196 protein-coding genes, 2 tRNA genes and 4 pseudogenes (2 of these 202 cut by a window edge) are annotated in these 226,254 nt (G+C 62.8%); 96 read left to right on the forward strand and 106 right to left on the reverse strand.

Going from position 1 to position 226,254, the window contains the following annotated elements:
- Both WMW70_RS00975 and WMW70_RS00980 read right to left on the reverse strand, forming a co-directional pair.
- A protein-coding gene (locus tag WMW70_RS00975) for an ABC transporter ATP-binding protein (RefSeq protein WP_341435660.1) crosses the window boundary here: on the reverse strand, window positions 1-325 show its start. 464 nt of this gene lie to the left of the window's left edge; the window shows 325 of its 789 coding nt (coding positions 1-325); it begins with the start codon at window positions 323-325; its stop codon lies off the left edge, out of view.
- On the reverse strand, window positions 322-1,467 hold the full coding sequence (locus WMW70_RS00980) for an MlaE family ABC transporter permease (protein ID WP_341435661.1): 1,146 nt from the start codon (window positions 1,465-1,467) through the stop codon (window positions 322-324). The genes WMW70_RS00975 and WMW70_RS00980 overlap by 4 nt, the downstream gene beginning before the upstream one ends.
- A 175-nt stretch (window positions 1,468-1,642) precedes the next feature.
- Between WMW70_RS00980 and WMW70_RS00985 the strand changes: the two genes are divergently transcribed.
- Complete coding sequence (locus WMW70_RS00985; RefSeq protein WP_339458509.1) at window positions 1,643-1,984, forward strand: cupin domain-containing protein; 342 nt, start codon at window positions 1,643-1,645, stop codon at window positions 1,982-1,984.
- A gap of 12 nt (window positions 1,985-1,996) precedes the next feature.
- Here WMW70_RS00985 and WMW70_RS00990 read toward each other — a convergent pair whose 3' ends face one another.
- A complete protein-coding gene (locus WMW70_RS00990) occupies window positions 1,997-2,650 on the reverse strand; it encodes a DUF3313 domain-containing protein (protein WP_341435662.1) in 654 nt (217 codons plus the stop codon).
- Between the two features lie 296 nt (window positions 2,651-2,946).
- On the opposite strand from WMW70_RS00990, the gene WMW70_RS00995 reads away from it, so the two are divergent.
- Window positions 2,947-3,219: a hypothetical protein gene (locus WMW70_RS00995; protein ID WP_341435663.1), complete on the forward strand. Its 273-nt coding sequence runs from the start codon at window positions 2,947-2,949 to the stop codon at window positions 3,217-3,219.
- Between the two features lie 253 nt (window positions 3,220-3,472).
- Here WMW70_RS00995 and WMW70_RS01000 read toward each other — a convergent pair whose 3' ends face one another.
- Complete coding sequence (locus WMW70_RS01000; RefSeq protein ID WP_341435664.1) at window positions 3,473-4,411, reverse strand: class I SAM-dependent methyltransferase; 939 nt, start codon at window positions 4,409-4,411, stop codon at window positions 3,473-3,475.
- A gap of 151 nt (window positions 4,412-4,562) precedes the next feature.
- On the opposite strand from WMW70_RS01000, the gene WMW70_RS01005 reads away from it, so the two are divergent.
- From WMW70_RS01005 to WMW70_RS01015, 3 genes are all read left to right on the forward strand, one after another.
- On the forward strand, window positions 4,563-5,165 hold the full coding sequence (locus WMW70_RS01005; protein WP_341435665.1) for a nitroreductase family protein: 603 nt from the start codon (window positions 4,563-4,565) through the stop codon (window positions 5,163-5,165).
- 166 nt (window positions 5,166-5,331) lie between these two features.
- The gene (locus WMW70_RS01010; RefSeq protein ID WP_341435666.1) at window positions 5,332-6,846 is read left to right on the forward strand and encodes a flavin-containing monooxygenase; all 1,515 of its coding nucleotides are present in this window, start codon (window positions 5,332-5,334) and stop codon (window positions 6,844-6,846) included.
- Window positions 6,847-6,995: 149 nt separating this feature from the next.
- On the forward strand, window positions 6,996-7,184 hold the full coding sequence (locus tag WMW70_RS01015; RefSeq protein ID WP_341435667.1) for a hypothetical protein: 189 nt from the start codon (window positions 6,996-6,998) through the stop codon (window positions 7,182-7,184).
- A 174-nt stretch (window positions 7,185-7,358) separates the two neighbouring features.
- On the opposite strand, the gene WMW70_RS01020 is transcribed toward WMW70_RS01015, so the two are convergent.
- Window positions 7,359-7,589, reverse strand: coding sequence for a hypothetical protein (locus WMW70_RS01020; RefSeq protein WP_341435668.1), 231 nt, complete (start codon window positions 7,587-7,589; stop codon window positions 7,359-7,361).
- A 68-nt stretch (window positions 7,590-7,657) separates the two neighbouring features.
- Here WMW70_RS01020 and WMW70_RS01025 point away from each other — a divergent pair, with 68 nt between their 5' ends.
- The gene (locus tag WMW70_RS01025; protein ID WP_341435669.1) at window positions 7,658-7,945 is read left to right on the forward strand and encodes a hypothetical protein; all 288 of its coding nucleotides are present in this window, start codon (window positions 7,658-7,660) and stop codon (window positions 7,943-7,945) included.
- A 36-nt stretch (window positions 7,946-7,981) separates the two neighbouring features.
- Here the strand turns inward: WMW70_RS01025 and WMW70_RS01030 are convergent, their stop codons facing one another.
- Window positions 7,982-8,881 (reverse strand): LysR family transcriptional regulator, encoded by a 900-nt coding sequence (locus WMW70_RS01030; RefSeq protein ID WP_341436531.1) that lies wholly within the window; start codon window positions 8,879-8,881, stop codon window positions 7,982-7,984.
- A gap of 143 nt (window positions 8,882-9,024) precedes the next feature.
- On the opposite strand from WMW70_RS01030, the gene WMW70_RS01035 reads away from it, so the two are divergent.
- From WMW70_RS01035 to WMW70_RS01050, 4 genes are all read left to right on the forward strand, one after another.
- On the forward strand, window positions 9,025-10,281 hold the full coding sequence (locus tag WMW70_RS01035; RefSeq protein ID WP_341435670.1) for a 3-hydroxyacyl-CoA dehydrogenase: 1,257 nt from the start codon (window positions 9,025-9,027) through the stop codon (window positions 10,279-10,281).
- Window positions 10,278-12,068: an acyl-CoA dehydrogenase C-terminal domain-containing protein gene (locus WMW70_RS01040; protein WP_341435671.1), complete on the forward strand. Its 1,791-nt coding sequence runs from the start codon at window positions 10,278-10,280 to the stop codon at window positions 12,066-12,068. The genes WMW70_RS01035 and WMW70_RS01040 overlap by 4 nt, the downstream gene beginning before the upstream one ends.
- A 55-nt stretch (window positions 12,069-12,123) precedes the next feature.
- Window positions 12,124-13,287 carry an iron-containing alcohol dehydrogenase gene (locus tag WMW70_RS01045; protein ID WP_341435672.1) on the forward strand — a complete coding sequence of 388 codons (1,164 nt, stop codon included), beginning with the start codon at window positions 12,124-12,126 and terminating at the stop codon, window positions 13,285-13,287.
- Window positions 13,288-13,357: 70 nt separating this feature from the next.
- Window positions 13,358-13,801 carry an acyl-CoA thioesterase gene (locus tag WMW70_RS01050; protein ID WP_341435673.1) on the forward strand — a complete coding sequence of 148 codons (444 nt, stop codon included), beginning with the start codon at window positions 13,358-13,360 and terminating at the stop codon, window positions 13,799-13,801.
- A gap of 64 nt (window positions 13,802-13,865) precedes the next feature.
- Here the strand turns inward: WMW70_RS01050 and WMW70_RS01055 are convergent, their stop codons facing one another.
- Complete coding sequence (locus tag WMW70_RS01055) at window positions 13,866-14,312, reverse strand: glycine zipper domain-containing protein (RefSeq protein WP_341435674.1); 447 nt, start codon at window positions 14,310-14,312, stop codon at window positions 13,866-13,868.
- Between the two features lie 230 nt (window positions 14,313-14,542).
- On the opposite strand from WMW70_RS01055, the gene lysM reads away from it, so the two are divergent.
- Window positions 14,543-14,980 carry a peptidoglycan-binding protein LysM gene (lysM, locus tag WMW70_RS01060; protein ID WP_341435675.1) on the forward strand — a complete coding sequence of 146 codons (438 nt, stop codon included), beginning with the start codon at window positions 14,543-14,545 and terminating at the stop codon, window positions 14,978-14,980.
- A gap of 35 nt (window positions 14,981-15,015) precedes the next feature.
- On the opposite strand, the gene yrfG is transcribed toward lysM, so the two are convergent.
- Window positions 15,016-15,678: a GMP/IMP nucleotidase gene (yrfG, locus tag WMW70_RS01065; RefSeq protein WP_341435676.1), complete on the reverse strand. Its 663-nt coding sequence runs from the start codon at window positions 15,676-15,678 to the stop codon at window positions 15,016-15,018.
- 135 nt (window positions 15,679-15,813) lie between these two features.
- Here yrfG and nudE point away from each other — a divergent pair, with 135 nt between their 5' ends.
- Together nudE and cysQ are read left to right on the forward strand one after the other, a co-directional pair.
- The gene (nudE, locus tag WMW70_RS01070; protein WP_341435677.1) at window positions 15,814-16,380 is read left to right on the forward strand and encodes an ADP compounds hydrolase NudE; all 567 of its coding nucleotides are present in this window, start codon (window positions 15,814-15,816) and stop codon (window positions 16,378-16,380) included.
- Window positions 16,377-17,198 carry a 3'(2'),5'-bisphosphate nucleotidase CysQ gene (gene cysQ, locus WMW70_RS01075; RefSeq protein ID WP_341435678.1) on the forward strand — a complete coding sequence of 274 codons (822 nt, stop codon included), beginning with the start codon at window positions 16,377-16,379 and terminating at the stop codon, window positions 17,196-17,198. Before nudE ends, cysQ begins: the two co-directional genes overlap by 4 nt.
- Window positions 17,199-17,344: 146 nt before the next feature.
- Here the strand turns inward: cysQ and WMW70_RS01080 are convergent, their stop codons facing one another.
- The gene (locus WMW70_RS01080) at window positions 17,345-19,255 is read right to left on the reverse strand and encodes a beta-ketoacyl synthase (RefSeq protein ID WP_341435679.1); all 1,911 of its coding nucleotides are present in this window, start codon (window positions 19,253-19,255) and stop codon (window positions 17,345-17,347) included.
- 229 nt (window positions 19,256-19,484) lie between these two features.
- On the opposite strand from WMW70_RS01080, the gene WMW70_RS01085 reads away from it, so the two are divergent.
- The 10 genes from WMW70_RS01085 to WMW70_RS01130 all read left to right on the forward strand — a co-directional run bounded on the left by WMW70_RS01085 (window position 19,485) and on the right by WMW70_RS01130 (window position 28,041).
- Window positions 19,485-21,122 carry an acyl-CoA synthetase gene (locus WMW70_RS01085; RefSeq protein ID WP_341435680.1) on the forward strand — a complete coding sequence of 546 codons (1,638 nt, stop codon included), beginning with the start codon at window positions 19,485-19,487 and terminating at the stop codon, window positions 21,120-21,122.
- A gap of 93 nt (window positions 21,123-21,215) precedes the next feature.
- A complete protein-coding gene (atpD, locus tag WMW70_RS01090) occupies window positions 21,216-22,706 on the forward strand; it encodes a F0F1 ATP synthase subunit beta (RefSeq protein ID WP_341435681.1) in 1,491 nt (496 codons plus the stop codon).
- On the forward strand, window positions 22,681-23,085 hold the full coding sequence (locus tag WMW70_RS01095) for a F0F1 ATP synthase subunit epsilon (RefSeq protein WP_341435682.1): 405 nt from the start codon (window positions 22,681-22,683) through the stop codon (window positions 23,083-23,085). Before atpD ends, WMW70_RS01095 begins: the two co-directional genes overlap by 26 nt.
- A 21-nt stretch (window positions 23,086-23,106) precedes the next feature.
- Window positions 23,107-23,460 (forward strand): AtpZ/AtpI family protein, encoded by a 354-nt coding sequence (locus tag WMW70_RS01100; RefSeq protein ID WP_341435683.1) that lies wholly within the window; start codon window positions 23,107-23,109, stop codon window positions 23,458-23,460.
- Entirely contained in the window at window positions 23,447-23,767 is a 321-nt protein-coding gene (locus tag WMW70_RS01105; RefSeq protein WP_341435684.1) for an N-ATPase subunit AtpR, read from the forward strand. The genes WMW70_RS01100 and WMW70_RS01105 overlap by 14 nt, the downstream gene beginning before the upstream one ends.
- The gene (locus WMW70_RS01110) at window positions 23,757-24,446 is read left to right on the forward strand and encodes a F0F1 ATP synthase subunit A (protein WP_341435685.1); all 690 of its coding nucleotides are present in this window, start codon (window positions 23,757-23,759) and stop codon (window positions 24,444-24,446) included. The genes WMW70_RS01105 and WMW70_RS01110 overlap by 11 nt, the downstream gene beginning before the upstream one ends.
- Window positions 24,447-24,475: 29 nt before the next feature.
- Window positions 24,476-24,757 (forward strand): F0F1 ATP synthase subunit C, encoded by a 282-nt coding sequence (locus tag WMW70_RS01115; RefSeq protein ID WP_318945819.1) that lies wholly within the window; start codon window positions 24,476-24,478, stop codon window positions 24,755-24,757.
- A 4-nt stretch (window positions 24,758-24,761) separates the two neighbouring features.
- Complete coding sequence (locus WMW70_RS01120) at window positions 24,762-25,523, forward strand: F0F1 ATP synthase subunit delta (RefSeq protein ID WP_341435686.1); 762 nt, start codon at window positions 24,762-24,764, stop codon at window positions 25,521-25,523.
- The gene (locus WMW70_RS01125) at window positions 25,520-27,109 is read left to right on the forward strand and encodes an alternate F1F0 ATPase, F1 subunit alpha (protein WP_341435687.1); all 1,590 of its coding nucleotides are present in this window, start codon (window positions 25,520-25,522) and stop codon (window positions 27,107-27,109) included. Before WMW70_RS01120 ends, WMW70_RS01125 begins: the two co-directional genes overlap by 4 nt.
- The gene (locus tag WMW70_RS01130) at window positions 27,106-28,041 is read left to right on the forward strand and encodes a F0F1 ATP synthase subunit gamma (RefSeq protein WP_341435688.1); all 936 of its coding nucleotides are present in this window, start codon (window positions 27,106-27,108) and stop codon (window positions 28,039-28,041) included. The genes WMW70_RS01125 and WMW70_RS01130 overlap by 4 nt, the downstream gene beginning before the upstream one ends.
- Here the strand turns inward: WMW70_RS01130 and WMW70_RS01135 are convergent.
- The 10 genes and pseudogenes from WMW70_RS01135 to WMW70_RS01180 form a co-directional block, all read right to left on the reverse strand.
- Window positions 28,001-28,278: pseudogene (locus WMW70_RS01135) on the reverse strand (DUF5064 family protein). The gene WMW70_RS01130 and the pseudogene WMW70_RS01135 overlap by 41 nt on opposite strands.
- Window positions 28,279-28,386: 108 nt before the next feature.
- The gene (arcC, locus tag WMW70_RS01140; RefSeq protein ID WP_341435689.1) at window positions 28,387-29,316 is read right to left on the reverse strand and encodes a carbamate kinase; all 930 of its coding nucleotides are present in this window, start codon (window positions 29,314-29,316) and stop codon (window positions 28,387-28,389) included.
- A 104-nt stretch (window positions 29,317-29,420) separates the two neighbouring features.
- Entirely contained in the window at window positions 29,421-30,431 is a 1,011-nt protein-coding gene (locus WMW70_RS01145) for an ornithine carbamoyltransferase (RefSeq protein WP_341435690.1), read from the reverse strand.
- 58 nt (window positions 30,432-30,489) lie between these two features.
- Window positions 30,490-31,743, reverse strand: a complete 1,254-nt coding sequence (gene arcA / locus WMW70_RS01150; protein WP_341435691.1) for an arginine deiminase — start codon at window positions 31,741-31,743, stop codon at window positions 30,490-30,492.
- A 16-nt stretch (window positions 31,744-31,759) separates the two neighbouring features.
- On the reverse strand, window positions 31,760-33,187 hold the full coding sequence (gene arcD / locus WMW70_RS01155) for an arginine-ornithine antiporter (protein ID WP_341435692.1): 1,428 nt from the start codon (window positions 33,185-33,187) through the stop codon (window positions 31,760-31,762).
- A gap of 314 nt (window positions 33,188-33,501) precedes the next feature.
- Entirely contained in the window at window positions 33,502-34,785 is a 1,284-nt protein-coding gene (gene dctM / locus WMW70_RS01160; protein WP_341435693.1) for a C4-dicarboxylate TRAP transporter large permease protein DctM, read from the reverse strand.
- Window positions 34,782-35,414: a TRAP transporter small permease gene (locus WMW70_RS01165; protein WP_341435694.1), complete on the reverse strand. Its 633-nt coding sequence runs from the start codon at window positions 35,412-35,414 to the stop codon at window positions 34,782-34,784. Before WMW70_RS01165 ends, dctM begins: the two co-directional genes overlap by 4 nt.
- 126 nt (window positions 35,415-35,540) lie before the next feature.
- Window positions 35,541-36,530, reverse strand: coding sequence for a C4-dicarboxylate TRAP substrate-binding protein DctP (gene dctP, locus WMW70_RS01170; RefSeq protein ID WP_341435695.1), 990 nt, complete (start codon window positions 36,528-36,530; stop codon window positions 35,541-35,543).
- 341 nt (window positions 36,531-36,871) lie between these two features.
- Window positions 36,872-38,263, reverse strand: coding sequence for a sigma-54-dependent transcriptional regulator (locus WMW70_RS01175; RefSeq protein ID WP_341435696.1), 1,392 nt, complete (start codon window positions 38,261-38,263; stop codon window positions 36,872-36,874).
- A complete protein-coding gene (locus WMW70_RS01180; protein WP_341435697.1) occupies window positions 38,260-40,074 on the reverse strand; it encodes a sensor histidine kinase in 1,815 nt (604 codons plus the stop codon). Before WMW70_RS01180 ends, WMW70_RS01175 begins: the two co-directional genes overlap by 4 nt.
- Before the next feature lie 211 nt (window positions 40,075-40,285).
- Between WMW70_RS01180 and WMW70_RS01185 the strand changes: the two genes are divergently transcribed.
- The 16 genes and pseudogenes from WMW70_RS01185 (at window position 40,286) to WMW70_RS01255 (ending at window position 64,780) form a co-directional block, all read left to right on the forward strand.
- Window positions 40,286-41,983, forward strand: a complete 1,698-nt coding sequence (locus WMW70_RS01185; RefSeq protein WP_341435698.1) for a two-component system response regulator — start codon at window positions 40,286-40,288, stop codon at window positions 41,981-41,983.
- Between the two features lie 125 nt (window positions 41,984-42,108).
- Window positions 42,109-46,620: a PAS domain-containing hybrid sensor histidine kinase/response regulator gene (locus WMW70_RS01190; protein ID WP_341435699.1), complete on the forward strand. Its 4,512-nt coding sequence runs from the start codon at window positions 42,109-42,111 to the stop codon at window positions 46,618-46,620.
- Window positions 46,621-46,630: 10 nt separating this feature from the next.
- A complete protein-coding gene (locus WMW70_RS01195; RefSeq protein ID WP_341435700.1) occupies window positions 46,631-47,554 on the forward strand; it encodes a diguanylate cyclase domain-containing protein in 924 nt (307 codons plus the stop codon).
- Window positions 47,555-47,920: 366 nt separating this feature from the next.
- Window positions 47,921-48,691 (forward strand): annotated as a pseudogene (locus WMW70_RS21995) (MCP four helix bundle domain-containing protein); the annotation flags it as partial.
- Window positions 48,692-48,949: 258 nt separating this feature from the next.
- Window positions 48,950-49,546, forward strand: a pseudogene (locus WMW70_RS22000) (methyl-accepting chemotaxis protein); the annotation flags it as partial.
- 426 nt (window positions 49,547-49,972) lie between these two features.
- Window positions 49,973-51,379, forward strand: a complete 1,407-nt coding sequence (locus WMW70_RS01205; protein ID WP_341435702.1) for a tyrosine-type recombinase/integrase — start codon at window positions 49,973-49,975, stop codon at window positions 51,377-51,379.
- A gap of 464 nt (window positions 51,380-51,843) precedes the next feature.
- On the forward strand, window positions 51,844-52,062 hold the full coding sequence (locus WMW70_RS01210) for a helix-turn-helix transcriptional regulator (protein WP_341435703.1): 219 nt from the start codon (window positions 51,844-51,846) through the stop codon (window positions 52,060-52,062).
- A 3-nt stretch (window positions 52,063-52,065) separates the two neighbouring features.
- On the forward strand, window positions 52,066-52,842 hold the full coding sequence (locus WMW70_RS01215) for a Rha family transcriptional regulator (protein WP_341435704.1): 777 nt from the start codon (window positions 52,066-52,068) through the stop codon (window positions 52,840-52,842).
- Between the two features lie 82 nt (window positions 52,843-52,924).
- Window positions 52,925-53,368, forward strand: a complete 444-nt coding sequence (locus WMW70_RS01220; RefSeq protein WP_341435705.1) for a hypothetical protein — start codon at window positions 52,925-52,927, stop codon at window positions 53,366-53,368.
- Window positions 53,369-53,621: 253 nt separating this feature from the next.
- Window positions 53,622-56,120, forward strand: a complete 2,499-nt coding sequence (locus WMW70_RS01225) for a type I restriction-modification system subunit M (RefSeq protein ID WP_341435706.1) — start codon at window positions 53,622-53,624, stop codon at window positions 56,118-56,120.
- The gene (locus WMW70_RS01230) at window positions 56,113-57,471 is read left to right on the forward strand and encodes a restriction endonuclease subunit S (protein WP_341435707.1); all 1,359 of its coding nucleotides are present in this window, start codon (window positions 56,113-56,115) and stop codon (window positions 57,469-57,471) included. The genes WMW70_RS01225 and WMW70_RS01230 overlap by 8 nt, the downstream gene beginning before the upstream one ends.
- A 1-nt stretch (window position 57,472) precedes the next feature.
- Window positions 57,473-57,646 carry a hypothetical protein gene (locus WMW70_RS01235; protein ID WP_341436562.1) on the forward strand — a complete coding sequence of 58 codons (174 nt, stop codon included), beginning with the start codon at window positions 57,473-57,475 and terminating at the stop codon, window positions 57,644-57,646.
- A 153-nt stretch (window positions 57,647-57,799) separates the two neighbouring features.
- Window positions 57,800-58,849 (forward strand): phospholipase D family protein, encoded by a 1,050-nt coding sequence (locus WMW70_RS01240; RefSeq protein WP_341435708.1) that lies wholly within the window; start codon window positions 57,800-57,802, stop codon window positions 58,847-58,849.
- Between the two features lie 14 nt (window positions 58,850-58,863).
- Complete coding sequence (locus WMW70_RS01245) at window positions 58,864-62,187, forward strand: type I restriction endonuclease subunit R (protein WP_341435709.1); 3,324 nt, start codon at window positions 58,864-58,866, stop codon at window positions 62,185-62,187.
- Between the two features lies 1 nt (window position 62,188).
- Window positions 62,189-62,890, forward strand: coding sequence for a M48 family metallopeptidase (locus tag WMW70_RS01250; protein WP_341435710.1), 702 nt, complete (start codon window positions 62,189-62,191; stop codon window positions 62,888-62,890).
- 909 nt (window positions 62,891-63,799) lie between these two features.
- Window positions 63,800-64,780 (forward strand): hypothetical protein, encoded by a 981-nt coding sequence (locus WMW70_RS01255; protein ID WP_341435711.1) that lies wholly within the window; start codon window positions 63,800-63,802, stop codon window positions 64,778-64,780.
- Window positions 64,781-64,987: 207 nt separating this feature from the next.
- Here the strand turns inward: WMW70_RS01255 and WMW70_RS01260 are convergent.
- The 15 genes from WMW70_RS01260 to WMW70_RS01330 all read right to left on the reverse strand — a co-directional run bounded on the left by WMW70_RS01260 (window position 64,988) and on the right by WMW70_RS01330 (window position 79,806).
- Window positions 64,988-65,063 (reverse strand) — tRNA-Thr (locus tag WMW70_RS01260).
- A gap of 291 nt (window positions 65,064-65,354) precedes the next feature.
- Window positions 65,355-66,572 (reverse strand): methyltransferase, encoded by a 1,218-nt coding sequence (locus WMW70_RS01265; protein ID WP_341435712.1) that lies wholly within the window; start codon window positions 66,570-66,572, stop codon window positions 65,355-65,357.
- 46 nt (window positions 66,573-66,618) lie between these two features.
- Window positions 66,619-67,308 (reverse strand): ABC transporter permease, encoded by a 690-nt coding sequence (locus tag WMW70_RS01270; protein WP_325505517.1) that lies wholly within the window; start codon window positions 67,306-67,308, stop codon window positions 66,619-66,621.
- Window positions 67,305-68,000: an ABC transporter permease gene (locus WMW70_RS01275; protein WP_325505519.1), complete on the reverse strand. Its 696-nt coding sequence runs from the start codon at window positions 67,998-68,000 to the stop codon at window positions 67,305-67,307. Before WMW70_RS01275 ends, WMW70_RS01270 begins: the two co-directional genes overlap by 4 nt.
- Window positions 68,001-68,051: 51 nt before the next feature.
- The gene (locus WMW70_RS01280; RefSeq protein ID WP_341435713.1) at window positions 68,052-68,804 is read right to left on the reverse strand and encodes an ABC transporter substrate-binding protein; all 753 of its coding nucleotides are present in this window, start codon (window positions 68,802-68,804) and stop codon (window positions 68,052-68,054) included.
- Window positions 68,805-68,821: 17 nt separating this feature from the next.
- Window positions 68,822-69,595: an ABC transporter ATP-binding protein gene (locus WMW70_RS01285; RefSeq protein WP_341435714.1), complete on the reverse strand. Its 774-nt coding sequence runs from the start codon at window positions 69,593-69,595 to the stop codon at window positions 68,822-68,824.
- A 338-nt stretch (window positions 69,596-69,933) separates the two neighbouring features.
- Window positions 69,934-70,009: transfer RNA gene (locus tag WMW70_RS01290), tRNA-Phe, on the reverse strand.
- Window positions 70,010-70,246: 237 nt separating this feature from the next.
- Window positions 70,247-70,519 carry an oxidative damage protection protein gene (locus tag WMW70_RS01295; protein WP_341435715.1) on the reverse strand — a complete coding sequence of 91 codons (273 nt, stop codon included), beginning with the start codon at window positions 70,517-70,519 and terminating at the stop codon, window positions 70,247-70,249.
- Entirely contained in the window at window positions 70,516-71,583 is a 1,068-nt protein-coding gene (gene mutY, locus WMW70_RS01300) for an A/G-specific adenine glycosylase (protein WP_341435716.1), read from the reverse strand. Before mutY ends, WMW70_RS01295 begins: the two co-directional genes overlap by 4 nt.
- Window positions 71,580-73,814 (reverse strand): AsmA family protein, encoded by a 2,235-nt coding sequence (locus tag WMW70_RS01305; RefSeq protein ID WP_341435717.1) that lies wholly within the window; start codon window positions 73,812-73,814, stop codon window positions 71,580-71,582. The genes mutY and WMW70_RS01305 overlap by 4 nt, the downstream gene beginning before the upstream one ends.
- Window positions 73,815-73,937: 123 nt before the next feature.
- Window positions 73,938-75,038 carry an NAD(P)/FAD-dependent oxidoreductase gene (locus tag WMW70_RS01310; RefSeq protein WP_341435718.1) on the reverse strand — a complete coding sequence of 367 codons (1,101 nt, stop codon included), beginning with the start codon at window positions 75,036-75,038 and terminating at the stop codon, window positions 73,938-73,940.
- Window positions 75,039-75,158: 120 nt separating this feature from the next.
- The gene (locus WMW70_RS01315; RefSeq protein ID WP_341435719.1) at window positions 75,159-75,941 is read right to left on the reverse strand and encodes an ABC transporter ATP-binding protein; all 783 of its coding nucleotides are present in this window, start codon (window positions 75,939-75,941) and stop codon (window positions 75,159-75,161) included.
- Between the two features lie 10 nt (window positions 75,942-75,951).
- Complete coding sequence (ntrB, locus tag WMW70_RS01320; protein ID WP_341435720.1) at window positions 75,952-76,824, reverse strand: nitrate ABC transporter permease; 873 nt, start codon at window positions 76,822-76,824, stop codon at window positions 75,952-75,954.
- Window positions 76,825-76,855: 31 nt separating this feature from the next.
- The gene (locus WMW70_RS01325; RefSeq protein WP_341435721.1) at window positions 76,856-78,187 is read right to left on the reverse strand and encodes a CmpA/NrtA family ABC transporter substrate-binding protein; all 1,332 of its coding nucleotides are present in this window, start codon (window positions 78,185-78,187) and stop codon (window positions 76,856-76,858) included.
- A gap of 323 nt (window positions 78,188-78,510) precedes the next feature.
- On the reverse strand, window positions 78,511-79,806 hold the full coding sequence (locus WMW70_RS01330) for a nitrate- and nitrite sensing domain-containing protein (RefSeq protein ID WP_341435722.1): 1,296 nt from the start codon (window positions 79,804-79,806) through the stop codon (window positions 78,511-78,513).
- Between the two features lie 131 nt (window positions 79,807-79,937).
- Here WMW70_RS01330 and hisB point away from each other — a divergent pair, with 131 nt between their 5' ends.
- The 7 genes from hisB to WMW70_RS01365 all read left to right on the forward strand — a co-directional run bounded on the left by hisB (window position 79,938) and on the right by WMW70_RS01365 (window position 84,891).
- The gene (hisB, locus tag WMW70_RS01335; protein WP_341435723.1) at window positions 79,938-80,531 is read left to right on the forward strand and encodes an imidazoleglycerol-phosphate dehydratase HisB; all 594 of its coding nucleotides are present in this window, start codon (window positions 79,938-79,940) and stop codon (window positions 80,529-80,531) included.
- Window positions 80,531-81,169, forward strand: coding sequence for an imidazole glycerol phosphate synthase subunit HisH (gene hisH / locus WMW70_RS01340; protein WP_341435724.1), 639 nt, complete (start codon window positions 80,531-80,533; stop codon window positions 81,167-81,169). The genes hisB and hisH overlap by 1 nt, the downstream gene beginning before the upstream one ends.
- Window positions 81,170-81,430, forward strand: coding sequence for a DUF2164 domain-containing protein (locus tag WMW70_RS01345; RefSeq protein WP_341435725.1), 261 nt, complete (start codon window positions 81,170-81,172; stop codon window positions 81,428-81,430).
- Between the two features lie 36 nt (window positions 81,431-81,466).
- On the forward strand, window positions 81,467-82,204 hold the full coding sequence (gene hisA, locus WMW70_RS01350) for a 1-(5-phosphoribosyl)-5-[(5-phosphoribosylamino)methylideneamino]imidazole-4-carboxamide isomerase (protein ID WP_341435726.1): 738 nt from the start codon (window positions 81,467-81,469) through the stop codon (window positions 82,202-82,204).
- A 75-nt stretch (window positions 82,205-82,279) separates the two neighbouring features.
- Window positions 82,280-83,050 (forward strand): imidazole glycerol phosphate synthase subunit HisF, encoded by a 771-nt coding sequence (hisF, locus tag WMW70_RS01355; RefSeq protein ID WP_341435727.1) that lies wholly within the window; start codon window positions 82,280-82,282, stop codon window positions 83,048-83,050.
- 201 nt (window positions 83,051-83,251) lie between these two features.
- Window positions 83,252-84,007, forward strand: a complete 756-nt coding sequence (locus WMW70_RS01360) for a substrate-binding periplasmic protein (RefSeq protein WP_341435728.1) — start codon at window positions 83,252-83,254, stop codon at window positions 84,005-84,007.
- 128 nt (window positions 84,008-84,135) lie between these two features.
- Window positions 84,136-84,891, forward strand: coding sequence for a substrate-binding periplasmic protein (locus WMW70_RS01365; RefSeq protein ID WP_341435729.1), 756 nt, complete (start codon window positions 84,136-84,138; stop codon window positions 84,889-84,891).
- A 335-nt stretch (window positions 84,892-85,226) separates the two neighbouring features.
- On the opposite strand, the gene WMW70_RS01370 is transcribed toward WMW70_RS01365, so the two are convergent.
- The 3 genes from WMW70_RS01370 to gpmI all read right to left on the reverse strand — a co-directional run bounded on the left by WMW70_RS01370 (window position 85,227) and on the right by gpmI (window position 89,657).
- Window positions 85,227-86,531, reverse strand: a complete 1,305-nt coding sequence (locus WMW70_RS01370; protein WP_341435730.1) for a S41 family peptidase — start codon at window positions 86,529-86,531, stop codon at window positions 85,227-85,229.
- 53 nt (window positions 86,532-86,584) lie between these two features.
- Complete coding sequence (locus WMW70_RS01375) at window positions 86,585-87,829, reverse strand: murein hydrolase activator EnvC family protein (RefSeq protein WP_341435731.1); 1,245 nt, start codon at window positions 87,827-87,829, stop codon at window positions 86,585-86,587.
- Window positions 87,830-88,121: 292 nt separating this feature from the next.
- On the reverse strand, window positions 88,122-89,657 hold the full coding sequence (gene gpmI, locus WMW70_RS01380) for a 2,3-bisphosphoglycerate-independent phosphoglycerate mutase (RefSeq protein ID WP_341435732.1): 1,536 nt from the start codon (window positions 89,655-89,657) through the stop codon (window positions 88,122-88,124).
- Window positions 89,658-89,804: 147 nt separating this feature from the next.
- Here gpmI and WMW70_RS01385 point away from each other — a divergent pair, with 147 nt between their 5' ends.
- From WMW70_RS01385 to secB, 3 genes are read left to right on the forward strand one after another with little or no spacing between them, the layout of a single operon-like run.
- On the forward strand, window positions 89,805-90,218 hold the full coding sequence (locus tag WMW70_RS01385; protein WP_341435733.1) for a rhodanese-like domain-containing protein: 414 nt from the start codon (window positions 89,805-89,807) through the stop codon (window positions 90,216-90,218).
- Between the two features lies 1 nt (window position 90,219).
- Window positions 90,220-90,474, forward strand: a complete 255-nt coding sequence (gene grxC, locus WMW70_RS01390) for a glutaredoxin 3 (protein WP_341435734.1) — start codon at window positions 90,220-90,222, stop codon at window positions 90,472-90,474.
- Between the two features lie 35 nt (window positions 90,475-90,509).
- Window positions 90,510-91,001 (forward strand): protein-export chaperone SecB, encoded by a 492-nt coding sequence (secB, locus tag WMW70_RS01395; protein WP_325505565.1) that lies wholly within the window; start codon window positions 90,510-90,512, stop codon window positions 90,999-91,001.
- A 345-nt stretch (window positions 91,002-91,346) separates the two neighbouring features.
- Here secB and trmL read toward each other — a convergent pair whose 3' ends face one another.
- A complete protein-coding gene (trmL, locus tag WMW70_RS01400; RefSeq protein WP_341435735.1) occupies window positions 91,347-91,808 on the reverse strand; it encodes a tRNA (uridine(34)/cytosine(34)/5-carboxymethylaminomethyluridine(34)-2'-O)-methyltransferase TrmL in 462 nt (153 codons plus the stop codon).
- On the opposite strand from trmL, the gene WMW70_RS01405 reads away from it, so the two are divergent.
- Window positions 91,807-92,238 (forward strand): hypothetical protein, encoded by a 432-nt coding sequence (locus WMW70_RS01405; RefSeq protein WP_341435736.1) that lies wholly within the window; start codon window positions 91,807-91,809, stop codon window positions 92,236-92,238. The two genes, trmL and WMW70_RS01405, sit on opposite strands and share 2 nt — an antisense overlap.
- A gap of 564 nt (window positions 92,239-92,802) precedes the next feature.
- Here the strand turns inward: WMW70_RS01405 and ntrC are convergent.
- From ntrC to glnA, 5 genes are all read right to left on the reverse strand, one after another.
- Window positions 92,803-94,233, reverse strand: coding sequence for a nitrogen regulation protein NR(I) (ntrC, locus tag WMW70_RS01410; protein WP_341435737.1), 1,431 nt, complete (start codon window positions 94,231-94,233; stop codon window positions 92,803-92,805).
- A complete protein-coding gene (glnL, locus tag WMW70_RS01415; RefSeq protein WP_445942087.1) occupies window positions 94,230-95,315 on the reverse strand; it encodes a nitrogen regulation protein NR(II) in 1,086 nt (361 codons plus the stop codon). The genes ntrC and glnL overlap by 4 nt, the downstream gene beginning before the upstream one ends.
- Window positions 95,316-95,571: 256 nt before the next feature.
- On the reverse strand, window positions 95,572-96,192 hold the full coding sequence (locus tag WMW70_RS01420) for a DUF4124 domain-containing protein (protein WP_341435738.1): 621 nt from the start codon (window positions 96,190-96,192) through the stop codon (window positions 95,572-95,574).
- 2 nt (window positions 96,193-96,194) lie between these two features.
- Entirely contained in the window at window positions 96,195-96,758 is a 564-nt protein-coding gene (locus WMW70_RS01425; protein ID WP_341435739.1) for a DUF4124 domain-containing protein, read from the reverse strand.
- Window positions 96,759-96,945: 187 nt separating this feature from the next.
- Entirely contained in the window at window positions 96,946-98,352 is a 1,407-nt protein-coding gene (gene glnA / locus WMW70_RS01430) for a glutamate--ammonia ligase (protein WP_341435740.1), read from the reverse strand.
- Between the two features lie 329 nt (window positions 98,353-98,681).
- Here glnA and thiI point away from each other — a divergent pair, with 329 nt between their 5' ends.
- Together thiI and typA are read left to right on the forward strand one after the other, a co-directional pair.
- A complete protein-coding gene (thiI, locus tag WMW70_RS01435) occupies window positions 98,682-100,136 on the forward strand; it encodes a tRNA uracil 4-sulfurtransferase ThiI (protein WP_341435741.1) in 1,455 nt (484 codons plus the stop codon).
- Window positions 100,137-100,297: 161 nt separating this feature from the next.
- A complete protein-coding gene (gene typA, locus WMW70_RS01440) occupies window positions 100,298-102,118 on the forward strand; it encodes a translational GTPase TypA (RefSeq protein ID WP_341435742.1) in 1,821 nt (606 codons plus the stop codon).
- A 70-nt stretch (window positions 102,119-102,188) separates the two neighbouring features.
- Here typA and WMW70_RS01445 read toward each other — a convergent pair.
- Window positions 102,189-102,868 (reverse strand): annotated as a pseudogene (locus WMW70_RS01445) (polysaccharide lyase family 7 protein).
- Between the two features lie 457 nt (window positions 102,869-103,325).
- Here WMW70_RS01445 and cptA point away from each other — a divergent pair.
- Window positions 103,326-105,083 (forward strand): phosphoethanolamine transferase CptA, encoded by a 1,758-nt coding sequence (cptA, locus tag WMW70_RS01450; RefSeq protein ID WP_341435743.1) that lies wholly within the window; start codon window positions 103,326-103,328, stop codon window positions 105,081-105,083.
- A 21-nt stretch (window positions 105,084-105,104) separates the two neighbouring features.
- Here the strand turns inward: cptA and WMW70_RS01455 are convergent, their stop codons facing one another.
- From WMW70_RS01455 to WMW70_RS01465, 3 genes are all read right to left on the reverse strand, one after another.
- Window positions 105,105-106,511: an NAD(P)/FAD-dependent oxidoreductase gene (locus tag WMW70_RS01455; protein ID WP_341435744.1), complete on the reverse strand. Its 1,407-nt coding sequence runs from the start codon at window positions 106,509-106,511 to the stop codon at window positions 105,105-105,107.
- Window positions 106,512-106,584: 73 nt separating this feature from the next.
- On the reverse strand, window positions 106,585-107,910 hold the full coding sequence (locus WMW70_RS01460) for a DUF3422 family protein (protein WP_341435745.1): 1,326 nt from the start codon (window positions 107,908-107,910) through the stop codon (window positions 106,585-106,587).
- Between the two features lie 99 nt (window positions 107,911-108,009).
- Window positions 108,010-108,405 carry a YkgJ family cysteine cluster protein gene (locus tag WMW70_RS01465; protein ID WP_341435746.1) on the reverse strand — a complete coding sequence of 132 codons (396 nt, stop codon included), beginning with the start codon at window positions 108,403-108,405 and terminating at the stop codon, window positions 108,010-108,012.
- A 353-nt stretch (window positions 108,406-108,758) separates the two neighbouring features.
- Between WMW70_RS01465 and WMW70_RS01470 the strand changes: the two genes are divergently transcribed.
- The 8 genes from WMW70_RS01470 (at window position 108,759) to WMW70_RS01505 (ending at window position 120,268) form a co-directional block, all read left to right on the forward strand.
- On the forward strand, window positions 108,759-112,361 hold the full coding sequence (locus WMW70_RS01470; RefSeq protein ID WP_341435747.1) for a DUF2339 domain-containing protein: 3,603 nt from the start codon (window positions 108,759-108,761) through the stop codon (window positions 112,359-112,361).
- On the forward strand, window positions 112,358-113,728 hold the full coding sequence (locus WMW70_RS01475) for a DUF3999 domain-containing protein (protein ID WP_341435748.1): 1,371 nt from the start codon (window positions 112,358-112,360) through the stop codon (window positions 113,726-113,728). Before WMW70_RS01470 ends, WMW70_RS01475 begins: the two co-directional genes overlap by 4 nt.
- Window positions 113,729-113,945: 217 nt before the next feature.
- The gene (locus tag WMW70_RS01480) at window positions 113,946-115,592 is read left to right on the forward strand and encodes a histidine kinase N-terminal 7TM domain-containing diguanylate cyclase (RefSeq protein ID WP_341435749.1); all 1,647 of its coding nucleotides are present in this window, start codon (window positions 113,946-113,948) and stop codon (window positions 115,590-115,592) included.
- A 142-nt stretch (window positions 115,593-115,734) separates the two neighbouring features.
- On the forward strand, window positions 115,735-117,678 hold the full coding sequence (locus tag WMW70_RS01485; protein WP_341435750.1) for an autotransporter domain-containing protein: 1,944 nt from the start codon (window positions 115,735-115,737) through the stop codon (window positions 117,676-117,678).
- Window positions 117,679-117,759: 81 nt separating this feature from the next.
- Window positions 117,760-118,767 (forward strand): class 1 fructose-bisphosphatase, encoded by a 1,008-nt coding sequence (locus WMW70_RS01490; protein ID WP_341435751.1) that lies wholly within the window; start codon window positions 117,760-117,762, stop codon window positions 118,765-118,767.
- Between the two features lie 3 nt (window positions 118,768-118,770).
- The gene (locus WMW70_RS01495) at window positions 118,771-119,388 is read left to right on the forward strand and encodes a DUF924 family protein (protein WP_341435752.1); all 618 of its coding nucleotides are present in this window, start codon (window positions 118,771-118,773) and stop codon (window positions 119,386-119,388) included.
- Window positions 119,389-119,456: 68 nt separating this feature from the next.
- A complete protein-coding gene (bamE, locus tag WMW70_RS01500; RefSeq protein ID WP_341435753.1) occupies window positions 119,457-119,711 on the forward strand; it encodes an outer membrane protein assembly factor BamE domain-containing protein in 255 nt (84 codons plus the stop codon).
- Entirely contained in the window at window positions 119,711-120,268 is a 558-nt protein-coding gene (locus WMW70_RS01505; protein ID WP_341435754.1) for a lipocalin family protein, read from the forward strand. Before bamE ends, WMW70_RS01505 begins: the two co-directional genes overlap by 1 nt.
- A 220-nt stretch (window positions 120,269-120,488) precedes the next feature.
- On the opposite strand, the gene WMW70_RS01510 is transcribed toward WMW70_RS01505, so the two are convergent.
- Window positions 120,489-120,923: a hypothetical protein gene (locus WMW70_RS01510; RefSeq protein ID WP_341435755.1), complete on the reverse strand. Its 435-nt coding sequence runs from the start codon at window positions 120,921-120,923 to the stop codon at window positions 120,489-120,491.
- Between the two features lie 95 nt (window positions 120,924-121,018).
- On the opposite strand from WMW70_RS01510, the gene pip reads away from it, so the two are divergent.
- Window positions 121,019-121,990 (forward strand): prolyl aminopeptidase, encoded by a 972-nt coding sequence (pip, locus tag WMW70_RS01515; protein WP_341435756.1) that lies wholly within the window; start codon window positions 121,019-121,021, stop codon window positions 121,988-121,990.
- Window positions 121,987-122,424, forward strand: a complete 438-nt coding sequence (gene dtd, locus WMW70_RS01520; protein WP_341435757.1) for a D-aminoacyl-tRNA deacylase — start codon at window positions 121,987-121,989, stop codon at window positions 122,422-122,424. The genes pip and dtd overlap by 4 nt, the downstream gene beginning before the upstream one ends.
- On the opposite strand, the gene WMW70_RS01525 is transcribed toward dtd, so the two are convergent.
- Window positions 122,421-123,008, reverse strand: a complete 588-nt coding sequence (locus tag WMW70_RS01525) for a 2-hydroxychromene-2-carboxylate isomerase (RefSeq protein WP_341435758.1) — start codon at window positions 123,006-123,008, stop codon at window positions 122,421-122,423. The two genes, dtd and WMW70_RS01525, sit on opposite strands and share 4 nt — an antisense overlap.
- Before the next feature lie 194 nt (window positions 123,009-123,202).
- Window positions 123,203-123,931: an SDR family oxidoreductase gene (locus WMW70_RS01530; protein ID WP_341435759.1), complete on the reverse strand. Its 729-nt coding sequence runs from the start codon at window positions 123,929-123,931 to the stop codon at window positions 123,203-123,205.
- A gap of 100 nt (window positions 123,932-124,031) precedes the next feature.
- Between WMW70_RS01530 and WMW70_RS01535 the strand changes: the two genes are divergently transcribed.
- Window positions 124,032-124,535 (forward strand): winged helix-turn-helix transcriptional regulator, encoded by a 504-nt coding sequence (locus tag WMW70_RS01535; protein WP_341435760.1) that lies wholly within the window; start codon window positions 124,032-124,034, stop codon window positions 124,533-124,535.
- Window positions 124,536-124,691: 156 nt separating this feature from the next.
- On the opposite strand, the gene WMW70_RS01540 is transcribed toward WMW70_RS01535, so the two are convergent.
- The 9 genes from WMW70_RS01540 to ubiE all read right to left on the reverse strand — a co-directional run bounded on the left by WMW70_RS01540 (window position 124,692) and on the right by ubiE (window position 130,585).
- Window positions 124,692-125,399, reverse strand: coding sequence for a 16S rRNA (uracil(1498)-N(3))-methyltransferase (locus WMW70_RS01540; RefSeq protein WP_341435761.1), 708 nt, complete (start codon window positions 125,397-125,399; stop codon window positions 124,692-124,694).
- Window positions 125,396-126,190, reverse strand: a complete 795-nt coding sequence (gene tatC / locus WMW70_RS01545; protein ID WP_341435762.1) for a twin-arginine translocase subunit TatC — start codon at window positions 126,188-126,190, stop codon at window positions 125,396-125,398. Before tatC ends, WMW70_RS01540 begins: the two co-directional genes overlap by 4 nt.
- Window positions 126,187-126,543 carry a Sec-independent protein translocase protein TatB gene (gene tatB, locus WMW70_RS01550; RefSeq protein WP_341435763.1) on the reverse strand — a complete coding sequence of 119 codons (357 nt, stop codon included), beginning with the start codon at window positions 126,541-126,543 and terminating at the stop codon, window positions 126,187-126,189. The genes tatC and tatB overlap by 4 nt, the downstream gene beginning before the upstream one ends.
- A gap of 3 nt (window positions 126,544-126,546) precedes the next feature.
- Window positions 126,547-126,777 carry a twin-arginine translocase TatA/TatE family subunit gene (tatA, locus tag WMW70_RS01555; RefSeq protein WP_325505642.1) on the reverse strand — a complete coding sequence of 77 codons (231 nt, stop codon included), beginning with the start codon at window positions 126,775-126,777 and terminating at the stop codon, window positions 126,547-126,549.
- A gap of 27 nt (window positions 126,778-126,804) precedes the next feature.
- Window positions 126,805-127,137, reverse strand: coding sequence for a phosphoribosyl-ATP diphosphatase (locus WMW70_RS01560; RefSeq protein WP_274087686.1), 333 nt, complete (start codon window positions 127,135-127,137; stop codon window positions 126,805-126,807).
- A gap of 7 nt (window positions 127,138-127,144) precedes the next feature.
- On the reverse strand, window positions 127,145-127,546 hold the full coding sequence (hisI, locus tag WMW70_RS01565; RefSeq protein WP_341435764.1) for a phosphoribosyl-AMP cyclohydrolase: 402 nt from the start codon (window positions 127,544-127,546) through the stop codon (window positions 127,145-127,147).
- A 65-nt stretch (window positions 127,547-127,611) separates the two neighbouring features.
- Window positions 127,612-129,201: a ubiquinone biosynthesis regulatory protein kinase UbiB gene (gene ubiB / locus WMW70_RS01570; protein WP_341435765.1), complete on the reverse strand. Its 1,590-nt coding sequence runs from the start codon at window positions 129,199-129,201 to the stop codon at window positions 127,612-127,614.
- A complete protein-coding gene (locus tag WMW70_RS01575; protein WP_341435766.1) occupies window positions 129,198-129,815 on the reverse strand; it encodes a ubiquinone biosynthesis accessory factor UbiJ in 618 nt (205 codons plus the stop codon). The genes ubiB and WMW70_RS01575 overlap by 4 nt, the downstream gene beginning before the upstream one ends.
- A complete protein-coding gene (ubiE, locus tag WMW70_RS01580; RefSeq protein ID WP_341435767.1) occupies window positions 129,815-130,585 on the reverse strand; it encodes a bifunctional demethylmenaquinone methyltransferase/2-methoxy-6-polyprenyl-1,4-benzoquinol methylase UbiE in 771 nt (256 codons plus the stop codon). The genes WMW70_RS01575 and ubiE overlap by 1 nt, the downstream gene beginning before the upstream one ends.
- A 208-nt stretch (window positions 130,586-130,793) precedes the next feature.
- On the opposite strand from ubiE, the gene WMW70_RS01585 reads away from it, so the two are divergent.
- The 3 genes from WMW70_RS01585 (at window position 130,794) to WMW70_RS01595 (ending at window position 132,509) form a co-directional block, all read left to right on the forward strand.
- Window positions 130,794-131,072 carry a polyhydroxyalkanoic acid system family protein gene (locus WMW70_RS01585; protein WP_341435768.1) on the forward strand — a complete coding sequence of 93 codons (279 nt, stop codon included), beginning with the start codon at window positions 130,794-130,796 and terminating at the stop codon, window positions 131,070-131,072.
- Between the two features lie 206 nt (window positions 131,073-131,278).
- Window positions 131,279-131,719: a phasin family protein gene (locus WMW70_RS01590; protein ID WP_341435769.1), complete on the forward strand. Its 441-nt coding sequence runs from the start codon at window positions 131,279-131,281 to the stop codon at window positions 131,717-131,719.
- A gap of 10 nt (window positions 131,720-131,729) precedes the next feature.
- Window positions 131,730-132,509, forward strand: a complete 780-nt coding sequence (locus WMW70_RS01595; protein WP_341435770.1) for a phasin family protein — start codon at window positions 131,730-131,732, stop codon at window positions 132,507-132,509.
- Between the two features lie 59 nt (window positions 132,510-132,568).
- On the opposite strand, the gene WMW70_RS01600 is transcribed toward WMW70_RS01595, so the two are convergent.
- The 10 genes from WMW70_RS01600 to WMW70_RS01645 all read right to left on the reverse strand — a co-directional run bounded on the left by WMW70_RS01600 (window position 132,569) and on the right by WMW70_RS01645 (window position 145,486).
- Entirely contained in the window at window positions 132,569-133,183 is a 615-nt protein-coding gene (locus tag WMW70_RS01600; protein ID WP_341435771.1) for a TetR/AcrR family transcriptional regulator, read from the reverse strand.
- A gap of 72 nt (window positions 133,184-133,255) precedes the next feature.
- Window positions 133,256-134,938: a class II poly(R)-hydroxyalkanoic acid synthase gene (gene phaC, locus WMW70_RS01605; RefSeq protein ID WP_341435772.1), complete on the reverse strand. Its 1,683-nt coding sequence runs from the start codon at window positions 134,936-134,938 to the stop codon at window positions 133,256-133,258.
- Window positions 134,939-135,141: 203 nt separating this feature from the next.
- Window positions 135,142-135,999, reverse strand: coding sequence for a poly(3-hydroxyalkanoate) depolymerase (phaZ, locus tag WMW70_RS01610; protein ID WP_341435773.1), 858 nt, complete (start codon window positions 135,997-135,999; stop codon window positions 135,142-135,144).
- 158 nt (window positions 136,000-136,157) lie between these two features.
- Window positions 136,158-137,837 (reverse strand): class II poly(R)-hydroxyalkanoic acid synthase, encoded by a 1,680-nt coding sequence (phaC, locus tag WMW70_RS01615; RefSeq protein WP_341435774.1) that lies wholly within the window; start codon window positions 137,835-137,837, stop codon window positions 136,158-136,160.
- A 368-nt stretch (window positions 137,838-138,205) separates the two neighbouring features.
- Window positions 138,206-138,580, reverse strand: coding sequence for a DUF971 domain-containing protein (locus WMW70_RS01620; RefSeq protein ID WP_341435775.1), 375 nt, complete (start codon window positions 138,578-138,580; stop codon window positions 138,206-138,208).
- A gap of 97 nt (window positions 138,581-138,677) precedes the next feature.
- Window positions 138,678-140,018: an ATP-dependent protease ATPase subunit HslU gene (gene hslU / locus WMW70_RS01625; protein WP_341435776.1), complete on the reverse strand. Its 1,341-nt coding sequence runs from the start codon at window positions 140,016-140,018 to the stop codon at window positions 138,678-138,680.
- A gap of 27 nt (window positions 140,019-140,045) precedes the next feature.
- On the reverse strand, window positions 140,046-140,576 hold the full coding sequence (gene hslV / locus WMW70_RS01630; protein ID WP_160489431.1) for an ATP-dependent protease subunit HslV: 531 nt from the start codon (window positions 140,574-140,576) through the stop codon (window positions 140,046-140,048).
- A gap of 141 nt (window positions 140,577-140,717) precedes the next feature.
- The gene (locus WMW70_RS01635) at window positions 140,718-141,398 is read right to left on the reverse strand and encodes an SPOR domain-containing protein (protein WP_341435777.1); all 681 of its coding nucleotides are present in this window, start codon (window positions 141,396-141,398) and stop codon (window positions 140,718-140,720) included.
- Complete coding sequence (gene argS, locus WMW70_RS01640; protein ID WP_341435778.1) at window positions 141,399-143,138, reverse strand: arginine--tRNA ligase; 1,740 nt, start codon at window positions 143,136-143,138, stop codon at window positions 141,399-141,401.
- Window positions 143,139-143,266: 128 nt separating this feature from the next.
- Entirely contained in the window at window positions 143,267-145,486 is a 2,220-nt protein-coding gene (locus tag WMW70_RS01645; RefSeq protein ID WP_341435779.1) for a primosomal protein N', read from the reverse strand.
- Between the two features lie 155 nt (window positions 145,487-145,641).
- Here WMW70_RS01645 and rpmE point away from each other — a divergent pair, with 155 nt between their 5' ends.
- The 4 genes from rpmE (at window position 145,642) to WMW70_RS01665 (ending at window position 149,491) form a co-directional block, all read left to right on the forward strand.
- Window positions 145,642-145,857, forward strand: coding sequence for a 50S ribosomal protein L31 (gene rpmE / locus WMW70_RS01650; RefSeq protein WP_296216777.1), 216 nt, complete (start codon window positions 145,642-145,644; stop codon window positions 145,855-145,857).
- Between the two features lie 26 nt (window positions 145,858-145,883).
- On the forward strand, window positions 145,884-146,684 hold the full coding sequence (locus tag WMW70_RS01655; RefSeq protein WP_341435780.1) for a thermonuclease family protein: 801 nt from the start codon (window positions 145,884-145,886) through the stop codon (window positions 146,682-146,684).
- On the forward strand, window positions 146,681-148,120 hold the full coding sequence (locus WMW70_RS01660) for a M48 family metalloprotease (protein WP_445942088.1): 1,440 nt from the start codon (window positions 146,681-146,683) through the stop codon (window positions 148,118-148,120). Before WMW70_RS01655 ends, WMW70_RS01660 begins: the two co-directional genes overlap by 4 nt.
- A 102-nt stretch (window positions 148,121-148,222) precedes the next feature.
- On the forward strand, window positions 148,223-149,491 hold the full coding sequence (locus WMW70_RS01665) for a malic enzyme-like NAD(P)-binding protein (RefSeq protein ID WP_341435781.1): 1,269 nt from the start codon (window positions 148,223-148,225) through the stop codon (window positions 149,489-149,491).
- Window positions 149,492-149,630: 139 nt separating this feature from the next.
- On the opposite strand, the gene WMW70_RS01670 is transcribed toward WMW70_RS01665, so the two are convergent.
- On the reverse strand, window positions 149,631-152,033 hold the full coding sequence (locus tag WMW70_RS01670; protein ID WP_341435782.1) for a penicillin-binding protein 1A: 2,403 nt from the start codon (window positions 152,031-152,033) through the stop codon (window positions 149,631-149,633).
- Window positions 152,034-152,214: 181 nt separating this feature from the next.
- On the opposite strand from WMW70_RS01670, the gene WMW70_RS01675 reads away from it, so the two are divergent.
- The 10 genes from WMW70_RS01675 to WMW70_RS01720 all read left to right on the forward strand — a co-directional run bounded on the left by WMW70_RS01675 (window position 152,215) and on the right by WMW70_RS01720 (window position 166,509).
- Entirely contained in the window at window positions 152,215-153,279 is a 1,065-nt protein-coding gene (locus tag WMW70_RS01675) for a pilus assembly protein PilM (RefSeq protein ID WP_341435783.1), read from the forward strand.
- On the forward strand, window positions 153,279-153,848 hold the full coding sequence (pilN, locus tag WMW70_RS01680) for a type 4a pilus biogenesis protein PilN (protein ID WP_341435784.1): 570 nt from the start codon (window positions 153,279-153,281) through the stop codon (window positions 153,846-153,848). The genes WMW70_RS01675 and pilN overlap by 1 nt, the downstream gene beginning before the upstream one ends.
- On the forward strand, window positions 153,848-154,471 hold the full coding sequence (gene pilO / locus WMW70_RS01685; RefSeq protein ID WP_341435785.1) for a type 4a pilus biogenesis protein PilO: 624 nt from the start codon (window positions 153,848-153,850) through the stop codon (window positions 154,469-154,471). Before pilN ends, pilO begins: the two co-directional genes overlap by 1 nt.
- Window positions 154,468-154,992, forward strand: coding sequence for a type 4a pilus biogenesis lipoprotein PilP (pilP, locus tag WMW70_RS01690; protein ID WP_341435786.1), 525 nt, complete (start codon window positions 154,468-154,470; stop codon window positions 154,990-154,992). The genes pilO and pilP overlap by 4 nt, the downstream gene beginning before the upstream one ends.
- A 55-nt stretch (window positions 154,993-155,047) precedes the next feature.
- A complete protein-coding gene (gene pilQ / locus WMW70_RS01695; protein WP_341435787.1) occupies window positions 155,048-157,114 on the forward strand; it encodes a type IV pilus secretin PilQ in 2,067 nt (688 codons plus the stop codon).
- Between the two features lie 4 nt (window positions 157,115-157,118).
- Window positions 157,119-157,637, forward strand: a complete 519-nt coding sequence (gene aroK / locus WMW70_RS01700) for a shikimate kinase AroK (protein WP_341435788.1) — start codon at window positions 157,119-157,121, stop codon at window positions 157,635-157,637.
- Between the two features lie 51 nt (window positions 157,638-157,688).
- Entirely contained in the window at window positions 157,689-158,792 is a 1,104-nt protein-coding gene (aroB, locus tag WMW70_RS01705; RefSeq protein WP_341435789.1) for a 3-dehydroquinate synthase, read from the forward strand.
- 10 nt (window positions 158,793-158,802) lie between these two features.
- Window positions 158,803-160,374: an AAA family ATPase gene (locus WMW70_RS01710; protein ID WP_341435790.1), complete on the forward strand. Its 1,572-nt coding sequence runs from the start codon at window positions 158,803-158,805 to the stop codon at window positions 160,372-160,374.
- Between the two features lie 233 nt (window positions 160,375-160,607).
- Complete coding sequence (gene gltB, locus WMW70_RS01715) at window positions 160,608-165,056, forward strand: glutamate synthase large subunit (protein WP_341435791.1); 4,449 nt, start codon at window positions 160,608-160,610, stop codon at window positions 165,054-165,056.
- Between the two features lie 34 nt (window positions 165,057-165,090).
- Complete coding sequence (locus tag WMW70_RS01720; protein WP_325505701.1) at window positions 165,091-166,509, forward strand: FAD-dependent oxidoreductase; 1,419 nt, start codon at window positions 165,091-165,093, stop codon at window positions 166,507-166,509.
- Here WMW70_RS01720 and WMW70_RS01725 read toward each other — a convergent pair.
- On the reverse strand, window positions 166,506-168,416 hold the full coding sequence (locus WMW70_RS01725) for a sigma 54-interacting transcriptional regulator (protein WP_341435792.1): 1,911 nt from the start codon (window positions 168,414-168,416) through the stop codon (window positions 166,506-166,508). The genes WMW70_RS01720 and WMW70_RS01725 overlap by 4 nt on opposite strands.
- A gap of 266 nt (window positions 168,417-168,682) precedes the next feature.
- On the opposite strand from WMW70_RS01725, the gene WMW70_RS01730 reads away from it, so the two are divergent.
- The 5 genes from WMW70_RS01730 to hemE all read left to right on the forward strand — a co-directional run bounded on the left by WMW70_RS01730 (window position 168,683) and on the right by hemE (window position 173,411).
- Window positions 168,683-170,050, forward strand: a complete 1,368-nt coding sequence (locus WMW70_RS01730) for a CmpA/NrtA family ABC transporter substrate-binding protein (protein WP_341435793.1) — start codon at window positions 168,683-168,685, stop codon at window positions 170,048-170,050.
- A complete protein-coding gene (gene ntrB / locus WMW70_RS01735; RefSeq protein WP_341435794.1) occupies window positions 170,050-170,886 on the forward strand; it encodes a nitrate ABC transporter permease in 837 nt (278 codons plus the stop codon). The genes WMW70_RS01730 and ntrB (WMW70_RS01735) overlap by 1 nt, the downstream gene beginning before the upstream one ends.
- A gap of 3 nt (window positions 170,887-170,889) precedes the next feature.
- The gene (locus WMW70_RS01740; protein WP_341435795.1) at window positions 170,890-171,795 is read left to right on the forward strand and encodes an ABC transporter ATP-binding protein; all 906 of its coding nucleotides are present in this window, start codon (window positions 170,890-170,892) and stop codon (window positions 171,793-171,795) included.
- Window positions 171,788-172,228, forward strand: a complete 441-nt coding sequence (gene cynS, locus WMW70_RS01745) for a cyanase (RefSeq protein ID WP_341435796.1) — start codon at window positions 171,788-171,790, stop codon at window positions 172,226-172,228. The genes WMW70_RS01740 and cynS overlap by 8 nt, the downstream gene beginning before the upstream one ends.
- Window positions 172,229-172,343: 115 nt before the next feature.
- Complete coding sequence (gene hemE / locus WMW70_RS01750) at window positions 172,344-173,411, forward strand: uroporphyrinogen decarboxylase (RefSeq protein ID WP_341435797.1); 1,068 nt, start codon at window positions 172,344-172,346, stop codon at window positions 173,409-173,411.
- Between the two features lie 54 nt (window positions 173,412-173,465).
- Here hemE and WMW70_RS01755 read toward each other — a convergent pair whose 3' ends face one another.
- From WMW70_RS01755 to WMW70_RS01855, 21 genes are all read right to left on the reverse strand, one after another.
- A complete protein-coding gene (locus WMW70_RS01755; protein ID WP_341435798.1) occupies window positions 173,466-173,795 on the reverse strand; it encodes a c-type cytochrome in 330 nt (109 codons plus the stop codon).
- Entirely contained in the window at window positions 173,785-174,228 is a 444-nt protein-coding gene (locus tag WMW70_RS01760; RefSeq protein ID WP_341435799.1) for an excinuclease, read from the reverse strand. Before WMW70_RS01760 ends, WMW70_RS01755 begins: the two co-directional genes overlap by 11 nt.
- 70 nt (window positions 174,229-174,298) lie before the next feature.
- Window positions 174,299-175,534 carry a beta-ketoacyl-ACP synthase gene (locus tag WMW70_RS01765; protein ID WP_341435800.1) on the reverse strand — a complete coding sequence of 412 codons (1,236 nt, stop codon included), beginning with the start codon at window positions 175,532-175,534 and terminating at the stop codon, window positions 174,299-174,301.
- Window positions 175,534-176,262: a 3-oxoacyl-ACP reductase FabG gene (fabG, locus tag WMW70_RS01770; protein WP_341436534.1), complete on the reverse strand. Its 729-nt coding sequence runs from the start codon at window positions 176,260-176,262 to the stop codon at window positions 175,534-175,536. The genes WMW70_RS01765 and fabG overlap by 1 nt, the downstream gene beginning before the upstream one ends.
- A 14-nt stretch (window positions 176,263-176,276) precedes the next feature.
- Window positions 176,277-176,741 carry a hotdog family protein gene (locus WMW70_RS01775; RefSeq protein ID WP_341435801.1) on the reverse strand — a complete coding sequence of 155 codons (465 nt, stop codon included), beginning with the start codon at window positions 176,739-176,741 and terminating at the stop codon, window positions 176,277-176,279.
- Window positions 176,738-178,018 (reverse strand): beta-ketoacyl-[acyl-carrier-protein] synthase family protein, encoded by a 1,281-nt coding sequence (locus WMW70_RS01780; RefSeq protein WP_341435802.1) that lies wholly within the window; start codon window positions 178,016-178,018, stop codon window positions 176,738-176,740. Before WMW70_RS01780 ends, WMW70_RS01775 begins: the two co-directional genes overlap by 4 nt.
- Complete coding sequence (locus tag WMW70_RS01785) at window positions 178,018-178,518, reverse strand: hypothetical protein (RefSeq protein ID WP_341435803.1); 501 nt, start codon at window positions 178,516-178,518, stop codon at window positions 178,018-178,020. The genes WMW70_RS01780 and WMW70_RS01785 overlap by 1 nt, the downstream gene beginning before the upstream one ends.
- Entirely contained in the window at window positions 178,515-179,243 is a 729-nt protein-coding gene (locus WMW70_RS01790) for a class I SAM-dependent methyltransferase (RefSeq protein ID WP_341435804.1), read from the reverse strand. The genes WMW70_RS01785 and WMW70_RS01790 overlap by 4 nt, the downstream gene beginning before the upstream one ends.
- An 11-nt stretch (window positions 179,244-179,254) precedes the next feature.
- Window positions 179,255-180,511 (reverse strand): NAD(P)/FAD-dependent oxidoreductase, encoded by a 1,257-nt coding sequence (locus WMW70_RS01795; RefSeq protein WP_341435805.1) that lies wholly within the window; start codon window positions 180,509-180,511, stop codon window positions 179,255-179,257.
- A gap of 43 nt (window positions 180,512-180,554) precedes the next feature.
- On the reverse strand, window positions 180,555-182,897 hold the full coding sequence (locus WMW70_RS01800; RefSeq protein WP_341435806.1) for an MMPL family transporter: 2,343 nt from the start codon (window positions 182,895-182,897) through the stop codon (window positions 180,555-180,557).
- Window positions 182,887-183,522, reverse strand: a complete 636-nt coding sequence (locus WMW70_RS01805) for an outer membrane lipoprotein carrier protein LolA (RefSeq protein WP_445942101.1) — start codon at window positions 183,520-183,522, stop codon at window positions 182,887-182,889. Before WMW70_RS01805 ends, WMW70_RS01800 begins: the two co-directional genes overlap by 11 nt.
- 92 nt (window positions 183,523-183,614) lie before the next feature.
- Window positions 183,615-184,040 carry an acyl-CoA thioesterase gene (locus WMW70_RS01810; RefSeq protein ID WP_341435808.1) on the reverse strand — a complete coding sequence of 142 codons (426 nt, stop codon included), beginning with the start codon at window positions 184,038-184,040 and terminating at the stop codon, window positions 183,615-183,617.
- 77 nt (window positions 184,041-184,117) lie between these two features.
- Window positions 184,118-185,659, reverse strand: a complete 1,542-nt coding sequence (locus WMW70_RS01815; RefSeq protein WP_341435809.1) for an HAL/PAL/TAL family ammonia-lyase — start codon at window positions 185,657-185,659, stop codon at window positions 184,118-184,120.
- On the reverse strand, window positions 185,640-186,578 hold the full coding sequence (locus WMW70_RS01820) for an LpxL/LpxP family acyltransferase (protein ID WP_341435810.1): 939 nt from the start codon (window positions 186,576-186,578) through the stop codon (window positions 185,640-185,642). The genes WMW70_RS01815 and WMW70_RS01820 overlap by 20 nt, the downstream gene beginning before the upstream one ends.
- Entirely contained in the window at window positions 186,575-187,309 is a 735-nt protein-coding gene (locus WMW70_RS01825) for a glycosyltransferase family 2 protein (protein WP_341435811.1), read from the reverse strand. The genes WMW70_RS01820 and WMW70_RS01825 overlap by 4 nt, the downstream gene beginning before the upstream one ends.
- A gap of 108 nt (window positions 187,310-187,417) precedes the next feature.
- Window positions 187,418-189,100 (reverse strand): AMP-binding protein, encoded by a 1,683-nt coding sequence (locus tag WMW70_RS01830; RefSeq protein ID WP_341435812.1) that lies wholly within the window; start codon window positions 189,098-189,100, stop codon window positions 187,418-187,420.
- A complete protein-coding gene (locus WMW70_RS01835; protein WP_341435813.1) occupies window positions 189,097-189,642 on the reverse strand; it encodes a COG4648 family protein in 546 nt (181 codons plus the stop codon). The genes WMW70_RS01830 and WMW70_RS01835 overlap by 4 nt, the downstream gene beginning before the upstream one ends.
- Entirely contained in the window at window positions 189,642-189,902 is a 261-nt protein-coding gene (locus WMW70_RS01840) for an acyl carrier protein (protein ID WP_341435814.1), read from the reverse strand. The genes WMW70_RS01835 and WMW70_RS01840 overlap by 1 nt, the downstream gene beginning before the upstream one ends.
- Before the next feature lie 11 nt (window positions 189,903-189,913).
- Entirely contained in the window at window positions 189,914-190,174 is a 261-nt protein-coding gene (locus tag WMW70_RS01845) for a phosphopantetheine-binding protein (protein ID WP_090249897.1), read from the reverse strand.
- Complete coding sequence (locus tag WMW70_RS01850) at window positions 190,149-190,964, reverse strand: lysophospholipid acyltransferase family protein (protein ID WP_341435815.1); 816 nt, start codon at window positions 190,962-190,964, stop codon at window positions 190,149-190,151. The genes WMW70_RS01845 and WMW70_RS01850 overlap by 26 nt, the downstream gene beginning before the upstream one ends.
- Window positions 190,937-191,599, reverse strand: coding sequence for a beta-ketoacyl synthase chain length factor (locus tag WMW70_RS01855; protein ID WP_445942102.1), 663 nt, complete (start codon window positions 191,597-191,599; stop codon window positions 190,937-190,939). Before WMW70_RS01855 ends, WMW70_RS01850 begins: the two co-directional genes overlap by 28 nt.
- 293 nt (window positions 191,600-191,892) lie before the next feature.
- Between WMW70_RS01855 and WMW70_RS01860 the strand changes: the two genes are divergently transcribed.
- Window positions 191,893-192,663 carry a ParA family protein gene (locus tag WMW70_RS01860; protein WP_341435817.1) on the forward strand — a complete coding sequence of 257 codons (771 nt, stop codon included), beginning with the start codon at window positions 191,893-191,895 and terminating at the stop codon, window positions 192,661-192,663.
- A 58-nt stretch (window positions 192,664-192,721) separates the two neighbouring features.
- On the opposite strand, the gene WMW70_RS01865 is transcribed toward WMW70_RS01860, so the two are convergent.
- The 4 genes from WMW70_RS01865 to WMW70_RS01880 form a co-directional block, all read right to left on the reverse strand.
- Window positions 192,722-193,522, reverse strand: coding sequence for a universal stress protein (locus tag WMW70_RS01865; RefSeq protein WP_341435818.1), 801 nt, complete (start codon window positions 193,520-193,522; stop codon window positions 192,722-192,724).
- An 88-nt stretch (window positions 193,523-193,610) separates the two neighbouring features.
- Window positions 193,611-194,054, reverse strand: a complete 444-nt coding sequence (locus tag WMW70_RS01870) for a YiiD C-terminal domain-containing protein (RefSeq protein WP_341435819.1) — start codon at window positions 194,052-194,054, stop codon at window positions 193,611-193,613.
- A 187-nt stretch (window positions 194,055-194,241) separates the two neighbouring features.
- Window positions 194,242-194,679, reverse strand: coding sequence for a thioredoxin TrxC (trxC, locus tag WMW70_RS01875; RefSeq protein WP_341435820.1), 438 nt, complete (start codon window positions 194,677-194,679; stop codon window positions 194,242-194,244).
- Between the two features lie 55 nt (window positions 194,680-194,734).
- Complete coding sequence (locus tag WMW70_RS01880; RefSeq protein ID WP_341435821.1) at window positions 194,735-196,531, reverse strand: SLC13 family permease; 1,797 nt, start codon at window positions 196,529-196,531, stop codon at window positions 194,735-194,737.
- Window positions 196,532-196,767: 236 nt separating this feature from the next.
- Here WMW70_RS01880 and WMW70_RS01885 point away from each other — a divergent pair, with 236 nt between their 5' ends.
- Complete coding sequence (locus WMW70_RS01885) at window positions 196,768-197,463, forward strand: aspartate/glutamate racemase family protein (protein WP_341435822.1); 696 nt, start codon at window positions 196,768-196,770, stop codon at window positions 197,461-197,463.
- A gap of 74 nt (window positions 197,464-197,537) precedes the next feature.
- Here the strand turns inward: WMW70_RS01885 and selO are convergent, their stop codons facing one another.
- The 5 genes from selO to WMW70_RS01910 form a co-directional block, all read right to left on the reverse strand.
- Window positions 197,538-198,998: a protein adenylyltransferase SelO gene (gene selO, locus WMW70_RS01890; RefSeq protein ID WP_341435823.1), complete on the reverse strand. Its 1,461-nt coding sequence runs from the start codon at window positions 198,996-198,998 to the stop codon at window positions 197,538-197,540.
- A gap of 96 nt (window positions 198,999-199,094) precedes the next feature.
- Window positions 199,095-202,460 (reverse strand): mechanosensitive channel MscK, encoded by a 3,366-nt coding sequence (mscK, locus tag WMW70_RS01895; protein WP_341435824.1) that lies wholly within the window; start codon window positions 202,458-202,460, stop codon window positions 199,095-199,097.
- Window positions 202,461-202,494: 34 nt separating this feature from the next.
- The gene (locus WMW70_RS01900; RefSeq protein ID WP_341435825.1) at window positions 202,495-204,240 is read right to left on the reverse strand and encodes a potassium/proton antiporter; all 1,746 of its coding nucleotides are present in this window, start codon (window positions 204,238-204,240) and stop codon (window positions 202,495-202,497) included.
- 212 nt (window positions 204,241-204,452) lie between these two features.
- Window positions 204,453-206,255 (reverse strand): acyl-CoA dehydrogenase, encoded by a 1,803-nt coding sequence (locus WMW70_RS01905; protein WP_341435826.1) that lies wholly within the window; start codon window positions 206,253-206,255, stop codon window positions 204,453-204,455.
- A gap of 137 nt (window positions 206,256-206,392) precedes the next feature.
- A complete protein-coding gene (locus WMW70_RS01910) occupies window positions 206,393-207,436 on the reverse strand; it encodes an NAD(P)H-dependent flavin oxidoreductase (RefSeq protein ID WP_341435827.1) in 1,044 nt (347 codons plus the stop codon).
- 115 nt (window positions 207,437-207,551) lie between these two features.
- On the opposite strand from WMW70_RS01910, the gene WMW70_RS01915 reads away from it, so the two are divergent.
- Window positions 207,552-208,400: a 23S rRNA (adenine(2030)-N(6))-methyltransferase RlmJ gene (locus WMW70_RS01915; RefSeq protein ID WP_341435828.1), complete on the forward strand. Its 849-nt coding sequence runs from the start codon at window positions 207,552-207,554 to the stop codon at window positions 208,398-208,400.
- On the opposite strand, the gene WMW70_RS01920 is transcribed toward WMW70_RS01915, so the two are convergent.
- From WMW70_RS01920 to WMW70_RS01930, 3 genes are all read right to left on the reverse strand, one after another.
- Window positions 208,397-209,650 (reverse strand): HD-GYP domain-containing protein, encoded by a 1,254-nt coding sequence (locus WMW70_RS01920; protein WP_341435829.1) that lies wholly within the window; start codon window positions 209,648-209,650, stop codon window positions 208,397-208,399. The two genes, WMW70_RS01915 and WMW70_RS01920, sit on opposite strands and share 4 nt — an antisense overlap.
- 83 nt (window positions 209,651-209,733) lie before the next feature.
- Window positions 209,734-210,381 carry a peptide-methionine (S)-S-oxide reductase MsrA gene (gene msrA, locus WMW70_RS01925; protein WP_341435830.1) on the reverse strand — a complete coding sequence of 216 codons (648 nt, stop codon included), beginning with the start codon at window positions 210,379-210,381 and terminating at the stop codon, window positions 209,734-209,736.
- A gap of 64 nt (window positions 210,382-210,445) precedes the next feature.
- Complete coding sequence (locus WMW70_RS01930; RefSeq protein ID WP_341435831.1) at window positions 210,446-213,079, reverse strand: sensor domain-containing protein; 2,634 nt, start codon at window positions 213,077-213,079, stop codon at window positions 210,446-210,448.
- 76 nt (window positions 213,080-213,155) lie between these two features.
- Here WMW70_RS01930 and WMW70_RS01935 point away from each other — a divergent pair, with 76 nt between their 5' ends.
- A complete protein-coding gene (locus WMW70_RS01935; RefSeq protein WP_341435832.1) occupies window positions 213,156-213,686 on the forward strand; it encodes a hypothetical protein in 531 nt (176 codons plus the stop codon).
- 114 nt (window positions 213,687-213,800) lie between these two features.
- On the opposite strand, the gene aceF is transcribed toward WMW70_RS01935, so the two are convergent.
- Together aceF and aceE are read right to left on the reverse strand one after the other, a co-directional pair.
- Window positions 213,801-215,471: a dihydrolipoyllysine-residue acetyltransferase gene (gene aceF, locus WMW70_RS01940; protein ID WP_341435833.1), complete on the reverse strand. Its 1,671-nt coding sequence runs from the start codon at window positions 215,469-215,471 to the stop codon at window positions 213,801-213,803.
- Window positions 215,472-215,482: 11 nt separating this feature from the next.
- On the reverse strand, window positions 215,483-218,128 hold the full coding sequence (gene aceE, locus WMW70_RS01945; protein WP_341435834.1) for a pyruvate dehydrogenase (acetyl-transferring), homodimeric type: 2,646 nt from the start codon (window positions 218,126-218,128) through the stop codon (window positions 215,483-215,485).
- 268 nt (window positions 218,129-218,396) lie between these two features.
- On the opposite strand from aceE, the gene glnE reads away from it, so the two are divergent.
- The 6 genes from glnE to rfaP form a co-directional block, all read left to right on the forward strand.
- Complete coding sequence (gene glnE / locus WMW70_RS01950; protein ID WP_341435835.1) at window positions 218,397-221,342, forward strand: bifunctional [glutamate--ammonia ligase]-adenylyl-L-tyrosine phosphorylase/[glutamate--ammonia-ligase] adenylyltransferase; 2,946 nt, start codon at window positions 218,397-218,399, stop codon at window positions 221,340-221,342.
- A 69-nt stretch (window positions 221,343-221,411) separates the two neighbouring features.
- Window positions 221,412-222,335 (forward strand): branched-chain-amino-acid transaminase, encoded by a 924-nt coding sequence (gene ilvE, locus WMW70_RS01955; protein ID WP_341435836.1) that lies wholly within the window; start codon window positions 221,412-221,414, stop codon window positions 222,333-222,335.
- Between the two features lie 111 nt (window positions 222,336-222,446).
- Window positions 222,447-223,490, forward strand: a complete 1,044-nt coding sequence (waaF, locus tag WMW70_RS01960) for a lipopolysaccharide heptosyltransferase II (protein WP_341435837.1) — start codon at window positions 222,447-222,449, stop codon at window positions 223,488-223,490.
- Window positions 223,490-224,491: a lipopolysaccharide heptosyltransferase I gene (gene waaC, locus WMW70_RS01965; protein WP_341435838.1), complete on the forward strand. Its 1,002-nt coding sequence runs from the start codon at window positions 223,490-223,492 to the stop codon at window positions 224,489-224,491. The genes waaF and waaC overlap by 1 nt, the downstream gene beginning before the upstream one ends.
- Window positions 224,491-225,612, forward strand: coding sequence for a glycosyltransferase family 4 protein (locus tag WMW70_RS01970; RefSeq protein ID WP_341435839.1), 1,122 nt, complete (start codon window positions 224,491-224,493; stop codon window positions 225,610-225,612). The genes waaC and WMW70_RS01970 overlap by 1 nt, the downstream gene beginning before the upstream one ends.
- Window positions 225,609-226,254, forward strand: partial view of a lipopolysaccharide core heptose(I) kinase RfaP gene (rfaP, locus tag WMW70_RS01975; protein ID WP_341435840.1) — the 5' portion only. It continues 185 nt past the right edge of the window; only the first 646 of its 831 coding nucleotides appear in the window; its start codon is at window positions 225,609-225,611; its stop codon lies off the right edge, out of view. Before WMW70_RS01970 ends, rfaP begins: the two co-directional genes overlap by 4 nt.

The raw sequence follows: 226,254 nt of genomic DNA on the forward strand, positions 1-226,254 counted from the left end.
TCAGCGGCAGGGCGATGTTTTCCGTCACCGTCAGCGAGGAAAACAGCGCGCCGCGCTGGTAGAGCACGCCGAAGCGCCGCTCCAGCTGCGAGCGTCGCTCCGGGGACAATTCCAGCAGCGTCTCGCCAAACACCTGCACGCTGCCGGCGGTCGCCCGGCGCAGGCCGAGAATGCTGCGCAGCAGCACCGACTTGCCGGTGCCCGAGCCGCCGACCACGCCCAGCACTTCGCCCCGGTACAGATCGAGATCCAGGTCCTGGTGCACGGTCTGCGTGCCGAAGCGGTTGACCAGCCCGCGCACCTCGATAATCGCCTCGCCGCTCACCAGCCCATCTCCATCAGGAACAGCGCCGCCACGGCATCCAGCAGGATCACCACAAAGATCGACTGGACCACGCTGGAGGTGGTGCGCTCGCCCACCGATTGCGCGCTACCGGTGACCTTGAAGCCTTCCAGGCAGCCGATCACGGCGATCAGAAAGGCAAATATCGGGGCCTTGGCCATGCCCACCAGAAAGTGCTTGAGGGCGATATTTTCCTGCAGCATGGCCAGGTACATGGTCGGCGAGATATCCAGGCTCAGGGCGCACACCACCGCGCCGCCGAGGATGCCGCTGAGCATGGCGATAAAGGTCAGGATCGGCAGGGCGATCAGCATGGCGAACACCCGCGGCAGCACCAGCAGCTCCAGCGGGTCGAGGCCCAGGGTGCGGATCGCGTCGATCTCCTCGTTGGCCTTCATCGAGCCGATCTGCGCGGTAAAGGCGCTGGCCGTGCGCCCGGCCATCAGGATGGCGGTGAGCAGCACGCCGAATTCGCGCAGAAAGGAGAAGGCCACCAGGTCGACGGTGTAAATGCTCGCGCCGAAGTCGGCAAGGATGGTCGCCCCGAGAAAGGCCACCACCGCGCCGACCAGAAAGGTCAGCAGGGCGACGATGGGTACGGCGTTCAGCCCACTCTGTTCCAGGTGAGCGGCCAGCGAGGTCATGCGCCAGCGCCCGGGGAGCAGGAGGATCTTCAGCATGGTGCTCAGGGTCAGGCCGATGAAGCCCAGCAGCGCCACGCACTGGCGATAGAAGTCATCCACCGCCTGGCCGATATGGCCGAGTATCTCGCGCCAGGTGGCGACCCGCTTGGCCGGCAGCAGCTGGCCCGACTCGGCGATGGCGTTGCCCACGGTCTGCAGCAGGGCGCGGCGTTCGGCGGCCAGCCCCGGGGCATGGGCGGCCAGCTCGGCCAGGCGCTGGCTGCCGAGCAGCTCCACCAGCAGCGCCGCGCCGGCGGTGTCCAGTGCGCCGAGGGCCTGCAGATCGACCTCGGCCTCGCGTGCGAGGCTGCCGCTCAGGGCCAGCACCTCGGTCTCCAGGCGGGCGTAATGGGCCAGCGTCCAATCCCCACCGATGCGCAGGCCAGAAGGCGCATCCGTGCGGCTGGAGTCGAGCGGCGAGATATAGGGGGCTGTACTCATGTCCGCAGCTTAACCTCCCCGAACTCGCGCGCCCAGCGTGCCGTGCTGCGGGCCCCTTGTGAGGGTTCAGGCCGGCTGCGTTTCCAGGCAGTTGCAGGTCGAGTCCAGAACAGTGGGTGTGGGGCCGGGGGCCTAGGCTTGCGCGGTGTCATTCCACTTATCTTTCGGAGTCACCATGGGTCCTATTACCGTTCTGCGCGACACCCAGCCGCTGCCCCTGCTCGATGCCTGCAAGTGGACTCGGCTTGCCGGCGAGCCGCATACCGTCAACCTCAATGCCTACACCTCGGAAGACGGCAGCAAGATCATGGGTACCTGGATCTGCACTCCGGGCAAATGGCAGGTGGCTTACGAGAAGTGGGAGTACTGCCACTTCCAGGAGGGTTACTGCATCATCACGCCCGAGGGCCAGGAGCCGATTCACCTCCGGGCCGGCGATATCTTTATCGTCGAGCCGGGGATGAAGGGCACCTGGGAAGTGGTCGAAACCGTGCGCAAGTACTTCGTTTTTGCCTGAGCCCGCCCGGGGTCAGGGGTTGAAGGTCCGCGCATCCTTGGCCCAGGTATCCAGCACCGGCTTGATGTCTTCCAGACGCAGCTGGGTGCTGTCGTTTTCCAGTTGCAGGCCATGGCCCTTGCGCACCACGCGGGCCATGGGCTGGCTGTTGCGGCCGTCTATGGCTTCCAGTTCGATATAGATCTCGCTGTTCCGGTCGCGGGTGCCGGCTGCGGTACTGGCCGCCGCCGCTACCAGGGCGATGGGCACCACTTCATAGACCTTGAGCCCCTCCGCCGAGAGACTCACGGCACTGATTGCCGAGCGCAGCACCAGGCTGTCCTGATCCGCCTGGTTGACGATGCGCCAGCGTCCGGCCAGCTCGCGTTGCATGGCCTGCTGCAGGTAGGTGGCGATAGCGTCCAGGGTTTGCTGGCTGACCTGCGGGTTGGGTTGCGGCGCTGGGTAGAACAGCGGCTTCTCCACCACCACCGAGCGGTAGCGCTGCAGATCCAGCTCCGGCGAAATCCAGCGCATCACCGGCGCACCGCTGACCGACTGCGCCGGCTGCAGTTGCGAGTAATCGCCGAGAAAGCCCGAGTATTGCGTGGGTTTAGTGGTGCTGCTGGCGCATCCGCCGAGCAGCAATGCCGCAGACAGACCAATGGCAAGGGCACGTAGAAACATACAGGCACTTTCCTGCGCAGGTGAGGTCATTTGACTGTAGACCAGCCCGCTGCGGGTGCGCGGGCTTTCTGCATAGCGCCTCAGGCACTGTTACGGTACGAGGGGCTTGCCCCGGCAGGTGGCTTGGGTTAAATCTGGTTTCCCCGTTGCTACTAAGGGACGCTCTCGCGAAAGGATCTCGCCAATGGCCAATAAATTCGTTATCGCCGCTGCATCGCTGTTGTTGCTCTGCTACACCGCCACCTGATTCGCTGCACCCCCGCAACTCTAATTTCGCCCGGCAAGGATGGCCGCTCATGACTTTTAAAGAACAGCAATTGACCGAGCTGCTGACGCTGACGTCGCGCAGCATCACCCACCTGACGGCCTCGCTGACCTCGCTGTCATTCGACCTGCTGCGCAGCCACGAGCCGGATGTGCGCAACGCCGGGGCGAAGATGATCACCCGGATGGAAGCGGTGAGTAAGGAGCTGGATCAACAGTGGCAGCTGATCAGCGAATTGACCGGGGTACAGATACCCGAGCGGGTCGATGCGGTCGAAGAAGTGCACTTGCAGTCGGTTAAATAGCCGCTAGCGTCGCCAGCTGTCCGGCTTGGCGGCGCTCTGCAGCGGTTATGCGCAGACAACAAAAAACCCGCCGAGGCGGGTTTTTTACCTGACCATTCCAACTTCCTGTTGGCAACCATCCTGGCTATGGTCGATCGTCCTTGATCCTGAGTGCTTCCTTGCGACTCAGTGGATGTATGTAGATTAGGCCTACAGCGTCTGGGGGAACAGGGCGAAACGACGCCAGTCCGTGTAGGACATTCGCTATAGCGGCTCAGCCGCAGCGAAACACCAGGGCTTTCAGGGCGCTGTCCGGCTGGCTGTCGGGGAATTCCGGCGGGTTCTGCAGGCGTTCGCCAAAGCGCAGGCTCGGCGCTTCGCTGGCCATGGCCTGGATCAGGTAATCCGGGCCTATTTCCGGCTCGTTGCTGCAGGCCAGCACCATACCGTCCGCGCTCAAGAGTTCGGGCAAACGGCGCAGCACCTTCGGGTAATCCTTGCTCAGCACGAAGCTGCCGCGCTGGAAGGACGGCGGGTCGACGATGATCAGGTCATAGGGGCCGTACTTGCCCACCTTGCCCCAGGACTTGAACAGGTCATGGCCGAGAAACACCACCTGGCTCAGGTCGTGCTGGTTCAGCCGGTGGTTGTCACGGCCACGGCTAAGCGCGGCCCGGGCCATATCCAGATTGACCACCTGACGCGCGCCACCCGCCAGCGCCGCCACCGAGAAACCGCAGGTGTAGGCGAATAGATTGAGCACACGCTTGCCCGCCGCCTGCGCCTGCACCCATTGGCGGCCATAGCGCATGTCGAGAAACAGCCCGCTGTTCTGCTTTTTGCCCAGGTCGAGGCGGTAGTGCAGGCCGTGTTCGCAGATATCCCAATGCTCCACCGGCTCGCCCAGCAGCCACTGGGTCGGGCTTTCCGGCAGGTAACGCTGCTGCAGCAACAGGCTGTGCGCGCCGCTCTGCTGCCAGGCGGCGGATTGACCGAGGTCGAGCAGCATTTGCTGCAGCGCGGCCAGTTCGGCATCGCTCACCGGCTTGAACAGCGCCACCAGCAGCACGCCTTGCAGCCAATCCACGGTGATCTGCTCCAGCCCCGGCCAGCAGCGCCCGCGGCCATGAAACAGGCGACGGGTTTCACTGGGCGGCGCGGCCAGGGCAGTGAGCAGGTGTTGCTGCAGCGTGAGCAGGGCGTCTGGGGTCATGGGCTGGGGTCGAGTGGACGAGGCGGCGATTTTAACAGGCGAGCGCCTGGAATCGTCTGTATCGATGATTGTTATCGGTAAAGGCGTTTGGCTTTGCGCCTTGCAGGTGCCTAGCATTGCCCGCTTTCTGCACCGCATATAAGGATCGACCATGCATATCGACGAAGCCATCCGTAGCCGCCGCGCCGTTAAGGGCTATGACGCGGCCTATACCCTGAGTGACGCGGAGAAGGACGAGCTGCTGCAACTGGCCCTGCTCGCGCCATCGGCGTTCAACCTGCAGCATGTGCGCCTGGTCGAGGTCAGCGACCCGGCGCAGCGTCAGCAGCTGCGTGAGGTGGCCTGGGGTCAGGCGCAGGTGACCGATGCTTCGATGCTGGTGGTGGTATGCGCCAAGCTCGACAGCTGGCAGCAGGATGTCGGTCGCGTCTGGGACGGCGCACCCGCGCAAGTGCAGGCCTATATGGCCGGTGCCATCGACACCTATTACCGCGACAAGCCGCAGGTGCAGCGCGATGAAACCATGCGCAGCTGCGGCCTGATGGCGCAGACCCTGATGCTCGCCGCACGCGGCAAGGGCCTGGACTCCTGCCCGATGGATGGCTTCGACTTCGACGCAGTGGCCAGGCTGATCAACCTCCCGGCCGACCATGTGATCGCCCTGATGGTCGCCGTCGGCAAGAAAACCATCGAGCCCAAGCCACGCATCGGCAAGCTGCCGTTCAATGAAGTGGTGTTGCGCAACAGCTTCTGATCGCTGGGCAGGTTTCTGAGCGGATGGGTCATTCTTCAGCCATAACTGTGGTCAGCCTGCGGCTGTTCACAGCACTAAAGGCGGGATGACAAAAACGCTGTTGGGGGTGATTCTGGCGGCGTTACACGCCGCTCTGCACCCATAAGAAGAAGCCTGAGGAAGTCCCATGTCTGCCGAACATCTGGATGTCTTGATCATTGGTGCCGGCCTGTCCGGCATCGGTGCGGCCTATCACCTGATGAAGCATTGCCCCGGCAAGCGCTTTGCCATCCTCGAAGGCCGGGCAGCGTTGGGCGGCACCTGGGATCTGTTCCGTTATCCGGGCATCCGTTCCGATTCGGACATGTTCACCCTCGGCTACAACTTCAAACCCTGGACCAACCCGCTGGCGATTGCCGACGGCCCGTCGATCCGCAGCTATATCGAGGAAACCGCGCAGGAGAACGGCATTCAGGAACACATCCGCTTTCAGCACAAGGTGCTCAAGGCCGACTGGTGCAGCGAGCGCGCCACTTGGACCCTGCGGGTGCAGCGCGGCGATGAACCCGAGCCGATCAAACTGAGCTGCCAGCACCTGCTGATGTGTACCGGCTATTACCGCTACGAGGCGGGCTACACCCCGGAATTCAAAGGCCGCGAGCAGTTCCAGGGCGAATTTATTCACCCGCAGCAGTGGCCGGAAAACTTCGATTACCGCGACAAGAACGTGGTGGTGATCGGCAGCGGCGCGACGGCGGTGACCCTGGTGCCGGCGATGACCGACAAGGCCAGGCACGTGACCATGCTGCAGCGCTCGCCGACTTACGTGATAAGCCTGCCCCAGGGCGATCCGATTTCCGCCTTCCTGCGCCGCTTCCTGCCGGAAACCTGGGTCTACCGCCTGGCGCGCACGCGCAACGTGGCGGTGCAGCTGGGTTTCTACAAACTGTCCAAGGCCTTTCCCGGCCTGGTGCGCAAGGCGTTGCTCGGCATGGCCAAGCGTCAGTTGGGGGCGAATTTTGATATGCGCCACTTCAGCCCGCGCTACAAACCCTGGGATGAGCGGGTGTGCGCGGTGCCCAATGGCGACCTGTTCAAGGTGCTGCGCAAGGGCAAGGCCTCGGTGGTCACCGAGCATATCGACGGATTTACCGCCAAGGGCATCCGCCTGAAGTCCGGTCAGGTGCTGCCGGCGGATGTGATCATCAGCGCCACCGGTCTGGAACTGCAGCTGTTTGGCGGTATGCAGGTGGCGGTGGATGGTGTGCCTTTCGATGCGGCCAAGAGCATGGGCTATCGCGGCATCATGCTGCGCGATCTGCCCAATGCTGCCGTGGTGCTGGGCTACACCAATGCCAGCTGGACCCTCAAGGCCGATCTTTCCAGCGAGTACTACTGCCGCCTGATCCAGCATATGGACGCCATCGGCATGCGCCAGTGCACCCCGCGCGATGCCCTGCGCGAGGTCAAGGATGCACCCTTTCTCGACCTGGCCAGCGGCTATATCAAGCGCGCGGCCGACAAGATCCCCAGCCAGGGTGACCGTGCGCCGTGGAAGCTCTACCAGAACTATCTGCTGGACCTGGCGCTGCTGCGTTACGGCAAGATCGAGGATGGCTACCTGGTGTTCACTTCGCCGCAGAGTAGCCCCCAGGCCGCGACCGTCGCTGGCCTGAGGGCGGATGTAAGCCAAACGCCATAGCGCTTTGACGGCTATCGGCTACAGCGTGGGGACAGGTTGCCGCTTTCATATGCGGCACTAGGCCACTATTCTTGTTCAGGCATCACGGACGATCAGGCAAGGGCCTGCTCCGCGTATTTTTTGCGACTACAGGAAGAAAGGATTCTATCGTGCCACTAGCGAGCAGAAAGGATGCTGGCCGTGAGGAGCAACGCCAACTGCCGGCGTTGCGTGCGCATATCGAGCATTTGCTCGGCCAGGGCTGGGTCATCGCCTCGCGCACCCCCCTCAAGCTGCAATTCGGCCAGAAGACCTGTCAGGTCAGGTGTGGCATGTTGATCAGCGAAAGCATGCTCTAACCCTCTCCGCGATTTCCCGAGGCTCCGGCCGGTTGTCTGTCAACCGGCCGGGGCCTTTTTTCGTTTCGTTAGCGGATATTGCGCCGCGCTTTTGTCCCGGTTGTCATTCTCCGCCCTGGTCGCGAACACGATGTGGCTCTCGACGAGGCCAGTCTGCTCGACACCGTCTCCCAGTTAAGGCTGCGCGGGCTTAGCCTGGGTGTTGCGGTAGACCCCAGTGGGTGGCGCTCTGCGGGTCGTCTTTATCCAGCAGGTCTGTCCTGCGGCGGCATCGAATTGCAGGCGGGTCTTGCCCTGCTTGTCGGTCTGGGCGAACCAGGGGGTGTCGAGCACCAGGATAAAACCGAGCATCCAGTCATGGATATTGCAGCCCAGGTTGACCAGACCCGGCTGGTCGAAACCCATCTCCTGGGGGCGGCCTCCTGCTGGTGCAGGCGCAGTTCGAAGCGCTTGGCCGGCGAGAAGGAGTAGACGTGATGGTTGATCGGGGCGGCGTTGGGAAAGCTCACCCAGGTGCCCACCTGCACCGGCAGGATATAGGGGGTGAACTGGCGCTTCTGCTGGTCTATCAGCGCCGTAGCAGGCTGGGCTTGCGCCGGGCCTGGCTCGACCCAGAGCACCGCGTCACTGAGCGGTTTGCCCTGGTGGTCGAGGAGCACGATCTCCAAATTTTTGGCCTACGTCAGCTTACCCAGCAGGGCCAGCAGCAGCGCCAAGGCCGATTTGAGCATGATCGATTGCCCAAGACTGCACGACAGTAGCCGTCAGTGTAGGAAGGCTTGCCCCGCTGCGGGCAATCAGCGCTGGGCGATCTGCAGGATCTGTTCGATCAGCCAGTGCAGCGCCGGGTCACGCTGGCGCTGGGCCAGGCTGACGATTTCCAGGTGAAACGGACCGAGGGCGAACGGCAGCTCAAACAACTGCAGTGGCAGCAGGCTGGCGAAGTGGCGCGCCAGCTGGGTCGGCAGCACGGCGGCCAGTTCGCTGTCGGCGACGATATGCGCGGCCTGCAGGTAGTTGGGCGTGGTGTAGAGAATCTCCCGGCACAGGCCCTGCTCGCCCAGCCATTGGTCGACCATGCCGCGGGTCTGGCCGCCATGCACCCACAGGTGGCGCAGCTGCAGAAAGGTCGGCAGGTCCATGGGCTGGCTGGCCTGTGGGTGATCGCGGCGCAGCGCCAGTTGCAGGGTTTCGCTCATCCAGTGCTGGCGGGCAAAGCGCGCGGGGATTTCCTCGAAGCGCCCCAGCACCAGGTCCAGCTCACCCTTGTCCAGCGCCTCCGCCGGCAGGCTGGGGCTCAGGTGGCGAATATCAATGCGCATGCCGGGGGCCTGCTGGCTAAGCTGCTTGAGCAAGCGCGGCATGCAGATCAGCTCTACATAATCGGTGACGGCGATGCTGAAGTGCTGACGGCTGCTGGCCGGGTCGAATACTTCACCGGCGCTGAGGCTCTGCTCGATTTGCTGCAGGGCGGCGCGGATCGGCGTTTCCAGCGCCTGGGCGCGGGGCGTCGGCTGCATGCTGCGGCCCACCCGCACCAGCAGCGGGTCGTCGAGCAGTTCGCGCAGGCGACTCAAGGCGTTGCTCACCGCCGGCTGACTGAGCGACAGACGTTCGGCGGCGCGGGAAACATTCTGCTCGCGCATCAGCGCATCGAACACGCGCAGCAGGTTGAGGTCGAAGGTTGAGATATTCACTGGCTGAATACGACTTATCACAAGACTAAATTTCAAAAATAGTAACGCCTTGCTTATGGTGGTGGGCGATTTTTTGTACGCCGGCAGGTGCAGGTGCAGGTGCGGGCGACATATCCATTTATTCCCCAGCCAGAGGAACCCCGATGAGCCACTCCGCTTTTACCGTTCAGCAGGCCGCCGTGATCGGCGCGGGCACCATGGGTCGCGGCATCGTGATGAGCCTGGCCAACGCCGGTATTCAGGTGCTGTGGCTGGACAACAACCCGCAGATGCTCGCGCAGGCCATAACCGTGGTGGCCGAGACCAATGCGCACAACCTCAAGCTTGGGCGTATCGACCAGGCGCAAGCCGACGCGCGTCTGGCCTGCATCGTCCCGGTGGATGACTATGCGGCGCTGGGTGTGGCCGATCTGGTGATCGAGGCGGTGTATGAGAACCTCGAACTCAAGCAGCAGATCTTCCGTACGCTCGACGCCATCCTGAAGCCAGGGGCGATTCTCGCCAGCAACACTTCGGCCCTGGATATCGACGCGATTGCCGCCGTGACCAAGCGCCCCGAGCAGGTGCTGGGCCTGCACTTCTTCAGCCCGGCGCACATCATGAAGCTGCTGGAAATCGTCCGCGGTGCCAAGACCGCGCCGGCCGTGCTGGACGCAGCTGTGGCCCTGGGCCGGCGCATCGGCAAGGTCAGCGTGGTGGCGGGCAACTGCGACGGGTTTATCGGCAATCGCATGCTGCACACCTATGTGCGCGAGGCGCGCATGCTGCTGCTCGAAGGTGCCTATCCGCATCAGGTCGATGCCGTGTTGCAGGGTTTTGGTTTCGCCATGGGCCCGTTCCGCATGTACGACGTAGTCGGCATTGACCTGGAATGGCGTGCCCGCGAGCTGGCAGGCAAGGGCCAGGACGACCCAACGGTGCAGGTGGACAATCGCCTCTGCGGCCTCGGCCGGTTTGGCCAGAAGGTGCGTATGGGCTATTACCGCTACGCCGAGGGCAGCCGTCAGGCCGAGCATGATCCCGAGGTGGATGCGCTGGTGCTGCGGGTATCCGAGCAGCTGGGTTTTGTCCGCCGCGAGATTGGCCCTGAGGAAATTCTTGAGCGCTGCCTGCTGGCACTGATCAACGAGGGCGCGAAAATCCTTGAAGAAAATATCGCCGCCAATAGCCACGACATCGATCTGGTCTACCTCAACGGCTATGGCTTCCCGGCCGACAAGGGCGGGCCGATGGCCTGGGCCGATAGCCAGGGTATGGCGGACATGCTGGGCCGGTTACAGAATCTGCAAAGCCACTTCGGCAAGCACTGGCAGCCGGCGGCACTGATCGAAAAACTGGCGGCCAGCGGCCAGAGTTTTGCCGACGTGCGGGTATCCGACGTACAGGAGGGCCGGGTATGAGCTATCAGGCCCCGCTGCGCGATATGCGTTTCGTGTTGCATGAGCTGTTCGATATCAGCGGCCACTGTGAGCTGCTCGGCAACGGCCTCGACCGCGAACTGATCGACGGCGTGCTGGAAGAGGGCGCGCGTTATGCCGCCGAGGTGGTGGCACCGCTGAATCGCAACAGCGATGAGCAGGGCTGTCAGCTGAGCGACGGCCAGGTGAGCACCCCGGATGGCTTTGCCGAGGCCTATCGGCAGTATGTCGATAACGGCTGGGCAAGCATGACCGGGCCGAGCGAGTACGGCGGCCAGGCGCTGCCGCAGATGCTGGCCTGCAACTTCCACGAGATGCTGATGGGCGCTTCGCTGTCGTTCCGCGTGTATTCCGGGCTGACCGAGGGCGCGGTGCTGGCGCTGTACAAACATGGCAGCGAAACGCTGAAAAACACCTACCTGCACAAGCTGGTCAGCGGCCAGTGGGCCGGCACCATGTGCCTGACCGAACCCCAGGCGGGCACCGATCTGGCCCTGCTGCGCACCAAGGCCGAGCCACAGGCGGACGGCAGCTTCAAGGTCAGCGGCAGCAAGATCTTTATCAGCGGCGGCGAGCAGGACCTGTCGGAGAACATCATTCACCTGGTACTGGCGCGCCTGCCGGATGCACCGGCCGGGGTGAAGGGCATCAGCCTGCTGCTGGTGCCGAAATTTATCGCCGCGGCCGACGGCACGCCCGGCGAGCGCAACGCGCTGTCCTGCGGGGCCATCGAGCACAAGATGGGCATCAAGGGCGCGTCCACCTGCGTGATGAACTTCGACGGTGCCACTGGCTGGCTGATCGGCGAAGCCAATCAGGGCCTGGCCTGCATGTTCACCATGATGAACGACGCGCGCTTTCAGGTTGGCTTGCAGGGGCTGGGTATCGGCGAGGCGGCCTTTCAGGGCGCGCTGCGTTATGCCCGTGAGCGTTTGCAGTCGCGCGCCCTGAGCGGGCCGGCCGAGCCGGGCAAGGCGGCCGACCCGATCATCGTTCACCCCGATGTGCGGCGCATGCTGCTGACGCAGAAGAGCCTGGTCGAAGGCAGCCGTATGCTCGCCGCCTACTGCGCGCGTCAGCTCGACCTGGAGCACGCTCATCCGGACGCCGCTGTACGCAAGGCCGCCTGCAAACGCGCGGCGCTGTTGATTCCGATCGTCAAAGCCTTCTTTACCGATATGGGCCAGGAAGTCGCCAGCCATGCGGTGCAGGTGTATGGCGGTCATGGCTTTATCCGCGAATGGGGCATCGAGCAGTTGATGCGCGACAGCCGCATTACCCAACTTTATGAGGGCACCAACGGCATTCAGGCGCTGGACTATATCCGCCGCAAGGTGCTCGGCGACGGCGGTGCCGAACTGTCGGCGTTGCAGGCCGAGTTCAGCGAGCTGTGTGATGCCCAGGTGGGGCGTCCGACCCTGGCCGCGCTGGCTAAAACGGTGCAGGCGCGTCTGGGTGAGTGGCGCGAGCTGAGCAGCGAGGTGATTGCCGCCAGCCAGCGTGATGTGCAGGAAATCGGCGCGGTGTCGGTGGATTTCCTCCAGTATTCGGCCTATGTGTTGCTGGCCGGCTTCTGGCTGCAGGCGGCAGCGCGGGCCCAGGATGCCCTGGAGGCGGGAGACGGCGAGGCGGCGTTCTATCAGGCCAAGCTGCAGTCTGCCGACTTCTATCTGCGCCGGGTGTTGCCGCGGGCCAGTGCCCATCGCGAGGCCCTGCTGGGTGGCGCAGACTGCCTGATGGCGATGGACGAGGCGAGTTTCGCCTTCTGAATTTACGGTGCGCCGCGCGCACCGAATTGTGCCGAACAAACAAGAGGATCACCCCATGCTGCCCTTTAGCTTTGCCACCACCGCACAGATTCTCTGCGAGATCGGCGCGTCGCAGCGTCTGGCCGAGCTGTGCCGTGAGCGCGGCGCGCAGCGGGTGCTGATCGTCACCGATCCGGGCATCAGCAAGCTCGGCCTGCTGGACGAGGTGCTGCCAGGCTTTGCCCGCACCGAGCTGACGGTCGAGGTATTCGATCAGGTGGTCGCCGACCCACCCGAGGATATTTTGCTGGCTGCAGTGGAGCAGGCCCTGGCGCTCAAGGCGCAGCTGATCATCGGTTTCGGCGGCGGCAGTTCGATGGATGTGGCCAAGCTGGTGGCGCTGCTGGCTCATCCCGACTGCACTCAGGCGTTGGCGCAGATTTATGGCGTTGGCAATGCCCGGGGCCAGCGCCTGCCGCTGATTCTGGTGCCGACCACCGCCGGCACCGGTTCGGAAGTCACGCAGATTTCCATCATTACCACCGGTGCCACCAGCAAGATGGGCGTGGTCTCGCCGCTGCTGCTGCCGGACCTGGCGCTACTCGATGCCGAACTGACGCTCGGCCTGCCGCCTGCGGTTACCGCCGCCACCGGTATCGACGCCATGGTCCATGCCATCGAGGCCTACACCAGTACGCTGAAAAAGAACCCGCTGTCCGACCTGCTGGCCCGCGAGGCGCTGCGCCTGCTGGCGGCCAACCTGGATAAGGTGGTGCATGACGGATCTGATCGCGAGGCGCGTCAGGCCATGCTGCTCGGTTCCTGCCTGGCCGGCCAGGCCTTTGCCAACGCCCCGGTGGCGGCGGTGCATGCCCTGGCCTACCCCCTGGGCGGGCATTTCCATATTCCCCACGGTCTGTCCAATGCCCTGGTGTTGCCCCATGTGCTCGGCTTCAACGCCAGCGTAGCCGCGCCGCTGTATGCCGAGCTGGCCCCGCTGGTGCTGGGCGAGCAGTTGCGCGCCGGCGGCGTGTTGCAGCAGACCGAGCAGTTTATCGGCGCTATGGCCGACTTTAGTGTGCGCAGCGGCCTGCCGACGCGCCTGCGTGATGCCGGTGTGCCCCAGGACATGCTGCCGACCCTGGCCAGCGACGCCATGCAGCAACAGCGCCTGCTGGTCAATAACCCGCAGGAAATGACCGAGGCCCACGCCCTGGCCATCTACCAAGTCGCCTATTGAGGCGCGGATTGTTTGGTGCGCGCGGCGCACCCTACGCAGGCCGCGCAACACCTACAGACAAGGATTCTCGATGAACCAGCCCCAGCATCTGCACAGCGATTACCGGCATTTCCAGCCGATCACCACGCGCTGGCATGACAACGATGTCTATGGCCACGTCAACAACGTGACCTACTACAGCTTCTTCGACAGTGCGGTGAACAGCTACCTGATCGAGGTTGGCGGCCTGGATATCCACAACGGCGAGGTGGTGGGTTTTGTGGTCAGCTCCAGCTGCGATTACTTCGCCTCCATCGCCTTTCCCGACCGTATCGAGATCGGTCTGCGGGTCGGCAAGCTGGGCAATAGCTCGGTGCAGTACGAGCTGGCGGTGTTCAAGGCGGATGAAGAGGAGGCCTGCGCGGCCGGGCGCTTTGTGCATGTCTTCGTCGACCGCAGCAGCAACCGCCCGGTCAGCATTCCCGAGAACCTGCGGGCGGCGCTGACAGTGTTGCTGATGGAGCCGGCTGCCTAGGCGTCCAGCCCCACCCTACGCCCACAAAAAAAGCCGCTGTTAAGCGGCTTTTTTGCATCGCTACTCAGTGGTGCTTGTGCTTGTTCTTTTTGTAGTTCTTGTGCTTCTTGCCGTGGTAGTGGTGGACGACCACATGGTCGCGATCACGTTCGCGGCCGCCAGCGTATTCATTGGCCAGCGCGCCACCGGCCGCGCCCCCCAAGCCTGCACCTATGGTCGAACCGGTGCTGCCGCCGATCTGGCCGCCGATCACCGAGCCACCGGCTGCACCGAGACCGCCACCCAGGGCGGCTTCGGTCTTGCGGCCGTCGCGGGCGGTCACCGCACCGCCGGCGGCACCGCCCAGGCCTGCGCCAATGGCGGCGCCGGTGCTACCGCCGACCTGCTGGCCAATCACGTTACCCAGGGCTCCGCCGACGCCGCTGCCGATGGCGACCGTGCCGGTATCGCCGGCCTGGGCCAGGGGGCTCAGCAGCACGCTGAGGGTCAGTGCAGAAAAAAGAGTGCGCATAAGGCAAACCTCGACAACAGAAACGGATTTGTGAGCGTTTAGAGCCGCGATGGGCGAAAAGTTCCTTGGGCCGCAGTGCCACTGTGCGCGCTGTCACGAATTCGGCTGTGCGTTTGCTGCGCTGGGCGCTTTGGATGGGCGGAAACCATGCCTCCGCAAAGACTGTCTAGACTCTGCGGGGCCAGGCGACTGTCGACCTGGTCCTAGCCATGGAATGAAGAGGGTTTTGCATGAGCATGTTCGCCTTTGTCAAAGAAGCCGGGGTAAAGCTGTGGGAGTCGCTGGTTGGTCAGGAGGCCCAGGCCGCTGAGTCGCTAACGGCGCATGTGGCCAAGGTGGGCTTGGGTAACCCGAATATTCAGATCAGCGTCGAAGGCGAGAAGGTCATCGCCCGTGGCGAAGTGGCCAGTCAGGAAGAGAAGGAGAAAATCCTCCTGGCCCTCGGCAACGTCGCCGGTGTGGCCGAAGTGGAAGACCATATCAGCGTGACCACGCCGGCTCCGGCGGCGCGCTTTGTCACGGTGAAGAAGGGCGACACCCTGAGCGCGATTGCCAAGGCCGAATACGGCAACGCCAATGCCTACCCGAAAATCTTCGAAGCCAACAAGCCGATGCTCAGCCATCCGGACAAGATCTATCCGGGCCAGGTGCTGCGTATTCCTGAATAAATCTCCCCGCCTGCCAGTCCCGGATTGCATCCGGGCTACAGGCCTTGCAACAGCTCGCGGTAATCCTCCACAGCCGCAAATTCCTCGGTGTCCTTCGGTGCCGCCTGGCTATCCGGCTGGCGCACGGCGAGCAGGTGGCCGACGCCAAAGCGTCCGGCGCTGCGCAGGATCGGCAGGCTGTCGTCGATAAACAGGCTGCGCGCAGGCGTGAAGCTGATGTCCTGCTGCAGGGCGTGCCAGAATTGCTGGTCTTCCTTGGGGAAGCCATAGTCGTGGGAGCTGATCAGTCGGTCGAAGTAAGGTGCCAGTTCGATGCGCTCCAGCTTTAGCGACAGCGAATCGCGGTGCGCGTTGGTGATCAGGACCACCTGCTTGCCGGCTTGGCGCAGGGCTTGGATAAAGGTGTCGGCATCCGGGCGCAGGGCGATCAGGTGCGCGACCTCGCGCTTGAGGTCGCGGATCGACAACTTCAGCTCGCGGCTCCAGAAATCCGTGCAGTACCAGTTGAGGGTGCCGGCGTGTTCGCGGAACAGCGGCAGCAGCTCGGCCTCGGCCAGCGCTCGGCTGATGCCGTGGTGTTCGGCGTAGCGTTGCGGCAGATGCTGCAGCCAGAAGTGGTTGTCGAAATGCAGGTCGAGCAGGGTGCCGTCCATATCCAGCAGGACGGTGTCGATGGCGTTCCAGGGTAATGGGAGCATGGCGGCTTCTTGATGGCAGGTTGTGCAGGCTGTCGCGCGTGGTCGCGTTATCGTCGCTATTGCGCAATCTCGGCCGCAGATAATCGGAAAAGCCGCGTTATGATAACCCGCCAGGTCACGCCAAGGAGCCGCCCCATGCGTCAGAAACCCACCGTACTCGCTCGCGAGATAGTCGCCAGCAGTCGCCTGTTCCGTGTCGAGGAACTGCAGTTGCGCTTCAGCAACGGCGTGGAGCGCACCTACGAGCGACTGGTGGGCAAGGGCGTGGGCTATGGTGCTGTGATGGTGGTGGCCATGGCCGATGCCGAGCATGCCTTGCTGGTGGAGGAGTACTGCGGCGGCACCGACGACTACCAGCTGTCGCTGCCCAAGGGCCTGATCGAGCCGGGCGAGGACGCCCTGGTGGCGGCCAACCGCGAACTCAAGGAGGAGGCCGGTTTCGGTGCGCGGCAGCTGGAGCACCTGACCGAGCTGAGCCTGTCGCCCGGTTATATGAGCCAGAAGATCCAGGTGGTACTGGCCTGGGACCTGTTCGAGGAGCGCCTGCCGGGCGATGAGCCCGAGCCGATGCGCGTCGACAAGGTCAACCTGCGCGAGCTGTCGAGCCTGATCCAGCATCCGCAGTTCAGCGAAGGCCGCGCCCTGGCGGCGCTCTATCTGGCCCGCGACCTGTTGATCCAGCGTGGAGCCTTCAGCCTGTGAGCCATCCGCTGATTCCCGCAGTCATCGAACTGGTGCGTCAGGCCGGTGCCGCCATCCTGCCGCACTGGCGCAACGACGTTGTAGTGAACGAAAAGGCCGACGCCTCGCCGGTAACCGCCGCCGATATGGCCGCCCATCATATTCTCGACGCCGGCCTGATCGCCCTCGATCCGAGCATCCCGGTGCTGTCCGAGGAGGCCGCGGATATCGCCCTGAGCGAGCGTGCCCAGTGGAGCCGCTGGTGGCTGGTTGATCCGCTGGATGGCACCAAGGAATTTATCGCAGGCTCCGAGGAATTCACCGTCAACGTGGCGCTGATCGAAGAGGGGCGGGTGGTGTTCGGCGTGGTCGGCATTCCGGCCAATGGCCGCTGCTATTACGGCGGTGCCGGCCTGGGGGCCTGGCGCGCCGATGCGGCGGGTATCAGCGAGGCGATCAGCGTGCGCCTGGCCCCGGAGGACGCCTTCACCCTGGTAGCCAGCCGGCGGCACTCCAGTCCGGCTCAGGAGGCCTTGCTGGCAGGCTTGAGCGAGCGCTTCGGTGACCTGCAACTGACCAGCGTTGGCAGCTCGCTGAAGTTCTGCCTGCTGGCCGAAGGCAATGCCGATTGCTACCCGCGCCTGGCCCCGACCTCGCAGTGGGACACCGCCGCCGCCCAGGGCGTGCTGGAAGGGGCGGGGGGCGAGGTGCTCAATCTCAAGGGCGAGGCGCTGGGCTATGAAGCACGCGAATCCCTGCTCAACCCATCCTTTCTGGCCCTGCCGGCCGCCGCCGAATGGCGCGCCGAGCTGATCCAGCTGGCCCGCGCGTTGGATTGACCGCGAATATTCCGGTTGCGTGATGGGTATCGCTGCGCTCAACCCATCCTACGTCGCTCACAATCTGTAGGAGCGGCCCATGGCCGCGATAGGCTTGCGCTTGATCGCGGGCAAGCCCGCTCCTACAGATGCAGCTGTGGCTCGGCTCAGTCGAGCATGTCGCCGTAGCGCTCGTCCTTCTTGAACACCAGCGGCTGGGCGAAGCCCGGCACCTTGATCTGCTCGCGGCTGATCTCGATACCCTGGTCGTCGATCAGGTCGTTGCCGAAGTTGTAGATGATGCCCAGATCGCCCTGCAGCGCCTGGGCGTCGTAGGCCTGGGCGGCGGCGCGGGTGGTTTCGCGGCGCTGCAGGTAGGCGGCATAGGCCGTTTCGCCATGGCGCTTGCGCAGCATCTTCTCGACCACATGGGGGGCCAGCAGCAGGGCGCTGGCGTTGTTGCCGCCGAATCCCTTGGAGTTGATAAAGCACAGGTCCAGCTGCTCCGGGGCGCGTGAGCGATCCTGGGTAGCGAAGCTCAGGTGCTGCTGGTGCACGTCGTCCGCCACTGCATCGATGGTCTTGATGCCCGGGATGATGCCGTACTTGAAGCTGCCCAGGGCCGAGATCACCTGGTCGCCGCTGGCGGTGGCCAGGGAGTGGCCGACAAAGGCTTTTACCGCAGTGACCGGCCACTGCTCGATGGCAAAGGTGCTGGCGATGCGGTCGAGGATTTCCGATTCGGTCACCCGGTTGGCCGGGGTGCTGGAGCCGTGGGCATGCACAAAGCTGCGCTGGCGTACCGCGTCGATACCCAGCAGCTGCACGGCGCTGGCCACGGCCTTGGCCACGGTCAGGTAGTTGCCCGGGCCGGGGGCGGAAATGGATTTCTTGAAGCCGTCGGCATTGATAAACACATCCGGCACTGCGCCATGGATATCCGCGCCCAGCTCCAGGGCCAGGGCGTCGTCCATCAGCACCACGAACTGGCAGGCTTCGGCCAGGGTAAAGCCGCAGTTGTCGCCAAACGGGCGGCTGGCACGGCGGAAGTCCACCGCATCCTTGCCTTCGACCTGACGCAGGCCATCTTCGGTGGCCAGGGCCCCCATGGCCCCGTAACCCTCGATGCATTCCTGGTTGATCGGTGCCTCGCTGCTGCCGACTATGACCACCCGCGCCTTGCCCGAGGCGATCTGCTCGATGCCCTTCTGCAGGTTGTAGAGGAAGGTGGCGCAGGCCCCGGTGATGGCCCCGGTGCTGCCGACGCTGCCCAGCACATAGGCGTTGATGAAATCCGCCGGCATGGTGTTGAGGCCCAGGGCCAGCTGCTTGGCGGTAACCCGGCCGCCTTTGAGGCGCGACTGCATCAGGCCGCCAAAACCGTTTTCGTCGAGCTGGCTCATGATGCAGCTGGCGAATACCGCCACTTCATCCGGGGCCACGCGCTGCATGATGGCCTGCCAGTCGATACCGGTGGCGCGCAGGGCGTCGGTCACGCCGACTATGGTCATGGCCAGGCCGCGCGGGTGGAAGCGCGCGTTGTACAGCTCGCTGGGCTCGAAACCGGTGGGCAGCTGGCCGGCGGATTTCACCGGCAGGGCGCGGTAGCTGTCGACCTTGAATTCGCAGTTGTCGTGCAGGGTCACCAGCACTTCGCTGGCGTTCAGCTCGTCCACCGTCCAGTCGCTGGGCAACGGGTCCGGCAGGTGCTTGCGCAGGGTGATAAAGCTCAGCGGGTGACCGGCGGTGGCGCTGATATCGATGGTCTTCTGCCAGTGGGCAGCATCGGGGTCCAGGTGCTGCTTTTCGATGCGTCGCACCAGGGTCGAAGCGAGGATCTGTTCGGCGAAGCGGCTGTCGATCTCGGCCGGGCTCAGGGCATGGCCCTCGTCATCGCGATAGACACCGTCGACCACCTGGACCAGCTTCATCATCACCGCCAGGCCGGCCAGGGTCTGTTGGCGTGTGGCGCTGTCCATCGATTCGATCACGGTGCGGCGGAAGCCATGGTGAAAGGAGCTGCGCCCGGCCGCGTTGTAGCCACCAAAACCAACGATCACAGGTAGACGTGAGGTCACTCGAAAACTCCTTCTGAAGATGTCGCCGGGCAAGCGTAGATAACGCGATAAAGACTTGCCGTGGTGGTTTCTGTGCAGGAAAGGCACCGCTGATACCGCGCGGCATGGTTCCTTGGGTGCCTATGCTGACGTGATTTCTGACCTGTGAGTCACGGTTTCGACCAAGGTAGGGCTTCGGTAAAACCGCACGACTGCTATGGTTTCTCCAGCCTTTCGCCGGAGAACAATAATGCACAGCGTCAATCCCTATGAGTACGGCATGCCGCGTGACGCGGCGAATTTCCAGGCACTCAGCCCCTTGAGCTTTCTCGAGCGCGCCGCCAGCGTCTATCCGCAGCGCCTGGCGCTGATCAACGGCGGCCTGCGCCAGACCTGGGGTGACACCTACAGTCGCTGCATCCGCCTGGCCTCGGCCCTGGCCAAGCGCGGCATCGGCCTGGGCGATACGGTGGCGGTGATCGCCCCTAACGGCCCGGCGATGTTCGAGGCGCACTTCGGCGTGCCTATGTGCGGTGCCGTGCTCAATGCCATCAACACCCGCCTGGATGCCGAAGCCATCGCCTTTATCCTGCAGCACGGCGAAGCCAAGGTGCTGCTGGTGGACAAGGAGTTCGGCGAGCTGGTGCAGCGCGCCACCAGCCATCTGCCCAATCGCCCGCTGATCATCGGCATCGACGACCCGGAATATCGGGACGGCCAGTTGATCGGCCAGTTCGATTACGAAACCCTGCTCGCCGAAGGCGATGCCGACTATGCCTGGCAGATGCCGGCCGACGAATGGCAGGCGATCTCCCTCAACTACACCTCCGGTACCACCGGCAATCCCAAGGGCGTGGTTTACCACCACCGCGGCGCGCACCTGAATGCCCTGTCCAACGCCATGTGCTGGGACATGAGCCGCTTCCCGGTGTACCTCTGGACCCTGCCGATGTTCCACTGCAACGGCTGGTGTTTCCCCTGGGCGCTGGCGGCCTATGTCGGAGTCAACGTGTGCCTGCGCCACGTGCGCGCCGAAGCCATCTACCCAGCCATCGCCGAGCACGGTGTCGACCACTTCTGCGGCGCGCCGATCGTGCTGAATATGCTGGCCAATGCCAGTGAGGAGCTGAAGGCGTTGAAGACCCGACCGGTCAAGGTACTGACCGCCGGTGCCGCGCCACCCGCGGCGGTGATCGAAGCCATGGAAGCCCTGGAGTTCCGCGTGACCCACGTCTATGGCCTGACCGAAACCTACGGCCCCAGCGTGGCCTGCGAATGGAAAAGCGAGTGGGACAGTGAAACGCCGGAACAGCGCGCCCGCCTGAAATCCCGTCAGGGCGTGCGTGCGCCGCTGCTCGACGGCCTGATGGTGGCCGACCCGGATACCCTGCAGCCGGTGCCGAAAGACGGCCAGACCATCGGCGAAATCTTTATGCGCGGCAACGTGGTGATGAAGGGGTACCTGAAGAACCCCTCGGCCACCGCCGAAGCCTTCGCCGGCGGCTGGTTCCACTCCGGCGACCTGGCGGTGTGGCACGAAGATGGTTATGTGGAGATTAAGGACCGCTCCAAGGACATCATCATCTCCGGCGGCGAGAACATCTCCTCCATCGAGGTGGAGGACGTGCTGTATCGCCATCCGCAGATCCTCGAAGCGGCGGTGGTGGCCATGGTCCACGACAAATGGGGCGAAACCCCCTGCGCCTTCGTCACCCCCAAGCCGGGCGTCGAACTGACCGAGCAGGAGGTGATCGCCTTCTGTCAGCAGCGCATGGCGCGCTTCAAGGTGCCGGGCTGCGTGGTGTTTACCGCGTTGCCGAAAACCTCCACCGGCAAGGTGCAGAAGTTCGTGCTGCGTGAGCAAGCTAAGGCACTGGCGGCGGGCTAGAGGCTTCGCTTTGGGTTTTATTACGTTTGGAGGTGAGTGTTAAGCGCATACTGCTTGTCCAAGTTTTATCGCTATAGAGCCTGAGTCCCGCCGATGAATCGTCCGCCTGCAGCATCTGACAGCGACCCGGCACCTGTTGACGTGAGCCACGGCGTGGTGGTGGCCGTGCGCGGTAGCGTGGTGGATATGCGCTTTGCTGCCGAGTTGCCGCCCATCTACTCGCTGCTGCGCACCGGCCCGGCCGGGCAGATCGTGATTGAAGTGCTGGTGCAGCGCGATGCCCAGCATGTCCGCGGAATCGCCCTGACGCCGACCCAGGGCCTGGCTCGTGGCATGCGCGTGGAAAACACCGGAGGGCCGCTCAAGGCCCCGGTGGGCAAGGCCATTGTCTCGCGCATGTTTGATGTGTTCGGCAACACCATCGACCGCGAACCACCCTTGAGCGATATGCAGTGGCGTTCCGTGCACCAGGCACCGCCGCCCCTGATCCAGCGCTCGACCCGGGCGGAAGTATTCGTCACCGGGATCAAGGTCATCGATGTGCTGTCGCCCCTGGAACGGGGCGGCAAGGCCGGCCTGTTTGGGGGTGCCGGGGTGGGCAAGACCGTGCTGCTGACGGAGATGATCCACAACATGGTCAGCCATCAGGAGGGCGTTAGCATCTTCTGCGGCATTGGCGAGCGGTCCCGCGAAGGCGAAGAACTGTACCGCGACATGAAAGCCGCCGGCGTGTTGCCCAATATGGTGATGCTGTTCGGGCAGATGAACGAGCCGCCCGGGGCGCGCTTTCGCATCGGCCACGCGGCCTTGACCATGGCCGAGTATTTTCGCGACGACCAGCACCGCGATGTCTTGCTGCTGATCGACAATATCTTCCGCTTTATTCAAGCCGGCTCCGAGATCTCCGGGCTGCTGGGGCAGATGCCCTCGCGCCTGGGCTACCAGCCGACCATGGGCACCGAGCTGGCAGGGCTGGAAGAGCGCATCGCCAACACCGACAACGGTGCCATTACCTCGATTCAGGCGGTCTATGTGCCCGCCGATGATTTCACTGACCCTGCTGCGGTGCACACCTTCGGTCACCTCTCGGCGTCGATCGTGCTGTCGCGCAAACGGGCCAGCGAAGGCCTGTATCCAGCCATCGACCCGTTGCAGTCCAGCTCGAAGATGGCCACCCCGGGTATCGTCGGCGAACGCCACTATCTGCTGGCCCAGGCGATCCGCCGCACCCTGGCGCAATACGCCCAGCTGAAAGACATCATCGCCATGCTCGGCATTGAGCAGCTATCCCAGGAGGACCGCAGTGTGGTGGCTCGGGCCCGACGCCTGGAGCGCTTTTTCACCCAGCCGTTTTTCACCACCGAGCAGTTCACTGGCCTGACTGGCAAGCTGGTCAGCCTGGAAGACGCCCTGGACGGCTGCGAGCGAATTCTCGCCGACGAATTCAAGGACCTTCCCGAAAGTGCGCTCTATATGATCGGGGCGGTCGATGAGGCCTACGCCAAGCAGCGCGGTGCCACGGCGTCGCCACAGCCGCAGGCAGCAGAGGAGGTGGAACATGGCAGCGACCAGCATGAACCTTAAGCTGTTGCTGCCGTTCCAGATATTCGCCGAGGTCAGGGGCGTGTCGCGCCTGGTGGCAGAGACCCGCGGTGGCTCGTTCGGCCTGCTGCCGCAGCGCCTCGACTGTGTGGCGGCGCTGACGCCGGGCATTCTGATCTATGAAACCGCCGCCGACGGCGAGGTGTTTGTCGCGGTGGATGAAGGGGTGCTGGTCAAGACCGGTGCCCAGGTGTTGATATCCGTGCGCCGGGCCTTGCGTGGCAGCGACCTCGCGCAGTTGCGCGAGGCGGTGGAGCAGGAGTTTCTGACCCTGGATGAAAATGAGCAAGGCGTGCGTTCGTTGATGGCCAAGCTGGAAAGCGGCTTTTTACGGCGTTTCGCGACATTCCAAGACAAATAATCCAGATCAACGGCCCTGAACATGAGCGAAAAAAACCACCCACCAGAGGCACCGCGCAAGCCACCGGCAGATTTTGCCGAGCAGGTTGGGCGCAAGGCTGCGCGCAAACTCAAGGCGCGGCGCAATGCCACGCCGGGCGTCTGGTTCGGCCTGGGCATGATGGGCTTGATCGGTTGGTCGGTGGTGGTGCCTACGCTGCTGGGCGCGGCGCTGGGCCTGTGGTTGGATCGCCATTATCCGGGGTCGCGCTCCTGGACCCTGGCGCTGCTGGTGGCCGGGCTGTTGCTCGGTTGTTTCAATGCCTGGCATTGGGTGACCAAGGAAGACCGCGCTATGCGCGAAGAGCAGGAGGACCAGCACGATGAGCATCAATGAGATCATCTTTATGGCGCTGGCGGGGGTGGCCGGCACCATGCTTGGCGCACTGTTTTTCGCCGGATTGTGGTGGACGCTGCGCCGCGGCCTGGCCTCCAGCCGTCCGGCGCTGTGGATATTCACCAGTCTGCTGCTGCGTCTGAGTCTGACCCTGGCTGGGTTCTACTGGGTGGCCGGCGACGACTGGCGGCGCTTGCTGGCCTGCCTTCTGGGCTTCTTGCTGGCCCGCCTGCTGGTGACCCGCCTGACCCGGCCGGGGCAACCCGCTGCGGGTATTGCGACCGAGGAGGCCAGCCATGCACCTTAGCCCGGATGAAGTGATCTTCTGGCAACTCGGCCTGTTCAAGCTGAACGCCACCATCGTTTATACCTGGGCGCTGATGCTGGTCCTGGTGCTGGGCTCGCGGTTGATCACCGCCAGACTGTCCCGCGATCACCAGCGTTCATCGTGGCAGAACCTGCTGGAAATCATCGTCAGCGGGATTGAACAACAGATCGGCGAGATTGGCCTGGCGCAGCCGCAACGCTACCTGGGCTTTCTCGGTACGCTGTTTCTGTTCGTCGCCGCGGCCAGTCTGTGCACGGTGATCCCAGGCTTCGAGCCGCCGACCGGTTCGCTCTCCACCACCGTTGCGCTGGCCGCTTGCGTGCTGGTGGCGGTGCCCATGTATGGCATCCGTGATCAGGGCCTGCGCGGCTACCTGGCGACCTACCTCGAACCGACCTGGATCATGCTGCCGTTCAACCTTATCAGCGAGGTTTCGCGCACCCTGGCCCTGGCCGTGAGGCTGTTTGGCAACATGATGAGCGGGGCGATGATCATCGGCATTCTGCTGGCGATAACCCCGTTTCTGTTTCCCATTGTCATGACCCTGCTTGGCCTGCTTACCGGCATGGTCCAGGCCTATATCTTCAGCATCCTCGCCGCGGTCTACATCGCCGCCGCCACCCGAACCCGCAAGCCGCGACCACAGTCGCCGGCTTGAGCTTTTATTCACTTCAGTAAGGATTCTCCATGGACAGCTTGACCCTGATTGCTCTGGTTTCAATTGTCATGGCCGGACTCACCACCGGTTTCGGCACCATGGGCCCGGCCCTGGCCGAAGGCCGCGCGGTGGCCACGGCCCTGACCTCCCTGGCCCAGCAGCCGGATGCCTCGGCGACTATCACGCGTACCTTGTTTGTCGGCCTGGCGATGATCGAGTCCACGGCGATTTACTGCTTCGTGGTGTCGATGATCCTGCTGTTTGCCAACCCGTTCTGGAACGCCGCCATCGCCCAAGCTGCGGGTCAGTAAAGCCATGCTGATCGACTGGTTTACTGTCGCCGCCCAGGTGCTCAACTTTGTCGTGCTGGTCTGGTTGATGAAGCGCTTCCTGTACCAGCCAATCCTGCGCGCGATCGCCGCCCGCGAGCAGCTGATCGCCGCGCAGCTGGCCGATGCCGCCGGGCAGAAGGCCGAAGCGCAACGTGAGCGCGCCGAGTTCGAAGATAAGAACCAGGCCTTCGAGGCGCAACGCGCCACGCTGCTCAGCGAGGCCGTGGCGCAGGTGCAGCTTGAGCGCCAGCGTCTGCTGGACAATGCGTGGCAAGCGGCCGAGGCCATGAGCGCCAAGCGCCAGGAGGCGCTACGCAATGACGCCAACAAGCTCAATCAGGCCCTGGCCCAGCGGGTCCAGCACGAGGTCTTCGCCATCGCCCGCAAGGCCCTGGCCGACCTGGCCGGCAGCAGCCTGGAAGAGCGCCTGGTCGCGGCGTTTATCGAGCAGTTGCAGCGCCTCGAAGCGCCAGCGCGGCAGCGCCTGGCCGAGGCCATTGCACTCGGTAGCGAGCCGGTGCTGCTGCGCAGCGCCTTCGAGTTGCCGGCCGCGCAGCGCCGGCAGCTGCAAGAGGCGCTGAATCAATGCTTTGACGGCGAGATTGCCCTGCGTTTCGAGCGCAAGGCCGAACTGCTGGGCGGGATCGAGCTGAGCTGCAATGGCCAGCGCCTGGCCTGGAGCATCAGCGACTACCTGCAGGCGCTGGAGCAAGGCGTAGACGAGCTGCTGCAGGCCCAGCCATGAATGCTCCTGAGGACGCTCTGCAGCAGGTGCTCGAGCGCACCCTGAGCGGTATCGGCCAGACTCGCCAAGCCTTCCAGGCCCAGCTGCGGCTAAGCGAGGTGGGCACCATCACCCAGGTGTCCACCGGCATCGCCACTGTCAGTGGTCTGCCGGGTGCCGGTTTTGAGGAGTTGCTGAGTTTCCCCGGTGACGTATTCGGTATCGTCTTCAACCTCGACGAAACTGAAATAGGTGTGGTGCTGCTGGGCGATTACGCCCATCTGCAGGCCGGCGATCAGGTCGAGCGCACCGGTCGGGTGATGGATGTGGCGGTAGGCGAGGCGCTGCTTGGACGGGTCATCGATCCCCTGGGTCAGCCCCTCGATGGTCTGGGGCCGGTGGCCTGCAGCGTGCGCTTGCCGATCGAGCGGCCGGCGGTGCCGATCATGGACCGGGCACCGGTCAGCCAGCCACTGCAGACCGGCCTCAAGGTCATCGATGCGCTGATTCCGATCGGCCGTGGCCAGCGCGAGTTGATCCTCGGCGATCGGCAGACCGGCAAGACCGCCATCGCCCTGGATACCATTCTCAACCAGCACGACCAGAATGTGCTCTGTGTGTATTGCGCCATCGGCCAGCGCGCCTCGGCGGTGGCCAAGGCCGTGGCGATCCTGCGCGAGAAAGGCGCGCTGGCCTACACCGTGGTGGTGGTCACCGAGGGCAATGCGGCACCTGGTCTGGCCTATATCGCCCCCTATGCGGCGACCAGTATCGCCGAACACTTTATGCAGGCCGGGCGCGATGTGCTGATCGTCTACGACGACCTGACCCAGCATGCCCGCGCGTACCGCGAGCTGTCCCTGCTGCTGCGCCGGCCGCCGGGGCGCGAGGCGTTTCCCGGAGACATCTTCTATATCCATTCGCGTCTGCTGGAGCGCGCCACCCACCTGAACGAGGCGCTTGGGGCGGGCTCGTTGACCGCGCTGCCAATCATCGAGACCGAAGCCCAGGACATCTCCGCCTATATTCCGACCAATCTGATTTCCATTACCGATGGCCAAATCTACCTGTCGCCGGTGCTGTTCGAGCTGGGCGTATTGCCCGCCGTGGATGTCGGCAAGTCGGTGTCGCGGGTCGGTGGTAAGGCGCAACGGGCAGCGTATCGTGCGGTGGCGGGCGATCTGAAACTGGCGTATGCGCAGTTTGAAGAGCTGGAGACCTTTGCCCGCTTCGGCGCGCGTCTGGATGCCGACACCCAGCTGGTTATCGAGCATGGCCGGCGGATTCGCGCCTGTCTGAAACAGGTGGAGTTCGCCCCGGTGTCGGTATCGGCGCAAATCGCCACCTTGCTGGCCCTGAGCGGCGGGCTGTTCGACGACATCGCCCTGGCGCAGATGCGAGCGGCTGGCGCGGCGGTCGCCGCAGCGGCAGAACTCTTGCCCGAGGAGCTGCGCGAGCGCCTGCAGGCAGCGGGCAAGCTGCGCGATGACGACCGTGAGGCAATTATCGAGACCGCTCGCCAGGCGCTGCGGGCCTTTCAGGCCGAAAGCGCACCCGCCACTCAGGTGGCGGCTGAGCCGGATAACCCCGCCGAGAGCCGGCCATGAGCGATACCCCGGCCAGCCTGCGCCGCAGCATCGCCAGCGCTGGCGATCTGCAGTCGGTGGTGCGTTCGATGAAAGCCCTGGCCGGTGCCAGCATCGGTCAATATGAGCAATCGGTGCAGGCCCTGGCCGAGTATTACCGCAGCGTCGAGCTGGGCCTGAGCCTGTGTCTGCGCCAGCCTCAGGTCCAGGCGCGCCGGGCCATCGAACCGGCACCCGGAGCGAAGGCCGCCATCGGCGCTATCGTGTTCGGCTCCGATCAGGGGCTGGTGGGCCAGTTCAATGAGCAGGTGGCCGAGTTCGCTATCGAGACCCTCGCCGATATGCCCGGCGATCTGCAGGTCTGGGCGGTGGGTGAGCGTGTGCATGGCAGCCTGGAACAGGCTGGTCTGCCGCTCAAGGGGCTGTTCCGCGTGCCCAGTTCGGTCAAGGGCATTGCGCCGCTGGTGGGGCAGATTCAGCTGGACAGCGAAGCGCATGTGACCAGTGAGCTGGCGCGTTTTTATGTGTTTCATAACCGTCCGCAGGCCGGCATGAGCTACGCACCTGTCTGTCAGCGGCTGCTGCCCCTGGATCGGCAATGGCAGCAGAACCTGGCGCAAATCCCCTGGCCCGGCGGCGCTCTGCCGGAAATTCTCCATGATGCCCAGCAGACCCTGCGCGCGCTGATCCGCGAATACCTGTTCATTTCGCTGTTTCGCGCCTGTGCCGAGTCACTGGCCAGTGAGAACGCCAGCCGCCTGGCGGCGATGCAGCGGGCGGATAAAAACATCGAGGAGCTGCTGGAGACGCTGCGCAGTGACTTCAACCGCCTGCGCCAGAGCAGCATCGATGCCGAGCTGTTCGAGGTGATCTCCGGGTACGAGTCGCTGACGTCCGGTGAGGCGCTGCCCCTTATGCCAGGTGCTCGGGTTGCACCGCCTCACCGGACTTGAGGTCGAGGCGCTGGCGGATGTCTTTGAACATGACATCGTATTTGTGGTGCATTGCAATGATATTCGCCGTTTCGGCAGGCTGTGTTTCTGCGCAAGGTGGAAACAGTTGCTGGCAAAGTTGCACGCCATATCCCTGCGCAGTTCGAATTCCTCGGTGAAGGCTGTGCCGTTGATTGCACCGTGCATGCGAAAGTGCATGGCTTTGCCCGTCTCAGGGTCATTGACCACGTGATACATCGAGGCCGATGTCGTAGCCAAAGTCGTTGGGTTGCAAGGGCGCACGGGTGATATGCAGATGGCCGGGTTCGCTCATGGTGAAGCTCCTGTGGGTATGGACAGTGGCTGTCAGCGGTAATCAATGCCCGTTTGCGCCGTGCTGATCCGGGTGCCGGCCTTGCCTTGAACGATGGCTTCAATATCCGCTAGCGAGCCGATCACCGCGACCTTACCGGTATTGCGGGCGAACTCGCAGGCGGCCTGGACCTTGGGCCCCATAGAGCCAGCGGCAAAGTCGAGCTCGGCCAGTGCGTCCGGGTGGGCGGCGCTGATGGTTCTTTGCGTCGCCTGGCCCCAGTCGCTAAATACCGCGCTGACATCGGTGGCGATCACCAGCAGATCGCTCGCCAGCTGTTCGGCCAGCAGCGCCGAACAGAGGTCTTTGTCGATCACCGCCTCGACGCCGTGCAGCTTGCGCTGGGCATCGTAGACGCAAGGAATGCCACCGCCGCCGGCACAGATCACCACCGTGCCTTTTTCCAGCAGCCATTGGATCGGGCGGATTTCGAAGATCCGGGTCGGCCGCGGGCTGGCGACCACGCGGCGAAAGCGGTCGCCATCGGCGGCGATGCTCCAGCCATTTTCGGCGGCCAGGCGCTCGGCCTCGGCCTTGCTGTAGACCGGGCCAATCGGTTTGCTCGGGTGTTGAAAGGCCGGGTCGGCCGGGTCGACTTCCACCTGGGTCAGCAGGGTGGCGAAAGGCACCTCGACGGGCAGCAGGTTGCCCAGTTCCTGTTCGATCATGTAGCCGATCATGCCTTCGGTTTCGGCACCCAGCACATCCAGCGGATAGGGGTTGAGCTCGGTGTAAGCGGCGGCCTGCAGGGATAGCAGGCCGACCTGGGGGCCATTGCCGTGGGCCACGACCAGCTCGATACCGGGGGCGATCTTGGCCAGCTGTTCGGCGGCGATACGGATATTGATCCGTTGATTGTCCGCGGTCATGGGTTCACCACGGCGAAGGAGGGCGTTGCCGCCCAGTGCAACGACGATACGCATTGTGCATGTCCCCTAGGAGGTGATGGCCTTGCCTGCCCGCGGTAGGCTGGACAGTCGCGGAGCCCGCTGGCTGTCCAGCGACCGCCACATGGGCGGGTAAGCGGTCAGATATCAGCCAGCGCCGAAACCAGAATGGCCTTGATGGTGTGCATGCGGTTTTCCGCCTGATCGAAGGCAATATTGGCTGGCGACTCGAACACCTCTTCGGTGACTTCCACGCCGTTCGCCAGATTGGGGTGGCGCTCGGCCAACTCCTTGCCCACTTCGGTCTCGCTGTTATGAAAGGCCGGCAGGCAATGCATGAATTTCACCCGGGGATTGGCCGCAGCCTTCATCATCTGCGCATTCACCTGGTAGGGCAGCAGCTGGGCGATGCGCTGGTCCCATACCTCCTCAGGTTCGCCCATGGAGACCCAGACATCGGTGTGGATGAAGTCGACGCCCTTGACCGCTTCCTCGGGGTCATCGGTGAGGGTCAGGCGCGCGCCACTGGCGTCGGCGAAGGCTTGGCATTGGGCGACAAACTCGGCTGCCGGCCAGAGCTCCCTGGGTGCACCGATGCGCACGTCCATGCCCAGCTTGGCACCGACCATCAGCAGCGAGTTGCCCATGTTGTAGCGGGCATCGCCGAGGTAGGCATAGCTGATGTCATGCAGCGGTTTGTCGCTGTGCTCGCGCATGGTCAGCACGTCGGCAATCATCTGGGTCGGGTGAAACTCTGCAGTCAGGCCATTGAACACCGGCACACCGGCGTACTTGGCCAGCTCCTCGACTATTTCCTGGCCGAAACCACGGTACTCGATGGCGTCGAACATGCGCCCCAGCACGCGGGCGGTGTCCTTCATGCTCTCCTTGTGGCCGATCTGCGAGGAGCCCGGCTCTATCAGGGTGACATGGGCACCCTGATCATGGGCCGCGACCTCGAAGGCGCAGCGGGTGCGGGTCGAACTCTTCTCGAAGATCAGGGCGATGTTCTTGCGCTGGAGATGCTGCTGCTCGGTGCCGGTGTACTTGGCGCGTTTCAGGTCGCGGGCCAAGTCCAGCAGATAGCGCAGTTCCTGGGGGCTGTGATGCATCAGGCTGAGCAGGTTGCGGTTGTGCAGATTGAACGCCATGACAGTTTCCTTGTGAGAAATGGGCGTGGCAGGCCTGGGTAAAGCCTGCCGTGCGCAATTAGTAATCGACAGGATCGCGGACGATTGGGCAGCTCATGCAATGGCCGCCGCCGCGGCCGCGGCCCAGCTCGCTGGCATCGATGGTGATGACTTCCACCCCGGCCTTGCGCAGCTGGGTATTGGTGTAGGTGTTGCGGTCGTAACCGATCACCACCCCCGGTTCGAGCGCCAGCACGTTGTTGCCGTCGTCCCACTGCTCGCGCTCGGCCTCGTAGCTGTCGCCGCCGGTTTGCACGGTGCGCAGTCGCTTCAGGTTCAGCGCTTCGGCCACCACCTGCAGGAACGGCTGGTCTTCGCGGCGGATATCGATGCCGCCCGGTTTGCTCGGGTCGGGGCGCAGGCTGAACGGTACGATCTGGTTGACCACGTCGGGGAAGATGGTCACCAGGTCGCGATCGCAGAAGCTGAACACCGTGTCCAGATGCATGGCCGCTCGCGACTGCGGCAGGCCGGCGACTATCACCCGTTCGACCGCGCCCTTGGCGAACAGGTTCTGCGCCAACTGGCCGATGGCCTGGCGCGAACTGCGCTCGCCCATGCCGATCAACACCACACCATTGCCAATCGGCATCACATCGCCACCTTCCAGGCTGGCCGAACCGTGATCGAGATCAGGGTCGCCGTACCAGGTCTCGAAGTCGGCATTGGCGAAGTCGGGATGAAACTTATAGATGGCGCTGGCCAGCAGGGTTTCCTGACGGCGCGCCGGCCAATGCATCGGGTTGAGGGTGACGCCGCCGTAAATCCAGCAGCTGGTGTCACGGGTGAACAGGGTGTTGGGTAGCGGTGGCACGACAAAACTGGCCGGGCCGATGAACTCGCCGAGCATCTTCAGGCTGGCGCTTTCACCCAGCCCTTTGAGCAAGTCGGCCACCGCCACGCCACCAATCAGCTGTTCGGCCTGGGTGCGTGGGCTCAGGCTTTCCAGCCAGCTGCGCACCTCGTTCTGCAGGCCGATACCGACCAGGTTGGCGGTGATCTTGCGGTCGAGAACCCACTGCAGCGCTGCGGGATTCTGCACGGTATCGGTCAGCAGGTTGTGCATCTCCAGCACTTCGACGCCACGCTCGCGCATCTTGCTGACGAAGTCGAAGTGGTCGCGCTTGGCCTGGCTGACCCAGATCACGTCATCGAACAGCAGCTCGTCGCAGTTGTTCGGTGTCAGGCGCAGGTGCGCCAGGCCCGGCGAACAGACCATAACCTTGCGCAGCTTGCCGACTTCGGAATGCACCCCGAGTTTTCCAGTACTCATGTCATAAATCCTTCTGTTAGAGGCTGAGGAAGCCGGCATAGAGGCCATAGGCGGCAATGCCGGCACCGATCAATACGGTCAGGAAGATCAGTTGCTCCACGCGGGTGAACACAGCCTGGCCCTGCTCACGCCTGGCTTTGGCGAAGAACAGCGCGCCCGGCGCATAGAGCAGCGCCGACAGCAGGACGTACTGCACCCCGCCGGCATACACCAGCCACACCGCATAGATCACCGCGATCAGGCCGATCAGCAGATCCTTGCGCCGTGCACCGGGCTGGCCTTCGTAGGTCTCGCCGCGTACCGCCAGCAGCACCGCATAGGCGGCGGACCAGAAATACGGCAGCAGGATCATCGACGTGGCCAGGTACAGCAGCTTGAGGTAGGTGGCATCGTTGAACAGGGTGACGATCAGAAACAGCTGGATCAGCCCGTTGGATAGCCAGAGCGCGTTGACCGGCGCGTGCTTGGCGTTTTCCTTTTTCAGGAAGTTCGGCATGGTCTGATCGCGTGCACCGACGAACAGGATCTCCGCGCAGAGCAGGGTCCAGGACAGCAGCGCGCCGAGCAGCGAGACGATCAGGCCAATGCCGATCAGCGCCGCGCCCCAGGGGCCGACCACCTGCTGCAGCACCCCGGCCATCGAGGGGTTCTTCAATCCGGCCAGTTCGGCCTGACTCAGGATGCCCATGGACAGCACGTTGACCATCACCAATAGCAGCAATACCCCGAGGAAGCCGATCACCGTGGCCTTGCCGACATCGGCACGGTTTTCGGCGCGAGCCGAATAGACGCTGGCCCCTTCGATGCCGATAAACACCCAGACGGTGACCAGCATCATGTTGCGCACCTGGTCCATCACGCTGCCCAGCTCCAGGTTGCCACGGCCCCAGAAGTCGGCGGTGAATACCTCGAGCTTGAAGGCGATGGCGGTGAGGACGACAAACAGCAGCAGCGGCACGATCTTGGCAACGGTGGTGACCAGGTTGATCAAGGCCGCCTCGCGGATGCCGCGCAGCACCAGAAAATGCACGGCCCAGAGCAGCAGCGAGGCTCCGACGATAGAGGGCAGAGTGTTGCCCTCGCCGAATACCGGGAAGAAATAGCCGAGGGTGCTGAACAGCAGCACGAAATAGCTGACGTTGCCGATCCAGGCGCTGATCCAGTAACCCCAGGCCGAGGAGAAGCCCATGTAGTCGCCGAAGCCGGCCTTGGCGTAGGCGTAGACGCCAGCGTCCAGTTCCGGTTTGCGATTGGCCAGGCTCTGGAAGACGAAGGCCAGGGCCAGCATGCCCACGGCGGTGATCGCCCAGCCAATCAGAATGGCACCGGCGCTGGCGCTGGCCGCCATATTCTGCGGCAGGGAGAAGATCCCGCCGCCGATCATTGAACCTACAACCAGCGCGATAAGCGCGGCTAACCGCAGTTTTGTCGAAGCCTGGGACATGACACGGCCCTCCTTGGGGTACGAGTGCTCATTGAACGCACACAAACCACGGGGCAAGACTGACTTGAATCAAGGCCCGAGCATTGTCTGGCGCAGTACAGTTCGGGCGTGTCTTAAAGGATTGATACCCTCTTCGGATTGCAGTCTGACTACAAAGTTGCGTAGCCGAACAAGCCTAGGCGCAGTCCTGGAGCGGTGGTACATGCACAGCCTTTCCCGGATTGCATCCAGGCTACTTGTCAGCATTTTTTAGACAAAAAAAGCCCGGCGCTAAGGCCGGGCTGAAGGTGTGCGTTGCTACACACGGAGTTGGATCAGGTCATGCCGAGCCAGGTCGGCAGGGCCATGGACACGGCCGGCACATAGGTGATGATCATCAGGAAGCCGAGCAGCAGCATCAGCCACGGCCAGGCGGCCTTGATCACCGAGGTCAGCGGCATGCCGGTGACCGCCGAGGTGACGAACAGGTTGAGGCCCACCGGCGGGGTGATCAGGCCGATTTCCATGTTCACCACCATGATGATGCCCAGGTGGATCGGGTCGATGCCCAGCTGCACGGCAATCGGGAAGAGGATCGGCGCGAGGATCAGGATGATCGCCGACGGCTCCATAAAGGCACCGGCAATCAGCAGCACGATGTTCACCACCAGCAGGAACTGCCAGGGCTGCAGGCCCATCTCGACCACAATGGCGGTGATGGTCTGGGGGATCTGCTCGGTGGTCAGCACGTGGGCGAAGAGCATGGCGTTGGCGATGATGAACATCAGCATGATGGTCAGCTTGCCGGACTCCAGCAGCACCTTGGGGCACTCGCGGATGGTCATGTCCTTGTACACGAACAGCGCCACGAAGCCGGCGTAGACCGCCGCTACCGCAGCCGCTTCAGTCGGAGTGAACATGCCCGAGTAGATGCCGCCGAGGATGATCACCATCAGCAGCAGGCCCCAGATCGCCTTGCGCGCGGTACTCAGCAGCTGACGCAGGCTGGCCCGTGGCATCGACGGCAGGTTCATCTTCCGCGCGACGATATAGATCGCCACCATCAGCGCCACGCCCAGCAACAGGCCCGGCACCACGCCGGCCATAAACAGCTTGCCGACCGATTGCTCGGTCGCCGCGGCATACACCACCATGACGATCGACGGCGGGATCAGAATGCCCAGGGTACCGGCGTTACAGACGATGCCGGCACCGAAGGCCTGCGGGTAACCGGAGCGCACCATGCCGGCGATGGCGATCGAGCCGACGGCCGCCACGGTGGCCGGCGACGAACCGGAGAGGGCGGCGAACAGCATGCAGGCCATCACCGCGGAGATCGCCAGACCGCCACGGATATGGCCGACACAGGCGTTGGCGAAGTCGATCAGGCGCTGGGCCACGCCGCCGGTGGTCATAAAGGCCCCGGACAGGAGGAAGAACGGGATCGCCAGCAAGGTGTAGTGCTCGCTGGTTTCGAACAGCTTGATCGCCAGCGAACGGACCGAGTCCGGGCTGAACAGCATGATGGTCACCGAGCCGGCCAGGCCGAGGGACACGGCAATCGGCACGCCGATAAACATCATCAGGAACAGCAGGGCGAAGAGGAACAGGATGGTCATGGCTTGTGCTCCTCGTGTTCGGTCAGTTTCATCGCTTCGGCCGCTTCATCGGCCAGGCCCAGGCCGGTCTGCTGGTTGCGCAGGATGCGGATGAATACTTCCAGAAAACGGATAAAGACCATGGCGTAGCCGAACGGCACGATCAGGGTGATGTGCCATTGCATGATGCCGTAGTGACCGAGGTCTTCGGCCCCGATACCGGCGGTGAACAGGGTGTGCATCCAGTCGAAGCTGGCCACGCTGATCAAGCCGGCGTAACCCAGGCAGCACAGGCAGGCGATCAGGCCGATAACCCGCTGTACCGGTTTGCGCGCCAGTTTCACCAGGGCGTCGACGCCGATATGCCCGGCGGTGCGCACACCGTAGGCCAGGCCGAAAAAGATCAACCAGGCGAAGAGCGCCTTGGTCAGGGCAATGCTCCAGGTCATTGCCTGGGCCATGCCGAGAATGCTGTCGCCAATGGCGAATAACATCTCACTACCGCCTTCCCAGCGATCGGCCAGGTTATAGAACAGCGTGTAGAGGTTGTTGAGGATCACGTAGACGAAGGTCACCAGCGTCATGGCGGCCAGCAGGAAAGCGATAAAACCTTCCTCGAAGTGGTCCCAGACGCGCCGCAAGGCGTTCATCAATAGAGTCTCCAGTGGTTAAGAGCGGCGTACCCGGGCAGACCGCAAGGCCTGCCTGGGTATTCAGCCAATGGCGCAGCAGCAAGGCTGCGCTGTGGTTGGGTTCAGGCCGTAGCCTGCTCCGCCTTACTGGTTGGCAGCGTCGGCAGCCTTGATCAGGTCGGCACCGATTTCGGCTTCGAACTTGCTCCAGACCGGCTTCATGGCATCGCGCCATGCATTGCGCTGCTCAGGGGTCAGGGTAATGATTTCGCTGGTCTTGGCTTCGATGATGCGCTGCTTGTCGCCTTCGTTGAGGGCGTCAGCCTGCTTGTTCACTTCGGCGGTCACTTCCACGACGATCTTGTCCAGCTCGCTGCGTACATCGGCAGGCAGGCTGTTCCAGAACTTGGTGTTGGTGATCAGCATGTAGTCCAGGACACCGTGGTTGGACTCGGTGATGAACTTCTGCACTTCATGCATCTTCTGGCTGTAGATGTTCGAGTAGGGGTTCTCGGCACCGTTTACAACGCCAGTCTGCAGGCCCTGGTAGACCTCGGCGAAGCTCATTTTGCGCGGGTTGGCCTTGACGGCCTTGAACTGCTCTTCCAGTACGGCGGAAGCCTGTACGCGGAACTTCAGGCCACGGGCATCTTTCGGCTCACGCAGGGCCTTGTTGGCCGACAGCTGCTTGAGGCCGTTGTGCCAGTAGGCCAGGCCGGTGATGTTCTTGTCTTCCATGGATTTCAGCAGGGCCTGACCTTCAGGGCTCTGCTGGAAGCGGTCGACGGCGGCCATGTCCTGGAACAGGAACGGCAGGTCGAATACCTGGATCTGCTTGGTGTACTGCTCGAACTTGGCCAGGGACGGCGCGATCAGCTGCACGTCACCGAGCAACAACGCTTCCATTTCCTTGCCGTCGCCGAACAGCGAGGAGTTGGAGTAGACCTCGACCTTGACCTTGTCGCCCAGGCGTTCTTCGGCGAGCTTTTTGAACAGCGCTGCGCCCTGGCCTTTGGGGGTGTGGTCAGCGACAACGTGGGAGAACTTGATCACGATCGGGTCGGCGGCCTGGGCCATGCCGGCGATGCTCAGCGACAGGGCGCAAGCCAGCGCCTTGGCAGTCAGTTTGAACATGGAATGCTTCCTCTTGTTTTGCTTATTTTGTTTTGCTTGGCGCGTGATGCGCCGCAACGCTGTAGAGCGAGCGAACAAGAACAAGTCTAGGCGGCCTGTCGAAAAATGATGGGCCTTGGCAGCGATTGCCTGAACTTGTATTTGTTGGATCGCCTGCAAGAGGGTAGAGCAACCGCCATGCCAGCCTGTGTCGGTGTGGCGAAATTGCTTGTGCAGATGTGCGCTGCGCGTCTCTGGGGCGGGCCCTGGCCATATTGGCCTGGATGGCGGCGGCACTGGCAGGGGCGGGTGGCCGCCCGCAGGCGGCGCGATATCCGGGGTTTCTGGCGGAAAGCCGCCAGCTAGCGGCTGTGATCTGGCGAGCTTCCGCCAGTTTCGGCGAAGCTCAGGCCGTGCTTGCGCAGTTTGTCGTGCAGGGTCTTGCGCGGCACGCCGAGGGCCTCGGCCAGGCTGCGCAGGGAGCTGTGCGAGCGGTTCAGCTCGGCGCAGATCAGGCTGCGTTCGAAGGCTTCCACCTGGGCGCTGAGGTTGCCGGTAAGCTCTTGCAGCGTGGGCGACGACTCCCCCTGCAGCTCGACATCCAGGTCCAGATCCAGGCCCAGGGCAAAGCGTTCGGCGGCGTTCTGCAGTTCGCGCACATTGCCCGGCCAGGGGTGGCGCAGCAGGGCGGCGCTTTGCGCGGCCTGCAGGCTGCGCTCGGGCAGGCCGTGACGGCTGCTGGCGGCGGTGGCGAAGTGCTGGAACAGCAGCAGGGCATCTTCGCCGCGCTCGCGCAGTGGCGGGATGCGCAGCGGCGCGACGTTGAGGCGGTAATACAGGTCGGCGCGAAAGCGGCCCTGGTCGGCGGCCTGGCGCAGGTCTTCCTTGGTGGCGGCGATCACCCGGATATCCAGGGGGATCAGCTGGTTGCCGCCGAGGCGTTCGACCACTCGCTCCTGCAGCAGGCGCAGCAGCTTGACCTGCACCTCCAGGCTCATGCTTTCGATTTCATCGAGGAACAGGGTGCCGCCGTTGGCGAATTCGAACTTGCCGATGCGGCGCTTCTGCGCGCCGGTAAAGGCCCCGGGCTCGTGGCCGAACAGTTCGCTTTCCACCACCGACTCGGCCAGGGCCCCGGCATTGATGGCGACGAAGGGGCCATCGCGGCGGCTCGACAGGTCGTGCAGGGCGCGCGCCACCACCTCCTTGCCGGCCCCGGTCTCGCCGAGGATCAGTACGTCGCTGTTGATCCCGGCTAGGGCCCCAATCTGCTCGCGCAGGCGCAGCATCGCCGGCGACTGGCCGACCAGGCGCGCGGACAGGGTGTTGCGGTCGGTCAGGGCCAGGCGCAGGCTGCGGTTGTCCAGCACCAGGCGGCGCAGGGCCAGGGCGCGACGCACGCTATCGAGCAGGTCGTCGCTGGCAAAGGGCTTCTCGAGAAAGTCATAGGCCCCGGCGCGCATCGCCTGCACCGCCAGAGGCACATCGCCGTGGCCGGTGATCAGCAGCACCGGCAGCTCCGGGTCCTGCTGCTGCAATTGCTCCAGCAGTTGCAGGCCGTCGAGCCCGGGCATGCGGATATCGCTGACCACCACCCCCGGCCAGTCGCGCTCGATGACCCCGGCGACGCCACGGGCATCGCCCAGGCTGGTGACCTGCAGGCCGGCCAGGTCGAGGGTCTGGCTCAGGGCCTGGCGCAGGTGCGGGTCGTCGTCAATCAGCAGCACCTGGGTGCGTGGGTCAAGGCGGGTCATAGTGCAAGGTCCTCGGGCGACTGGGTGCTGACACCCTGTGCGGCGGCGCGCAGACGCAAGGTCAGCACAGCCCCACCCTCGGCATGGTTGGCGAACAGCAGTTCGCCGCCGAGGGCGCGCATCAGGGTATCGCAAATGGCCAGACCAAGGCCCAGGCCCTGGGCGCTGGTCTTGGTGGTAAAGAAGGGTTCGCGGGCGCGTTGCAGCGCATCGGCGGAGAAGCCGGGCCCGTTGTCGCGCAGGTGCAAATCGATGCCCTCGGCATGGCGCTCGGCGCTGAGCCAGATGCGCCGCGGCTGGGGCACTTCGCTCAGGGCGTCGAGGGCATTGGCCAGCAGGTTGCCGAGCACCTGGCGCAGGCGGGTTTCCCCGGCCTGGACCCACAGGGTGGCGTCCGGCAGGTCGCGGATCAGCTCCACTTCCATGCTCCGCCGACGCTTGGCCAGCAGCGCCAGGGCATCGTCGATGGCCGGCTGCAGGGCCACGCTTTCCGGGGCGTGGCGGTCGCGCCGGGCGAAGGCGCGCAGGTGGGCGATGATCGAGGCCATGCGCTCGGTCAGCTGGCTGATCAGCTTGAGGTTGGCGCGTACGTCCTCGTTGCGTTGGTGGTCGAGCAGCACGCCGGCGTTGTCGGCATAGCTGCGAATCGCCGCCAGGGGCTGGTTGAGCTCGTGGCTGATGCTCGCGCTCATGGTGCCCAGGGCCGAGAGCTTGCTGGCCTGGACCAGTTCGTCCTGGGCCTGGACCAGCTCCTGCTGGGCCTGTTCGCGTTCCAGCACCTCCTGTTTCAGGCGGCTGTTGAGCAGTTCCAAATCGTGGGTGCGCTCCAGCACCCGCTGCTCCAGCTCATGGCGGGCCCGGGCATCCAGGGCGATGCGCTCCAGGTAATGGCGGCGGCGCTGCATGAGCAGGCCGAGCAGCAGCAGGAGCATCAGCAGCACGGCACCGCCGGTGGCCACGGCGGTGCGCACGGGCCGGTCGAGCAGGACGTGCGGGGTGAGTATGCTGACCGTCCAGCCGATATCGTCGAGCGTGCGTGTCTGCTGCAGCCAGGCGCGCGGGTCGAGCTGCAAGGGGGGCGGCGACTGGATGCGGTAGGGCTGGGTGGCGGCGATCGCCGCGCGCTCGGCATTGTCCAGGGGGCGGGTGGCATGGAAGCGCCAGTCGGCCTTCGAGGTGAGAATCACCACGCCGTAATTGTCGGTGACCAGCAGTTGTTCCGGGCGATTGCCCCAGAGCGTTTCGGTGTGGTCGAGGTCGACCTTGACCACCATCACGCCGAGCACTCGCGGGCCCTCGCGCACCGCGGCGGCAAAGAAGTAGCCGCGCTTGCCGGAGGTGGTGCCGAGGCCGAAGAAGCGTCCGGGACGACCCTGGATGGCTTCGCGGAAATACGGGCGGTAGGAGAAATTGCGCTCGACGAAGCTGTCGGTGCGGTCCCAGTTGGAGGCGGCCAGGGTCTGGCCGTCGGGGCCCATCAGGTAGATCACGTCGGCACCGGTCTGCTGCTGCAGGCCGCCGAGCAGGCGGTTGGCCTGGTCGCGCAGGTGATCGTCGTCACGTTGCTGCAGCAACTGGCGCAGGGTCGGCAGCTGGCTGAGGATCGGTGGCAACACCTCGTAACGATTTAGGGTGCCGAGCAGGTTGGCCACGTAGAGGTCGAGGGTCTGGCCGTTCTGTGCGCTCAGCACGCCGCCGTAATAGCGCTCGGCCAACTGCTGCACGGGCCACAGCAGCGGGGCCAGCAGCAGGGTCAGCACAATCAGGCTGCGCCAGCGCGGGCGATGGGGGTGAGGCAGCGACATGGACATGGTGATACTCGGGCTCAGGACGTTCTAGGGTGGCTCTTATGCAATAAGCGGGCAAGTCCGCTGCATTTGGCCACGCGGAGTTCGGCGTTGTAGATTGTGCCAGCACTGGTTTGCTGTGCCGCTTCGGTGAGTGGCTAGAGGGCTACGCGTTCGTCAAAACTTGTTCTAGGCTGACTGGCTATGGAATTCAGGGAACGATCTGGAGCCGCACATGCGCAGTAAAGGGATTGATGTCGAATCGGTCATTCTGATCGTCGAAGACCAGGCCACGGACGCGCTCGTGCTGCATGAAACCGTCCGTGATCTGGGCGATGTGTATCAGGCCAGCGATGGCCCTTCCGCTTTGATGATGGCCCGGCGGTGTAAGCCGGACCTCGTGCTGCTGGATATTGAAATGTCGGGGATGAGTGGCTTTGCCGTATGCAAGGCATTGAAGGCCGACCCGAAACTGTGCGATGCCGCCGTCATCTTTGTCACCTCACATGTGCAGACTGAAAACGAACTGCGCGCACTTGAATATGGCGGCATTGATTTTATCCACAAGCCGCTCAACGTACCGGTGGCCAGGGCGCATATCAAAGCCCACCTGGCCTTGCGTAACGAGGCGAAGAAGCTCGCCAACCATGATGCGCTGACGGGCTTACCAAACCGCGCGCTGCTTAAGGACCGTACCGAGCAGGCCTTGCAGAAGGCACACCGCAGTCAGACGCGCGTGGCTATGCTGCTGCTGGATCTGGACAACTTCAAAGGCATTAATGATTCGCTTGGGCATTCAATTGGCGATGCATTGCTCAAAGAAGTCGCGGAGCGCTTATCGCAGGCGTCGAGGTCTTTTGATACGGTCAGCCGGCAAGGGGGAGACGAGTTCATCATACTGCTGCCAGAAGTCAGCGGCTTTGATGGTGTGGGGGACTTTGCCGAGAGGCTGCTAAGCACAATCAGTGCGCCCTTTATCCTTCAGGGCAATCGCCATAACCTGAGTGCGAGTATCGGCATCAGCCTGTTTCCTGACGACAGTGAGGATTCTGAATCACTATACCGCCATGCGGACTCGGCCATGTACCAAGCCAAGCTGGATGGACGTAACCGCTATCGCTTCTTTTCTCTCGATATCGAACACAGTTCCCGCGGCCGGCACTTGCTGGAACAACATATGCGCAGTGCGCTTGAGACGGGCGTGTTCGAAGTCTTCTATCAGGCCAAGGTCATAGCCAGCGAAGGTCGTGTGGTGGGTATGGAGGCGCTCGTACGCTGGCGCAATAAAGACGGCAGTCTTTTCTCGCCGGCTGAGTTCATTCCGCTGGCCGAAGAGACCGGGCTGATTATTCCGCTTGGTAAGCATGTGCTTGAGCAAGCCTGCAAGGATGCCCAGATGCTGGTCGCGCAGGGCATGCATGTGGTGGTCAGTGTGAATATTTCTGCGGTGCAGTTTCGCGAAGAGACATTTCTACAGATGGTGCAGGACACCCTGCTTGCCTCGAAACTCGCGCCAGAGTTCCTCGAGCTGGAAATAACCGAAGGGGTACTGGCCAAGAATGTAACTAATACTCAGCAGGTGTTGTCGGCCTTGCGAGGTATGGGCGTGCGTATCGCCCTGGATGATTTTGGTACGGGTTACTCCAGCCTGACCTATCTCAAGCGCTTCCCGGTTGACGTGTTGAAAATCGACCAGAGCTTTGTCCGTGACATGCTTGTCGACAAGTGCGATGCGGCGATTATCGAAGCCATTGTCAAATTGGCTCAGGCGCTCGGGCTTGAATTAGTGGCCGAAGGCGTGGAAACCCAGGAGCATGCTGCGGTTTTGCAAAGCTTCGGTTGCCAGGTCATGCAGGGCTATTTGTACTCTCGGCCAGTGCCGTTTATTCAGTTCTGTGCTTTGCTCGATTCAGGGGAGTTCAGCGTCTGCTAAGCGCTTAGCTGCAGCCCGCATTACCCTTCGTTGCGTTACCGGTGTGGACTTTACTGTTGCCTTGCGAAGGGTTTGCGGTGAGCAAACATCACTGCTCATTGCTTGTGAAATGTTATTGGGGCGTCATGTCGATCAAAAATAAATACACCGTCGTTGCCGCGAATCGGTGGGCCATTCTGAGTCTGATCGCCGGGGTGCTCGTCAGTGCCGCGGCCGCCTTGGGGGTTGCCCAGCATAACCATGAGCAAGCTGATGAGGCCGCCCTTGCCGCTGCAGATCAGGCGGCGGATGCGGTGGTGAGCCGCCTGAGGCTCTACCAGTATGGCTTGCGCGGGGCCCGTGGCGCGATTCAAACCATGGCTGAGGATCTCATCACACGGGAGAGCTTTGATCGCTACAGCCGGACCCGTAATGTCGATGAAGAGTTTCCGGGGGCCCGCGGCTTCGGTTTTATTCGCCGGGTCGCCCGACAAGACGAAGCCGAGTTTATAGCCCGTGCCCGGGCAGACGGCTGGCCCGACTTTGCTATCCGCCAGCTGACCCCGCACGATGGCGAGCGTTATGTCATTCAGTACATCGACCCGGTCGAACGCAACATGGCGGCCGTCGGCCTGGATATCGCTTCTGAAGTTAATCGCCGGCAGGCGGCGCTTTCCGCCATGCGCAGTGGTGAGGTGAGGCTGACGGGGCCCATTACGCTGGTGCAGGCCACGGGTAACCCACAGCAGTCCTTTCTGATCCTTATGCCGGTTTACCGTGGCGGGGCTATCCCGGCGACGGTCGAGGAGCGTGAGGAGCAAGCTTTGGGTTGGAGCTATGCACCGCTGCTGATTGAGGAGGTGCTCAAAGGGATACGGCCCCCCAAGCAGGCAGTCAGCCTTGAATTACATGACGTCACTGACCCCGCACAGCCTGTCGTGTTCTATAAAACCGATGACGAAGACGTTCAGGATATTGTGCTGTCGCACACGATCGAACGTGACGTGTATGGCCGGCGCTGGCAAGTGCAGTTCGGGATAAACCCACTGTTCATCAGCCAACTGAACCTGCTGTCCCCGATATTGGTGCTCACCCTGGGGCTACTGCTCTCGGTGCTGTTGGCCAGCCTGGTTGGTGTGCTGAGCATCAGTCGCATACGGCAACTGCAAATCATCGCCGAGCAGGCAAAACTGGCGGCCATTGTTGAAAGCTCGATAGACGGCATCATCGGCAAAGACCTTGAAGGCAGGGTCAGCAGTTGGAATAAAGGCGCGGAAAAGCTGTTGGGTTTCAGTGCTCAAGAGGCCATCGGCCAGCGCATTGCCGAGTTGATGGTGCCCGCAGGGTTTGAGGCGGAAGAGGAAGCAATTCTTGCCAGCATCAAGGACGGCAGGCACGTAGCCAGCTTTAACACTCAGCGGCAACATAAGAACGGTCAGCTTATTCACGTTTCCATCACCGTGTCGCCGATTCGCAATTCCGCTGGCCAAGTCGTTGGGGCCTCGAAGACCGTTCGGGATATTTCTGAACAAGTGGCCGCCGCAACCAAGATTCATGAATTGAACAGCAGTCTGGAAGCTCAGGTTGTCCAGCGTACATCCGAACTCCGTCAGCTCAATCTGCTACTGGGTAATGTGCTGCGTTCGGCCTCCGAGGTGGCGATCATTGCCACTGATCGGGAGGGCGTCATTCGCGTCTTCAACACGGGCGCGGAGCGCATGCTGGGCTACGCGGCGGCCGAGTTGATCGATAAAAAAACACCCGCCAGTTTTCATCTGAATGACGAGGTGGCCGCGCGCTCAAGGGAGTTGAGTGCCGAGTCTGGTCAGTTGGTTGAAGGCTTCCGGGTATTTGTGCACAAGGCCGAACGTGACGGTGCGGAGACGCGCGAGTGGACCTATGTGCGCAAGAACGGTTCGCTTGTTCCGGTTTCCCTCGCCGTGACGGCCATGCGCGATGAGCATGATGCGATCAACGGCTACCTCGGTATTGCCGTGGACCTGACCGCCCGCAAGGCGTCCGAGTATGCGGTTGCTTCGGCGCGTGATCAGCTGCTAATGGCTGCCGATGTGGCCGAGCTGGGTATCTGGTCATGGACCCTGGCCGACAACACCTTGAGCTGGAACGACCGCATGTTCGAGTTGTACGGCCAGCCGCTGAGTCTGCGTGAGACCGGCTTGAACTACGACCACTGGTATTCACGCGTTCACCCGGACGATGTAGCTTCGGCCGAGAGCAAGCTGCGCCAGGCGGTGGAGGGCGTGGCCCTATATGACCCGATATTCCGTGTCGTGCGACCGGATGGCGAGGTGCGCATTGTCCAGGCCGGTGCCCAGGTGGAGCGGGACGCCAGGGGCGTGGCGCTGCGCGTTACGGGTATCAATCGCGATATCACGGCGCAGCGTGAACTGGAGTCACGCTTGCTGGATGCCAAGGAGCAGGCCGATGCTGCCAGCGCCGCCAAGTCTTCATTTCTGGCCAATATGAGCCATGAAATCCGCACGCCGATGAATGCGGTGCTCGGCATGCTGCACCTGGTGCAGAACACGGAGCTCAATCCCCGCCAGCTGGACTATGTGAGCAAGGCCGAAACGGCGGCGAAATCACTGCTCGGGCTGCTCAACGATATTCTCGATTATTCCAAGATAGATGCCGGCAAGTTGCTGCTGGATGTGCACACGTTTGAAGTCGAAGCCCTGATGCGTGACCTGGCGGTTGTGCTGTCCGGTAATCAGGGCCGGAGTGACGTGGAGGTGATGTTCGATCTGGACCCACGATTACCCAGTGCACTGCTGGGCGATAGCCTGCGTTTGCAGCAGGTGCTGATCAACCTGGCGGGTAATGCGCTCAAATTCACCCAGCACGGTCAAGTGGTGGTCCGGGTAGAAGAGCTGCAGAGGCTGGGCGCGGCGGTGCGGGTGCGTATTGAAGTCGCTGACACCGGGATTGGTATCAGCGCGGATCAGCTCACGCGTATTTTCGATGGTTTCACCCAGGCGGAATCGTCGACGACGCGGCGCTTTGGCGGGACGGGCTTAGGTCTGGTGATTTCCAAGCGTCTGATCAACTTGATGGGCGCAGAGTTGCAGGTCAGCAGTGAGGTGGGCGTAGGCAGTCGCTTCTGGTTTGATATCGAGCTGGGCATTTCCCAAGCTCTGCCATTGCGTGCGCTCTGCCCGGGTGTCGATCGACCGATGCGCCTGCTGGTGGCGGAAGACAATGAGGTGGCCGGTTATCTGCTGGTGCGCACGGTAGAGGCATTGGGTTGGCAGGTGGACCTGGTCACTGATGGCCCGCAGGCTGTCGCGCGCGTCCAGCAAATGCAGGACACCGGTAACGCCTATGACGTAATCCTGATGGATTGGCGTATGCCCGATATGGACGGATTGAGTGCCGCACGATTGATCCGGCAGCAGAGCAAGGGGCAGTCTGCGCCTATGATCATCATGATCACTGCGTATGGGCGCGAGATATTGTCTGATGCTCAGCAGGAAGGCGACGCGCCTTTTGCGGGTTTGCTCAGTAAACCGATAACGCCCCAGCAGTTGGCCGATACGATCCAGCGGGTCTTCGCAGGTCAGGGCACTCCGCCTCCCTCGCTTGCCAGCTTGCGCGCAGCGCAGCCAAAGCGCTTGAGCGGGATGCGTTTGCTGCTGGTGGAGGACAACATGCTCAACCGCCAGGTCGCCTTTGAGTTACTACAAGGCGAGGGGGCTCAAGTAACCCTTGCCGAGGGGGGGCTTGAAGGGGTGCGGCTGGCCGCAGAGTGTGCGGAAAGGCTGGATGTGGTGTTGATGGATATTCAGATGCCGGACATCGATGGCCTGGAAGCCACCCGACGGATTCGTGCCGATGCACGGTGTCAGGGGTTAACGATCATTGCCATGACAGCCAATGTGTCCAGCGCCGATGTGCAGGCATGCCGGGAGGCCGGGATGGATGATCATCTTGGCAAGCCAATCGATCTGGAAAACATGGTCGCCACATTACGACGCCACTCAGGGGGCGCAAGCGCAGAGCCAGCAGTGCAATGGCCGCTCGCCGCGCACGACTCCGTGGTGGAGTCTTCCAACTCGATCAAGCAGCGTTTTGGCGGTAATCAGGAGTTGATTCGCTACGTGTTGAGCAGCTTCGCGCCGGAGCAGGCAAAGCAGCTCGTGCGTCTGCAGGAGCGAGTCGAGCAGCGGGATGCCAGCGGTGCGGCTGCAGTGTTACATGCCATCAAGGGTAGCAGCGGCACCATGGGGGCCTGGGCCATGTCGCAACTGGCCGGTGAGTTGGAGCAGCAATTGCTGCATGAAGATGAGGCCGCCAAGGCGAAGTTGTTAGCCGATGGCCGCTTTGTGCAAGTGCTGCACGAGTTACTGAGCGCGAGTGACCAGGCGTTGCGGGCAGTGTTCGAGTTGTCTCCGAATGATTTGCCGACAGCAGATGCAGGCGCTGCCTCTTTGTCTATCGAGCAATGGCGCGAGGCCTTGCAGGATATTCTGCAGCTGCTAGCGGCAGGCAATATGCAGGCAATAGCGCAAAGCGAGGCATTGTTGGCGCAGACGCCACAAACAGTGCGTCCAGAATTCGACAGGCTTTTGCAGTTGGTGCAATCCCTGGATTTTGCTGCATCGCTACTGGCAGGGCGTGAATTACTGAATTCGGTTTGAGGAGTTATTGATGCAGGATTGGCAAATGATCTCGTGCCAGAAACCAAAATTGCTTTTGGTCGATGATCAGCGGGTCAATATTCTGGTACTTCATGAGTTGTTTCGTGAGGACTGCGAAGTTTTCATGGCCACGGGTGGCGAGCAAGCACTGCAGGTGTGCCGAACGGTATTACCGGATCTGATATTGCTTGATGTGCATATGGAGGGGATCGACGGTCACGAGGTGTGTCGCCGCTTGAAAGCAGCCCCGGATACCCGCGACATCCCCATTATTTTTGTCACCGCCCAGGGGGCAGAGCAGGACGAGGTACGAGGTCTTGAACTGGGAGCGGTGGATTTCATCGTCAAACCGATCAACCCCGTCATCGTCAAAGCGCGAGTCAATACCCACCTGACGCTCAAACGGCAAAGTGACATCTTGCGTTCCTTTGCTCTGCTGGATGGCCTGACGGGTGTGGCCAATCGACGTAAGTTTGATGAAGAGCTTGAGCTTAACTGGCGGCGCAGCCTGCGAGAGCAATCACCGCTGTCGGTGATCATGATCGATGTCGACCACTTCAAGCGTTTCAATGATCGCTACGGACACCTGGCGGGGGATGCCGCTTTGCAGGCCGTGGCCAGGGCTCTGAATGATGTGATCAAGCGCCCGTACGATCTACTGGCGCGTTATGGCGGTGAAGAGTTTGTGTGTGTTTTGCCCAGTACTGGGCAGGTTGAGGCCGTACAGATTGCTGAGCGAATGCAAGTCAGTGTGCGAGCGCTCAAGATTGCACACCTCGACTCCGCAGTGGAGCAGATGCTGACGGTCTCGCTTGGGGTTGCGACTGTAGTACCCAATAGCGAAACAACTTCAGACGCGTTGCTGGCAGAGGCAGACCGGCAGCTCTATCAGGCCAAGCAAGCCGGGCGTGCCCGTATCAGTTCCTGCGCATAGCCGCGTCCGCCCGTGCATGACTTGCGCCGTGGTGCGACTACGCACATGTCCGGCCGGTGCAGGGCAAGGCTGTGCCCAGCCGCATCCTCTACCACCTAGTGCTCTCGGTGGATGCAATCAGCAGGGCGTTTAACTGCCCAGCCCCCCGGTAATCCCCCCATTTTTAGTACCTGCCAGAAGTAGAGGTCAGGCCGCGAGGGTGGAAGTTGGCCCGCGCAGCCTGACCTCTACTTTTGGTGAGTGCTCACCTTGGCGGGATTGCCATAGTGTCCGCGCCGGGTGGCGGTTGCAGTATTGCCGTCGCCGCCTATGGTTGCGCTGAGCATGAAATGCTGGCGCTCGTTGTCCGCGGAGAGAGGTAGTTAGATGCTGGCTCAATTAACTGTTCGTGCTCGTCTTTTGTTGTTGGCGGTGGTGCCCCTGCTGGTGCTGATCGGGGTGATCGGGATGGCATTGGCCAATGCCAGCCGACTCAATCAAAGTTTCGAAGAACTGTTTGTCGACCGTATGAAACCGATCAGCCAGCTCAAGCTGGTATCGGATGCTTATGCAGTGGCCATGGTCGATGCCCTGCACAAGTACCGCGCCGAGGTGTTCGACGAACCTCGCCTGCGTCAGGAGTTCGTCGCGGCGCGACAGGTGGGTGACAAGGCCTGGGGCGAATATATCGCCACTCACCTGACTGCGGAGGAAAGCGCTCGGGTCGAGCGTACTCTGCCCCATTTGCTGCGGGTGCAGCAACTGGCGGAGCGCTACCTGGAACAGGCCGCCTCCGGCCAGTTGCGCGCAACCGATGCCGCCAGCTTCAATCGTACTCTTTACGATAGTTTCGACCCTCTCGGCGGTGAGTTGAGCGGCCTGATCAGCCTGCAACTGAGCGAAGGCGAAAAGCTCGGCATACAGACCGCCGCCTTGTATCAGTCGATGAAAAACACTTTTATCGTCATCGGTGTCGTTGCCCTGGTGTTGGTCCTGGTCGCCGCACTGCTGATCGGTCTATCGATCATTCGCCCACTGTCCGCGCTGCGTGACCTGATCCGCGCCGTGCAGAATTCCTCCGATCTGACCCTGCGCGCCGATGCCCATGGTCGCGATGAGGTGTCCGATACGGCGCGGGCGTTCAATTCCATGCTCGAACACCTGCAGGCGTTGATTCGCCATCTGGCCGACACCGGTACTCAACTGGCTGCGGCCGCCGAGGAAATGAGCGCGATCAGCGCCCAGGTGAGTCGTGCCACCACCGCTCAGGGTGATCAGACCAGCATGGTCGCCACGGCGGTGCATCAGATGAGCGTGGCGGTACAGGAGGTGGCGCACAACGCTCAGAGCACCTCGAATACCGCGGCGGATGCGAACAAGGAGGCGCACCAGGGCAGTGAACTGGTGCAGTCCAATCTCAGGTCGATTCAGGACTTGTCGGTGTCGGTGGAAAAAGCTGGCGAAGTGATCAATACCTTGCACAGCCAGAGCGATGAAATCAGCAAGGTGCTTGGGGTGATCCAGAGCATTGCCGAACAGACCAACCTGCTGGCGCTGAACGCCGCCATCGAGGCCGCCCGTGCCGGCGAGGCTGGACGCGGCTTTGCCGTGGTGGCTGATGAGGTACGCAGCCTGGCGAGCAATACGCAGAAGGCTACCGAGTCAATTCGCGGCATGATTGATGCCCTGCAGGGCGGCGCACGTAGTGCCGTAAGCGCCATGCAGCTCTCGTGTGAGCAAGCGCAGGACAGCGTCAGCCATGCCCGCGAGGTCGGCGAAGTACTCAACCATATTGCCTTGGCCATCGAGGGGATCGCCGACGGCAATGCACAGATATCCACCGCCACCGAAGAGCAGACGGCAGTGGCCAATGAGATCAGCCAGAACATCAGCAGCCTCAACGACAGCATCGGTGAAGTGGTCAGCGGGGCCGAGCAGAGTTCGATCGCCAGTCGCGACCTGGCGCAACTGGCCAGCGGCTTGCAGCAGCAGATCCAGCGCTTCAAGGCCTGATCGGCTGGGCATACGGCTCATAGGGCGTATGGATAAAAAACCCGGTTAAGGGCGCGCGTCGGTCGAGCCCGGCCGGGAACCATCCTGGTTGGAGTTGGATCTAGCCCCTAATACCGCAATCGAAAGATGTGCGAAGCCGTGTAAGAGAAGTCACGCCCCCAATGCCCATAAACGAAAAAGGCCCACCTTGCGGTGAGCCTTTTCGTTGTTGCGTATGGTGCCGGCACCAGGAATCGAACCCGTGAACTACTGATTACAAGCGGCTCGCTTCAGTGTTTTTCGACGTTTCGCAGAATTACATGTAAATCGTTGAAGCTATTGTTTTAAATGGGTTTATCTCACTTTATTGTTTTTCCTTGTTTCAGATTGTACCGTTGCAGTACGCCCCCGAACGGGGAGCAGAACGGGGAGCAACGGGGAGCAGAAATGGCCACCACTAAGACCAAGGATGACAAGCGGATCACTGACCTTCAGGTACGCAACCTGAAGGGGAAAATCTCAGAACCAGCAGACAAGGATCAGAAGCGCGGCTTCGGCACCCTGTTGTTCGAGCGCAGGCCGTCAGGCATCGTCGAGGCGTACTACCGCCAGCGGGTAAACGGCAAAGACGTGAGCCTGAAGCTGGGCACTTACAAGTCGAACCCTCGGGCTGCCGGGATGACCGTCTCGCAGATTCGGGACAAGGCAAACGAGTACGCAGCAATCGCCGCCGAGCGCGGTGATGTCAAGGCGTACATCGAAGAGCAGGAAGCTGCCGTTGCACGGGAGCGTGCCGAACGCCAGCGTCAGGCGGAGATCGAAGCATCGCGCGGCACCTTCGGCGAGCTATTTCTCGACTACATAGAGTCGCGTCGGCAGAAGGCTACGCCTGGCGTCGTAAAGGAACTGGAGCGGCTGTATCAGACCAACATGCTGACGCCGCACGCCAGCATCATGGCGATGAAGGCGCGCGATATTCGCCCCGACCACATTCTCGATATTCTCAATCCGATCTGGGAGCGCGGCGCAAAGGTACAGGCCGAACGTATGCGTTCGTTCCTGTCGGCGGCATTCAATCATGGTCTGCGCGCCGAGAACGCGGTCGGTAGGGCGAATGCCAAGAGCTACAACCTGGAGAACAACCCGGCAACCGTGGTAGCGGTCGAAAAAGTATCGGCACCGGCCACCCGCGCGCTGTCGGATGCCGAACTGCGCCATTTCTGGGAAACCATTGAAAGCACCGAAGGCGTCGGCCCGGTCATGGCGCTGTTGTTCAAGTTCGTCATCGCCACGGGTGGGCAGCGCATCTTCAACGTCTGCCAGACCACCTGGGATGATTACGACCTGGAAGCCGGCACTGTTCGCCTGATCCACCGAAAGGGGCGTGGGGGCCAGACAATGAGCAGGCCGCACCTTGTCCCGCTATCACCGCGCGCCGTCGCCATTATGGAGCGCGTGAGAGAGATTAACGGTTGTCACCCTTGGCCGTGGACCACAACCGGAAAGCAGCACATTGTCGTCAGCAGCCCCCGGCATGCAGTTGCCGATTGGCTGAGTTCTGAGCATGCGGTGATCGAGGAGAAGCAGATTCCCAGCTTCTCGCCGCGCGATCTGCGCCGCACCTGCACCCAAATCATGCAGAGATACGGCGTCAGCGACCAACTATCAGATCTACTGCAGGCGCATGGTCAGACTGGCGTAGCCAATCTGCACTATCGCAACAATCCCGAAGCGGCGCTGCCGGAGAAAAAACGTGCCATTGAGCTTTTCGACCGAGCGCTAGCCGGGGTCCTCGGTGAGACTGGTGCGCAAATTGGCAATGTGGTCACTCTGACGAGCAGGCGTGGAAAATAATCTGTCTTGGAAACCCAGGAAATACGCGGGCTGGCGTCGCGATTATGTGACTGGACATAGACCGTCAAGACTGCACCTTTGTGAAACATCTCGGTAGCATGAAGGCGTTGGTGAGACATATCCGAAAGGGCGTAGTGCCGCATCGCGTCCAAGGTGGCGAGAGCTGCAGAAGCGTCGAAGTAGGTTATGTCGTTGCTGGGTACAGAAATGAAAAGCCCCAACCTTGCAGGGTCGGGGCTTAATTCGGGAAGGACATTGACCTGTCCTCGTGTACCAGCAAGCCAGCAAACGCCCCGAGGGTATGAAGTTCTCACGCTTCAAGCGGTAAGCATTGCTTACCTGGCGAGAGTATCAAGCCAGTGTATTTTTGCGTCAACGCAAAAATACATCACCCAGATCTACGGTCTGGCGGCTGGTTCCTCCCATCCCGCGGGTTTTCTAGTTTGTTTAGTGGAATCCCCTGCATGGCACATATTGCTGTCAACACCAATGTTGTTCCCAACCTGCCGATTCCCGGCACCCTCGCCACCACTGCCCAGCTCTGCAACCGGTACCAGGTCAGCCGCACCACCTGGTGGCGCTGGTCGCATAGTGCTGGCTTCCCGCGCCCTGTCCGCTACGGCCGCTCGGTTCGCTGGCCGGTCGAGGCCATCGAAGCCTTCCTGACTCAGCAGGAGGGCTAATCCATGCAAACCGGACAACTCCGCAAATCGGCGGGGCAGGGCTCGCTCGCCTCGAAGAAAGCTGTGGCGCTCAGCGTCAGGCTGAACACGGGTAGTGCTGAGCCGCGGGTCGATAGCCGTGCGCTGGCTCAGCTGTTTGGCAATCATCACCGCAACGTCATGGTGCTGATCCAGAAGCATGCCGAGCAGTTCAAGAAGTTTGGCCATCTGCTGTTTGAAACGCAGGTTGGTGAACGCAAGCAGGGGGGCGGCAAGGCTGAGCGCTATGCGCGGCTGAATGAAGATCAGGCGATCTACCTGCTAACGCTGGCGAAGAACAACGACCGGGTAGTGCCGCTGAAGGCGGAGCTTGTAGCCGCTTTCCGCATGGTCCGTGATCGCGCCAGCGTCAGGGCTACCCAGTACCTGCCTCTCTACCATAGTGTTCACGATGCCGTGGAGGCGTTGATCCATCGTGCGCGCGAATGTGGCAGTACGACGCCGGATGCAATTTTTCACGGTAACGCCAACAGGATGCTGAATTTGGTGCTGGGGATTACGAGCGGCGAACGCGAAAATCTGACGGTCGCACAGCAGCTGACTCTCAGCAGCTTGCAATTTATCTTCGCTCGCGCGGTACAGGGCGGCCTGGCCGAGGGTGACGACCACCGCACGGTCACGCGCAGGGCCAAGGCTGCTTGCGAGGATTATATGGTCGGCGCGGGCCACCTGCTCCTGCCTCCCTCCGTGTCCGTGTCCGTGCTGGCCCTCGGTTCCCCCGCAAGCCAGGCAGTGAGGTAGACCATGCCGAGGCATCGACCGTTCGCGGCTCGTTGCCTTGCCGACTACAGGGGGCGTACTGCGCCCTCTGGGGAGGCCGGGCATGGCGCGTAGCCGACTGAAGTCCAAAGGGCGTTCCGAGGATGGGTACTTCATCCAGATCCCTCATGCGCTGTATGACAGCCCGGTATTTACCAGCCTGAGCGGAACCGAGCACAAGGTATTGCTTGGCCTGATGCGGCAGTACCGGGGCAAGAACAACGGCAACCTGTCGGCCTCTCACACTCAGGCCAAGGTCTGGGGTGTGGGCAGCAAGACATCGCTGGCCAAAGCCCTGGAGCGACTGCAGCAGCTTGATCTGATCATCCGCACCCGCGAAGGCGTTTTCCTCAACCCCGGCGGTCGCTGTGCGCTTTACGCACTGGCCTGGAAGCAGATTGACGACTGCCCTGGCAAGGATCTGGAGGTGAATCCGACCACCACACCACCACTCAAGCTGAGCATGCTGAACCGCAGAATGCCCGGTCCAGTTTCTGTACCTGGCTGAGTACAGTTTCTGTACGCACGGTGCCGTGGCAAGGTGTTCAAATCACCGCCGTGCGTACATTTTCTGTACCGATGGAGCACCTTCACCCGGTCCAGTTTCTGGACTCCCTTCTATATCTACCATGCAGTGGCATCTACAGCGCCGCGAGGCTGGCGCCCTGGGGGCGGACAAAGGATAGAATGCCCCTTCTCGTCATCCCCAGTCATGGATGCCACAGCCTGCTCGCCAGGCCATAGACACAGGACCCCGCTGCATGCCCCTCACCCTTCCGCAACTTGAACGCCATCTGTTCAAGGCGGCCGACATCCTGCGCGGCAAGATGGACGCCTCGGAGTTCAAGGAATACATCTTCGGCATGCTGTTCCTCAAACGCTGCTCCGACGTCTTCGAGCAGCGCTACAACGAGCTTATCGAGCAGGAGCGCAACGGCGGAAAAAGCCTGGCGGAAGCCACCGTAACCGCGCAGAACCCGCGCTGGTACAAGCGCGACGGCAGCTTCTGGGTTCCGCCAGAGGCACGCTTTGCCTACCTGCTGGCCAACGCCCATATCAACGTCGGCGACTTCCTCAACAAGGCGCTGGCCGGCATCGAGCAGACCAACACCAGTCTGGCCGGCGTGCTCGAACATATTGACTTCACCCGCAAGGTCGGCCAGAGCAAGATCACCGACATCAAGCTGCGCCAGATGATCAGCCACTTCGCCGAGGTGCGCCTGCGCAACGAGGACTTCGAGTTCCCCGACCTGCTCGGTGCTGCCTACGAGTACCTGATCGCCGAGTTCGCCGACTCCGCCGGCAAGAAGGGCGGTGAGTTCTACACCCCGCGTTCGGTGGTGCGGCTGATGGTGCGCCTGCTCAAGCCGCGCCTCGAACACGACATCTACGACCCCTGCTGCGGCTCGGGCGGCATGCTGATTGCCGCCAAGGAATACATCGACGAGCACGGCGAGGACGGCCGCAAGGCCAACCTGTTCGGCCAGGAGTTCAACGGCACCGTCTGGTCCATCGCCAAGATGAACATGCTGCTGCACGGTATCGCCAACGCCGATCTGCACAACGAGGACACCCTGGCCGAGCCGCTGCACGTCGAAGGCGGCGAGCTGCTGCGCTTCGACCGCATCCTCACCAACCCGCCGTTCTCCATCAACTGGGGCAGCGCCGAGAAGAACGCCGACGGCCAGCCGGCCTGGCAGCCGCGTCATCCCGAGCGTTTTCGCTACGGCCAGGTGCCGCTGGGTGCCAAGAAGGCCGACCTGATGTTTCTCCAGCACATGCTGCATGTCTGCCGCGACGAGGGCATGGTCGCCACCGTTCTGCCCCATGGCGTGCTGTTCCGTGGCGGCGAGGAGAAGGGCATCCGCGCCGGCATCATCGAGGACGATCTGCTCGAAGCGGTGATCGGTCTGCCAGCCAACCTGTTCTACGGCACCGGCATCCCTGCCTGCATCCTGATCCTGCGTCAGCAGCGCCAGGACGGTGCCAACCGGGTCAGCGGCAAGCCGGCCGAACGCCTGGGCAAGGTGCTGTTCATCAACGCCGACCGCGAATACTTCGAAGGCCGCGCGCAGAACTTCCTGCTCCCCGAGCACATCGAGAAGATCGCCACCGCCTTCGACCAGTTCCGCCAGATCGACGGCCTGAGCGACCTGGTGGACATCGCCACCCTGCGCAACAACGGCTACAACCTCAACATCCGCCGCTACGTGGACAATGCCCCACCGGCCGAGCCGCACGACGTGCGCGCTCACCTGCTCGGTGGTGTGCCGCGCAGCGAGGTGGCAGCCAAGGCCGTGTTGTTCTCCGCCCACGGCCTCGACCCGCGCGACCTGTTCGCTGTCCGCGATGAGCGCTATTTCGACTTCAAGCCCGAACTGGACAACCGCGCCGATCTCAAACCGGCCGTCGAGGGCAATGCAGGCCTGCAGGCCAAGGAGCAGGCGATTCGCGACGCCTTCGAGGCCTGGTGGCACGAGCACAGCCCGCGCATCACCGCGCTGGCCGGCAAACTGGACGACAGCATCGCGCTGGTCAACCTGCGCAGCGAGCTGCTGGACAGCTTCAGCCAGGTGCTGGAGCGCATCGGCCTGCTCGACCCCTTCCAGGTGCGCGGCATTGTTGCCGGCTTCTGGTACCAGAGCAAACACGACTTCCTCGGCCTGATGGCCCGCGGCAGCCGGGGCGTGATCGACGCCTGGCGCACCAGCATCGTCAGCGCGCTGGAAGACAAGGCCAGCAAGCACAGCCCGCTGGAGCACAAGTTGGTGCGCTTCCTGCTCGGCGATTTCGTTAGCGAACTGGCCGAGCTGGAGGCGAAGAAGGCCGAGCTGGACAGCCAGATCAAGACCGCCGCGCCAAGCAAGGGCGAGGACGGCAACGAGGCCGAGGGCAACGATGCACAGGACGGCGACGACGAGGGAAATGCCGTCGACGAAGCCCAGCTCAAGGCCTGGAAGGCCGATCTAACCATGGTCAAGAAGCAGCTCAAGGCCAAGCAGCAAAACTTCGCCGACCACCTCAATCAGGCCGTCGACGGTCTGGGCGAGGCGCGGGCCGCCGAGCTGCTGCTGACCATCCTGCACAACGATATGCAGGCCATCGTCGAGCGTTATATTGCCGCCCAGCGCAAGCAGATCGTTACCGCCTTTGAGAACTGGTGGGACAAGTACCGGGTGACGCTGAATGAGATCGAGCACAAGCGCGATGCGGCGGCGCTGGCGTTGCAGGGGTTCTTGAGGGGGTTGGGGTATGTCTGAGTGGGCTAACGGAACACTGGCAGACACCATTGCTTCACTCGATGCCGGTGTCAGCGTGAACGCGGAGGATCGCCCCCATGGCGCGGGTGAGATTGGCGTACTGAAGACCAGCGCAATCATCGGGGGAGCATTTCGTGCCGAGCAGAACAAGGCCGTTCTCCAGCATGAACGTAGGCTGGTAGCTGAGCCCGTACAGGCTGACTCCATTCTGGTCAGCCGAATGAATACGCCCGCCCTGGTTGGTGAGTCCTGCTACGTGCGCGAGGCGCATCCCACGCTATTTCTACCGGACAGGCTCTGGCAGCTGAAGCCAAGGGATCGGACGCAGCTGAGTATTCGCTGGCTCTCGTTCGTGCTGCAGTCTGCCGACTATCGCCGTTATGTCGAGGTACATGCGACCGGTACCAGTGGCAGCATGAAGAATCTGCCCAAATCAAAGCTGCTGGCTCTTCCTGTTCAGTATCCAGAGCCAGCCGAGCAGGTCGTCATCGCCCAAATCCTCGACACCCTCGACACCGCCATCCGCGAAACCGAGGCGCTGATCGACAAGCTCAAGGCTGTCAAGCAGGGCCTGCTGCACGACCTGCTGACCCGCGGCATCGACGCCAACGGCCAACTGCGCCCGCCGCAGAGCGAAGCGCCGCAGCTCTACAAGGAATCGCCCTTGGGGTGGATTCCGAGGGAGTGGGAGATTCTCCCGCTGGAGGACGTAGCGGATCTGCAGGTCGGCTTTGCTTTCAAGTCAGAGTGGTTCCTCGACACTGGGAAGATGAGGCTACTTCGTGGCGATAATGTTGGGTACGGCTCTCCAGAGTGGGAGACCGTAAAGTATTTCTCTGATGAAGCTGCGCAGCGATTCGCAGACTATCTGCTGAAAGAGGGTGATGTCGTTATCGGCATGGATAGAACCTTCACAAAAACGGGGTCTAAGTTTTCTGTGATCAATCAGGACGACTTGCCCTGTCTGCTTGTTCAACGAGTAGGCCGTTTCATGCCAAGGCTGTGCTCTATGGGTTTCCTACGCCAGCTAACGCTCTGGCCTGCTTTTCAGCGTAATTTGCTTGCGCAGCAGAAAGGCATGGATATCCCCCATCTATCCAAGAGCGAAATACTTTCTCCTTTTGTTCCTGTCCCCACCACATACGAACAGGGCGCGATAAGCGAGAGAATGGCGTCTTTTGAGCAGCGTATAACCTCTGAGTCAAGTTTGATGGCCAAGCTTAAATCGCAGAAGACCGGCCTGATGGACGACCTGCTGACCGGTCGAGTCCGCGTTACCCCGCTGCTGGAATCTGTGCAGCAGGCTGCTGCACCAATCGTCCAACAGCCTGTTGGACAAATGGGAGCCTGATATGACCCTGCGCCTGCCGCCACGCGAGTCCCTGAGCGTCGAGTTCAAGAGCGACCTGAAAAAGCTCCCCGACCGCGAACTGATCGAGGCGCTGGTCTGCCTGGCCAACGCCGAGGGCGGCGAGCCAGCACCGCACAGCAAGGGGCCGGCATCGGTGTATCGGCTGGCCGAGTAGTCGATTGGATGGAATCGGATGTGGAGGGTCTCTCCTCCTGCTGCCCGCAGACGAACCATGCGCTTCTGTGCGAGCCTGCGGGCTTGCATTCACGATGAACGGATGCGCTCCAGACCAAACAAGCGGTAACCGAAATCAGACAAGGGAGATGTCATGTTCCTATCCTCCGAGAATTACCTGGATCACCTGAAGCAGCTGATTGCTGGCAGTCAGCACCTGTCCATTGCCGTTGCCTTCTGGGGCAAAGGGGCGGAGCAGCTGTTCAAGAACTGGCAGGGGAAAAGCCTGCGGATCATCTGCAATCTGGAGAGTGGAGCCACCAATCCGGAGGTGATCGCTGCAATCAGAGAGTGGAAGGACAAGAAGGACTTCAAAGTGGAGGTTCGTACCCTTGAGGATCTTCATGCCAAGGTCGTACTGGGTGAAAACGAGGCCATCATGGGGTCGGCCAATATTTCGGCCAACGGTCTGGGATATGAGGCTTCGGAATGCAGCGGCTGGCAGGAGGCCGGCCTCCGGGTAGTCGACCAGCAGGTGCTGAAGACTGCGGGAGACTGGTTCGAGCAGCAGTGGCAGCGGGCAGGACATGCCTTGACCGATGACCAGCTCGATCAGGCCAGACTCGCTTGGGAAAAACATCGAGCTAGCCGCCCTAGCCCCATTAGCAACGCCAACTGCCTGCTTGATGCTCCTCTAGAGGCATTGCTTGATCGCCCGATTTATCTGGCGATTTACCGGGTGCAGACGGTCAGTGATGAAGCGATAGCGTGTGGTACTGCTGCCGTCGAGCAGGCTCGATGCTCTCCCGAGCTGGCGCTGAATAGCAGGAATCTCGTCTTCTTCGAAGACTGGCCGGATGACAGTGCGGAGCCTTTGCCGAAGGATGCTCCGATCATCCGTGTTTACTACGGAGCTCGTGGGGCCGTTCGGGTACGGGGCGTCTGGCAACGTATCCCAGTGTTGGATCAAGGCTATCCAAATGCTGAAGGCATGCGGGTCTCGGTCCCGATTCTGGAGCGGCGGAGTAAGGTGTTGGACTGGACTCTGGGTAGCCTGGAGCAGAAGAGGCTAGGCGAGCGGCTGCAAGAGTGGCTGACGTCGTTGTATCCCGAAACTGATGGTGAAATGGATACGGGTGGCTGCTGCCGGCGCCTGGATGAGTTCCTGCTCTGGGAAGCTGAACGTGACGGAATGTCGCTCTGAATAAGGAAATCCCCATGGGCTGGGAACTGGAAGACGTCGAGAAACCCTTTGTCGCCCAACTGCAGGGGCTGGGCTGGGCGCACGAGGAGGGCAGCCTCGACGACCCGGCAGCAACCGGACGCGGCAGCTTCGCCCAGGTAGTGCAGGAGGCGGTGCTGCGCGAGCGCCTGCGGGCCATCAACCTACATGACGGTGAGCCCTGGCTGGATGACCAGCGGCTGGCCGAGGCGGTTGCAGCCATCACCCGGCTGGGTACGGCGAAGCTTATGGAGGCCAACCAGAAGGCCACCGAGTTGCTGCTCAAGGGCATCACCGTCGACGGCCTGCCGGGTTGGGGCGGTGGGCGCGGGCAGACCATCCAGTTCATCGACTGGGATAACCTGGCCGGCAATCGCTTCACCGTGGTCAACCAGTACAGGGTGGACTGCCCGTCCGGCTACGACAGCGGCAAGAAGTTCATCATCCCCGACCTGGTGCTGCTGGTGAATGGCATCCCGCTGGTGGTGGTGGAGTGCAAGAGCCCCTCGGTGCCGGAGCCTCTGGCCGAGGCGGTCGACCAGCTGCGCCGCTACAGCAACCAGCGCAAGGTGGCCTTCGAGGTCGAGGACAATGAGGGCAACGAGGCGCTGTTCGCCAGTGTGCAGTTGCTGGTCGCCAGCAGCTTCGATGAGGCGCGGGTCGGCTGCATCGGTGCGGGGCTGGCGCATTACGCGCAGTGGAAGACCGTGGTCGACCCGGATGGGCGCGGCAGCGAGCAGGAGGTGGCCGTGGCGCTCGGCAAGGCCGCGCTGTCCGAGCAGGAGCGACTGATCGCCGGGCTGCTGGCACCGGCCCAACTGCTCGACGTGGTACGCCACTTCATGCTGTTCATGCAGACCGGTGGACAGACTATCAAGACCGTCTGCCGCTACCAGCAGTACCGCGCGGTAAACCGTGCCGTCACCCGCCTGAAGACCGGCCAGACCCGCCTAGTGCATGGCGAGAGCGACCAGCGCGGCGGCATCGTCTGGCACACCCAGGGCTCGGGCAAGAGCCTGACCATGGTGTTCCTGGTGCGCAAGCTGCGCACCGACGAGCGCCTGCGCCGCTTCAAGGTGATCGTGGTTACCGACCGCAAGGACCTGCAGCGGCAGCTGTCGGCCACCGCCACCCTGACCGGCGAGCGCCCCGAGGTGGCGACCAGCACCGAGGGCGTTCGGCGGCTTGCGCGTCGGCAGGGCCCGGGGCTGGTGTTCGCCACCATCCAAAAGTACCGCAACGCAGAGCTGGAGGACGACACCGAGGCAGTGCAGGAAGATACCGGCCCGACGCACAAGGCCGCGGAGAACCGCGCCGGCTACCAGAGCGGAAAGCCCTTCGAGGTACTGAACACCGACGAAAGCATACTGGTGCTGGTCGACGAGGCGCACCGCACCCAAGCCGGCGACCTGCACGCCAGCCTGCTGGCCGGGCTGCCCAACTGCGCGCGCATCGGTTTCACCGGCACGCCGATCATCATGGGTGACAAGAAGCGTACCCACGAGATTTTCGGCGAGTTCATCGACAAGTACACCATCCGCGAGGCCGAGGCCGACGGTGCCACCGTGCCGGTGCTCTATGAAGGCCGCACCGCCACCGGCGCGGTCAAGGACGGTGCCAGCCTGGACGAGCTGTTCGAGGACCTGTTCCGCGAGTACAGCGCAGAGGAGCTGGAGGCGATCAAGCAGAAGTACGCCACCAAGGGCAACATCCTCGAAGCCCCGGCGCTGATCGCCGACAAGGCCCGCGACATTCTCCGCCACTACGTCACCCACATTTTGCCCAACGGCTACAAGGCGCAGGTGGTGGCCTATAGCCGGTTGGCGGCGATCCGTTACTTCGCCGCGCTGCGGGACGCCCGCGACGAGCTGCTGGCCGAGGCCGAAGCGCTGCCGGCCGAGGACAAGGCACTGGACGATGAGAGCCTGTGCCAGCGTCCGCCTAAGGTGCAGGCGCGCATCCAGGCCTGGCGCTACCGTGAGCTGCTGCGCCGTCTGGAGTTCGCGCCGATCATCTCCGGCAGCAACAACGACGATCCGGCCTGGAAGACCTGGACCGACGGCAGCAAGCAGGAGCGGCTAATCGAGCGCTTCAAGAAGCCGTTGCAGCATGAGCGCGCCGACAAGGCCGACCCGCTGGCCTTCCTGATCGTCAAGTCGATGCTGCTGACCGGCTTCGATGCGCCTATCGAGGGCGTGATGTACCTGGACCGGCCGATCCGCGAGGCCGAGCTGCTGCAGGCCATCGCACGGGTTAACCGTACCGGCTTCGGCAAGCGCTGTGGCATCGTGGTCGACTACTACGGGGTCGCCAACCACCTGCAGGAGGCGCTGGCCGCTTACGCCGACGAGGACATCGAGGGCGCGCTGGCCAGCATCAAGGACGAGGTGCCGGTGCTGCGCGACCGCCATCTGCGCGTGGTGGACGTGCTACGCCGTCAGGGCATCGAATCGCTGGACGACACCGAGGCTTGCCTCGCCGCGCTGGGCGACGAACGCCTGCGCGCCGAGTTCGACGTCAAGCTCAAGGCCTTCCTCGCCAGCCTGGACACCGTGCTGCCGCGCCCCGAGGGACTGCCGTTCACCAAAGATGCCAAGCGTCTGGCCTACCTCTACTCCCGCGCCCGTAACCGCTACAAGGATATGCCGGTACTGGGCAAGGACGTCGGTGCCAAGGTGCGCAAGCTGATCGACGATCATGTGATCTCGCTGGGCATCGACCCGAAGATCCCGCCGATCCAGCTGACCGACGCCGACTTCGAGAAGCAGGTGCTGCGCCAGCCCAACGACCGCGCCAAGGCCTCGGAGATGGAGCACGCCATTCGCTCGCACATCCGCAAGCACCTGGACGAGGACCCGGTGCTGCTGCGCAAGCTGTCGGAGCGTCTCAACGACATCCTCAAGTCCCTCGGCGAGCAGTGGGATGCGCTGATCGAGCAGCTGCAGAAGATCATCGACGAGCTGCGCAGCGGGCAGAGCGGTGGCGATCCCTTCATGGGGGATTTGCCGGAGCATTACGCGCCCTTTCTGCGCAGCGTGCTGGAGGTGGCCTTTGCTGGTGCCGAGCCGCAGCCGGCCGAGTTACTGCGCCTGAAGGACGTGACGGTAGAGCTGGTCGACCTGCTGGTGGACGAGCTGCAGAGCAACCGGGACATCTGGAGCCCGCGCAAGAAGGCCGCGCAGGAAGACCTGAACGGTCAACTGTTCGAGCACCTGATGCGTCTGCGCCCGCCTCTGGTGAATGATGCCGCCGCCGAGGAACTTGCCGACCGCTTGATGGAGCAAGCTCGCGCCAGCCACGACAAGCTGATGCAGGTATGAGATGAGCGACAGCCTCCTGCAGGTCGACGACCTGAGCCTGGTGCTACGCCGCAGTTCGCGGCGCAAGACCGTGCAGGTCACCGTAGAGCGCGACGGCCAGCTGCTGCTGGTCGCGCCGCCGGAGGTCGGCGAGGAGCGCCTCCGCCAGTTCGTGCTGGAAAAGCGCTTCTGGATCTACTCACGGCTGGCTGAAAAGGATCGCCTGCTGCAGGTAGCGCCTGCCAAGGAGTTCGTCGACGGCGAGGGCTTTGCCTATCTTGGGCGCAGCTATCGGCTCAAACTGGTCGACGAGCAGGATGTGCCGCTTAAACTCGCTGCGGGGCGCTTTCGCCTGCTGCGCAGCGAGCTGCCACAGGCCCGCGAGCACTTCATCCGCTGGTACAGCGCCCATGCCAAGCCCTGGCTGGCGCAGCGGGTGGCCGACTTCCGCAACCGCATGGCGCTCAGCCCTGGCGGCATGAAGGTGCAGGACCTTGGCTATCGCTGGGGCTCCTGCGGTAAGGGCGACTGGTTGTACTTCCACTGGAAGACCATCCTGCTGCCTGCACCCATCGCCGAGTACGTGGTGGTTCACGAGCTGGCCCACCTGCACGAGCCCCACCACACTCCCGAGTTCTGGCTGCGCGTCGAGCGCGCCATGCCCGACTACGCCCGTCGCAAGACCTGGCTGGCCGAGCACGGAATGGAGGTGGAGGGGATTTAAGGCGGTACGCAAAGGCTGGTACGCAAGCCGGTACGCATGGAAAGTCGTTAGTTAACAGATTGTATTAACAGTCTGGTTAACAGTCTGGTTAACAGCGAAATAGCCTTTTCTCTGCACAGGTTACCAGCGTAGTTACCATCGAAAGAGGGACTTCAGACAAATCCAGGGCTTCAAGCTTCCATTATCAGTTCGGTATCCAAGCCCGGTATCCACGGAAACAGCGAGTAAGTCATCTCACGCATGCCTTCAGTGAGCGGCAGAAGGGTTCTACATTGGTCAACAGGGCAGGGGGCTGGTCCCTCTTCAGGCTATCGATACCAGGGGCGGAAAAATTCCTATCTAAATGCTCATCTTTTGCGCATTAACGAGGTACCAGGCTTACTCAGAGTCAGGGTATGCCTTACAAAACTGGGCTTGAGCGCCGAAGTTAGGGCTTGAAGGCAGATCGGATTTTTTCCGACCTCACTGGACTTCAGCAGGCCGGTGGTAAGAGCAGGTGCGCGTACTCGGGCAGTAGCCTGACGGGGTTGTTAGGTTTGGCCGTTGTGCCTTTGATCTCGCAATCCCGCCTTGGGCATTTCACGAGGAAGAGCTGATCAGACCCGCTTCCGACTAGCCCGATCTGCGGCATGTCGATCCCGTGCACTGGACAGGCTCCGATGCACAGGCGTTTCTTGCGGTCTTTTGCGCTTTGCCGAACCATGTTCGCCTCCAAGCCGTTGGCGTTATTAGTTAACAGGCTGGTTAACAGCGAAATAGCCTTTTCCTCAGCACAGGTTGTCAGTGTAGCTACCGTTGAAAGCAAGGCTTCAGGCAATCCAGGAGTGGCTTCAATCTTCCGCTAGTACCCAACGACCTGATTCTTTATTTAAAGAGCATGGTGCAGCCCACAGAGCAAAAGAGAATTCCATGATGCCCGCTGAAAAATGGACGTTGCGTCTCTCCGTAAAGCTTCTCGGAGAAAAATCGGTGTCTGGATTGGAGTCTGAGCCGACCTTACAGGTCGGGGCAGTCCATATCACAGTAAAGGAGAGGAGCGGTCACCTTGTTTTGCAGGCCTATGACTTTGACTCCGAAGCTACGGCGGTAGCCTTTATTTCGCAATTGAAGGAAGGGTTGTGGAATCTTGTCATCGATAGAAACATCTCATTTATTCCATACTTTGAGCAGCGCCAAATCACTCGCCCTGACGACCCTGAGCAGGCGGCCAGAAATCTGAATCAGCAGTTCAGTCTCCCCTACACCGGGCCGGTGCATGGTCTGACTGAAGAGGCGGGCGTAACCGTTTACAGGAGCGGCGAAAACATCCGGTTTGTCTCCGGTAGCGCCTCAGGTCACGTCTTTACATCATGGGCAATGGTAGAGAAAACGCTGAGCGAAGGAATGCAACTTGGTGGTGTCGTCTCCGAGCAGACTGATCCGCGTCTGGCCATAGCGTTGGACCTATACCTAGCTCACCTGTCAGAGACCTCAATCAGAACCCGTTTCTTGACCCTTATGATGGCACTCGAAGTGCTAGCCCCGGTGGTGGAGAAGCATGTAGATGCTGTGGTGCTACTAAAGGACTTTGCCGACACGGTACAAGCACGACTCAGTGCAGCGTCGGATGAGGAAACCTGCGACGCATTGCAGGCCCTGCTCAGGGAAATCGATTTTCGCAAGGAAACTTCCATCAGGCGTCGAGTGCGCAAGCTTGTCTTAGACGTCGTGTCGCTTTCCGAGCCTGAGCTGAGTGAGCTTGCCCGCAAAGTGGTGAAAGCCTATGACTTACGTAGCTCTTTGGTCCATACAGGCGACGTAGACGCCCAAGCACTGAACGATGCGTATGCGGTGACCCTAAATGTGGCTAGGTTGATTCTGAAAGCGCGATTGCGGGGGCGGCACGGATAAGGACCAATTGCATATCGGTGAGGGCAACTATCGGTGTTGTTTTATGCCGGCCCCAGAGATCCCAGCAGGAGAGAAGGGCGCTGCAACTAGATATCTGCAGGGAGTTTAGCCGCCCAGTCACTTCCCCAGCGGGGAGCAGAACGGGGAGCAGACTCCCTGAAAACGAAAAAGGCCCACCTTGCGGCGAGCCTAAGTCGTTGTTTCGTATGGTGCCGGCACCAGGAGTCGAACCCGGGACCTACTGATTACAAGTCAGTTGCTCTACCAGCTGAGCTATACCGGCATTTGAGGGTCGCCATTATATCCATTCGCGTGGCCGAGTAAAGCCGTCTGCGGCGAGTGCTGTGCAGTCTTCGTTATGAACAGGAAAATCTTTATGCACAAACCCGAGTGAGTTTCGGCCGGGTCGGTAGGGTTTTGTGCACTGTTTCACGTTATTGCTTAACTCTATGTTTTTATTGAATTTATTATTAGAGCAAAAAATATACAGCGCGCCCTATCGTCGCAGGGGTGGGCTTTTCAGGAATTTGCCCAGAATCTATCAACAGAGTTATCCACAGATGTTGTGGGCAAGTCAGTAGCGCTCGGCCAGTAATAGCAGGTTGCGCGGAGTCAGTTGGCTGGAGCAGAAGTGGCCGAGCCGCACGGCGTAGCCTTGCTCTTCCAGGTAGAGGGCGCGATCCAGGAGTAGCCAGAGTTCCAGGGGGCGGCGGAACAGGTTGCGCAGCAGTTCCAGGTTGCGCACCCGGGCCAGGCGTTGCCAGCCTTGTTGTTCAAGGTGCCGCCAGTCTTGCGCCCCGGGGGCCGGCAATTGCTTGAGGGCGGCCAGGTCGGTGCAGTAGGTGGCAAAGTCCTTGTGCAGCCAGGCGCTGGGTAGGGATGGGGTGGCCAGGTAACTGTCGCTGGCGCGAAGCTGGCGTTGCAGCAGATCGAAGGCCAGACGCCAGGCCATGGACTGGTCGCGCTGGCGACGCACCCGGGCTCCGGCGGTGACCGTTTCACTCAGCGGCAGACCCAGGTCTTCCCGCGACAGCTGCAGGGACGATGCCTTGGCGCTGGTCGAGAGTGCCTGGTAGTTCGGCGCGGCGATGCGGTTGTAGCAGCAGGGCGCGACCGCCAGTTGCCGGCAGCCGGTCTGGCTGGCCAGTTGCAGCAGGCGCATATGCAGGTCGCCGCAGGCGTGCAGGGCCACTGGGGTATGGCTGCTGGCGAGGTGCCGGTGAGCATCGGCGGCCAGCACATCCTGCTCGATATGCTGCGCCGTCACGCCGAGTTTATCACTGAGGCGCTGGCCGCTGTGGACCAGTGCCGGGTCGTACTCCAGGCAACTCAGCGCGCCGCCACCATGGGCCAGGCGACGACCCAGGTGGCCTTTGCCGGCGCACCAGTCGAGCCAGTGCTGGGCAGGCTGGGCGAACTGCAGGCAGCTGGCGAAGGCCTCGATCTGCTGCCATTTGCGCCCGGGTACGTCGACGCTCAGGCGCGCAGGGGCTGCTACCTGGGGCTGCTGTGGCAGGTCGCCAAGCTGGCAGAGGGCCTGGGCGTGGGCGGCCAGTTGGGGAAATGGCGCAGGGGCTGGAAGCTGGTGGGGCTGGTTGTGTGCGGCTTCGGCCTGCTCCAGGCTGCGTGCGCCGAGCCAGGCCGCCAGTTCCGGGTGGCTGGCTTCCCACGGCAGGGCCGGGTGGTGGGTAAAGGGCCGTGGCCGCCACAGGGCCTGGTGCTCCATGAGGAAGCTGTCCAGGGCGTGGAAGCGTTGCAGCAGGGCGGGGCCGCTCAGGGGATGGTCGCTCATGGGGCATATTGGCGTCGATTGTGCGGGGGCGGCAACCGCCCCCGGCTTAGCGCCCCTGGCAGGCGTCGACCCGCAGCCAGCGCTCCAGCACCCGGAAGCCGCGCACCAGGATAAAGGCGATCAGCAGGTAGAACATACCGGCGGCGAAGAAGATCTCCACCGGCAGGTAGGTGCGGGCGATGATGGTGCGCGCCATGCCGGTCAGTTCCAGCAGGGTCACGGTACTGGCCAGGGAGCTGGCCTTGAGCATCAGGATCACTTCGTTGCTGTAGGCCGGCAGGCCGATGCGCGCGGCGCGCGGCAGGATGATATAGAACATGGTCTGCGCCCGGGACATGCCCAGCGCTCGCGCCGCCTCGACCTCGCCCTGGGGCACGGCCTGGATCGCGCCACGGAGGATCTCGGCGATATAGGCCGCGGTGTGCAGGGTCATGGTCAGGATGGCGCACCAGTAGGGCGAGCGCAGGTAAGGCCATAGCGGGCCTTGGCGGATGGCGTCGAACTGGGCCAGGCCGTAGTAGACCAGAAACAGCTGCACCAGCAGCGGGGTGCCGCGGAAGAAGAAGATATAGCCGTAGGGCAGGGCGCGTACGTACCAGTGCCGGGAGGCGCGGGCGATGCCCATGGGGATGGCCAGGATCAGTCCGGCGACGACGGCGATGGCCACCAGCTCCAGGGTCAGCATGGCCCCTTCGGCCAGGCGTGGCAGCCACTTGATGATTACTTCCCAGTTCATCCCGCGCTCCTGACAAAGCCGCGGCTGGAGCGCTTCTCAAGGAAGTGCAGGCCGATCATGGCGAGTACGGTGAGGCCCAGGTAGATAAAGGCCGCCACCAGGAAAAAGGTAAAGGGTTCTTTGCTCGAGGTCACCGCGATCTGCGAGCGGCGCATGATTTCTTCCAGGCCAATTACCGAGACCAGGGCGGTGTCCTTCATCAGGATCATAAACAGGTTGCCCAGGCCGGGCAGGGCGATGCGCCACATCTGCGGCAGGATCAGCCGCCAGAAGATCCGCGGCTTGGACAGGCCAAGGGCCTGACCGGCTTCGCGATGGCCCTTGGGGATGGCCAGGATGGCCCCGCGAAACACCTCGGTGGCGTAAGCGCCGAAGCAGATGCCCAGGGCGATGGTGCCGGCGGCGAACGCGCTCAGCTCCAGGCTTTCGATGCCCAACAGGTCGGCGAGGTTGCGCATCAGCTGCACGGTGCCGAAATAGATCAGCAGCACCCAGAGCAGCTCGGGAATGCCGCGCACTATGGTCGAGTAGGTGCCGCCAAGCCATTGCAGCGGCTTGTACGGCGAAGTCTTGGCCAGGGCACCGAGCAGGCCGAGCACCAACCCCAGGCTGAGTGCGCTAAGCGCCAGCTTGATGGTCATCCAGGTGCCAGCAAGCAAGGCCGGGCCGAATCCGTAGAGATCGAAATTCATGGGGGCGCTCAGAAGCCCGCGCCGCCATGGTGGCGGCGCAGAGCCGGCTGCTTAGTAGATGCTGAAGGGGAAGTACTTGTCGTTGATCTGCTTGTAGGTGCCGTCTTCAACGATTTCTTTCAGCGCGGCATTCAGGCGCTCGCGCAGGGCATCACCCTTGCGCACGGCAATGCCGATCTTGTCGTTATCGAACACCGGGTCGCCCTTGAACTCGAAGTCCTTGCCGGCATCGCTCTTGAGCCATTCCCAGTTGACGAAGCTATCGGCCAGCACGCCATCGAGGCGGCCCGAGGACAGGTCGAGGTAGGCGTTTTCCTGGGTGTCGTAGAGCTTGATGTCGACGACCTTGTCCAGGTTGTCTTCCAGCCAGGTGCCGGCGATGGTAGCGCGCTGGGCTCCGATCACCTTGCCTTTGAGGCTGGCTTCGTCGGTCTTGAAGTCCGAGCCCTTGGGGGCGATGAACTGCAGCTTGTTGGTGTAGTAGGGCTCGGTGAAGTCGACGGCGGCCTGGCGCTCTTCGGTGATCGACATGGAGGCGATCAGGAAGTCGAATTTCTTCGCGTTGAGGGCCGGGATAATGCCGTCCCAGTCGGAGGTGACCACTTCGCACTCGACCTTCATCTTGGCGCACAGGGCCTGGCCGATTTCCACGTCGAAGCCACCGACCTGGCCGCTGGCGTCGATCAGGTTGAAGGGCGGGTAAGCGCCTTCGGTGCCCATCTTGAGTTTTTCAGCAGCCATGGCGCTGCCGGCGAATGCCAGAGTAGCGGCAGCGGCCAGCAGGATTTTCTTGTAGTTCTGCATGCGTAGTAGCTCCGTGTTTAGTGATTGCTGGACATGAATTGTTTACAGCGCGCCGAGTTGGGGCTGTCGAACACCTGCGCCGGTGGACCCTGTTCTTCAACCAGGCCCTGATGCAGGAACACCGCTTCGCTGGACACCTGACGGGCGAAGCCCATCTCGTGGGTCACCAGCAGCATGGTGCGACCCTCTTCGGCGAGCGCGCGGATCACATTAAGCACTTCTTGTACCATTTCCGGGTCGAGGGCCGAAGTTGGCTCATCGAACAGGATAACCTTGGGCTCCATGCACAGGGTGCGGGCAATCGCCGCGCGCTGCTGCTGGCCGCCGGAAAGCTGGTTGGGGTAGACGTGGCGCTTGTCGCCGATGCCGACCTTGGCCAGCAGCGCCTCGGCCCGCTCGGTGGCCTCGGCCTTGCTCAGGCCAAGCACCCGGCGCGGGGCCTCGATGATGTTGTCGAGCACGCTCATATGCGGCCACAGATTGAAATTCTGGAACACGAAGCCGATTTCGCTGCGCAGACGGTTGATCTGCTTGCCGTCGGCCGCGACCAGTTCGCCGTTCTTTGCGGGTTTGAGCTTGAGCTCTTCGCCGGCAACGATGATCTGGCCCTTGTGCGGGTTCTCCAGCAGGTTGATGCAGCGCAGAAAGGTCGACTTGCCTGAACCGGAGGAGCCAAGGATGGAGATGACATCGCCGTCGCGGGCAGTCAGGGAGATGCCCTTGAGCACCTCGAGGTCGCCATAGCGTTTATGCAGATCGCGAATTTCCAGCGCGGGCGTGGCCTCGGCCATGGGGGGTCCTCTTCTTGTTCGAATGCGCTCAGGCGGGTGTCTGGCCTTCCTGGCGGTGGCGTCAAGCTAGCATAGCGTTTCGCTGACCGCCAAGCCGTTTACCGGCCGCCCGGGGCCGCTGGGGTCACGGGTGTCGCCTGGCTGCAGCTGGCTGTCGCGCGAGCGCAATATTGCTCGCGGTGCGTATTGTTCGTCGCTCATTTTCTGCTGCGTGGAGGCGTGCTGTTCTGGCATGAGCCTGTGTGGGGCGACGACGCATGGTGCGCCGGTGGGCATGAAATCGCAGGCAATAAAAAACCCCAAGGAGGTGATATTCGCTTGGGGTTTTTCGGTGTTAGTGGTGCCCGGGGACGGAATCGAACCGCCGACACGGGGATTTTCAATCCCCTGCTCTACCGACTGAGCTACCCGGGCTAACGGGGCGCTATTAGACGGATTTGAGGGGGAGGTGTCAAGCGTGAGTTTGAAAAATATTTAATTATTACGGGCGGTTAGGTTCGGCAGGGGCTTCGCTGGGGGTTGGGGCTGGTGGGGCGAGCTGATCGCGGGCAAGCCCGCTCCTACAGGTGAGTGCGGCGCAGGGGAGTTCGGATGCAGTTCTGGGGCGACTCTTTCCCGTCTTGCATCCGGGCTCAGGGGAGGGTGTTGCTGTTACTCGCTCGGCGGCACGTAGCCTTCGGCCTGGGCGTATTCCTCGCCAGAGAGGAACTTGTCCATCTCGACCTGGAGGAACTTGCGGTCTTCGGCGTTCATCATGTTCAGGCGGCGTTCGTTGATCAGCAGGGTCTGGTGCTTCTGCCATTCTTCCCAGGCCTGCTTGGACACGTTGTTGTAGATGTCCTCGCCTTTGGCTCCGGGGTAGGGCGGGCGGTCGAGGCCGGGGAGTTCCTGTTTGTGCTTGCGGCACAGTACGGTGCGGGTCATGCGGGCTCTCCTGTAAGCAGACTGTCGGCGGCGCGCTTGAGCAGTTTCTTGACTGGGGCGGCAAGGCCCAGGCGCGGCGGGGTGGCGAGGTTATACCAGAGCCAGTCGGCCTCGGCCACGGCGGCTGGCGCGGCGTTGACCTGCACCAGCCAGGGTTCGATGGCCAGCTGGAAGTGGCTGAAGGTGTGGGTCAGCCCGCTCAGTTCGCGACGTTCACCCAGTTGCAGGTCGTGGCGGCTGGCCAGGGCGTCGAGGGCGCTCAGGGCGTCCAGTTCCGGCAGGCTCCACAGGCCGCCCCAGAGGCCGCTGGAAGGGCGGCGATAGAGCAGCACTTCCCCCGCTGGGTTGGTCAGCAGCGGCATCAGGGTGCGCTTCTGCGGCAGGGCCTTGCGCGGCTTGGGGATCGGGTAGCGGATCTCCAGGCCGAGCAGGTGCGCCTGGCAGCCGCTCTTCAGCGGGCAGAGCAGGCAGCTGGGCTTGCTGCGGGTGCAGAGGGTGGCCCCCAGGTCCATCATCGCCTGGGTGTAGTGGTTTACCCGGGCGTGGGGGGTAAAGCGCTCGGCTACTGCCCATAGCTGCTTGGCCACCTTGGGCTCGCCCGGATAGCCTTCCTGGGCCACATAGCGGGCCAGCACGCGCTTGACGTTGCCGTCGAGTATCGGTGCGCGCAGGCCCATGCTGAGGCTGGCGATGGCTCCGGCGGTGGATTGGCCGATGCCGGGAAGTTCGGTGAGTTGGTCGACATCGCGGGGGAACTCGCCGCCATGTTCAGTCATCACTATCTGCGCAGTTTTCTGCAGGTTACGCGCGCGGGTGTAGTAGCCCAGGCCCGTCCACAGGTGCAGCACTTCGTCCTCCGGCGCTTCGGCCAGGTCTTTTACCGTCGGCAGGGCGGCCATAAAACGGTCGAAGTAGCCGAGCACGGTGCTGACCTGCGTCTGCTGCAGCATGATTTCCGAGACCCACACGCGGTAAGGCGTGATGCCCTGTTGCCAGGGCAGGTCCTTGCGCCCGTGGCTGTCGTACCAGTTCAGTACGCTGCCTGCAAACTGCTCGGGACTCATCGGTTGAACAGGCCCTTGAGTGCGTCTTTCAGCTCGGGGCTGATCTTGTCGCCGAGTTTTTCCTCGAGCTTCTCGTTGATCTTGTTGCCGGCCAGTTTGGCCGCCACCTTGCCCATGCCGTCCTGATCCAGGCGGCAGGCCTTGGCCCCCATTTCCAGCGGGCCGCGGCAGCGCAGCGGCCACTCGATGCCGACATAGCGCTCGTTGACCTGGCAGGCCGGATCGGGCATTTCGCGCTGGTCGCCGATCAGAGTGATGCCGGCGCGGTAGTCGAGGCCGAGGATGCGCAGGTCGAGGTCGCCCTTGCCGCTGAGCGCCAGGCCCGGCAGGCGGACTTTCAGGTCCGGGTTGTGGGCTACGCCGTTGCGCAGGCTGAGGGTGCCCTGCAGGCTGTCGAAGGGGGTGTCCTTGCTGCGTGGCTCGCTGCTCAGCACCTTGCGGTTGAGGGTGGCGATACCGCGGCACAGCTGCTGTTCGAGGTTGGCGTCGACCAGTACGCCGTCATTCAGGACAAAGCTGGCGCTGCCGGTGAGGCCTTCTATCCAGGCCTGCTGGCTGTTGCCGCTGGTGCTCAGATCGGCCTTGAAATCCAGCAGGCCCTTGAGCGGCGAAGGCTGGTCGGGCTTCTTCAGGAAGGGTTCAACGGCGATGCGGGTCAGGCTCTTCTGCACCTTGAGCAGGGGTGTGGCCGGGCGCACATCGAGGCTAGCCTTGGCATCGAAGCTGCCGTTGCCGAGGTTGCCGCGCAGCTCTTCGACGGTCAGCAAACCGGCTCGACTGTTGGCCTTGAGGTTGATCTTGTTGAAGTTCTGTTGCTGGGCGGTGAGCTGGTCGAGGCTCAGGCTCAGTTGCAGGTCGAGCTTGCGCAGCAGTTCGATCGGCAGCAGCGGGTCGCGGCTCCAGGCCTGCTGGGTCGGTGCGTTGGGCAATGGCGTGCTGCCGCTTTGTCCGGCATTGGCCACGCTTTCCTTGACCTCGGCCTTGCGCGCGGCGCTGGCGCTCTGGCTGTCCTGGCTGGGGGCCGGCAGGTAGCGGTCGAGGTCCAGGCGGTCGCCCTTTAGCTGCACGCGCAGGGCCTGCTTGGCGAAATCGGCGATGGCGAGCTTGCCGGTAAAGCTGCTGTCGTCCAGCTTCAGCTGCAGGTCTTCGAAGTTCAGGCTGTTGTCCGTGCCGGTCAGGCGGGTAACCAGCTCGAACTGGCCGAGGGTCTTGTCATCCTTCATCGGCGGCAGTTTCTGGCCGATGGTGGCAAGGAATTCGCGCAGGTTGAGCGGGGCGATGGACAGGCCGCCGCTGAGTTTGGGGGCCTTGTCCAGGTCGCGGACCTTCAGCTCGCCGAGGGCGCGCAGCTGGTTGCCGGAGAATTTCAGGCCGTTCCATTCGGCGACCTGGGCGGCCAGGTCGACCAGCAGCTGGCCCTGGGCCGTGTAGGTCAGGGTCTGGCCGTCGAAGGGTTCGCCGGAGATTTCGCCGGAGAGCTTGGCGTCCTCCAGCTGGTAGCGCTTGAGTACGCGGTCGAAGCGCAGTTCGCCCTGCAGTTCGCTACGGGCGCGGACCACCGGTTGATTGGTGCCGAAGAAGGCGCTGAGCTTGAGCGGAATATTGGCCCCTTCACGGATGGCCCCAGTGGTCAGCTGAATGCTTTCGGCGCTGAATTGCTGGCCTTTCTGTTCGTCGTGGTAGTCGATGCGCGCGCCGTTGACGATCAGGCTGTCGATATCCAGCTTGATCGGCTGCGCGCTCGGAGCCGGGCTGGCGGGCTGTTCGGTGGCTGGTTTGGCAGCACTGTCGGCGTTGCTGGCGGTGGTTGTGCTGGCAGCGGTTGGCGCGGGCTTGCCGACATCTTCCCAGTTGCTGCGGCCCTTTTCGTCGCGCTGCAGGTTGAGGTTGAGGCCGTCGATGCGGATATCGCTCATCTGCACTTCGCGGCGCAGCAGCGGCAGCACGCGCACCGACAGGCCAAGCAGGCGCAGGTCGGCAAAGGGCTGGTCGGGGGTGCTGGTACTGGCCAGGGTGGCCTCGGTCAGCTCCAGGCCGAGCCAGGGGAACAGGCTCCAGCCGATATCGCCATTGAGGGTCAGCTCCAGGTTGGCCTTGTCGCGGGCCAGCTGACTGATTTCATCTTTGTAGTCGTTGGGATCGAACAGGTGGGTCAGGGCGAAGCCCAGCGCCACGATGATCAGCAACAGCCCGAGGAAAAACAGGCCGAGTATTTTGCCGAGCGCTTTCATGTGCGAGTCCTTGTTTTGAAGCTTGATAGTGAAGAGCAGCAATCCGAGCCGGCGAGTATAGCGCCAGCGCTTTTATCTGGACCGCCGACAGTCCTGTTTGCACGGTGATTTTGCAAGCGGCTTTTACAGTGCTTGCGCCACGCGCTCGGCAATAGCCAGGCTGGCGGTAAGCCCAGGCGATTCGATGCCGAACAGGTTGACCAGGCCTGGCAGGCCGTGCTCCTTGGCCGTTTGGATAAGGAAGTCGGCGGCCGGTTCCCCGGGGCCTGCGAGTTTCGCCCGGATACCGCTGTAGCCCGGCAACAGGCGTGCGCTGTCGAGACTCGGGAAGTAGCGGCGGATGGCGCTGGCGAACGGCTCGCGCAGGTTTTCGTCGACCTGATAGTCGAGCTGCGTGAGGTACTGGGTGTCCGGGCCGAAGCGCAGCTGGCCGCCGAGATCCAGGGTGGCGTGGATGCCGAGGCCGGCGCTGTTGGCTTCCGGCATGGGGTAGATCAGGTGCCGGAAGGGCGAGCGGCCGCTGTAGCTGAAGTAGCGGCCCTGGCACAGGTGCAGCGGAGGTACGTTCTGCAGCCCTTGGGTTTGCCTGGCCAGCTGCTGGGCGAATAGGCCGCCGGCATTGATCACTCGCTGGGCTTTGAGCTGGAACGGCTCGCCGTTGCTCTGGCCGCTGGCTATCCAGCCAGCGCCGTCTGCTTCGAGCTGTTCGACGCGGGTGTGCAGAACCAACTGCGCGCCGCGATGCTCGGCTGCGGCCAACAACGATTGCAGGTAGGTGTGGCTGTCGATAATCCCGGTGCTCGGCGAGAGCAGGGCGCAGCTGCCGCGTACCGCCGGTTCCAGCGTTTGCAGCTGGGTTTGGCTGAGGCGCTGCAGGTCGTGCACGCCGCAGGCTTCGGCGTTTTCGTGGAGCTGTTCGAGCCTGGCGATTTCTGCGTTTTCCACCGCCACCAGCAGCTTGCCCAGTTGCCGGTGCGCCACCTGGTGTGTGCGGCACCAGGCATATAGCCGCTCGCGGCCTTCCAGGCACAGTTCGGCCTTGAGCGAGCCGGGGGTGTAGTAGATGCCGGCGTGGATCACCTCGGAGTTGCGGCTGGAACTGTGGCTGCCGATCAGGCTTTCTGCCTCGACTATCAGGGTGCTCTGACCCGACCTGGCCAGGCGCGCGGCACAGGCCAGGCCGAGGGCTCCCGCGCCGATAATCAGGGTATCGATACTGTCCATGGCGTTGTCGGTGCTGCGGGTTGACGAGTTAGGTGGGGAGCATAACAAGAACCTGTGAGGTGGCCATAAACGTCGCGGCGCAGGGTTAGCCTTTGATCATTCTCTCGCGACAGCTGTCGCTTACTGCAGCCGATGGCGGTCGTGGAGAAAGCTCAGTACCGCGCGGCGGCAGCGGTTGTACTCGTGATCGTCGGCCAGGGCGATGCGATCGCGCGGGCGCGGCAGGTCGACGCTGAGGATTTCGCCGATGGTGGCCGAGGGGCCGTTGGTCATCATCACGATGCGATCCGACAGCAGCACCGCCTCGTCGACATCGTGGGTGATCATCATCATGGTGTTGCCCAGCTCTGCCTGGATGCGCATCACCTCGTCCTGCAGGTGGGCGCGGGTGAGGGCGTCGAGGGCACCGAAGGGTTCGTCGAGCAGCAGCACCTTGGGCTTCATCGCCAGGGCGCGGGCGATGCCGACGCGTTGCTTCATGCCGCCGGAAATCTCCTGGGGGTACTTGTCCAGGGCGTGGCCCATGCTCACCAGCTTGAGATTGTGCTCGATCCACTCGCGGCGCTCGGCCTTGCTCATGCTGCGCTTGAACACCTTGTTGACCGCCACTTCGACGTTTTCGAACACCGTCAGCCAGGGCAGCAGCGAGTGGTTCTGGAACACCATGCCGCGGTCCGGGCCGGGGCCGCTGACTTCCTTGCCGTCGAGGATGACCACCCCGAGGCTGGGGTCGAGCAGGCCGGCGACGATATTCAGCACCGTCGACTTGCCGCAGCCGGAGTGGCCGATGATCGAGATAAATTCGCCCTTGTCGATGCGCAGGTTGATGTTCTTCAGCACCTGGGAGGCCAGGTTGCCGCGCACGAAGCTTTTGTCCAGTTGTTCGATGGAGAGGTAGCTCATGTCCGAATCCTCAGGCGGCGGGGATGCCGCGGGTGATGCGCCGGCCGGCGAAGGCCACCAGACGGTCGAGGAAGAAGCCGACCACGCCGATATAGACGAGGGCGAGAATGATGTCGCTGATGCGTGAGGCGTTCCAGGCATCCCAGATGAAGAAGCCGATACCGACCCCGCCGATCAGCATTTCCGCGGCGATGATCGCCAGCCACGACAGGCCGACCCCGATGCGCAGGCCGGTGAAGATGTAGGGTGCAGCGGCCGGCAGCATGATGATGCGGAAGTACTCCCAGGCATTCAGCTGGATCACCTGGGCGACGTTGCGGTAGTCCTGGGGAATATTACGGATGCCCACCGAGGTGTTGATGATGATCGGCCAGATCGCAGTGATAAAGATCACGAAGATCGCCGACGGATGGCTGTCCTGAAAACCCGCCAGGGACAGCGGCAGCCAGGCCAGCGGCGGCACGGTGCGCAGCACCTGGAACAGCGGGTCGAGGCCGCGCATGGCCCAGTCCGACTGGCCGATCAGCACGCCGAGGGCGACGCCGGCCGCCACTGCCAGCAGATAACCCACCGCCACCCGTTGCAGGCTGGCCAGCAGTTGCCAGGCCAGGCCGACATCGTTGCCGCCGTTGTCGTAGAAGGGATCGACGATCAACTCCCAGGTGTCGCTGAGCACCTGGGAAGGTGGCGGCAGGGCTGCACCGGCACCCGAGCAGAGCATTTCCCAGATCAGCCCGAGCACCAGCAGGATCACCAGCGGTGGCAGCAGATCCTGCAGCAGGGTCTGCTGCAGGCGTGTGCCGATACGGCTAAGCCGCGAGGGTGTGGCTGGTGTTGTCGGGCTGGCCACGGCGGCGGGTTCGATTTTTACGTTGGCGTTCATCGGGTGTCTCCTCGCAGGCGGTGCATGGCGGTCAGGCCATGGCCTTGATGGTCAGGCTGTCCAGATAGGCTTGCGGGTTTTCGGGGTCGAACACCTTGCCGTCGAAGAAGGTCTCGACGCCGCGCGAGGTCGAGGCGGGAATCTGTTCGGCTGGCAGGCTCAGGGCGGCGGCGGCGGCGCGCCAGATATCCTCGCGGTTGACCTGGGCGATCAGTGCCTGGCTGTCGAAATCGGCCGGCAGGTAGCCCCAGCGCTTGTTCTCGGTGAGGAACCAGAGGTCGTGGCTCTGGAAGGGGTAGGAGGCGAAGTCGTCCCAGTAGCGCATCTGTTCTGGATGGTTCTCCACCACCTTGCCGGTGCCGTAGGCGAAGTTGCCCTTCATGCGGTCGACGATGTCGGCATAAGGCGCGCCGATCCAGCGCCGCTGCGAGCAGATCTTCGCCACTTCTTCCTTGTTTTCCGGCTTCTCGCAGTACATCTGCGCTTCCATGATCGCCATTGTCAGGGCCTGGGCGGCCTTGGGGTTGGCGGCGACGTAATCGCTGCGCAGGGCGAAGGATTTTTCCGGATGGTTGTGCCACAGCTCGCCGGTGGTGTTGGCCGTGTAGCCGATCTTCTGGTTGATCAGCTGGGCGTTCCACGGCTCGCAGACGCAGAAGGTGTCCATGCTGCCGACTTTCATGTTGGCGACCATCTGCGCTGGCGGCACCACGATGGTGTTGATGTCGCTGTTCGGATTGATGCCGCCGGCTGCCAGCCAGTAGCGCATCCACAAGTCATGGGTGCCGCCGGGGAAGGTCATGGCCGCACTGACCTTTTTGCCACTGGCTTTCTTGGCTTCCAGAGCCGCCTTGAATGGCGTGCTGTCGACGCCGATTTTCAGGTCGCGGTATTCCTCGCCCACCGAGATGCATTGGCCGGCCAGGTTGAGGCGGGCGAGGATGGAAATCGGTACCGGCTGGTTGTTCGGCGTGACAATGCCGGCGCTGATCAGGTAAGGCATGGGGGTGAGGATATGGCCGCCGTCGATGCCGTTCTTCGCCGAGCCGAGCACCAGGTTGTCGCGGGTGGTGCCCCAGGACGATTGCTTGAGCACCTCGACCTCGGTCATGCCGTATTTGGCGAAAAAGCCTTTCTCGGCGGCGACAAACAGCGGCGCGGCATCGGTCAGGGCGATAAAGCCGAGTTTGGCCTTGGTGGTTTCCACATCCGTGCCGGCGGCCCAGGCGCTGGACGACAGGCCGAGCGGCATGCCGCCGAGCAGGGCGATACCGCTGGCGGCGACTATCGACTGTTTCAGGAAGCGCCGGCGCGAGGCCATCAGTACGCTGTTGCTGTCGTCATTGCTCGGCTTGTCGGTCATGGTTCGGTTTCCTCTGGGCGAAAAAAAACGATGTCACGCCGACCGGCTGAGCCGGGGGCGTGGACATCGTTGTCCGGATTAAATTGTGGTGCTCGGCATTGCTGCCAGGCTTGTTCTAGCCATAGCGAAAGCCGTGCCAGGATCTAGGTAATGTTTTCGCGTATGCCGTTTCGGGTCGGTCGCGCCTGTCAGATCAATGGTTTGCATTGCCCGGCCAGGCGAGCGTGGTGTTCGTTCGCCCTGGCCTGGCGCTGTGCTGAAGGGGTACCGCGGCATGCGGTGGTGCACGTTCGCAGTGCGTGGCTTCTGGCGTGTGCCTGAGTTCAGTGCTTTTGTCGGGGGCTGGCCGTGGGTAGCTCGGCGTTGAGTGCCAACAGGCGCTGGGCCACCTCGTCCAGACGCAGGCCCTGGTTCATCGCCGTCTGGCGCAGCCGGGCATAGGCTTCGCTTTCGCTGCAGCCCTGCTGCTTGATCAGCAACTGCTTGGCGCGTTCCACCAGCTTGCGCTCGTCCAGGGCCTGGCGCGCTTCCCGTAGTTCGTCGTGCATGCCCTGCAGGCGCTGGGTCTGGCTCTGCAGCAGATCCAGAGTCGAGCGCGCCAGGTTAGTGCTTTGGCCTTCTTCGGCCGGGCTGTCGCGGTCGCTGCTGGGCACGCTGAACAGCCTGGCCTGCTCGGCGGCGGCATGCATATCGCTGAGGCCGTCGAGCAGACGGCGGTGGTTGTGCAGGTCGTGACGAACGCGCTGCATGCTCTGCTGGCAGCCGTGCAGCAGATCCTGCTCCAGGCAGGTTTCCACGCTTTTCATCGCGTCGATACGGGCGGTGTGCAGTTCGAACCAGAGTTCGCCGAGCTGGCAGTCGACCCGGGCGTCGGCGTGGGTGCGCCGGGCGATCTCGCGCAGACGGCAGGCCTGGGCGTTGCTGGGGCTGGCGCAGAGGCTGTGCCAGAGCTCCAGGGCCGCCGGGCTGGCGAAGCGGCCGAAGGTCACGAAGCTGCGCTCCTGGCACTCCAGCAGGTGTTCCAGGCGCTCGAGCATCTCGGCTGTGAAGTAGCCGCTGGCGAAGCCGGCGACGCCCAGGGCGCGCTCCTGGCCGGCGAGTTCCTTGCCCTGCATAAAGTTGAACAGCGCCACCAGGCTGCGGGTGATGGCGGGGTCGATGGCGGTATCGGCGGCCTCGAAGACCACCGCCAGCAGGCCGCCGATCAGCCGTACCAGGGCGGCGGTGGCGTCCTGCATGCTGATCCGGTGTTCGCGAATCTTGCGGCGCAGCGCCGGCAGCTCGTCGAGGCTATGCAGGGCATAGGCGATGCGGGTGAACAGGCGGGTCTTGTCGGCCGAGCCGAGGCCGTTCTGATCAATGCGTTCGAGGTCGTCGCGGACCTGGCGTTCCAGGCTGTCGGCGGCCTGGCTCAGGCCGTCCAGCTGCAGGCGCTGGTGCGGGGCGTTGCCGCTCAGGTAGAGGTTGGAGTAGCCGCGTTCTTTTTGCAGGGCATGCACCAGCTGGCTGATGCGGGTCACCAGCTCACAGGTCTGCGCCAGGTCTTCCAGGCCGAGCAACTCGCTGCGCCGGGCCGCTAGCATAAAGCGCAGGGTGGCCGGCATTTTCCGCTCATGCATGATCGCCGCCTCGGCAGGGCAAATATCCGGACGTCTGCAAGATGCAGTCCAGGCGGCGGGGTGCGTATCCCCAGGGCGGCTTTGCCCCTATAATGGCAGCCTTTTTCCGCGAGCAATTTCTGGAGCTGGTGATGGCCGAACGTACGGCTTCCGTCGAACGCAACACCCTGGAGACCCAGATCAAGGTCTCGATCAATCTGGATGGTACCGGCAAGGCCAAGTTCGATATTGGCGTGCCGTTCCTCGAACACATGCTCGATCAGATTGCCCGTCACGGCCTGATCGACCTGGATATCCAGTGCAAGGGCGACCTGCATATCGACGATCACCACACCGTGGAAGACGTCGGCATCACCCTCGGCCAGGCGTTCACCAAAGCCATCGGCGACAAGAAGGGCATGACCCGCTACGGCCATTCCTATGTGCCGCTGGACGAAGCGTTGTCGCGCGTGGTCATCGACTTCTCCGGCCGTCCTGGGCTGCAGATGCATGTGCCATTCACCCGTGCGGTGGTGGGCGGCTTTGATGTGGACCTGTTCCAGGAGTTCTTCCAGGGCTTCGTCAATCACGCCCTGGTCAGCCTGCATATCGACAACTTGCGTGGCACCAACACCCACCACCAGATCGAAACGGTGTTCAAGGCCTTCGGCCGCGCCCTGCGTATGGCCGTCGAGCTGGACCCGCGTATGGCCGGGCAGATGCCGTCGACCAAGGGCGTGCTCTGATGCAGACGGTCGCGGTTATCGACTACGGCATGGGCAACCTGCATTCGGTGGCCAAGGCTCTCGAACATGTGGGTGCCGGCAAGGTGCTGGTGACCAGCGATGCCCAGGTGATTCGCGAAGCCGACCGGGTGGTATTCCCCGGCGTCGGCGCGATTCGCGACTGCATGGCCGAGATCAAGCGTCTGGGTTTCGACAGCCTGGTGCGTGAAGTCAGCCAGGACCGGCCGTTTCTCGGCATCTGCGTGGGCATGCAGGCCTTGCTCGAACGCAGCGAAGAGAACGACGGGGTCGACTGCATCGGTCTGTTCCCCGGCCAGGTGCGCTTCTTCGGCAAGGATATGGTCGAAGACGGCGAGCCGCTGAAGGTGCCGCATATGGGCTGGAATGAAGTGAGTCAGGCGGTCAAGCACCCGCTGTGGCACGACATTCCCGATATGGCGCGCTTCTACTTCGTGCACAGCTATTACATCGAAGCCGGCAAGCCGCAGCAGGTGGTCGGTCGCGGCCATTACGGCAAGGACTTCGCCGCAGCCCTGGCCGAGGGTTCGCGCTTCGCCGTGCAGTTCCACCCGGAGAAGAGCCATACCCATGGCCTGCAGCTGCTGCAGAACTTCGCCGCCTGGGATGGCCGCTGGTAAATGAGCCGGGCCAAGCAGAAACCGCCACTGATGACCCTGAGCACCGAGCAGGAACGTGACGCCTGCCTGGTGCTCAAGCGTTTTATGGCCGAGCGCTTCGAGCTTGAGCTGGGCAGCTTCGAGGCCGCCGAAGTGCTGGAGTTGTTTGCCCGCGAGATTGCACCGCACTACTACAACCGGGCGATTTTCGATGTACAGACTCACCTGAAAGAACGGTTCGAGAGCATCGAAAGCGACCTCTGGGCGCTGGAAAAGAGCTGACCCACCGAATTCACACGACTTGAGCAGGTTCAACCGATGCTGATTATCCCCGCTATCGATCTGAAGGACGGCGCTTGCGTGCGTCTGCGCCAGGGCCGCATGGAAGACTCCACGGTGTTCTCCGAAGACCCGGTGAGCATGGCCGCCAAGTGGGTTGAGGGCGGCTGCCGTCGCTTGCACCTGGTCGACCTCAACGGTGCCTTCGAAGGCCAGCCGGTCAACGGCGAGGTGGTCACCGCCATCGCCAAGCGTTACCCGACTCTGCCGATCCAGATCGGCGGCGGCATCCGCACCCTGGAAACCATCGAGCACTATGTGCGTGCCGGTGTCAGCTACGTGATTATTGGCACCAAGGCGGTGAAAGATCCGCAATTCGTCACCGACGCCTGCAAGGCCTTCCCCGGCAAGGTGATCGTCGGTCTGGATGCCAAGGATGGCTTCGTCGCCACCGACGGCTGGGCTGAAGTGTCGACGGTGCAGGCCACCGATCTGGCCAAGCGTTTCGAGGCTGACGGCGTATCCGCCATCGTTTATACCGATATCGCCAAAGACGGCATGATGCAGGGTTGCAACGTCGAGGCCACCGCCGCCCTGGCCGCCGCCAGCCGGATTCCGGTGATCGCCTCCGGCGGTATCCACAACCTCAGTGATATCGAGAAGCTGCTGCTGGCCCGTTCGCCGGGCATTATCGGTGCCATCACCGGCCGTGCCATCTATGAAGGCACCCTGGATGTGGCCGAGGCTCAGGCCTTCTGCGATAACTTCAAGGGCTGACGCGGGGCGACCTGCACGGTTTTGGCGGTGCGCGCGGCCTCGGCGGCCCCGCGACACACTACGGGAATACTTCTTATGGCACTGGCAAAACGCATTATCCCCTGCCTCGACGTGGACAACGGCCGCGTGGTCAAGGGCGTGCAGTTCGAGAACATTCGCGATGCCGGCGATCCGGTGGAGATCGCCCGCCGTTACGACGAGCAGGGTGCCGACGAGATCACCTTTCTCGATATCACCGCCAGCGTTGACGGCCGTGACACCACCCTGCATACGGTCGAACGCATGGCCAGTCAGGTGTTTATTCCCCTGACCGTCGGTGGCGGTGTGCGCACCGTGCAGGATATCCGCAACCTGCTCAATGCCGGCGCGGACAAGGTCTCGATCAACACCGCGGCGGTGTTTACCCCGGAGTTCGTCGGCGAGGCCGCGTCGCGCTTCGGTTCGCAGTGCATCGTCGTGGCCATCGATGCCAAGAAAGTCTCCAAGCCGGGTGAAACCCCGCGCTGGGAAATCTTCACCCACGGTGGGCGCAAACCCACCGGCCTGGATGCCGTGCTCTGGGCGAAGAAGATGGAAGACCTCGGTGCCGGCGAAATCCTCCTGACCAGCATGGATCAGGACGGCGTAAAAAGCGGCTATGACCTCGGCGTGACCCGCGCCATCAGCGAAATGGTCGGCATCCCGGTGATCGCCTCCGGCGGCGTCGGCAACCTTGAGCACCTGGCTGCCGGCATCCTCGAAGGCAAGGCGGCGGCAGTGCTGGCCGCGAGCATCTTCCACTTCGGCGAATACACAGTGCCGGAAGCCAAGGCCTACCTGGCCAGTCGCGGCATAGTCGTACGCTGAATGGGCTGGCCCGGCTCAGCTTGAGTACGGGTCGACAGCAGCTTGCCGCCCATTTGGTTAGAGTATGCGGCCGTGCCCGTGGCCCGACCCTATATACCCACCCGCGACCGATCGGTCGTTTTCAGGCTGCAAAGTCTAGGCCTGGTGGACGCTGCTGGTTATGCTGCGCCCCAGTCCGGCCTTAATGGAAAGAGAGTTGCTATGTTCAGATCCCTGTCGATTGCGCTATTGGCTGCAGGCTGGTTGTTGGCCGCCAGCGCCCAGGCCGAAGTTCCCGACGACTACCGGATGGTGCTGCTGACGGAGAATTTCCCGCCCTACAACATGGCGATCAACGGCAAGAACTTCGCCCAGGAAGACAATATCGATGGCATTGCCGCGGATATCATTCGCGAAATGTTCAAGCGTGCCGAAATTCAGTACAACCTGACCCTGCGTTTCCCCTGGGACCGGATCTACAAGCTGGCCCTGGAAAAACCCGGCTATGGGGTGTTCGTCACCGCCCGTTTGCCCGAGCGGGAAAACCTGTTCAAGTGGGTCGGCCCGATCGGTCCGGACGACTGGGTACTGCTCGGCCGCAGCGATAGTACTATCAGCCTGAGCAGCCTGGACGATGCCAAGCAGTACAAGGTCGGTGCCTACAAGGGCGATGCGATTGCCGAGTACCTGGTGGAGAAGGGCCTGGAGCCGATCACCGCCCTGCGCGACCAGGAAAACGCCAAGAAACTGATGGCCGGGCAGATCGACCTGTGGGCCAGCGGCGACCCCGCCGGACGTTACCTGGCGAAACAGGAAGGCATCAGTGGGCTGAAAACCATCCTGCGCTTCGACAGCGCGGAACTCTTCCTGGCCCTCAACAAGGAGGTGCCGGATGAAGTGGTACAGAAGCTGCAAGCTGAACTGGACAAGATGCGCAGCGAAGGTTTTGTCGACGAGATCTTGAGCAATTATCTGTAATGCGAAAAACCGGCGGGGCAGCCACAAGCCGGCTCGCGGTCAGGGATGGTTGACGTCAAGTCGCCTGGCATCCGCCCGAGCAGGGATGCCGCTAGCCATAATCACAAATTTTGCGAGCGGGAAGACCTATGTTGAAAACGATAAAAAGCAGTCTGTTGTTCGGCCTTGTCCTTAGCGCCTTTGCCGCCCACGCCGAGTTGCCGGCCGACTATAAAGTGGTGCTGCTGACGGAAAATTTCCCGCCGTTCAATATGTCGGTGGATGACAAGAACTTTGCCCGCGATGACGGCATCGACGGCATCAGCGCCGAAGTGGTGCGGGCAATGTTCAAGCGCGCCAATATCGATTACAGCCTGAGCCTGCGCTTCCCCTGGGATCGCCTGTACCGCCTGACCCTGGACAAGCCCAACTATGGCCTGTTCTCCACCACCTTCACCCCCGAGCGGCAGCCGCTGTTCAAGTGGGTCGGGCCGCTGGCCAAGACCAGCTGGGTGTTGCTCGCCGCGCCCGGCAATAACCTCAGCGTGGCCAGCCTGAAAGAGGCGGCGCAGTATCAGGTCGGGGCCTACAAGAACGATGCGGTCAGCCAGCACCTGGAAAGCCAGGGGCTCAAGCCGATCAATGCCCTGCGCGATCAGGAGAACATCAAGAAGCTGATCTCCGGCAAGATCGACCTGTGGGCCACCACCGACCCGGTGGGGCGTTACCTGGCCAAGCAGGATGGCGTCAGCGGCCTGACCACGGTGCTGCGTTTCAACGAGGCCGAGCTGTACCTGGCGCTGAACAAGGACACCCCGGACGAGGTGATCGAGCGTCTGCAGAAAGCCCTGGATGAGCTGCGCGCCGAAGGCTTTATCGAAGAGATGACCAATAACTACCTGTAGTTGTTGGTTGGTATAAAAAAGCCCGGCCTTGAGCGATCAAGGTCGGGCTTTTTGTATAGCGTAGCGGTTAGGTTGTGAAGAGCAGTTTGTAGGCGTGGTGTGTGCCCCATTCCATGGCCGCGATCGCGGTTTCGCGGGCATGGGTTAGGCACGCCGCCGCTCCTAAGGTGCAGGCGTTACCCCGTAGGGTGCGCCGTGCGCACCAAGAAACCACCGCCTGTTCCGGCTGAATACAAGGCGCACCCTACTATTAGCGAGTCTGTAGCCCAGAAAAAGCCCAGCCTTGAGTGATCAAGGCCGGGCTTTTTGCCGCTTGGTGCGGGTCTGGGCTGGCGTTAATCGCCGCGGGTAACGTTCAGGCCCTTGAGCAGGTTGAGGGCCTGGCTCAGCTGGTAGTCGTCGTCCTGGGGGCGCGCCGGGGTGGCGGTCTTGCTCTTGCTCGGCTTGTCCGCGCCGCCATTGCCGTTGCCCAGGTGACCTTGCAGGTCGGCTTCCTTGATGCCCGACTCATCCTGCTCGCGGGTCAGCTTGGCGCGCGCCACCTCGATGTCCGGGACTATGCCCTGGGCCTGGATCGAGCGGCCGTTGGGGGTGTAGTAGAGCGCGGTGGTGAGCTTGAGGGCGCGGTCGTTGTTCAGCGGCAGTACGGTCTGCACCGAGCCCTTGCCGAAGCTGTCGGTGCCCATCAGTACGCCGCGCTTGTGATCCTGCAGCGCGCCGGCAACGATCTCCGAAGCCGAGGCGCTGCCGCCATTGATCAGTACCACCAGGGGTACGCCTTCGCTGGCGTCGGCCGGGTCGGCGGAGAAGCGCAGTTCGGAGTTGGCGATACGCCCTTCTGTGTAGACGATCAGGCCCTTTTTGAGGAAGTGGTCGGACACCTCGACTGCGGCCTGCAGTACGCCGCCGGGGTTGTTACGCAGATCCAGGACCAGGCCGCGGAGCTTCTTGCCATTGTCCTTGCGCAGCTTGTTCAGCGCCTTGCCGACTTCTTCGCCGGTGTTGACCTGGAACTGGGTGATGCGCACATAGCCGTAGCCGTCGTCGAGCAGTTGGCTCTTGACGCTTCTGACCTTGATCACCGCGCGGGTCAGCTCAACGTCGAAGGGTTTACCACCTTCGCGCACCAGGCGGAGGGTGATCTTGCTGCCGGCCTTGCCGCGCATCTGGTCCACCGCTTCCATCAGCGACAGGCCCTTGGTCGGCTTGCCATCGATCTTGATGATCAGGTCGCCGGGCTGGATGCCCGCGGCCGAGGCCGGGGTGTCGTCGATGGGCGATACCACCTTGATAAAGCCGTCTTCGGTGCCGACCTCGATGCCGAGGCCGCCGAACTCGCCGCTGGTGCTTTCCTGCAGGTCGCGGAAGGCTTCCGGCTCCAGGTAGGCGGAGTGCGGGTCGAGGTTGCTGAGCATGCCCTTGATGGCATTTTCCAGCAGGGTCTTGTCGCTTACCGGTTCGACATAGGCCGATTTGATCCGGTCCATCACCTCGGCGAAGGTGCGCAGATCCTCAAGGGGCAGGGGCGCGCTGTCGTTCGCGGTGGCTGGTGGCGGCGCTGCATCGGCCAGGGCCAGTGAGGCATGGCCCAGCAGGCTGGCGGCCAGCGCGAGAGCGGTGAGGCGGAACAAATGCGGCATATCGAACTTACTCCTGTCCTGAAACGGTAAACGCGGCGTCTTGCAACCACCGACTATCCCTGTGTGCGGCACCATTGGGCGGGGTCGCTGGGGCGGCCCTGCTGGCGAATTGCGAAATACAGTGCCGGGGTTTCCTGGCCGCCACTGTTGCCGACCGTGGCGATGGGGTCCCCCGCGGCGACCATATCGCCGGCGTCTTTAAGCAGACTCTGGTTGTGCCCGTACAGGCTCAGATAACCGTTGCCATGGTCGAGAATGACCAGAAGCCCGGAACCGCGCAACCAGTCGGCGAAGACCACGCGGCCGCCATGCACGGCGCGCACCTGGCTGCCGGCAGAGGCACCGATAAGGACGCCGTCCCACTTGGTTCGAGCGTCGCCGCCGCGCGGAGTGCCGTAACGCGCCACCAGACGACCATCCACGGGCCAGGGCAGCTTGCCCCGAGCCTTGGCGAACGGTCCGCCAACGCTGGCTCCCGAACTGACCTGCGGACCGCTGGCGGCCGCCGCCGGCGCATTGATGCGGGGCTGTTCGCGGGCGGCGAGCAGGGCGCGCTGGCGCGCGGCTTCGGCTTCGCGGGCCTGGCGGGCGAGGGTTTCTTCGATGGTTTTCAGCACTCGGGCGAATTGTGCCTGGTCGCGCTCGCGGGCCTTGAGTTTGCGGTCGCGGGCGGAAAATTCGCTGTTCAGCTTGGCCAGGGCCTGCTGGCGTTCCTTGCGTACCACGGCGAGTTGCTGGTGCTGGACGTCCAGCGCGCTTTTCTGTTCCTGCAGCTGGGCCTGCTGGTTGGCGATGTCCAGCTCGATATTGGCCAGTTGTCGCAGGGTCTCGTTGAAGCCGTTGAGCTGCTCCATACGGGCTTCGCTGAGGTAATCGTAATAGCTCAGGGTGCGCGAGAACTTTTCCGGGTTCTGCTGGTTGAGCAGCAGCTTGACGTATTCCTGACGACCGCTCTGGTAGGCGGCGCGAGCCTGGATGCCGATCAGTCGCTGTTGCTCAAGGCGCGCGCCTTCGAGTTTTTTTTTCTCGCTGTCGAGACGCTGAATCTCTTCCTGAGTCTTTTTCAGGTCGTCCTGCAGGCCCTTGACCTGCTTTTCCAGCTGGCCCAGCTCGCTTTCGGTTTTTTTCAGGTCCTTCTGCACGCCGGATTTCTCCAGTTGCAGCTTCTCCAGCAGTTTCTTCAGCTCGGCGACATCGCCGCGGGCGGCTTCCAGTTGCTTCTGGGCGTCGGCTTTTTCGTCGGCGAAGGCAGGCGCAAACAGGACAGTCAGGAAAATCAGGGCAAGGGCGCGAAACATGGGGCGGGCGGCACCTGGAACGGAGACGTGCCTAGTATGCCTAAAAAATGGCCGGGAGCCATTTTTAACGTCGCGTAGCGACGGCCCAAAGGGTGGTCGCCAGGGATGGTAGGCCATAAAAATGGCCGGGAGCCATGGTTAACGTCGCGCAGCGACGGCCCGTAGGGTGGCCGCCATGGATGGCGTGGCCATAGAAAACCAGGCGCAAGCTGCAAGTCATGAGCGCCAAGCTCTGGCACGGGGCGACCCGCTGGGGTCGGCCCGCTGGGGGCGACCCGTGCCGCGTGTGGCTTCAGTCCAGCTCGATAATGCTGGTGCCGGTCATCTGTGGCGGGATCGGCAGGCCCATCAGGGTCAGCAGGGTCGGAGCCACGTCGGCCAGGACGCCGCCTTCGCGGATGTGCGCGGGGCGCTTGCCGACATAGATAAACGGCACCGGCTCACAGGTGTGGGCGGTGTGGGCCTGGCCGGTGCTGTCGTCTTCCATCTGCTCGACGTTGCCGTGGTCGGCGGTGATCAGCGCCTCGCCACCGACCTTGTCGAGTGCCTCGACGATACGGCCGACGCAGCTGTCCAGGCATTCCACTGCCTTGACCGCGGCGCTGAACACACCGGTATGGCCGACCATATCGCCGTTGGCGTAGTTGACCACTATCACGTCATAACGCTGGTTTTCGATGGCATCGACGATACGGTCGGTGACTTCGGGGGCGCTCATTTCGGGCTGCAGGTCGTAGGTGGCGACGTTCGGCGAGGGGATCAGGATGCGTTCTTCGCCTTCGAACGGCTCTTCGCGGCCGCCGGAGAAGAAGAAGGTGACGTGGGCGTACTTCTCGGTCTCGGCGATGCGCAGCTGGGTCTTGCCGTTGTTCGCCAGGTATTCACCCAGCACGTTGGTCAGGGCTTCCGGCTTGTAGGCGCTGGGAGCGGGGATGCTGGCGGCGTACTGGGTGAGCATGACGAAGTCGGCCAGTTGCGGCACCCGCGCGCGGGGGAATTCCTTGAAGTCGGGCTCGACGAAGCAGCGGGTCAGTTCGCGGGCACGGTCGGCGCGGAAGTTCATAAAGACCACGGCGTCGCCGTCTTCGACTTTCACTGGTGCACCGATGCTGGTGGCCTTGACGAATTCGTCGCTCTCGTCACGGGCGTAGGCGGCCTGCAGGCCTTCCACGGCAGTGCTGGCGTTGAACTGGCTCTGGCCCTCGACGATCAGGTGGTAGGCCTGTTCGACGCGGTCCCAGCGGTTGTCGCGGTCCATTGCGAAGTAGCGGCCTATCAGGCTGGCGATGCGGCCCTTGCCCAATTTGGTGAAGGCGGCGTCGAGCAGTTCGATGGCGCTCTGGGCGCTGCGCGGCGGGGTGTCGCGGCCGTCGAGAAATGCGTGCAGGTAGATCTTCTCCGCGCCGCGCCGGGCGGCCAGTTCGGCCATGGCCACCAGGTGGTCCTGGTGACTGTGCACGCCGCCATCGGAGAGCAGGCCGAGGATATGCACGGCCTTGCCGGCGGTCACGGCCTTGTCCACCGCGGCGGTGATCACTGGGTTGTCGAAAAATTCGCCGTCGCGGATGGCTTTGGTCACCCGGGTGAAGTCCTGATACACCACGCGGCCGGCCCCGAGGTTCATGTGGCCAACCTCGGAGTTGCCCATCTGCCCGTCTGGCAGGCCCACATCCATGCCGCTGCCGGAGATCAGGCCGTGGGGGCGGGTGGCGCGCAAATGATCGTAGACGGGCGTGTTGGCGGCCATGATGGCGTTGGCTTCAGGGTTGTCGCTATGGCCGAAGCCATCGAGGATGATCAGTACCAGGGGTTTGGGCGTTGCGCTCATAAAACTGGTTCGCTCTGGGTCGATGGGCGGAAAACAAGGTCGGGCATTTTACGGCCAAGCGCTCTGGGCGTCACTGCCGGGCGGGGGTTTGGCCGACCTGTGGGGCTGTGTATACTGGCCCACATTTTACCGTCCCGGAACCGCGCAATGCTTGCCAACCTGATTGAATTTGTCACGACCCACTATGTTCTGAGCGCAATGTTCCTCAGCCTGCTTGCACTGCTGGCCTTCACCGAGGCCCGTAAAGGCGGGCAGAGCCTGAGCAGCCGCGAGTTGACCGCGCTGATCAACAGTGAGCAGGGCCTGATACTCGACGTGCGTGGGCAGAAGGATTTCTCCGCCGGGCATATCGTCGGTGCCCTGCATATTCCCTATGAAAAGGTCGCCAGCCGGATTGCCGAGCTGGAGAAGCACAAGGCCAAGACCCTGATCGTGGTCGATGCCATGGGCCAGCATGCCGGCGCGGTCAGCCGTGACCTGAAAAAGGCCGGTTACAAGGCGGCCAAGCTGTCGGGCGGGATTGCCAGCTGGCGCGGCGACAACCTGCCGCTGGTGAAGTGATATGCCGGCCGTAGTGATTTATTCCAGCGACTGGTGCCCCTACTGCATCCGCGCCAAGCAATTGCTGGCGAAAAAGGGGGTGGCTTTCGACGAGATCAAGGTCGATGGCCAGCCTGACGTGCGTGCCGAGATGACCCGCAAGGCGCGGCAGACCTCGGTACCGCAGATCTGGATCGGCACCACCCATGTGGGTGGCTGCGACGATCTTTATGCCCTGGAGCGCGCCGGCAAGCTCGACGCGCTGCTGCAGGCTTAATTCAATATCCAAACGATAAACAAGAAGGCTTTGCCATGACTGAACAAGCTAGCAACGGCGCCGCTCAGGGCGAACAGAACCCACAGTTCTCCCTGCAACGTATCTACGTGCGCGATCTGTCCTTCGAAGCACCGAAGAGCCCGGAGATCTTCCGTCAGGAGTGGACGCCGAGCGTGGCCATGGACCTCAATACTCGGCAGAAGACCCTCGATGGCGACTTCCATGAAGTGGTGCTGACCCTCTCGGTAACCGTGAAGAATGGCGAAGAAACCGCCTTTATCGCCGAAGTGCAGCAGGCCGGCATCTTCCTGATCAAGGGGCTGGACGCCGCCTCCATGAGCCACACCCTGGGTGCGTTCTGCCCGAATATCCTCTTCCCCTACGCCCGCGAAACCCTCGACAGCCTGGTAGTACGTGGCTCCTTCCCGGCGCTTATGCTGGCCCCGGTGAATTTTGACGCACTCTATGCGCAAGAGCTGCAGCGTATTCAGCAGGCTCAGGCAGGCGAGGCGGCAACGGCTCACTAAGCTAAGCGCCGCTGGATAAAAACGCCCTTCGGGGCGTTTTTTGTGGCTGTGCACCCGCCAGGTATTGCATCAAGTGTTACGGGCAACCGGTCTTGAAAAGGTTCGGAGGTGGCTTGGTGCGCACGGCGCACCCTACTGAGCCCCGTAGGGTGCGCTGTGCGCACCAGGGCTCTGCGGCTGCCCCAGGTGAGCACGGCCTAGGTTGCCCCGACGGCAGGCCGCCGGGCATGCGGCGTTGCTGCCCCATTTTTATTGGAGGGATAGCCAGTCTGTCTCAACTGGTGGGTTACGGCGCAACGGATCTATGTGGCAGCAGATAATCCGTGGCCTTGCGCCTAACCCACCCTACGCCTCGGCAAAACCCTGCTGACGCCAGGCCTCATAGACCGCCACGGCGACGGTGTTGGACAGGTTAAGGCTGCGGCAGCCCTCGCGCATGGGCAGGCGCAGGCGCTGTTCGGGCGGCAGGCTGTCGCGGATCTCCTGGGGCAGGCCACGGCTTTCCGGGCCGAACAGAAAGGCGTCGCCGGGTTGGTAGCTGACCTGATGGAAGGGCTGCGAGCCCTTGGTGGTAAAGGCGAAGAGCCGCGGCTGGCCGAGGCTTTCCAGGCAGCTGGGCAGGTCGGCGTGGCGCTGCAGGCTGGCGTACTCGTGGTAGTCGAGGCCGGCGCGGCGCAGGCGCTTGTCATCCAGCTCGAAGCCCAGGGGCTCGATCAGGTGCAGGTGGCAGCCGCTGTTGGCGCAGAGCCTGATAATGTTGCCGGTATTCGGTGGAATTTCCGGTTGAAAGAGGATCACGTGAAACATGCGCGGCTCCGAGTGTGAAGACCAGCAGCATTCTACAGACCCGCGGCCGCGTCCGTGGGCGCGCGTGATCGCCTCCCTGGCGCTGTTCGGTCTATTGCTCGGCCTGATGATCGGTCGGCTGTTTCAGCCCGAGCCGCTCTGGCTCAAGCAGGTGGAGGTGCGCGAGGGGGTACTCGAGCTGTGGTTCAACGTCGAACCTGTGCCGCGCGAAGAGCATGCGGCGGGGGTGTTCAACCTGCGTCTGCAGAGTTTTGGCCGGGAACAGCAAGGCCAGCTGCAGGTGCAGGGGCGGCTGGCCAATTGGCGTTTGCAGCGGGAAAGGAAGGATCTGCTGTTGCGTGTGGTGGCGGCCCGTCCGCTGCGCGGCGAATGGCGCGCTGAGGAGGTGGACGGGCGCTGGCGGCTGACGGTCAGCCTGGTGCATGAATAAAAGAGGGGAATCCCCGGCCTGCCTGTACCAAGGTCCCCGAAACTGGGATTACTAGAGTCTATGCAGACTGTGTGCCAGTTTTATTACGATGCCTGCAGGCCCTGCAAATACTGGGCTTCAGCCTTTTGTTCGGACCTTTCAGTGAGTCGTCGGGTGAACCTTGGCGGTGCAGCGTGCGCAGATGGTGCATTGTCACGGCGCAAATTCATTGAGATGAAACTCGGGCAAGTGCGGCGCGATTCGGGGGGGGGCAGGGGATTCGTAGGAAATGCCCCGTCGTCCAGACGCCGCGCTGTCGCGCAGCAAACTGGGGGCAATTGCGTCTTTCGGCTTGCAGGTACCTGTAGGAGCGGGCCATGCCCGCGATGACTTTGCCGGGCATGCCCTATTCGCGGCCATGGGCCGCTCCTACGTTCTGCGAGACTTGCGTCCGAGCGTAGGGTCTACGCATTGCGTTGGGTTGGGCCAGGCCTGCGAGGCGGCACCGCCGCAGGCTGGCGCATAGATAGGGGGCTATGCGCCAGCCTGGATGCACTGCGGGGTTATCCAGCGGCTGGGGGCGGCTTAGTCGTCGCCTTCTTCGTCGTCGCCGCCGATATTCATGCCCAGTTCCTTGATCTTGCGGGTCAGGGTGTTGCGGCCCCAGCCCAGCAGCACGGCGGCGTCGCGACGGCGGCCGGCGGTGTGCTTGAGGGCGGTCTCGATCATGATCCGCTCGAATGCCGGTACGGCGCTGTCGAGCAGGTTCGACTGGCCGCGGCCCAGGGCCTGGTCGGCCCAGTGGCGCAGGGCCTGTTCCCAGTTGCTGATCGGTGCGCTGTCCTGGGGCTGGCTGAGCAGCTCCGGCGGCAGGTCGTCGACATGCACTTCGCGCCCGGAGGCCATCACCGTGATCCAGCGGCAGGTGTTCTCCAGCTGGCGCACGTTGCCGGGCCAGGGCAGCTGCTGCAGATAGTCTTCGGTTTCGTTCTTCAGCAGTTTCGGTTCGACCGCCAGCTCCAGGGCGGCGCGGCTGAGGAAGTGGCGGGCCAGGGTGGGGATGTCCTCGCGGCGGTCGGCCAGGCGCGGGATATGGATGCGGATCACGTTGAGGCGGTGGAACAGGTCTTCGCGGAACTTGCCGGCCTGCACCAGTGTTTCCAGGTTCTGGTGGGTGGCGGCGATGATGCGCACGTCGACCTTGACCGGGGTATGGCCGCCGACCCGGTAGAACTCGCCGTCGGCCAGCACGCGCAGCAGGCGGGTCTGGGTGTCGGCCGGCATATCGCCGATCTCGTCGAGAAACAGGGTGCCGCCGTCGGCCTGCTCGAAGCGCCCGCGACGCAGGTTGGCCGCGCCGGTAAAGGCCCCTTTCTCATGGCCGAACAGCTCGGACTCCATCAGGTCCTTGGGGATCGCCGCCATATTCAGGGCGATAAAGGGCGAGGCGGCGCGCGGACTGTGGCGGTGCAGGGCGTGGGCCACCAGCTCCTTGCCGGTGCCGGACTCGCCGTTGATCAGCACGGTGATATTGGAATGGCTGAGGCGGCCGATGGCGCGGAACACCTCCTGCATCGCCGGCGCTTCGCCGATGATCTCCGGCGTGCGCGCCAGCTCCACCGGTGCGGCCAGGCCCTGCTGTTCCTGGGCGTGCTGGTTGGCGCGCTTGACCAGGGAGACGGCCTCATCGACATCGAAGGGCTTGGGCAGATACTCGAAGGCACCGCCCTGGTAGCTGGCGACCGCGCTGTCGAGGTCGGAATGGGCGGTCATGATGATCACCGGCAGGCGCGGGTGCAGTTCGCGGATGCGCGCCAGCAGCTCCAGGCCACTGGCACCGGGCATGCGGATATCCGAGATGATCACGTCCGGCTGCTGACGTACCAGGCGGCTGAGCACGCCGTCGGCGCTGTCGAAGCTCTGCGTGGTCATGCCTTCCTGTTGCAGGGCTTTTTCCAGTACCCAGCGGATGGAACGGTCGTCATCGACGATCCAGACGGTTTCACTGCGACTCATGACGGAGTTACTCCTTGTTCCAGCGGCAGGAAGATCGAGAACACGGTATGGCCGGGATGGCTCTCGCACTCGATCAGACCTTGGTGCTGACTAATGATGTTCTGGGTAATCGCCAGGCCCAGGCCGGTGCCGTCGGCACGCCCGCTGACCATGGGATAGAAGATGGTTTCCTGCAGCTCGACCGGGATGCCCGGGCCGTTGTCGATGATCTCGATCTTGGTCACCAGACGATGGCGGATATGGCCGATGGTGAACTGGCGCAGGGTGCGGGTGCGCAGGGTGATGCGGCCCAGGCGCAGTTCGTTCTGCCCGCCTATGGCCTGCATGGCGTTGCGCACGATATTGAGCACGGCCTGGATCATTTGCTCGCGGTCGATCAGTACGTCGGGGATGCTCGGGTCGTAGTCACGCACCAGGGTGATGCTGCCCTGGCTTTCGGCCTCCACCAGGCTGCCGACCCGCTCCAGCACTTCATGCACGTTGGTCATCGCCAGGGACGGCAGCTTGTTCGAGCCGAGCATGCGGTCGACCAGATTACGCAGGCGGTCGGCCTCCTCGATGATCACGTTGGTGTAGTCCTTGAGGCTTTCCTCGGGCAGTTCACGTGCCAGCAGCTGCGCCGCACCGCGGATGCCGCCCAGGGGGTTCTTGATCTCGTGGGCCAGGCCGCGCACCAGCAGTTTGGTGGTTTCCTGCTTGGACAGTTGCGCCTCTTCCTTGGTGATGCGCAGGAGGCGGTCGCGTGGGTGCACTTCCAGCAGCAGCAGGGTCTCGCCCTTGTTGAACAGCGGGGTCACGGCATAGTCGACCGTCAGGGTCTGGCCGCTGACCGAAGTCAGTACGGCTTCGCGCTTGTTGAACGGGTGGGCATGGTCGACGGCCTGGCGCAGGGCACCGAGGGCCTCCGCCGATTCGGTAAAAAGTTCGCTGATAAATTGCCCGTGGCTGCGCTGGCCACTGACGGCCAGGAGCATCTCCGCCGCCGGGTTCATGTACTCAAGGCGCAATTCGGCGTTAAGCAGCAGTGTGGCGGTGGTCAGGTTGTCGAGTAACAGGCGGTGCAATGCGTCGTTGATGATCATAGGTAAGGTCTGCCGACGTTTCGCTGCGGGCCGCAAAGCGGCGGCCAATGCTGCGGGAAAATGCAAGAAGCAAACCAAAGCCCTGAAAAGAAGCGTGTTTAAGTGCGATGCCTCGGCTTATGGCTGCTTTTCGGCGCAGTAGGGTCGCCATGCGCGACCCAAAACAGGGAGAGTATAGAAATAGCCTGGCCTTGCTGCACCGTGTTGGTGCGCGATTGGCGTTCGGGCTATCGGAGTGGTGTGTCGAAGGCGCGACTCAGATAAAGGGGATCAGTGGGATGTCTTTCTTTTCCGGCGGTTTGTCCTTGAGCGGGCATTCCGGGCGTACGCCGTAGTCGTCTTTCTTGCACGGATTGACCATGCGCTTCTGTGCCAGGGAAATGCGCAGCATGTGGAAGGGCTGGCTGGGGGTACGTTCGATGATGCGGCCCTGCTGGTCGATGATTTCAACCGCCAGTTGGTGAGTGCCGCGGTCGATATTTTCCAGGGGGAAGACCGGGCTGCGTCCGGTCTGGCCCACTTCGCTGCCATCGAGCAGCAAGCGATAGCTGTGCCCGGGAAACAGCGCCGGTTCGCTGTTGACGCTGACAATCAGGTTGCCGGCATTGTCGCGCACGGTGGCATCCGGCTGTGGTACCAGAATCCGCAGCACCTGGTAGCGCTGGCTCGGTTGTGTCGCGCTGGCGGGGGCATCCGGCGCTACGGGCGGGGCGAGCGCCGGCATCGAGTTGCCCGGGTTCAGCTCGATACGCTGGGCGTCGCCCGACTTGGGCTTGTCGGTAAAGACCCGATTACCCTCGGCATCTATATAGGTGTAGACCTGGGCGGCGACGGGCAGACCGAGCAACAGCAGGCAGCAGAGCAGCAGGGTGCGCATGGTCAGGGGGTCGCCTTGGGCTTGGGTGACGGCGGTGGTGGTGGGCGCAGGGCCGGGCTGCTGGTGTTGACCCGTTGCACGGTGAAGTTGACCGGCTCGCTCTGCTGGACCGACTGCTCGCCGCTAAGGACCTCCACGGCCAGGCTGTGCTCGCCGCGGTCGACATTGGTCAGCTGCAGCATCGGTACATTGCTCGCCTGGCCATAGGGCTGACCGTCGAGCAACAGGCGCAGGCGGTGGCCGGCGGCCAGGCGTGGCTCGATCTGAATGCTGACGCTGAAGGTGCCGTTGTTGGCGCGCATGGCTTCGTCGCTGGGCAGACCGGTCACCTGCAGCAGGCTATAGGGCGCTACCGGGGGCTCGTCGTCGGTGTTGTCGGTCGGCGGCAGGCTGGGCACCTGCATATTTACGCTATTGGTCTCTGGCAGTTGCACGCTCTCCGCGGCCTGGCCTTCCGGCGGCTGATCGGTGAACACGGTATTGCCCTTGGCGTCGGTGTATTTGTAGATCTGCGCGCTGGCCGGCAGGGCCAGGCCGAGGAGCAGGCAGATGAGTAGAGGGCGCATGGCCGAACTCTCCTGATGGGGGTGTGCTAAGACTTGCACCGGCTGCGCGCGCTGGCAAGGGTGCTGATGGCCGGGCGTGCGCCAGTGCAGCAAAGGCTGGGGTAAAAGGTCGAGCCGGGCCGCCAGATGGGGGACGGTAAAACGCAAAAAGGCCACCCGAAGGTGGCCTCTTGTGTTGCGTGCGGGATTAGACGCTGTAGTACAGGTCGTATTCCAGCGGGTGTACGAAGGTGCGTACTTTGATTTCTTCTTCGGACTTCAGCTCGATGTAGGCATCGATAAAGTCGTCGGAGAACACGCCGCCCTTGGTCAGGAACGCACGGCCCTTGTCCAGCTCTTCCAGGGCTTCTTTCAGGCTGCCGCATACCTGCGGGATCAGCTTGCCTTCTTCCGGCGGCAGGTCGTACAGGTTCTTGTCGGCTGCGTCGCCAGGGTGGATCTTGTTCTGGATGCCGTCCAGGCCAGCCATCAGCAGAGCTGCGAAGGCCAGGTAGGGGTTGGCAGCCGGATCCGGGAAGCGCGCTTCGATACGGCGGGCTTTCGGGCTGGAAACGTACGGGATACGGATCGAAGCCGAACGGTTACGCGCCGAGTAGGCCAGCATTACTGGTGCTTCGAAACCTGGGACCAGACGCTTGTAGGAGTTGGTCGACGGGTTGGTGAAGCCGTTCAGGGCCTTACCGTGCTTGATGATACCGCCGATGAAGTACAGAGCGGTGTCGGACAGGCCGGCATAGCCTTCGCCGGAGAAGGTGTTCTTGCCATCTTTGCTGATGGACATGTGTACGTGCATACCCGAGCCGTTGTCGCCGTACAGTGGCTTGGGCATAAAGGTCGCGGTCTTGCCGTAGGCATCGGCCACGTTGTGTACGCAGTACTTCAGGGTCTGAACTTCGTCAGCCTTGGCAACCAGGGTGTTGAACTTCACGCCGATTTCGTTCTGGCCGGCAGTCGCCACTTCGTGGTGGTGAACTTCGATGACCAGGCCCATTTCTTCCATGGCATTACACATGGCAGTACGGATTTCGTGGTCGTGGTCGCACGGCGGAACCGGGAAGTAACCGCCTTTGACGGCTGGGCGATGGCCCTTGTTGCCGCCTTCGACGTCCTGGTCGGTCATCCAGGAACCCTGCTCGGAGTAGATCTTGAACATCGAGCCGGAGATGTCGGACTTGAACTTCACTTCGTCGAAGATGAAGAACTCAGGCTCCGGGCCGACGAATACGGTGTCGCCGATGCCGGTGCTTTTCAGGAACTCTTCAGCGCGCTTGGCGATCGAGCGCGGGTCGCGGTCGTAGCCCTGCATGGTGCTCGGCTCAACGATGTCGCAGACCAGGATCAGGGTCGGCTCTTCGGTGAACGGGTCGAGAACGGCGGTGTCGTCAACCGGCATCAGGATCATGTCGGAGGCTTCGATGCCTTTCCAGCCATGAATGGAGGAGCCGTCGAACATTTTGCCGTGCTCGAAAAATTCGTCGTCCAGGGCGTCGCGTGCCGGCATGGTCACGTGGTGCTGTTTGCCCTTGGTGTCAGTGAAGCGCAGGTCAACCCACTTCACGTCGTGTTCTTTAATCAGTTGAATCGACTTCGACATGCTGTCCTCCAGATGGCCAAGGCTCGGAATGGTGAGCCCTCAATAGTACGGTGCAGCCCGGCGGCATAGTCCTCCAGGGCAACCTGCCTCACAAGGGAGCAAATTGCATGCCAGTGCACAGGAATGGGTGCATGCCCTGAAACTCAGGGTTGGCGGGGGCTGTAACTGTGTAGAAGGAAAATATTTGCACCGTTATGGGTCAATGTATTTGCTCTATGCGCTTAAATGGTGCGCCATGTTAAGTGCTGCATGTTTTTGATCAAAGCTTGAGCAATTTCCGCTATAATCCGCGCCCCTGTTTTTTCGCGGCCTCGGCACTCACTGTTTTCATGAAATTGATCGTTAAAGTCTTCCCGGAAATCACCATTAAAAGTCGGCCGGTGCGTAAGCACTTTATCCGGCAGCTGGCGAAGAATATTCGTTCGGTTTTGCGTGAGCTCGATCCGCAGGTGCTGGTCAGTGGTGTGTGGGACAACCTGGAAGTCGAAACCCAGGTCAGTGAGCCGAAGACCCTGCAGGCGATGATCGAGCGTTTGCGCTGCACGCCGGGCATCACCCATTTCCTCCAGGTCGATGAATACCCCCTGGGCGATTTCGACGACGTGCTGGAAAAATGCAAGCTGCATTTCGCCGAGCAGCTGCCGGGCAAGATCTTCGCCGTACGCTGCAAGCGCGCTGGCAAGCATGCCTTCAGCTCCATGGATATCGAGCGCTATGTTGGCAGCCAGTTGCGCCAGCAGTGTGGCGCGGCCGGGATCGACCTGAAGCAGCCGCAAGTCGAAGTGCGCATGGAAATCCGCGATCAGCGCCTGTTCGTCATTCATAACCAGCACGAAGGCCTGGGTGGTTATCCGCTGGGCTCGCTGGAGCAGACCCTGGTGCTGATGAGCGGCGGTTTCGATTCCACCGTGGCGGCCTATCAGATGATGCGTCGCGGCCTGGTTACCCACTTCTGCTTCTTCAACCTCGGCGGCCGTGCCCACGAGTTGGGCGTGATGGAAGTGGCGCATTACCTCTGGCAGAAGTTCGGCAGCTCCCAGCGCGTGCTGTTTATCAGCGTGCCGTTCGAGGAAGTGCTGGGCGAGATCCTCGGCAAGGTCGACAACAGCCAGATGGGCGTGATCCTCAAGCGCATGATGCTGCGCGCCTCCACGCGCATGGCCGAGAAGCTGCAGATCAATGCCCTGGTCACCGGTGAGGCGATTTCCCAGGTGTCGAGCCAGACCCTGCCCAATCTCTCGGTGATCGACTCGGCCACTGACATGCTGGTGCTGCGCCCGCTGATCGCCAGCCACAAGCAGGACATCATCAACACCGCCAACCAGATCGGCACCGCCGAGTTCGCCAAGCATATGCCCGAGTACTGTGGCGTGATCTCGGTGAACCCGACCACCCGGGCGAAGAAGGACCGCATCGAACACGAGGAGCGCCAGTTCGATATGGCGATCCTCGAGCGCGCCCTGGAGCGCGCGACCCTGCTGCCGATCGACAAGGTGATCGACGAGCTGGGCAAGGACGTCAAAGTCGAGGAAGTCAGCGAAGCCCTGGCCAGTCATGTCATCATCGACATCCGTCACCCGGATAACGCCGAAGAGCAGCCTCTCGAGCTGCCCGGTATCGAAGTGCAAACGCTGCCGTTCTATGCCCTGAACAGCCGCTTCAAAGAGCTGGATGCCAATCGCCAATACCTGCTGTATTGCGATAAAGGCGTGATGAGCCGTTTGCATGCCCACCATCTGCTCAGCGAGGGGCATGCCAATGTGCGCGTTTATCGTCCGGCATAAGACGCCCGGGTTGAATGGCGGCAGCATCCGCCATCGCCCTCCCGACCCACAGGCGGCGTAACAGCCATAGCGCTCGTACGCCGCCTGGCAGAAATCGCAATTAGTTAATACTCGCCGCCTAGAATAAGCGGCACACCGAATCCTCTGATCGAGATACACAAGTGATCGAAAATCTACGCAACATCGCCATCATCGCCCACGTTGACCATGGTAAGACCACCCTGGTAGACAAACTCCTGCGTCAGTCCGGCACCCTCGAGCGCGGCGAGCTCAACGACGAGCGCGTGATGGACAGCAACGACCAGGAAAAAGAGCGCGGCATTACCATTCTCGCGAAGAACACCGCGATCAACTGGAACGGCTACCACATCAACATCGTCGACACCCCCGGCCACGCCGACTTCGGTGGTGAGGTTGAGCGCGTGATGTCGATGGTTGACTCCGTGCTGCTGCTGGTCGACGCCCAGGACGGCCCGATGCCGCAAACCCGTTTCGTGACCAAGAAGGCCTTCGAAGCCGGCCTGCGTCCAATCGTGGTGATCAACAAGGTTGACCGTCCAGGCGCGCGTCCGGACTGGGTTCTGGACCAGATCTTCGACCTGTTCGACAACCTCGGTGCTACCGAAGAGCAGCTGGACTTCAAAGTCGTCTACGCCTCGGCCCTGAACGGCATCGCCGGTCTGGATCACACCGACATGGCTGAAGACATGACCCCGCTGTACCAGTCCATCGTCGACAACGTGCCGTCGCCGCAGGTTGATATCGACGGTCCGTTCCAGATGCAGATCTCCGCTCTGGACTACAACAGCTTCCTCGGCATTATCGGCGTTGGCCGTATCGCCCGTGGTCGCGTCAAGCCGAACACTCCGGTGATCGCCATCGACGCCGACGGCAAGAAGCGTAACGGTCGTATCCTCAAGCTGATGGGTCACCACGGCCTGCATCGCATCGACGTTGAAGAAGCCACCGCCGGTGACATCGTCTGCGTCAGCGGCATGGACTCGCTGTTCATCTCCGACACCCTGTGCGACATCAACCATGTCGAAGCGATGAAGCCGCTGACCGTCGACGAGCCGACCGTATCCATGACCTTCCAGGTCAACGATTCGCCGTTCTGCGGTAAAGAAGGCAAGTTCGTCACCAGCCGCAACATCAAGGAGCGTCTGGACAAGGAGCTGCTGTACAACGTGGCCCTGCGTGTTGAAGAAGGCGACAGCGCCGACAAGTTCAAGGTCTCCGGCCGTGGTGAACTGCACCTCTCGGTACTGATCGAAACCATGCGTCGCGAAGGCTTCGAAATGGGTGTTGGTCGTCCGGAAGTGATCATCCGTGTCGTCGACGGCGTGAAGCAGGAACCCTTCGAGAACGTCACCATCGACACCCCGGAAGAATCCCAGGGCAAGGTCATGGAAGAGATGGGCCTGCGTAAGGGCGACCTGACCAACATGGTGCCGGATGGCAAGGGCCGTGTTCGTCTGGAGTACAACATCCCGGCTCGCGGTCTGATCGGTTTCCGTAACCAGTTCCTGACCCTGACCAACGGTGCTGGCATCCTGACCTCGATCTTCGATCGCTACGACACCATGAAGTCCGGCGACATGTCCGGCCGTCAGAACGGTGTTCTGGTATCGGTTGAGACTGGCAAGGCGCTGACCTATTCCCTGGAAACCCTGCAGGCGCGCGGCAAGCTGTTCGTCGAGCACGGCCAGGAAATCTACAACGGTCAGATCGTCGGCCTGAACAGCCGTGACAACGACATGGGCGTTAACCCAACCAAAGGCAAGAAGCTCGACAACATGCGCGCTTCCGGCAAGGACGAAACCATCGCCCTGGTTCCACCGGTGAAATTCACCCTGGAACAGGCTCTGGAATTCATCCAGGACGACGAGCTGTGCGAAGTTACGCCCAAATCGATCCGTCTGCGCAAGAAGATCCTCGACGAAGGCGAGCGCACCCGCGCGGCCAAGAAAGCCAAGAACTGATACCCGTTCTAGCTAACTGAAAAGCCCCCGCCGGCGAGAGCCTGCGGGGGCTTTTTACTGGGCGCTGTATTTATCGATGTTCGATTTTCAATTGCTTGAACGTCGCGCCGCCTGCTTCGGTTTCGTAGCCGCTGTTGTCCAGGGTGTATATGCCGGCCTTGAAATACAGTGAGTGGCTTTCCCAGGCCGTGTTGAGCCTTCCTTGCCAGCGCTTGATGGCCCCGCTGGGCTCGATCAGGCCGATGGTCATGGTGCCATCTTTGGCCAGGTGTACTTCGTAGCTGAAGTCCTGGTTCAGCTTGATCTGGCTGGAAAGTACGATCTTTTTGAGTCTCCATCGGTGGGGTTGCCGCGAAAGGCGACCACCACATTGCCGTAGCCTGTTGTAGCCACATATTGGTAGCCCAGCATCAGGGGCGGTGCGGTACTCTGTTTGGTGTGTATCTGGGAAAAGGCGATCATGCCAGTTGATGGGACCTGGGTGATCCTGGCGGTGGCGCTCAGAATGTTGTTGGCCGCGGAGTAGGTCCAGTTGCGCAGCTTGCCGTCGGCAAAGGTTTCGCGCAGTTCGCTACGTGGATACTCGGAGTTGGTCGTGGTGGTGCCGTTGACCGGGGCCCAGAAGCTGATCGTGCCGTCTTTCGACTGGAAGTAGTGGTCCTGATAGCCGCCGGCCAGGGCGGGTGTTTCAATGGTGGTGGCAGGGACGCCGACGGGAATAGTGAGGTTCCAGGTGGTGAGGTCAATCATGGTGGCTACTCCGAGGGCAGAACGGCAGTCGGGGCACCGGGTATTTCCCATTACATGTGGCTTCCATTGGCGACCTTTGTCGCGATACCTGCTGGGTGCTTGGGCGAAGAATATCGGGGTGTCTATCGTTCGGTAATTACCGCTCGTCATTGTTTTTGTCGCCGTATTTTTGGCGGTTCTGCGTCGACCTAATGTCGAAATCTATCTATCAGCTGTTGCGTAACGATTTTCCCGTTGCGCGCGGCTATGGGCTGGGCGCGAGAGTGGATTTTTATGCGTGAGGGCATTTTGCAAAGATGTGCGCAAGGTCTCGTTAGCTGGCTGAGCGCCTATGACGCAGAAGCTGGGGATTTCCCTGGTGGAAGAAAAAGTTGTCCTCTGCGCCAGGTTGTTTGACGGAATTTTCACGGGCCGACTGGCATAAAGGCGGCGTTCATCAAAGGGTCATGAGGTCGCTATGTCTGCAGCACTGCAAGCTTCACCGCGCCAGCGCGTGGATTGGGCCGGTTTAGGCTGGACCTTTGTGTTTTTTTGGTATTTCTCTGGAATTACCCAGTTACTGATTCAGTTGACCGGTACGGCCGGGTTTTCCGGCTTCCGTCAGGCCACGTTGGCCAGTGCGCTGTGGCTGGTGCCGTTGCTGCTGTGGCCCGCTCGTGCTCGGCAATTGGCCGCGGTGATTGGTACCTTGCTGTGGTTCTGCTCACTTGGCAGCTTTGGCTATTTCTTGATCTATGGTCAGGAGTTCTCGCAGAGCGTGATCTTCATCATGTTCGAATCGAACATCAATGAGAGCCGTGAATACCTGGTCCAGTACTTTGCCTGGTGGATGCTGCCGGCATTTGCTGTCTATGGCTTGGGTGGTTGGTTGTTGTGGCGCAAGGTGCGTCCGGTATACCTGTCGCGCCCCGGCGCACTTTTCGCGGCGGTCTTGGCCTTGTTTGTGTCTGTGGGCTATCCGGCGCTACGTCAGTTCAGCAAACACGATACTTGGCAGGCAGGGTTGGATAACTTTGCTCAGCGTGTTGAAGCGGCCACACCTTGGCAGTTGGTGGTGGGCTACAAGAATTACCGCGAGCAGCTGGCCGGTATGCAGGTCTTGCTGGCGGAGAATGCCAGCATCCCGCCGCTGAGCAATCTGCAGGATGCGCATGTCGGTCAGCCGGCCACTTTGGTGCTGGTGATTGGCGAGTCGACCAATCGGCAACGCATGAGTCTGTATGGTTACCCACGGCAGACCACGCCGGAGCTGGATCAGCTGCGCGATCAGTTGCAGGTGTTCGACTCGGTGGTGACTCCGCGCCCTTACACCATCGAAGCTCTGCAGCAGGTGCTGACCTTTGCCGATCAGGAGAACCCGGAGCTGTTTCTGACCACGCCTTCGCTGATCAATCTGATGGAGCAGGCGGGTTACAAGTCGTACTGGATCACCAATCAGCAGACGATGACCAAGCGCAACACCATGCTGACGACCTTTTCCAAGCAGGCCGATGAGCAGGTCTACCTGAACAACAACCGTGAGCAGAATGCCCGCCAATATGACGGTGATGTACTGGAACCCTTTGCCAAGGTACTGGCCGACCCGGCCCCACGTAAATTCATAGTGGTCCACCTGCTCGGCACACATATGAGCTACCAGTATCGCTATCCGCCGGAGTTCGAGCGCTTTACCGACCGTACCGGGGTGCCGAAGAATGTCACGGATGATCAGTTGCCGACCTACAACAGCTACGACAACGCCGTGCTGTACAACGACCATGTGGTGGCCAGCCTGATCAAGGGGTTGGCCGGGCAACGGTCGAATGGCTTTCTGTTGTACCTGGCGGACCATGGTGAGGCGGTGTTCGATGCGCCCAAGGCTGATGTGCTGGGGCGTAATGAGGCGGCACCGACCAGCCCGATGTACACCGTGCCGTTTATTCTGTGGAACTCGCCGCAATGGCAAGCGCAGCAACCGCGTGATTTCACAGCGGCGCTGTCACGGCCTTACAGCTCGTCGCACTTTATCCACACCTGGGCGGACCTGGCGGGTCTGCGCTTCGATAAGTACGAGGCGCATAAAAGCCTGGTGAGCAATGAGTTCCGGGCGCTGCCGTTGCTTATTGGCAACCCTGAGCAGCCGAAAAGCCTGATCGACTTTAGCCTGATCAAGCCCAAGGCCCGCGTGGGTGAGCTGGCCCAGCGCGAGAAGGCACAGGCCGCCGCAGGGCTGTAATGCTGCAGACAAAAGCCCCCGTTAATGCATAAGTTTTTCCAGGGTGCCGGCCAGGCCGCTGGCCAGTTTGCGTCGCCAGGCTGGGCTGTGGGGGCTGGCCAGTACGCGGTCTTCAAGGGCAAAGCTCTGGATGATCGCGTTGTAGCCGAGCCAGCGCAGCGGCTCCGGCTCCCAGCGCGGCAGGCGGTTGAGCGGCTGGTCGTCGAGCACCCAGGGCTGGCGAGTCAGCTCGCTGGACTGGCCGAGGATCAGCTCGGCCAGGGTGCGGCCGCCGAGGTTGCTTGCGCCTACGCCTTCGCCGCCATAGCCGCCGGATAGGGCGATGCCGTTTTTGCGGTCCACCAGCATATGCGGGCGAAAGTGCCGTGCCATGCCCAGATTGCCGCCCCAGGCGTGAGTGATGCGTACCTGCTTGAGCTGCGGGAAGAGTTCGCCGAACAGGTAGCGGCGCAGACCACGTTCGTCTTCGCTGAGGTTGAAGTCGGTACGCAGCTGGCCGCCGAAGCGGTAGCCGCCGCGGGCACCGAATACCAGGCGGTCGTCGGCGCTGCGCTGGCCATAGGTGACCTGACGGCTGTTCTCGCTGAAGGCCTGACCGCGTTCCAGGCCGATGTCGGCCCAGACCTCCTTGGACAGCGGCTCGGTGGCCACCAGCAGGCTCTGCACCGGTAATTGATGTTTGCCCAGCGGCGGCAGGCTGGCGGCGTAGCCTTCCACGGCCGGGACTATCCAGTCGGCGCGCACGCTGCCGCTGGCGGTGCGCACCTGGCCGGGCTGCCAGTCGATCACCCGGCTCTGTTCATAGAGTTCGACGCCCATGGCCGCCACGCAGCGGGCCAGACCGCGCACCAGCTTGGCCGGCTGCAGGGTGGCGCAGTGGCTGGCGTGGATTGCGCCGTAGGCATTGGCCAGCCTGAGTTGCTCATGCAGTTCGTCGGCGCTAAGCCAGCGGTAAGCGTCCTCGCCTAACCCCTGGGCGCGCAGCTCGGCCAGATGTTGTTGCAGGCTGGTCAGCTGCTCGGGGTAGCGCGCGGCGCAATAGAGCACGCCGCCCTTGCGGTAATCGCAGGCGATGCCTTCGCGGGTCAGCACGCTGGCGACTTCATCGGGAATTCCGTGCAGCAGCGTATAGGCGCTCTGGCGTGCGGCGCTGGGCAGGTCGGCGAGCAGGCGATCCTCGCCTAGCAGGTTGCCCATCAGCCAGCCGCCATTGCGTCCGGAAGCCCCGAAGCCTGCAATCTCGCCTTCGAGGATAACGATGCGCAGCTGCGGGGCCTGGCGCTTGAGGTAATAGGCGGTCCACAGGCCGGTGTAGCCCGCGCCGATAATCGCCACATCGGCGTGCAGGTCGGCACTCAGGGCGGGGCGGGCGGCCAGCGGCTCGTCCAGCTGGTCCATCCACAGACTAATGCTGCGCCATGGGCTCATGGTTTCTCTCCGGCAGGGGTGGCGTGCTGCGCAGAGTGCCCGATGGCGCGGAGCCGCTCAATCCCCGCAGGTTTTAGTCCTGGGTGACGGGCAGATGCAGGCTGCGCTTGAGCCGGCGCATGCCCAGCCACACCGCGGTCACGCACAGCGGCACGGCAATGCCGGTGGCCAGGGTGCTGCTTTCGATCAGGCCGAGGGCCTTGGCCGATTCCGCCAGGTATTTGCACAGGCCTACCAGGTAATAGCTGATGGCCGCCACCGACAGGCCTTCCACCGTCTGTTGCAGGCGCAGCTGCAGGTGGCTGCGCTTGTCCATGGCCTGCATCAGCTGCTGGTTCTGGGTTTCGATGGTCAGATCGATACGGGTGCGCAGCAGTTCACTGGCCCTGTCGATGCGTCGCGCCAGGTCGTCGAGATCCTGTTCGGCCGCCTCGCTGGTGCGCCAGGCCGGGGTCAGGCGGCGTTGGAGGAATTCGCTGAAGGTCTGCAGGCCGGGACATTCCTGTTCGCGCAACTCGCCCAGGCGATTGATGATCAGCTCGTAATAGGCGCGGCTGGCGGAGAAGCGGAAGTTGTGCGCGGCGATCAACTGCTCGACCCGTGCCGCCAGGCTGCCCAGCTCGCCGAGCAGGCGGCGTTCGTCGCCGAGGTCGCCGATCCGGTTGATCTGCTGGATGGCAGCGGCCAGCTGCCGCTCCATTTCCTTGATCTGCGGGGCGATGGCCTTGGCCTGGGGCAGCGCCAGGAGCAGCATCATGCGGTAGGTTTCCATCTCCAGCAGGGTGCGCACCAGGCGCCCGCTCTGGCAGGGGTTGAGGCCGCGATTGTGGATCAGCACGCGGCCGCTGCCATCGCTGTGGATGCGGTAGGCGCTCCACAGGCGGGCCTGGCCGTCGCTGACGCTGGAGCTGATCAGGCGCTGGCCTTCGAAGTGCATGCGCATCTCGTCCGGGCTCGGCTGCGTCTCCGGGAAGGCGATGATTTCCAGGTGGTTGCAGCTGAGCAGTTGCCCCGGCAGCTGCTGCAGCCAGTGTTCCGGCAGCAGGGCCAGAGCATCCTGGCTGAAGGGGGCCCCTTGCACCTGCTTGCTCACCAGGGTGTAGGTGGAGAATTCGGTATGGCGCTCCCAGCGCAGTTCGAAGCCGCCGAAATCCTGGTAATAGCAGGAGGAGTGCGCCGCGGGCGGCAGCACCGCGTGACGATCGCACAGGCGCAGCAGGTGCTGGTATTCGGCGTCCGCCTGCTGGGTGTCGGGCAGCAGCACCAGTTGCGTCAGGCGCGAAGGCGTCGACAGCACCGGAAAAGGGCGGGTGTGCAACTCGTTGAACAGGGCCTCGCGTTCCGGGTGGAAGCGCAGGCCATGCTGGCTGCTGGGCGTATGCGTTTGGGGCGAATTCATGCGCGGCGATCTTGTGCGGCTGGCCTGGTCGGCCAGTCTAGCGAGAGTTGCGCCGGTGTTGTATGTGTCGCATTGCCGCTAGGCAGTTACCGAACCGTCTCAGACCTTTGGCTTGTAGGCGCAATAGCCTGGCCGCGGGCCTATCTTGGGATGGTTGCGGCAGGTATCCGGGCGCTTGTCGTAGATGGTGCACAGGCGGGTCTTGCGGTCCAGGTAGTAGCAGTCGTTGTTGCTCATGCGGGTCAGGGTGAAGATCCCCGACTTCTGGTGGAAGCGCTCCACCAGGCCTTCCTTCTGCAAGCGCTTGGCAATGTTCTTGGCCGGCTCGCTGCGCTCGAATTCGTCCACCACGCCGATGCGGATCAGGTCGTTCAGGCGCACCTCCACCGGCAGGGTGCAGCAGCTGGACATGCAGCTGTGGCACATATCGGCGGTGTATTTGGCCCAGGTGTCCAGGCGGTCGAGTTCGGCGGCGGCGATCAGGTTGTTTTTCATCGGGGGGCAGGCGTGCGTCGGTTGGGCGGCGGGCGATGATAGCGAGCCTGGCGCATTTGTGAATGACTATCTGCTGGCTGGTCATATTTTGTGCGGCGGGTGCAGGGTGGCTAGCGTCCATTGGCAGACAGCCTGCGAGCCGTTGCGGCGCAGCGCTGAAAATGGCTCCCGGCGGTTTCTTGCTGTGCTGTGATGCGTACGGCATTCGTCTCTCTGGGTATGCGCGGGGCGGGCTCTTATACTGCTGCCAGTTCGGGCCCGCGGCGAGGGCAGGGAATGCGCGGGTTCGCCTGTTTTTAACGCGGCAGGGCCGACACGCAGCAGGTGTAAACAGCTTCTAAGGAATGTACTGCATGCAATGGATCTTTATGCTGGTCGGCCTGGTGCTCGGGGCTGTGGCGGATGAGACGCTGACCGCCTCGCTGCTGGGCGCGCTGCTTGGCCTGGGCCTCGGTCAGGCGCTCAGGCTGCATGGGCTTGAGCGCGAAAATGCGGCGCTGCAGGCCCAGCTCAAGACCTTTGCCCAGCGCTTCGAGCAGGGCACGGCCGCCCTCTATGAGCGCCTGCTGAAGCTGGAGCAGCCTGCGGCCACGGCCAGCGAGGTGGCGCAACCACCTGCCGAGCCCGCCGCTGTTGCCGAACCCGCGCCGGCGCAAGCCGCCCCTGCGCAAGCGGCCAGTGCAGCGCCCGTCGAGGCGGAACTGGACTGGACCCTGGACTTTGAGCTGCCCGAGCCGGATAAACCCGCCGAGCCGGCCCCGCAAGCAGCCGAACCGACTACTACTGCCAAGCCCGCTACGCCCTGGAAGCCCGCCGAGCCACGCCAGCCGACGTTGATCGAGCGTGGTTTCAGTGCGGCCAAGAGCTGGCTGCTGGGTGGCAATACCGTGCTGCGCGTAGGCGTGGTGCTGCTGTTTCTCGGCCTGGCCTTCCTGTTGCGCTACGCCACCGAAGGCATGGTAGTGCCGGTGCAGTTGCGCTATGCCGGGGTCGCCGCCAGCGCCTTGGCCCTGCTGGGCCTGGGCTGGTGGTTGCGCCTGCGCAACCCGGGGTATGCCCTGATGCTGCAGGGCACCGGGATCGCCGTGTTGTACCTGACCGTGTTCGCCGCCATGCGCCTGCATCCGTTGCTCGACCCGGGCCTGGCCCTGGGCCTGCTGGTCCTGGTCACGCTGTTTTCGGCAATTCTGGCGGTCAAGCAGGATGCCCTGGGCCTGGCCGCGGCGGCGGCCCTGGGCGGTTTCGCCGCGCCGATCCTGACCTCCACCGGCAGCGGCAACCATGTGGCGCTGTTCAGCTACTTCGCCCTGCTCAACGCCGGGATATTCGCCATCGCCTGGTTCAAGGCCTGGCGCTTGCTCAACCTGATCGGTTTTGTCGGCACCTTTGGCATCGGCTTCGCCTGGGGCCTCCGCTCCTACAACCCCGAGCTGCTGTGGAGCACCCAGCCGTTTCTGCTGCTGTTCTTCCTGATGTATGTGGCTATCGGCCTGCTATTTGCCCGGCGCAAGCTGCGCGAGGCGGCGGATGCGCCGCGGGAACGCGATCAGCTGCTGCGCTGGGCGGCGCGCCAGGGCGACTATATCGACGCCACCGTGCTGTTCGGCCCGCCGCTGGTGGGGTTTGGCCTGCAGTTCGCCCTGGTTCAGCATATCGAGTTCGCGGCGGCCTTCAGCGCCCTGGCTCTGGGCCTGTTCTACCTGCTGCTGGCGCGGCTGCTGGTGGGCCGCACGGGCGAGCGCGCGACGCTGCTGGTGGAAACCTGTCTGGCCCTGGGCGTGGTGTTCGGCAGCCTGGCGATTCCCCTGGGCCTGGACGCGCGCTGGACCTCGGCGGCCTGGGCGGTGGAAGGTGCGGGCATCTACTGGCTGGGGCTGCGTCAGCGGCGCGGGCTGGCGCGGGCCTTCGCCCTGCTGCTGCAGTTCGGCGCGGCCGTGGCCTTTGTTATGGGCCTTGAGGGTGCCGATCGGACCCTGCTCGACGGTGCGCCCCTGGGCGCGCTGATGCTCGGCGCGGCTTTGTTGTTCAGCTACTGGCAGTTGCGCCGCAGCCCGCCGGAGGCGAGTAGCCGCTGGGAACGGCGCGGCTTGCCATTACTGGCCTGCAGCGGCCTGGCCTGCCTCTATCTGATCGCGCCCCTGCTGTTTGCCGCTCAGGGCACGGCCATCAGCTGGGCCGTGGCCGGTCTGCTGACCCTGCTGGTGGGCCTGCGTTTGCCGGCGCGCAGCTTTCTGTTCAGCGCCTTCGCCGTGCAGCTGCTTGGCGGTTTGGTCTTTATGGCGCAGATGGCCGGCGATGCGCTGACCGGCGGTGGCGGTTTTGCCGCCGGCTGGCAGGGCCTGCTGACCTCCTCGCTGATCGGCCTGGGCCTGATCGCCGGCATGTTGCTGGCGGCGCGCGATCCTCAGGTCAGCGCCGACCGCCGCCTGCTGCGCGGCCTGTCCCTGGTGCTGCTGGTGGGGTTGGTATTCCTCAACCTGGCGGTGCTGTTCGTTCTGCCCTGGGCCACGGCCAGCGCGGTGTGGGGCGGCAGCGGGCTGTTGATCATCTGGCTCAGCCTGCACCTGCAGCAGCGCGCCAGCTTTGTTTTTGGTCTGGTGCTGCAGGGCCTGGCGGGGTTGGTGTTCCTCGGCGTCAGCCCGCTGCTGGACGGCCAGCTGGACAGCGAGGGGCTGCGCCCGCTGGCCCATGTGGATTTCTGGACGCCGCTGGTGCTGGGCATCGCCGCCCTGATCGGGGCCTGGCGTCTGCAGCAACTGGCGCGCCGCGAAGGGCCTGCGGCCCTGGGCAACTTCAGCCTGCTCGGCCTGGCCCAGCTGCTGCTGGTATGGGGCGCGGCCTGGTGGGGGCTGGCGCTGAGTAGCGAAGTGCTGCGTTTCCTTGAGCCGCAATGGCAGACGGCAGCCTTGCTCGGCGTCGCCGCCCTGAGCGTGGCGGGAGCCAGTTGGCTGGCTCCCCGTTCGCGCTGGCCGGAGTTGGCGTTGCTGTCCTGCCTGTTGATCCCCCTGGCGGGTGTGGTGCTGCTGCATGCCTGGCACCTGCACTATCAGCCGGCGGCGCATTTCGGCTGGCTGGGCTGGGCGCTGCTGTTCGCCGTGCACTTCTGGTCGCTGCGTCGGCTGGCCGCACAGCTGCCGGCCGGGGCCCTGAGCGCCGCCCATGTGCTGGGCTGCTGGTTGCTGCTGGGGGTGCTGGCGCTGGAGTTGCGCTACCTGTTCTTCGCCCTGTCCGAGCATTACAACGCCTGGCGCTGGCTGGGTTGGGCGCTGCTGCCCAGCGCCTATTTATGGCTGATGTCCCTGCCGCGGCAGTGGCCCTGGCCGCTGGCGGCCTATCCACGGGAATATCGCCTGTTGGCGGCGGCTCCCCTGGCACTGCTGATGCTCGGCTGGTTCTGGCTGACCAACATGGCCAGCGCCGGCGATGCCGCGCCACTGGCCTATCTGCCGCTGCTCAACCCGCTGGAGTTGGGCCTGTTGTTTGCCCTGGGTGCGGTGTTCGCCTGGGCCCGCACGGGCCTGGCCGAGCTGGGCGTGGACGCCATGCGCAGTCAGTGGCTGACTCAGGCGCTGGCGGGGGCCTCGCTGTTCGCCCTGCTGACCGCCATGGTGATGCGTACGGCCCATCACTGGGGCGGAGTGCCCTATCGGCTGGATGCGCTGCTCGATTCGATGTTGGTGCAGGCCGGGTTGTCGATCGTCTGGACCTTGATCGCCTTGCCGCTGATGGTTCTCGGTAACCGCCGCGGCCGGCGTGAATTGTGGCTGATCGGCGCGGCGCTGATCGCCGTGGTGGTGGCCAAGCTGTTGTTTGTCGAACTGGGCAATCGCGGCGGCCTGGAGCGCATCGTGTCCTTTATCGGGGTGGGGGTATTGCTGCTGGTGGTCGGCTATTTCGCCCCGTTACCGCCGCGCAAGGCCGAAGTCGAAGTCGAGCAAGTCCGGGAGCAGTTATGAAAAGGGTCAAATCGCGTTACCTGGGCTGGGGGCTGCTCGCCGGTCTGTTGCTCAGCCCATTCGTCCAGGCTGAAGAGCGCCTGGAGGATTACCCCGTGCAGCTGCCCCTGGCGCTGTCCGGCGAGGGCCCCTGGTATCGTCTCGAAGTGCCCATGGCCCTGCATTTCGCCGCACGTTTCGGCGATCTGCGCGACCTGCGGGTGTTCAATGCCGAGGGCCAGGCGCTGGCCTATGCCCTGGTGCCGGGGCAGAGCGCGGCGCACGACAGCCAGCAGGAACAGGCAGTGCGCTGGTTTGCCCTGTATGCCGAGCAGGACGATGGCAGTGGTGTGCCCAACCTGCGGGTGCAGCGCAGCACCAGCGGCACCCTGATTGAGCTGCTGGATGAAGCGGACGCCGCGCCTAAGCCGGCGCAGCTGCGTGGCTGGGTGCTCGATGCCAGCGCGATTGAGGAGCCGCTGGTGCGCCTGCAGCTGGACTGGGTCGGCGCTCAGGAGGGCTTTCAGCGCTTCAGCATCGAGGCCAGCGACGACCTGCAAAGCTGGCAGCCCTGGGGCACGGGGCAGCTGGCGCGGCTGTCCTTCGGCAGCGAACGTATCGAACAGCGCCAGGTCGAGCTGCCGGGCCGTCAGGCGCGTTACCTGCGCCTGCTCTGGCAGAGCCCGCAACAGGCACCGCAACTGACCGCGGTGATCCTGCACAGCCAGCACAGCGAACAGGTTCCGGACCCGCTGGTGTGGTCGCAGTCGCTGCCGGCCAGCCGTAGCCCGGATGGCGAGTATCAGTGGCAACTGCCCCTGGCCCTGCCGCTGGAGCGGCTCAGGGTTGAACTCAGTCAGGCCAACAGCCTGGCCCCCATCCACGTGGTGGGACGTAGCGAGGGTAAGGGTGCCTGGCGACCGCTGGCCCAGGGCCTGCTCTATCGCCTGCCGGAAAATGGCACGGAGATCCGCCAGGACGAACTGCAGTTGCCGGGCTGGCCGGTGCAGCAGCTGCGCCTGCAGGTGGATCCCCGCGGCGGCGGGCTGGGTACTGAGCCACCGACCGTGCAGGTGGCCGTGCGCGCCAGCCAGCTGGTGTTTCTGCAGCGCGGCAGCGCGCCCTATCGGCTGGCGCTGGGCCGGGCCGGTGCGCATTCGGCGGCCCTGCCGCTGACCACCCTGATTCCGGCTTATCAGCCGCAGCGGCTGCAGCAATTGGGGCGTGCCGAACTGCTGGCGGAGGCTACTCTGTCAACGCGGCTGGAGGCCACTGCGGCCGCTGGTGGCGACTGGAAGCGCTGGGGACTCTGGGCGGTTCTATTGCTGGGTGTGGGTATGCTGGCACTGATGGCCATCAGTCTGTTGCGCCGGCCGGCGGCCGGCTGAAGGTCGATACTGGCCTGTCGCCATAAATAAACCCATGATCGGTAATGGCTTTTGCAGTATCTTTGGCCGATTGAATTGATCGACGTTTGAGGTCAGGAAGGCCCTTGCGTATCACTATCTCGACTACAGTGCGGAGCCTTTCCGCAAGCGCTTCTGGGGGGCGGGCAGCTCTGTGCTGCTGGCGTATCGGGGCGTTATCCATTGAGCCGGACAACCGATGAACGCCTGCGGTGATTCCGCCTGGGCGCTGAGTGCGCCGGTGCTGCTGACGATCTGCGTGTGTTGCGGCGTGCTGCTGCTGGCGCGCTGGGTGAAGCGCCAGCGCTATTTTCCTGGGCGCGAGACTTTTATCGTGCTGCACCTGGCCAGCATCTGGTGGATGGTGGCCGCCGGCCTGGAAATGGCCGCGCAGGGGTCGCAGTGCAAGGTGTTCTGGGCCAGCATGGCCTGGCCCGGGATTCTCGCGATGCCGACCTTCTGGGCGATGTTCCTCTGGCAGTACGTCAACAGCGTGCGCCAGCCATTGTCGCTGCGCACAGGCCTGGGGCTGGCCGTGGTGCCCCTGCTGATCTGGTTGATGGCCCTGAGCAACCCCTGGCATGGCCTATTCTATGGCCCGGGCACCGCACCGCTGAGCGATGCCCCGGGCGCACCTATCCGCTACCAGCATGGCCCGCTGTTCTATGCCGCGGCGGCCTACCTCTATCTGTTCATGGCCTTCAGCATCGGCGTGGTGGTGCGTGCGGCGCTGGTCAGCTACGGCGTGCACCGTCGCCATTTCATGGCGTTCGCGGTGGTTACGGTGATCCCCTGGGTGGCCAATATCGGCTATGTGGTGTTCGGCTGGATGCTGTTCGGCTTCGATCCCACCCCTTTCAGCTTCGCCTTCACCCTATTGGCGTTCGCCTGGCTGATTGTCGGTGGGCGTCTGTTTGATCTGCTGCCGGTGGCCCGTCACCTGCTGCTCGATGCGCTGCTCGACCCGGTGCTGGTGGTCGATGCCCGGCTGCGGGTGATCGAGGCCAACCCGGCGGCGCTCAAGCTTGCCGGCTTGTCCGGTAGCTGGCAGGGCCGGCCGCTGGCTGACTGGCCGGTGCTGGGGGCGGATCTACAGGTGCTGCTGGCTGCTCAGCCCAAGGCCGAGCAGGAACAACTGCTGGCCCTGGCCAATTCGGCGCGCTACTTCGAGGTGCGCATACGCGCCATCGAGCGTACGACCCATCGTGGCACCCTAGTGCTGGGGCAGATGCTCTATCTGCGTGATGTCACCCAGCGCCATCTCAGCGAGTTGAAGCTGGCCGAGGCCCTGGCCGTCAGCGAAGAGCGCCTGCGGATCATTTCCGATCTGCATGAGCAGCTGCGCGAGCAGGCGCTGTGCGACCCGCTGACCGGTCTGTACAACCGCCGCTATCTGGACGAGTTCTTCGCCCGCGAGCTGGCCCTGGCCCAGCGCGAGTGCACGCCGATCTCCCTGGCCCTGATCGATCTGGATCATTTCAAGCAGCTCAACGATGAGCACGGCCATCTGGAGGGCGATGATGTGCTCAAGGGCGTGGCTCAGCACTTGCTGGAAAACCTGCGCAGCTCCGATGCGGTGTTCCGTATCGGGGGAGAAGAGTTTCTGCTGATCCTGCCGCGCGCCGACGCCCAGGAGGCGCACAAGCGCCTGGACGCCATCTGCCGCAGCCTGGCCGCCCATCCCTTGCCCACCCGCGGCGGTGCCCGCTACGTCACCCTTTCCGCCGGCCTGGCGCTCTGGCCCGAGCAGGGCCAGGAACTCGACGAGTTGCTCCAGGTGGCCGATGCAGCGCTGTATCAGGCCAAACACGCAGGGCGCAATCGGGTGTGTTCGCTGTCCAGCTAGGCTCTGGGGGGCCGCGGGGTAACCCCTGCAGCCTCGAACTCACCCAAATGGGTGAGGCCGGCGTTAGCCCGTGCATTGGTTCACAAAACTGACTACATTCTGTGCCGGTAAGGTCCAATAAAAATAATTATCCAGGTGTCCCATGAAGCGACTCTTAACGCCATTAGCAGCGGCATGTCTGCTCGCAGCATCTCCCTCTCTTGTACTGGCCTCGCCCTATTCCGGGCTGGTGGTGTTTGGCGATAGCCTCAGCGATGCCGGGCAGTTTGCCGACCCCGATGGCCCGGATGGGGCCACCCTGCGCTTTACCAACCGCGTGGGGCCGACTTATCAGAGCGGCAGCGGCGAAATCTTGGGTTCGACCTCTCCCATGTTGCTGGGCGAGTTGCTGGGGCTGGGCCCGCAAACCCCTTCGACGTCTTCGGTTCTGGCCGATGCCGGGTTGCCCGACGGGTCCAACTGGGCCGTAGGCGGTTATCGCACCGATCAGATCTTCAACTCGATTACCGCGGCCGGCGGTTCGGTGGTTGCGGGCGGTCGCACGCGCGATGGTTTCCTTGTGGACCTGGCCAATCGCGGCCTGAGCCTTGACCCAAATACGCTGTTTTATGTGAACGGCGGGGGCAATGATTTTCTTCAGTTAGCTATCAATCCGTTCGCCCCGCCGGCGGTAGCAACTCAGCAGGCGCAGGACGCTGCTGGCCGTTTGGTTGATGGTGTCGAGGCCCTGCAAGCCGCTGGTGCACGCTACATCATGGTTTCTTTGCTGCCCGATGTGGGGAGTACGCCTAGCGCTGCTGCTTTGGGCGGGTTGTTCCCCACATTGCCGGATACTATTTCTGGGCTGGTGGGCGATTTTAATAGCGAGCTGGTCAGCCAGTTGCGCGGCGTCAACGCCAATATCATCCCGCTGAATCTGCCGTTATTGGTGACCGAGGTACTCGCCACCCCTGGCACATATGGTTTTGATGCCTCTCAGGATCTGACGGGCACCTGCTTCGATGGCTGTGCCAACGTCAATGCCACCTGGGGCATCAATAGCGCTACGCCGGACCCGAGCAAGCTGATGTTCAACGACAGCGTGCACCCGACCACGGCCGTGCAGCAGATCGCCGCGGACTACTCTTATTCTCTTCTGGCAGCACCCTGGGAGCTGACCCTGCTACCGGAAATGGCCCACGGCACCTTGCGCGCGCACCAGGATCAGCTGCGTACGCAGCTGCTGGCTGACTGGGAAGCCTGGCAAGCCATTGGTCAGTGGCGGGCGATGGTTTCCGCTTCGGGCCAGCGTCTGGACTTCGATTCCCAGCGTGCCTCTGCGGGGGCTGACGGCAATGGCTACAGCCTCAACCTGGGCACCAGCTACCGGCTTGACGAGGCCTGGCGGGTCGGCGTTTCCCTTGGGGTGTACGAGCAGGAGCTGCAGGCCGGCAGGGCCGATTCCGACTACGACATGCGCAGTTATCTGGCCACCGCCTTTGCCCAGTACCAGCACAATCGCTGGTGGGGCGATTTTTCCGCCAGTGCCGGCTACCTGGATTATCAGGATCTCAAGCGCAAATTCGACCTGGGCATTACCCAGGCCAATGAGAAGGGCGATAGCGAAGGCCAGTTGTGGGCATTGAGCGGGCGGGTGGGTTACGACATCGCCCAGCCCGGCAGCAACTGGCACCTGAGCCCCTTCCTCAGCGCCGATTATGCGCGGGTCGAGGTGGACGGCTATGCCGAAGAGGGAGCCCGTTCGACCGCACTGACCTTCGGCGACCAGGCCCGCACCTCCAAGCGCCTGGGCTTCGGCTTCCAGGGCAACTGGATGCTCGGCGCGAATACCCAGGTGTTTGCGGAAATCGCCCGCGAGAAGGAGTACGAGGACGATGCAGCCAAGCTCAATGTCGCCCTTAACAGCCTGCCGAGCCTCGATTTCACCCTGCAGGGCTATCAGCCGGATGATCGCCTGGACCGTCTGAGCCTTGGCTTCAGTCAGCAACTGAGCGAGGACCTGGCATTGCGCGGGGCCTACAGCCTGCGCAAGGGCGAGGATGACAAGCAGCAGGGCGTCAACCTGGCACTGACCTGGAACTGGTAGCGACCAACGGGCGGCAGCAGGAGGCACTGCCGCCCTTTAAGGAGTAAACTGCGCGCGATTTCCTTCCTTCCGGAGCACTCCATGTCCCGCGTTACCCTCAGCCGCTACCTGATCGAGCAGACCCGCTGCAACAACACCCCGGCCGATCTGCGTTTCCTTATCGAAGTGGTCGCACGGGCCTGCAAGGAGATCAGCCATCAGGTGTCCAAGGGGGCTCTGGGCGGCGTTCTGGGCAGCATGGGTACCGAGAACGTGCAGGGCGAGGTACAGAAGAAGCTCGACGTGATCTCCAACGAAATCCTCCTTGAGGCCAACGAGTGGGGCGGTCACCTGGCCGGCATGGCGTCGGAAGAAATGGACAACGCCTACCAGATTCCCGGCAAGTACCCGAAAGGTGCCTACCTGCTGGTATTCGACCCGCTCGACGGCTCCAGCAACATCGATGTCAACGTCTCGGTCGGCACCATCTTCTCGGTGCTGCGTTGCCCGGATCGCAATGGCGATGAAGGCGACCTGGGCGAGGAGGCCTTCCTCCAGCCGGGCACCCAGCAGGTAGCTGCCGGTTACGCGATCTACGGCCCGCAGACCATGCTGATGCTGACCCTCGGTGATGGCGTCAAGGGCTTTACCCTGGACCGCGAACTGGGCAGCTTCGTGCTTACCCACGACAACATCAAGGTGCCGGAGTCGACCAAAGAGTTCGCCATCAACATGTCCAACCAGCGCCACTGGGAAGCACCGGTGCAGCGTTACGTCAGCGAGTTGCTGGCGGGCGAGACCGGGCCGTTGGGCAAGAACTACAATATGCGCTGGGTCGCCGCGATGGTCGCCGACGTGCATCGCATCCTGACCCGTGGCGGCGTATTCATGTACCCGCGCGACAGCCGCGACCCCTCGATGCCGGGCAAGCTGCGCCTGATGTACGAGGCCAACCCGATGTCGATGATCATCGAGCAGGCCGGCGGCGTGGCCACCAACGGCACTCAGCGCATCCTCGATATCCAGCCGACTTCCCTGCACCAGCGCGTTGCAGTCTTCCTCGGTTCCAAGGAAGAAGTGCTGCGGATCACGGCTTACCACCGGGACTGAGTCATGCAGCAACCCTGGCAGCCCTTGCTTGACTGGTGGTTCGGTGCGGCCGGCTGCGGCTCTGGTGTGACGGCTGCCGAGGTGGCGGCCAGTCGCACGGCATTGTGGTTCGGTAAGCAGGACCGTCAGGATGATCAGGCGCGCGAGCAGTTTGGTGTGTGGGTCGAGCAGGCCCTGGCGGGCCAGCTGCAGGCCTGGCAAGGCGAGCCCGAAGGCTGGTTGGCCAACATCCTGCTGCTCGACCAGCTACCGCGGATGATCTTTCGCGATACTCCGCGGGCCTTTGCCGGCGATGCCCTGGCCCGTCCGTTGGCCCTGCAGGGGTTGACCCTGGCCTGGGATCAGCAGCTGCGCCCCATTCAGCGGGTATTTGTCTATCTGGTGCTGGAGCATGCCGAAGACCTGGCGCTGCAGAATCAGGCAGTAAAGCTGTTTCAGAGGTTGCACGAACAAGCCGCCAGCGCCGAGCGCGAGCTGTTTGCCGGCTACCTTGACTATGCCGAGCGCCACCAGCGGGTGATTGCCCGCTTCGGCCGTTTCCCCCATCGTAATCAGATTCTCGGGCGCACCAGCAGCGCCGATGAGTCTACCTTTTTGCTGGAACCCGGCTCGCGTTTTTGAGTTCCAAACAGGCATCTCGGATTTCGCTGTGCCAAGCTTGCTGTTCTTTCCCCTCTGGAGTCTGTGCCATGTCGTTGCGTCATTTCGCTTTGCTGTGCTGCTGTGTCGTGCTGGCTGCCTGTAGCAAGGTCAATCAGGATAATTACTCGAAACTCAAACCCGGCATGAACAAGACCGAGGTGGAGAGCCTGCTGGGCAGCCCGAGCGAGTGCGCGGGTGCATTGGGCATGTCGAGTTGCACCTGGGGCGATGAGCAGCGCTTTATCAGCGTCCAGTACGCCGGCGAGAAGGTCATGATGTTTTCCGGCAAGGGCCTCAAGTGATGCGTTTACTGCTGGCAGCGCTGGCCCTCGCCGTGTTGGCGGGCTGCGCCAACTCGGGTACCGGCGTGGTGCCGCCGCAAACCGTGGATCGGGTCGATCTGGAGCGTTATCAGGGCACCTGGTACGAGCTGGCGCGGCTGCCGATGTTTTTCCAACGTCACTGTGCGCAGTCCGAGGCAACCTACGGCCTGCAGGAGGACGGCAGCCTCGCCGTCAGCAATCGTTGCCGCACCATTACTGGGGAGTGGCAACAGGCGCAAGGGCAGGCGGTGCCGCAGCTGGCCGGGCAGAGCAACAAGCTCTGGGTCCGTTTCGATAACTGGGCCAGCCGTCTGCTGCCGGGGCTGACCAAGGGTGAGTACTGGGTGCTCTACCTGGACGATGACTACCAGAATGCCCTGGTCGGTCACCCGAACCGCAAGTACCTCTGGCTGCTGTCGCGCAGCCCGAGCGTTAGCGCCCAGACCCGCGAGCTGCTGCTCGGCGAGGCGCAGAGTCGTGGCTATGACACCGACCGCTTGATCTGGCGCAGCAGTGATCAGCAGATCGAGCGCTAGCAGGTCGCGGTTTTTTGCAGCCTGGTTCTGGCGCTGCTGTCCAGCCTGGCGTTGTGGCTGACCGCCAAGCGCGATGAGGCGAGTGCCTGCAGTCGTTTGGCGAGTTCTACTGCGGGTATATGCAGCGCAGCAGGATGTTTATTCCCTGGATCCTCTGAGCCCCACGTCAAACCCTGATGTGCGGTGCGCTGTGCGCCCCGCTTGCTGAGCTGCCAGGCGGCTACTGCCAGCTTAGCCGCGCCAGCTTCCACTCATCGCCTTCCAGCCACCATTCCATCTCAACGATAAAGTGGCGGGCACTGTCGGGAATCAGGCTTTCGGCACCGATCAGGGCCACCTGCGCTTCGGTGTGGCCTTTCTCGCGGTAGGTGTCATTGATGGCGCTGACCTTGCTCAGGGCCAGCACTTCGACGTTCTTGTGGCGCATAAACAGCAGCAACATGGTGCGCTGCGCCCACTCGCGGTCGAACTCCCCCTGGGCCGCGAACTGCGGGTGCAGCTGGTCGAGTACGGCGCTGTTTTTCTTCGCCACCAGGTTGTCCTGCAGTTGTTGCACGGCTGCTTCCAATGCTGCCTGCGGATCATCCTTGCCACCGCAACCGGCAAGCAGGGCGCAAAACATCAGGAAAGCTAAGGCAATTATCCTTGTTGGCATGCCGAACTCCTTTTTCATGGTTATGATGCCGGGCAGAGCGTTAAACGGTTGCGGCAGGAAGCAGTCGACGCTACGCATCAATTCAGGAGCATGCCATGCAGACCTTGTATCCGGAAATTAAACCCTATGCCCGTCATGAGCTGGCGGTGCAGGAACCGCACGTGCTCTATGTCGACGAAAGCGGTTCGCCGGATGGTCTGCCCGTGGTGTTTATCCATGGTGGCCCGGGTGCCGGCTGCGATGCCGCTAGCCGCCGCTATTTCGACCCCAACCTCTACCGCATCGTCACCTTCGATCAGCGCGGCTGTGGCCGTTCCACGCCCCACGCCAGCCTGGAGAACAACACCACCCAGGCGCTGATCGCCGATATGGAGCAGATCCGCGAGCACCTGGGCATCGACAAGTGGGTGCTGTTCGGCGGTTCCTGGGGCTCGACCCTGGCCCTGGCCTACGCTCAGGCCCATCCGCGGCGCGTGCATGGACTGATCCTGCGCGGCATCTTCCTCTGCCGGCCCCAGGAGTTCGACTGGTTCTATCAGGAAGGGGCCAGCCGGCTGTTCCCCGATTACTGGGAAGACTACCTGGCACCGATCCCGGCGGATGAGCGCGGCAACCTGATGCAGGCTTTCTACAAGCGCCTGACCGGTCCCGATCAGATCGCCCAGATGCATGCGGCGAAGGCCTGGTCGACCTGGGAAGGCCGCACCGCGACCCTGCGTCCCAACCCGCAGGTGGTCGACCGTTTCAGCGACGCCCACCGCGCGCTGTCGATCGCCCGCATCGAGTGCCATTACTTCGTCAACAATGCCTTCCTCGACCCCGATCAGCTGCTGCGCGATATGCCGAAGATCGCCCATCTGCCCGGGGTGATCGTGCATGGTCGCTACGATGTGATCTGCCCCCTGGACAACGCCTGGGCGCTTCATCAGGTCTGGCCCAACAGCGAGCTGCAGATCATCCGCGATGCCGGTCATTCGGCGGCGGAAACCGGGATCACCGATGCCCTGGTACGGGCAGCGGACGAACTGGCCCATCGCCTGCTCAACCTGGCTCCGGACGAAGCATGAAGGCACTGATTCAACGCGTACGCGGTGCGCGGGTGGAAGTCGCGGGCGAGGTGGTCGGCTCCATCGATCAGGGCCTGCTGGCACTGGTCGGGGTCGAGCCCCAGGACACGCCTGCCAGTGTCGAGAAAATCCTGCACAAGCTGCTCAACTACCGGGTGTTCAGCGACGATGCGGGCAAGATGAACCTGTCGCTCAGCGATGTGAACGGCGGCCTGCTGCTTGTGTCGCAGTTCACCCTGGCCGCCGATACCAGGAGCGGCCTGCGCCCAAGTTTCTCCAGCGCCGCACCGCCGGCCCTCGGGGCCGAACTGTTCGACCTGCTGGTAACCCAGGCCCGCGCCAGGCACCCGCAGGTCGCCACCGGCCAGTTCGGTGCTGATATGCAGGTGCATCTGGTCAATGATGGGCCGGTGACCTTTCTGCTAGAGAGCTAGCGCGCCAGGGCTTCTGCTACGAAGTCCAGGCGATCCTGGCCAAAGTGCATCTCGCTGCCGATAAAGAAGGTTGGCGCACCAAATACGCCACGTTTGACTGCTTCCTCTGTGGTGCTCTTCAGCCGCTCCTTGACCGCTTCATCGTTGATCAAGCGCTCGAATTCGACGGGGTCGAAGCCGGCTGCGCTGAGCACTTCGGTGACCACTTGCGGCTTGCCGAGGTTTTTCTGCTGCACCCACAGCGCCTCGAAAATGGTTTTTACATAGTGCTCGAAGCGCTCGCTGCCCTGATAACCGGTTGCGCCGCGCATCAGCGTCAGGGTGTTGATCGGGAAGCTCGGGTTGAAGGTCATTGCAACGCCATAGCGACTGGCAAAGCGCGCCAGGTCCTTGAGCATCCAGGTGCCCTTGCTTGGGATCATGACCGGAGACTGGTTGCCGGTGGCCTTGAATACGCCGCCAAGCAGCATCGGTCGCCAGATAATCTGCGCGCCGGCCTCATGTGCAATTCGCGGTAGCTGGGTCCAGGCCAGGTAACTGGCTGGGCTGCCGAAGTCGAAGAAGAACTCTACCTGTGTGCTCATTGGTTTTTCCTGCTGGTTGAGGCTCTGGATCTGACCGTAGCCCGGATAAGCCTTGGCGCAATCCGGCACCGCTGCCCCGGATTGCACCGCGTACCGCGGCTTATCCGGGCTACGCGTTTAGGCCGCGCAACCATTTGGAGTAATTGGGGCCTTGCATCTACACATAGGATCTACGTGAGGGTGCGCTCGGAGGATCAGAAGGTTTCCGTCCAGGGGCGCAGGTCCAGTTCATGCACCCAGCAATCGCGGGGCTGGCAATGGATCTGCCAGTAGGTCTCGGCGATATGTTCGGGGTTGAGAATGCCGTCCTGCTCCTTGCGCTGATACAACTCGGGAAAGGTGTCGCGGATAAAGGCGGTGTCGATGGCCCCGTCGATGACCGGGTGGGCGACATGGATGCCCTGGGGACCGAGCTCGCGGGCCATGCTCTGGGCCAGGGCGCGCAGGGCGAACTTGGCGCTGGCGAAGGCGGAAAAATTCGCTCGGCCACGCAGCGAGGCCGTCGCCCCGGTAAAAATGATCGTGCCTTGCCCGCGCGGCAGCATGACCTTGGCGGCTTCGCGGCCGGTGAGAAAACCGGCCAGCGCGGCCATTTCCCAGACCTTGCGGTAGACCCGCTCGGTGGTTTCGGTGATGGAGAACTGCACGTTGGCCCCGATATTGAACACCACCGCATGCAGCGGACCGACCTCGCGCTCGATGGTGGCAAACAGCTCGATGACCTGTTCCTCGACTCGCGCATCGCAGCCAAAGGCTCGTGCGCTGCCACCAGCCGCTTCAATATCCGCTACCAGCGTGCCGAGTTTCTCGGCATTACGCCGCGCCACGCAGGCGACATAGCCCTCGCGGGCGAAGCGTTTGGCGATGGCACCGCCGGTGGCGTCACCGGCACCTACTACCAGGATTGCTTTGCGTTCGCTCATTGCCGTCTCCATCAGTTCTATTTTGGAACCTGGCTTGATGGTCGGTTCCATTTTGGAACCTGTCAAGCTATGGTGAGCCATTGCTGTTGGAGATTGGCTTATGCGTTGGGAAGAACTGGAGCAGCAACCCTGCTCCCTGGCCCGTACCTTGTCGGTGGTGGGGGACCGCTGGACCCTGCTGGTGCTGCGCGAGAGTTTTCTCGGTATTCGCCGTTTCGACGAGTTCGAGAAGCGCCTGGGGATTACCCGGCACGTCCTGGCCGAGCGCCTGAAGAAGCTGGTGGAGGCCGGGGTGCTGGACAAGATGGCCTATCAGCAGCGCCCGGTGCGCGAGGAATACCGCCTGACGGCCAAGGGCCGCGACCTGTATCCGGCGATTCTGGCCCTGGTGCATTGGGGCGACCGCCATATGAGTGGCCCGGAAGGCGCGCCGATTCGGCATATCCACCGCACCTGTGGGCAGCCGATGCATGGCGTGCTGGTGTGCTCGGATTGTGGTGAGCCGCTGCTGCCAAGGGATGTGCAGCTGGAAGAGGCTCCTGCGCTTAAGGGCCAGTTGTTGCCTGAGCATTGGCACGCCCAGCAGGCTGGAGAAAAACCGTAGCCCGGATGTAATTCGGGAATTCTCGGTCCCGGATTGCATCCGGGCTACAAGTTGAACTGTAGGAGCACGCCATGGGTGTGAGCGATTCCCGTGTAGCGATTTTTTCGCGGGCATGGGCTAGGTGCCCCCGCCCATTCTGCGGGCTGATGTGTTCGCTTAAAACAGTCGCGCCAGTAGGGCGGTAACCGCGGTTTCCACCCGCAGAATCCGCTGGCCCAGCTGCACCGGTTGCAGGCCGGCTTCGGCAAGCTTTTCCACCTCGTAGGGAATCCAGCCGCCCTCCGGGCCGATGGCCAGGGTCACAGGCTGTTCGACTGCCCGTGGGCAGGCCGAGAAGTCGCCCGGATGACCAACCAGGCCCAGGGTACCGGCTGCGATGGCGGGTAGCTGATCTTCAACAAAGGGTTTGAAGCGCTTTTCGATAATGACTTCCGGCAGCACGGTATCGCGAGCCTGCTCCAGGCCGAGGATCAGCTGCTCGCGAATGGCTGCGGGTTCGAGGAAGGGCGTCTGCCAGAAGCTTTTTTCCACCCGGTAGCTGTTCAGCAGAATCAGCCTGGGCACGCCCATAGCGCTGACGGTTTGCAGCACGCGGCGCAGCATCTTCGGGCGGGGCAGGGCCAGCAGCAGGGTCAGCGGCAGTTTTTCCGGCGGTGGCTGGTCGAGCCGCACGGAAAGCTCAGCCTGTTCGGCATCCAGACGCAGCAGTTGGCCGCTACCCATCAGGCCATTCAGGCGGCCGACCCGCAGGCTGTCGCCGGCTTCGGCGCGGTGCACCTCATGCAGGTGCTTGAGACGGCGGCCGCTCAGCAGCACGCGGTCGGCGGCGATAAAGTCGCCGTCTTCCAGAAGCAGCAGGTTCACGGTTGTGCGGCTGGCGGCTGGTCGTGGGGTTCCGACGCAGGGTCTTCATCGCCGTGTTCATCACGGCGCTTGATCAGGCTGCCGCAGAGCAGGCCGGCCTCGAACAGCAGCCACATGGGCACGGCCAGCAGGGTCTGGGAGAACACGTCGGGCGGGGTCAGGACCATGCCGACGGCAAAGCAGCCGACAATCACATAGGGCCGGCTCTTGCGCAGGCTGGCGACATCGACAACGCCGACCCAGATCAGCAGAAAGGTGGCAATCGGGATTTCGAAGGCGACGCCGAAGGCGAAGAACAGGGTGAGGACGAAATCCAGGTATTGGCCGATATCGGTCATCATCGCCACGCCTTCCGGGGTCACGCTGGCGAAGAAGCCGAACATGATCGGGAACACCACGAAGTAGGCGAAGGCCATGCCGCCGTAGAACAGCAGGATGCTGGAGATCAGCAGGGGGATGGCGATGCGCTTCTCATGCTTGTACAGCCCCGGTGCGATAAAGCCCCAGATCTGATGCAGGATGATCGGGATCGCCAGAAACAGTGCGACCATCATGGTCAGCTTGAACGGGGTGAGAAACGGTGAGGCTACCCCGGTGGCGATCATCGTCGCGCCTTCGGGTAGATAGGCGCGCAGCGGTGCGGCGACCAGGGCGTAGATGTCCTGGGAGAAATAGAACAACCCGGCAAACAGCGTGAATACCGCCGCGACAATACGCAGCAGGCGCGTGCGCAGTTCGGTCAGGTGCGAGACCAGGGGCATTTCCTGATCGCTGTCCGGTCGTTGGCTCATGGCTGCGGGCTTTTATCCTGGCGGGTGCTGGTGTCAGTGGTGGCGGCCGGCTCTGCTGCGGGGGGCGCGGCAGGGCTTGGCTCGGTCAGGTTACCGAGGGGCGCGTTGAGGGTTTGCTTCATCGCGTTCATTTCCCGCTCAAGGTCGAGGATCTGCTCGTTATGCAGCTGCCGACGGATTTCGTCTGCGCCGATTTCGCGCTCGACCTCGGCCTTGATTGCGCTGAAGCTACGCTTGATCCGGCCGATCCACAGGCCGGCGGTGCGCACCGCGCCCGGCAGGCGATCGGGCCCCAATACGACCAGGGCGACCACGCCGATCAGCAGCAGCTCGGTAAAGCCGATATCGAACATGGCTTAGTCTTTTTTCGCCGGTTCTTCGACCTTGCGCGCCTGGGCGTCGATGGTCTGGCCCTTGGGCTCGTCCACCGCTGGCTTGTCGTCTTCGTTGCCCATGGATTTCTTGAAACCCTTGATCGCATCGCCCAGGTCGGAGCCCAGGCCCTTGAGGCGCTTGGTGCCGAACAGCATGACCACGATCAACAGGATGATCACCAGTTGCCAGATGCTAATGCCACCGAATCCCATAATGCGTACTCCGTAGTAAGAGGTTGATCAGTTTTGCGGGCGAGCGGCTTTTTCCGCATGCCCGGACAGGCCGAAGCGTCGATCCAGTTCGTCCAGTACGGCCTGGGGGTGCTGGCCGAGGGCGGCGAGCATGACCAGGCTGTGGAACCACAGGTCGGCGGTTTCGTAAATCACATCGCTGCAGTCCCCGCTGACTGCAGCATCCTTGGCGGCGAGAATGGTTTCCACCGATTCTTCGCCAACCTTTTCCAGAATCTTGTTCAGGCCCTTGTGGTACAGGCTGGCGACATAGGAACTGTCGGCGGCCGCGCCCTTGCGCGACTCCAGCACTTCGGCCAGGCGGCTCAGGGTGTCAGTCATGCCTGTGTCACTCATGTTTGTGTCCTGCGGCATAGATGGCATGCGGGTCTTTGAGCACCGCATCGACGGTTTTCCACTCGGCGTTTTCATAGACGCGGTAGAAGCAGCTTTCACGCCCGGTGTGGCAGGCGATACCGCCCAGTTGCTCGACCATCAGGATGACCACGTCGGCGTCGCAGTCCAAGCGCAGTTCGTGCAGCTTCTGCACATGGCCGGACTCTTCGCCCTTGCGCCACAGCTTACCGCGCGAACGCGACCAGTAGATGGCGCGCTGCTCGGCGGCAGTCAGGGCCAGGGCTTCGCGGTTCATCCAGGCCATCATCAGCACTCGGCCGGTTTTGTGATCCTGGGCGATTGCCGGTACCAGGCCGTCGGCGTTCCAGTTGATTTCGTCGAGCCAGTCAGTCATCGCTATTTCCGCCCACTCGGGCTGCTGGGTTATGGGGCTAGTGTGCCAGTGCGCAATCGGCGTGGCTATCGGCGCAGCACCAGGTAGACGCCGCCGGCAAGCATCGCCCAGCTCGGCCAGAGCAGCAGGCTGAGGGCCAGGCCCTGACTCACTGCGCCGCCGATCAGCACGGCACCGAGCAGGCGTGCCGGCCATTGGCGGCTGGGGCCGGGCTCGGCCGCGCGTGCGGCCGGTTGCTGGTTGAGCCGCTCCAGGGTGTCGCGGGCGATCTGCGACAGGTGCGGCACCTGCTCGGCCTGCTGTTGCAGGTTGCGCAGCAGGTGCAGCGGGCTGATGCGCTCGCGCATCCAGCGTTCGAGGAAGGGCTGGGCGGTGCTCCACAGGTCCAGGTCCGGATACAGCTGACGGCCCAGGCCTTCGATATTGAGCAGGGTCTTCTGCAGCAGAACCAGCTGCGGCTGCACTTCCATATTGAAGCGTCGGGCGGTCTGGAACAGGCGCAGCAGCAGCTGGCCGAAGGAAATATCCTTCAGTGGCCTTTCGAAGATCGGCTCGCACACGGTGCGGATCGCCGCCTCGAAATCATTCACCTTGGTGTCGGCCGGCACCCAGCCGGAGTCGATATGCAGCTGCGCCACGCGGCGGTAATCGCGCTTGAAGAAGGCGATCAGGTTGCGCGCCAGGTAATCCTGGTCCTCGTCGGTGAGGCTGCCGATGATGCCGCAGTCGATGGCAATGTACTGCGGGTTCCACGGCGTGCGGGTACTGACGAAGATATTGCCGGGGTGCATGTCGGCATGGAAGAAGCTGTCGCGAAACACCTGGGTGAAGAAGATTTCCACGCCGCGCTCGGCCAACAGCTTCATATCGGTGCGCTGGTCGGCCAGGGTTTCCAGGTCGGTGACCTGGATGCCGTAGATACGCTCCATCACCAGCACTTTCGGCCGGCACAGGTCCCAGTACACCTGGGGCACATAGAGCAGCGGTGAGCCTTCGAAGTTGCGCCGCAGCTGGCTGGCGTTGGCCGCTTCGCGCAGCAGGTCGAGCTCGTCGTAGATGGTCTTCTCGTAGTCGCTGACAATCTCCATCGGGCGCAGGCGGCGGGCATCGGCCGAGGCCTTTTCGGCCAGCCTGGCGAGCAGGAACAGCCAGGCGATGTCCTGTCCGATCACCGGTTTGAGGCCCGGGCGGATCACCTTGACCACCACTTCCTCGCCGCTTTTCAGTTGCGCCCCGTGCACCTGGGCGACCGAGGCGGAAGCCAGTGGCTGGGCGTCGAAGCGGGCAAACACCTCGCCGACCTTGGCCCCCAGTTGCGCCTCGATCAGCGCCAGCGAGTGAGCCGGGTCGAAGGGAGGCACCTGGTCCTGCAGCTTGGCCAGCTCGTCGGCGATATCCGGTGGCAGCAGGTCGCGGCGGGTCGACAGCAGCTGGCCGAACTTGATAAAGATCGGCCCCAGCTCTTCCAGAGCCAGGCGCAGACGCGCGCCGCGGCTCAGATTCAGCTTGCGCCGCGGCAGCCAGCGCCAGGGCAGCAGGGCACTGAGCACACGCAGCCAGGCGGGTACCGGCAGGGCCAGCAGCAGGTCGTCGAGTTGGTAGCGGATGATGACCTGCTGGATACGGAACAGGCGGCGAACGGCAAGCAGCTTCATGTCTGGGGCTTATGCAGTTGGGCGAGGCGCTCGATACGCGCGTCGAGACGGTCGAGGGCCAGCTTGAGGTTATCCAGCTCGGCGAAGCGCGCATCGGCTTCGCGCTGACCCACCAGGCTGCGGGATTCTTCGCTGAGGTAGTCGGCCAGGTTCAGGCGCAGGCTGTCGAGGGCCTGACTGCTCCAGTTCACCCGGCTGCGCAGATGGCCGCCGAGCAGCTGGCTGCCGACCGGGCCGAGCCAGCGCGACAGCTCGTATTCCCAGTCCAGTTCCAGGTCCTGGAGGATGCCGGACAGCTCCAGCAGGGCGGCGCTGTCGCCCTCCAGGCTGACTTCCGGGCTGTGCAGGATGCGGGTCTTGTCCTTGCTGGTGGCCAGGCGCACCAGGCTGGCGGCGGGGGCGCGCAGCCGGCAGTCGGCCGGGCCTTCCCACTGCGCGGCCAGTTGCAAGCCCGTGGCGCTGGGCAGAATAAACAGCTGCAGGTTCGGCGCGGCACATTCGACGGCAATCACCCGGCCGCTCAGGCGGGCCAGGCGTGGCAGCGCAGTGCTGTCCATGGCCAGTACCCGGTTGAGGCCGCGTTCGACCCCGGCATACAGCCCCGTGAGTAACATCAGGGTTTGATGCCGCGGTGCAGGGCGACGATGCCGCCGGTCATATTGTGGTAGGTCACGCGCTCGAAGCCGGCCTCGACCATCATCGCCTTGAGGGTGTCCTGATCCGGGTGCATGCGGATCGACTCGGCCAGGTAGCGGTAGCTCTCGGCGTCGTTGCTGATCAGCTTGCCGGCCAACGGCATGAACTTGAAAGAGTAGGCGTCGTAGAACTTCGACAGCAGCTCGCTGGACGGCTTGGAGAACTCCAGTACCAGCAGGCGGCCGCCGGGCTTGAGTACGCGCAGCATGGAACGCAGGGCGTCTTCCTTGTGCGTCACGTTGCGCAGGCCGAAGGCGATGGTCACCACATCGAAGTGGTTATCCGGGAAGGGCAGCTTCTCGGCGTCGGCCTGGACAAAGCTGACGTTGCCGGCCACGCCCTTGTCGAGCAGACGGTCACGGCCGACGCGCAGCATCGACTCGTTGATATCGGCCAGCACTACTTCGCCGGTCGGGCCGACCAGGGCGGAGAACTTGCGGGTCAGGTCGCCTGTGCCGCCGGCGATGTCCAGCACCCGATTGCCCGGGCGCACGCCGGACAGTTCGATGGTGAAGCGCTTCCACAGGCGATGCAGGCCGCCGGACAGCACATCGTTCATCAGGTCGTACTTGGCCGCTACCGAGTGAAAGACTTCGGCGACTTTTTCCGCCTTCTGGCTTTCCGGCACATTCTGGAAGCCGAAGTGGGTGGTGGGTTCGCTGTCGTTGCTCTTGCGCGGGTCGTTCATCTTGCCCTTTCCCTTAACAGAGAGGCGGAATCAAAGTGGCGGCCATTCTAAACCTAAAAGGTCGCCATGGGCTTCACGCCACACGCTTCGATTAAACCTTTGCGAGGGCTCGGATGGCGACAGGCCGATGCGCCTGCAGCTTGCCACGCGCAGCCTTGCTATAGTCGCAGCGACCTAAGGTCGCAGTTAACTGGCGAGGAGAAAGGCCATGGCCAAAATCAATATCGAGCGCACCCATTGCCTGGGGCGCGAAGTCGCCCGGGAGAAGGCCGAGGAGCTGGCCGAGCGCCTGGCCCGTGAATACGACGTGCGCTATCGCTGGAATGGTGACAGCCTGGAGTTCAAACGCAGCGGTGCCGATGGGCGAATCGACGTGGCCGAGGACAGCGTGCGCGTGCAGCTCAACCTGGGGCTGTTGCTGTCGGCCATGAGCGGCAGCATCAAACGCGAGATCGAAGAGGTGCTGGACAAGAATCTGCAGGCTTGAGGTGCTGTTTAAAATTGCACCAGGCAGTTTTTGATGGCTTGCCATCCATGGCAGCCACCCTTCGGGCCGTTGCTGCGCAACGTTAAAAACTGCTCCCGGCAGTTTTTTCTCACGCTTAGTATGCGGTTTCTAATTTTCATCGATACCTTGCATCTAAGCCTGCATTACGTGGGCGTTTCCTCGAAACACTTAGAGTGAGGTGCACCATGTCGAAAGTTGCCGTTAAAAAGAAAGCAGAAGTCGAAGAAGCCGTTACCGTGCTGAGCGACGTTAAAGTTTATGCCCGCAAGATCTGGCTGGCTGGCCTGGGTGCCTACGCCAAAGCCGGTCAAGAGGGTGCCGAGTATTTCAAGGAACTCGTCAAGAGCGGCGAAGGCGTTGAAAAACAAGGCAAAAAGCTGGTCAACGAACAGGTTGAAGCAGCCAACAGCCAGATCGATAGTGTCAAGAGCACTGTCACCAGCAACGTCAGCAGCGTGAAAGGCAAAGTTGAAGTGCAGCTCGACAAGATCGAGAAGGCTTTCGACAACCGTGTAGCCAGCGCCCTGAACCGCATTGGTATCCCGTCCAAGCAGGATGTTGAAGCACTCTCTGCTAAGCTGGATGAGCTGAGCGCGTTGCTCGAGCACGTCGCGCGTACCAAATAAGGAGAGCAGGATGGCTGTCAAAAAGAAAACCGAAAAGCAAACCACTTCCTGGATCGGCGAAGTAGAAAAATACTCGCGTCAGATCTGGTTGGCCGGTTTGGGTGCCTACTCCAAGGTCAGCAAGGACGGCAACAAGCTGTTCGACACGCTGGTCAAGGACGGCGAAAAAGCCGAGAAGCTGGCCAAGACCGAAGTCGACAAGCAAGTGGATGCTGTGAAGTCCACTGTGGGCTCGAAAGTTGACACCGCCAAGTCGCGTGTTGATGAGGTTAAGGACAAGGCGCTGGGCAAGTGGGGCGAGCTGGAAGAAGCCTTCGACAAGCGGTTGAACAACGCCATTTCGCGTCTCGGTGTACCGAGCCGCAATGAAGTGAAGGCGCTCAACGCCAAGGTCGAAAGCCTGACCAAGCAGATCGAGCAACTGACCGGCGTATCGGTCAAGTCGGTCAAGCCTGCGGCCAAGAAGGTTGCGGCTAAGCCTGCAGCCAAACCAGCGGCTAAGCCAGCTGCCAAGCCTGTGGCAAAAGCAGCGGCCAAGCCTGCTGCCAAGCCTGCGGTCAAAGCAGCAGCTAAGCCGGCTGCCAAGCCTGCGGTCAAAGCAGCAGCCAAGCCGGCCGCCAAGCCTGCGGTCAAAGCAGCAGCTAAGCCTGCCGCCAAGCCAGCAGTCAAGGCCGCCGCCAAGCCTGTAGCTGCCAAGCCTGCTGCTGTGGCTCCGGCCGTTGCCGCGGCTCCTGCTCCGGCCGCTGCACCTGTAGCCGCTGCACCGGTAACACCTGCCAGCCAGTCGTAAGACCTGCGGCAGTAATCACAAACGCCCGGCCTAGTGCCGGGCGTTTGCGTTTGTGGCGTTTAGTCGAGCAGGTAACGCTGGGCCAGTTGCTCGGCGGCGAAGCGCGAGTCGCTGGCCAGGTGCGGTGCAGCCAGCATCATCACCTGATAGACCACCAGGCGGCTTTCGCCTTCACGGCCGAGGATGCGCTGGTAGTCGAGGGAGAACAGCAGGGTCAGGGTGATCTGCTCCACCAGTTGGCCGAGGGCCTGGGTGTCGCTTAGCAGTTGACCAGCGGCCTGCAGGCGTGCGAGCAGCTCGGCCAGGGCGCGTTTCAGGCTATTGAGCCAGTGGCGCATGCCGCGCTCCAGCTTGGGCAAGCGGCTGGTCAGGTTGGACAGGTCCTGAAACAGGAAGCGGTAGTGGGCCAGGCGCTCGACGATCAGGTGCAGGAACAGCCAGTAGTCTTCCACATCCAGCTGCACGTCTTCCGGCGGCGACAACAATGGAGCCAGCTCGCTCTGGAAACGCTCGAACAGGCCAAGGATCAGCGGTTCCTTGCCATGGAAGTGGTAATACAGGTTGCCTGGGCTGATGCCCAGTTCATTGGCGATCTCCAGGGTGGAGACGTTGGGTTCGCCCTTCTGATTGAACAGCTGCAGGGCACATTCGAGGATACGGTCGCGGGTCTTCATCCGGTCTTCTTATTCTGGCCGTGTGGATTGCCCAGGTAGCGGGCCGCCAGTTGCGGCGGCCTGCATGCGAAGTTAGCGCACATGCACATAGGTGCCGGGCGCATCCTCCATGGGCGGGTAGTGTGGGTTGCCCAGAGCCATAAGGGTCTCGCGGGTTTCTCCGGAATGGGCCTGAATCCAGCTCAGCCATTCGGGCCACCAGCTGCCTTGCATATGTTTGGCGTCGTGGTACCAGGCGCGGGGGTCGCCGGTCAGTTTGCCGTTCTCGAAGAAATTGGCCTTGGGGTTACCCGGCGGGTTGAGGATGCTCTGGATATGCCCGCTGTTGGACAGGATAAAGCGCCGGTTGCCGCCGAGCAGCAGGGTCGAGCGGTACACCGCATCCCAGGGGGTGATGTGGTCGTTGATTCCGGCCACGCTGAAACTGTCCACCGTGACCTTCTGCAGGTCGACCGGGGTACCGCAGATTTCCAGGCCTTGGGCGCGGCTGAGTGGGTTGTGTTTGAAGAAGTCGATCAGGTCGCCATGCAGGGCAGCTGGCAGGCGGGTGTTGTCGTTGTTCCAGTAGAGGATGTCGAAGGCAGGCGGCTGCTTGCCGAGCAGGTAGTTGTTGACCCAGTAGTTCCAGATCAGGTCGTTGGGGCGCATCCAGGCGAATACCTTGGCCATGTCGCGACCGTTCAGCACGCCCTGCTGGTAGGAGCGACGCTTGGCCGCCTCCAGGGTCTGTTCGTCGGCGAACAGCATGGCGGGGCTGTCGATCTGGCTGTCCAGCAGGCTGACCAGATAGGTGGCGCTGGCGACTTTGCGCAACTGCCGCTTGGCCTGCAGGTGGCCCTGCAGGGCGGCGATGGTCAGGCCGCCGGCGCAGGCCCCGAGCAGGTTGACCTCCTTGCTGCCGGTGATCGCCCGGCAGGCATCAATGGCTTCTTCGACCGCCTGCACATAGCTCGATAAACCCCACTCGCGGTGTCGCGGGTCGGGGTTGCGCCAGCTGATGACAAAGGTCTGCAGGCTGTTCTTCAGCGCGTACTGAACGAAGCTCTTGTCGCTGGCGAGGTCGAAGATATAGAACTTGTTGATCTGCGGCGGCACGATCAACAGCGGCTTGGCGTACTGCTTCTCGCTCATCGGCTTGTACTGGATCAGCTCCAGCAGGTCGTTGCGAAACACCACGGCACCGCTGGTGGTGGCCAGGTTGCGGCCGACTTCGAAGGCATGCTTGCTGACCTGGCTGGGCATGCCGTCGTTGTTGAGCAGGTCGTCGAACAGGTGACCCAGGCCCTTGATCAGGCTGCTGCCGCCGGTGTCGAACAGCTCCTTGAGCGCCTTTGGGTTGAGCAGGCTGTTGGAGGGTGACAGAGCATCGCCGAGCAGGGCGGCGATAAAGCGCGCGCGGGAACGGTCGTCAGCGCTCATGCTGCTCTCGTCTATCCAGTTGTTGAGCTGTTTCTGGCAGGCCAGGTAGGACTGCAGGCTGCGTTTGTAGAGCGGGTTGTGGTGCCAGGTCGGATCGGCAAACCGAGCATCCTGGGGGTTGACCTGATAGGGAGTGTCGCCGAGCAGGACCCGACCCAGTTGACCGCCCAGGGCCAGCACGTGGCGGGCGCTGTGTACGGGTTGCTTGAGACCTTGCAGGGCCAGACTGCGTAGCGTGGACAGAACATCACGGCCACGCAGTCCGGCGACGGCGTTTTGTGCATTCATCGGGCGGTAGGAGGCAGGCAGGGCCTTTTTGGTCGGCTGGTCTCGCATTGGGCAACACTCCGTCGTCAAACCGTGAGACTTCAAGGTTTACAGGTAAGCAGCAAGGCTTATACCAATGGGCACGAAGGGGCATCCCAGACTGCGTCGCGCCAGGCCTCAGGAATACCGCGTGCCCGGAAACGGGTCAAGTGTTGCCTGTGTGCACCAGCACAGTGCCGGATTTCGATCCAGTGTCTTATCCGGGGCGACGGTCAATGGCTGCGGGCGGGGGTGGGGTGCGGGTGCATGATGGCGCGCTGCCGTTCTTCCTCGAGAAACTTCATGATGATCGGCGCGACGGCCTCGGCGCGGGTCACCAGGAACAGGTGGCCGTCGTCGATTACATGCAGTTCCGAGTTGGGGATACGCCAGGCCAGCAAGCGCATATTCACCAGCGGGATCAGCGGATCGTCGTCGCCAGCCATCACCAGCGTCGGTTGGCGAATCTTGTGTAGCCAGTGGATGCTGGTCCAACCGAGGCCTGCGAACAGCTGCCAGTAGTAGCCCATCTTGCCGCCCGAACGGACTTTACTGGCATGCGCCAGGGCCAGCTTGGGGTCGCGGCGGAAGGCCCCGCCGTAGATATCGGGAGCGATCTGCACGCCGTATGAAGGCTGTACATAACGCCGCGGGCTGGCCATGCACCAGAGCACCTTGGGTTTGCCGGGAATCATCACCGCGCCGGCCGAGGTGGCGGCGAGGATCAGCTTCTTGCAGCGCTCCGGGTAATCGTGGGCGAACTGCTGCGCCAGGGCACCGCCCCAGGACACGCCAATCGCATTGACCTGGCCGTAGTCGAGGTAGTCGAGCATGCGCGCGGCCAGCTTGGCCAGGCCAGGAAAGCGGTAAGGCGTGCTGGGCGTGGAGGAACCGCCAACGCCGGGCACGTCGAAGGCGATCACCTCCAGGCCGGGGTCGAGGGCGCGGACGAAGGGCATGACAAGTTCCAGGTTGGCACCGATGCCGTTGAAGATCAGCAGGGGTGTCATCTGGCCGTTGCCTGGGCGAACGGCGGTACGAATGGTCTGGCCGTCCAGTTCGATGGTACGGAATACAAAGGGTAACGACATACGCAAAAGCCCTATCAAGAAAAACACTGGGTCAGACCGTCCAGGTCACTCCCAGAACCGCCAGGGCAAAGCCTGGTTCGCCACATCCGGGCCAATTGGCTCGGACTGGCGAGCGGCACTTCCAGTGCCGCGGGCAGTGTTGCGCAATGCGCAGTCGATTAGCGTTCGTGCACGTAGGTGCCGGGGGCGGCTTCGCCCGCGGCATATTTCTTGTTGCCCAGCTGTCCGGGGGCCTTTTTCTGCTCGCCGGAGCGCTCGGCCAGCCAGGTCTGCCAATGCAGCCACCAGGAGTCGGCATGCTTGGTCGAGCTGGCCAGCCAGGCCTTGGGGTTGAGCGGCATTTCGCTGTTGGTCATGTAGCGCGCCTTGGGGTTGCCAGGCGGGTTGAGAATGCTCTGGATATGCCCGCTGTTGGACAACACGAATTCGACTTTGCCGCCGAACAGGTTGGCCGACTTGTAGCAGGACTCCCAGGGGGTGATGTGGTCGGTGGTGCCGGCGACGCAGAACAGGTCGCAGGTGACCTGCTTGAGGTCGATCGGCGTGCCGCAGACTTCCAGCGCACCGGGGCGAATCAGCGGGTTGGAGGTAAACATGTCGATAAACTCGCCGTGCAGGGCAGCTGGCAGGCGGGTGGTGTCGTTGTTCCAGTAGAGGATGTCGAACACCGGTGGCTCGTTGCCGAGCAGGTAGTTGTTGACCCAGTAGTTCCAGATCAGGTCGTTGGGGCGCATCCAGGCGAACACCTTGGCCATGTCGCTGCCTTCCAGCACGCCAGCCTGATAGGAGCGGCGCTTGGCGGCTTCCAGGCTTTTCTCGTCGGCGAACAGTGCCACGTCGGTTTCCAGACGGTTGTCCAGCACGCTGACCAGCAGGGTCAGGGCGTGCACCTTGTGCTCGCCGAGGGCCGCATAGTGGCCCAGCAGGGAGGTGGTGGTGAGGCCGCCGGAGCAGGCCCCGAGCATGTTGATGTCCTTGCTGCCGGTGACGGCGGTGACCACATCGATGGCTTCCTTCAGCGCTTCGATATAGCTCGACAGGCCCCACTCGCGGTGGGCCTTGGTCGGGTTGCGCCAGCTCACCACGAAGGTCTGGATGCCGTTGCGCAACAGGAAGCGGGCCACGCTCTTTTCCTGCGACAGGTCGAAGATATAGAACTTGTTGATCTGCGGCGGTACCACCAGCAGCGGACGCTGGTGGACCTGCTCGGTGATCGGCTTGTACTGGATCAGTTCCAGCACTTCGTTGCGGAAGATCACCGCGCCGTCGGTGGTGGCCAGGTTCTTGCCGACCTCGAAGGCATTCATGTTGACCTGGCTGGGCATGCCGCCGTTGTTGACGATGTCCTTGGCCAGGTGCGACAGGCCGTCGAGCAGGCTCTTGCCGCCGGTTTCGAAGAAGCGCTTGACCGCAGCCGGGTTGGCCACGGTGTTGGTCGGGGCCATGGCTTCGGTCATCAGGTTGATCACGAAGTGGCCGCGGCTGGCATCCTGCTCGGACAGGTTGCTGTGCTCGACCCAGTCATGCAGCTCCTTGCGCCAGGCCAGGTAGGTCTGCAGGTAGCGCTTGTACAGCGGGTTCTGGCTCCAGGCCGGATCGGCAAAGCGGCGGTCGCCGTCGTCGGGTTTGAGTTCGGACTGGCCGAACATCACGTTCTTCAGTTCCATGCCGAAATGGGCGACATGCTTGGCGCTGTGAAAAGGCTGTTTGATGGCCTGGCGCAATACCAGGCGGGCTGAAGTCAGCAGGTCTCTACCGCTGATGCCGATCACCGGGTTAAGGCCGAGAGTGTTCTCGGAGGCCTGGCGCTTCAGGTCATCATTGTTCTTGTCAGTCATCTACAACGCTCCATTGTCCTGAGACGAAATACCGGCGTACTGCTTGCTGTGCGCGGCGACACAAAGCGAAGGGCCAGGTACTGCCCGGGTTACCTAGGGCGGATCAGCTCCGCAGTCTTCCTCACACCCGCTGTGCCCGGACGCAAGGAAACTTCCAGCTACTTGGTTACCCGAGTTTGTGAAATTGTGCAAGCTGGTCGCGATATGGACCGAATGCGTGGGGAGTATGCCGGGAAGGATTAGAAAATGCGCTCTAACCGGCTAGGCACAAGGGTTTAGACGGGCTGTCATGGTGCGGCAGATTGCCGCTAGGCAAGGCGTGGGATGGGGAAATAACAGCGGGCCTAGACACCTGCCGCGCCCGCGTTTCAGAGCATCAGCTTGACCATGCTTTCGTTGGGGTCGCGGGATTTGCCGGCGGCGGCGAGAGCGGCCTGATACTCGCTCCACAGCTCGGCCTGGCGCGTTGCCAGTTGCTCGAGGTAATCCCAGGTGAACAGGCCGCTGTCGTGGCCGTCATCGAAGGTCAGTTTCAGTGCATAGTTGCCGGCGGGTTCGATCTTGTTCAGGCCGACATACAGCTTGCCGGTCTGCAGGACGGGTTTGCCGTGGCCCTGCACCTCGGCTGAGGGCGAGTGCACCCGAAGAAACTCCGCAGGCAGGCTATAGCGCTCGTCGGGGCCGTAGTGCAGCTCCAGGGTTTTCGAGGCTTTGTGCAGTTTGATGGCGGTGGGGATGCGCATGGACGGATTCCGCAGGGGGTGTAGGAGCAAGCTTGCTCGCGATCATGCCAAATCGCGAGCAAGGACTAGGCGTCCCCCTCGCTCTTACAGGCCTCTGTTAGAGGATATAGCGCGACAGATCTTCATTCTGCGCCAGTTCGCCTAGGTGGCTGTTGACGTAGGCCGCATCGATCACGATTGGCGTACCATTCTGCTGGCCGGCCAGGTCGCCGGCACTGAAGGAAACTTCCTCCAGCAAGCGTTCGAGCAGGGTATGCAGGCGGCGTGCGCCAATATTTTCGGTCTTCTCGTTGACCTGCCAGGCGATCTCGGCGATGCGCTGGATGCCGTCGGCGACGAACTGGATGCCCAGGCCCTCGGTGTTCAGCAGTGCGGCGTATTGCTCGGTCAGCGAGGCGTGCGGCTCGGTGAGGATGCGCTCGAAGTCCTGCGGGGTCAGGGCTTTCAGCTCCACGCGAATCGGCAGGCGGCCCTGCAGCTCGGGCACCAGGTCGCTCGGCTTGCTCAGGTGGAACGCGCCGGAGGCGATAAACAGGATGTGGTCGGTTTTCACCATGCCCAGCTTGGTGTTCACCGTGCAGCCTTCGATCAGCGGCAGCAGGTCGCGCTGCACCCCTTCGCGGGACACGTCGGCACCGCCGGTGTTGCCGCGCTTGGCCACCTTGTCGATCTCGTCGATAAACACGATGCCGTTCTGTTCCACGGCTTCCAGGGCCTGGGCCTTGAGTTCTTCCTCGTTGACCAGGCGCGCGGCTTCTTCATCGCGCACCAGCTTGAGGGCTTCCTTGACCTTGAGCTTGCGGCTCTTCTTCTTGCCCTTGCCCATGTTGGAAAACAGGCTCTGCAGCTGGTTGGTCATTTCTTCCATGCCCGGTGGGGTCATGATTTCGATGCCGGCCGGGCTGTCGGCCACCTCGATCTCGATGTCCTTGTCGTCCAGCTGGCCTTCGCGCAGGCGCTTGCGGAACAGCTGGCGGGTGTTGGAATCGTTGCTCGGGGTTGGGTCTTCGTTGAAGCCGGCGCGCGGCGGCGGCAGGAGTGCATCGAGGATGCGCTCTTCGGCGGCGTCTTCGGCACGGTGACGGACCTTGATCATCTCCTGCTCGCGCAGCAGCTTGATCGCCGCATCGGCGAGGTCACGGATGATCGACTCGACATCACGGCCGACATAGCCGACCTCGGTGAACTTGGTCGCTTCCACCTTGATAAAGGGGGCGTTGGCCAGCTTGGCCAGGCGGCGGGCGATTTCGGTCTTGCCGACGCCGGTCGGGCCGATCATCAGGATGTTCTTCGGCGTCACTTCGGCGCGCAGTTCGGCAGGCAGCTGCATGCGCCGCCAGCGGTTGCGCAGGGCGATGGCCACGGCACGCTTGGCGTCGTCCTGACCGATGATATGGCGGTTGAGTTCGTGAACGATCTCGCGGGGCGTCATGGACATGCGGGTTTACTCCAGAAAAAGACGCGCTTATTCGGCGCAGTCTTCTTCTTCGATAGTTAGATTCTGGTTAGTGAAGACACAGATGGAGCCGGCAATGTTCAATGCGGTTTCGGTGATTTCACGGGCGCTCAAGTCGGTTTTCTGCAGCAGGGCCATGGCCGCGGCCTGGGCGAAACCGCCGCCGGAGCCCATGGCAATCAGGCCCTGCTCGGGCTCAACCACGTCGCCGTTGCCGGTGATGATCAGCGAGGCGTCCTTGTTGGCCACCGCCAGCATGGCTTCCAGGCGGCTTAGCGAGCGGTCGGTGCGCCAGTCCTTGGCCAGCTCGACGGCGGCACGTACCAGATGGCCCTGGTGTTTCTCCAGCTGGCCTTCGAAGCGCTCGAACAGGGTAAAGGCGTCGGCGGTGGCACCGGCGAAACCGGCCAGCACCTGGCCGTGGTAAAGGCGGCGAACCTTCTTCGCGTTGCCTTTCATCACGGTATTGCCGAGGGACACCTGGCCGTCGCCGCCCATGACGACTTTGCCGTTGCGGCGCACTGAAACGATGGTGGTCAAGGGGAGAGTCTCCACGCAGCGGGGCGAAAGTGCCCAATGCCGAATGAAGTGGGGGCAGCGGGGGCCCGCTTCAAGCCCTGGGGTGTATCCCGTCCGACAAATAGTCGTCAGACGGTTCCCTTGAGCCTGAAATCGCGCGCTTTATTGCGCCTGGCGCTGCTGTAACAACAGATTGCTAAAGCCGCTGGCGGCCAGGGATTTCTGTGCCTGGCCGAGCTGCTCGCGGGTGGCGAAGGGGCCGACCAGTACACGGTGCCAGGTTTCTTCGCGCACCGTGCCGGACTCCACCTGGACGTTTTGCCCGAGCAGGATGATCTGCGCGCGCAGGCTGTCGGCGTCATCCTTGCGGCGGAACGAGCCGGCCTGGAGGAAGAACTGCGAGCTGACCGGGCCCTTGGCAACCACCGGCGGCGGTGGCGGCACCTGGCCGTTGAGTGCGGCTTCGGCGCGGGCGGCATCGATCTTCGCCGCTTCTTCCGGGGTGACCGGCTTCTGCTCCGGTGGCGCGGCAGGATCGATGCTTTGCGGTGGCAGTATCACTTCCGATTCCGGCAGCAGGGTGTAGAAGTCGTACTTGGGCTTGGTCGACTCGCTGGTGGCGGACTTGGCCGCCGCCGCTTTGCTGGCCTGAGTGGCGCGGGTCTGTTCGACCTTGCTGCGCTTGATCTCATCGCGACCCGGTTCGAGGCTGAACAGAAACACCATAAAGCCGCCGATCACCAGGCCGCAGACCAGCCAGAACCAGCCTGGCACCGGTTTCTTCGCCGGAGCCTGGTAGCGGCTGGCACCGCGCTTGGGGGCGGCTTTCTTCTTGGCGGCCACTTACATGCGCTCCAGGGTGTCCAGGCCGAGCAGTTCCAGGCCCTGCTTGAGGGTGCGCGCGGTCAGTGCGGCCAGGCGCAGGCGGCTGTTGCGCACCGCAACATCCTCGGTGGAGAGGATCGGGCAGTTCTCGTAGAAGCTGGAGAACAGTCCGGCGAGGTCATACAGGTAGGCGCAGAGCAGGTGCGGCTCGCCCTTGTCGGCAACGCTGGCGAGCACCTCATTGAATTGAGCGAGCTTGCCGGCCAGTTCGATCTCGTGGGGGGCCTGCAGGTCGAGACTGCCTTCGATCTCTTCGAAGCCCTTGCCCAGCTTGCGGAACACGCTGGCTACGCGGGTGTAGGCGTACAGCAGGTAAGGTGCGGTGTTGCCCTCGAAGCTCAGCATCAGTTCGAAGTTAAAGCGGTAGTCGCTGGTGCGGTGCTTGGACAGGTCGGCGTATTTCACTGCACCGATGCCAACGGCGCGGGCGATCAGGCGCAGCTCAGTCTCGTCCAGTTCGGGGTTCTTGCCCTTGACCAGCGTGTAGGCGCGTTCTTCGGCTTCATCGAGCAGGTCGACCAGCTTCACCGTGCCGCCGTCGCGGGTCTTGAACGGGCGGCCGTCGGCACCGTTCATGGTGCCGAAGCCCATATGTTCCATCTGCATCTCGGCGGGGACGAAGCCGGCCAGGCGCGCGGCAGCGAAGACCATCTGGAAGTGCAGGGCCTGGCGCTGGTCGACGAAGTACAGCACGCGGTCGGCTTTGAGTACGCCTGCGCGGTAGCGGGTAGCGGCCAGGTCGGTGGTGGCGTACAGGTAACCGCCACCAGCCTTCTGCACGATCAGCGGCAGCGGGTTGCCTTCGGCGTTCTTGAACTCGTCCATAAACACGCACTGCGCGCCGTCGCTTTCGCTGAGCAGGCCCTTGGCCTTGAGGTCAGCGACCACGTTGGCCAGGTCGTCGTTGTAGGCGCTCTCGCCCTTGACGTCGGCCATGGAGAGCTTCACCCCGAGGCGGTCATACAGCGCCTGGCAGTGGCTCAGGGAAATATCGTTGAAGCGGTGCCACAGGCGCAGGCATTCGGCATCGCCGGCCTGCAGCTGCACCACCAGCTCGCGGGCCCGCTCGGCGAACTCGGGGGATTCGTCGAAGCGCTTTTTCGCCGCACGGTAGAAACCCTCCAGGTCCGCCAGCTCGCTTTCGGCAGCAGCCGGATTTTCCTGCATAAAGGCCAGCAGCATGCCGAACTGGGTGCCCCAGTCGCCCACGTGGTTCTGCCGGATCACTTCGTCGCCGAGGAATTCCAGCACCCGCGCCACGCCGTCACCAATGATGGTCGAGCGCAGATGGCCGACGTGCATCTCTTTGGCCAGGTTGGGGGCGGACAGGTCGACCACCACCCGTTGCGCCGGACCGGCCTTGCGCACGCCGAGCTTGGCATCGGCCAGCAGGGCATCCAGGCGCGCGGCCAGGGCCTGGGTGTTCTGATAGAAGTTGAGAAAGCCCGGGCCGGCGATCTCGACCTTGCTGATATCGGCGTCGGCGGGCAGCGCGGCGATCAGCTTCTCGGCCAGGTCGCGCGGCTTCAGGCCAGCCGGTTTGGCCAGCATCATGGCGATATTGCTGGCAAAGTCGCCGTGGCTCTTGTCCTTGGTGTTCTCCACCTGAATGGCCGGCGTCAGGCCCTCGGGCAGCACACCGTCGGCGGTGAGGCGGGACAGGGCTTGCTGGATCAGGTGGCGAATAGTGTCTTTCATGGTCTCTCGGGTCGCCCGTGGGCATTGGTCGAAAACTGCGCATTATAAAAGCAGCGGCAAGCCGCAGGCCACCAGCAGGGTGCGCTCTGGGCAGCATTTAGCTGAGGTGAGGTGTGGCGCACCCTACCTTAAAACAGATCAATGGGGTCTACATCCAGCGACCAGCGCACCGCCCGGCCGCTGGGCATCTGCTCCAGGGCCAGCATCCAGCTGTTGAGCAGGCGATGCAGGGGGGCGCGGGCGTTGGCTTGCACCAGCAACTGAGCACGATACCGCCCGGCGCGGCGTTCCATCGGAGCGGGGACCGGGCCGAGCAGCTCGATGCCGCTGAGTTTCAGTTCATTCAGTAACAGCTCGGCTTCCGTGCAGGCGTCGTCGAGAAAGCCTTCGGCCTGGCCCGGTTTATGGGCTTCGGCGCGCAGCAGGGCAAGGTGGCAGAACGGCGGCAGGCCGGCTCCGCGACGTTCACTCAAAGCCTGTTCGGCGAAGGCGAAGTAGCCCTGCTCGGTCAGCTGCACCAATAAGGGATGGTCGGCCAGGTGGCTCTGAATAATCACCTTGCCCGGTTCCTCGGCACGCCCGGCGCGTCCGGCGACCTGCACGATCAACTGGGCCATGCGCTCGCTGGCGCGAAAATCGGCGGAAAACAGCCCGCCGTCGGCATCCAGAATCGCCACCAGGGTGACGCGCGGGAAGTGGTGGCCCTTGGCGAGCATCTGGGTGCCGACCAGGATGCACGGCTCGCCGCGTTGCACGGTATTGAACAGGGTGGTCATGGCTTCTTTGCGCGAGGTGCTGTCGCGGTCCACGCGTAAGACCGGTACGCCGGGGAAGAGAATTTCCAGGCGTTCTTCGGCGCGTTCGGTACCGGCACCGACCGGGCGCAGGTCGACGTTGTTGCACTTCGGGCAATTGCTCGGCTGACGTTCGACGTGGCCGCAATGGTGGCAGCGCAGCTCGCGCGAGCGCTGGTGCACGGTCATCCGCGCATCACAGCGCGGGCACTCCGACAGCCAGCCGCAGTCGTGACACAGCAGGGTCGGGGCAAAGCCGCGGCGGTTGAGGAACACCAGCACCTGCTGGCCAGCTTGCAGGGTCTGGGCGATGGCTTGCTGCATCGGCCCGGAGATGCCGGAATCCAGCGGCCGGCTTTTTACATCCAGGCGCAGAAAACGTGGCTGCTTGGCACCGCCGGCCCGCTCGCGCAGGTGCAGCAAGGCGTAGCGGCCGTTGTGGGCGTTGTGCAGGCTTTCCAGGGAGGGCGTGGCCGAGCCCAGCACAATCGGGATGTTGTCCTGATGGGCACGTACCACGGCCAGATCGCGGGCGTGGTAGCGCAGGCCTTCCTGCTGTTTATAGGAGGCGTCGTGCTCTTCATCGATGATGATCAGCCCCGGTCGCTGCATGGGGGTGAACAGCGCCGAACGGGTGCCGATGATGATGTCGGCCTCGCCATCACGCGCCGCCAACCAGGCGTCCAGGCGCTCGCGGTCATTTACTGCCGAGTGCAGCAGGGCGATGCGCGCATTGAAGCGCTGCTCGAAGCGCGCCAGGGTCTGCGGGCCGAGGTTGATCTCCGGGATCAGCACCAGGGCCTGCTTGCCAGCCTCCAGGGTTTCGCGGATCAGTTGCAGGTAGACCTCGGTCTTGCCGCTGCCGGTCACCCCGGCCAGAAGAAAGGCATTGAAGCTGCCGAGGCCCGAGCGGATCGCCTCGCTGGCCGCGCGCTGCTCGGCGTTCAGCGGCAGTTCCGGCTGGGCCAGCCAGTTGGCGTGGCGCTCGCTCGGCGCATGGCGGCGTACCTCGACCTTGACCAGGCCCTTTTCCAGCAGCAGATCGAGGCTGTCCTTGTTCAGCTGCAGTTTGCTCAGCAGCGCATGGGCGACGCCGTGTGGGTGCTGGGCGAGGGTTTTCAGGGCGTCACGCTGGCGCGGTGCGCGACCCAGGCGTGGGTCGTCCAGCTGCGCGCCCTCAGTGACCGACCAGAAGCGCTGTTGGCGTACTTCCGCCGGTTCGCCCTGACGCAATAGCACCGGCAGCGCCCAGCTCAGGGTGTCGCCGAGGCTGTGCTGGTAATACTGCGCGGTCCACAGGCACAGCTTGAACAATGCGGGCGGCAGCGGCGATTGGGCGTCGAGCAGTTGCAGGGCGGGCTTGAGTTTGTCTGCCGGGACTTCGCTGTGCCCGGTCACCTCGATCAGGATGCCGATCATCTCGCGCCGGCCAAACGGCACGCGCAGTCGTGCGCCCGGCTGCAGAGCGCTGCGCGGCACACCGGGCGGGGCACGGTAGTCGAACAGGCGGCGCAGCGGCGAGGGCAAGGCGAGGCGCAGAATGACGTCGGGCACGCAAAGGCTCCAGCTGGAAGGGCGCGATCTTAGCATGCAGCCAGTCGACGGCCGGCCTTGCGTCGCTGCGGTGCTCTGGTATTATCGCCGGCCTAATTCCGTGCGGTACCTGACAATAGTGTCTGGTGGCGGCACGACAGCCCTGAGGAATCACCATGAAAGCCGATATCCACCCGAACTATGTAGCCATCACTGCCACCTGCAGCTGTGGCAACGTGATCGAAACTCGCTCCACCCTGGGCAAAGCGCTGAGCCTGGACGTGTGCAACGAGTGCCACCCGTTCTACACCGGCAAGCAGAAAATGCTGGATACCGGCGGCCGTGTTGATCGCTTCAAGCAGCGTTTCGGCATGTTCGGCGCCAAGCAGTAAGCTTGCGCGCAGCGACGGAGACCCTCATGGGTTACCCCGCGCTACTGAAAAAGGCGTCCCTAGTGGGCGCCTTTTTCGTTTTCTGCTTTTACTTCGAAGCCGCGCTGGCTTTCTGCCCGGCACCGGGCAAATTGCCCAGTGCCAAGGTCCAGCGGGTGGTGGATGGCGACACCTTGCGTCTGGTCGATGGACGCAATGTGCGTCTGATCGGTCTGAATACGCCTGAGCTGGGGCGGCAGGGGCGTTCCGCCGAGCCCTTTGCGGATGTCGCGCGCAAGCGCTTGCAGGCCCTGGTCGCGGCCAGCGATGGCCGCGTCTCGTTGCAGTACGGCCAGCAGGCCAAGGATCACTACGGGCGTACCCTGGCGCATGCCTATGACAGCCGTGGCCGCAACCTGGAGACGCAGTTGCTCGCCGAGGGCCTGGGCTACCTGGTAGCTGTCGCGCCCAATCTGGCGCTGGTGCACTGCCAGCAAGCCGCCGAGCGCAGTGCGCGGCAGGCGCGTGCCGGGCTTTGGCAGGGTTCGCCTGCGCAAACACCCAAGCAGTTGAACCGTGGCGGCTTTGCCCTGGTGCAGGGCCAGGTCGAGCGTGTTGAGCGCAATGGCGGCGGGCTGTGGCTGGAGATGGGCGATTCGCTGGTGCTGCATATCGCTCCACGTGCGTTGGGCAATTTTGACCTGGGGGCTGTCCAAGGGCTTGCAGGTCGCAAGGTCGAGGCCCGTGGTTGGGTGATCGATCGTTCCAAACGTGGCGGTTTGCGTATGGGGCAGGCACGCTGGATGCTGCCGTTGACCGATAAGGCCATGTTGGAGGTGTTGCCATGATCCTGCGCGTACTGACGTTGTTCGTCCTGCTGGTGCAGCTGGTCGGCTGTGCGGTCAATCCGGCTACCGGCCGCAGCAACTTCGTGATGATGAGCGAGCAGCAGGAGCTCGACCTAGGTCGCCGCTACAACCAGCAGATCCTCAAGCAGAATCCGCGCTACGCCGACGAGAAGCTGCAGGCCTATGTGCAGCAGGTCGGTGAGCGGGTGGCGAAGAGTAGCCACCGTAACCAGCTGACCTATCAGTTCACCGTGGTCGATAGCCCGGATATCAACGCCTTTGCCCTGCCGGGTGGTTATATCTATATCCACCGTGGACTGCTGGCCTACCTCAGTTCGGAAGCTGAACTGGCTGCCGTACTCGCTCACGAAGTGGGCCACGTTACCGCGCGGCACAGCGTGCAGCAGCAAAGCCAGTCCACCGCCTGGGGCTTGCTTGGCCAGGCCGTGGCGATTGGCACAGGCGTGGGTGCCGCCGCCGATGTCACGGGCGTGCTGGGCAGCGCCTTTGTCCGTGGCTATGGCCGCGATATGGAGCTGGAGGCCGATGGTCTGGGGGCGCAGTACCTGGCCCGCAGTGGCTATGACCCGCAGGCGATGATCGAAGTGGTCAAGGTGCTGAAAAATCAGGAGGTTTTCAATCGCGATCAGGCCGCCAAGCGTGGTCAGGCGCAACCTGCCGGCGGTTACCACGGGTTGTTCGATACCCACCCGGATAACGATCGGCGTTTGCAGCAGGTGCTGGGCCCGGCGCGGGCCTTGGCCACCGGCCAGCAGGAGGTTAATCGCGAGGCTTTTCTCAAGCGCCTGGAGGGTTTGCCCTTTGGTGACTCTGCCGAAACCGGCGTGCGCCGTGGCCAGCGGTTCTATCATTCGGGCCTGGACTTTACCCTGGCGTTTCCCAAGGGTTGGAGCCTGCTCAATCGCCCTGATGCGCTGATTGGTCACACCGCCGATCAGCAGGCGTTTATTGCCATGACGCTTGAGGAAAACCCGCAGAGTCTTACGCCGGCTGAGTTGCTGCGCCAGCGTGTCGGCGGCCAACGGCTGGTGGCTGGAGTCGAGTTGCAGCAGGCTGGCCTCAAGGGCTATAGCGCAGTGATTCCCGGCAATGCCGCCAAGCGCGTGGCGGTGATCCAGCAGGGGTCGCGGGTTTACCTGTTTGTCGGTGCGGTGCGTGGTCAGGTCTCGCTGGAAAGCCAGGATGAGCAGTTTCTCAGCGTGATCAGAAGCCTCCGGCCGATGACTCGGGCCGAGCGCCAGCAGGCGCAACCGCTGCGTCTACATAGGGTCAAGGTCAGGCCGGGGCAGACCATCGAGGCGCTGGCCAAGGGTAGCAAGCTGCCGGGCGATGCCCTGGCGACCCTGCGTTTGCTGAATAATCTCTATCCTGACGGCGAGCCCAGGCCGGAAGATTGGCTTAAAGTCGTACGCTAAGTCGCTGGACAATCGGCGGGCTTGTCAGTCTTGTGCAGCTGTATGCAACTTGCGTATCCTCGGCCGCCTGCCTGTTCAACAGCCCAAAGCGGAAATGCCAACATGTCTGATTTGAAAACAGCCGCTCTCGAATATCACGCCCATCCCCGTCCGGGTAAGCTGAGTGTCGAGCTAACCAAACCCACCGCCACTGCCCGCGACCTGTCGCTGGCGTACAGCCCGGGTGTCGCTGAGCCTGTGCGCGAAATCGCGCGTGATCCGGAGCTGGCGTACCGCTACACCGGCAAGGGTAACCTGGTGGCAGTTATTTCCGACGGCACCGCGATCCTGGGTCTTGGCGACCTCGGCCCGCTGGCTTCCAAGCCGGTGATGGAAGGTAAGGGCGTGCTGTTCAAGCGCTTTGCCGGTATCGACGTATTCGACATCGAAGTCGAGTCCGAGAGCCCGCAAGCCTTTATCGACACCGTACGTCGCATCTCCATCACCTTCGGTGGTATCAATCTGGAAGACATCAAGGCACCCGAGTGCTTTGAAATCGAACGCACGCTGATCGAACAGTGCGACATTCCAGTGTTCCACGATGACCAGCACGGCACCGCGATCGTCACCGCCGCCGGCATGCTCAACGCCCTGGAAATCGCCGGCAAGACCCTGCCTGAAGCCAAGATCGTCTGCCTGGGTGCCGGCGCTGCCGCCATCTCGTGCATGAAGCTGCTGGTGAGCATGGGTGCGAAGGTCGAAAACATCTTTATGGTTGATCGCAAGGGCGTGATCCACGCCGGCCGCGACGATCTGAACCAGTACAAGGCGGTATTCGCCAGTGAAACCGACAGGCGCACCCTGTCCGATGCACTGGATGGCGCTGACGTCTTCGTCGGCCTGTCGGGTGCCAACCTGCTGGCTCCTGAAGACCTCAAGCGCATGGCGTCGACCCCGATCGTGTTCGCCTGCTCCAACCCGGATCCGGAAATCAAGCCGGAACTGGCCCATGCAGTGCGTGATGACGTGATCATGGCCACCGGTCGTTCCGACTACCCGAACCAGGTCAACAACGTACTGGGCTTCCCCTTCATCTTCCGTGGTGCCCTGGACGTTCGCGCCACCCGCATCAACGAAGAAATGAAGATCGCCGCTGCACTGGCCCTGCGTGATCTGGCCAAGCTGCCGGTACCGCAGGAAGTCTGCGACGCCTATGGCGGTATTCCCCTGTCGTTCGGTCGCGAGTACATCATTCCGAAGCCGATGGACCCACGCCTGATCACCGTTGTTTGCGACGCGGTGGCCAAGGCTGCCATCGAAAGCGGTGTGGCGACCCTGCCGTATCCGAAGCACTACCCACTGCAGTCGGTGGATGACGTGTTCAACGGCTAAGCCGACACGCAATAAAAAACCCGCTTCGGCGGGTTTTTTATTGCGTGTCGATACGGTGTTGCATGCAGATAGCTGCGGCGCTTGCTTCTGAAGGGGGCATTCTGCCCGCGGCACAGGTCGCTGAGCAGGGGCGCATAGGCTAGAACAGATCGAAGGGGGCTGCTTCGTCCGCGGGTAGCGGGCTGCCGGGAATGCCCAGGCCCATCTCGAACTCGCTCATGGACGGTGGCGAGTCTTCGCTCTTGAACAGCTCGTAGTAGGCATCCTGTGTGCCCGGGCTGGCGATGCGACCGCTGTGCGGGTCGATGCGCAGGGTCAGCATGCCTTCGGGCTCAGCCTGCAGGTGGCTGGGCTTGTCTTTCAATGCCGCCGCCATGTAGTTCATCCAGATGGGCAGGGCCACGGTGCCGCCATACTCGTTGCGGCCGAGGCTCTCGGGCTGGTCGAAGCCGGCCCAGACGGTGGTGATGTAGTCGGCGTTGTAACCCGAGAACCAGCTGTCTTTCGATTCGTTGGTGGTACCGGTCTTGCCAGCCAGGTCATCCCGGCCGAGCGCCATGGCACGGCGTCCGGTGCCGCGTTTGATCACGTCTTGGAGCATGCTGGTCATGATATAGGCAGTGCGCTCGTCGATGATTCGTTCGGCGATGACGGGTTGGGCCTGATCGGCGGGTTGCAGGTCGTTGGCCTCTTGGGCGTGTTTGTTCGCGCTTTCGGGGGTTTGTGCGGGGTTGGCAACAAATAATATCTGCCCGGCGCGATCTTCTATGCGCTCGATCAGATAGGGCTCGGTTTTATAGCCGCCGCTGGCGAATACGCTCCAGCCTTCGGCGATTTCCATGGGGGTCAGGCTCGCCGTACCCAGAGCCAGGGAGAGGTTGGGCGGGAGGTCCTTCTTCTCGAAACCGAAGCGCTCGATATAGCGCAGGGTGCTGTCGATGCCGAGATCCTGCAGCAGGCGAATGGAAACCAGGTTGCGGGACTTGTACAGCGCTTCACGCAGGCGGATCGGACCGAGGAAGGTGTTGTTGTCGTTCTTCGGTCGCCAGACCTGGGCCAGGGCGTCGTCGGCAAAGACGATAGGAGCGTCATTTACCAGTGAGGCGGCGGTATAGCCTTTATCCAGTGCGGCGCTGTAGACGAACGGCTTGAAGCTGGAACCGGGCTGGCGCTTGGCTTGGGCGGCGCGGTTGTAGTTACTCTGCTCGAAGGAGAAACCGCCAACCAGTGCGCGAATGGCCCCGTCCTGTGGGTCGAGAGACACCAATGCGCTTTGTGCTGCGGGCAGCTGCACAAAGCGCAGGCTGTCGTCGTCCTGGCGTTGCACGCGAATCAGGTCGCCAACCTGCACCACATCTCCCGGGCGCTGGGGGCGTGGGCCGATGCTGTTGGTGTGGAGGAAAGGGCGGGCCCATTTCATGCTGTCCCAGGCCACTGCCGTTTCTTCGCCGGTGCGGGTCAGTACGAGGATGCCGCTGTTCTCGACCGCGGTGACGATTGCAGGCTCGAGACCACCCAGAGAGCTGAGTTTGTTCAGGCTAATCAGCCAGTCTTCCCGGGACATGTCGGGCAGGCGCTTCTCTGGTCCGCGATAGCCGTGGCGTTGGTCGTAGTCGATCAGCCCTTCGCGAACGGCACGGTTGGCGGCCTGCTGCAGGTCGCTGGGGACCGTGGTGGTGACGTTGAAGCCTTCGGTATAGGCGTCGCTACCGTAGCGGCCGACCATCTCGGCGCGAGCCATCTCCGCCACATAGGGCGCATCCAGTTCGGGGCGGGGAACGTGGTAGCTGACATTGATCGGCTCGGCCAGGGCTTCTTCATAGCGCTGTTGATCTATGCGGCCGAGGCTGTACATGCGTCCGAGAATCCAGTCGCGGCGCTCCATGGCGCGAGATGGATTGATCAGCGGGTTGAAGCGCGACGGGGCCTTGGGCAGGCCGGCAATCATGGCCATTTGCGCCAGGCTGATTTCGCTAATGGGTTTGCCGTAATAGACGTGAGATGCCGCCTCGATCCCATAGGCGCGGTTACCCAGGTAGATCTTGTTGACGTAGAGCTCAAGGATTTCGTTCTTGCTCAGCTCCCGCTCGATCTGCAAGGCGAGGAGGATTTCAGTGATCTTGCGCGAGAAGCTACGCTCGCTGGTAAGGAAGAAGTTCTTCGCCACCTGCATGGTGATGGTGCTGCCGCCGCTCTGAATCTGGCCGCTTTTCAGGATTTGCGTTGCAGCGCGCATCAGGCTGGTCAGGTCAACGCCATAATGATTGGCAAAGTTATCGTCTTCGGCGGCCAGCAAGGCGCTGATGAAATCCTCGGGGATATCGGCGAAGGCGATGGGGGAGCGGCGCATTTCGCCGAACTCGGCGATCAGCTTGGCGTCGCTGCTGTAGACCCGTAGAGGAATCTGCAGCTGGATGCTGCGTAAAGATTCGACGGATGGAAGGCTGGGGCTAAGATAAAGAAACGCGCCGCTGAAACTGAGTAGCAGGCCACAAAAAGCAGCGACGCAAGACCAGCAGAAAAATCGCACAAGACGCATCAAGATTTTCGGATTTCCAGATAAAAGAACGAGTTAAGCGAAACTCAAGGTTAAAAGAGAAAAACTGATCACATTATAAGCGGTTTTTTTGCCGGGTAGCCATTTGCGCTTCTGTCAAGACTGTTATTTAATGTGAAAAAACATAAATAGTCCGTAAGTCGCGGATGCCAATAGGAAATCGGTCGTGCTAGGGCTCTTCAATAAGAAAGCGAATACGCTACTCGGGATCGATATCAGTTCGACCTCCGTCAAGCTCCTCGAATTGAGTCGCTCAGGAAGCCGCTACAAGGTAGAGGCTTACGCTGTCGAGCCGCTCCCGCCCAATGCTGTGGTCGAGAAAAACATCGCCGAGCTCGAAGGGGTTGGGCAGGCCCTTTCACGCGTTTTGGCGAAAGCCAAAAGCGGCGTGAAAACGGTTGCTGTGGCCGTCGCCGGTTCTGCGGTGATTACCAAGACCATCGAGATGGAGGCCGGGCTTTCCGACGACGAGCTGGAAAATCAGCTGACGATCGAGGCCGACCAATATATTCCCTACCCGCTTGAAGAAGTGGCGATCGACTTCGAAGTGCAGGGGCCTTCCCCGCGCAATGCGGATCGCGTCGAGGTGCTGCTGGCGGCATGTCGCAAGGAGAACGTCGAAGTGCGCGAGGCCGCCCTGGCGTTGGCCGGGCTGACAGCCAAGGTGGTCGATGTCGAAGCCTATGCCTTGGAGCGTGCCTATGGCTTGCTTGTAGAGCAGATGGGCAGTGGTCGCGACGAGCTGACCGTAGCCGTCGTCGATATTGGCGCGACCATGACCACCCTCAGCGTTCTGCACAACGGGCGGACCATCTACACCCGTGAACAATTGTTTGGGGGCAAGCAGCTCACTGAAGAAATTCAGCGTCGCTATGGCCTGTCTGTGGAAGAAGCCGGTCTTGCAAAAAAACAAGGCGGTCTCCCGGACGACTACGACAGTGAAGTTTTGCAACCGTTCAAAGAGGCTGTGGTCCAGCAGGTCGCACGCTCCCTGCAGTTCTTCTTTGCTGCCGGCCAGTTCAATGATGTCGATTACATCCTGCTCGCCGGCGGTACGGCTTCCATTCCCGACCTCGATCGCCTGATCCAGCAAAAGATTGGCACGCAGACCCTGGTGGCCAATCCCTTTGCCGATATGGCGCTGAGCAGCAAAGTCAATGCGGGAGCCCTGGCCAGTGATGCGCCGGCATTGATGATCGCCTGTGGTCTGGCAATGAGGAGTTTCGACTAATGGCGCGGATTAACCTTCTCCCATGGCGCGAGCAACTGCGTGAAGAGCGCAAGCAGCGTTTTCTGGTCACGCTGGCCGGTGTCCTTGCTGTTGCTGCAGGCGTGGTGTTTCTTGGCGACCAGTATCTGAGCGGTGCAATTGAGCAGCAGAACGCTCGAAATGAGTTCGTGCGCAAGGAAATTGCCGTCTTGGATGCACGCATCAAGGAAATTAGCGAACTAAAGACGCGTCGCCAGCAACTTCTGGAACGGATGAAGATCATTCAGGATCTTCAAGGCAATAGACCCATTATCGGGCGCGTATTCGATCAGTTGGTTCGCACTCTTCCTGATGGTGTTTATTTCAGTGCCGTCAAAATGACGGCTAAAAATATCGCCATCGTCGGTGCGGCAGAGTCGAATAATCGAGTATCCAACTTGATGCGCAATCTTGATGCTTCTGAATGGCTCACCCAGCCTAACCTGACCGAGGTCAAGTCGGTTACGGCCGGTGCTGTAGATCAGGCCAATGTGTTCAAGCTGAGTGTGCAGCAAACGCAGCCGGCGCTTGAAACGCAGGAGGTCAAGTAATGAGCTTGAATGATTCGTTGGAAAGCCTGCGTCAAATAAACTTGAGCGATCTGGACTTTAATAACGTCGGTTCGTGGCCTGTGGCAATAAAATTTATTGCCAGTCTGCTCCTGCTGATAGTTGTGCTGGCGCTGGGATATAACTTTCATCTGAAAGACTTGCAGGCGGAGTTCGAGCGTAAGCAAGGTGAGGAGGCTTCGCTAAAGAGTCAGTTCGCTACGAAAGCCTTTCAAGCTGCGAACCTTGAGGCATACAAGGAGCAAATGGCGGAGATGGAGGTTTCCTTTGGCTCCATGCTCAAGCAGTTGCCCAGCGATACCGAGGTTCCAGGGTTGCTGGAGGATATAACCCGGACCGGCTTGGGGAGTGGTCTCGAGTTTGAGGAAATCAAGTTGCTGCCTGAAGCAACTCAGCAGTTTTATATTGAATTGCCTATTCAGATTAAAGTGGTCGGTAGCTATCACGATCTGGCAACATTTGTCAGTGGCGTGGCGAGCCTCCCCCGTATTGTGACGCTGCATGATTTCGAGTTGTTGCCATCGGCTTCGGATAGCAGTTCGACCTTGCGCATGAGTATCTTGGCCAAGACTTATCGCTACAATGATAAGGGGCTGGAAAAATGAAGTTCTCGAATTCGTTGTTAATCTGTGCTGTGCTGGGGTTGAGCGGTTGTGGCGCAAGTCATGATTTTTCCGATCTTCAGGCTTATATGGACGAGGTACGTGCACGTCCCAAAGGCTCTATTGAGCCCCTGCCAAAATTCCAGCCTTATGAAAGTTTTACCTACTCCGCTGCGTCAATGCGTAACCCTTTTCAGCCGCCTATCAAGATTGATATGACCAAGCGGGAGAAGGGTTCAAAGGATATTAAGCCTGACGAGTCGCGGACCAAGCAGTTTCTTGAAGACTTCAATATAGAAGTCTTTCAAATGGTTGGCACGCTCGCAAATGACGGTGGTGTATTTGCATTAGTCAGTGGTGCTGGCGGTGTCCATCGGGTCAAGGTGGGTGACTACTTGGGGCGTAATCATGGGCGCATTCTGGCCATTGATGAGTCGAAAATCGATGTGGTTGAAATCGTTCCAGATGGTGAAGGTGGCTGGCTGGAACGGCCGCGCAGCCTCTCCCTTAAGGAGCGCTCTTAATAAGAGCGGAGTGAATATGAAGAAAAATAACCGGTCTGCCCAACGGAACCTGATAATGAATAGCTCCCTTTCGCGTTTAGGTCTTTCCCTGTTGGCCGGGTTGTTGTCGCCATCGCTCCTGGCTGCGGATCTGCAGAAGCTTGATGTTGCGGCGCTGCCTGGCGACAAAGTCGAATTGAAATTGACCTTCGATGAGCCGGTGTTGGCCCCGCGTGGTTACACCATCGAGCAGCCTGCGCGCATCGCTCTGGACCTGCCGGGTGTATCCAACAAGCTAGGCGCGAAGAATCGTGAGTTGGGCGTCGGCAATGCGCGAAGTGTGACAGTCGTTGAGGCCAAGGATCGTACTCGGCTGATTATCAACTTGACCAATCTGGCACCCTACAACACCCGGGTCGAAGGTAATCACCTCTACGTGGTTGTAGGTGAGGGGGCTCGCACGGCGACGGCTGCTGTGCAATCTACCCCGGTTACCACTGCCGCGCCGGCCAAGGTTTATGCTCCGCAAGGGCGGGCTATCAGCAATATCGATTTTCAGCGTGGCGACCAGGGTGAGGGTAATGTCGTCATTACCCTGTCGGATGCTTCGGTGAGTCCTGATATTCAGGATCAGGGCGGCAAGATTCGCCTGGATTTTGCCAAGACCCAGCTCCCTGAGTCCCTGCGCGTACGCCTGGATGTGAAGGATTTTGCCACGCCGGTACAGTTTGTCAGCGCCAGCGGTTCGGCCGACAAGGCCAGTATCGTTATCGAGCCAACGGGGCTCTATGACTACCTGGCGTACCAGACCGACAACAAGCTTACCCTGAGCATCAAGCCCTTGACTCAGGACGATGTCGAGTCCAGAAAGGCCGAACGTTTCGCCTATACCGGGGAGAAACTCTCGCTGAATTTCCAGGATATTGATGTTCGTTCGGTGCTGCAGTTGATTGCCGACTTTACCGACTTGAATCTGGTTGCCAGCGATACGGTTGCCGGCAATATCACGCTGCGTTTGCAGAATGTGCCTTGGGATCAGGCCTTGGATTTGGTCCTGAAAACCAAAGGGTTGGATAAGCGCAAGATCGGCAACGTGTTGTTGGTCGCGCCGGCGGATGAAATTGCTGCGCGTGAGCGGCAGGAGTTGGAGTCGCAGAAGCAGATTGCCGAGCTTGCGCCGCTGCGTCGCGAGCTGATTCAGGTCAATTATGCTAAGGCCTCTGATATGGCCAAGTTGTTCCAGTCGGTCACCAGTGCAGAAGGTGCTGGTGATGATCGCGGCTCGATTACTGTCGATGACCGAACCAATAGTATTATTGCCTACCAGACACAGGAGCGTCTTGACGAGCTGCGTCGTATTGTTGCGCAGTTGGATGTGGCGGTTCGTCAGGTCATGGTCGAGGCGCGGATAGTCGAGGCTAATGTCGACTACGACAAGGCTTTGGGTGTCGAATGGCGCGGAGTGAGTGTTGGTGACAACAACTTCGCCGTGGGCGGAACCAATAGCCTGATCAAGGGCACCGATCCGCTGGAGATTCAAGCAGGAAACTTTGTCGATCTGGGGGTTGCAGGTGCGAACACCGGCCTGAACCTGGGCTTTATTACCAACAATACCCTGCTCGATCTTGAATTGTCCGCCATGGAAAAGACCGGCAACGGCGAGGTTATTTCCCAGCCAAAAGTAGTCACTGCGGACAAGGAAACCGCAAAAATCTTGAAAGGCTCAGAAATTCCTTATCGGGAGGCCAGTTCCAGTGGTGCGGCGACTACCTCTTTCAAGCAGGCGGCATTGTCGTTGGAGGTAACGCCACAGATTACGCCGGATAACCGTATCATTATGGAAGTCAAGGTCACCAAGGATGCGCCGGACTTTTCTAACGCGGCAGCCAGTCAGGGTGTTCCTGCAATCAGCAAGAATGAGGTCAATGCCAAGGTGCTGGTGGCTGATGGTGAAACCATTGTGATCGGCGGGGTGTTTACCAATACGCAGAGCAAATCGGTAGATAAAGTTCCATTCCTCGGTGATATTCCGTACCTGGGAACCCTGTTCCGGCGCGATGTGGTCAAAGACAGCAAGTCCGAGTTGCTGATTTTCCTCACCCCACGCATCATGAACAACCAAGCCGTTGCGGTGAGCCGTTGATTAAGTGCGTAATTTGATTCTTGTTGGCCCGATGGGTGCTGGTAAAAGCACCATCGGGCGCTTGCTTGCCAAAGAGCTGCGGTTGCCCTTCAAGGATTCGGACAAGGAGATCGAGCAGCGCACGGGGGCGGATATTCCCTGGATCTTCGATGTCGAGGGTGAGCAGGGTTTTCGTGATCGTGAGCAGGCAGTGATTGCCGAGTTGTGTGATGTGGATGGCATGGTGCTGGCCACCGGCGGTGGCGCGGTAATGCGCTCGGAGAATCGTGCAGCGCTACGCGGCGGCGGTCGTGTGGTGTATTTGCATGCCTCGGTCGAGCAGCAGGTCGATCGCACGTCGCGGGACCGCAATCGTCCTTTGCTGCGCTCGCCAAATCCCGGAAAAGTGCTAGCCGACCTGCTGGCTATTCGTGATCCCCTGTATCGCGAAATTGCAGATGTGGTAGTGGAAACCGATGAGCGCCCACCCCGTATGGTCGTTCAAGAGATACTGGAGCGCATCGAAGCGCTTCCTCCCCGTTAAAGCGCAGGCTGAACTGCGCTATCCTAGGGCCCTTTGCAATCTGGGGGCTTTATGCAAACTCTTCATGTCGAGCTCGGCGAGCGCACTTACCCCATTTATATCGGGAGCGACTTGCTGCGCCGTACGGATTTGTTGGCGGCGCATATCGCTGGCCGGCAGGTGGCCATTGTCACCAATGAAACGGTTGCCCCTCTTTATCTGGCTGCTCTGCAGCAGACGCTGGCAGGGTATAGCGTGACTTCTGTTGTCTTGCCGGACGGCGAGGCCTTCAAGACCTGGGAGACCCTGCAACTCGTGTTCGACGGCTTGCTGGGCGCGCGACATGATCGGCGCACGACTGTCATCGCCCTAGGGGGTGGTGTGATCGGTGATATGGCAGGCTTTGCTGCTGCTTGCTACCAGCGCGGCGTCAATTTTATTCAGGTGCCTACCACCTTGTTGTCCCAGGTTGACTCATCGGTGGGCGGCAAGACCGGGATCAACCATCCGCTGGGCAAGAATATGGTGGGTGCGTTTTACCAGCCGCAGGCAGTGTTGATTGATACCGCCACGCTGGCGACCTTGCCGGCTCGCGAGCTGTCCGCAGGTCTGGCTGAGGTGATCAAGTATGGGTTGATCTGCGACGAGCCATTTTTGTCCTGGCTGGAAGAGCATATGGCGGCATTGCGCGGTCTCGACCAGGCGGCGCTGACGGCTGCCATTGCCCGTTCCTGTGCAGCCAAGGCGCGTGTAGTCGCTGCCGATGAACGCGAGTCTGGCGTGCGTGCCACCTTGAACCTGGGGCATACCTTTGGCCATGCCATCGAGACCCATCAAGGCTATGGCGCATGGTTGCATGGCGAGGCCGTGGCGGCCGGAACCGTGATGGCGCTGGATATGTCCGAGCGTCTGGGCTGGATTTCCGCCGCCGAGCGTGATCGCGGCGTGCGTTTGTTCGTGGCGGCCGGGTTGCCGGTGGTTCCGCCGCTGGACATGACCCCGGAAGATTTTATGGAGCATATGGCCGTCGACAAGAAAGTACTGGATGGCCAGCTGCGCCTGGTTTTGTTGCGAGGTTTGGGGGAGGCGGTTGTCACTGCCGATTTTGCCCCCGAGGTGTTGAATGCCACGTTGTGCACAGATTATTCGGCGCAACTGGATCGGCTTAAAAATTAATGAGTGCACCATGACCAGTTTGCATGCTGACGAGGCGTTTCTCGATCATTACCACTTCACTCACGACCCCTTTGCTGCGCGAGTGCCGGGTTTCAAGTTCTATCCTGCGCAGCGCAAGCCTGTTCTCGGGCAGTTGCATCACCTGGCGCGCTACAGCCAGTTGCTGCTGGTGGTCAGCGGCCCTGAGGGCAGCGGTAAAACCCTGTTGCGTCAGGCGCTGGTGGCCAGTACCAATAAGCAGTCGGTGCAGAGTGTTGTGGTGTCCGCCAGGGGCGCGTCCGATCCTGCCAGTATTCTGCGTCTGCTTGCCCAGGGCTTGCAGGTGCAGCGTGGCGACCTGCCGTCGATTCTGGCTCAGGTTGGCCAGTTGGCGCTTACAGGGCAGGAAGTCTATGTCCTGGTCGATGATGCGCAAGACCTCAGTGATGCTGCGTTGAGCAGTCTGCTGAGTCTTGCTGCAGGCAATGCGGAGGGTCGCCCTCATGTATTCCTGTTTGCTGAGTCGGGCATTCTCTCGCGTCTCGAGCAGCTGGCGGCAGGCGAAGAGTGTTTTCATGTCATCGAACTGCAGCCCTACAGCGAAGAGGAGACACGCGAGTACCTGTCACTGAGGCTGGATGGGGCTGGGCAGGGCATCGAGATTCTCTCGGATGCACAGGTTGCCACTATCCATGAGCAGTCCGGTGGCTGGCCGGGGGCGATCAATCGTGTGGCGCACGAAACCCTGACCGACGCCATGCTGGCGGATCGCCGGGCAGCTGGCCGTAAAGGCGTCGCCTGGAACTTACCGAAAAAACATCTGTTGGCCCTGCTGGTCGTGAGTCTCGGGGTGCTGGCTGCCTGGATGATGCAAGGGCGCGAGGCGAGCGAGGAGAATGTGCCGGTTATCGCACAGCTACCGCTCGATCAGGCGGCAACTCCGGCACCTGCGACCGGGGCGGCGGTCCCCGACAACGCTGCGCCTTCCATTCAGTTCGAGGGCACCAGTCAGCCAATGCCCTTGCCTCTGGTGGGGGAAGCGCAGCCGGTTATTCGCCAGCCCCTGGCTCAGGCAGCAGGCCTGAGTAATGCGGAGGAGAGTGATGGCGCGGCTGGCGAAGGTGTCATCGATCTGCCCGTTCCCGCGCCTGTCGCTCCGGTTACGCCTGTGCCGGTAGCCGTAGCGCCGCCCGTGGTGGTACCCGAGCCTGTTAAACCTGCTCCTGCTCCTGCTCCTGCTCCTGCTCCGGTACGGGCACCTGTACCTGCACCGGCCAAGCCAGCTGCCCCTGTGGCCGCTGCGCAGCTTGCGGCTGTGAGTGGCTGGTACGCTACGCAGGCTGGCTCGCGTTATACCCTGCAGATTCTGGGTTCGCGCTCCGAGAGCGGCGCGCAGGCCTTTGTTCGCGAGCATGGTGCCGAGTATCACTATTTCCGCAAGCAGCATCAGGGGCAGCCGCTTTATGTGGTGACCTACGGCAGCTTTGCGACCCGTGATGCGGCGCAGGTGGCGCTGCGCAGCTTGCCGGCCAAGGTGCAGGCTGGTAAACCATGGCCGCGCAACTTTGCCGGTATTCAGCAGGAGATTGCTCAGGCACGCTAGGCTTCGCCTGTCGTGCTGACCGATGGGTCGCTAACACGACCTTTTGGTCTGTTCCTTCGTTTTCGCGACATAAGCTTTCACCGCTTCGTCACTTAGATTTGTGACGGTCTGGGTGGGTATGTACAATGACCACCCTTTCGCCTGCGCAAAGCTGGGGCTTAGTCCTGCGCGCATGGTAAGTGGTTGAATTAGAAAGTAATTGCCTTGTAATAGGCCGTCTGGTGAGAGTCCCTATGAAAGCAGGTTTGTACCGTCCTGATGAGTTCAAGGATAACTGCGGCTTCGGCCTTATCGCCCATATGCAGGGTGAGGCTAGCCATCACCTGCTGCAGACCGCGATTGAAGCCCTGACATGCATGACCCACCGTGGCGGGATCAACGCCGACGGTAAAACCGGTGACGGTTGCGGTCTACTGATCCAGAAGCCTGATGCTTTCCTGCGGGCCATGGCCCAACAGCATTTTGCCGTCGAACTGCCCAAGCAGTACGCCGTGGGCATGGTGTTCTTCAACCAGGACCCGGTTAAAGCCGAAGTTGCCCGCGAAAACATGAATCGCGAGATTCTCGCTGCCGGCCTGAGCCTGGTCGGCTGGCGCAAAGTGCCAATCGACACCAGCGTACTCGGCCGTCTGGCACTTGAGCGTCTGCCACAGATCGAGCAGGTGTTTATCGGCGGCGAAGGCCTGTCCGATCAGGAATTTGCGATCAAGCTGTTCAGCGCTCGTCGTCGTTCCTCGGTGAGCAACACCGCTGACAGCGATCACTACATCTGCAGCTTTTCGCACAAGACCATCATCTACAAAGGCCTGATGATGCCGGCCGATCTGCAGCAGTTCTACCCGGATCTGGGTGATGAGCGCCTGCAGACCGCCATTTGCGTCTTCCACCAGCGCTTCTCCACCAACACTCTGCCGAAGTGGCCGCTGGCTCAGCCGTTCCGCTTCCTCGCGCACAACGGTGAAATCAACACCATCACCGGTAACCGCAACTGGGCCCAGGCGCGTCGCCTGAAGTTCGCCAACGACCAGATCTTCGATCTCGAAGAGCTCGGCCCGCTGGTCAACCGCGTGGGTTCTGACTCCTCGAGCATGGACAACATGCTCGAGCTGATGGTCACCGGTGGCATCGACCTGTTCCGCGGCGTGCGCATGCTGATTCCGCCAGCCTGGCAGAACGTCGAAACCATGGACGCCGACCTGCGCGCGTTCTACGAATACAACTCCATGCACATGGAGCCCTGGGATGGTCCTGCCGGTGTGGTTCTTACCGATGGTCGCCACGCCGTGTGCCTGCTCGACCGTAACGGTCTGCGGCCGGCGCGTTGGGTGACCACCAAGAATGGTTACATCACCCTGGCTTCGGAAATCGGTGTGTGGAATTACGCGCCGGAAGACGTATTGGCCAAAGGCCGCGTTGGCCCAGGGCAGATTCTCGCGGTAGACACCGAAACCGGGCAGATCCTCGGCAGCGACGACATCGACAACCGTCTGAAGTCGCGTCATCCCTACAAGCAGTGGATGCGCAAGAGTGCCCAGCGCATTCAGGCGACCCTGGAAGACAACGATCACGGTTCGGCGTTCTACGACCAGGATCAGCTCAAGCAGTACATGAAGATGTACCAGGTCACCTTCGAGGAGCGTGATCAGGTGCTGCGTCCGCTGGGCGAACAAGGCCAGGAAGCAGTCGGCTCCATGGGTGACGACACGCCGATGGCCGTGCTCAGCCAGCGCGTGCGCTCGCCGTACGACTACTTCCGTCAGCAGTTCGCCCAGGTCACCAACCCGCCGATCGATCCGCTGCGTGAAGCCATCGTCATGTCGCTGGAGATCTGCCTCGGTGCCGAGCGCAATATCTTCGAAGAGTCGCCAGAGCACGCCGCTCGCGTGATTCTCAGCAGCCCGGTGATTTCGCCGGCCAAGTGGCGCGCCTTGATGAACCTGGATCGTCCAGGCTTCGAGCGTCAGCTGATCGACATGAACTACGACGAGTCGATCGGTCTGGAAGCTGCCGTGCGCAATATGGCCGATCAGGCTGAAGAAGCCGTGCGCGCCGGCAAGGTGCTGCTGGTTCTGTCTGATCGTCATATCGCCCCGGGCAAGCTGCCGGCTCACGCCTCGCTGGTTACCGGTGCGATTCACCACCGCCTGACCGAAAAAGGCCTGCGTTGTGACTGCAACATCCTGGTCGAGACTGCGACTGCCCGCGATCCGCATCACTATGCAGTGCTGCTCGGCTTCGGCGCGTCGGCGGTCTATCCGTTCCTCGCTTACGAAGTGCTGGGCGACCTGATTCGCACCGGCGAAGTGCTCGGCGATCTGTATGAAGTGTTCAAGCACTACCGCAAAGGCATTTCCAAAGGCCTGCTGAAGATCCTGTCGAAGATGGGTATCTCCACCGTTGCCTCCTACCGTGGTGCGCAGCTGTTTGAAGCGGTCGGCCTGGCCGATGACGTCACCGAGCTGTGCTTCCGGGGTGTGGCCAGCCGCATCAAGGGCGCGCGCTTCGTCGATATCGAAGCCGAGCAGAAGCTGCTGGCGCATGAGGCCTGGAACGCGCGCAAGTCGATTCAGCAAGGCGGCCTGCTCAAGTTTGTCTACGGCGGCGAGTACCACGCCTACAACCCGGACGTGGTCAACACCCTGCAGGCTGCTGTGCAGCAGGGCAGCTACGAGAAATTCAAGGAATACACCACGCTGGTCGACACCCGTCCGGTGTCGATGCTGCGTGACCTGCTGCAACTGAAGCTGGCCGATCAGCCATTGGCGCTGGATCAGGTCGAGCCGCTGGGCGAGATTCTCAAGCGCTTCGACTCCGCCGGGATTTCCCTCGGTGCGTTGTCACCTGAAGCCCATGAAGCCATCGCCGAGGCGATGAACCGCCTGGGCGCGCGCTCCAACTCCGGTGAGGGCGGCGAAGACCCGGCTCGCTACGGCACCGTGCGCAGCTCGAAGATCAAGCAGGTGGCCACTGGCCGTTTCGGTGTAACCCCGGAATACCTGGTCAACGCCGAAGTGCTGCAGATCAAGGTAGCCCAGGGTGCCAAGCCCGGTGAGGGCGGCCAGCTGCCGGGCGGCAAGGTCAACGGTCTGATCGCCAAGCTGCGTTACGCAGTGCCAGGCGTGACCCTGATTTCGCCACCGCCGCACCATGACATCTATTCCATCGAAGACCTGGCGCAACTGATCTATGACCTCAAGCAGGTCAACCCGGCTGCTCTGGTATCGGTCAAGCTGGTGGCGGAAGCCGGTGTTGGCACCATCGCCGCCGGTGTGGCCAAGGCCTATGCCGACCTGATCACCATCTCCGGTTACGACGGTGGTACCGGCGCATCGCCGCTAACCTCGATCAAGTACGCCGGCGCGCCGTGGGAACTCGGCCTGGCCGAAACCCACCAGACCCTGCGCGGTAACGACCTGCGCGGCAAGGTGCGGGTACAGACCGACGGCGGCTTGAAAACCGGCCTGGACGTGATCAAGGCCGCCATCCTTGGTGCCGAGAGCTTCGGCTTCGGTACTGCGCCGATGATCGCCCTGGGCTGCAAATACCTGCGTATCTGTCACCTGAACAACTGCGCCACCGGCGTGGCCACCCAGAATGACAAGCTGCGCAAGGATCACTTCATCGGCACCGTCGAAATGGTGATGAACTTCTTCACCTATGTCGCCGAAGAAACCCGCGAGTGGCTGGCCAAGCTGGGCGTACGTAGCCTGGAAGAGCTGATCGGGCGTACCGATCTGCTGGAGATGCTGCCGGGCGAAACCGCCAAGCAGGGGCATCTGGACCTGACGCCACTGCTCGGCAGCGACCACATTCCGGCCGACAAGCCGCAGTTCTGCCTGGTTGATCGCAACCCGCCGTTTGACGAAGGCCTGCTGGCCGAGAAGATGGTCGAGCTGGCCAAGTCGGCGATCGATGCTGCCAGCGGTGCTGAGTTTGATCTGGAAATCTGCAACTGCGACCGTTCCATTGGTGCCCGTGTCTCCGGTGAAATCGCCCGCAAACACGGCAACCAGGGCATGGCCAAGGCACCGATCACCTTCCGCTTCAAGGGCACTGCGGGCCAGAGCTTCGGCGTGTGGAACGCCGGGGGTCTGAACCTGTACCTGGAGGGCGACGCCAACGACTACGTCGGCAAGGGCATGACCGGCGGCAAGCTGGTGATCACCCCGCCGAAGGGCAGCCCGTTCAAGACCCAGGACAGTGCCATCATCGGCAACACCTGCCTGTACGGTGCCACTGGCGGCAAACTGTTCGCCGCCGGTACCGCGGGCGAGCGTTTCGCCGTGCGTAACTCCGGTGCACACACCGTAGTGGAAGGCACTGGCGACCATTGCTGCGAATACATGACTGGCGGCTTTGTCTGCGTGTTGGGCAAGACCGGCTACAACTTCGGTTCCGGTATGACCGGCGGTTTCGCCTACGTGCTTGACCTGGATAACAGCTTCTACGACCGCGTTAACCACGAACTGGTGGAAATTCAGCGGATCAATAATGAGTCGATGGAGGCTTACCGTAGCCACCTGGAGCGCGTGCTCGCCGAGTACGTCCAGGAAACATCGAGTGAGTGGGGCGCGACCCTGCTGGAAAACCTGGACGACTACCTGCGCAAGTTCTGGCTGGTCAAACCGAAGGCGGCAAGCCTGAAGTCGTTGCTCTCCAGCACCCGTGCCAACCCGCAATAAGAATGCGCCTGAAGTGGTTTGATGAGGTATTGCAATGACTGAACGTCTGAATAACGACTTCCAGTTCATCGAAGTCGGGCGCAAAGACCCGAAGAAGAAACTGTTGCGTCAGCGTAAGAAAGAGTTCGTCGAGATCTACGACAACTTCAAGCCTGCGCAAGCGGCCGACCAGGCGCATCGTTGCCTGGGCTGCGGTAACCCCTATTGCGAATGGAAGTGCCCGGTGCACAACTTCATTCCCAACTGGCTCAAGCTGGTGTCCGAGGGCAACATCCTCGCCGCCGCCGAACTGTCGCACCAGACCAACACCCTGCCGGAAGTCTGCGGCCGCGTGTGTCCGCAGGATCGTCTGTGCGAGGGTGCCTGCACCCTTAACGACGGCTTTGGCGCGGTGACCATCGGTTCGGTGGAGAAGTACATCACCGACACGGCCTTCGCCATGGGCTGGCGTCCGGATATGTCGCGCGTGGTGCCGACTGGCAAGCGCGTCGCCGTTATCGGCGCCGGCCCGGCAGGTCTCGGCTGCGCCGACGTGCTGGTGCGCAACGGTGTGACCCCGGTGGTGTTCGACAAGAACCCGGAAATCGGCGGCCTGCTGACCTTCGGTATTCCCGAGTTCAAGCTGGAGAAGAGCGTGCTGAGCAATCGCCGCGAAGTCTTCACCGGCATGGGCGTCGAGTTCCGCCTGAACACCGAGATCGGCACAGACATCACCATGCAGCAGCTGCTGGATGAGTACGATGCCGTGTTTATGGGCATGGGCACCTACACCTATATGAAGGGCGGCTTCCCCGGTGAAGACCTGCCGGGCGTCACCGATGCCCTGGATTTCCTGATCGCCAACGTCAACCGCAACCTCGGTTTCGAGAAGAACGCGGAAGATTTTATCGACATGAAGGGCAAGCGCATCGTCGTTCTCGGCGGCGGCGACACCGCCATGGACTGCAACCGCACCTCGATTCGCCAGGGTGCCAAATCGGTTACCTGCGCCTATCGCCGCGACGAAGAAAACATGCCGGGCTCGCGCAAGGAAGTGAAGAACGCCAAGGAAGAAGGGGTGAAATTCCTCTTCAACCGCCAGCCCATCGCCATCGTCGGTGAAGACAAGGTTGAAGGCGTGAAAGTGGTCGAGACCCGTCTCGGCGCACCGGATGCCCGTGGCCGTCGCAGCCCCGAGCCGATTCCCGGTTCCGAGGAAATCATCCCGGCCGAAGCCGTGCTGATCGCCTTCGGTTTCCGTCCAAGCCCGGCTGCCTGGTTCAGCGATTTCGAGATCGAAACCGACAGCCAGGGCCGTGTAGTGGCACCGGAGCAGAGCCAGTTCAAGCATCAGACCAGCAACCCGAAAATCTTCGCCGGTGGCGATATGGTGCGTGGTTCCGATCTGGTGGTGACGGCGATCTTCGAGGGGCGGAACGCCGCTGAAGGTATCCTCGACTATCTCGGCGTTTAAGCCGTCTTAGGTCTGCGCGGCTGGGGTTTGTAGTCGCGCGGGTCAATCGCGAAGCTTTCCAGGCGTGAGCGTAGGGTGGTGGGCTTGAGTTCCAGCAGGCGTGCGGCACCATCTTTGCCCGATACCTTGCCGGCGCAAGCCGTGAGTGCTGCGATCAGATTGTCTCGTAGCTGTTTGCGTTGTTCGCCCTGGGTAAGAATGCGTGCATCCTGATCGGCAGGCGGTGCTGTCATGTGCGCTGCGCCACCATCACTGGGTAGGTCCAGGCGTAGGCGGGTGCCGGGGGAGATGATCATCGCGCGTTCGATGAGATTTTCCAGTTCGCGAATATTCCCGGGCCAGGAATACGCCTGCAGGCGCTGAATGTCCGCAAGACGCAGGCTGGGCTGAGGGCGGTTCAGTTGCCGGCAAACACGGCTTAGAAAGTGCTGAGCAAGTGCCGGGATGTCTTCCAGGCGCTGACGCAGTGGTGCCGACTCGATAGGGAATACGTTCAGGCGAAAGTAAAGGTCCTCGCGGAAGCGTCCGTCCCGTACTTCGTGGCGCAGGTCGCGGTTGGTCGCGGCGATTACCCTGACATCCACTTGGCGTGTACGCGTGTCGCCTACCCTTTCCAGCTGTTGCTCCTGCAGCACTCGGAGCAACTTGCTTTGCAACTCCAGAGGGATTTCGCCGACCTCATCGAGGAACAGGGTGCCGCCATCGGCCAGCTCGAAGCGTCCGACGCGATCATTTATCGCTCCGGTGAAGGCACCGCGAATATGACCGAAGAACTCGCTCTCAAATAGGTCGCGCGGCACTGCGGCACAGTTGACCCGGATTAGCGGTCGGCTTCTGCGCCCACTATTGTCGTGGATGGCTCGCGCAATCAGCTCTTTGCCGGTGCCCGATTCGCCGCTGATCAATACGTTGGCCCCGGTTGGTGCCACCAGTTCGATTTGTCGAATCACTTGTTGCATGGCCGCGCTGCGGCCGACCAGATTGTGTTGGGCGTAGTCGCCGCGAATTTCCTCCTGCAGATAGGCGTTCTCAAGCTCCAGGCGCTGCTGCAGTTGTTGCACTTCGCTGAGGGCCTGACGCAGACGGCGTTCGCTCTCCAGTCGTTCGCTGATGTCGCGGAACACCACCACCGCGCCCACCAGTTCGCCATCGTCACGCAGGGGCGTGCTGGTGTACTCCACGGGGATGGGCTTGCCGTCCTTGCTCCAGAACACCTCGTCGGCCACCTGGTGCACTTCGCCGTCATTGAATGCTGCGTAGATGGGGCAGGTGTGACCGTCGTAGCTACTGCCGTCGGGGTGATGATGGTGGATGAGATCATGAATGCTGTGACCTATCAGGTCTTCGGCATGCCAGCCCAGAATGCGTTCGGCCGCTGGGTTGACGAAGGTGGTTTCACCCTTTCGATTAACCCCGTAGATGCCCTCGCCCGCGGCACCTAGTATCAGCTGATTTTGCCGTTCAAACTGGTGAAAGATGCGCTCAACACCTCTCCATTCCAGCAGCCCGCGGCGTTGATAGCGCTCGGCCTCTGCCAATCCGCGCAGGCCGTCGAGTTGCCTGCGTTCCTGGATCAGCAGGCCCAGTAGGGCTTCGTCATTGCTTTCCAGGCTGCTGCCGCTGATCTCTACTTCTAGGCGTTGTGCGTTGCAGTTCTGCACGCCGAGTTCATCGCGCCAGGCATGCCCGCGCACTTGCACCTCTTCGGTAAACGTGACCAGGCCGCCCAGGTCATGGGCCCACAAGCGGCTGGCGCGCTGAGCCGGCAGGGCTTGGTCCGACCAGCCCAGCAGGCGGCAAGCGGCGGCATTGGCATGCAGAATCCGATCACTGGCGGGCGCGATGATCAAGCAGGGGATGTGCATCTGCTGGAAGAACAGGGCAGCACTGGTGCGGGCATCGGGCATAAGTGTGTCCAGAACAAGGGTCTACGAGGTCTATCAAGGCCCATGCCAATAAACGAATATTCGTAATAAAGAAATGCGGAATCTCGTTATTTACGACTTTTCGTACTCATATTTTTTTATAGAAAACCATATTAATCAGTTAGTTAGTTATGGTTTTTGGGTTGGTATGGCTCCTGCAATTGTGATCCGCGACAGCCAATTACGGCATGTGGATTTCAGTATCTCGATGCCCCGTTTGGGGGCATGCGACAGCAGGAGGAATCACGATGAGCGTCAACAGCCTGGATGACCCATTCAACCCCGGCAGCGAACTAACCCATGGTGGTGGTTGCGCTTGCCAGCGCTGTGCGCCGAGTGCCAGCGCCTTGCCCGACAACAGTGAAGCCATGCTTGATCGTGCCATAGAGAGCGCCATCGTAAGGGGGGTGTTCGGTCATAACGAACTGTCGCGGCGCAGCTTTATGGGCATGGTCGGTGGCGGCGTGGCAGCCGCCATTCTCGGCAGTCTGATTCCTATGGATGCAGTCAAGGCCGCGGTCAAAGACAGCCTCGGGCCGCTGGAAAAAAAGCAGCTGAAGATCGGTTTCGTCCCCATTACCTGTGCCACGCCGATCATCATGGCCGACCCCATGGGCTTTTATGCCAAGTACGGGCTCGAAGTCGAGACAGTAAAAACGGCGGGTTGGGCCGTGGCCCGTGACAAGTCCCTGGCCGGTGAATATGACGCTTCGCACATGCTCTCGCCGATGCCGCTGGCGATCAGCATGGGGCTGGGCTCCAGCAAGGTGCCGTTCATCATGCCGGCGCTGGAGAACGTCAACGGTCAAGCCATTGTGCTGGCCATGGAGCATCAGGATAAACGTGATCCCAAGCTCTGGAAGGGTATGCGCTTCGGGGTGCCGTTCGAGTATTCGATGCACGATTTCCTGCTGCGTTACTACCTGGCCGAGCATGGCCTGGACCCAGATCGCGATGTGCAGATTCGAGTGGTGCCGCCGCCTGAAATGGTCGCCAACCTGCGCGCCGGCAACCTTGATGGCTTCCTTTCGCCAGACCCGTTCAACCAGCGTGCGGTGTGGGAGAAGGTCGGCTTTATTCACCTGTTAACCAAAGACCTTTGGGCCGGTCATCCCTGCTGTGCATTTGCCTGCAGCCAGCGCTTTGCCAGCGAGAACCCCAACACTTATAGCGCCCTGCTGCATGCCCTGATCGATGCCACCCAGTATTCCTCGCAGGCGGAAAATCGCAAGGCTGTGGCCGAAGCCATTTCCACCAAGAACTACCTCAACCAGCCTGTGGCTGTGGTGCAGCAGGTATTGAGCGGGCGCTATGCCGACGGCTTGGGCAATGTGCTGGAGGACCCCAAGCGGATCGACTTCGACCCCTTCCCCTGGCAGTCCATGGCTGTGTGGATCCTGACCCAGATGAAACGCTGGGGCTACGTTCAGGGTGATCTGGATTACCGCGGTATCGCCGAGCAGGTTTACCGGGTCGCGGATGCCGGCAAGGTGATGGCCGAAATGGGCATGCCGGTGCCGGCTGACCCCTACAAGTCCTTCAGCGTAATGGGTAAACCGTTCAACCCGGCTGATCCGGAAGGTTATCTCTCCAGCTTCCCGCTGCGGAGGTCATGATGACGGCAGCCATCTCTATGCGCGCAGCGATTCTGTCCGTGCTGCTGTTGGTCATCTCGCTTGGCCTTTGGGAGGTGCTGTGCCGTGAGCCGGCGGGCGTGGTGCCGGCAGCTGATGATGAGTATGCCCTGCTGATGGGGGCGGCCGATCAGGAAGCTCGGGTGCCGCCACCCTCAGTGGTGTTTGTGCATGCATTCAATGAGTTGAGCCAGCCTTTCTACGATAAAGGGCCTAACGATAAAGGGATCGGCATTCAGCTGGGGCACTCCTTGTATCGGGTGCTCACGGGCTACCTCCTGGCGGCCCTGGTGGCGATACCGATTGGTTTCGTCATAGGCATGTCGCCGCTCATGTATCGGGCGCTCAATCCCTTTATTCAGATCCTGCGGCCGATTTCGCCGCTGGCCTGGATGCCCTTGGCGCTTTTTGTGATTCAGGACTCAGAGACCTCGGCGATCTTCGTGATCTTCATCTGCTCGGTATGGCCGATGCTGCTTAACACGGCCTTTGGGGTAGCCGGCGTGCGCCGTGACTGGATCAATGTGGCCCGTACCCATGAGCTCAGTCCGCTGCGCACAGCCTTCAGCGTGATTCTGCCTGCAGCGATGCCGACCATCCTCACCGGTATGCGCATCTCGGTAGGTATCGCCTGGCTGGTGATTGTGGCAGCCGAGATGCTCGTGGGCGGCACCGGTATTGGCTACTACGTGTGGAACGAGTGGAACAACCTGGATCTGGCCAGCGTGATCTTCTCGATTCTATTGATCGGTGTGGTGGGCATGCTGCTCGACCTCATGCTGGGCGGTGTCGCCCGCCTTGTCAGCTACCAGGAGTGAGTGATGTCCCGTTATTTTCTCGATGCCAGACGTCTGGCAAAGCGCTTCCCGCAACCCGGCGGCGAGCCGCTGACTGTGTTCGAAAATGTCAGCTTCGGCCTCGATCAAGGTGAGTTCGTCTGCATCATCGGCCACTCCGGTTGTGGCAAGTCGACCATCCTCAACGCGCTGGCCGGCCTCGACAGCTTCAGCGAGGGCACCCTGGAAATGGCCGGCAAGGAAGTCGCCGGGCCCAGCCTGGAGCGCGGTGTGGTGTTTCAGAACTACAGCCTTTTACCCTGGCTCAACGCCCTGGAAAACGTCGAGTTCGGCGTGCGCGCCCGCTTCCCCCAGTGGTCGCGTGAGCAGCAGCGTGCCCATAGCCGGCAATACCTGGAGATGGTTGGTTTGGGCGGCTCCGAGTTGCGTAAGCCGGCGCAGCTGTCAGGCGGGATGCGTCAACGCGTGAGCATTGCCCGGGCCTTTGCCACCCAGCCGCAGCTGCTGCTGCTCGACGAGCCCTTCGGTGCGTTGGACGCCCTGACGCGCGGCGTCATTCAGGATGAACTGATCAAGATCTGGAGCGCCACCCGGCAAACCGTATTCATGATCACCCACGATGTCGACGAGGCGATTCTGCTGGCCGATCGCATCCTGCTGATGACCAACGGCCCCCAGGCGCGGATTGCTGAGTCGGTAAAGATCGACATACCGCGGCCGCGCCAGCGTGACCAAGTCATTCACCACCCGGCCTACTACCGCATCCGCAATCATCTGGTGGATTTTTTGGTGACCCGCTCCGCCCAACTGCAGGGGCAGGTAGACACCGATGGCAGCGGTTTTCCGCCGGAGATCAATCCTGCCCTGGACGAGCCGAAAGCGGCCAGGGTTGTACCACTGACCCCTGTGAAGGAGCTTCACCATGGATAAGCAACAAATGCGCACCGCCATCCTCGACGCCAAACAGCGTCTGGGTCTGAATTGGGCCGCCCTGGGCCAAGGCATCGGCATGTCGCCGGTGTGGACCACCTCCGCCTGCTTGGGTATGAACAGCATGGCACCAGCCCAGGCTCAGGCGCTGTGCGAGATGTTGGAGCTGCCGGATGAGGTTTCCCTGGCTCTGCAGGCCTTCCCGCACAAGCATTGGGACAAGGCCATTCCCACCGATCCACTGATCTACCGTTTCTACGAAATGATCAACGTTTACGGTGACACCATTAAGGAATTGATCCATGAGGAGTTCGGTGACGGCATCATGAGCGCCATCGACTTCAGCATGGATATTTCCCGCGTAGCCGATCCCAAGGGTGATCGGGTGCAGATTGTCCTCAATGGCAAGTTCCTGCCCTATCGCAGCTGGTAATCGACGAGAAAAATCGTCGCAATGGATAAAAGGCACGGCACTCGCCGTGCCTTTTGTTTTGCGCTCTGCGAAAATGCCCGCACTTTTTGACCGATTACTTTTCTCGGGAACTGCCATGACCACCCTGAAGAACGACCGCTTCCTTCGTGCTCTGCTCAAGCAACCTGTCGATGTCACCCCAGTGTGGATGATGCGCCAGGCTGGTCGTTACCTGCCGGAATACCGCGCCACCCGCGCCAAGGCCGGAAACTTCGTCAACCTGATGAAGAACCCGGAATTGGCCTGCGAGGTCACCATTCAGCCGCTGGATCGCTACCCGCAGCTGGACGCGGCGATTCTGTTCTCCGACATCCTGACCATCCCCGATGCCATGGGCCAGGGCCTGTATTTCGAGACCGGTGAAGGCCCGCGCTTCAAGAAGGTCATCAGCTCCATGGCGGATATCGAGGCGCTGCCGATTCCCGATCCGGAGCAGGACCTGGGTTATGTGATGGACGCGGTGCGCACCATTCGCCGCGAGCTGAATGGCCGCGTGCCGTTGATTGGCTTCACCGGCAGTCCCTGGACCCTGGCTACTTATATGGTTGAAGGTGGCTCGTCGAAGGACTTCCGCAAGTCCAAGGCCATGCTCTACGACAACCCGCAGGCCATGCATGCGCTGCTCGACAAGCTGGCGCAGTCAGTCACCGCCTACCTCAATGGGCAGATCAAAGCCGGCGCGCAAGCGGTACAGATTTTCGACTCGTGGGGTGGTTCGTTGTCTGCGGCGGCTTACCAGGAGTTCTCTCTGGCCTATATGCAGAAGATCATCGACGGCCTGATCCGCGAGCACGACGGTCGCCGCGTGCCGGTGATCCTGTTTACCAAAGGTGGCGGCCTGTGGCTGGAGTCCATGGCCGAGACTGGTGCCGAGGCGCTGGGCCTGGACTGGACCTGCGATATCGGCAGCGCTCGTGCCCGTGTTGGCGACAAGGTCGCGCTGCAGGGCAATATGGACCCGAGCGTGCTGTACGCCAACCCGGCGGCGATCCGCGCCGAAGTCGGGCGTATTCTCGCCGCTTACGGGCATGGCAGCGGCCAGGTGTTCAACCTAGGCCATGGCATCACCCCTGAAGTCGACCCGGCTCACGCCGGTGCGTTCTTCGAAGCGGTGCATGAGCTGTCGGCGCAATACCATCAATAAACGCCAAGTAAAACTAAGGCCGCTAATGCGGCCTTAGTTTTATCTGCGTGCGGCTCAGGGCTTACGCAAATCGCGTACGGCCTTTACCAGTGCCAGCTGTTCGGTTGCGCTGAGCGTGTCAGCGTAGCCGGGCATGGCCCCGGGGCCCTTGGCAATGGCGTCGAGGATATCGCTGTCGCTGCTGTTGTCCTGCCACTTGGCTTTACTCAGGTTCTGCGCAAAGTACAGCCAGCCGCGCAGGGTGTTGGCGCGGCCGTCTGCAGCGTGGCATTTGGCGCAGTGCTGACGATACAGCTGCTGGCCATCCACTTCGGCCAGCGCGGGGAGGCTGGTGAGCAGGGTCAGTGCAGCGAGCAGGCCGAGCAGCGTCGGCTTATTTGACATTGGCCAGGTTACCCTTGAGCGCTACGCCCGCCATGATTGCGCCGGCGTGGCATTCGTACTTCTGACTGTCCTTGTACTCGATGTTCTTGTAGTTGCTGGCCAGGTCGACCACGGCGTTGGCACCGGCAGCCTTGGCCGCATTCTGCAGGCGGATCAAGGCCGATTGCAGCACCCAGCTGCAGGCCTCTTCGTCGCTCTTGTTGAAGGCGTTGGTCTTCTGGCTGGTAGTAACGCCGGATTTGACCACGCTGACCGCGCCAGCCGGCTTGTTGCCCGCCAGGTAGAACTTCACGCTGCCGTCTAGACGGCCGGCATTCAGGGCTTCCTGCACAACCGCGTCGAATGGCAGAAAGTGGGTGGTGTCGCGGGCCTGGCTGACAGTCGGCAACAGGCTCAGGCAGGCGGCAGCAAGGATCCAGTTCTTGGCTTTCATCGGGTGACTCCTTTCTTGTGAGTTTCTGGTCAGGGTGTTGCGCAAAAAATCAGTGTGAGCCAGCTGCTTTCTAGCTCCAGCGCTTGAAGATCAGCGAGGTATTCACCCCACCAAAGGCGAAGTTGTTGTTCATCACGTACTGGTGGCTCATCTGGCGGAATTCGCCGCGCAGGTAGTCCAGCTCGCCGCAGGCCGGATCGATATTTTCCAGGTTCAGGGTCGGCACATAGCTGTCCGCGTTCATCATTTCGATGCTGAACCAGGACTCCAGCGCGCCGCAGGCCCCCAAAGTGTGGCCGAAGTAGCTCTTCTGCGAGCTGATCGGCATCTGGCTGCCGAACAGTTCCTGGGTGGCCAGGGTTTCCGCGACATCGCCCTGCTCGGTGGCGGTGCCGTGGCCGTTGACGTAGCCGATGGCAGAGGGTTCTAAACCGGCATCCTGCAGCGCCAGTTCCATCGCTCCGCGCATGGTCGCCTGCACCGGTTTGGTGGCGTGCTGGCCGTCTGAGGTACAACCAAAACCGACGATTTCGGCATGGATGGTCGCGCCACGGGCCAGGGCGTGCTCCAGCTCTTCAAGGACCAGGATGCCGGCACCTTCGCCGATCACCAGGCCATCGCGGCCGCTGTCGTAGGGGCGCGGTGAGGTGTGCGGGGCGTCGTTCTTCAGGCTGGTGGCATAGAGTGCATCGAAGACCATGGCCTCGGTCGGGCAGAGTTCCTCGGCACCGCCGGCGAGCATCATCGGCAGGCGACCGAACTTGATCGCTTCATAGGCGTAGCCGATGCCCTGGCTGCCACTGGTGCAGGCGCTGGAGGTGGGGATCAGGCGGCCCTTGAGGCCGAAGAAGATGCTGATATTGGCCGCCGTGGTGTGCGGCATCATGCGGATATAGGAGTTGGCGTTGAGGCCGTCGGCCACCGAGTTGAGCAGCATATTGCCGAACGCCTTGATCTCGTCGGTGCTGCCGGTGGAGGAACCGCAGGCCACGCCCATACGGCCATCCTGAATGCACGGGTCGCCTAGCAGGCCGGCATGTTCCAGCGCGCGCTCGGCGGCGTACACCACCAGCTTGGAGACCCGGCCCATGCTGCGGGTTTGCTTGCGGTTCCAGTGCTTGGGTTGCACAAAATCATCCACCGGGCCGCCGAGGCGGGTGTTCAGCTCGCTGAACCTGTCCCACTCATGCATGTAGCGGATACCGCTCTTGCCCGCTTTGAAGTTCGCCTCAATCGTCGGCCAGTCGCTGCCCAGCGAGGTCACGCCGGCCATGCCGGTGACTACAACCCGTTTGCATCCGTTCATCAGCACAGCCCACCGTTCACCGCGAGGACCTGGCGGGTAATGTAGGCCGCCTCCTCGGACATCAGAAAATTCACCGCGCCGGCCACTTCTTCCGGGGTGCCCATGCGTTGCGCCGGGACCATCTTGAGGATTTCCTCGATGGGCACATCGGCATCGAGTATCTCGGTATCGATCAGCCCCGGTGCCACGCAGTTGACCGTGATCTTGCGCTTGCCCAGCTCGATCGCCAAGGCCTTGGCCGCGCCGATAATGCCGGCCTTGGAGGCGCTGTAGTTGACCTGGCCGCGATTGCCGATCAGCCCGGACACCGAGGTGATGCAGACGATGCGTCCGGCCTTGCGTCGCCGCACCATGGGCATGGTCAGCGGATGCAGCACGTTATAGAAACCGTCCAGATTGGTGCGCATGACGATGTCCCAGTCCTCCTCGCTCAGCGCCGGGAAGGCACCGTCGCGGGTCAGGCCGGCATTGCACACCACGCCGTAATAAGCGCCGTGCTGCTCGACATCGGCCTCCAGCGCCGCGCGGCAGGCGGCGCGGTCGGAGACGTCGAATTGCAGAATGCGCGCCCGCTGGCCCAGCTCAAGAATCTGCGCCTGCACCGCCTCGGCTTCCTCGCGGCGGGCGCGGCAATGCAGCACGATGTCATAGCCGCTCTTGGCCAGACGCAAGGCAATCGCCCGGCCGATGCCACGGCTGGAACCGGTGACCAGAATGGTTTCGCGCATGGCCGCTGTTTCGCTCATGACTGGGACCCCTCAAATTCTTCCTGAAGATAACTGGCCACCTGGGGTGGACGGAATACGTTAAGGCGGGCCAGGGCCTCGATGCCGGGACCGCGCAGCTGGCATTCGAATACGCCCATGCCGTTGTCATCCTGCAGCGAGCGGCTCGCATGGATATGCAGCTCGGCTCCGGCCGGGAAGCGTTCGACATTGCACTCGTACTTGCGCGTGCCGAGGAGAAAGCCCAACTCCACCGGCTCGCCGCGCAGGCGCGCCTGGCAGCCGGCGTAGGCCGCCACGCTCTGCGCCATCAGTTCGATGCCAACCCAGGCCGGCAGGCTACCGTCCTCCAGGTTAAACAGGCCGCCGTTGCGGATGGTCAGCTGGGTTTCGATGTCCTCGTCGCCAAAGCGCAGCACTTGGTCGATCAGGATCATGTCAGCGGCGTGGGGGATCAGTTCGGCGATTGGCCATTGGCTCATGGGTGTTCTCCTGGCATTTCGCCGTGCTCTTCACTCATCTCATCACCCAAGAGCAGGCTGATATTGTTACCGCCAAAGGCGAAGGAGTTGCTCATCAGTCGGCGTGGGCGACTGCTGCTCAGTTGCGTACCGGGCTGTACCAGATTCAGTGCCGGCAAGGCTGGGTCAGCCTGGCCGTCCCACAGGTGCGGCGGTAGCAGTTGCTCTGGGTTGTATTCGCTCAAGGTCAGCCAGCAGAAGGCTGCTTCCAGTGCGCCAGCCGCGCCCAGGGTGTGGCCGACCATGGGTTTGCTCGATGAGCAGGGCACCCCGTGCGGGAAGATCGCCTGTACCGCCAGACTTTCCATGGCGTCGTTATGGGTTGTGGCGGTGCCATGCAGGTTCAGATAATCGACCTGATCAGCGCTGATCCCGGCCGCCGCCAGGGCCTTGGTCATGGCCGACTGAGCACCGAGGCCCTCGGGGTGCGGTGCGGAAATATGGTGGGCGTCGGAGCAGGCACCGCCGCCAAGCAGGGCGATTGGTAAGGCGCTCCGGGATACGGCACCCCGGGCCGCACTGCCAGGCAGCGCTTCTTTAGTCATCGGCTCTTTAGTCATTAAGAACAGTGCCGCACCTTCGCCGATATTGATGCCATGGCGATTGACGGAAAACGGCTGGCAGCGCTCGACTGAGACCGCTTCCAGGGCGGAAAAACCATTCAGCGTCAGGCGACACAGGCTGTCCACGCCGCCACAGATCACCGCATCACATACGCCCAGGTTCAGCAGGCGCTGCGCGCTTAACAGCGCCCGCGCGCCCGAGGTACAGGCGGTGGAAATGCTGAAGCACGGCCCGCTCAGGCCCAGCCAGTCACTGAGGAAGTTCGCCGGTTCAGCCAGCTCCTGTTGCGCATAGTGATAATGCGCTGGCAACTTGCCCTCACTGAGGTAGGTGGCGAGGCTCTGGCTGGCTTCCTCGATGCCCGAGGTGCTGGTGCCGAGCACCACGGCGATACGCTCTGCGCCGAAACGACTGATGGCGGCGCGCAGCTCTGGCTCAATCTCCAGGGCGGCCGCCAGCAGCAGCTGGTTATTGCGACTGGGCGGATGACCCGGCAAGTCGGGTAACTCCGGCAGGCTGCCGGGCACTGCGCCGACGGTCAGCGCGCGCTCGGCCACCCAGCCGCTTTGCGCCTGCATGCCGTTGCTATCACCGGCAAACAGCGCCTTTGCTACCGCCTGCTTGCCTTGGCCGAGGGCGCAGTTAAGGCCCAGTGCGTTGAGGTAGACCGGCATCAGGGAATCTCTTCGTCGGCGAGGGCATAGACCCGGTAACTCAGTACCTGGCCCTGGCTCAGGGTGAAATCCAGCGGCGCGCGGTAGTCGATCAGCCAGTGCGGGTTAAGCCGGCGCTGGCCGTCGGCCAATTGTTGCCAGGTGCCCGGCGCGTAGCTGGCGGGCAGTTTGTCTAGAGGGGTAAGGGCGAACAGCAGGGCGGCGAACAGCTCCTGGGCTTCGCTATTGGGCGGCAGCAGGCCATCGGCGCGCCACTTGCCATCTTCCAGCAGTTGCCGCGCCAGGGGGATGCCAAGGGGATCGAACAGCGACCAGCGCAGTGCCGATTGTTCGGCCTGCACCACCAGCCACCAGATCTGCTGATCCGTGCCTTGCTGGCGTTCTACGCGCAGCGCGGCCGGCAGTGGCGCGCCGAAGGTTGGGGCGCTCAGCGGCAGCGGCGTGCGTGCGGCGCAGGCGCTCAGCAGCAGGCAGAGACCGAGCAGGGCGATGCGTTTCATACAGAATTTGCCTCGAGCGGCTTGCGCGCCACCACATTGACCAGGGTTTCATTGCGCTGGCCAACGGGTTTGGGCTTCATCAGGCCCCAGCGTTCCAGCAGGCCAAAGTCCTTGGAACGGCTCCACCACAGATAGGGGTAAGAGATGTTACTGGCGGCGAACGCGAAGCCCTGGCCGCGCAACATAGCCAGATAGCCTTCGGCGCTTTTCTGCACATGCATGGGGTGGCGGAACAGCCAGCGGATCACCCAGGTGTCGATGTAGTACTGGGTGGATTCAGCGAACATTAGGTAACCACCCGGTTTGAGTACACGCCAGAATTCGGCCAGGGCCTGCTCCTGCTCGACCAGATGATGGAAGGTCTGGTGGCAGAACAGCAGGTCAACGCTGGCGTCAGGCAGGTCGATGGCCGCGCAGTCGCTGGCAATCAGCTGCACATCCAGACCCAGACACTCGGCCTCGGCGCGCGAGCGGTCGAGGCTGTGCGGGTCGGCATCCAGGCCGATCATCCGCGCCGGTTTGAAGGCTTCGGCCAGCAGGCCGAAGGACTTGCCCTGGCCGCAGCCAGCATCCAGCAGCACCGGCGACTCTGGCAGCGGGCCGGCGAACAGACCGCGCAGATCATTGATCGCCACGCGCAGCACATGGTGTTGCCAGACATGGCTCTGCAGAAACCAGAAACCGAAGCGGGTTTCCTCGACGTAAGTGGCGGCCGGGTTGCTCATAAATATCCTTATCAACTAGTGGCGCAAAGTTCGGCGAGTACCCGCAGGCGGCGGCGCGGTTCGGCGACATAGGGGTTTTTCTGATCCCAGGCGTAGCCGGCGAGGATCGAGCTGATCATTCGGCGGATTTCCGGCTGGGCCCTCTCGAAATGAATCACGTCCTGGAAGCTGCCGTCGTACCAGCCCTCGACATACACGCGGAAGGTGTCGACGCCGCGCTTGAGTGGAATAGCAAAATCATGCTCCCAGTCCACCGTCTCGCCGCTGAGCTGACGGTGCAGGGTGCCTGCGGCCATGCTCGCCGAGCGCATGGCGATGGTTACCCCGGAGCTGAACACCGGGTCGAGGAATTCCGCGGCGTTGCCGAGCAGCGCAAAGCCCGGGCCGTGCAGGGTTTTGACGTTGGCCGAGTAGCCGCCGATGGTGCGCGCCGGGGTGTCCCACACGGCGTTTTTCAGCATCTTGTGCAGGCTGGGGGCCTCTTCGATAAATTGCTTGAGGCAGGCGTCCAGATCCTCTGGGCGACCCGTAAAGCGGCCGACCTCGGCCACCACACCCACCGAGCAGCGGCCGTTGCTGAACGGGATGGTCCAGAACCACACATCGCGCAGGGTCGGGTGGGTGGTGATCAGGATCTTCTCGCGGTCAAAGCCGGTGCCTTCGCTGCGGTCTTCGACGTGGGTAAACACCGCCTGGCGCACCGGGAAGTTCGACGGCGTGTCGAGGTCGAGCAGGCGCGGCAGCACGCGGCCGTAGCCACTGCCATCGAGGACGAAGGCGCATTGCACTTGGTACTCGTGGCCATCGGCCAAACGGCGCACGCTCAGGCGTGGGCAGTCGCCGCTGCGCGCGCCGCTGAAGTCGACGGCGAAGATTTCCTCTTCATAGCGGATTTCCACGCCCTGCAATTCGGCCTGGTCGGCCAGCAGCTTGTCGAAGTCGGCGCGCAGCACCTGATAGGTTGACCCCTGACCTTTGGTGAAGGTGTCGCGGAAATCGAACTCGGTGTAGCGCTCGCCCCAGCTGAAGGCCGCGCCATGTTTGGTCTGGAAGCCGGCCGCGCGCACCGCGTCGAGCATCCCGGCTTCTTCGACGAAGTCCAGGCAATGCGACAGCAGGCTTTCGCCAATCGAGAAGCGTGGGAAGCGCTGGCGTTCGAGCACCAGCACGTCATGGCCGTTGCGCTTGAGCAGCGCTGCGGCAATCGCCCCGGACGGACCGGCCCCGATGACTACGACCTGACGTTTTTCGACTTCAAGAGACTTCATCGCGGCTTATGCCTCATTAATGAACGGTAATGGTTCGGAGTGTTCATGCAGTGTGTCTCTGGCTTGTACCGCTCTGTTGGGTGCCCGCCCATGGCGCAAGGAGGAAGCAGAACAGCAGACCGAGGCTGATCGCCAGGCCGAAGTTGGCGATCGCCGGAGTGTCGCTGATCAGCAGCAGGCCGAACGACAGCCAGCTGGTCAGCGCCGAGAGCAGGGTGCCGAGCAGGCTGACCGCCGGCCCGCCGATATTCTCGCGCATCAGAATGGCGTAATCGACGCCGATGGCGGTGATCAAGAGCAGGCCAAACAGGCTGAACAGGGTCAGCGGCTGGCCCAGCCAACCGAGGCAGGCCAGCGCAGCGAGGGCCGCCAGCAGCGGCAGGCAGACCACTCGCAATGCGCCGCCGAGGCCGAAGGGCAGGCACAGCAACAGCAGGATGGCGATGGAGGACAGCAGTTTCAGTTCGGCGGCGCTGAGTTGGGTGGCACTGAACAGCGCATTGAGTTCGCTGATCCGATCTACCAGCTGCACCCCCGGCAGGCCCTCGACCAGCGGCTGGAGTTCGCTGCTGTTGCTAAGCCCTTGCAGGCTGACCAGCCCGGCCACACCGTCTGCATGAGCGCCTAGCCATAGCGCTCGCCAGGCCTCGCCCAGGGGGCTGGCCAGGGCCTGTTCCAGGCTGGCCTGGTTATTTTGCTGGAGCGCGAGCAGCTCGCCGTGCAGCGCGGCCGGCGGAATGCCCAGATCGAGCAGCGGCTGCCAGTGCTGCGGCAGTGCGCCTAGCGCGGCACGCAACTCCTGCAGTTGGCTATCCGGGGCGACCAGTTGGCTGAGGGCGCGGTAGTCACGCAATTGGCCGTTCTGCACGGCCTGATCCAGGCGCTGGCTGAGCGCCGCCTGGCGCTCCAGCAATTGCTGCGGGTTAGCGGCGCGGATCAGGAAGAACTGGCTGGTGGGCTGCTGGCCGGTCAGCTCGGCGATGCGCTGGGCCTCGGCCAACAGGCGCGGTTCCTGGCCCAGCCACTGGCGCAGGTCATTCTGCGTATGCAGTTGCCACAGGCCACCGGCGCAGAACAGCAGGAGCAATGCCAGCAGCGGCGCGCTGCCGACTTTGCCTAGCAGGCGTGCCCGACCGGCCAGCAGGTGTTGGCTAAAACTCAGCAGTTGCGGCGCTGGGCTTAGCCGCAGGCCGCGCAGCCAGGCCGGCAGCAGGCATACCGAGCACAGATAGGCCGCAATCAGCCCAGCGGCGGAAAACACTGCGACCTGGGTCAGCGCCGGAAACGGGGTAAAGGCCAGTGCCAGGTAGCCGATCAGGTTGGTGCCCAGGCTCAGGCTCAGGCCCGGCAGGGTGGCGTGCAGGGCACCCCAGCTGCTCCAGCCTTCCATGCCCGCGGCGTTGCTCCAGCTCTTGCTTAAGTAGTGTTGCGGATAGTCGGCGGCGACCCCGGTCAGGCTGGCACCGAGCACCAGGGTCAGGGCGTTGATCTGGCCGAATACCAGCACGCAGGCGGTGCAGCCGGCGAGCAGCGCCATGCCGATGGGCAGCAGGCTGACCAGCACCCGCACGCGGCGGAAGGCCAGCAGCAGCAACAGCAGGGTGCCGAGCGTCGCGCCGCCGCCAATCAGGCTGATCTCGCGGGTGGCCTTGGCCTGCCCGGCGGCAGCGTACAGCACGCCGCCGGCCGCCAGCAGTTGCCCACCGGATGTTTCGATCTGCGCGCGGGTAGCGGCGACTTGCGCGGCAATCAGCGGCGGCTCCTGCATATCGAAGGCGCTGCCCCGGGCGCTGGCGCGCAGCAGGGCCCAGGTCATGCCGGGTTCTTCCAGCAGCAGTGCGCCGCTGCTCAGGTCGGCCTGGATGCGACTGCCGGGATTCAGCGCCTGCTGCGCGCGTACGCCCAGGCCCAGCCAATCCTGCTCGATGGGCAGCAGGCTAAAGCCTGCAAAGGTGTCGAACAGCTGGGCGGCGCGTTGTTCGATCAACTGCTGTGGTTGTTCCAGCAACAGCTGGCGATCCGCCGCCGGCAACAGGGCCAGGCGGTTGTTGCGCAGGTAGTCGCGCAGCGCCGCGAGATCGCTGTCGACGCTCCACTGCACCTGGGCAAAGCGCCCGCTGCCGCGCCACTGCTCGCCCACCTGCTGGACCAGGGCAATCGCCTGGTCGCGCTGCGGGTGGCCGATCAGCAGTAGCAGGTCGCGATTGAGCGGCTCCTGCATACGCTGCTCGGCTTGCTGCACCAAGGCGTCGCCGCTGCCGGCGGGCAACAGGGCGAGCATATCTGCCGCTATGGGTGGGCCGTTGCGCCACTGCCAGGCGGCGAGCGCCAGCAGCGCTGCAAGCAGCAGCAGAAAGGCGCGCGGTAGCCAGCGTTCACTGGGCAAAGTCGCGTTGCTCCTGCTCGCTCAAGGCATCACCGGCCAGGCTTTCTGGCAGGCGCAGCACGCTGTGATCGCCCTGGGTTTCATGCAGCTCGATACGCTGCACCAGCGCGCCGCCGTCGATCTGGATGCGGCTGAAAATCTGCTTGAGCAACACCGAGTTCGGCACCAGGCGCAGTTGCCAGGCCTCGGCAGTGCCGCTCAGTTGCAGCTGGAAATCCCGCGCCAGGCCGCTGTGGTCGCCCTTGAGTACGGCGAGAAACAGCCGGCTCTGCTGGGCCGCGACATCCTGGCCGGGTTGCTGCTGCCAGCCATTGGGCGTGCGCTTGGCGATGCCCTGGCCGTCGATGCGGTAATCCTGCTTGAGCGGGCTTTGCAGCTGCCAGAGCAGGCCGAGATCGCGGCTGAGGACAAACTGGCCGCGACTGGTCAGCGGCTGCGGCAGGGCGCGCAGGTGCTTTTCCTGAATCAGCGGGCCGCGTACCACGGCAGGTTTGGCCAGCTGAGCGCTGAGCTGGTCGAGGTCGAAGGCACAAGCATCGGATGCCAGAAGCAGCAGAAACGCAAGCTGTAGCCCGGATGCAATCCGGGAGCGGTGGCGGGTCGGAGAACGCTTTCCGGATTTCATCCGGGCTACGAGGCCGGCACCGCGTTGGGTATCACCAAGCTCAACCCAGCCTACGGGGTTGAGTACGCGGCTTAATCCGGCCCAAAGACTGTTCACGCCAACACCTTTTCGACGGCTTCGATCAGCACCTTGGGCGAAGCAAACTGCATTTCCCGGGTGGCGATTTCCACCGCCACCTGCACGCTGCTGCCCCGGGTCATGCGTTCGCCGCTGGCGGCATCGGTGATCAGGTAGTTGATCTTCAGGCGGTTCTCCCATTCGATCAGGTCGGCGCGCACGATGATCTTCTGGCCGAACTGCGCGCCACGGATATAGCGCAGCTGCAGGTCGATCACCGGCCAGGCGTAGCCGGCGTCGCGCATCTGCACGTAGTTGTGGCCGAGCTTGTCGAGCAGGGCGCAGCGCGCTTGTTCGAAGTATTTGACGTAGTGGCCGTGCCAGACCACTTCCATCATGTCGACGTCGAAGAACGGCACCACCAGCTCGATCTCGGCTTGTAATACGCCTTTGCTACGCATGGGCGGCTCCTCGGCGAGCGCACCCTACGCGGCGTGCGGCGCTGGTCGTAGGGTGCGCCGTGCGCACCAGGGCAGACTTAGGCATACAGGTTCCAATGTTGTTCGCGGATACGCACCAGGCACAGGCGCAGCTCGGCTTCCAGGGCACGGTCCTCGATCACCGGGTGGAAGTCCACGGCCAGCTGTTCGCGCATGGCGACGACGGGGGGCGGGATATCGCTCTTGCCGTCGCGCTGACGCAGCCACACGCCCTGATTGGCGGCCAGCAGGGTGGCGGCGGCCACCTGTTCGGTCAGTTCCAGGCTGCGCAGGGCGTCGCGGGCGGCGATGGTGCCCATGCTTACCTTGTCCTGGTTGTGGCATTCGGTGGAGCGCGAGAACACGCTGGCCGGCATGGTGTTTTTCAGGGCTTCGGCGGTCCAGGCGCTGGTGCCGATCTGCACGGCCTTGAAACCGTGGTTGATCATCGCGCTGACGCTCGGTGCGCCAGACAGGTTGCTCGGTAGACCGTGGTTGTAGCGGCTGTCGACCAGCAGGGCGAGTTGGCGGTCGAGCAGGTCGGCGACGTTACCCACCAGGTTTTTCAGGCTGTCCATGGCGAAGGCGATATGCCCGCCGTAGAAGTGCCCGCCGTGCAGCACGCGTTCGGCTTCGGCGTCGATCAGCGGGTTGTCGTTGGCGCTGTTCAGTTCGATCTCGATGAACTGGCGCAGCAGGCCCAGGCTGTCGGCCAGCACACCGAGCACATGCGGCGCGCAGCGCAGCGAGTAGCGATCCTGCAGGCGATGCAGCGGCGCGGTCGGCGCGTCGATGGCCAGGTCCTGGCGCAGCCAGGCGGCGACCTGCATCTGCCCCGGGTGCGGCTTGGCGGCGAACAGGCGTTCGTCGAAGTGTTCCGGGTTGCCTTCCAGCGCCACCACATTGAGCGCGGTGATGCGGGTGGCCAGCTTGAGCAGGTAGTCGGCGCGGGAGAACGCCTGGCAGGCCAAGGCGGTCATCACCGCCGTGCCATTCATCAGCGCCAGTGCCTCTTTCGGGCGCAGGGTCAGCGGCGTCCAGCCGAGTTCGTTGTGCACCTCGGCGGCGCTGCGGCGCTCACCCTTGAACATCACCTCGCGCTCGCCTGACAGAGTGGCGGCGACGTAGGACAGCGGCGTGAGGTCGCCACTGGCACCCACCGAGCCTTCTTCCGGAATCAGCGGCAGCACATCAAATTCGAGAAACGCCTGCAGGCGTTCCAGCAGTTCCACGCGCACCCCGGAAACGCCCTGACACAGCGACTGCAGCCGCGCGGCCAGTACCGCGCGGGTGCTGGCTTCATCCAGCAGCTTGCCCAGGCCGCAGCCGTGGAAGGTGTAGAGATGGCGCGGCAGCGCCTCGACCTGGTGCAGTGGCACCGCCACCACGCAGGAGTCGCCGTAGCCGGTGGTAACGCCGTAGATCACGCCTTCCTTGTCCAGCAGGCTGTCGAGAAAGCGCGCACCCTTGGCGATCTTCTCGCGGTAGGCGGCGTCGCTTTGCAGGCGGGCCGGCATACTGCGGCTGGCCAGGGCCACGACCTGCTCGATGGACAAGTGGGCTTCGCCGAAGATCACCGGGTCAGGCTGATATGTCGTCATCTTTATTCCAGAAGGGGTAGAAATTGAACCATTGCAGGGGCGCATCCAGGCAACGCTGCGCGAGCTGGTCGGCGTAGCGCTGGGTCCAGTGGCGGATCACCTCGTCCCGTTCGCTGCGCTTCCACTGCAGGCGCTCGGCGAAGGGTTCGATGATCACCTGGTAGCGGTTATCGATTTTCAGGCAGTGAATCAGATTGACCGGGCATTGCAGCAGCCCGGCCAGCAACCAGGGGCCTTGGGGGAAGGCGGCGGGCTTGCCGAGGAAGTTTACGCGGACCTTGCGGCTGCCCTTGAGCGGTACGCGGTCGCCGGCTATCGCCAGCCATTCACCGCGCTCCAGGCGCTCGGACAATTGCAGCATGATCGCCGCGTCCAGCTCACTGACCTGAATCAGGCGCAGGTGGGTGGCACCGGCCTCGCCGAGCAGGCGGTTGAACTGTTCGGCGTGTTTGGTGTGCACCAGCACGTTCATCGTCACCCGTTCGCCGAGTTCGGCCAGGGCGCGGCAGACTTCCAGGTTGCCCAGGTGCGCGGCCACCAGCATCTGCCCACGGCCTTGCTGGTGCAGCTGGGCACAGGCGCTGCCCGGGTCGACCAGGGTCACCTGTTCCAGGCCGAGCTTGCCATTCCACACATCGAGCTTGTCCAGCAGGGTATCGGCGAAACTCATGAACTGACGAAATACCGACCGGCGAGTGGGCTGCAGCTCGGCACGGCCGCTCCAGTTGGCCAGGTTACGTTGGTACTGATGAATGCTGCGCCGCGCCTCGCTGCCGAACAGGTAGAAATACAGCACGATCAGGTACAGCAGTGGGCTGATCAGGCGGCGGCCGAGCAGGCGCGCCAACCAGGCGGTGAACTTCATCAGAACAAAGCTGCCGCGCTCGCGCTGCCCGGCCCAGTGCTGCTGGCCACTCATGCGCGGCACCTGCGCCAGAGGATCTGCGGGGCGCGCAGCAACATGCCGAAGAACAGCTTGGCGTGCATCTTCGAGATCAGCGCGTTGTCGTGCCACAGGCGAAAGTGCGAGAGGCCATCCAGCGGGTAATGCACCTTGGTCGGCAGCCAGTGCATCGGCTGATTGCGCCAGGCCAGGCGCACCAGAATCTCGGTGTCGAAATCCATGCGCTTGCCGATGCTGACCGCGTCGATCAGCGCCAGGGTGGCCGGCAGCGGGTACACGCGAAAGCCGCACATGGAATCACGGATGCTCAGCGACAGGGTGTTGATCCACACCCACACGTGGGTCAGGTAGCGCGCGTAGAGGCGGCCTTTCGGCACGCTGTCGTCGTACTGCGGGTAGCCGCAGATCAGCGCCTCGGGCGCGGCTTGCGAGGCCTGGATAAAGCGCGGCAAATCGCTGAGGTCATGCTGGCCGTCGGCGTCCACCTGCAACGCATGACTGAAGCCCAGGCGCGCCGCTTCACGCAGGCCGGCCATCACCGCGCCGCCCTTGCCCTGGTTGACCGCCAGGCGCAGCAGATGGGTGTCGGGTTGCTCGGCAAGCTGATCCATCACCGCGGCGCAGGCCGGACTGGAGGCGTCGTCCACCAGTACGCAGGGCAGGCCGGCCGCATGCAGCGCGGCGACCACCACGGGCAGCGCATGCTCGTGGTTGTAAACCGGAATAACCGCGCAGGGCTTATTCATGGGGAGCGCCCTGCGTAGGATGGGTCGGGCCGCGCAGGTGGAGCAACGCGATACCCATCGAGCCGTTGTTGGGTATCGCTACGCTCAACACCAACCTACAAAAGTCACTCATTGTGCTGGCCCCAATAAAATACGCCCGGACGAGCAGGCGGCTTCGCCGTTGCGGTAGGCGAAATACAGCTTGCCGCGCGCGGCGTCGAAACGCAGGGTCAGCTGCAGGCGGTCGCCGGGGCGCGCCAGTTGCTGGAATTTCAGCACTTCCATGCCGCTGAAGCGCGGAGGCAGGTCCACGATCAGGCGGCGTGCCAGTTGCTGCGCCCAATCGACCTGGACCACGCCCGGCAGCACCGGGGTCTGCGGAAAGTGGCCGGTGAAGTGCGCCAGGTCCAGCGGCACCTCCAGCTCCAGCCGCCATTCGCCGTCCTGCTCCACAGCCGACAGCGGCTCCACCTGGGTTGGCCGTGGTGCTGCCAGCAGCGCTTCCACTGTGGCTTGCGCCAGTTTGCCCTGGTTGTTGTAGGGCAGCTGAGCGAGTAGCCGCCAGCGCCGGGGCAGGGCGATGGCTTCGCAATGACCGGCCAGATGGCGGCGCAAGGTTTCGGTGACGGTCTTGCGCCCCTGGTTACGCAGCGCATGCAGGCCGGCCGGGCTCAGGGCCACCAGGGCACCGAGATAGGCGCGGCCTTGCTGCACCACGCCCAGGCGCGCGTCGCTGACCCATTCATGGCCGAGCAGCGCCTGTTCCAGCATGGGCAGGGAAATGCGCTTTTCTTCCAGCTTGATAATCCGGTCCAGGCGACCGCGCAGGGCGAAGCGGCCATCGGCCTGCAACTCCACCGCATCGGCGGTCTGCTCGCGGTGGCCGGCCGGCAGGTAGGGCGAGGTCAGGTGCAGCGCACCTTCGCCGTTCTGCCCCAGCTCTATTCCGGCAAAGGGCGTCCACAGCTCACCGCCCTGACGCCAGGCAATGCCGCCGGTTTCCGAGCTGCCGTAGATTTCCGTGGGCCATTGGCCAAGCAGGTTCTGCAGCTCGATGGCTGTTTCTGGCGGCAGCGCGCCACCCGAGGAAAACACTTGGCGTACCGCGCGCAGTGCCTGCCAGTTGAGGTTATTGCCCATTCTCTTCAACAGGGCAGGGCTGGCAACCCAGGCGAAGTCGCCGCCGCTGGCCAGGCTTTCGCGCTGCAGGTCCTCAGGAAATGGCTGGGCGCGGCGCAGAAAGACGCGGCCGGCACACAGCGGCCAGAGCACGCGAAACAGCAGGCCGTAGATATGCTGGGTGGCGACGCTGCCGAGGATGGTCGCGTTGCCCAGTTGCTCGCCCCAGAGCTGCTCCAGGGCGGTCACTTCATTGGCCAGCTGGCGCAGGGATTTGTCGATCAGCTTGGCTTCACCGCTGGAGCCGGAGGTGCACAGGGTCAGCTGACATTGGTCGAGATCGAGTGGGGCTGGCAACAATGCCGCGCTGTCGGCGTCAAGCAGGCTGTCAAGCGTAGCGACGCCCGTACTATCCAGCCATAGCTCACACTGCGTGCTCATGCGCTGGCGGGTCTGCGGCTGTGCGTCGGCCGGCAGCAGCACGGCAATTCCGGCGCGCCAGGCGGCCAGCAGGGCGATGGCCAGCTCAGCGGCATCGTCGAGGTACAGCGCCAGGCGCTTTACGCCACGGCGTTGCAGCTCAGCGGCCAGCTGCAGGGCGTGCTGGCGCAGCTGGGGCTGATCCAGATCTGCGGTTACTGCGCGGCCTGGGTGGGCTTCGAGCAGCAGGTGCTCGAGGGGCAGCCAGTTCATTCATGTCTCCTTACACGCTGGCGTACCAGCCATTCGCCGGCAAACAGCAGGCCCATCAGGCCATAGGAAATCAGCCCGGTGTACAGGGTCCACCAGCTCAGCGGAGCCCAGAAATTCAGCGCCACCACCACCAGGCCGTTGGCCAGGAAGAACCAGGCCCAGACCGCGGTGACCAGGCGCGTGTAGCGGATCGCCACCTCCGGCAGCTGCGGTTCGGTCAGGCGCGCCAGGCGTTCGATCAGCGGCGGGCCGAACTTCAGGCTGAGGCCGAACAGCGCCAGCAGCAGGCCGTTGAGCAGCACCGGATACCAGCGCAGCAGCGCGGGCTCACCGGCGAGACCCAGCAGCAGGCAGAAGCCCAGGGCCACCGCGGTCATCCAGCGGTTGCCGGGCTTGCCGCGCTGGCTCAGGGCGCGGGCCAACCACAGGCCGCCGAGCAACGCGGCGAACAGGCGTGGCGACAGGTGCTCCATGCCGTAGTACACGGCGAAGGGGTAGAGCAGCCCCACCAGCAGCAGGAGCAGGCCCGGTAGGCGACTCATTATTCGGCAGCGGGTGTATTGACCAGTTTCAGCACCGCCTCGACCACGTCGCCGACGGTGCGTACCGCCTTGAATTCCTCGGCCGCCAGCTTCTTGCCGGTCTGACGCTTGATATGGTCGATCAGGTCGACCGCATCGATGCTGTCGATCTCCAGGTCCTGGTAGAGGTTGGCGTCCAGGGTAATGCGCTCGGCCTCCAGTTCGAACAGTTCGACCAGGGCGTCGCGCAGGGTGGCGAAAATATCTTCACGAGTTTGCATCGGCGGCTTCCTCAGGCGGTCTGTTGCGATGACACGAATGCCGCCAGGCTGGCTACGTTGGCAAAGTGCTTGCGGGTGTCCTTGGCTTCAGCGTCGATCTTGATGCCGAAACGCTTCTGGATCGCCAGGCCGAGTTCCAGGGCATCCACCGAGTCCAGGCCCAGGCCTTCGCCGAACAGGGTCAGGTCGGCGGCGATATCTTCGGCGGCCATGTCTTCGAGGCCGAGGGCGTCGATGATCAGGTTCTTAATTTCCAGCTGTAAATCGCTCATCTTTGGCGAGCTCCTTCATAAAGTGTCGGTGCAGAACGTCGTTGAGCTTGCGCGAGGCTATCGGCGGCGGGCCCATAAGGTTGAACTGTTGCGGGTCGATATCCTCGCCTACGCGCAGGCGCAAGTGGAAACGACGCGACGGAATGCTGTACCAGGGTTCGGCCTTGGTCAGGGTGGTGGGGCTGACGCTGATCGCCACCGGGGTGACCACGCGCGCGCCGCGAATGGCGATGGCCGCCGCGCCGCGGTGAAACTGCGGGCTGTGCCCCGGCGTGGTGCGCGTGCCTTCGGGGAAAATCACCAGAGTTTGGCCGCTTTGCAGGGCAGCGGCCGCCTCGTCGAGCATGTCCATGCTGCCGCTGTTGCTGATATAGCCGGCGGCGCGAATCGGCCCGCGCATGCTCGGGTTGTCCCACAGGCTCTGTTTGACCACACAGTTGGCGTCGCGGATAAAGGCGATCAGCACCACCACATCGATCAGTGAGGGGTGGTTGGCGAGCACCAGTTGCCCAGGGCGACCGAGGCGTTCGATGCCCTCGACCTCATAGGTCAGCACGCCGCTGCGGTACATAAAGCGCACGAACAGGTAGAAGGTCTTGCTCACCACCGCGCGGGCGCGGGTGCGCCGGGCCAGGGCATCGCCCGGCAGCAGGGCGAGCAGGGGGAAAATCAGTACGCGCAGCAGTACGCCGCCCAGGCCGAACAGGCTGAAACTCAGGGCCGTGGCAATCAGCCGCCAGATATAGGGCGCGCTGTTACGGCTCAGGCCTTGTCGCGAGACCATATCCATTGCCGGCTCTTCCAGTGATGTTGCAGGGAGGTCTGCCCGCTGCACAGGGCGCGTACCAGATTGATCGCATGGGGCCACTCGCTTGCCGGCCCCGTGGCGCTGCGCAGCTGCAGTTGCCAGTCGCTGCCCGCTGTCAGCAGCAGGGCGATGGCGTAGGGAAAGGGCACGTCGTCTAAATAGGGGGCGTACAGCGCCGGCGGCGTTTCCTCGCAGATCACCAGCAGCACTGCCGGGGCACCTTCGGCGAGCAGGCCGCAGGCTTCCAGCACGGCGTGCTCCAGGCCGTCGCCGGCGGCGGCCAGGGCGGTCATCTCGCTGGTGTCGCCGCGCTGGATCGACCACAGGCCGATAATCGCGTTATGCACCGAGAGGCTGAATTGGGTCGGCGACAGCGGCTCGCCGTGGGCCAGGTCGGTGAGAATGGCCAGGGTACGTGGGGTTTCGCCGTGGCGGCAGGCGAAGACCATGGGCATCGGTCCCTGTGCTTCCGCCAGGGGCCAGGCAACATGGAAGGCCATGCGTGCCAGGCGGCTCAGGCGGCGGCGCTGCATGGCCGGGAGGAAGCCGACATCGGGTTGTGCACCGCTATCAGGCAGGCGAGACGGGGTCTGATGCCAGGCGCACCAGTCATCCATGCTGTCCAGGCCAGGGGCCCAGGCACGCCATTGTTCAATCCTGAATTCGGTCACGCGGGAGGCTCTTTCCGGCCCTGTACTGGGGGGGCACGCCTGTGGTCGTCAGGCATGCCAGCGAGGGCATTGGCAACGCACATGGCGAGGTGCCGGCATTATCCTGTCCGCGGCTGTCCTAAGCAAATCGGCTGTGTGGCGTTCTGACCGGAGGTGTCAGCTTGTTTGGCGAAAATCTCCCCCTTGTCATGTACTTTGCATAGAATTCATCACCATTTCGGTGCTCAGAGGGGTGTTTCATGCGGCGGGTGATCTTCAATCAGAAGGGCGGGGTGGGTAAATCCAGCATTGCGTGCAACCTGGCGGCGGTCAGTGCCTCTCAGGGCTATCGCACCCTGTTGGTCGATCTGGATACCCAGGCCAACTCCACTCACTACCTGACCGGCCTGAGCGGCGACGATATCCCCATGGGTATCGCCGAGTTCTTCAAGGGCACCCTGAGCAGTGGTCCGTTCGCCAAGAAGGGCACTGTGGATATTTATGAAACGCCCTTCGACAACCTCCACGTGGTCACCGCCACCGCCGAGCTGGCCGACCTGCAGCCCAAGCTGGAGCAGAAGCACAAGATCAACAAGCTGCGCAAACTGCTGGATGAGCTGAGCGAGGATTACGAGCGGATCTACCTGGATACCCCGCCGGCTTTGAATTTCTATACGGTTTCGGCGTTGATTGCCGCCGATCGTGTGCTGATTCCCTTCGATTGCGACAGCTTCTCGCGCCAGGCGCTGTATGGTCTGCTGCGCGAGATCGAGGAGCTTCGCGAGGACCACAACGAAGGCCTGGAGGTCGAGGGCATAGTGGTCAACCAGTTCCAGCCGCGGGCCACGCTGCCGCAGCAGCTGCTTGACGAGCTGATCGGCGAGGGCTTGCCGGTGCTGCCAGTCAACCTGATGAGTTCGGTGCGCATGCGCGAGTCGCACCAGGCCTGCATGCCGCTGATTCACCTGGACCGTAACCACAAGCTGACCCAGCAGTTTGTCGCGCTGCATGATCTGCTTAATGCCAGCTGACGGGCCGAGACACTAAAAAAGCTGCCTCGGCAGCTTTTTTAGTGTCTGCGCTACAGCCCTAGCGCACCACGAGGATGTCGCAGGGGGCCTTGTGCAGGAAGTGCTGTGCCAGGCTGCCGAGCAGGGCCTGCGACAGTGCGCTGCGGCCATGGCTGCCGAGCACCAGCAGTTCGGTCTGCTGGGTTTTCAGGTGCCCCTGCAGGCAGCGCAGGATGCCGCCCTGTTGTACCGAGTGGCTGAGGGTCGGGCCCTTGGCCGGCAGGTTCTGCTGCTCGTCCTGCAGTAACTGGTCTATCAGCGCCTTCTGCGTGGCCAGTTGCGCTTCGATTTGCTGCTGGGTGCCCTTGTCCGGTTCGAACACATGCAGGGCGTGCAGCTCGGCGGTTTCCGGCAGCAGGCGGTAGGCCTCGCCGAGGGCGCTGCAGGCACACAGGGAGAAGTCGATGGCCGAGAGGGCGCGCTGGTAGGGCTGGAAGTCGTTGCGGGCCACCAGCAGCAGGGGTACGGGGCAATTGCGTGCGATGCGGTCGAGGCTGGTACCGGAGAAGAAGTCATGGCGCTGATGATGTGCGCCGAGTACCAGCAGGTCGTAGCCACCTTCGCTCAGTTGCTGCAGCACCACTTCCGAGGGTTTTTGCCCGCTGCGGATCAGCAACTTGGTCGTGGGTGGGGCGTATTGGGTCAGGCTGCGATCCAGGGCCTGCTTGGCCTGGTCATGCTCCTGGCTGCTTTTGCTCGGGTCGAGCACATGCAGCACGGTCAGTTTGGCGTTGAACTGCTTGGCCAGCTGGACGGCGCGGCACAGGGCCATATCGGCGGTGTCGCGTAGATCATGGGCGATAAGAATGTGCGTGGGCATACTCGGCTCTCTCCTGCCGATACCTGTCGGCAAATTTATTGTGACCTCGAGAGATAGCTGGTCTTTTGACCTATAGCAAGGTCAGGTGTCAGCGGGCGCGTAATTGATACAGGCCGCTACTCTCGGCAACTACTTCACCACCGTCATCGGTCAGCTGCAACTCCAAACAATACTCGGCTTTGCCCTGTTCTGTGACCTGTTTTTGCAGGCGCTGGATTTCCTCGGCGGCGAGCCGTGCCTCGACCCGGATATCGCCGGTGGCCGGGCGGCGAAAGCGCAGGTTCATTGCCTTGATGATGGGGTAGAAACGCTGGGCATCGAAGCTGGTAAGAAACAGTGCCCCGCCAGGGATCTCGGCCAGGGTGAACAGCGCGCCGGCGTACATGCTGCCGATATGGTTCTGGTTGCCGGCCAGCGGCATGCGCAGGCGCACATGGCCGGGCTCCAGCACTTCGGCCTTGAGGCCGCTGCGCCGGACAAAGGCGATCTGCTCTTCGGTAAGCTGGCGGATGATTTCCACGGGCAGGGGCATGGCGGGATTCCTGGGGTCGGTTGTTCGTCCAGACTAACGAGCGTCCCGGCTTCTGCCATTGACCGCAGCGGTCGCGTCGAATGACCGAAGCGCTCAGACCCTAGAGAGCATTCCGACCCCTAGGGTACGCCGTGCTCACCATCCGTGGCTTGTCAGCGGTGCGCACGGCGCACCCTCCGCGGACCGCTCAGGCCACGCCCTGCTGACGCAGCCAGCCGAGCAGTTGCGGCAAGGGCAGCGCCCCGCTCTGCCGGGCGACCTCCACGCCGCCCTTGAGCAGGATCAGGCTGGGGATCGAGCGGATGCCCATTTCTGCGGACAGCTGCGGGTTGGCCTCGCTGTCCAGCTTGGCCAGGCGGCAGCGGCCCTGCAGCTGTGCGGCGGCCTGTTCAAAGATTGGCGCAAAGCTGCGGCACGGGCCGCACCAGCTGGCCCACACATCGATTAGCAGCGGCAGGTCGCCCTTGTTCTGCGCGTCGAAACTGGTCTGGGTCAGCTCGAAGGGTTTGCTGGGCAGCACTTCGGCCTTGCAGCGGCCGCAACGAGGCGCATCGCCCGTGCGCTCGGCGGGAATGCGGTTGAGGCCGTTGCAGTGTGGGCAGGGGATCAGCAGGGGATTGGTCATCGGCAGCTCCTCGGGCTATGGCTGATAGATGGAGCCGCGAGGCGGCGATATCAAGTCAGACTGGGGTCAGCGGCCAGAACCAGGGAATCACAAAGCTGGCCACCACCCACAGCAGCAGGTTGAGCGGAATACCGACCTTCATAAAGTCGGTAAAGCGATAACCGCCGGCGTTGTAGACGAAGGTGTTGGTCTGATAGCCAATGGGCGTGGCGAAGCTGGCGCTGGCGGCGAACATCACCGCGACCACGAAGGCGCGCGGGTCGACGCCCAGGTGCTGGGCCATACCGATGGCAATCGGCGTGACCAGTACCGCCACGGCGTTGTTCGACAGCACTTCGGTGAGGATCGAGGTGAACAGGTAGATAAACGACAGCATCAGCAGCGGGCTGGCCCAGGGCATCAGGCCCATGACATTGCTGACCATCAGACTGACCAGGCCGACCTTGTCCATGGCGATGCTGATGGCCAGCATGCCGAAGATCAGGCTGAGAATCTTCCAATCCACCGCCTTGTAGGCGTCTTCCACGTCCAGGCAGCGGGTCGCCAGTACGGTGACCGCGCCGATGATCGCCAGGCCCTCGATGGGCATCACGCCGAAGGCGGCGAGGATCATCACCGCCAGGGTGGCAATGATGGCAATCGGTGCCTTGTCGCGGCGGAAGGCGCGCTCCTGAACGGCGTTGAGGCTGATCAGCTCGCCATTGTCGGCGAAGCGCTTGATCTGCGCGGGGGTGCCTTCGACCAGCATTACGTCGCCGAACTGCAGTTCGAAATCATCCAGGTTGCCCTGGATATTTTCGTCCTGGCGGTGCACGGCGAGCACGGCGATGCCGTAGCGCGCAGTCAGGTCGAGGTCGCGCATGGGGCGGTGGCTGTAGCGCGAGCTGCGCCCGACTATGGCCTCGGCCAGCACCACGTCATGGCTGCTGATGGTCTCGAAGGCGTCGCCGCGGTTAAACGTCAGGTGGCCGCTCTCGCGCAGCTCCACCACGTTCTTGACCTGGCCGTGCAGCACCAGACGGTCGCCGCTGACCAGCAAAGTGGTGGCGGTAGGCTCGGTCAGCTCCAGGTCTTCGCGGAACAGCTTGAGCACCTGCAGGCCGCTGCCACCGTTGAGGTTGGCCTCGTGCAGGGTCTTGCCGATCACCGGGGAGTCGTGGGGCACCAGCAGCTCGGTCATAAAGGTGCGATCCAGGTCCGGGCGCAGCTGCTTGGATAGGGTCTCGCGCTCGGGCAGCAGGTGGCGGCCGATGGTCAGCAGGTAGAGCATGCCCACCGTGGCCAGAATCAGCCCCGCGCCGGTGATCTCGAAGATGCCGAATGGCTCAAGGCCGGCCTTGCGTGCCACACCGTCGACCAGGATGTTGGTCGAGGTGCCGATCATGGTCAGGGTGCCGCCGAGGATGGTGGCGTAGGACAGCGGAATCAGCAGCTTCGACGGCAGGGTGCCGGCGCGCCGGGCCAGGGCGATGGCCACCGGGGTGAGGATAGCCACCACCGGGGTATTGTTCAGGCAGGCCGAAATCACCAGGGCGGTCAGGGTCAGGCCGGTCAGCACGCGAACCGGGCTGGTGCCCACCAGATTGCCCAGCCAGTTGCCCAGGGCGTCGATGCAGCCGGTGCGCTCCAGGGCGGCGGACAGTACGAACATGCAGGCGATGGTCACCGGTGCCGAGTTGGACAGCACGCTGAGCACTTCGGTGGGCGTCAGCAGCTGGCTGATCAGCAGCGCCGCCACGGCAATCGCCGCGACTATGTCCGGGCTCCACTTCTCGCGCACGAAGGAGTACAGCAGCCAGATCAGCAGGGCGGCCACGAAGAGCAGGGGCAGGGGCAGCGAGTCCCAGAACATTGAAATCCTTAACGCGTCAATCTGAGGTGTCGGGCGCGCCGGATGCACACGCGGCGGCCAAGCAAGGCGGAGAAGATAAGGCTTGCTGCTTAGAGAGTCTAAGAATGTTTGGAAAGGTTTATATGCCTTTTCGATTTAATAGAAAAGGCTGTACCGCCGTCTACGCCGGGCACTGTGACTGTGTGTCGAAGGCCTGGGCGGCTAGGCTCGAATCTTTGCCAGGGGAGAAAGCCAGCATGCGTCAGTTAGGTGTCCTGGGGGGGATGAGCTGGGAGTCCACGGCCAGCTATTACCGCTTGCTCAATCAGGGCGTACGCCAGCGCCTGGGCGGCCTGCATTCGGCCCCGCTATTGCTGCATTCCGTGGACTTTGCCGAGATCGCCGCGCTGCAACAGCAGGGCGACTGGTCGGCTGCCGGGCAGATACTGGCGCAGGCGGGTCGTGGCCTTGAGCGCGCCGGGGCGACGGCTCTGCTGCTGGCCACCAACACCATGCACAAGGTGGCACCGGCCATCGCGGCGGCGGTGGATATTCCCCTGCTGCATATCGGCGATGCCGTCGGCCAGGCCCTGCAACGTCAGGGCGTACGCCGCGCGGCCCTGCTCGGCACGCGCTTTACCATGCAGGAGGCCTTCTACCGCCAGCGCCTGGCCGAGCGCTTCGCCATCGAGGTGATCACCCCGGACGCGACGCAGATGGCGGAAATCGACCGGGTGATCTTTGCCGAGCTGTGCCTGGGCCAGTTTCTGCCCCAGGCGCAGGCGTTCTATCTGGACTGCTTGCGTACGCTGCAGGCGCAGGGGGCCGAGGTGGCCATCCTCGGCTGCACCGAAATCGGTTTGCTGCTCGATGGCCTCGACGCGCCGCTGCCGCTGCTCGACAGCGCCGAGCTGCATGTGGCATTGGGGCTGGAGTGGATGCTGGGCTCATAGGGTGGATGGCGCTCTATCCATACCACCGCGGCAGTTGGTGGATGAAAAAGGCGTCATCCACCCTACGGCTTAGTTCAGGACGAACAGCTGATTTCCAGATGCTTGCCCCATTCCGGTGGGCGCTGGGCGTAGCGTTCGAAGCCGGGTTGCTCGTCGAAGGGCCGTGACAGCACCTGATGCAGTTCGCGCACCGGGGCGTAGTCGCCCTGTTCGGCGGCCTCGATGACCTGCTGCGCCAGGTAATTACGCAAAATGTATTTGGGGTTGGCTGCGTGCATGCGCGTGCGGCGTTGCGCCTGATCGCCGCCATCCTGGGTGCTGCGTGCCAGGTAGTCGGCGGCCCAGGCATCGAAACCGGCGAGGTCGGTAAAGTCGTCACGCAGACGCGCCACGGCTTGCGCTGCCGGGCTGTCGCCGAGTTCGCGGAAGAACAGCGTGTAATCCACCGCGCTGCTCTGCATCAGTTGCAGCAGGCGTTGCACCAGGGCTTCGTCGCCCTCATCGGCGCTCTGCAGGCCCAGGCGTTTGCGCATCAGGTCGAGGTAGTGCGCCTGGTACAGCGGCAGAAACAGGCCCAGGGTTTCGCGCAGCGCCTCTATCTCCACCAGCGGCACCAGGGCCTGGCCGAGGGCGGCGAGGTTCCATTGGGCGATGGGCACCTGATTGCTGAAGCTATAGCGGCCGGTGTCGTCGGAATGGTTGCAGATATGCTTGGCATCGAAGTCATCGAGGAAGGCGTAAGGGCCGTAATCGAAGGTGATGCCGAGGATCGACATATTGTCGGTGTTCATCACCCCATGGCAGAAACCGTAGGCCTGCCAGTAGGCGATCATCGTGGCGTTGCGCTCGATGACCTCGCGGAACATGGCCAGGTAGGGCTGCTCCTGTTGCAGGCAGTCGGCGTAGTGGCAGTGCAGTACATGTTCGGCCAGTTGCCTGAGCTGCTCGTGCTGCTGGGTGTAATAGAAGTACTCGAAGTGACCGAAGCGCACATGGCTGGGGGCCAGGCGCAGGACCATGGCCGCGCTTTCCTGCTTTTCGCGCCACACCGGGGTGCTGGAGCCGGTCACGCACAGCGCCCGCGAGCTGGGGATGCCGAGGGCATGCAGGTGTTCGCTGGCAAGAAATTCGCGGATCGATGAGCGCAGCACCGCGCGGCCGTCGCCCATGCGTGAGTAGGGCGTTTGCCCGGCACCTTTGAGGTGCAGGTCCCAGTACTGGCCGGCGTCGTTGACCACTTCGCCGAGCAGCAGGCCGCGGCCGTCGCCCAGGCGCGGGTTGTAGCCGCCGAACTGATGCCCGGAATAGACCATGGCCCGTGGCTCGGCAGTGCTCCACAGCTTGTGCCCGGTGAATATCTGGGCGAACACCTCACTGTCGGCCTCGGCCGGGTCGAGGTCGAGCAGGGCCATGGCGGCCGGGCTGGCCACCACCAGGCGCGGCTCGGCGATGGGGTCGGGCAGTACCTCAGTCGAAAAGGCATCGCCGAGACGGGCGAAGCGATTGTCGAAGGTCAGCTCGGTCAACGACTTCAAGGCAGGACTCCAGGCAGTGACGCCGCCAAGCCATGGCTCGGCGGCGGATGGACGGTGGCCCCGTTCGGCGCGCTGTACCAGCGCCAGACCCGATGCTTACTGGGGATCGGGCGTGGACTCGGTGGGCGTGGTCGGTGTGATCGGGTCCTGCTCGGTGCTGGGCTGTTCGGCCTGGGAGGTCTTGCCGGTACCCAGGTTGAGTTCCAGACCTTGCAGGTTCTTTACCATGACCTCGACCTGATTGAAGGCCATCTCGACGTTGTGCTCGCGGAAGCTCAGCGCGATGCGGGTGAGGATCTCATCGGTGGAGGCATTGCGGTCGGCCAGTTCGCGCACATGGAAACGCAGTTCGTAATCGAAGGTGCTGGCGCTGATGGTCAGGAAGAACAGCAACGGTTCCGGGTCGCGCAGCACCCGCGGGTTCTCCGTGGCGGCCTGCAGCATCAGCTTGCGGGCCAGCGCCAGGTCGGTCTCGTAGGCCACGCCGATCTTGATGATCACCCGGGTAATCGTATCGTTCAGCGACCAGTTGACCAACTGGTCGGTGACGAAGGTCTTGTTCGGAACGATGATTTCCTTGCGGTCGAAATCGGTGATGGTGGTGGCGCGGATGCGGATCTTGCTCACCGTGCCGGACAGGTTGCCGATGGTCACCACATCGCCGATGCGCACCGGACGCTCGAACAGGATGATCAGGCCGGAGATAAAGTTGGCGAAGATCTCCTGCAGGCCGAAGCCCAGACCCACCGACAGCGCCGCCACCAGCCATTGCAGCTTGTCCCAGCTGACCCCCAGGGTGGACAGGGTGACCACGAAACCGACGGCGACGATCAGGTAGGACAGCAGGGTGGTGGTGGCATAGGCGCTGCCCTGGGCCAGACTCAGGCGCGACAGCACCAGCACTTCGAGCAGGCCGGGCAGGTTGCGCGCCAGGGCCACGGTGATGCCGACGATAACCAGTGCGCCAATCACATCGCTGAGGCTGATCGGCACCAGGCTGGCCGTTTCGCCGGTACCGCTGCTGTATTCGTAGAGGGTGATGTTGTCCAGGTAGGAAAACACCGAGATCAGGTCGGCCCAGACCCAGTACAGGCCGACGATAAAGCTGCCGAGCAGGGCCAGGCGGATCAGGCGCAGGGACTGCTGGTTGACCTGTTCGATATCCAGGGTCGGTTCCTCGACCACGTTTTCGGTGCCCTCGCCACTTTCCTTGCTTTGCGCCTGGCGTTTGCTCATGGCGCGCTGGAAGGCCAGGCGGCGGGCGGCCACGCCCAGGCCGCGGACGAAGGTGGCCTCGATGATCAGCCAGATCATCAGCAGATAGAGGGTGGTGATCAGGCGGTCACTGAGCTTGAGCGCGGTGTAGTAGTAGCCGAAACCCACTGCGACGATCAGGGCCAGGGGTAGCAGGCTCAGGGCCATGCCGATCAGCATGCGGAAGGCCGAGGCATGTTCGCGGGCCGGGCCGGTGAGCAGCAGTTTGTGCAGCAGCCAGGCCATCAGGGCGTAGCAGCTGATGACCACCGTCAGGCCGATCACATCGTCGCCAAGGCTGGCCGGCTGATGCCCGGCGATGGTGACCACCGCCACCAGGGCCATGACCACCAGGCCCAGGCGGCGCACCTGGCGGTGCAGGAAGGCGACCTGGCTGCGCCCCCAGCGGAAGTGCAGTTCGGCCACGCCGCCGTCGGCGAGGATGCGGTACACCGTGTAGAACACCAGCCAGGCCTGGGCCATCTGGAAGAAGGCGGCCCCCAGATTGGCGTTCTGCCCGCGGGCGTCCATCTGCAGGGCGAAGCCGCATAGCGCCAGGAACAGGGTGCCAGGCAGTGCCAGCAACAGGTTGAGGAGGATCGCCATGGGCGTGTGCAACTGGCTGTCGCGCTTGAAGTGGCCGACGTCCTGGTGGAATTCGCCGAGCTTGCGGTACAGGTAGCCGCGGCGCCACAGCAGCACGGCGATCAACAGCAGCAGCGGCAGGAACAGCAGCGGCCGTTCGACCAGGCCGGCACCCAGCTGGCGCAGATTGGAGCCCCAGGCCAGCTCGGCAATCTGCCGCTCCAGCAGGCGCGGCACCGATTTGAACCATTCCAGGTCCAGCGGCTTGTTGCTGGGGATCCAGAACATCTGCTCGTCGAGGGTGGTGCGCAGGGCCTGGGCTGTACTTTGCAGCTGCTTCTGGTTCAGCTGCAGGGTGATCGATTCGTTGAGCAGGGCATTCAGTTCGCGATTCAGGCGGTCGATCAGTTCGCGGCGGGTGGCGAAGATGTCCAGCAGGTCGGCGCGCAGGTTCTGCACTTCTTCGATATCGATCTGCTGTGCCAACAGCTGGTCGACATAGGCGCTGGGGTTGCTGATGCTTTCGCGCTGCTGGTTGAGTTCGAACTGGTACAGGCGCAGGTCGGCGATCTGGTCGGGCAGTTTGCTGTCGATCTTCAGGGTCGGCAGCGCCTGTTGCTGCTGATAGAGAATGCGCGACAGCAGCAGGCTGCCCTGCAGCACGCTGATCTGCTCCTCCAGGGCCTGGTCGCTCTGGTTGAGGCTGTCGAGCTGCTGCTTGGTCTGCAGATTTTCCCGGGTCAGCTGATTGAGGCGCTCGGTGGCGCGCAGCAGGTAGTCGGAAAGTTTCAGGTTGGCTGCGCGCTCCCGTGCCAGCAGGGTGCTGGAGCCGGCCTTTTCGGCTTCGCGGGATTGTTCCTCGACGGTCTGGGCGGACAGCGCGCGGCGTTTTTCATTGATCAGGGTCTGCAGGTTGAGCAACTCCTGCTCGACGCGCTGGATGCGCTCCTCGAGCAGGGCGCGGCGGCTGTTGCCGAGGTCCTGCAGGGCGCTGTTGCCGGCCAGTTCCTGGCGGCGCAAGTTGGTCTGGGCTTCCAGTTTGACCAGCTCGGCGCTGAGCAGGTCGCGGCGTTCGCTGGTCAGCGGCTTGTTGTCGTCGCGGCCGCTTTTCAGGATGTTGTTGATTTCCTGGCTGCGGGTCTGGTTGCCGCTGATCTCGGCCTGGGCGCGTTCCGGGCGGGTTTGCGCGGTGATCACCAGGCTGTTGGCTTCGACGATCTGCTTTTGCCATTCGCTGAGCTGGGCGTTGCGCTCGGCCAGCAGCTGTTCGAGTTGCGTGAGCGAGCTATTGGCATAGCGCTGCTCGACCTGGGTGGGCTGGCTGGCCTTGAGACGTTCTAGCTCGCGCTGGGCTTCGCCGATCAGGCGTGGGGCCTGATCAAGCTGCTTTTTGAGGTCGCTCAGGCGCTGCTGGCTGTCGGCCTCTTCGGTCAGCCATGCCAGGGTTTTTTCCAGGGTCTGCTTGAGCGCCAGCTGTTCGGCCTCGGGCAGTTTGCGCTCGGCCAGGTTGTCCAGGCTGCGCTGGACATCGGCGCTTTTGGGCGGCTCGGCGGCCTGCAACCAGGGGGCGCAAAGGGACAGCCCGAGCAGGGCGATGACAAGGTAGGCGCGTAAAGAGGGCATGGTGGAGATCGTAGGGCTCGAAAAGAAGCTGAGTTTAGAGGAACAGCCCGGGTCCCGGGCGACTACCTTCGGGGAATCTGACGCCGACCTTGCGCACCTTGTTCCCTTCCATTGCCGCAACGGTCCAGGTCAGGCCCTGCCATTCGACCTGATCGCCGATCACCGGCGAGCCGCCAATCTTGTGGGCGATAAAGCGACCCAGGTGCAGCTGGCCTTCGGCACCTTCCAGTTTCAGGCCATAGAGGGCAGCGATGGCCGCCAGTTCGGCATCGCCTTCGAGGACGAAATCGCCGAAGAAGCGCAGGTCCTGGCCGCGGGTCGGTGCCTGGCTGAACAGCTTGCCGAGGCCGGGCAGGTCGTGTTCATGGCCGACCACGCAGAGCAGGTCGCCGGCTTCCAGGGTGGTGCTGCCGGAGGGATGCAGCAGTTCCTTGCCGCGGAACAGCGCGGCGATGCGTGTGCCTTCGGGCATCTTGAGCTCGCGCAGGGGCGCGCCGATGCACCACTTTTCCGCACCGAGGCGGTAGATAAACAGTTCCCACTGGCTGGTCGGGTGCACATCCAGGCCGGCACGTGACACCGGGGCCGGCTCCGGCGGTACGGTGACGCGCAGCCGCTTGGCCGCCCAGGGCAGGCTGGTGCCCTGCAGTAGCAGGGAGACCAGCACAATAAAGAAGGCCACGTTGAAGAACAGTTGGGCATTCGGCAGGCCGGCCATCAGCGGGAATACCGCGAGAATGATCGGTACTGCGCCACGCAGGCCGACCCAGGCGATAAAGGCGCGTTCGCGGTCATGGAAGGCGCGGAATGGCAGCAGGCCGATAAAGATCGACAGCGGCCGGGCGAACAGGATCATCCACAGCGCCAGACCCAGAGCCGGCAGGGCAATCGGCAACAGCTCGTGGGGGGTTACCAGCAGGCCGAGCACCAGGAACATGCCGATCTGCGCCAGCCAGGCCAGGCCGTCGAGCATATGCAGGATGCCGTGGCGCGAGCGGATCGGCTTGTAGCCCAGCAGCAGGCCGCACAGGTAGATCGCCAGAATGCCGCTGCCGCCAACCGCGTTGGTCACGGCGAAGATAATCAACCCGCCGCTGACCACCAGCAGCGGATACAGCCCGCCCGGCAGCTCCATGCGGTTGACCAGCTTGAGCAGCAGCCAGCCGCCACCCAGGCCGAACAGCGCGCCGATGCCGAATTGCAGCAGCAGTTGCAGCAGCAGGGCCCAGTCCAGGCCATTCTGGCCGCTGGCGAGGATGGCGATCAGGGTGACGGTGAGAAATACCGCCATCGGGTCGTTGCTGCCCGACTCGATTTCCAGGGTGGCGCTGACCCGCTCGTTAAGGCCGCGCCCGCCGAGCAGGGAAAATACCGCCGCAGCATCGGTGGAGCCGACGATGGCCCCGATCAGCAGGCCCTCCATCCAGCTCAGCTTGAACAGCCAGGCGGCCGCCATACCGGTCAGTCCGGCGGTAATCAGCACGCCGACAGTGGCCAGCGACAGCGACGGCCAAAGGGCCACGCGGAAACTGGATACCCGCGTACGCATGCCGCCGTCGAGCAGGATGATGGCCAGCGCCAGGTTGCCCACCAGATAGGCCAGGGGGTAGTTGTCGAAGACGATGCCGCCGGGGCCATCGGTGCCGGCAAGCATGCCGACGCCGAGAAAGATCACCAGAATCGGGATGCCGAAACGCGAGCCGAAGGCGCTGACCAGGATGCTCATGGCCACCAGCATTGCCCCGATCAAGAACAGGTTGTTGATGGCAGTGGCGTCCAAGTGTGGCTCCGGGCAAATGGGCGAGGTGCCGCTGCTACGCAGAGGTCATGCCGGATTCTAACCCGTGGCTTTGCCAGGCTGTCAAAAAAACGCCCCGCTTGGGCAGTGCGAGCTCTTACCAGCGAAATCAGCCATTTAGGTCCTGTTTTCGCTGGTGTGTTTGTGGCTTTGGCCTGGACCGTAGGGTGCACCCTACGGGTTTATGGTGCCGGCTAGAACCAGGCGTCCTGCATGCCCAGACAGGTATCGTCGCGGGCTTCGAGGATGGCCAGGTCGTGGTGGCAGCTCGGCACTTCCCAAGTGAGGAAGTAGCGTGCGGCCTGCAGCTTGCCCTGGTAGAAGTCGGCATCCGCAGGGTTACCGCGGGCCAGGCCTTCTTCGGCGCGGATCGCCTGTTCCAGCCAGCGCCAGCCAATCACGGTATGGCCGAACACCTTGAGGTACAGCGCCGAGTTGGCCAGGCCCTGGTTGACCTTGCCGCTCATCAGATCGCCCAGCAGCGCCAGGGTCACGGTTTGCAGGCGTGCCAGCAGTTGCTCCAGTGGCTGGCGTAGGGCTGTCAGCGAATCATGAGCTTCGGCGCGCTGGCAGGTGCCGTGGATCAGCTTGAGCAGCTGCTTGAGCGCCGCCCCGCCATTCATCGAGACCTTGCGCCCGAGCAGGTCGAGGGACTGGATGCCGTGGGTGCCTTCGTGGATCGGGTTGAGGCGGTTGTCGCGGTAGTACTGTTCCACCGGGTAATCGCGGGTGTAGCCGTGGCCGCCGAGAATCTGGATAGCCAGCTCGTTGGCCTTGAGGCAGAACTCCGACGGCCAGGATTTGACGATCGGGGTGAGCAGGTCGAGCAGCTCCAGGGCGATGCGGCGCTCTTCCTCGGTCTCCAGGGTCAGGGTGTCGTCGAACAGCCGCGCGGCGTACAGACCGAGGTCGAAGGAGCCTTCCACATAGGCTTTTTGCGTCAGCAGCATACGCCGCACATCGGCGTGCTCGATGATCGCCACCTGGCTGGAGGTCGGGTCCTTGCCATCGGGCAGGCGGCCTTGCGGGCGCTGGCGGGCATAGTCCAGCGAGTACAGGTAGCCGGCGTAGCCGAGCATCACCGCACCCATGCCGACACCGATGCGTGCCTCGTTCATCATCTGGAACATGTAGCTCAGGCCATGGTGCGGTTTGCCCACCAGGTAGCCGACGCAATCGCCGTTATCGCCGAAGTTCAAAGCTGTAGAGGTGGTGCCGCGCCATCCCATCTTGTGGAACAGCCCGGCCAGGACCACGTCGTTACGCTTGCCCAGGCTGCCGTCATCGTTGACCAGAAACTTCGGCACGATAAACAGGCTGATGCCTTTCACGCCCGGTGGGGCATCCGGCAGCTTGGCCAGGACCATGTGCACGATGTTTTCCGACAGCGGATGGTCGCCGCCGGAGATAAAGATCTTGTTGCCCTTGAGCCGGAAAGTGCCGTCTTCGGCAGGTTCCGCGCGGGTGCGGATATCCGACAGCGAGGAGCCTGCATGTGGCTCGGTCAGCGCCATGGTGCCGAAGAAGCGGCCGTCGATCATCGGCTGCAGGAAGCGCTGCTTTTGTTCGGTCGTGCCGAAATTCTCGATCAGGTTGGCCGCACCCATGGTCAGGAACGGATACGAGGTGGTCGCCGCGTTGGCCGACTGGAAGTGGGCGAAGCAGGCCTGCGACAGCAGGTTCGGCAGCTGCATACCGCCGACGTCGAACTCGCGTGTGGCGTTGAGGAAACCGGCTTCGAGGAAGGCGTCCACCGCCGGTTTGACCTCGGGGATCAGCACCGCTGCGCCGTCGACATACTCCGGCTCGTGTTCGTCATTCTTGCGGTTGTGCGGGGCGAACAGGTTTTCCGCGATGCTGCGAGCGGTGTCGATGGCCGCGTCAAAGGTTTCGCGGCTGTGCTCGGCGAAGCGCTCGCGCTGTGTCAGGCCTTCGGCGTCCAGCACTTCGTAAAGCTCAAAGGCCAGGTTGCGGGAGCTGAGCAGGGACTCGGACATGGGTGTACCTCCGGTTGCGATGGGCCGAGTCTAAGCAGCCGCGAGTGCTGCTCCCAGCACTATCAATAAGCGTGATAACGGCGCGTTGGGCAGTGCTTGGGTAGCCCGGATTGCGCCGCGTGCCGCGTCTTATCCGGCTACGGAGCAAAACCCTGAGCCAGCTCGCGGGTCAGTTCAGCAGCGCCGATGCTCTTGCAGCCGCTGACATTCTGCCCGGCCCAGAGCGGTGAGAAGTCGCCGCTGCCCTGGCTTTCCGCCTTGCTGCGCAGTGGCGCAATGGCCGCAGTCGCCAGGGGGAAGGCCGGCGCGAGCGAGCTAAGCGGACCCAGCTCACGCATCACCCGGTTGACGATGCCGCGTGCCGGCCGGCCGCTGAATAGGTTGGTCAGGGCGGTGTGCGCTGCCGCCGGGCTATGTAGGGCGGCGCGGTGGATGGTGCTGGTGCTGGCTTCATCGCAGCACAAGTAGGCGGTGCCGATCTGCACCCCGGCCGCGCCAAGGGCCATGGCCGCGCGCACGCCCTGGGCATCGGCAATGCCGCCGGCGGCAATCACCGGCACGCTCACTGCCTGCACGATCTGCGGCAGCAGGGCAAAGGTGCCGAGCTGGCTGCTCAGTTCATCGGTGAGGAACATGCCGCGATGGCCGCCGGCTTCCAGGCCCTGGGCGATAATCGCGTCCACGCCATTGGCCTGCAGCCATAGTGCTTCCTCCACCGTGGTCGCCGAACTCAGTACCTTGGCCCCGCAGGTCTTGACCCGCGCCAGCAGCTCGGCCGAGGGCAGGCCGAAGTGAAAACTCACCACGGCTGGGCGAAACTCATCCAGCAGGTCGGCCATTTCGGCACTGAAGGGCAGTCGGCCGGGGCCGCTGGCGATAGTCGTCGGGTCGATGCCTAGCTCGGCGTAGTAAGGGCTCAGTGCCTCGCGCCAGGTTGCCTCGCGAGCAGCATCGACGGCTGGCGGGGTGTGGCAGAAGAAGTTGAGGTTATAGGGTTTGCGAGTTTTCTCGCCCAGCGCTTGCAGTTCCTTGCGCAAACCGGCCGCGTCGAGCATGGCGCAGGGCAGCGAGCCGAGCGCGCCGGCATTCGATACGGCGGCCGCCAGGCCATGCAGCTGCACGCCAGCCATTGGTGCCTGAATCAGGGGCAGTTCGATGCCCAGTAGGTCTTGCAGTGACATGTCGGTTCTCCCTTGCCTGACGAATCAAGGGCCACCGTACTGATCCATCTGGCGCATGGCAAATGCCGCCGCCCTGCGGCCCTGTTAAACTGCTCGGCCACAGGAGCCCGCCCCGATGAACTACCGCCACGCCTTCCATGCCGGCAACCATGCCGATGTGTTGAAACACTATGTATTGAGCCGTCTGATTGCCCTGCTGTCACGCAAGGAGGCCCCCTTCGCCTACCTCGACAGCCATGCCGGTGTCGGCCTGTATGACCTGCGCGGCGATCAGGCCAGCCGTACCGGCGAGTGGCTGGAAGGTATCGCCCGGCTGTGGCAGGCCACCGACGTGCCGGACCCGCTGCTGGATTATCTGGAAGTGATCCGTGCGATGAACCCCGATGGCGAGCTGCGCCATTACCCCGGTTCTCCCGAGCTGGCGCGCCTGCTGACCCGCGAACAGGACCGCCTGCACCTGAACGAGAAGCACCCGGAAGATGGCCGCCTGCTCAAGGAAAACATGCACGGCGACCGCCGCGTCGCGGTGCACCTGGGCGAAGGCTGGCATGTGCCGCGGGCCTTGCTGCCGACCCGCGAGAAGCGCGCGCTGCTGCTGATCGACCCGCCGTTCGAGCAGGTCGATGAGATGGAGCGCTGTGCTCAGTCCCTGAGCGATGCCATCGGCCGCATGCGCCAGGCGGTGGTGGCGATCTGGTACCCGATCAAGGACCTGCGCCAGCTGCGCCGTTTCTACAGCGACCTGCAGAAGAGCAAGGCACCCAAGCTGCTGCGCGTCGAGCTCTACGTGCACGCCACCGACGAAGCCGCGCGGCTGAACGGCTCCGGCCTGGTGATCAGCAATCCGCCCTGGGGCCTGGAAGACGAGCTCAAGCAGATCCTGCCCTGGCTGTCCCAGCTGCTCGGGCAGAGCCAGGGCGGCTGGCGCATGGATTGGCTGATCGAGGAAAACAGCGGCAGCTAGCGGCCCTGCGTAGGCTCAACGAAGTAGGTGAGCTGCTGGCGCGGGTTGAGGTATTCCAGCGCCTCGCGCGGCAGTTGGGCCGGGCGCAGGCTGGCGGCGATGCTCAGGCGCGGTTCCTGCGCCAGATCGATTATCAGCGCCTCGCTCTTGGGCACGGCGGCGTCGTAGACAATCAGCGTCGGTTTCAGCGGCTGGCTCGGGTTGATGCCGAGTACCAGGCCATAGCGCTGGTCGTCCAGCTGTACCAGGCCGCCGGGTGGGTAGACGCCCATCACCCGGATAAAGGCCTTGAGCGCCACCGCATCGAAACGCGCGCTCTGCTGCTTGAACATCAGCGCCAAAGCTTCATGAGGGCTTAAGCCATCGCGCGGGTTAAGCGGGTTGCACAGGTTGTCGAACTGGTTGGCGATGCACACCAGGCGGCTTAGCCGGCCGATGGCGGCCTCGCGCAGCTGGCGCGGGTAGCCGCTGCCGTCGCAGTACTCGTGGTGTTCGTTGATGATGCGCAGCACTTCGTCGTCGAGCATCAGCTTCTGGCCCATGCGCAGGCCGAACTCGCAGTGCAGTTGCAGCAGTTGCTGTTCCGGGCGGGTCAGCGGCTCGCTTTTCAGCAGCACCTTGCTCGGCACTTCCAGCTTGCCGATATCGTGCAGCAGCGCACCGAGGCCGAGGATATGGCAGTCCTCACTGTCCAGGCCCAGCTGGCGGCCAAGCATCAGCGCCAGCACCGTGACGTTCAGTGAATGCAGGTAGCTGTCTTCGGCGGCCTTGCTGTTGATGCTATGCAGCACCACACCGCTGCCGCCGAGCAGGGTTTCGACCATCGCGCCGACAATCTCGCCAGCCTGCTTGATGGCGTCTTCCGGGCGGCTGCGCAGGGTCTGGTTAAGCGTCTTGACCTGCTGGCTGGCCTGGACGAACTTTCGGTCCACCTCGGCCAGGCGTTTGCGCAATACCTTGAGCTTTTCTGCGCGGGCCTGGCTGGCCTGCTGTTGCGGGCTGAGCGTTGGCGTTGCTACGGGCTCGGCCGCAACCGGGGCCGGAGTGGCGTCCAGCGGCGGGCAATCGCTGCGCGCCGGGTCATAGCGCAGGCGCTCCAGGCCCAGGGCGCGCAACGCCTTGATCTGCCCTTCATCCTTGATCTTGAAGTTGCTGAAGGCAAAGTTGTGCTCCCACCAGGCCAGTTCGAGCTGGATATACAGGCCGACACAGAGTTGATCGGGGGCTATATAGGTGGAGGCTGCAGGCATGCGGGTATCGGCAATAATGGCTATTGGCTTTCAGTCTAGCGGTTTGCCCGTGAGCCGGCAGCCATCTTTCGATACTCGCCGGGTCAGGCCGGCAGGCAAACCCCGGTGCCGCCCAGGCCGCAATAGCCGCCGGGATTTTTCGCCAGGTACTGCTGGTGATAGGCCTCGGCGTAATAGAAGGGTGGGGCCAGGCGTATTTCCGTGGTGATGGCACCCAGGCCGGCCTTGTCCAGCTCGACCTGGAAGCGCGCCTGGCTGGCCAGGGCGGCGGCCAGTTGTTCGTCGCCATGGCAGTAGATCGCCGAGCGGTACTGGCTGCCGGTGTCGTTGCCCTGGCGCATGCCCTGGGTCGGGTTGTGCGCCTCCCAGAACACTTTCAGCAGGGCATCAAAGGAGGTGAGCTGTGGGTCGAACACCACCAGCACCGCCTCGGTGTGGCCGGTCAGGCCCGAGCAGGCTTCTTCATAGGTCGGGTTAGGGGTATGGCCGCCGGCATAGCCGACTGCCGTGGTCCACACCCCCGGCTGCTGCCAGAAACGCCGCTCGGCCCCCCAGAAGCAGCCCATGGCGAATACCGCTTGTTGCAGGCCGGCGGGGAAGGGGCCTTGTAGCGGGTTGCCGTTGACATGATGGGCGCTCGGCACCGCCAGAGGCGTATCGCGGCCGGGCAGTGCCTGTTCGGCGCTGGGCAGTTCGAGTTTATGGGCGAGAATTTGCGAGCGCAGAACCATGAGCCATTTCCTCAGCAGAAGCATGTGTGTCATAGACCGCGTAACGGCCGCGGTGTTACAGATTTTAGCGCTGGACCTGATAGCGTTTCAGCCGCTCCAGTAGCTCGCGCCCGGCAATTGGCCGGTCGAACAGGTAGCCCTGGCCGATGTCGCAGCGCTGGCGGCGCAAAAAGCTTAGTTGGGCTGTGGTCTCGACGCCTTCGGCCACCACCTTGAGCTTGAGGTTGTGGGCCATGGCGATCACCGCCGAGGTGATTTCCATATCGTCCTGGTTATCCGGGATGTCCTTGATAAAGCTGCGGTCGATCTTGATCACGTCGATGGGGAATTTCTTCAGGTAGCTGAGCGACGAATAGCCGGTACCGAAGTCGTCCATGGCCAGGGTCAGGCCCAGGCTTTTCAGGCGACTGAGCTGGTGGCGGGTGTCGTCGGTAGCTTCCAGCAGCAGGCTCTCGGTCAGCTCCAGCTCGAGCAGCTTGGGGTCGAGCTGTTCCTCATGCAGGATGGCGGCGATTTCGCCCACCAGATCGGGGTCGGAGAACTGCTTGGGCGACAGGTTGATGGCCATCTGCAGGTTGCCCAGGCCCATCGCGCCAAGCTGCTTGCTCATGCGGCAGGCCTGGCGCACCACCCATTTGCCGATGGGGATGATCATGCCGGTTTCTTCCGCCACGCCGATAAATTTGTCCGGGCCGATCATGCCTTTTTCCGGGTGGTTCCAGCGCAGCAAAGCCTCCATGCCCAGCAGCTGACCGCTCTTGAGGCACAGCTTGGGCTGGTAGAAGACTTCCAGCTCGTTCTGCATCAGCGCGCGGCGCAGATTGTTCTCGACGAACAGCTTGTAGTGGGCTTCGGCATTCAGTTCTTCGGTAAACAGCTGCACCTGGTTCTTGCCGTTGGCCTTGGCCTTGTGCAGTGCCAGGCCGCAGTGCTTGGTCAGGGTCTGCGGGTCGTCGCCGTGCTCGGGGGCGCAGGCCAGGCCGATGGAGCCGGTGACGCTGATCAGCTGATTGTCGACGAACAGGGGTTTGTCCAGGGTGTTGAGCAGGCGCTGGGCAATCAGCCGGCTGTCGGCATTGCCGGCTTCGAGCAGCACGGCGAACTCGTTGCTGGCAAAGCGCGCCAGCACGCTGCCCGTTGCCAGGCTGTTGCGCAGGCGACGGGCCAGGCTGACCAAGAGCTTGTCGCCGGTCTGGTGGCCGAGGCTGTCGTTGATCCGTTTGAAGTTGTCGATGTCCACCAGCAGCAGGCTGACCGCTTTGCTCGGGTTCTCGGCAAAGTGGCGCTCCAGCTCACGGATAAAGGCGTAGCGGTTGCCCAGGCCCGTGAGGTTGTCGCGGAAGGCCAGGCGCTCGATATGCTGCTGCGCCTGCTTGCTCTCGGTGATGTCTTCGTAGATGCCGATGTAATGGGTCAGCTGGCCGTCATCGGCATACACCTTGGACAACGACAGATGGCCCCAGTAAGGGTCGAGGTTCTTGCGGCGGCTCTTGAACTCGCCCTGCCAGCTGTTGTGTTCGGCCAGGCCGGAGCGGGCATCGAACAGCAGCTCGCCGAGGTTTTCCAGGGCGGGCATCTCCGACAGCCGGCGGCCCTGCACTTCGGCGCTGCTGTACAGGGTGATGGCGGTAAAGCTGGGGTTGACGTATTCCACCAGGCCATCGCGGTCGAGCAGGATAAAGGCGCTGGAGCTCTGCTCGACGGCGCGCTGGAACAGGTGCAGGGTGCTGGTGGCTGTACGTCGTTGCTGGTCGCTCAGGGCCTGGGCGTACTGGTCGGCTAGCTCGCCGATAAAGGCGATTTCGTCGGGCTGCCAGCTACGCCTGGAGCCGGTGTGTTCCAGGCACAGCACGGCGACCAGTTCGCCGTCGACGCGGATGCTGGCGTCGAGCATGGCGGTGATCGTCAGCGGCTGCAGATAATCTTGGTCCAGCTCGCGGGTGCGGGGGTCGTGTGCGGCGTCGTGGGCATCCAGCACGCGACCGCTGTGCAGGGCACTCAGGTAGTTGGGGTAGGCGCTGGCATCGATGCTCGGTTGTTCCACATAGCCACCCGGATCGCGCTGGTACAGGGCCATGGGCTGCAATAGCTGACCGTCGAGGTGCCAGATGCCGGCGCGGGCCACGCCATAGGCCTCGCAGGCGCTCTTGCTGATCAGCTCGGCGGCCTCGCGCAGCGGCTCGTCGCCGTAGTGGTGGCGGGCCAGGCGCACGATCAGGTTCTGTTTGGCCTGGGCGCGGCGTTGCTGCTGCTCGCTCTGGGCGTGCGCCTCGCTGGCTGGGGGCGCGAGTGCCTTCTCCTGGCCCGGGTTGAGGACCAGCAGGTAGCCACGCAGCAGATGCCGCCCATGCTGCTTGAAGGCTTCACCCTGTTCCAGCAGGGTCAGGGTGCCATTGGGGCTGTGCAGCTTGTACTGCACGCTGTAGTGGTTCTGGCTGGCGAGTTGTTGGGCGATGGTGTCGTGCAGCTGATGGCGGGCCGCAGGCTCCATCAGACTGGCATAGGGCGAGTCGAGCAGGGTGCAGAGTTGCTGGGCGGGCAGGCCCAGTTGCTGCTCGCAGGCGGGGTCGAGATACAGCAGTGTCCAGCTGGCTTCATTCAAGCGCTCGAAACGCAGCATGCCGAGGCGCGATGGCACTGGCAACTGCGTCACAACCTCGGCCGCTAAACGACTTGCGGCATCTGGATGGCTTTTCATTCAGTGGCGGGCTTCCAGTATGCTGAGCGGGGCGAGGGTTAGGCCCCTCACTTACAGCGTCGGCTAAGGGTGCATCATGCAATTGCGACTGACAAGAAAACTAATCTGTGCCGTATTGCTTGGCGGCTGTGTGGCGGTCTCGCCGGTATTTGCTGGCGAGCCCGGTGGCGGTTTGAGCAGCGCCGAGCAGAGTAACTACCTGGCCGAATTGAAGCGTCTGTATCTGACCCAGGATGAACGTCAGGCGCTGCTCGCCCATAGCAATGACCTGCTGAAAACCTATGCCCTGCGCGCCGCCTATCAGGTCGGCCAGGCGCAGCGCCAGGACCGTCTGTACCAGCTGAGCGTAGTGGGCCCCGGCGAGTTGCTGCTGCGCGAGGAAGTGCGCAGCGAGAGCGGCACCGACGTCGCGGTGCGCAACCAGCGCATTGTCCTGTTCGGTGTCGATCCCTTTGTGCGCTACGACTGCCCGGCCAGCGGCATCCGCTGCGTGCTGCACAACCCCCAGGACGGCAGCCCGCTGCTGAGTATCGTGCGCGATCACAAGGGCGCGGCCGAACTGGCCAAGGCCCTGAGCTTTCTGATTCGCAATCTGCAGAAGGGCTAGGTTGTGCTGCGTCAGGCCAGTGCATGCGATATCTAACGGGTACAGAACCTAAAAAAAACCCCGCCGAAAGGCGGGGTCGAGGATAACGAGCGTGGCTGCTCGAAAATTGATGCGTTACAGCAGCATGGTGCGGATGTCCGCCAGCACGTCGCTCAGGCGCTTGGTAAAGCGCGCGGCGGCGGCACCGTTGATCACCCGGTGGTCATAGGACAGCGACAGCGGCAGCATCAGCTTGGGCTGGAACGCCTTGCCGTCCCAGACCGGCTGGATGGTCGCCTTGCTCACACCGAGAATCGCCACTTCCGGCGCGTTGACGATCGGCGTGAAGCCGGTGCCGCCAATATGGCCGAGGCTGGAGATGGTGAAGCAGGCACCCTGCATATCGTCGGCTGACAGCTTCTTGGTGCGCGCTTTCTCCGCCAGTGCAGCGGCCTCGGCGGCCAGCTGCAGCAGGCTCTTCTGATCAACGTTCTTGATCACCGGTACCAGCAGGCCATCCGGGGTGTCCACGGCGAAGCCGATGTGCACGTATTTCTTGCGGATGATCGCCTTGCCACTTGGTGCCAGCGAGCTGTTGAAGTCCGGCAATTCCTTGAGCAGGAAGGCGCAGGCCTTGAGCAGCAGCGGCAGCACGGTGAGCTTGACCCCGGCTTTTTCCGCCACGCTTTTCTGGGCCACGCGGAAGGCTTCCAGCTCGGTGATATCGGCCGAATCGAACTGGGTCACGTGGGGCACGTTGAGCCAGCTGCGGTGCAGGTTGTTGGCCCCGACCTGCATCAGGCGGGTCATCGCCACTTCTTCGATTTCACCGAACTTGCTGAAGTCCACCACCGGGATCGGCGGAATACCGGCACCGCCGGTTGCGCCGGCTTCCGGTGCGGCCTTGGCCTTCTGCATCATCGCTTTGACGTAAAGCTGCACGTCTTCCTTGAGTACGCGGCCTTTCGGGCCGGTGCCGGGCACGGCATCCAGCTCGACGCCAAACTCGCGGGCCAGCAGACGTACCGCCGGGCCGGCGTGCACCTTGCTACCGCTGGTGCGCGCCGGGGCGTTGGCAACCTTGGCCGCGGCGGCGGCCAGGGAGGCGATGGCGCTGACTTCGGCGGCGACCGCCGGGTGAGCGCCGGCCGGAACCTTGTGCATATCGCTGGCGGCTGCGGGTGCGGGCGCTGCTGCAACCGGTGCGGCTGCGGCCGGCGCTGCCGCGCCTGCGACTTTCAGCTTGAGGATAAAGTCGCCCGTGCCGACTTCGTCTTCCAGCTTGACGCTGATGCTTTCCACCACGCCGGCAGCCGGCGAGGGGATTTCCATGCTGGCCTTGTCAGACTCCAGGGTGATCAGCGACTGGTCGACTTCGACGCTGTCGCCGACCTTGACCAGCACTTCGATAACCTTGGCCTTGCCGTCCGAGCCGATATCCGGCACATGCACGTCCTGCACGCTGCTGCTGGCCGGTGCGGCTGGCGCAGGTGCGGCGGCTGGTGCGGGAGCTGCGGCTGCTTGGGGCGCTTCGGCCACTGCCGCCGCGGGGGCTGCTGGTGCTTGGGCAGCGCCTTCGACTTCCAGCTCCAGCAGTTCGTCGCCTTCTTTCAGGCGGTCGCCCAGCTTCACTTTCAGGCTCTTCACCACACCGGCTTTCGGCGCGGGGATTTCCATACTGGCCTTGTCCGACTCCAGGGTCAGCACGCTCTGATCGGCCTCGATGCGATCACCGACCTTGACCATCAGTTCGATTACTTCACCCTCACCACCACCGATGTCGGGTACGCGAATCAATTCACTCATCGTTTCGCTCCTTAGCAGTCCAGTGGGTTGAGTTTTTCCGGGTTGATGCCGAACTTGGCGATGGCCTCGGCCACCACTTTGGGTTCGATATCACCGCGGTCGGCGAGAGCTTCCAGGGCAGCCAGAACCACCCAGTTGCGGTCCACTTCGAAGAAGTGGCGCAGCTTCTTGCGGCTGTCGCTGCGGCCGAAGCCGTCGGTGCCCAGGACCTTGAATTCCTTGCTCGGTACCCACTGACGAATCTGTTCGGCGAACAGCTTCATATAGTCGGTGCTGGCAATCACCGGGCCCTGACGGCCGCTCAGGCATTCTTCCACATAGGTCTGCTTGGGCTTCTGTTCCGGGTGCAGGCGGTTGTTGCGCTCCACGGCCAGGCCGTCGCGGCGCAGCTCGTTGAAGCTGGTGACGCTCCACACGTCGGCCCCGATGTTGTACTCCTCGCGCAGAATCTTCGCCGCCTCGCGCACTTCGCGCAGGATGGTGCCGCTGCCGAGGAGCTGCACGTGGTGCGCGGCTTCCTTCTTGTCTTCTTCGAGCAGGTACATGCCCTTGATGATGCCTTCCTCGACACCGGCCGGCATGGCCGGCTGCTGGTAGGACTCGTTCATCACGGTGATGTAGTAGAAGACGTCCTGTTGCTGCTCGGTCATCTTCTTCATGCCGTCCTGGATGATCACCGCCAGCTCGTAGCCGTAGGTCGGATCATAGGTGCGGCAGTTGGGGATGGTCGCGGCCAGCATGTGGCTGTGGCCGTCCTCGTGCTGCAGGCCTTCGCCGTTGAGCGTGGTGCGACCGGCGGTGCCGCCGATCAGGAAGCCCCGGGTGCGGCTGTCGCCAGCGGCCCAGGCCAGGTCACCGATACGCTGGAAGCCGAACATCGAATAGAAGATGTAGAACGGCAGCATCGGCTGGTTGTGGCTGGAGTACGAAGTACCGGCAGCGATGAAGGAGCTCATGGCACCGGCTTCGTTGATGCCTTCTTCGAGGATCTGGCCCTTCTTGTCCTCGCGGTAGAACATCACCTGGTCTTTATCCACCGGCTCGTACAGCTGGCCGACCGAGGAGTAGATGCCGAGCTGGCGGAACATGCCTTCCATGCCGAAGGTGCGGGCTTCGTCCGGGATGATCGGGACGATACGCGAGCCGATGTCCTTGTCCTTGACCAGCTGCGCGAGGATGCGCACGAAGGCCATGGTGGTGGAGATTTCACGGTCGCCCGAGCCGTCGAGGATGGCCTTGAGGGTCTCCAACGGTGGGGTCGGGATGCTGAAGCTCTTGGCCCGACGCTGCGGCACGAAACCGCCGAGGGCGGCGCGGCGCTCGCTCAGGTAACGCGCTTCGGCGCTGCCGGGTTCCGGCTTGAGGAACGGCAGGTTTTCCAGCTCCTCGTCCTTGACCGGGATGTCGAAGCGGTCGCGGAACAGCTTGAGGCTGTCGACATCGACCTTCTTGGTGTTGTGCGCGGTGTTTTTCGCTTCGCCGGCACCGGTGCCATAACCCTTGACGGTCTTGGCCAGGATCACGGTCGGCTGCTCTTTGTGGTTGACCGCCTGGTGGTAGGCCGCATAGACCTTGTAGGGGTCGTGACCGCCACGGTTGAGTTTCCAGATCTCGTCGTCGGACAGATCGGCAACCATCGCCTTGAGTTCCGGCGAGTTGAAGAAGTGCTCACGGACGAACGCGCCGTCCTTGGCCTTGTAGTTCTGGTATTCGCCGTCGATGACTTCGTCCATGCGGCGCTGCAGGATGCCGTCGACGTCCTTGGCCAGCAGCGGGTCCCAGAAGCGGCCCCACACGACTTTGTTGACGTTCCAGCCACCGCCACGGAACACGCCTTCCAGTTCCTGGATGATCTTGCCGTTGCCGCGTACCGGGCCGTCGAGGCGCTGCAGGTTGCAGTTGATGACGAAGATCAGGTTGTCCAGCTTCTCGCGGCCAGCCAGGGAGATCGCGCCGAGGGATTCCGGCTCGTCGCACTCGCCGTCGCCCATGAAGCACCAGACCTTCTGCTTGCCGGCCGGGATAAAGCCGCGCGCTTCCAGGTACTTCATAAAGCGTGCCTGGTAGATCGCCTGGATCGGGCCCAGACCCATGGAGACGGTCGGGAACTGCCAGAAGTCCGGCATCAGCCAGGGGTGCGGATAGGACGACAGGCCTTGGCCATCGACTTCCTGGCGGAAGTTGTTCATCTGCTCTTCGCTGATGCGCCCTTCCATAAAGGCGCGGGCGTAAACGCCGGGGGATGCGTGGCCCTGGAAGAAGATCAGGTCGCCGCCGTGCTCCTCGGTGGGAGCCTGGAAGAAGTAGTTGAAACCGATGTCGTACAGCGTCGCCGAGGAGGCAAAGCTGGAAATATGGCCGCCCAGGTCTGAATCTTTCAGGTTGGTGCGCATTACCATGGCCAGCGCATTCCAGCGCACCAGCGAGCGAATGCGGCGTTCCATAAACAGGTCGCCAGGCATGCGTGCTTCGTGGGTGAGCGGGATGGTGTTGCGGTATGGCGTGGTGATGGCATATGGCAGCTGCGACCCACTGCGGGTGGCCAGCTCGCCCATACGGGTCATCAGATAGTGCGCGCGGTCTTCACCCTCGTGTTCGAGGACGGACTCAAGGGCGTCCAGCCATTCCTGGGTTTCGACGGGATCGAGGTCTTGCATGGCTTGCTCCAGGGCGGAAAGGCTTCCAGAATCGGAGGCCAGGTTTCGTGGCCGACTTCGTGAGTGGCCGCGTGAATTCTTGGATTGACCGGGGGTAGGACCGGCTGCGTGTAGTTTTACTACATTACGACGCCGATTTCAGCCTTTTGGATACAATCTTTGGTAGTAAAACTACAATTATTTTTGCTGACAGTAACCCGCCCCGCTCTAACGCGAGGTGTTCGCCGAATTGCGAGACTCACTGTCAGCTCGCCAAAAAGGATAGACCATGAGCCTGCCCGTGCTGGCCTCTTTACCTGCCGCACTCGAACCCCTGGCGCTGCGTGCCGAGCAATCGCTGCAGCAGGCCGTCGACGCCTTGTCGGGCGAGGCTCAGGGACAGTTTGCCGCCTGGCCGGCCGAGCGTCGGGCGCTGTTGCGGCGGGTCGGGGCGGCCAGCGATTTCGTGGTGCAGCAAGGTCTGCGCGATCCGCAGATGCTGCTCGAACTGGCCGCCAGTGGCGAGCTGGAACGGCCGCTGCAGGCCGGCGAAATGCGCGCGCAGCTGGCAGAGCGGCTGGCCGAGTGTAGCGATGAGGATGAGCTTGGGCGGCGCTTGCGGCGCTTTCGCAATCGTCAGCAGCTGCGCATTATCTGGCGCGATCTCAGCCGTCAGGCCGATCTGATCGAGACCTGTCGCGACCTCTCGGAAATGGCCGATATCTGCATCGACCTGGCCTATCACTGGCTTTATCCCAAGCATTGCGCGCAGTTCGGCACGCCCATCGGCAGGCGCAGCGGCCAGCCGCAACATATGGTGATTCTCGGCATGGGCAAGCTGGGGGCTCATGAGCTCAATCTGTCCTCGGATATCGACCTGATCTTCGGCTACCCCGAGGGTGGCGAGACCGAAGGGGTCAAACGCTCGCTGGACAATCAGGAGTTCTTTATTCGTCTCGGCCAGCGTCTGATCAAGGCGCTGGACGTGATCACCGTCGACGGTTTCGTCTTCCGCACCGATATGCGCCTGCGCCCCTATGGCTCGTCCGGTTCGCTGGTGTTCAGCTTCAACGCCCTGGAGCAGTACTACCAGGATCAGGGTCGCGACTGGGAACGCTACGCCATGATCAAGGCGCGGGTGGTCGGCGGCGATCAGCTCGCCGGTGCGCAGTTGCTGGAGATGCTGCGGCCCTTCGTCTACCGGCGCTACCTGGATTTTTCCGCGATCGAGGCGCTGCGCGGGATGAAGCAGCTGATCCAGCAGGAGGTGCGGCGCAAGGGCATGAGCGAGAACATCAAGCTGGGTGCCGGCGGCATTCGCGAGGTGGAGTTTATCGCCCAGGCCTTCCAGCTGATCCATGGCGGCCGCGACCTCAGCCTGCAGCAGCGCTCGCTGTTCGCCGTGCTCGACACCCTGCGCGATCAGGGCTACCTGCCGGCCGCGGTGACCGACGAGTTGCGCGATGGCTATGCCTTTCTGCGTTACGCCGAACATGCCCTGCAGGCCATCGACGACCGGCAGACGCAGATGCTTCCGGACAACGATCAGGACCGTGCGCGAGTGGCCTTGATCATGGGCTTCGACAGCTGGCAGGCGTTCCACGAACGACTGATGCACTGGCGCGCCCGAGTCGACTGGCACTTCCGTCAGGTGATCGCCGATCCCGACGAAGACGCCGAAATCGCCGAGGATGAGTGCGTGGGCGGCGAATGGCTGCCGCTGTGGGACGATGTGCAGGACGAGGCTGCCGCCTGCCGCCAGCTCGCCGAAGCCGGTTTCGTCGATGCCCAGGCGGCCTGGCAGCGCCTGGCGGGGCTGCGCAATGGCAATCAGGTGCGCGCCATGCAGCGCCTTGGTCGCGAGCGCCTGGACGCCTTCGTCCCGCGCCTGCTGGCCCAGGCGGTGGAGCACGCTAACCCGGACCTGGTGCTGGAGCGGGTGCTGCCGCTGGTGGAGGCGGTGGCGCGGCGTTCGGCCTACCTGGTGCTGCTCACGGAAAACCCGGGGGCCCTGCAGCGCCTGCTGACCCTGTGCGCCGCCAGCCCGTGGATCGCCGAGCAGATCACCCGCTTTCCTTTATTGCTCGACGAGCTGCTCAACGAAGGCCGGCTGTTCAAGCCACCGCTGGCCCCTGAGCTGGCTGCCGAGCTGCGCGAGCGACTGATGCGTATCCCCGAGGAGGATCTGGAGCAGCAGATGGAGGCGCTGCGCCATTTCAAGCTGGCCCACCGCCTGCGTGTGGCCGCTTCGGAAATTGCCGGCAGCCTGCCGTTGATGAAGGTCAGTGACTACCTGACCTGGCTGGCCGAGGCGATTCTCGAACAGGTGCTAGCCCTGGCCTGGCGGCATACGGTAAGCCGCTACGGTGCGCCGCGCCGCGTCGATGGCAGTGTCTGCGACCCGGATTTCGTCATAGTCGGTTACGGCAAGGTTGGCGGCATCGAGCTGGGTCACGGCTCGGATCTGGATCTGGTATTTATCCACGACGGCGATCCGCAGGCGGAAACCGATGGTGAAAAATCCATCGACGGTGCGCAGTTCTTCAACCGTCTGGGCCAGCGCATCATCCATCTGCTGACCGCCCAGACCAACTCCGGCCAGCTCTACGAAGTGGATATGCGTCTGCGTCCCTCGGGTGCGGCGGGGCTGCTGGTCAGCTCCCTCGGCGCATTCCAGCGTTACCAGGAAAACGAGGCCTGGACCTGGGAGCATCAGGCCCTGGTGCGTGCCCGGGTGCTGGTCGGCTGCCCGCGGGTGGGCAAGGCCTTCGAAGCGGTGCGGGCTCAGGTGCTGGGACGCAAGCGCGATCTGGACAAGCTGCGCGGCGAGGTCAGCGAGATGCGCGCCAAGATGCGCGACAACCTCGGCAGCAGGGCCACCGCCGCCGGCACCGCGGCGAATGCCTTCGAGGTCAGCGCGCCGTTCGATCTGAAGCAGGATGCCGGTGGTATCGTCGATATTGAATTTATGGTGCAATACGCGGCCCTGGCCTGGTCGCGTCAGTACCCGGAACTGCTGGAATTCACCGATAACATCCGCATTCTGGAAGGGCTGGAGCGAGTCGGCATGCTGCCGGGCGAAGATGCCCGGTTGCTCCAGGATATTTACAAGGCCTACCGCTCGGCGGCCCATCGCCAGGCGCTGCAGAAGCAGCCCGGGGTGGTGAATGGCGATCAGTTTGCGCAGGAACGACGCAGCGTGATGCGTATCTGGCGGGAACTGGGCTTGAACTGAATTGATCCTGTCGGGCGTGCTAGGTGCCCGGCATAGGCTGTACCAATCGAACTTGAGGAGCAGGCAACTATGTCGATGGCCGATCGTGATGGCGTGATCTGGTATGACGGCGAGCTGGTGCCGTGGCGCAACGCGACCACCCACGTACTGACCCACACCCTGCACTACGGCATGGGCGTATTCGAAGGCGTGCGCGCCTACAACACCCCGCAGGGCACGGCGATCTTCCGCCTGGAGGCGCACACCGACCGCCTGTTCGATTCGGCCCATATCATGGGCATGAAGATTCCCTTCTCCAAAGACGAAATCAACGAAGCCACCCGCGCCGCCGTGCGTGAGAACAACCTGGAAAGCGCCTATATCCGCCCCATGGTGTTCTACGGATCCGAGGCCATGGGCCTGCGCGCCAGCGGCCTGAAAACCCAGGTGATTGTCGCGGCCTGGAACTGGGGTGCCTATATGGGCGACGAAGCCCTGCAGGTTGGCATCAAGGTGCGTACCAGCTCCTTTACCCGTCACCACGTCAATATCTCGATGACCCGGGCCAAGGCCAACGGCAACTACATCAACTCGATGCTGGCCCTGCAGGAAGCCATCTCCGGCGGTGCCGACGAGGCCATGCTGCTGGACCCGGAAGGTTACGTAGCCGAAGGTTCTGGCGAGAATATCTTCCTGGTCAAGAACGGCGTGATCTACACCCCGGAAGTGACCTCCTGCCTCAACGGCATCACCCGCAACACCATTCTGACCCTGGCCGCCGAACACGGCCTGGAAGTGGTCGAGAAGCGCATCACCCGCGATGAGGTGTATATCGCCGACGAGGCCTTCTTTACCGGCACCGCCGCCGAAGTTACGCCGATTCGTGAAGTCGATGGTCGGCAGATCGGCGCAGGCCGTCGCGGCCCTATCACCGAGAAACTGCAAACCGCCTATTTCGACCTGGTAACAGGTAAGACCGATGCCCACGCCGAGTGGCGCACCCTGGTTAAATAAGCCCCTCGCGTTCGCCGGATGGGCTCTGTCCGGCGTTGCAGGCTAGGCTGATAGTCGAGCGTTAAGTCTGTCCGGGAGGCGCAAGCCTCCTTGGTCGTTTCTGGAAACCTCATGAAAATACTGATCGTAGGCCCCAGCTGGGTGGGCGATATGGTGATGGCGCAGACGCTGTTTCAGTGTCTCAAGCAGCGTCATCCCGAGTGCGAGATCGATGTGTTGGCCCCGGACTGGAGCCGGCCGATTCTCGAGCGTATGCCCGAAGTGCGTCAGGCCCTGAGTTTTCCCCTCGGCCATGGTGTGCTGCAGCTGGCCACCCGGCGCAGGATCGGCAAATCCCTGGGCGGCCAGTACGACCAGGCGATTCTGCTGCCCAACTCGCTCAAATCCGCGCTGGTGCCGTTTTTCGCCGGTATCCCCCAGCGCACCGGCTGGAAGGGCGAGATGCGCTACGGCCTGCTCAACGATGTGCGCACGCTGGATAAACAGCGCTTGCCCTTGATGATCGAGCGCTTTATGGCCCTGGCCTTTGAGCCGGGTGCCGAGCTGCCGCAGCCCTATCCGCGGCCGCGTCTGCGTATAGAAGAAGCCAGCCGCGCCGCGGCCCTGGCCAAGTTCGGCCTGAGCCTGGATCGACCGGTGCTGGCGCTCTGTCCGGGGGCCGAGTTCGGTGAGGCCAAACGCTGGCCCAGCGAGCATTACGCCAAGGTCGCCGAGCTGAAGATCCGCGCCGGCTGGCAGGTGTGGATTTTCGGTTCGAAAAACGACCATGGCGTCGGCGAGGACATCCGCTCGAGGCTGATTCCCGGCCTGCGTGAAGAGTCCAGCAACCTGGCCGGCGCAACCAGCATGGCCGAGGCCATCGACCTGCTGTCCTGCGCCGCTGCCGTGGTCTCCAACGATTCCGGTCTGATGCATGTGGCGGCGGCGCTGAATCGGCCGCTGGTGGCGGTCTATGGTTCCACCTCGCCGGGCTTTACCCCGCCGCTGGCCGAGCAGGTGGAGATCGTGCGCCTGGGTATCGAATGCAGCCCCTGTTTTGACCGCACCTGCCGCTTCGGCCACTACGACTGTCTGCGCCAGCTCAAGCCGCGCCCGGTGATCGAGGCGCTGGATCGCCTGGTGGCCGATCCGATCGAGCCGGTTGAGGTCGATTGATGCGGGTACTGCTGATCAAGACTTCTTCGCTGGGCGATGTGATCCACACCCTGCCGGCCCTCACCGATGCCGCCCGGGCGATTCCCGGTATCCAGTTCGACTGGGTGGTGGAGGAGGGCTTCGCCGAGATTCCCGCCTGGCATCCGGCCGTGGCGCAGGTGATCCCGGTGGCCATCCGCCGCTGGCGCAAGCACCTGTGGCAGACCTTCAAGAATGGCGAGTGGAAGCGCTTTAAGCAGCGCCTGGGCGAAACCCGCTACGACCTGGTGATCGACGCCCAGGGCCTGCTGAAAAGCGCCTGGCTGACTCGTTACGTCAAGGCACCGATTGCCGGCCTGGATCGCGATTCCGCGCGTGAGCCCCTGGCCAGCCGTTTCTATGCTCGGCGCTACGCCGTGGCCAAGGACCAGCATGCCCTGGAGCGTACTCGCCAGCTATTCGCACAGGCGCTGGGCTATGCGCTGCCAGCCGGTGTCGGCGACTACGGCCTGAACCGCGCGCAGCTGGCCGATCCCGCGCCGCAGCCTTACCTGCTGTTTCTCCACGGCACCACCTGGCCCAGCAAGCATTGGCCGGAAGTCGAATGGCGGGCGCTGGCCGAGCAGATGAGCGCCCAGGGCTGGGCGGTGCGCCTGCCCTGGGGCAATGAAACCGAGAGGGCGCGGGCCGAGCGTATCGCTGCCGGCATTGAAAACGCTGCGGTGCTGCCCAAGTTGAATCTTGCCGGCGTGGCCAAGGTGGTTGCCGGGGCCCGCGCCTGCGTGGCGGTGGATACCGGCCTTGGCCACCTGGCCGCGGCCCTGGATGTGCCGAGTATCTCCCTGTACGGTCCGACCCGGCCGGGTCGCGTCGGTGCCTATGGCCGCTCGCAGGTTCACCTTTGCGCCAGCGGGCCGAATGCCGGCTCGGGTGATCGACACAAACCCTGTTTCGACGGCCTCGATGCCGAGCGCGTCGCCACGCAATTGCAGGCCCTGCTGCTGGCCGAGGACGCTGTCTGATGCAACTGGCTTTTATCCTCTACAAGTACTTCCCCTTCGGCGGGCTGCAGCGCGACTTTATGCGTATCGCTCTGGAGTGCCAGGCGCGCGGCCATGCCATTCGCGTCTACACGCCGATCTGGGAGGGCGAGGTGCCCGCTGGTTTCGAGGTGGTGGTGGTGCCGGTCAAGGCGCTGTTCAATCACAAGCGCAACGAAAAACTCACCGCCTGGATCGAGGCCGACCTGGCCAAGCGCCCGGTGGATCGGGTGGTGGGTTTCAACAAGATGCCGGGGCTGGATGTCTACTACGCCGCCGACGGCTGTTTCGAGGACAAGGCGCAGACCCTGCGCAACCCCCTCTATCGCCAGTGGGGACGTTACAAGCATTTCGCCGATTACGAGCGGGCGGTGTTCGCCCCCGAGTCGAAGACCGAAATCCTGATGATTTCCGAGGTGCAGCAACCGCTGTTTATCAAGCATTACCACACCCCGCTGCAGCGCTTTCACCTGCTGCCGCCGGGTATCGCCCTGGATCGTCGCGCGCCGGCCAACGCCGCACAGATTCGCGCCGAATTCCGCGCCGAGTTCAAGCTGGGCGATAACGAACTGCTGCTGGTGCAGATCGGCTCCGGATTCAAGACCAAGGGCCTGGACCGCAGCCTCAAGGCCCTGGCCGCCCTGCCGCAGGAGCTCAGGCAGCGCACCCGGCTGATCGCCATCGGCCAGGACGATCCACGTGCATTCAAACTGCAGGCCAAGGCCCTCGGTATTGCCGATAAGGTCGATATCCTCAAGGGCCGCAGCGATATTCCGCGCTTTCTGCTGGGGGCCGATCTGCTGATTCACCCGGCCTACAACGAAAACACCGGCACCGTGCTGCTCGAAGCCCTGGTTGCCGGACTGCCGGTGCTGGTCAGCGATGTCTGCGGCTATGCCCATTACATCGCCGATGCGGATGCCGGGCGGGTGCTGGCAAGCCCCTTCGAGCAGGCGCGACTCAATCATCTGCTCGCCGATATGCTCGCCGACGATCAGCGCCGGGCGTTCTGGTCGCGCAACGGGCTGGCCTACGCCGACAGCGCCGATCTGTATTCCATGCCGCAGCACGCGGCCGACATCATCCTGGCGACACGTCCATGAAGCTGGTACTGGCTGAACCCTTTAATAGCCTGTGGGCCGGCAAGGATCCCTTTGTCGCGGTCGAGGCCCTGCAGGGCCAGGTCTACCGCGAACTGGAAGGTCGCCGCACCCTGCGCACGGAAGTCGCCGGGCGCGGTTACTTCGTCAAGATCCACCGTGGCATCGGCTGGGGCGAGATCGCCAAGAACCTGCTCAGCGCCAAACTGCCGGTGCTCGGCGCGCGCCAGGAGTGGCAGGCCATCGAGCGCCTGACCGCGGCCGGGGTGGCGACCATGACTGCGGTGGCCTACGGCGAGCGCGGGCGCAACCCGGCGGCGCAGCATTCCTTTATCGTCACCGAGGAGCTGGCCCCGACCACCGACCTCGAGCAGCTGAGCCAGAACTGGGCGAACGAGCCCCCTGAGCCACGCCTGAAGTGGGCGCTGATCGCTGAGGTGGCGAGCATGCTCGGCCGCATGCACCGCGCCGGGGTCAATCATCGCGATTGCTATATCTGCCATTTTCTCCTGCACACCGATAAGCCGGTGAGCGCGGAAGATCTGCGCCTGTCGGTGATCGACCTGCACCGCGCCCAGGTGCGCCGCGCCACGCCACTGCGCTGGCGCAACAAGGACCTGGCCGCGCTGTATTTCTCGGCGCTGA

This window comes from Pseudomonas sp. XK-1, from assembly GCF_038069885.1.
Lineage (GTDB): Bacteria > Pseudomonadota > Gammaproteobacteria > Pseudomonadales > Pseudomonadaceae > Aquipseudomonas.

What these genes read in the sequence shown, in the direction of transcription:
- WMW70_RS01010 (WP_341435666.1), top strand. Translation starts at nt 5,332, where the DNA reads ATGTCTGCCGAACATCTGGATGTCTTGATCATTGGTGCCGGCCTGTCC.
- dctM (WP_341435693.1), bottom strand. Translation starts at nt 34,785, where the DNA reads ATGACCATCCTGTTCCTCTTCGCCCTGCTGTTCCTGATGATGTTTATC.
- WMW70_RS01240 (WP_341435708.1), top strand. Translation starts at nt 57,800, where the DNA reads ATGTTCCTATCCTCCGAGAATTACCTGGATCACCTGAAGCAGCTGATT.
- WMW70_RS01250 (WP_341435710.1), top strand. Translation starts at nt 62,189, where the DNA reads ATGAGCGACAGCCTCCTGCAGGTCGACGACCTGAGCCTGGTGCTACGC.
- ntrB (WP_341435720.1), bottom strand. Translation starts at nt 76,824, where the DNA reads ATGAACGCCAACGTAAAAATCGAACCCGCCGCCGTGGCCAGCCCGACA.
- arcC (WP_341435689.1), bottom strand. Translation starts at nt 29,316, where the DNA reads ATGCGTATCGTCGTTGCACTGGGCGGCAACGCCCTCCTTCGCCGTGGT.
- WMW70_RS01915 (WP_341435828.1), top strand. Translation starts at nt 207,552, where the DNA reads ATGAACTACCGCCACGCCTTCCATGCCGGCAACCATGCCGATGTGTTG.
- WMW70_RS01255 (WP_341435711.1), top strand. Translation starts at nt 63,800, where the DNA reads ATGATGCCCGCTGAAAAATGGACGTTGCGTCTCTCCGTAAAGCTTCTC.
- WMW70_RS01325 (WP_341435721.1), bottom strand. Translation starts at nt 78,187, where the DNA reads ATGACCGACAAGCCGAGCAATGACGACAGCAACAGCGTACTGATGGCC.
- WMW70_RS01740 (WP_341435795.1), top strand. Translation starts at nt 170,890, where the DNA reads ATGTCCCGTTATTTTCTCGATGCCAGACGTCTGGCAAAGCGCTTCCCG.
- trxC (WP_341435820.1), bottom strand. Translation starts at nt 194,679, where the DNA reads ATGACCAATCCCCTGCTGATCCCCTGCCCACACTGCAACGGCCTCAAC.
- WMW70_RS01115 (WP_318945819.1), top strand. Translation starts at nt 24,476, where the DNA reads ATGGACAGCTTGACCCTGATTGCTCTGGTTTCAATTGTCATGGCCGGA.
- WMW70_RS01730 (WP_341435793.1), top strand. Translation starts at nt 168,683, where the DNA reads ATGAGCGTCAACAGCCTGGATGACCCATTCAACCCCGGCAGCGAACTA.
- WMW70_RS01535 (WP_341435760.1), top strand. Translation starts at nt 124,032, where the DNA reads ATGCGTTGGGAAGAACTGGAGCAGCAACCCTGCTCCCTGGCCCGTACC.
- WMW70_RS00980 (WP_341435661.1), bottom strand. Translation starts at nt 1,467, where the DNA reads ATGAGTACAGCCCCCTATATCTCGCCGCTCGACTCCAGCCGCACGGAT.
- yrfG (WP_341435676.1), bottom strand. Translation starts at nt 15,678, where the DNA reads ATGCTCCCATTACCCTGGAACGCCATCGACACCGTCCTGCTGGATATG.
- atpD (WP_341435681.1), top strand. Translation starts at nt 21,216, where the DNA reads ATGAATCGTCCGCCTGCAGCATCTGACAGCGACCCGGCACCTGTTGAC.
- WMW70_RS01225 (WP_341435706.1), top strand. Translation starts at nt 53,622, where the DNA reads ATGCCCCTCACCCTTCCGCAACTTGAACGCCATCTGTTCAAGGCGGCC.
- arcD (WP_341435692.1), bottom strand. Translation starts at nt 33,187, where the DNA reads ATGTCCCAGGCTTCGACAAAACTGCGGTTAGCCGCGCTTATCGCGCTG.
- pilQ (WP_341435787.1), top strand. Translation starts at nt 155,048, where the DNA reads ATGAATAGCTCCCTTTCGCGTTTAGGTCTTTCCCTGTTGGCCGGGTTG.
- phaZ (WP_341435773.1), bottom strand. Translation starts at nt 135,999, where the DNA reads ATGTCGTTACCCTTTGTATTCCGTACCATCGAACTGGACGGCCAGACC.
- WMW70_RS01035 (WP_341435670.1), top strand. Translation starts at nt 9,025, where the DNA reads ATGAGCCACTCCGCTTTTACCGTTCAGCAGGCCGCCGTGATCGGCGCG.
- WMW70_RS01100 (WP_341435683.1), top strand. Translation starts at nt 23,107, where the DNA reads ATGAGCGAAAAAAACCACCCACCAGAGGCACCGCGCAAGCCACCGGCA.
- tatC (WP_341435762.1), bottom strand. Translation starts at nt 126,190, where the DNA reads ATGAGCCAACGACCGGACAGCGATCAGGAAATGCCCCTGGTCTCGCAC.
- ubiB (WP_341435765.1), bottom strand. Translation starts at nt 129,201, where the DNA reads ATGAAGCTGCTTGCCGTTCGCCGCCTGTTCCGTATCCAGCAGGTCATC.
- mutY (WP_341435716.1), bottom strand. Translation starts at nt 71,583, where the DNA reads ATGAGTCCCGAGCAGTTTGCAGGCAGCGTACTGAACTGGTACGACAGC.
- rpmE (WP_296216777.1), top strand. Translation starts at nt 145,642, where the DNA reads ATGAAAGCCGATATCCACCCGAACTATGTAGCCATCACTGCCACCTGC.
- WMW70_RS01305 (WP_341435717.1), bottom strand. Translation starts at nt 73,814, where the DNA reads ATGAAAGCGCTCGGCAAAATACTCGGCCTGTTTTTCCTCGGGCTGTTG.
- WMW70_RS00995 (WP_341435663.1), top strand. Translation starts at nt 2,947, where the DNA reads ATGACTTTTAAAGAACAGCAATTGACCGAGCTGCTGACGCTGACGTCG.
- WMW70_RS00985 (WP_339458509.1), top strand. Translation starts at nt 1,643, where the DNA reads ATGGGTCCTATTACCGTTCTGCGCGACACCCAGCCGCTGCCCCTGCTC.
- WMW70_RS01600 (WP_341435771.1), bottom strand. Translation starts at nt 133,183, where the DNA reads ATGAAGACCCGCGACCGTATCCTCGAATGTGCCCTGCAGCTGTTCAAT.
- cynS (WP_341435796.1), top strand. Translation starts at nt 171,788, where the DNA reads ATGGATAAGCAACAAATGCGCACCGCCATCCTCGACGCCAAACAGCGT.
- secB (WP_325505565.1), top strand. Translation starts at nt 90,510, where the DNA reads ATGACTGAACAAGCTAGCAACGGCGCCGCTCAGGGCGAACAGAACCCA.
- WMW70_RS01560 (WP_274087686.1), bottom strand. Translation starts at nt 127,137, where the DNA reads ATGACTGACACCCTGAGCCGCCTGGCCGAAGTGCTGGAGTCGCGCAAG.
- nudE (WP_341435677.1), top strand. Translation starts at nt 15,814, where the DNA reads ATGCGTCAGAAACCCACCGTACTCGCTCGCGAGATAGTCGCCAGCAGT.
- WMW70_RS01310 (WP_341435718.1), bottom strand. Translation starts at nt 75,038, where the DNA reads ATGGACAGTATCGATACCCTGATTATCGGCGCGGGAGCCCTCGGCCTG.
- WMW70_RS01590 (WP_341435769.1), top strand. Translation starts at nt 131,279, where the DNA reads ATGTCGAAAGTTGCCGTTAAAAAGAAAGCAGAAGTCGAAGAAGCCGTT.
- WMW70_RS01145 (WP_341435690.1), bottom strand. Translation starts at nt 30,431, where the DNA reads ATGGCGTTCAATCTGCACAACCGCAACCTGCTCAGCCTGATGCATCAC.
- msrA (WP_341435830.1), bottom strand. Translation starts at nt 210,381, where the DNA reads ATGGTTCTGCGCTCGCAAATTCTCGCCCATAAACTCGAACTGCCCAGC.
- WMW70_RS01465 (WP_341435746.1), bottom strand. Translation starts at nt 108,405, where the DNA reads ATGAAAAACAACCTGATCGCCGCCGCCGAACTCGACCGCCTGGACACC.
- WMW70_RS01475 (WP_341435748.1), top strand. Translation starts at nt 112,358, where the DNA reads ATGAAAAGGGTCAAATCGCGTTACCTGGGCTGGGGGCTGCTCGCCGGT.
- trmL (WP_341435735.1), bottom strand. Translation starts at nt 91,808, where the DNA reads ATGTTTCACGTGATCCTCTTTCAACCGGAAATTCCACCGAATACCGGC.
- WMW70_RS01280 (WP_341435713.1), bottom strand. Translation starts at nt 68,804, where the DNA reads ATGCAGAACTACAAGAAAATCCTGCTGGCCGCTGCCGCTACTCTGGCA.
- WMW70_RS01045 (WP_341435672.1), top strand. Translation starts at nt 12,124, where the DNA reads ATGCTGCCCTTTAGCTTTGCCACCACCGCACAGATTCTCTGCGAGATC.
- WMW70_RS01365 (WP_341435729.1), top strand. Translation starts at nt 84,136, where the DNA reads ATGTTGAAAACGATAAAAAGCAGTCTGTTGTTCGGCCTTGTCCTTAGC.
- WMW70_RS01315 (WP_341435719.1), bottom strand. Translation starts at nt 75,941, where the DNA reads ATGAGCTACCTCTCCATCGAACAACTGGACAAAAGCTTCGTGCGCGGC.
- WMW70_RS01270 (WP_325505517.1), bottom strand. Translation starts at nt 67,308, where the DNA reads ATGAACTGGGAAGTAATCATCAAGTGGCTGCCACGCCTGGCCGAAGGG.
- WMW70_RS01050 (WP_341435673.1), top strand. Translation starts at nt 13,358, where the DNA reads ATGAACCAGCCCCAGCATCTGCACAGCGATTACCGGCATTTCCAGCCG.
- WMW70_RS01755 (WP_341435798.1), bottom strand. Translation starts at nt 173,795, where the DNA reads ATGTCAAATAAGCCGACGCTGCTCGGCCTGCTCGCTGCACTGACCCTG.
- ubiE (WP_341435767.1), bottom strand. Translation starts at nt 130,585, where the DNA reads ATGAACGACCCGCGCAAGAGCAACGACAGCGAACCCACCACCCACTTC.
- grxC (WP_341435734.1), top strand. Translation starts at nt 90,220, where the DNA reads ATGCCGGCCGTAGTGATTTATTCCAGCGACTGGTGCCCCTACTGCATC.
- WMW70_RS01330 (WP_341435722.1), bottom strand. Translation starts at nt 79,806, where the DNA reads ATGCATGAGCGGAAAATGCCGGCCACCCTGCGCTTTATGCTAGCGGCC.
- WMW70_RS01360 (WP_341435728.1), top strand. Translation starts at nt 83,252, where the DNA reads ATGTTCAGATCCCTGTCGATTGCGCTATTGGCTGCAGGCTGGTTGTTG.
- WMW70_RS01120 (WP_341435686.1), top strand. Translation starts at nt 24,762, where the DNA reads ATGCTGATCGACTGGTTTACTGTCGCCGCCCAGGTGCTCAACTTTGTC.
- WMW70_RS01210 (WP_341435703.1), top strand. Translation starts at nt 51,844, where the DNA reads ATGGCACATATTGCTGTCAACACCAATGTTGTTCCCAACCTGCCGATT.
- WMW70_RS01000 (WP_341435664.1), bottom strand. Translation starts at nt 4,411, where the DNA reads ATGACCCCAGACGCCCTGCTCACGCTGCAGCAACACCTGCTCACTGCC.
- WMW70_RS01425 (WP_341435739.1), bottom strand. Translation starts at nt 96,758, where the DNA reads ATGCGCCCTCTACTCATCTGCCTGCTCCTCGGCCTGGCCCTGCCGGCC.
- glnA (WP_341435740.1), bottom strand. Translation starts at nt 98,352, where the DNA reads ATGTCGAAGTCGATTCAACTGATTAAAGAACACGACGTGAAGTGGGTT.
- WMW70_RS01265 (WP_341435712.1), bottom strand. Translation starts at nt 66,572, where the DNA reads ATGAGCGACCATCCCCTGAGCGGCCCCGCCCTGCTGCAACGCTTCCAC.
- mscK (WP_341435824.1), bottom strand. Translation starts at nt 202,460, where the DNA reads ATGCCCTCTTTACGCGCCTACCTTGTCATCGCCCTGCTCGGGCTGTCC.
- hisA (WP_341435726.1), top strand. Translation starts at nt 81,467, where the DNA reads ATGCTGATTATCCCCGCTATCGATCTGAAGGACGGCGCTTGCGTGCGT.
- WMW70_RS01530 (WP_341435759.1), bottom strand. Translation starts at nt 123,931, where the DNA reads ATGAGCGAACGCAAAGCAATCCTGGTAGTAGGTGCCGGTGACGCCACC.
- aceE (WP_341435834.1), bottom strand. Translation starts at nt 218,128, where the DNA reads ATGCAAGACCTCGATCCCGTCGAAACCCAGGAATGGCTGGACGCCCTT.
- tatB (WP_341435763.1), bottom strand. Translation starts at nt 126,543, where the DNA reads ATGTTCGATATCGGCTTTACCGAGCTGCTGCTGATCGGCGTGGTCGCC.
- WMW70_RS01220 (WP_341435705.1), top strand. Translation starts at nt 52,925, where the DNA reads ATGGCGCGTAGCCGACTGAAGTCCAAAGGGCGTTCCGAGGATGGGTAC.
- WMW70_RS01175 (WP_341435696.1), bottom strand. Translation starts at nt 38,263, where the DNA reads ATGACCCGCCTTGACCCACGCACCCAGGTGCTGCTGATTGACGACGAC.
- pilO (WP_341435785.1), top strand. Translation starts at nt 153,848, where the DNA reads ATGAGCTTGAATGATTCGTTGGAAAGCCTGCGTCAAATAAACTTGAGC.
- tatA (WP_325505642.1), bottom strand. Translation starts at nt 126,777, where the DNA reads ATGGGATTCGGTGGCATTAGCATCTGGCAACTGGTGATCATCCTGTTG.
- WMW70_RS01765 (WP_341435800.1), bottom strand. Translation starts at nt 175,534, where the DNA reads ATGAACGGATGCAAACGGGTTGTAGTCACCGGCATGGCCGGCGTGACC.
- WMW70_RS01820 (WP_341435810.1), bottom strand. Translation starts at nt 186,578, where the DNA reads ATGAGTGGCCAGCAGCACTGGGCCGGGCAGCGCGAGCGCGGCAGCTTT.
- waaF (WP_341435837.1), top strand. Translation starts at nt 222,447, where the DNA reads ATGAAAATACTGATCGTAGGCCCCAGCTGGGTGGGCGATATGGTGATG.
- WMW70_RS01110 (WP_341435685.1), top strand. Translation starts at nt 23,757, where the DNA reads ATGCACCTTAGCCCGGATGAAGTGATCTTCTGGCAACTCGGCCTGTTC.
- gpmI (WP_341435732.1), bottom strand. Translation starts at nt 89,657, where the DNA reads ATGAGCGCAACGCCCAAACCCCTGGTACTGATCATCCTCGATGGCTTC.
- WMW70_RS01905 (WP_341435826.1), bottom strand. Translation starts at nt 206,255, where the DNA reads ATGTCCGAGTCCCTGCTCAGCTCCCGCAACCTGGCCTTTGAGCTTTAC.
- WMW70_RS01180 (WP_341435697.1), bottom strand. Translation starts at nt 40,074, where the DNA reads ATGTCCATGTCGCTGCCTCACCCCCATCGCCCGCGCTGGCGCAGCCTG.
- arcA (WP_341435691.1), bottom strand. Translation starts at nt 31,743, where the DNA reads ATGAGTACTGGAAAACTCGGGGTGCATTCCGAAGTCGGCAAGCTGCGC.
- WMW70_RS01655 (WP_341435780.1), top strand. Translation starts at nt 145,884, where the DNA reads ATGGGTTACCCCGCGCTACTGAAAAAGGCGTCCCTAGTGGGCGCCTTT.
- WMW70_RS01725 (WP_341435792.1), bottom strand. Translation starts at nt 168,416, where the DNA reads ATGCCCGATGCCCGCACCAGTGCTGCCCTGTTCTTCCAGCAGATGCAC.
- WMW70_RS01885 (WP_341435822.1), top strand. Translation starts at nt 196,768, where the DNA reads ATGCGTCAGTTAGGTGTCCTGGGGGGGATGAGCTGGGAGTCCACGGCC.
- ntrB (WP_341435794.1), top strand. Translation starts at nt 170,050, where the DNA reads ATGACGGCAGCCATCTCTATGCGCGCAGCGATTCTGTCCGTGCTGCTG.
- WMW70_RS01710 (WP_341435790.1), top strand. Translation starts at nt 158,803, where the DNA reads ATGACCAGTTTGCATGCTGACGAGGCGTTTCTCGATCATTACCACTTC.
- dctP (WP_341435695.1), bottom strand. Translation starts at nt 36,530, where the DNA reads ATGTTCAAACTGACTGCCAAGGCGCTGGCTTGCGCCCTGTCGCTGAGC.
- WMW70_RS01810 (WP_341435808.1), bottom strand. Translation starts at nt 184,040, where the DNA reads ATGCGTAGCAAAGGCGTATTACAAGCCGAGATCGAGCTGGTGGTGCCG.
- dtd (WP_341435757.1), top strand. Translation starts at nt 121,987, where the DNA reads ATGAAGGCACTGATTCAACGCGTACGCGGTGCGCGGGTGGAAGTCGCG.
- glnE (WP_341435835.1), top strand. Translation starts at nt 218,397, where the DNA reads ATGAGCCTGCCCGTGCTGGCCTCTTTACCTGCCGCACTCGAACCCCTG.
- WMW70_RS01525 (WP_341435758.1), bottom strand. Translation starts at nt 123,008, where the DNA reads ATGAGCACACAGGTAGAGTTCTTCTTCGACTTCGGCAGCCCAGCCAGT.
- WMW70_RS01095 (WP_341435682.1), top strand. Translation starts at nt 22,681, where the DNA reads ATGGCAGCGACCAGCATGAACCTTAAGCTGTTGCTGCCGTTCCAGATA.
- WMW70_RS01275 (WP_325505519.1), bottom strand. Translation starts at nt 68,000, where the DNA reads ATGAATTTCGATCTCTACGGATTCGGCCCGGCCTTGCTTGCTGGCACC.
- WMW70_RS01880 (WP_341435821.1), bottom strand. Translation starts at nt 196,531, where the DNA reads ATGTTCTGGGACTCGCTGCCCCTGCCCCTGCTCTTCGTGGCCGCCCTG.
- WMW70_RS01125 (WP_341435687.1), top strand. Translation starts at nt 25,520, where the DNA reads ATGAATGCTCCTGAGGACGCTCTGCAGCAGGTGCTCGAGCGCACCCTG.
- WMW70_RS01505 (WP_341435754.1), top strand. Translation starts at nt 119,711, where the DNA reads ATGCGTTTACTGCTGGCAGCGCTGGCCCTCGCCGTGTTGGCGGGCTGC.
- pilP (WP_341435786.1), top strand. Translation starts at nt 154,468, where the DNA reads ATGAAGTTCTCGAATTCGTTGTTAATCTGTGCTGTGCTGGGGTTGAGC.
- WMW70_RS01185 (WP_341435698.1), top strand. Translation starts at nt 40,286, where the DNA reads ATGCGCAGTAAAGGGATTGATGTCGAATCGGTCATTCTGATCGTCGAA.
- lysM (WP_341435675.1), top strand. Translation starts at nt 14,543, where the DNA reads ATGAGCATGTTCGCCTTTGTCAAAGAAGCCGGGGTAAAGCTGTGGGAG.
- WMW70_RS01490 (WP_341435751.1), top strand. Translation starts at nt 117,760, where the DNA reads ATGTCCCGCGTTACCCTCAGCCGCTACCTGATCGAGCAGACCCGCTGC.
- WMW70_RS01005 (WP_341435665.1), top strand. Translation starts at nt 4,563, where the DNA reads ATGCATATCGACGAAGCCATCCGTAGCCGCCGCGCCGTTAAGGGCTAT.
- WMW70_RS01510 (WP_341435755.1), bottom strand. Translation starts at nt 120,923, where the DNA reads ATGCCAACAAGGATAATTGCCTTAGCTTTCCTGATGTTTTGCGCCCTG.
- WMW70_RS01455 (WP_341435744.1), bottom strand. Translation starts at nt 106,511, where the DNA reads ATGAGCCCATGGCGCAGCATTAGTCTGTGGATGGACCAGCTGGACGAG.
- WMW70_RS01285 (WP_341435714.1), bottom strand. Translation starts at nt 69,595, where the DNA reads ATGGCCGAGGCCACGCCCGCGCTGGAAATTCGCGATCTGCATAAACGC.
- glnL (WP_445942087.1), bottom strand. Translation starts at nt 95,315, where the DNA reads ATGATCATCAACGACGCATTGCACCGCCTGTTACTCGACAACCTGACC.
- WMW70_RS01585 (WP_341435768.1), top strand. Translation starts at nt 130,794, where the DNA reads ATGGCCAAAATCAATATCGAGCGCACCCATTGCCTGGGGCGCGAAGTC.
- thiI (WP_341435741.1), top strand. Translation starts at nt 98,682, where the DNA reads ATGAAATTGATCGTTAAAGTCTTCCCGGAAATCACCATTAAAAGTCGG.
- WMW70_RS01495 (WP_341435752.1), top strand. Translation starts at nt 118,771, where the DNA reads ATGCAGCAACCCTGGCAGCCCTTGCTTGACTGGTGGTTCGGTGCGGCC.
- WMW70_RS01805 (WP_445942101.1), bottom strand. Translation starts at nt 183,522, where the DNA reads ATGAAATCCGGAAAGCGTTCTCCGACCCGCCACCGCTCCCGGATTGCA.
- phaC (WP_341435772.1), bottom strand. Translation starts at nt 134,938, where the DNA reads ATGCGAGACCAGCCGACCAAAAAGGCCCTGCCTGCCTCCTACCGCCCG.
- WMW70_RS01790 (WP_341435804.1), bottom strand. Translation starts at nt 179,243, where the DNA reads ATGAGCAACCCGGCCGCCACTTACGTCGAGGAAACCCGCTTCGGTTTC.
- WMW70_RS01830 (WP_341435812.1), bottom strand. Translation starts at nt 189,100, where the DNA reads ATGAACTGGCTGCCCCTCGAGCACCTGCTGCTCGAAGCCCACCCAGGC.
- hisH (WP_341435724.1), top strand. Translation starts at nt 80,531, where the DNA reads ATGCAGACGGTCGCGGTTATCGACTACGGCATGGGCAACCTGCATTCG.
- WMW70_RS01230 (WP_341435707.1), top strand. Translation starts at nt 56,113, where the DNA reads ATGTCTGAGTGGGCTAACGGAACACTGGCAGACACCATTGCTTCACTC.
- WMW70_RS01245 (WP_341435709.1), top strand. Translation starts at nt 58,864, where the DNA reads ATGGGCTGGGAACTGGAAGACGTCGAGAAACCCTTTGTCGCCCAACTG.
- WMW70_RS01865 (WP_341435818.1), bottom strand. Translation starts at nt 193,522, where the DNA reads ATGCCCACGCACATTCTTATCGCCCATGATCTACGCGACACCGCCGAT.
- hemE (WP_341435797.1), top strand. Translation starts at nt 172,344, where the DNA reads ATGACCACCCTGAAGAACGACCGCTTCCTTCGTGCTCTGCTCAAGCAA.
- WMW70_RS01910 (WP_341435827.1), bottom strand. Translation starts at nt 207,436, where the DNA reads ATGTCACTGCAAGACCTACTGGGCATCGAACTGCCCCTGATTCAGGCA.
- WMW70_RS01480 (WP_341435749.1), top strand. Translation starts at nt 113,946, where the DNA reads ATGAACGCCTGCGGTGATTCCGCCTGGGCGCTGAGTGCGCCGGTGCTG.
- WMW70_RS01595 (WP_341435770.1), top strand. Translation starts at nt 131,730, where the DNA reads ATGGCTGTCAAAAAGAAAACCGAAAAGCAAACCACTTCCTGGATCGGC.
- WMW70_RS00990 (WP_341435662.1), bottom strand. Translation starts at nt 2,650, where the DNA reads ATGTTTCTACGTGCCCTTGCCATTGGTCTGTCTGCGGCATTGCTGCTC.
- WMW70_RS01460 (WP_341435745.1), bottom strand. Translation starts at nt 107,910, where the DNA reads ATGAATTCGCCCCAAACGCATACGCCCAGCAGCCAGCATGGCCTGCGC.
- WMW70_RS01660 (WP_445942088.1), top strand. Translation starts at nt 146,681, where the DNA reads ATGATCCTGCGCGTACTGACGTTGTTCGTCCTGCTGGTGCAGCTGGTC.
- WMW70_RS01870 (WP_341435819.1), bottom strand. Translation starts at nt 194,054, where the DNA reads ATGCCCCTGCCCGTGGAAATCATCCGCCAGCTTACCGAAGAGCAGATC.
- WMW70_RS01485 (WP_341435750.1), top strand. Translation starts at nt 115,735, where the DNA reads ATGAAGCGACTCTTAACGCCATTAGCAGCGGCATGTCTGCTCGCAGCA.
- WMW70_RS01720 (WP_325505701.1), top strand. Translation starts at nt 165,091, where the DNA reads ATGACTGAACGTCTGAATAACGACTTCCAGTTCATCGAAGTCGGGCGC.
- fabG (WP_341436534.1), bottom strand. Translation starts at nt 176,262, where the DNA reads ATGCGCGAAACCATTCTGGTCACCGGTTCCAGCCGTGGCATCGGCCGG.
- WMW70_RS01420 (WP_341435738.1), bottom strand. Translation starts at nt 96,192, where the DNA reads ATGCGCACCCTGCTGCTCTGCTGCCTGCTGTTGCTCGGTCTGCCCGTC.
- WMW70_RS01085 (WP_341435680.1), top strand. Translation starts at nt 19,485, where the DNA reads ATGCACAGCGTCAATCCCTATGAGTACGGCATGCCGCGTGACGCGGCG.
- argS (WP_341435778.1), bottom strand. Translation starts at nt 143,138, where the DNA reads ATGAAAGACACTATTCGCCACCTGATCCAGCAAGCCCTGTCCCGCCTC.
- WMW70_RS01385 (WP_341435733.1), top strand. Translation starts at nt 89,805, where the DNA reads ATGCTTGCCAACCTGATTGAATTTGTCACGACCCACTATGTTCTGAGC.
- waaC (WP_341435838.1), top strand. Translation starts at nt 223,490, where the DNA reads ATGCGGGTACTGCTGATCAAGACTTCTTCGCTGGGCGATGTGATCCAC.
- hisF (WP_341435727.1), top strand. Translation starts at nt 82,280, where the DNA reads ATGGCACTGGCAAAACGCATTATCCCCTGCCTCGACGTGGACAACGGC.
- WMW70_RS01845 (WP_090249897.1), bottom strand. Translation starts at nt 190,174, where the DNA reads ATGAGCGATTTACAGCTGGAAATTAAGAACCTGATCATCGACGCCCTC.
- WMW70_RS01405 (WP_341435736.1), top strand. Translation starts at nt 91,807, where the DNA reads ATGCGCGGCTCCGAGTGTGAAGACCAGCAGCATTCTACAGACCCGCGG.
- ilvE (WP_341435836.1), top strand. Translation starts at nt 221,412, where the DNA reads ATGTCGATGGCCGATCGTGATGGCGTGATCTGGTATGACGGCGAGCTG.
- WMW70_RS01835 (WP_341435813.1), bottom strand. Translation starts at nt 189,642, where the DNA reads ATGAGTCGCCTACCGGGCCTGCTCCTGCTGCTGGTGGGGCTGCTCTAC.
- WMW70_RS01295 (WP_341435715.1), bottom strand. Translation starts at nt 70,519, where the DNA reads ATGACCCGCACCGTACTGTGCCGCAAGCACAAACAGGAACTCCCCGGC.
- WMW70_RS01930 (WP_341435831.1), bottom strand. Translation starts at nt 213,079, where the DNA reads ATGAAAAGCCATCCAGATGCCGCAAGTCGTTTAGCGGCCGAGGTTGTG.
- WMW70_RS01165 (WP_341435694.1), bottom strand. Translation starts at nt 35,414, where the DNA reads ATGAACGCCTTGCGGCGCGTCTGGGACCACTTCGAGGAAGGTTTTATC.
- hisI (WP_341435764.1), bottom strand. Translation starts at nt 127,546, where the DNA reads ATGACTGACTGGCTCGACGAAATCAACTGGAACGCCGACGGCCTGGTA.
- WMW70_RS01920 (WP_341435829.1), bottom strand. Translation starts at nt 209,650, where the DNA reads ATGCCTGCAGCCTCCACCTATATAGCCCCCGATCAACTCTGTGTCGGC.
- hslU (WP_341435776.1), bottom strand. Translation starts at nt 140,018, where the DNA reads ATGTCCATGACGCCCCGCGAGATCGTTCACGAACTCAACCGCCATATC.
- pip (WP_341435756.1), top strand. Translation starts at nt 121,019, where the DNA reads ATGCAGACCTTGTATCCGGAAATTAAACCCTATGCCCGTCATGAGCTG.
- WMW70_RS01345 (WP_341435725.1), top strand. Translation starts at nt 81,170, where the DNA reads ATGAGCCGGGCCAAGCAGAAACCGCCACTGATGACCCTGAGCACCGAG.
- WMW70_RS01665 (WP_341435781.1), top strand. Translation starts at nt 148,223, where the DNA reads ATGTCTGATTTGAAAACAGCCGCTCTCGAATATCACGCCCATCCCCGT.
- WMW70_RS01205 (WP_341435702.1), top strand. Translation starts at nt 49,973, where the DNA reads ATGGCCACCACTAAGACCAAGGATGACAAGCGGATCACTGACCTTCAG.
- WMW70_RS01195 (WP_341435700.1), top strand. Translation starts at nt 46,631, where the DNA reads ATGCAGGATTGGCAAATGATCTCGTGCCAGAAACCAAAATTGCTTTTG.
- WMW70_RS01620 (WP_341435775.1), bottom strand. Translation starts at nt 138,580, where the DNA reads ATGCGCATCCCCACCGCCATCAAACTGCACAAAGCCTCGAAAACCCTG.
- WMW70_RS01850 (WP_341435815.1), bottom strand. Translation starts at nt 190,964, where the DNA reads ATGGATATGGTCTCGCGACAAGGCCTGAGCCGTAACAGCGCGCCCTAT.
- phaC (WP_341435774.1), bottom strand. Translation starts at nt 137,837, where the DNA reads ATGACTGACAAGAACAATGATGACCTGAAGCGCCAGGCCTCCGAGAAC.
- gltB (WP_341435791.1), top strand. Translation starts at nt 160,608, where the DNA reads ATGAAAGCAGGTTTGTACCGTCCTGATGAGTTCAAGGATAACTGCGGC.
- cptA (WP_341435743.1), top strand. Translation starts at nt 103,326, where the DNA reads ATGTCTGCAGCACTGCAAGCTTCACCGCGCCAGCGCGTGGATTGGGCC.
- WMW70_RS01785 (WP_341435803.1), bottom strand. Translation starts at nt 178,518, where the DNA reads ATGAAACGCATCGCCCTGCTCGGTCTCTGCCTGCTGCTGAGCGCCTGC.
- WMW70_RS01375 (WP_341435731.1), bottom strand. Translation starts at nt 87,829, where the DNA reads ATGTTTCGCGCCCTTGCCCTGATTTTCCTGACTGTCCTGTTTGCGCCT.
- WMW70_RS01780 (WP_341435802.1), bottom strand. Translation starts at nt 178,018, where the DNA reads ATGCCGGTCTACCTCAACGCACTGGGCCTTAACTGCGCCCTCGGCCAA.
- WMW70_RS01855 (WP_445942102.1), bottom strand. Translation starts at nt 191,599, where the DNA reads ATGGATGACTGGTGCGCCTGGCATCAGACCCCGTCTCGCCTGCCTGAT.
- WMW70_RS01235 (WP_341436562.1), top strand. Translation starts at nt 57,473, where the DNA reads ATGACCCTGCGCCTGCCGCCACGCGAGTCCCTGAGCGTCGAGTTCAAG.
- WMW70_RS01840 (WP_341435814.1), bottom strand. Translation starts at nt 189,902, where the DNA reads ATGCAAACTCGTGAAGATATTTTCGCCACCCTGCGCGACGCCCTGGTC.
- WMW70_RS01795 (WP_341435805.1), bottom strand. Translation starts at nt 180,511, where the DNA reads ATGAAGTCTCTTGAAGTCGAAAAACGTCAGGTCGTAGTCATCGGGGCC.
- WMW70_RS01760 (WP_341435799.1), bottom strand. Translation starts at nt 174,228, where the DNA reads ATGAAAGCCAAGAACTGGATCCTTGCTGCCGCCTGCCTGAGCCTGTTG.
- WMW70_RS01020 (WP_341435668.1), bottom strand. Translation starts at nt 7,589, where the DNA reads ATGGGTTTCGACCAGCCGGGTCTGGTCAACCTGGGCTGCAATATCCAT.
- aceF (WP_341435833.1), bottom strand. Translation starts at nt 215,471, where the DNA reads ATGAGTGAATTGATTCGCGTACCCGACATCGGTGGTGGTGAGGGTGAA.
- WMW70_RS01815 (WP_341435809.1), bottom strand. Translation starts at nt 185,659, where the DNA reads ATGACGACATATCAGCCTGACCCGGTGATCTTCGGCGAAGCCCACTTG.
- bamE (WP_341435753.1), top strand. Translation starts at nt 119,457, where the DNA reads ATGTCGTTGCGTCATTTCGCTTTGCTGTGCTGCTGTGTCGTGCTGGCT.
- WMW70_RS01575 (WP_341435766.1), bottom strand. Translation starts at nt 129,815, where the DNA reads ATGTTACTCACGGGGCTGTATGCCGGGGTCGAACGCGGCCTCAACCGG.
- WMW70_RS01860 (WP_341435817.1), top strand. Translation starts at nt 191,893, where the DNA reads ATGCGGCGGGTGATCTTCAATCAGAAGGGCGGGGTGGGTAAATCCAGC.
- WMW70_RS01130 (WP_341435688.1), top strand. Translation starts at nt 27,106, where the DNA reads ATGAGCGATACCCCGGCCAGCCTGCGCCGCAGCATCGCCAGCGCTGGC.
- pilN (WP_341435784.1), top strand. Translation starts at nt 153,279, where the DNA reads ATGGCGCGGATTAACCTTCTCCCATGGCGCGAGCAACTGCGTGAAGAG.
- WMW70_RS01470 (WP_341435747.1), top strand. Translation starts at nt 108,759, where the DNA reads ATGCAATGGATCTTTATGCTGGTCGGCCTGGTGCTCGGGGCTGTGGCG.
- WMW70_RS01370 (WP_341435730.1), bottom strand. Translation starts at nt 86,531, where the DNA reads ATGCCGCATTTGTTCCGCCTCACCGCTCTCGCGCTGGCCGCCAGCCTG.
- WMW70_RS01825 (WP_341435811.1), bottom strand. Translation starts at nt 187,309, where the DNA reads ATGAATAAGCCCTGCGCGGTTATTCCGGTTTACAACCACGAGCATGCG.
- hisB (WP_341435723.1), top strand. Translation starts at nt 79,938, where the DNA reads ATGGCCGAACGTACGGCTTCCGTCGAACGCAACACCCTGGAGACCCAG.
- WMW70_RS01190 (WP_341435699.1), top strand. Translation starts at nt 42,109, where the DNA reads ATGTCGATCAAAAATAAATACACCGTCGTTGCCGCGAATCGGTGGGCC.
- aroB (WP_341435789.1), top strand. Translation starts at nt 157,689, where the DNA reads ATGCAAACTCTTCATGTCGAGCTCGGCGAGCGCACTTACCCCATTTAT.
- ntrC (WP_341435737.1), bottom strand. Translation starts at nt 94,233, where the DNA reads ATGAGTCGCAGTGAAACCGTCTGGATCGTCGATGACGACCGTTCCATC.
- WMW70_RS01055 (WP_341435674.1), bottom strand. Translation starts at nt 14,312, where the DNA reads ATGCGCACTCTTTTTTCTGCACTGACCCTCAGCGTGCTGCTGAGCCCC.
- WMW70_RS01105 (WP_341435684.1), top strand. Translation starts at nt 23,447, where the DNA reads ATGAGCATCAATGAGATCATCTTTATGGCGCTGGCGGGGGTGGCCGGC.
- WMW70_RS01215 (WP_341435704.1), top strand. Translation starts at nt 52,066, where the DNA reads ATGCAAACCGGACAACTCCGCAAATCGGCGGGGCAGGGCTCGCTCGCC.
- WMW70_RS01040 (WP_341435671.1), top strand. Translation starts at nt 10,278, where the DNA reads ATGAGCTATCAGGCCCCGCTGCGCGATATGCGTTTCGTGTTGCATGAG.
- WMW70_RS01935 (WP_341435832.1), top strand. Translation starts at nt 213,156, where the DNA reads ATGCAATTGCGACTGACAAGAAAACTAATCTGTGCCGTATTGCTTGGC.
- WMW70_RS01970 (WP_341435839.1), top strand. Translation starts at nt 224,491, where the DNA reads ATGCAACTGGCTTTTATCCTCTACAAGTACTTCCCCTTCGGCGGGCTG.
- WMW70_RS01775 (WP_341435801.1), bottom strand. Translation starts at nt 176,741, where the DNA reads ATGAGCCAATGGCCAATCGCCGAACTGATCCCCCACGCCGCTGACATG.